This is a genomic window from Marinobacter sp. AL4B (assembly GCF_019916045.1).
Lineage (GTDB): Bacteria > Pseudomonadota > Gammaproteobacteria > Pseudomonadales > Oleiphilaceae > Marinobacter.
On record NZ_JAILWZ010000011.1, the window covers coordinates 1 to 230,686 of the forward strand.

Sequence of the window (230,686 nt, forward strand, 5' to 3'; positions counted from 1 at the left end):
GATCAAACCGTTTTGTCTGACGACCATAGCGGCTTGGAACCACCTGATCCCATCCCGAACTCAGAAGTGAAACAAGCCTGCGCCGATGGTAGTGTGGCACTTGCCCATGTGAGAGTAGGTCATCGTCAGACTCTTAATACCGAAAACCCCAGCTTCGTACGAGGCTGGGGTTTTTTCATTTCTGGATGCCCATTCTGTTACTCACTGGTCAGTTCAATGACGTCACCAACGACGCGACGCATAAGGCCTAACTCCTTCAGTCCTTCGACTTCTTCAATTGCCCAAATCCCGTAGCGCAAAGCATGTCATCGAGCTCTGGCAGAGGGCGCCCAATGTAATACCCTTGCGCGTAGGCAACCCCGAGTTCTTGCAGTTTATCGAGGGTCTCCGCATCTTCTACAAATTCGGCAATCGTTTTCATGCCAAATGCATTCACCATATTGGTTAGGCTTTCAACGAACACCTGATTATCTGGGTTGTTCTGCAGATCAAGAATGTACGAGCCATCCAACTTCACGTAACTCAGTGGTAGTTTCTTCAGATAGCTAAATGACGAGAATCCAACGCCGAAGTCGTCAAGCGCGACCAGTATGCCTGCGTCACTGATTTGTTCGAGGTTATTCAGCACCATCTGAAAGTTTTCTATGTAGGCGGTTTCGGTCAGCTCAATGACAACGAAACGCGGTTCAACTCGATGGCTATTGAGCGTTCCTAAAAGCGTTTTCGGGAACTCTGAAGATTGGAGGGTAGGGGCCGAGATGTTGATTGAAAGAGTGTAGTCAGCGCCATTTTGATGGTCGGTTGCAAGTTTTTCTATGGCGTTATCCAGAACCCATTCATCCACTAGACGGATAAGTCCCATGCGTTCTGCCGCAGGAATGAAATCACTGGGGTATACCGCATTACCGAAGCTATCTTTCAGTCTTAGGAGCACTTCATAATGACTTACTGTGGCTTCCTCAATGGAATAGATTGGTTGGTAGTTAAGTTGAAAAAGATCGGTACGTTTAAGCGCAAGCTTGATTAAGGAGGTAAGGTCGTGGTCGCGTCGCAGGTTGGCTAGATCGTTGTTGTCGGGATCAAAGATCTGCCATTGTCCGTTACCTTTTTTCTTCGCTTGATACATGGCCATGTCGGCATGAACAATCAATTCCTGCTCCGTGTTACCGTGCTCATTAACCAGCGCTGCGCCGATGCTCACGTTGTACTCGATCGTTCGATCTTCCTCGTCCAATATCACCTGTCCGTTCAGGTTTTGAGACAACTTCTCCAAGAAGCCTTCAAGTTGTAGGGTGTCGATATGCGGTAAAATGACGGTGAATTCGTCGCCGGCTAAACGACTGATTGAGTCGCTTGCCCGCACGGTATTACTCAGCGCCTCGGCGATTTGAATCAACACTGTGTCCCCGACAGTATGGCCGTACAGGTCGTTGATTTGCTTAAAGCGATTTACATCGATAAAAATCACCGCACCGCTTCGTTGAGTGTCCAGTAGATGGTGCAAATCGTGCTGGAAGCAGCGTCTGTTTCCGATTCCTGTTAAAGGGTCATTATTCGCAAGCCACTCCAAAGCTTCCTCATCGCGTTTACGTTGGGTAAGGTCAATGCCTATGGCCAAAACGGTATCTCTACCTTTTTCGTCTTCGACGATTGAACACGTCCAATCGAAATAGATGACAACACCTTGGTCATTCATGAATTCGGCATCAAACTGAATGACCTCGCAATCGCCAGCGACCAGGTGCGTCAATTTTCGTTGAAAATCCTCTGTGCCTGAGCTGTTGATGAACCGTTCCGAAAAGTTACGAGCCGGACGTTTGAATTCTTTATCGAACCGGCTGTTGGTGGTCAGAATGTTGCCGGTTGGAGAGAGGGTTGCAATGAACAGGTGCGAACTATCGATGAGACGTTCAAGAAACGCCCTGGAACGGGAGAGTAGGGCAACCTGCCCCTCAAGTGAACGGCTTTTGTCTTCCACTTCAATATGCAGTGCTTCGAGTTCGCGGATGACATAGCGGGTGCTGCTTTCAAGCAAAGATACTTCGTCCCGCAGGCGAATAGGGCGTTTTTCAACTTTCTTTAGGGCAGCTTGGTATTGATGTTTAGGAAGTAAAGTCAGGGCTTCAACGACCGCAGTGAGGCGTTTCAATGGCGTTAACATAATGATCAGGAGGATCAGCTCCGAAATAAATAGTGCCATGAGGCCGATGGCAACCGTCGAAGTCAATGCGTTGATAAGTCCCTGATACTGATCGGTTTCATCACTGATCGTCAGGAGGGTTGGAGAATCTCCATACGCCCAGTATTCCTCCAAATCAAGTTGATGAAATAACAGCATAGAATTTTCGAAATCGAGTGCGTTGCCTTCAGCTACGGAATTTAACGGCGATCTAGCTTGTATCTCGCGAAGTTGGCCAAGAGATGTCTGGAAACTGCTGGCTGCCCATAGTCTGAGATCCCAATTCCGTAACATGCGTTCTTCGGGAGTACCGTTTGATTCAGACGGCAATAGAACAGCGAGGTTATCGCCAGAAATCTGATGAAAACGCAGGATGGTGTCGGCTATGTTCTGCCCCGTCACCATCACTGCTTCTTTGCCATTACCCAGCACAAGGGGCTCTACCGCGAACTGTGAGCATCCGGTATGACAGAACAAAAAGGAATCCGGGTTGTTGGCGTGGTTGGCCCTCATGGCCGTAGCAATGGCTTCATCCAATGCGGATTGATCCTGAAACAACGTTTGATTGTAGGTATGTGCGACGAGGCTTCCATTCGTGCTGTAAAGGCCAATAAAATCGATGCCAGTATTGATGTTGAGTTGAACCCACTCTTTCTTTAGAAAGTTTTTAAGGTGAGACGGATGCCCCCGAAACGTGGTTTTTTGGATTTCAGGTATTTCAGAGATCAGTTGAGACAGCTGTGAAAGTCTCAAGAAATTGTCGTCAAGCAACTGAGTTAATAGTTGCTGTTGCTTCAGGTGGCTTTCTTGAACCTTACTGTCGTAGGTTTTTAACGTTTGGTATATGTGCTGAGTTACCCAAGCCCCGGTGATCAATACAAACACGAGGCTCAGAAAAATAACTGCCTTCCATTTAACACTGAGAAACATGAGCGCGCGTCCTGCGGGTCAGAATTGATAGCTCAATGACAACACGTAATAGTTCCAGTACTTCTCGATTTTCTTGTCCTCAATTCCTTTAAAGCTAGGCAACCAGGCTGTACCCTCATTGAAGCTTGCCTGGCCGGTGACCGACCAATTGTCTGTAAACATCCATCGGCCACCAACGGTCCAACCTTCGCCATAGTTACGGTAAGGGTTGTAGGCGATCTCAGTGTTATTGGTACCTAGGTCGAGCTTCTCATACCGAACCAACCAAGTGGTATTGGGTGTGGGCAGCCATTCTGCCTGTAGATAGTACCCATGGCTCTTGTCACGATTGTCTGCCGGGATGCCTGCAAACTCGCCTTTGAATTCAGCATCGAGATGCAGATATTCCGAGGTTAAAACCCAGTTTTTGAAGTTATATTGGACTGAGAAAATTGCGTACAACGCTTTAATCGTCGCTCCAGTAACGTAGCGGTGTGGATTGATTAATACATCGCCAGGCGGAGCTGTCGCTAACGCCATATGCGCTTCGGCGACCGACATAGTGTTTTCATATTCAATTTCGGTATCGACCACGCTGATGCCCAAGCGAAAATCATTCAGGGCGCCGGGAACCATGTTGACGTTGAGCACATAAAGCGGAGCGTCTTTCGCTTTGCCTTTACGAACGGGATAACCGAAGGCGAAGTATGCGAAGTCATCACTATCTACGCCTTTACGGCCTGCCGTAAGCTCCCAGGTGAACTGATTGTTGCCCAGCACGGTGGCTCCGTAAAGGTTGAGGCCGTCTGTGGATAGCAATGAGTCGCGGAATGCGTCGAAATAGATGGATTCAGGCACGTTGTACCCGGGCCGGGCAGGCGGGATATCACGAATCGAGTTGTAAAAACCGATTGTGTTTTTGACGCGACCAGCCCTTACGCCAAAGGACGTAGAATGGTCGCTGAAGACAAGATAGTCCGCGAGTAAAAAGTCGACACGAACATCTCCATCGTCTGATTCATCTCTTTGTCGGCTCAGAATTTGGCCTGCCAGTCGAAAGTCAGGAGTGAGTTCCGAGTAGCCATTCAATCCGATTTCTCGAAATTTGACGGAGCCATTATCTGCGTCGTTTCCCGCGTAGGGATTGTCTGGGCTATAGACCGCAGCCTGACTTATAAAACCGTGAATTTGGGTAGAGTCGTTAAGCTCGATGGCATTAGCCTGCGGGCCAAAAAGCACAGTGAGCAGAAGCAGCTCTTTACGTTGAATTCTCATTGTTGCTTTTCTCCCAGTACTTCTGAGTCCTTGACCGGGTATGCTGTCGACACATAACCGATTGCACCTGGCGTAGTTAAAAGTTTTGAATACATTTCAGTTTCAGATTGAACCAATGCTGGGGGTTTTCCTGTCCCTGTGAACAGCATTCGGTTCCAGATGCGGTCAAGTTGATGGGCTTGAGTGTTCAAGTAGTTGACGACAAAATCACGGTGCAATGGGTTGGAACTTGGAAGTACAAACACCTGAATGGGCGTTCCATTCGGCCACTTCCGCACTTGCATGGCGAATATCTGGTTCAGGTAGGTTGTGTCTAGCTTTTCGACTTCAATGTCGTTGTGTATGAGTAACTTTGTTTCGCCATAGGCGTTCATGCTTGCGAACACGCCGACACATACGACGAATACACAAGCGCAGAGTAACCTTGACCGTTTAAATACTGTTGGCATTATGAATGTATCGTTTCTAAGGTTGTTTTTATCTTTGTAATGCTTTTCGTACGGCTGCGGGTGTAATCGGAATTTCTCGAATCCGTACACCAACCGCCGATTGGATTGCACTGGCGATTGCAGGGCCTGTTACGGTTGTTGCCGGCTCACCCAATCCGACAGGAACTTCAGTACTTTCGATAAACTCAAGCTCCATCTCGGGTACATCTCTGATGCGCATCGGCGTGTAGGTGTCCAGGTTTCTATCAACGGGCTCACCTTTCTCATACCGGGTTCCTTCATGGAGCGCCATGCTTACACCCCATAATGCCGCCCCTTCAACTTGTGCTCGGGCACCATCGGGGTGAACGACCGTGCCTGCATCGGTTACCAGTGTCAGCTTCTCAAGTTTTACGTGGCCCGTATCGCGGTTCACGTGGACTCTGGCTACGCAGGCCGTCCATGTAGGCATGTTTCGCTCTTGGCCGTAAGACGTGGCTACGCCGAGTCCGGTATTTTCGGGGAGCTCTTGCCCCCAGCCAGAGAGTTCACGCGCGCGCCTCAAAACGTTGGCTTGGCGAGATGCCCCGCCAACCGAATTGGGTGCTTCACCGGCATTTTTGCCCTCGGATTTAAGCAGTTCCAGTCGGAATTCGATAGGGTCTTTATTGGCATGACGAGCCGCCTCGTCCATAAATGATTCAAGAGCGAAGTTAATCCAACCAGACCCGACAGACCTTAACCAACCGGGTCGAAAAGTTGCATTGGCAAGGTCGTTTGAAATGGCGCGGACGCGGTGTGGCCCCACGGTATACCAATGCGCGGCCCCTTGAATCGAGAACGGATCATACGGTTCATCGTTTGCCCCTTTGGGCATAAAGAACGGCGCCATCACTTCGGTTGGCCAACCTGCAGTGGCATGGTGTTCCATGCCTACTGGAATACCATTTTGGTCGAATGCCATTCGCATACGCTGAAACGAGGCGGAGCGGGGCGAGTCAAAGCGAACATCATCCTCGCGAGTAAACACCAGCTTTACAGGTTTCCCGAGTTTTTGAGAGGCTAGTGCCGCAGGTATCGAGTAATCACCGTTCAGGCGGCGACCAAAGCCACCGCCCAGCATATAAGTACGCATGACGACCTTATCTTCTTTTACGCCTAATGCCTTTGCGAGTACCGGAATGATCAGGGATTGCCATTGGTTGCCGGTATGAATCTCCCAAACACCATCTTTTTCGTAAGCCAGCGCGTTCACCGGTTCCATTTGGACGTGGAGTACCGTATGAGTGATGTAGTCCTGCTCAAAGATATCCGCTGCGTCGTTGAAGGCTTCGTCTACGCCATCGTCGGGGAACATGATGGAGCCCTTGCCCGGAGACTCGATCAGGTTAACACCGTGGTCGATAATGTCTTGTTCGCTGACATCAGCAGTATCACCTGCGGTCCAATCGACCTTTACTTTTTCTGCGGCTTTATTAGCAGCATAAAACGAATCGGCAATAACCACGGCCCAGCCGGGAACAGTATCTGTTGGATCATCCAACATGATGGTTTGTTGATAGCCTTTTATAGCTTTGGCGTCGCTGTCATCAATGTTGTTGATGATCGCGCCATAACGGGTGGGCGGAATAAGCGGTCGGCCATAAACCATGCCGTCTACTTTTGCGTCCAAACCATAGCGGCTGGCACCGTCGGTTTTATCGGGTATATCCAAAGCCCGCGAGTCACGGCCAATCAGGCGACGCTGGGTTGCCGGCTTGATGGGCATCTGCTTGAGGTCATCTGCGGTGTAGGTTCGGCTAAGATCACCGCGGCTAACGATGTCGCCGTAACTGATGGATTCATCGCCGGCTACAACATGGCTGTTGCGTGCTTCGCACTGATCTGGGCTCACGCCAAGCAAACGTGCACCTTCTTCGATGAGGGCCTTGCGCCCGGCAGCGCCGGCCTGACTCAGAGGCGTGAAGTTTTCCCAGACCGACCAGCTGCCACCGGTGACCATCAAGCCCCATTTTGGATCACTGTCCACATGATTGAGTTCGACCATGGACCAGTCAGCTTCCAGTTCATCAGCAACGATGCGGGCCAGAGCAGTACCGACATGCTGGCCCATTTCGGCTTCGGCGATGTTCACCACAATCCGACCGTTTGGCTCAATGTGATACCAGATGGTGGGCTCGAAGGTGCCTGCTTCAACCACGTCTTCGGGTTGCGCAAAACTCAGGCCAGAACGAAAAAATGCTAACGTAAAGCCGGCTCCTGCTGCACCGATCAGAAAACCACGACGGCTAACCTGTAAACGTTCTTCCGAAGCCTGGAGGGTGGCTGTTTCGATGCCGTCGGGCTGATGGAGATAACGGTAGAACTTACTCATTGGCTGCCGCTCCTGTTTCCTGCGCTGTCGGGCTGCTAGCTTCTTTTATTTCTGCTGCTGCCAGTTTGATCGCTTTGCGGATACGCACGTAAGCCATGCATCGGCACAAATTTCCGCCCATTGCTTGGTTAATCTGTTCGTCGGTTGGCTCAGGGAAATCCTGAAGCATGGCGGCCGCCTGCATGATTTGGCCGCTTTGGCAGTAACCGCATTGGGGGGTCTGTGTTTCAATCCATGCTTTTTGAAGGGGGTGGTTGCCTTCAGGGTGCAGGCCTTCAATGGTGGTGATCGAAGCGCCAGATACTGCCTTCACGGGGGTTATGCAGGACCGAATAGCGCGGCCATTGACTAGCACGGTACAAGCGCCGCACATGCCAATGCCGCACCCATATTTAGTGCCGGTCAGATCAAGGTCATCCCGTAGGGCCCAGAGCAGGGGGGTATCGTTTTCAATATCAACAGTAACGGGCTGACCGTTGAGTTCGAATTCTGTAGCCATTCTACTTGCTCCGTTTCATCGTCACTTTGCCTCGGTCTATGGACGCTGGTCGCGAACCTGTTGCTCCAAATTTGTCCATGCAGGCTGGTCAGTGTGGGTGGAGCGGAGGTATGCCAGCAGGCTCGCGATTTGACGATCGTCCAGAGCATGAGCGAAACCTGGCATCATCGCCTCGGGTAAACCTTCTTTCAGCGATACCCCATTCAGCGTTACACGGATGAGGTTAATTGGGGTGGGCGCACTGATGGCGCTATTCAACGCCATGTCGGGGCGGAGCGTGTTGGTGGAATCCGGCTCGTTGTAATGGCAGGCAGCACAAGCGTAGGTAAACAAACGCTCGCCTTCGCCCATCATGGTTGAGGGGCTTTGGTTGTTATGTGCGGAGTGAATAGCGCTAACCGAGTTTGCGCTGGCTTGTTGATCACCGGAAGCTTGAGCCAGATCGCTCAGCCAAACGGATAGAGCTCGGAGATCGCTATCTGGCGCTTGCTTTAGCCCGTCATGAACGACATCGGCCATTGAGCCGACAGCCACACCGTGGAAAGGGGAGCCGCCGTTGCGAAGGTATTTATAGGCTTCAGTTTCGGTCCAGCCTGCAGGCGTGCGGTTGCTGGTGTTTAAAGCGGGCGCGTACCAATTATTGATGATAGCGCCTTCCCACGCTTTGCTCGTGTCTTCAGCACCTAAAACATTACGAGGCGTATGGCAGGCACTGCAATGGCCAGCGCCTTCCGCAATATAAGCGCCGCGGTTCCACTCCTCGCTTTTGCTGGTCTCGGTTTCGTACCGGCCTTCGTCAAAAAACAACAATTTCCAGCCTGCTAACAACAAGCGAATGTTAAAAGGGAATTCCAGCGTGTTCTCAGGCGGTTCCGCCTGAATCGCTGACTGGGACATGATGTAGGCGTATAAGTCAGAGGTGTCGTCATCCGACAGTTTGGTGAAATGGGTGTAAGGAAAAGCAGGAAACAGATGTGAACCTGATTGCGTTATACCTTCGCGCATGGCTCTGGCAAACGCTTCTTCTGACCATTGGCCAATTCCGGTTTTAGGATCCGGCGTAATATTGGTGGAATAAAGGGTGCCGAACGGAGTCGGCATTGCGCGCCCGCCCGCTAGAGGTTTGTTGGGGGCGGTCGTGTGGCAGGTTTCGCAGTTTCCTAATCCTGCTAGCACTTCACCGCGATTGATTTGCTCTTCGCTGAACCCGCCAGGATTGGGAGTACTAATCGGATCTATGGAAGGTTCCCAGGCAATTAACAGGAAAATAGCTAGGGCCAACACGCTAAGCGCGACTACACCTCCAACGATTTTTTTAAACACAGATGTTCTCCTGTCTGGCCCTGATGACACGACATGGCACGTACTAGGGCGATGAGTGGCGACGGGATCTGAACAACAAGTGTAGTTTAAAATGAAGAGGTTGCAGGGCTTTGGCGATATTAATCTACGTTTCCTTTAACGATAACTCCATGTTCCGGATCAAACTGCATTTGTTTTAGGCGGTCGACAAACCATTTCAAGCCTTTCCCGGTTTTACGGCGGGGCCAGGCTACCGAAACCTCAGAAGGTGGGCGAGGTGCGTCCAGGGCCAAAACCTCTAGTTGGCCACCGGCCAGTTCCTGAAGAATGCGATGGTGCGGCAAATAGCCAACGCCAAGCCCCTTGCACTGTGCATCAATCTTATGATCAATCGTCGGTACGATGATCCGACTTCGACCGTCGAGCAAGCCGGATGAGCGCGCTGGAAAATGCCGCGAGCTGTCGGCAACAATGACGGTAGGGTAGTCTCGAATAGCGCTGGCCGGGATCGGCTGGGGCAGTTCAGTCAAAGGGTGGCCTGCTGATACAGCGAAATCAAAACCTACATAACCTAACGAATGTATCGCAAAACCTGTCGTTGGGGGCGCGCCCGGAGCACCAATGACAAGGTCGCATCGATCGCCGCTTAGGGCATCCCAGCTTCCACCTAGGACTTCTTCGGTCAGTATGATCTCGGTTTTAGGCTGAATATGTTGAAATTCTTCGATGAGCTTGTAGAACGGAGCGCAATCAAGCACGCTGTCGATAGCAATTCGCAGCTCTACTTCCCAGCCGTCAGCAGCTCTTCTGGCCATGGCTGTCAATTCATCGGTTGCCTTAAGAATCTGCCGGCCCTGCTCCAAAACCAGTCGCCCGACCGGGGTTAGTTCGGCTTTACGCCGGCTACGATCGAAGAGCGGGACGCCAAGATCTTCCTCCAGTTTGTTGACCGTGTATGAGATGGCAGAGGGTACACGGAAGAGTTCCTCTGCAGCCGCCGCGAAACTGTGTCTACGTTCGATTGCGTCTAAGGTGAGTAGCGCATCAAGTGTAATTGGGGAAATCATAGTTCAGTTTTCCTGATCCTAAATTTAAAACTTTTCCGCTGCGTTCTACATTCTTGTGAAACTATAGTGCTTCCATCGTACAACGCAATTGAAGTGAGAGAGGGAGCAAAACGTAGGACTGCTTGTAGAGGGAAAGTAGCTTGATCAGTGATATGACACTGAATCTACTAACGGGCGCCTTGCCCAAAGTGAATCGCAGTTTGTAACTGGATAACAGCGGATGGCAATGCTCGGCCAACCGGTGGGTCCGACGTTTGATTTCGATAAGCCGCGTAATAGGGCCAGGCTAGACTGCCGCGCTGTTTCAGTGCTGAAGTCTTTACAGGCGAATGTTAACGCCTAGCGTAACGGTTTCACGGTCGTATTGGTAACGATCGATATTGCTTTCGTTACTGAGGCGGCCAAGCTTTGTGGTAATGGCGAAGGTTTGGTCAACCTGATATCGAGCATTGAGATGGTAGGACAGCCGTTGGTCTGATCTCTTTGTGGTTTTTTCGTTCTTCAATCTGTGCGCAAGCGTGTAATCGCTTTGTCGGAAACTCGCATCGGTTCCAAGCGTAAAGGCCCGAGTTATTGCATAGGAAAGCTTAAAACCTACGGTGTGCATCATAGGGGACACGCTGAAAAACTCATCCCCGATGTCTCGATTTTTCCGGTCGTTTAAGTCAAACCGATACTGCGCTTCACCCGACCAGTTGCCGTATCGGGCTCTATAGCGGGTGTCCAGCCGATAATGCTGCCCTTCGTATGCCTCAAATCGCTCCTTGTCGGCGAAGATTTGTTCGGCCTCAAGTTTAATTTGGCACCGTGCACTTAGGGATGTTGTAGCGCAGGCTGGGGTAACCCATCCCGCGACCAGTCGAGCTCTTTGTTCCCGCGATGAATCGGCTAACCAAAGTTGGTCTCCTTCAAGGCCGAAGCTGATTCTGTTACGACCTCGATCATGATGCCATGCGGTACCAAGTCGAAGCAGTTGAGTGTTGAAGTCGTCTTCTTCGAAATAATCGCGAGTATAGAACTGAGCCTTCCACTTGATCGCATTCTTGCCCTTTTGATAGGCATAACCTGAAGCGGCACCGATTGACTCGAGAAAGCCGTCCTCGAGCGTGCTGGCGGCCGTGTCCGGAAACAAACCTAAATTGTCTTCATAACCCGTGGCTAACGATAAAAATGCCTGCCATTGCTTGGGCAATAGGGGCGTGCTGCCGAGTTTTTGAAGCTGAGCGTAGGCGAGTTTAGCGAGTTTGGGTTGACCGCTATTGCTGGCCACTACCTTGAAGTGATCTCTGGCCGTTGTCGCGTCGTCTTCAGCCAGCGCAACTAACCCCAAATTGTAATGGGCCAAAGACGACTGCTTCGTGCCCAAAATCTTTGAAAACGCTTGTCGCGATCGAGCGTATTCAGCCAGTCTGTAGTAGACCACGCCAAGGTTGTAGCTTAGAGAGAGTGACTCAATACCTTTACTCTGGGCGGATTCGAGCAATTGTTTCGCTAGCGTTAAATCACCTTGTTGAAAGGCCTGCACACCATAACGAAAATCTCGAGTGCCATCAGTATGGTTGCTTGCTGAAGCGACGAAGCACATGCTCAAGCCGAGAATGAAAAACAGAGATGTGGTGAGGCGAGACGACAAAAGCAGATCCCTTAATACTGGCAAGGTGCTGGCGCATTAAGGGATAGCTTATCGTATTAGCGGTGAGGAAGAGAAGGTACTTGTGGATCGCAGGTATTTTGCGCGATCGACCTTTGGGTAATCAGGGCGTTGTTGTTTGTGGCAACTCTACCGTCGTATCAATGGGTAATTCTAAACCGGGATCCGGAAGATTGTCCGTAGGCAACTCCGGCTCCCCCAATTCAAGTTCAGGCAAATCAGAAGGCTGCTCTTGAGGTAGTTCTAATTCAAGAGCATCTCGGGTTTCCCGCGCCTCGGATGCAAGAGACTCCTGCATTTCTCGTGCTTCGTTTTTGAGGTCGTCGATATTGGGTGTTTCGAAGGATTCTCTAAGCGTCAGCTCGTTAACCGAATCCGGGAGTTCCATTTCCTGGACAAAGGAATCATCTAATGATTCGTCGTCCATCACCATACGCATAGTGACATCCAGATCAGGTTCGGCACTAGCCGCCCCAGAGCCAAGCGCCAAGCCCAATGCAAAGGCCGCGTAGATTAGTGGGTTTAGCTTAGTCATCATGTTGACGGCTCCTTTGTCTTGCCGATGTCCGCACGGAATGTCTTCCTTTTGTTGCCATCATCGAGATGCGCAACCAGTGTACCTGCACCGGGGAAAAGTACATTCAGCGGAAGCGCTAATAAGTTGTCGCCGGGCTTTAAATCAACCTTCCAGCTCACACGGTGCCGGCCGGGGAAGGGGGCCAGCTCCATATTCGGAGGCAGCTCCAGAGTCAGGGTGACATTTTCAACGGATTCGTGAGAATTGAACGCAAGTTTTACGGTCTGCTGTTTCGGCGCGGTGCCGGGTACTGTTACGGATTGAACTGATTCATGTGCAATAACAGGCTGGTTTTCCGAACTGGGTGAGGTCAGTTGGCCTCCAATAAAAACACCAACCACGAGGGCGGCAGCGATAGCGCCACTCCAAGCTGGGATGTGCCAGTTTCGGTAGCCTGTTTTCGAATTCCCACCGGTCGCCGCGGCAAGCACTCGCTCTTCAAAATCCAAGGTAGGCTCTGGGATTGTAATACCCTGCAGGCCTTGCTGAATCTCAAGGGCAGCACGAAGCGCCCGTGCACATTGAGGGCAGGCATCTGCATGCTGCTTCATGTCGGCCGTAAGGTCGCACTCAGCTTCAGTATCGATGTTGGTAATAAATGTTTCGCAGTTCATTTCGTCCACCTTACTGAAGCTCACGTTCTTCACCTTCAAAAGGTTCCAGTTCTGCTTGTAAAAATTTCCGGAGGGTTGCCCGAGTGCGATGCAATCGAGATTTAACAGTGCCCACAGCGACTTCCAGAACTTCGGCAATATCATCTTGCCGCCAATCGTCCACATCGTGAAGGAGTATAAGTGTCCGTTGGTCTGGTGTCAGTTGGTTCAGTGCACGGGTCAACGCGACGTTGTTTGAAGCCTGAGCCAGGCCCGTAATGGGATCGGCCACATCGCTTGGCAAGGTATCCAGGTACGGCGTGGCGGATTCGGTGTCGTCCATCACGCTGGCGTTAATTTCTCTGCCGGCTGGGCGTTTGCGAATTGAATCAACAAATTGACGGTATAGCACTCGATTTAGCCAAGGGCGCAACTGATCAATAGCTTCGAGTTCGTCGAGTTTTGGATACAGCTTTACCACCACATCTTGAACCAAGTCTTCCGCGTCGTGCTGTCTACCCGTCAAGCGATACGCGAAGGCAAACATAGCTTTGAGATGCGGTTGGACAAGACGCTCGAAACGCTTTGATTTGGACTGGCGAAATGGAAACAGAGCCAACCGGGTACCTCGGTGCTGCGCCGTTGAGAAATGAACATGGCGGTGGTTATTTTAATTCTGGCTCTATAGTACCAGCCAAAGAGCTTTCAGGGTATCCGGAAGAAAAAAATAATTTCATGTTTTTTTGTATAAGTAATCAAGGGGTTAATTGAACTTTCGTGTGGCTCCGATGCTAAAAACTTGAGAAATCGGGAACCTTTGGCGTTAGACCAACGTGGGGGCTACTAAAGGCGCATAAGATGCCGAATTACAAGAAACCCTGAGGTATAAACTATGTTCATCCGCAATGCCTTAATTGCCGCTATTTCGACGGCTTCACTGGGACTCACTGGCTGTTTGGACAGCGGTGGTCAAACCAATAAAAACGCTAGCCCGGTATACAAAATTAACGGCGGACCCAGCATAGAGCGCGGTACCCACCCTTTATTTGCTCCTCTGGATACACAATTCGTCATTCCGAGCGACGCGCTTTTTTATCTGAGCGATGTTGATGATGGCACCATGCTTAATGGCACTGATCCTGCCAACCCTGTTACCCAAGGTATCGGCTACCTTGACGGTGCTTCTGTTCTCGCCCCCATTGACGTGAAGATCAGTGCCAGCTTGGATGCAGGGCAAACTCTGGATGCGAACGAATTTGTTTTGACCGAAGATGGTAAGACCATCCCGAATCCGAACCAGAACGTTTTCTTGATTCCGGTTGATTATGCCGGTGGCGACCCATTGAAGACACTCGATGGCGAAGCCCCGGGTCTGACAACGGCGGCACAGTATCGTAAAGCGCTGCGGTTGCAAGAAGAGGGCGGTACTGAAGCTGCAGAAGTCATCTTTGCAAAACTGCGCGAAAAAACACTTCGTGTTGAGATGCTAGACATCGACGGCGGCGAGAATAACCTGATCCGCATTCTGCCTCTGACCCCACTTGACGAAAAAACGCAGTACGTGCTGGCGCTAAGCGACTCTATCGTAGACGCTGAGGGTAAGCCTCTGGTTGGCTCTGTGACTTACCAGAGTGTCGCTAACCCGGACCGGGTGTTGTCTAACGGGCTTTATCAGCCTTTCCGAGATGCGATGTTGCCTGCGCGCAAGCTGGCGGCCGATTACTTTGATTTTAAGCGCGAGCACGAAGTATCGGCACAATTTGCAGCGACCTTTGCCGACATTCCTTACGCCACCATGATCACCACCACGGCCGTGGATGATGTGCTGTTGGCCAATGCGGCGCCGGTCACTTATTACCAGGAAATGCTGACCATTGAGCAGCGTAAGGCAGACCTCAATAAGCTGTTTAAAGGCTTCTATAACCTTAGCGGCCAAACGCTCACTGAAGCCAGCGCCGCTGAGAAAAGTTTAAACGCAGCGCTGTACACCAAACTGATCACTTCGAGCAGTGAGTTTTATGACGCAGAGTTGGCTGCGATTCTGACGGCTGCCAATGCTAAGGGTGTTGTTGTTGCCTACGGCGATGTGATCGTAAACGCAGAGCGCGACCGCCGCCTTGCGCACGCTATTCAAGCAGCCGCAGCGCAAGCCAGTGACGAAAGCATGGACGTTTCTGCAGATGCGCAGAGCATGGCCGATGCAGCTGATACATTACTGGACACGCCTAAACCGAGAACAGTTAAGGTTTTCAGTCAACGTACCGGGGGCGATGTAAATGAGGCTCTTGAACAAGATCCTACGGGTGTTACACCGATAAACATTCGTGTTTATGAAGGCGAGATTACTCTGCCATATTTCCAAGCGTTGCCTGATGATGGTGACGGGGCGGTGCTTAAAACCACAAGCTGGTTACCAGCCGATTTCAGCGGCGACACGGCTCTCGAGCAGGCACCGTCTAATAGAATCAGTTACCGGTTCCCATTTGTCGCCAAGACCGCGGATACCACCGTACCCATAGTGGTTGCGGCTCCATCAACCCTGTCTCCGACTCCGACAAACGGTTTCCCGGTTATTATCTATCAGCACGCAGCCACGCAGGATCGATCGGCTATCTTGCCAATGGCAACGGCCGCAGGGCTCACGTGCATCACTTCAGATGACGATTGTTTTGTGACGATTGGTATCGACCAGCCACTGCACGGTATTTTCAAAGAAGATGGCGGTGCCGTAGGTCTAAGCCCAATTTCGACTCAGACCGGCGCGTCTGCTGAGGCTACTGAGCGTCACTTCGGGTTTGCCGCTGATGCTGAATTGAACGCAGTGCCAGCCGCGAGTCTTGAAGAGCCGGGTTCTGGTGATTTGTTCCTCAACTTTGCGAACTACGCCAATACCCGGGACAACATGCGCCAGAGTGCGATTGATTTGTTGAACGTGAATGCGTCGTTGCAGAACATCGAAGATGCGATCGCTGCATGTTCCCAGTGCGATAACAATCTGAACATCGACCCAAGCCGCGTCTACTTTATGACCCACTCACTGAGTGGCATGGGTGGTGCAGCAGTGCCTCATCTTACTAACGTGGCAATTGATGAGGGCAATAATGCCGACTTGAACCGCATCCAGGCTTCTGTGTTCTTCAACACCGGTGGCAGTTTCACTCGTCTCGTTGAAAACTCTCAGTCGGTTGCACCCCGTGTGTTGCCAGGTTTGGATGACGCCTCCGATGGCCTGCTTGCACAAGGTCGTACCGAGCTGAACATTTACTTTAACGTGTTCCAATCCTTGTTGGATTCGGTTGATCCAACTGCCTTCGCGCCGTTCTACGAAAATAAGCCGGTGCTCCTTACGGAGATCGCGGGTGATCCGGAAGATCCAGAAAAGCCCACCGACAACACGGTCCCGAACGCTGCTGATGAAGAAGCGGCATTGCCTCCGCTTGAAACAACAATCGCCGAGACAGGTTTTGTGATTAAAGGCGAAAACATACCGCTTGCCGGTACCGACCCTTTGGCGGCTTCAATGGCTGCTGCCGCTATCCAGGAACTGGCTTCAAACAACACGCTTCCAGTAATCACCCGTTACACCGAAGGGGCTCACGGAAATCCGATTTCCGCCGGTCAAAAAGCAGCGGAGCCATACTCGTCCGGGGCAGTCTTTAGCGAGATGACTGCGCAGATGCTCGAGCTGTTTACTACGGGAACCGTCTCTGTCAGTAACGGTTGCGTTGTTCAGGGTGTCGCCGGAAGCAATTGTGATGATCCTGAAAACAGCAATCCGGGTGAGCAACCAAATGAAGGCGGCGATGGCGGATTCCCAATTCCGATTCCAATTCCGATTCCAGGTCTCTAACCCGAGAAAGTAATCCTCGCGCCGCCACATACGGCGGCGCCCAAAACCTCTCACAACGACAACGATAACCAAGGCGTGTTCCCCGCTTGGCGGGGGCGCTTGCGCCAAAAAATGTGCGGAGTAACTGCAATGACAACAAAAAAGTCTATTTTAGCAAGGTCTATTCAGCTTGCGCTGACGACCCAGATCGCGTGCCTTGCACCAACCGCAGCGGCTTTCGACTTCAGCTTCTACGAAATCGACGCGTCGTTTAGCACCACACTGACCGCAGGCACCGCCTACCGTTTGGAAGATCAAGATCCCGATCTGATCACTCAAGGTAACCTGGGCCCCGAGTTTGCTTACAGCGACACTGGTGCGTCTTCCAACAACTTCGATGACGGTAACCTCAATTTCAATAAAGGTGATCCGTACTCGACTATCCTTCGTGGCCGCAGTGAGCTGTTCCTGGATTATGTGCCGGATAGCGACGTACTGACTCGTGTCGGCTTTTTGGGCCGGGCCAGCTACTACTACGACTTCGAACTTAAAGATAACGAGCGGGCCGTTGACCCTGTTGGTCAGCAAAGAGAGTTGAACCCGGAAGCCAAAGATAACGCTTCGGGCATTGATCTACTTGATGCGTACATCTTCACCGATTGGCAAGTAGGCGACGTGCCGGTAGCGGTGCGCTATGGCCGTCAAGTAGTCAACTGGGGTGAAAGTACCTTCATTCTCGGCGGTATCAACGCCATCAACCCAATTGACGTACCTGCTTTTCGAGCACCCGGCGCTGAACTCAAAGACGTACTTCTGCCAGTTGAAATGTTGTACACCTCGGTTGGGCTGACGCCGGAAGTAACCGTGGAAGCGTTTGTTCAAACTGACTGGGAGCCGTTCCGCATTGACGATTGCGGTACTTTCTTCTCCACGGCCGATGTGGCTGCGGATGGGTGTGGCCCAGTGTTGCTGGCGGGGCAAGTTCCAGATTCGCAAGCTTTTAATGAAGGCTTTATCTCTCCCCGAATCGGCGATAAAGAGCCTGGTGATAAGGATCAGTTTGGTGCAGCCGTACGTTGGTACGTCACCGAATTAGAAGCCGACGTGGGCTTCTATTACACGCGTTACCATAGCCGCTTGCCCTACATCAGTGGTGTGGTGAGCAATCCGGCTGCTCCAGAAGGCAGCCAAGTGCGTGACGATAGCAAACCGGACTCTCGTTTCCCGAGCTACTTCATCGATTACCCCAAAGGCATTGATCTGTTTGGTGTCAGCTTCAACACCACGCTGCCAACCGGAACGTCGCTGGGTGCGGAGTACAGCTACCGTCCCAACATGCCAATTCAGTGGAACACCTTTGAGTTGATCTACGGTGGTTTGCAGCAGCGCGGGCCTGATGGTCAGGTGATCAGTAAGCTTGAGAAGCGTGAGCAGGCCAAGGGTGGCAACTACGCGGGTAAAGCAGTCGACGGATACGATCGTTATGGCGTGTCACAGCTCCAGACGACTCTGATTCACTTTATCGATCAGGTTATGGGAGCAGACCGCTTCATCATCGTGGCCGAAATTGGTGCGACCTACGTGCATGACCTACCTGACCTGTCGGAAGCGCGTTATGGCCGCTCCGGCATGTTCGGTGTGGGCCCGGTTCCTCTGGATGGCCCCAACTTCTCCGGTGACTTCTGTAGCCAGGGTACCGACAGCGAGAAGCGTCTGAACATCAACGCGACCAACTGTACCAACGATGGTTTCACAACAGACTTTTCATGGGGCTATCGCACCTTGTTTGTGTGGGATTACCCAAGCGCGGTCGCCGGTGTGAACTTGCGTCCTAAGTTGTTCCTCTCGCACGACGTTGAAGGGTATGCACCCGATCCAGGCGGCAACTTCAAAGAAGGGAATAAGTCGGTAGGGCTTGGTTTAGATGCAACTTATCAAAATGCCTACAAGGCCTCTCTTAGCTACACGAATTACTTTGGCGGCGACTTCAACGAAACCAATGACCGCGATTTCGTGGCCGCTTCAATCTCATACGCTTTTTAATACCCGGGAACTCAAGGAGACCTGACTTATGAAAATGATACGTACGTTCCTATACAGCGCAGTCGCCAGCGCCATGCTGGCTGGAGGCTCGGCATCCGCCGGGGTGTCTCAGGATGAAGCCGCTAAGCTTGGCGATACGCTGACTCCGATGGGCGCGATCAAGGCCGGCAATGGCGAGGCTATCCCTGCATGGGACGGTGGTTTGGTAACTCCGCCGGCCAACTATAAAAGCGACGGCCGTTACGTGGATCCGTTTCCGAATGACAAAGAGCTGTTCCGGATTGATCAAAGCAACGTCAACGAATACGCCGACAAGCTGACCCCGGGTCAGGTTGCGATGATCAAAACTTACGACAGTTATTTCATCCCGGTTTATGAAACTCGTCGTACGGGTGCTTACCCGGAAGTTGTTCAAAACAAGACGAAGGCAAATGCCACTGACGTCTCGCTGATTGAGAGCGGTAACGGTTTAAGCAATTACCAGACAGCCATTCCGTTCCCCATTCCAAAGAACGGTCTTGAGGCAATCTTCAACCACATCACGCGCTACCGTGGCGGCTCGGTAACCCGCAACGTTGCGCAGGTGACTCCTCAGCCTAACGGTGACTTCAGTGCCGTTAAGTTCACTGAGTCGTTCACTGAACGAGTCCAGTTGAAGGACTATGATCCGTCTGAAGACGAGAACGTTATGTTCTACTTCAAGCAGACTATCACTGCACCGTCTCGTTTGGCCGGTAACGTGTTGCTGGTTCACGAAACCATCAACCAGGTTAAAGAGCCACGTCGTGCATGGTTGTACAACTCTGGTCAGCGTCGTGTGCGTCGCGCCCCGAGTGTTGCTTATGATGGTCCGGGTACCGCGGCTGACGGCCAGCGTACGTCAGACAACCTTGACCTGTATAACGGTGCGCCAGACAAATACAACTGGGAACTTAAGGGCCGTAAAGAGCTTTACATCCCTTACAACTCCTACCGTATGGCGAGTGAAGACCTGAGCTACAAAGACATCATCAAGCCAGGTCACGTAAATCAAGAGCTGGCACGTTACGAGCTGCACCGTGTGTGGCACGTGACCGCTACCCTGAAAGACGGCGAGCGGCACGTGTACAAGAAGCGTGATTTCTACATCGATGAAGACACCTGGCAGATTGCCGTGGTTGACCACTACGACGGCCGCGACAACTTGTGGCGTGTAGCGGAAGCTCATGCCATGCAGGTCTATGATGCGCGCATTCCGGGTTACGCCTTCGAAACGCTGTATGACCTTCTGTCTGGCCGCTACCTGGTCATGGGTATGACCAATGAAGAGAGCGATCCGTACTCGTACGATGTTGAGCGAAGCTCACGAGAATACACTCCGGCTGCTCTGCGTCGCGCAGGTGTTCGTTAATCGATTGACTCCTTGAAGTAGGCCTCGGCCGGTGTACACACCGGTCGGGCCCCTATCTAGGGTAGGAGTTCACCAATGTACATACTCGATATACAAGCAAGTGGCATGGGTGAGCAAAGTTACCCGGCTGAGATTGCTTGGCGCCGTATTGACGGATCTGAGTCTTATTCCACTCTCATCAACCTCGATAATGTGCATGGCTGGGAAAAATGGAGTCATGATGTAGTTCGTCACGGGCTGACAAGACAAGAATGTTGCGACCGAGGTGGGACGACAGCCTACGTTGCCCGACGTGTTGACGATCTATTAAAACACTATCCGGTATATTCTGAATCTCCAATCCAAGACCAGCGGTGGCTAGATAAACTGTTCAGGTCTGCAGGCAAAAGATGCCCTGCAAAGCTGATCCCCATAGAACACGCCGTGCCTTCCCGCAGACGATTCGAGTTGCATCGCTACCTCTTGGCTCGCCGTGACGAACATAATGCGGCCGCGAATAGCCTGCTTTTAGCCCGCGCTATACAACAAATCAATGTTACGGCCACGCCTGACAAGCGTAAACAAAGCGCTCTAAGTTCACCCCTCAAGTGGTTGAAAGGTTTCTCCTTTGTAACCTAAAAGCCTCTCGTGTAATCTCCCCAACTACCTTATTCTGCTATCCTTTCTTGCTACGCATTTATTACCCTCGCCATGGCAAGCACCTCCAAAACCGATAGGATGCGCCTGACTCAATTGGCTGCGCACACAAGGAACTTCACATGAATAAACTTGGCCTGCTGACATTAGCGATCTCGCTTTCGGCTATACCGTTACCGACATTTGCGAAAATTGCTGAGGCAACGCTGTATCCTTCTCATGCAGAGTTAACGTGGCATGAGTCGGAACAGATTAATGCGGGAACGGGTACGATTGAGATAAATGGCCTCCCGTTGAGTCTGCAAGATCAGTCGTTACAGGTAATGCTCGATGGTGTTCCGGGGGCGACGTTGCAGCAGATCCAGGTGAGCAGAGCCGAGCGTGAAGACTTCGTGGCTGCCGAAGCACGCCGGATACGGCAAGAGTTGTCCGAAGTAAATCTGCGTATCCAGGAACAAGAAGACCTCATCAGCTCCTGGAAACAACAAGTCACCCTCATGACTCATGCAGCCCAATCGCCTAATGAACTCACTGCATCTGAGTTAAGCGAGCTGGCAATCGCATTGAAAGAGACAACACAGTCTGCGTTAGCGGAAATACGCGAAACACGGGAAAGCATGAAGGAAGATCTTGCTTTGAAAGACCGTCTTACGCGTGAGCTTTCTCAAACCACCCAAAACGCCAAAGCAACCAAGAACGTGAAGGTTTATTATCGGGCGCCGAACAGTGGCTCAGCTCAAATAAAACTTCGGTTCCAGACTTCCGAGGCCCGTTGGCGCAGTGAATACAATGCGCGTTTGAACACTAAAGGTAGTGCGGGCGGTGAACTGATCTTGGAGCATGTGGCGGTTGTTCAGCAGACAACGGGTACCGATTGGGACGATGTTCAAGTGCAGCTCGCAACCGCCAGCGCTCGAAAGGGAACGTCCATGCCCCCGGTTAACTCGTGGGTTGTGATCCCTGGTCAGCCTGAGCGTTTCCAGGCCAAGGCGCTCGCGCCGATGGCTGAAATGCGGGCGGGCTCGTCAATGGCCGATTCTGCAATTGCTGAACGAGCCAGCACGTTTACCCAAAGCTATCGATTGTCTGGACCGGTTCAGATTCCAAGTGATGCCTCCGGGCAACGCTTTAAAGTGGCTGACCACATCGTACCTGTTGAGGTAGCGGTGTGGTCAGCACCGGTGCTGGACCCTACGGGTTATATCCATGCAAAAGGCGTTTTCAAGGGTGAGGTGCCGATACCCGCAGGGCAAGCGATGCTCTATAGAGATGGTCAAAGTGTCGGCCAATGGCATCTCGGCGAGCTTTCTCCCGGCGAAGACATTGCCTTAGGCTTTGGTGCTGATCAAGCGGTGAGCATTGCTGTGATCAACGAACTCGAGAAAACCGGCGAGGAGGGCATCTGGAAAAGTGAGAACGTGCAGCGTCGCCAAAACCGATTTGATATCACCAATCATCACGATAAACCGATCCGGGTTAAAGTATTCGATCGAATTCCTGTTTCTGAGCAAGATGTGCTAACCGTTAAACCCTTGGAAATCAGCGAGCCTGTTCAACGTAATTTTGAGGATAAGAAGGGCGTGTTGGTTTGGGATCGTGAAGTCCCGGCTGGGAAGACCAAAAGCGTGAAATCCGGTTTTGAGGTGCGGGTGCCGGACGGGACTGAGTTGCCACCATTGTAACCCCAAGATTTATCGAAGTTAGCGAAAATGCCGGTTTATCCGGCGTTTTCGCCGGTAAATCGTGCACAATGAGGCGTTATGCCTCATGATTGTCTGATCATTCCGCACGTTTAGGTTGTACGATTGCGCATGGAAAATACCTTTTGGAAGGAAAAAGGATTCGTCAAATCAGCTCTAATAATTGGGTTCGTTTGCGTATTCGTATTTACGTTGCTGGTTTACGGCGCGCTTAAATATCAAGCAGCGCTGCAAAGCGACGATCTAAAGGTCGCTGAACAGGCAAAAAACAGGATGACATCGGGCCTGCTTGAGCAAATTTTCGAGTATACCGCGGACGATCTTCTTGCTATCGCAACGATGCCCGCAGCGGTTCGATTTAATCGTGGGCGCAGTGAGGAATGGAAAGGTGCGCTCCAAACGGTCTTTCGTGTTCAGCTAGAAAATAAAACCAATTATAGCCAATTGCGCTTTCTCGACTACGGTGGCATGGAGCTTGTCAGGTTAGAAAAAACCAATCAACGAGTTTTTAATAGGCAAGACGCGGCGATGCAGTTTAAGGGCGAGCGGTATTATGTCATCGAAACGGCTGCCCTCTCAAAGGGTGAAGTTTACGTCTCGCCCCTAGATTTGAATGTCGAGACAGGACAGGTTGAGGTGCCGTTCAAGCCCATGATCCGTTTTGGGACGCGGGTTGTCGATGAGAAAACCGGTAATCAAGGGTTAGTGATTCTCAACATGAAAGGTGATGCTCTGTTGAACACCTTTGATACAGGAATGGCAGGTTCTTATCCCGCGTTTCTACTGAACAAGGAAGGACATGTCATTGCCGGGCCGGATGAACACGATGAGTGGGGTTTCATGTTTGGGCTTCCGTCGTCCTTTGCCCGGGATTATCCCGAGGCACTTGAAAGGATTTTGGCGGATGATCATGGGTGGATTGAAACAGGCAGCGGGCTATTTGTTTACGAAACTGTCCATCCATTGAAACAATCCAATGAAGACTTTTCAACCGAGCAATACACTTGGAAGACCGTTTCGTTCATACCAAGTTCCGCACTGCCATCTTCGGCACTTTTGAACCATCCCTGGGTAATAGGCTTCTACATTATTGGTGTGTTCCTTACCCTTGTTATTTCCTTTTATACCCACTTCCTGATTCACAAGAGACGGGAGCTACGCCGAGAAAACGAACGACAGTCGAAACGCTTCTGGAAAATCTCCAGCGTATTGGGTGACGGCTTGATTGTCATGGATAAAGATGGCGTGTTGACGTACATGAACCCGGAAGCTGAGCGGATATTAGGCTGGGAGGCGCACGATCTTGTCCATAAGCAAGGCCATGAGGTATTCCACGTTCACGAGCAGAATGATCCCAATTGTTCCGTAATGGATGTCATGAAAACTCGGCAGCTCTATCGGAGCAAAAACGAAGAGTTTCGCCGTAAAGACGATTCGACGATACCGGTCATCCTCAATGCCGCGCCTCTTACCAGCGATACCGGTGATGAAGGTGTTGTGATCTCTTTTCAGGATTTTTCTGAAATAAAGGAGTATCAGGAAACCATTCACAGCTTGGCTTTCAAAGACAGCCTAACGGGCCTTCCAAACCGTCGCGTTCTGGAAGATCGTATGCAGTTGGCTATCGCATTATCAGGCCGCCATGCCCGTCACCTAGGATTAATGTTCCTCGATCTTGATCATTTTAAGCAAGTCAACGATACCTACGGCCACGACGCCGGCGATATATTGCTTAAAGACATCGCGGAGCGTTTAGAGCGAAACGTTCGTGAAACCGATACGGTAGTAAGAATGGGGGGCGATGAATTTATCGTCCTTCTGCCCGAGGTGTCGTCTACTGAGAACGCAAGGGTGGTGGCTGAGAAGATTCTTGCTGCCGTTTCACTCCCTGTAGTGTTGCCATTGGGGGTTGCGCGAGTGGGCGTGAGTATTGGGATCACTATTGCCAGGGGCGCGGGCTTAACCATTGAAGGCGTCATGCAAAGTGCTGACAAGGCTATGTACGAAGCTAAACGCAGAGGTAAAAACCAGATTTACGTGAACGAGTACCTTTTGCCGAGCAGTGACGATGACCACCCAAGGTAAATGTCTTTTATAGATTCAGGAATCACTCATGAGTGTTGTACCCTTCGAACACCTGGCATGCCCACTAGACGGCATGCCTCTCTGTCGAGAGGAAAAAAGCTGGCGGTGTGAGAGTGGACACAGTTTCGATGTCGCTAGGCAAGGGTATGTCCATTTGCTTCCCGTGCAGAAAAAGCGCTCCAAGGATCCGGGAGACAGTAAGGCGATGGTTTCCGCGCGTCAGCGATTCCTTGAGGCAGGTTTTTATCGGCCAATCGCAGAAGCGGTAACAAAGGCCGCCTTAGTCGGTGCGGTTAATGGTTCGCCTTTAAGTTGCCTGGATGCGGGTTGTGGAGAGGGTTATTATCTCCGCCAGCTTGAGCATAGCGCTGACCATGTCGAATGGTGTTTGCTAGGGCTCGATATTTCTAAATGGGCCGTATTATCAGGTGCGAAGCAAGACACGCGGGCTAACTGGGTAGTGGGTAGTAATGCGAATTTGCCGGTTGTATCTGAGTCGCTCGACAGAATCTTGTGTATGTTCGGTTTTCCGGTCTATTCGGAGTTTGTACGGGTACTCCGACCAGGTGGGTTGCTGATTCAGGTCGATGCCGGGCAGGATCACCTGCGGGAATTAAGAGAGATTATCTATCCGGAAGTGCGAACCGAATCCAAGAAGGTTTCAAGTGCCCCGGAAGGTTTCCGTCGCCGAGCGAGCGAAGATATTCGTTTCCCACTGCATTTAGCTGGCGCAGAGTCGATTGCTGACCTACTCGCCATGACCCCCCACCTCTACCGAGCCAGCCAAGAGGGTAGGGCAAGGGCCGCTGCTTTGGAATCTTTGTCTTTGACGGTCGATGTTTGTTTGCACACGTTCGAGCGAGTTTGAGCAACCGATTGCGTGATGGCTGTGGTTAGACGGAGGCAATTTCTTCGGCGGTAAGTGGTCGATGCTCGCCAGCTGTTAACTCGTCATCGAGTTGTATTCTGCCCATACGTTCTCGATGAAGTGACGTGACTCGGTTGCCAACAGCGTGAAACATTCGTTTCACTTGATGATATCGGCCTTCGTAAATGGTTATTCGCGCTTCGCGCTCGTCAAGTACTTCAATCTGAGCCGGCGAGGTGGTCAGCTGTTCGTACTCGAACCAGATGCCATCCGAAAATCGCTGATGAGTGTCTGCAGTGATCGGGTTTTCTGTTGTTACTCGATACACTTTGGGAATTTTGATTTCCGGTTCCGTCAGCCGACGAGACCAATTGCCGTCGTTGGTTAGTATCAGGAGGCCAGTGCTGGCGCGATCCAGGCGCCCGCCTATATGCAGGTCTTCGTGAAGGGCGGGGTCAATCAACTTGAGTACGGTCGGATGGATATCGTCGACGGTTGCGCTTAAGTAGCCAGCGGGCTTATTGAGCATAATGTACCGGGAGGGCCGAGCCTGTTGAATAACGTCGCCGTCTGCGGTGACGGCGCAAAACTCGCTTACGTCATGTTGTGTGTTCCTGCACACCTTGCCATTCACCGAAACACGACCGGTGGCAATCAAGGCGTTAGCGCGTTTGCGACTCACGCCGTTTTGATTACTCACCATGCGGGATAACTTCATAGGAAGTGGCCGCTTACGCGCCTGTGCCCTTAGCTTTTAGCCGATAAAACTCTTCGATAACCTGTTCCATCGCATCCGGGCAGTATTCCCGAAGACCGCCGAGCATGATGTGTTTGGATACTTCTCCAACTGGCTGTCCATCTGACAACAGTCGGTAGTCCAGCGTGACGTTGCCTCGTTTCCCTGCCGCCTCCAGCTTGGTATTGCTCAGTTCCAGGTCCGGGCTGGAGGTATTGAGCTGCTCAAGAGTCAGGCTCATACTCTGATACATCACCATTGGGCGGTCAGGGTTGAACATTACGCCGTGTGATTCCATGAGCGGCTTTAAAGTATGGGGGAAGTTTTTACCTGAGGTTGAAACGTAGCATCGGATGAATTCCTCGATGGTCTCTTCGTCGCGGGTGTGCTCACCGCTGCGGCTAACTTTAATGTAGATTTTACCCGCTTCGTCGCAAACTTCTATCGTGCCGTCTTCACCTTCACGAAAATCGAGCGGTACCTCCGCGCCCAGCAAGCTCTGGAATTTGAACGTCATGGAGCTGGACAATCCAAAGCGTGATAGCACGATGGCAAACAGCAGATCACCCGGCACGCAAAAGCGGCGAGCATCCACGTCGTGGATTGGATTGAAATCTCCGGCTACTTCCTTTGCAAAGAGGCTCGCCTGACGCGCTGTGATAACAACCCGTTCATTTTCTATAGAATAAAAGCGGTCTAAAAACATAAAGTTCCTTTAATCATTACCGGCTTCTGCCTCGTGTAGGCGCTCTTGGCGATCCCGTTCTTCTTCTTTGGCTGCTTCAATAATCTCGATGAGCTCATCCACATCTGCACTTTCGGTGTTGTGTTGGAAGCAACCGGTAAGTACGGTGTCGGGGTAGAGTTCTCCAGATTCATAAAGTGCCCAGATTTCTTTGCCGTAGTCCGTATTCAACAATTCCGGTGCAAAGCGCCCGAAATAGCGACGCATGTTGTCAACATCACGCTCTAGCATCCGTTCAGCGTTATTGTTCCCTGACGCGTTAACCGCTTGCGGCAAGTCGATAATGACCGGGCCTTGAGGATCGACAAGAACGTTGAACTCGGAGAGGTCGCCGTGGATTAAACCCGCACACAACATTCGAACGACGTCAGATATGACCTGGCTATGGTAAGCCTTAGCTTGTTCCAGTGTTAGTACCACATCGTCTAATCGCGGAGCTGCTTTGCCGTCTTCATCCGAGATCATTTCCATCAGAAGTACACCGTCAACAAACCCAAAAGGCTCTGGTACGCGCACTTCGGCCTGTGCAAGACGGTATAGAGCATCGACCTCAGCGTTCAGCCAGGCATCTTCCTGCTCTTTTTGGCCGTACCGTGTTTTCTTGCTCATCGCCCGAGCTCGGCGGCTGTTCCTGACCTTTCGACCTTCCTGGTATTGAACGGCTTGTTTAAAGCTGCGTTTCTGAGCCTCTTTGTAGACTTTCGCGCAGCGAACACTGTCGCCACAGCGAACCACGAATACTTGAGCTTCTTTGCCGCTCATTAACTGATACAGCACCTCATCCACCAGGCCGTCGTCGACTAGGGGCTGTAATCGCTTGGGTATTTTCATGCGTTTTTGCTATCCGATGGTTTCTGTTGTGATTACGCTTGTCGGATTGTTTCCGTTTTAAAGCAGTTTAACAATTGAGGGAAGATTTGCAGCGGTAGGGGAGGAGAATTATCAGCCTAATACGCAAAAAGGCAGCCGAAGCTGCCTTTTTTAAAACGCTGGAGGGCTGTAAATTACAGACCTACTACGTTTTCCGCCTGAGGACCTTTCTGGCCCTGAGTTACGGTGAACTCAACCTGCTGGCCTTCTGCCAGAGTCTTGAATCCGCCGCCTTGGATGGCACTGTAGTGAACGAACACGTCAGGGCCGCCTTCGCGAGTGATAAAACCAAAACCTTTGGATTCGTTGAAAAACTTAACAGTACCGGTAACAGTAGACATATATATAATCCTGAACTCAATCATTTTATGTGCTGTCTATTCGCCTTCATGGCGCTAGATCAGCGGGTTGTGCGGAAACAAAAAACTTGCGTGATCATAAACAGGACGATGCACTACTGATGACAACAGGTATACGTCTTATTGATGAATGCTTTGCTAAATCTTTCCAACGACGGTCACTTTACTCCTACTAGATGGCTTTGCAAAGTTATTTTTAATAGGCAAAAACCCATAGCGGGCCAAATAGAAATTGGCCCGCTATTTTGGGTATCCCGTGATATTTCGTATCTTACGATACAGTGGCTGTAAGCGATCATACATTTCCAAGTACACTTCTGAATACAGCTTTTCATAGAGGGCAGACGCTTCGTTCGATGGCTCGAAAACTTCCCCCACGCGCGTCATCGCGTTTACGGCTGTTTTAAAATCCGGGTGGAGTCCCAAGCCGACAGAAGCATCGATCGCTGCGCCCAGGCCTGACGTTTCATAGGTGTGTGGTCTTTCTGCGGGTAGACCGAAAATATCCGCCGTCAGCTGCATAGCAGCATCGCTTTGAGACCCGCCGCCTGCGACCCTTAATCGTTTAATGGCTTTTCCGTTACGCTTTGCCAGCCGTTCTTTACCTTCCCGTAGTGCGTAAGCCAACCCTTCCAGAATGGCTCTATAGATGTGTGCTCGCGTATGCACATCGCCAAAACCGATGATCGAACCTTTTGCTTCTGGGCCGGGCTGACGCACGCCAGGGCTCCAGTAAGGTTGCAGCATCAAGCCCATGGAGCCCGGCGGAACAGAATTAACCAACTCATCGAACAGAGCTTCCGCTTCGATTCCTTTTTGTTCGGCAATTCGCTGCTCACGCAAACCAAATTCCTGCTTGAACCAACTCACCATCCAAAAGCCCCGGTAGATCATAACTTCCGAAGAGTAATGGCCTGGTAGCGCCGAAGGGTAAGGCGGCATTAAGCGAGTGGGTTCAACGTACTTTCGGTTGGTGGTATTGATCGTGGCGGTGGTGCCATAACTCATGCAGGCCGTTTCTGGCGACAAGCCACCAGAGCCGAGAATTTCGCACGCTTTGTCTGAAGCCGCGGCAATCACTGGTAAGCCGCTCGGTAAGCCCATATGTTCGGCGGCCACGGGCAGCAACTCACCGAGTTTTTCTCCAGGCTCGACCAGATCCGGCAGCATATCGCGGGTAATCGGGGTGATCTGCCATTTGAAGTCGTGCTTGCCGGCCCAGCGGTGCTTCTTGTAATCAAACGGTAAATAACCGACCTGACTGCCGGTAGAATCGCGGTACTCACCCGTAAGTCGATAATTCAGATATCCTGAAAGCAGGAGATATTTGTGGGTTTGCGCCCAGATGTCCGGTTGGTTTTGAATGATCCAGTTGGCTTGGGTTTTCTCGCGAAACCGCTTGATGGGCTCTTCGGCACCGATTAGTTTGAACACGGCCCCCCAAAGGCCTTTCACGGGACCGTTTACGGTCGCGTGCCGTTGATCCAGCCAGATAATAGCAGGGCGCAGTGGTTTGCCATTCGCGTCCAAATTGATCACCGTGCCGCGTTGAGTGGTGACGGTAACGCCCAGAACCTGCTCGGGCTTAGCGCTGGTGTTGCGCCACAGAGACTGGCAGGCCAACCCAAGGTTCTCCCAAAAGTATTCGGGATGTTGCTCCGCCCAGCCGGGTTGTTCCGAGAAGTAAGGCTCGATCTCTTGTTTGCCTTTGCCCACTAGATTGCCGTGCCTGTCAAACAGCAGTGCCCGAACGCTTTGAGTGCCATTGTCGATGGCCAATATTAGTGAATCGTCAGCCATCTCATACACCTCCCGCAGCGGATAAGCTGTATGACTGGTGATACAGCGTCAGGTAGCGGTCGACCTCGGCTTGCCATTGGTCTTCGCTCCAGCCGAGCAGAGGCAGGCACCGATGATGAAGCTCGGCAAAGAGCGCTTCAGCGCCATTCGGCAACACCAGCCCCAGCCGCGTTCGGCGCAGTAGCAAATCATCTAAATGGATAACTTGTTCCTGGGTGCAGGCCCATTCCAGTTCGGCCCACAACGTGGTTGTGCCGGCCACATAGTCGTATGGCTTCCCTGCAAGCATCGCTGTTAGATGTTGCCCGTAAAAACCCTTAAGCCGGCTAAGAGTTAGCTTGTTGTGCAATGCAATGGTTGGGTCGTCTGGCGATGCAGAAAACACTAACGCGCGTTCATCTCTTAAAACGGATTTGTCGCCCTCAAACACTGCCATTAAGGATTCACGGGCAATCTGCCGGAAGGTCGTAAGTTTTCCGCCAGCAACGCTGACTAAGCCTTTGTCACTTCGCAGGGCGTGTTCTCGGTTTTCTTTGGAGGGTGATTTTCCTTCGCCGCTGGTAACAACAGGGCGCACACCGGCCCAGCTCGACAATGCGTCTTGAGCTTTAACCGACGAACTGGGGAAGAGCTTTGATGACACCTTCAATAGATAGCGGACTTCGGCTTCGGTGATGCTGGGCTCAAGATTCAAGTCTCCTTTGTGGTCGAGGTCGGTTGTCCCCAAAACAGTCGTGCCACGCCAGGGGAAGGCGAATACCGGGCGTCCGTCCTCTGGGTGCAGAAGTGAAACTGCGCAGGTTACCGGAAGCCGTTGCCACGGAAGTACAAGATGACTGCCACGCAGAGGCCGTATATGCAGGGGAGTGTCGTGAGGCCCCTGTTTCTGAAGCCGGTCTGCCCACGCCCCCGTAGCATTGATCACACGTTTGGTCTGGATGTGAATGGGGCTTTCGCCTTCTGGTGTTACGTTAATGCCGCTGACGTAGCCATTTTCATCACGAATAATCTCGGATGCCGCTACATAGTTCAGGCATGTCGCGCCATCGGTTTGGGCCTCGGAGATCAAGCGCTGAACCAAACGTGCGTCGTCGGTCAGTGCATCGGTAAAGCGGCTGGTCGCAATCAAGTTGTTCTGCACGAGCCCGGGCACCCACTGAAGGGTTTCACCGGGGGTAAGCTTTTCTCGTGTACGAACCCCTGCGAGTTTGTCATAGACGGCAAGCAGCACTTGGAAAATGCGGGGGCCCGGAAACTTGCCTTTGAAATGAGGCATCAAAAACGGTAACGGCTCAACCAGTCCGGGCGCTTCTTCCATCATGCGTTGGCGTTCACGTACCGCTTGACGGGTTAGACCAATGTGGCCACTACCCAGATATCGAAGGCCACCGTGAACCATTTTCGAGGATCGACTAGACGTGCCCCAGGCGAAGTCTTTCTGCTCCACCAGTAGTGTACGTAAGCCGCTGCCTGCGGCCTCCCGAGCAGCACCTGCGCCAGTAATGCCGCCACCGACGATGACGACATCAAATTGAGCGTTGCTACGCAGTTCTGTCAGAACTTCCTGCCGCGTCTTATCCATGGCCTTATCAATCCAGCAGCGTGGTCGGATTCAGGCGTTTATCCGGGTCGAAGCTGGTCGTCAGGGCCCGGATAGCCCGCATGCCCAGCTCACCTTTCTCTGCTGGCATAAAGGGCGCGTGGTCTTTGCCGACCCCATGCTGATGGCTGATGGTGCCGCCGTTACGAACGATGATCTCCGACGTGGTGTTTTTAAGGTGCTTCCAACGCTGAAGTGTCTCAGCGTAGGTGTCGGCAACACGGAACACGTAAGTGGTGTAAATCGAGCAGCCCTGGCCATAAAAATGAGATAGGTGCGTAAAGACGTGAGACTTCTCTTGTTTATTTTCAAGCCCAGTCCGCAAGCTGGCCTCTATTTTCTCCAGCAAGCTGTCAACGTTATCCCAATCTGTTGCGGTCTCCAGCGTGTCTACGGCATAGCCCATCTGCCAGAGGGCTTCACGAAGGTAGGGCATGGTAAAGCGTTTTTCAGCCCATTTAGAGCCCAGATTGGTGCCGGTGTACACACCGTTGTATTCCTTACAAACCTTGCGGGCTTGCTTCAGGCTAGCCGATGCCTGGTCTTTCGAGCCAGTCACGCCGAAGGTCATCATGCATTTACCTTCATCCGCGCCACGAAGTGACAAGAACTTCTCCAGAAGGTTGATCAGGCCTGGGTGGCCGGCCAAGGCGAGTTGGGTTTCGGTTTCAATGGCGTTACTAAGCCGTAGCATGGACAGTTGAATTCGGTTCTGAACCAGCATTCGGGCGGCTGTTCGGGCTTGGTCCCAATTTGGGAAAAACACGACATGGAAACGCTCGTGTTCCGGCAACCGGGTAATTCGGACTTTCACTTCAGTTATCAATCCAAGGCGGCCTTCTGAGCCCAGAATCATTTCACGGATATCCGGGCCGGCACTTGAGGCTGGGATGGTAGGAATATCCAGCGTTCCCTGAAGCGTTTCGATGCGACCGCCTGCGAACAGCTGCTCAATTCGGCCATAACGCAGCGACTGCTGTCCGCTGGAGCGGGAAGCAACCCACCCGCCAACGGTAGACAGTTCAAACGATTGAGGGAAATGGCCCAAGGTGTACCCATGTGCACGAAGTTGCGATTCAACCAATGGACCGGGAGTTCCTGCTCCGAATGTGGCCAACTGGCTCTCACGGTCAAGGTCAATCAGACGATTCATATTGGCGAGGCTGACCGTAAGTACAGGTTTGCCCTGATCAACCGGGTTGATGTGTCCGGCGACGCTGGTGCCGCCGCCGTACGGAATCAGGTGAACGTCGTTCTCTTGAACGTACTTGAGAAGTTTCTGCACTTCCGAGTTGGTGCTGGGGAGACTGACTCCATCTGGAAACAGGCCAACTTCACCGCTGCGCATTGCCAGCCAATCTGGGAGGCTCTGACCGCGGGCGTGGCGCACACGGGTTTCGGCGCTGGTATCGATCAGGCCGCGCAGGCCGTCAAAAGAAGGTAGGCGGGATTCCGGAACTTTGGCGCACACTTCTTCCAGCGTGCAATCACTCAGCGCGCTGGCTTGCCCGATGCGTTCAGCCAGAAAGTCTTGGCCGCCCTCTGGGATATCCAGGTTAAATTTGTCATCACCCCAACCGTTCCAGCGTCGCATTTATGCCTACTCCATTATTTGTAAGTTAGCGGCATTTTATAGAGTGATGACCAAATGTGTGTGTCGGTGTGCGACAACCTGACTGTCATTTTGCGACAGTTGTCGTAAAAACGGATCTTAGGGTGTGAGGGCGCTGTTCAATCGTTCGTTGAGGTCTTGCCAGCGCTCCAGCTTTTTGGCATCACCAATCCGGGACCGGGCCCCGGATTCTTTGTTGAGCCAGAGGCCGTCACCATTGAAGCTGTAAACGGGCTCTAAATCAGTGCGTTGAGTCGCTGGCTTAATGTCATTTATAAGATTGTCGAGCACCAGGGGATCGGAGCTCGGGGTTTCGTACCAAGCAAGTACCATGTGGGCTTGATTTAATTCTAAGGCCTTAACGTACACAATTCGCAGCTGCTCATCAGGAACGCCCATGGCGCGTAAAGTCAGGTACTTGGCAATCGAAAAATCTTCGCAGTCACCGCCATTCGTCGTTAGAAGCTCTATGGGCGTTGCCCAGTAGTCTTCTTCACCCCAATGCCGAATGTCGCTGATGAATCGAACCCGATTGAAGAACGAGTTCACCAGTTTAAGTTGACGATCCACGGGAGCATTGGAGGCAAGGGCGTGCAAGCGTTGCCAGTTTTCCAGACGCTGGTGAGCTTCTTGTCCGAAGTCACTGAGCACGTAATTCATCAGCTGGTTGCTGAGTTCCAGCGCGCTCGCAAAGGTAACTGCTAGCAGCAAAGGCAGGATGAAGGAACGGCGGGAGCGGGAAAGGGCGGCCGTTGCCATAATGAGCCTCAGTTATTATTCCGTAGCCGCTGGCGCAATTGTTCCAAGCGTTTTCGGATTTCTTCTCGTCGTTGCTGCTGGCTGGTTGATTGCGGGTCAGGTGAGCTTTGTTGCGTTTGCACTTGCCGTTGAGGGGGTGGCGAGGTGGTTTGTTGGCTTGTTTCTGTGTCTGCCATGAATACCCCGGTACTTTTTTCGTTTTCGGGGAAGTACAGATTTTCAAGCTTGCCTTGGCGTTCAATGATCACCCGGTTCGGAAACACGGTTCGAAGCGTTGCATTGCCGGGAAGAGGCTTACCTACCAGGTAGGCTTCGGTATCACCTTTGTCATCTTCGATCAGAGCGCTGCCCGGAAATTCGCCTTCAGCTGCCAAGACGCCTCTCAAGGACAGTCTGAGATTGGTTTCTGGAAGATTTTCGGTGTTTTCGCTTGGTGATTCTGCAGTTGCGGATGGGCTGCCAAACACCGCTAGGCTGGCCAGTTCTACTTGAGGAACATTGTCGTTTGAGTCGGCAATAGAATCGATTGCCCTGCTCGGCTTAGGTGTTGATGCCCGTTGCTCAGATTGCCAGAATTGATACCCCTGCCAAGCGGAAATGCCAACCATGGCCAGCGCAACCGCAATAGTTAGAATACGTGAAATTTGTTTCGGAGTGGCTAGCATCAGTAATCCTGAACACGAGTGGCGTGAACTTTAAAAAGCCCACAGGTTATCAGACGGAACGTAATTAGTGGCAGTATAGTGTACAGAGTTGTTTAGTGGTTCCCATTCCTGTGGTAGCCTTTTTGAATGCTGACAGCATGGCAGGTTGGGATAACACTGGCCCTATAACAAAAACCAGTGAAGAGACGGATTTAACGAGGGAAAGTTGATCACCGAAACCGAAATTCAGCCGCAAGATTCGCCGCTGGGCAGGCTGCCGTTTACATTTGCCAAGCGTAACGGCGTAATCCTTACTCGGAACGAACAGGGCGAGCCGGTGATTCTTGTTCGGCCTGGCGCCTCCCATACCGCGCTTGCTGAAGCAAATCGGGTGAGCGGTGGACGCGCCCGCTTTTCCACCATCGAACCCAGTCGGTTCGACGACGCCCTTAACGCTGCCTACCAGAACGATTCCGCTGAAGCTATGCAGATGGTTGAGGGCATCGGTGATGACATGGACTTGGCGTCGCTGGCAGATTCGGTGCCAGAAACAGAAGATCTTCTGGAACAGGAAGACGACGCTCCGATTATTCGTTTGATCAATGCCATCTTGACCGAAGCCGTTAAAACCAGCGCCTCGGACGTGCACATCGAAACTTATGAAAAACAACTGATCGTTCGCTTCCGAATCGATGGCGTGCTTCGTGAAGTTGTGCAGCCTAAGCGCGCGTTGGCACCGTTGTTGGTGTCTCGTATCAAAGTTATGGCTAAGCTCGATATTGCGGAAAAACGAATTCCGCAAGACGGCCGAATTGCGCTTCGGGTTGCTGGTAGGGAAGTGGATATTCGAGTGTCCACCATGCCGTCCTCAAGCGGCGAACGTGTGGTGCTGCGATTGCTGGATAAACAGGCCGGCGCTATACGCCTTGAATCGTTAGGCATGGGTGAAAGCGACCTGAAAACATTGCGCAAGCTGATTCATCGCCCTTACGGAATTTTGCTGGTCACCGGGCCAACCGGTTCGGGTAAGTCCACGTCGTTGTATGCGGGCCTGCAAGAAATTAACGACCGAAGCCGAAACATTCTCACGGTCGAAGACCCTATTGAGTATAACCTGCCAGGCATTGGCCAGACCCAGGTCAACCAAAAAGTTGATATGACGTTTGCCCGGGGCTTACGGGCCATTCTTCGCCAAGACCCTGACGTGGTCATGATTGGCGAAATCCGGGATTTAGAAACCGCAGAAATCGCTGTACAAGCGAGTTTGACCGGTCACTTGGTGCTGTCGACGTTGCACACTAATACGGCAGTGGGTGCGATTACCCGTTTGATGGATATGGGCATCGAACCCTTCCTGATTTCCTCCAGCCTGGTGGGGATTGTTGCCCAGCGTTTGGTGCGGGTATTGTGCGATCAATGCCGTGAACCATACATTCCAACGGATGAACACTGTGAGTTCCTGCAGCAGGATCCGGCCAAGCCTCCCACCATCTTCCGCGCCAAAGGGTGCGAGCACTGTAACCAGCTGGGTTATCGCGGTCGGGTTGGCATCTATGAAGTTGTCGAGGTGACTGAAGCCTTGGGCGCCCAGATTCACAAGCGGGCAGGGGAACTCGAGCTTGAACACGAAGCGAGGAAGTCGAGCCCCAGCATTCATGCTGATGGTGTCCAGAAAATTCTCGATGGCGTGACCACCGTGGAAGAAGTATTGCGCGTTACCCACCGGAGCAAATAATTCATGCCAGCATATGAGTACAAAGCGCTGGACCCGAGAGGTAAGCAAAAGCAAGGTGTCGTCGAAGCGGATGCAGCGAGGGCGGTGCGCCAGCAATTGCGGGAGAAAGGGCTAACGCCCTTGACCGTACAACCGGCAGTTGAAAAACAAACTCGAAATAATCCACTAAGCAGCCGTGGCTCTTTGTCGGCCTCGGATCTGGCGTTGGTAACCCGCCAACTGGCTACGTTAATTCAATCTGGCATTCCCATCGAGCAGGCGCTGAGCGCGACCGCCCAGCAAACCGCGAAACCTCGCATTCGGGGTATGTTAATTGCCATTCGCTCTAAGGTGATGGAAGGTTATACGCTGGCGGATAGCTTTGGCGAATTTCCCAAAGCGTTCCCGCGCCTGTATCGTTCGACCGTCGCTGCCGGCGAGCATGCAGGGCATCTAGACCTTGTGTTAAACCGGCTGGCGGATTACACCGAAAGCCGGCAGGAAGCGCGTCAGAAAATCCAGCTTGCAGCCATCTACCCGATCATTCTCAGTATCGTTGCCATTTCCATCGTGGTCTTCCTGCTGACCTACGTGGTGCCAGACATCATAGAAGTGTTCCTGAAACAAGGTCAGGATTTGCCCGGGTTAACGATGGCCATGCTGGCCGTGTCGGATTTTTTGGGCAGTTTTGGTGTCTATCTTCTAATCCTCCTGGTACTTGGAATCATCGCGTTCCGGGTTGCCTTAACGAAGCCAAGGTTTAGGTTGAGGTTTCACAAGCAACTTCTTCATTTACCGTTGTTTTCGGGTATGGTACGTGGCGTGAATACCGCTCGGTACGCCAGTACGCTCAGTATTTTGACCACCAGTGGGGTGCCTCTGGTTGAGGCCATGCGTATTGCGGGAGAAGTGTTATCGAACGATTTTCTTCGACAAGAATTACGGGAAGCCGCTCGTAAGGTGAGCGAGGGCGGTTCGCTACATCGTGCCTTGGATCAAACCGGCTATTTTCCCCCGATGATGCTGCATATGATTGCCAGCGGGGAATCCAGTGGTGAACTGGATAGCATGTTGGAGCGAACGGCACGAATGCAGGAAAATACCCTGCAATCCAAAATCGCCGCGATCGTTGGTCTGTTTGAACCAATGATGCTGTTGATCATGGGTGTGGTGGTATTGATCATTGTTCTTGCAATCATGTTGCCGATTCTGAACATGAGTAATCTGGTGGGCTAGCTTGAGTCCGCTCACCATAAGACATACCGAACGCTTTAAAACTAAGAACCATGAGTAAATGACGAGTGATATTATGAGCAACAAACTGAACCAGAAACTAGCCAGGTCTAAAGGCTTCACCCTGATCGAAATTATGGTCGTGATGGTCATACTGGGCCTTTTGGTCGCGATTGTGGCGCCAAACATTATGGGGCGAAGTGACCAGGCGAAAGTAACCGTTGCCGAAACCCAATTAAGCAACATCGCCAACGCGCTGGATTTGTACCGTCTTGATAACAGCCATTACCCATCTACCCAGCAAGGGTTGGAAGCATTGGTTCGAAAGCCCAGTGGTAGCCCCGAGCCTCGTAACTGGAACCCGGACGGATATCTGAAATCCGTGCCCGAAGACCCTTGGAACAATCAGTACCAATACGTTAGCCCGGGCACTGAAGGGCCCTATGATTTGTATTCTTACGGATCTGACGGTCAGGAAGGTGGTGATGGTGATGCCGCAGACATCAGTGTTTGGAATACCGAGCAGTAATTGACTGTGGACCGCAGGGCAGCCCATTCCGGCTTTACGCTGATCGAAATTCTGGTTGTCCTGATTATTGTCGGGCTGCTGGCATCGCTTGCCGTTTTTAGCATGGGCGGCAATTCACAGCAGCGTGAGCTCGAAAGCCAGGTACGCGAACTTTACCTGCTCATGCAGACGGCATCAGAGCAAGCCGTTCTCAACAACCTGGAGCTCGGGTTGTTACTGGAAGACGATGGCTATCAGTTCGTCGCGTTTCAAGATGAATCCGGTGAATGGAAACCCTCTGGTGAGCGGCTTTTCCACCGGCGGACACTACCCGATTGGATGACCGTTACCCAATTCGTTGAAAGTGACGCCCCTCGCTTAACATCGGCGGAGGATAAACTACGCCCTACCATCGTGTTTTTCTCCAGCGGAGAAAACACACCCTTCGAAATTGAGTTCACTATCAGAAACGACACCGAACTGATGCATGCTTTGGCTTCCGATGGCGTGTCTCCGCTGGAGTGGCGCCAGCCCGGTTTTGAGGAAGAAGAATGGTAAGGCGGCAGAAGGGCTTCACTCTACTGGAAGTGCTTATTGCACTGTTGGTATTCAGCCTCATAGCGACAGCGGCCGCGGAAGTTGGGAGCCAATACATCTCCAGTTTTGAAAGGGTACGAGATAAAACGCTCGCCGGCTGGATAGCTGAAAATCACATTAATGAACTGCGGCTTCAGGAGACGCTACCTGACACGTCTGAGAATTCCTCCGACACAGAGTTCGGCACTTACCATTGGCAAGTCACCACGGTTGTACAAGGCACGGCCGAGCCGTCTATGAGACGTGTAGAGGTGACTGTCGCCAAATACCCCGATCAAAAGAATGAACCCTTTCCGGTGCACTCTTTGTCCGCATTCCTAGGGGCGAAATGATGCAGCCGATAGGTTTTGTACGCACACAATCAGGTTTCACCTTGATGGAAATGCTGATCGCTGTGACGATTACAGCGGTGATTGGCTTGGGTGTGTGGCAGGTAGTCGGCAGCGTGGTGAATTCTAGAGATAGAGTGAATGCCCTGGCTGAGCAGTTTGACGGGTTGCAAAAAGCCATGCTGTTGCTGGAACGAGACGTCACCCAAGTGGTCAACCGGTCTGTGAGGGATGTGTACGGAGATTTTAAACCCGCATTAACTGCCCGAGAGGAAGCGTTCGAGCTGCTGCTTACTCGCCAGGGCTGGCGCAACCCTTTGGGGTTACGGCGGAGCAGTTTGCAGCGTGCGGGCTGGGAATACACTGGCACAGAGCTTAGGCGTCGGTATTGGCCTGTTGTCGACCAAGGGCAGGACGAAGAAAGTCGCGACATCCTTTTGCTTGAGGACGTTAATGCGTTCGAAATTCGCTTTCTGGATGAAGATGGCAAATGGCACGACACTTGGCCTACCGATCAGGCCATGTCTACCATGACTCCTAGCCAACGACCTGTTACTGCTCTACCGATAGGCTTAGAAATCACCCTTGAGCACGAACGATTTGGTGAGATTGTTCGACTGTTTACCCTGCCGGACTTTTCCCAAGATCAGGCGCAGTCTGTGGTGAATCAGCAGCAAGAAGCCGCTTCAGAAGATAACGAAGAAAACGGTGAGGAAAATGCGGCCGGGGGTAGCACATGAATTCGACCCGGCGTATAAGCGGGCACCGGCAGTCTGGCGTGGCTCTTATTATGGTTCTTTTGGCCATGGCGTTAGTGGTTTTGCTCGCTACCGGTATGACCAAACAGCAAAGTTTACGGATTTATAAGGCCGGGCATTATTTGGCGCAGCAGCAAGGGCACAGTATTGCTCTGGGAGCTGAAGAATTTGCTAAGCGAATCCTAATTCGCGATTACGAAGAAGACAAAGAAGACGGCAGCATGGTGGACAGCCCGGACGAGTTCTGGGCCATGCACGCGGCCGTTTTGCCCCTTGATGAAAACGGCGTAGTTGAAGTCCAGATTGATGACCTTGGTGGACGAATTAATTTAAACGATTTAATCGCAACCAATGGGGAAGTGGATCCGCTCACCAAAGACCGAATCTCGCGGCTTTTGATCGCGTTGGGTATCAACGGTTTGAATGTTGATACTCTGATAGATTGGATTGATTCCGATGACCAAACTGTAAGTGCCTATGGCGCTGAAGATGGCCAGTACTTGATGGCCGATCCCGGTTTCAGAGCTGCAAACCAACCCTTTGTCTCGGTTACTGAGCTAAGATTGATTGAGGGCATGACCGAAGAAATTTATGTTGCGCTTCGCCCTCACGTTGCTGCTTTGCCGGTTAGTGGTAGTGGCATTAACGTTAACAGCGCCACGGCACCGGTGCTGATGTCTTTACACAGTGAGATTAACGAAGCTCAGGCCGAAGCTATCATGGCCAAGAGGGAAGAAGAACGGTTCGAGAATCTTCAGGATTTTCTGGCTTTACCTGAATTCTCTGGGCTGGGATTAAAGCAAAACGGGTTAATGCTGCAAACCCGGTTTTTTGAAGTTGTATCACGGATTACCTACGATAATCGTGTCGTAAATATGGTCAGCACGGTGTTTCGTAATCCGGAAGGTGAGGTCCAAACGGTTCACAGGGATACCGGACAAAAGAACAGGATCTCCAAGGAACCTTACACTTTCTCAGAAGGATAACCATGTCTTATCGTCTCTATGTGCGGCCACTGTCGCCCTTTGCTGACCCGGCACAGAGCCCGGATGCCCAGCTTTTTAGCTGGGTGTTGCACGACGCCAGTGGCGATTCTCAAGCAAGGGGTACGGCTGACCCCAAGACCGTGATTGAACAGACGTTAGCGCAGAATGCGCTAGATAAGGTGCTTCTCATTGGCCTGGTTCCCGGTGATGAAGCCGCATTTTGCATGGCCGACATTCCGGCCAAACAAAGCCGGTTTGTACAGCAAGCACTGCCGTATGCGGTTGAAGAGCAGATAGCTCAGGACATCGAGACAGTTCATCTGGCGCTCGGAAAGCATTCCGACGAGGGTTATCTGGTTGCCGCAATCGACTTAGCTCAAATGGAGCGTTGGAAGAGCCTGTTCACGGGCTGGGAGCAGGCGCGTCTTGACGCCATTTACGCGGACGCTTCTTTATTGCCCACTCCCGACTCAGGGTGGATGATGTGCCTTGACGACGAGTTCGTGCTCATGCAAAGCCAGCGGGGCGAATGGTTAAGGATGCAGGCCGACAACCTGCCGTTGTTTGCGATGACCATGGCGGCACCTTCCGCCGATGACGTTGCTGCTGAAATCCCCGTGCAGCTGTACGGTATTGAAACGGAATTAGAACGCCAGCAACCTTTGGTGAACGAGCTATCAGGCTCCACGGGGCGTGTGTACGTTCAGCAGAAGCCTCTAGAGTTTTCGGTGCTCGAATTCCTGGCGTGGTCCCATCACCAACATTTGTGCCAACCGGTGAATCTGTGTCAGGGCGCTTTTTCCGTCAAAGTTTCAGGTTCCAGCCCGCTAAAGCCATGGAAGCCTTTGATTGCGGTTGCCTCACTTTGGTTTGTGATACAGCTTGGGCTCGACATCGGGTTGGGGATGTATCACAAGCAACAAGCCGATGAGCTGAAATCGCAGGCTATGGTTATTTACCAGCAAGCTTTTCCCACAGACCGCCGTACCCATGCCGGGAATGTCCGACGGGTCATTGAAGGGCAGCTGCGGGTTGCGGGTTCTCAGGGCGCGGATGTCGATTTCATCACGCTGATGAAGTTCACTGGCGACCAGTATGGCCGTTTGGCGGGAGCTGGAACGGTGACGTTTAATTCGATTAACTACAGTCGCACTCGTGGTGAACTGATCGTTGATGTACGGGCCGACAGTTATGATCGTCTCAGTCGTCTACGCAACGGTTTGGCGGACCAGGGCTTGCAGGCGCAGATCGGTTCGGTGGTTAACGAATCGAGCGGTGCCCGTGGCCGTTTGACGGTGTCAGGGGGGTAAACGATGTTTCAGCGCCTAAAAGATCAACCCGCTATTGAAAAATTGATAGCCCGTTACGATCAATTACCTCAAAGGGACCGTCAGGCTTTGACAGTTCTGCTGATAGCCTTGGCGATTGCCGTGCTGTATTTTGCGATTTGGCGTCCGGTTTCAGATTATCGCAGCAGCGCAGAGGTTAGCCGCGAGAATGCCGGTGAGTTATTGGCCTGGATGCAGGCTAATGAAAGCGCCATACAACGACTTGGTAATGCGGGCGCAAGTAACTCGGCTTCCAACGCTACTGATCGGCCCGAAGACGGTCGTGCGCTGATGGCTTTGGTGACCCGGTCCGCCAGTGAAGCTGGCCTTTCGCTCCAGCGTTTTGAACCTTCGGGTAATAATGCCATCCGAGTATGGATGGAGGATGTCCTGTATGCCGACGTCGCTGCTTGGTTGGAGCGTTTGGACGCTCAGCATGGAATTCTGATTGATCAAGCCGCAATGGATAGAGGCAACGAACCCGGAAAGGTATCCGTACGACTTACTCTTGCCATCTGATTTGTTGGCATTCTATAGAATTTACAGGAGACAGAATGTCTAATTCCCACGATTTTGACCTGATTGTAATTGGAGCGGGTTCTGGCGGCGTTCGTTTGGCCAGAATGTCGGCTCAAACCGGCGCGAAGGTAGCCGTTGTCGAATCCCGTTACCTCGGCGGAACATGTGTAAACGTAGGCTGCGTGCCCAAGAAGCTGTTTGTTTACGGCGCCCAGGTCAGAGATGAGCTAAAAAACGCACAAGGCTATGGCTGGAACATTCCATCTGAAGATGTGAGTTTTGACTGGACAACACTGGTTTCGAATAAGAACGCTGAAATTGAGCGGCTTAACGGGATTTACGGCCAAATGCTGGAAAATGCCGGTGTTACGATCATTGAAGGTACGGCCAGTATCGTCGACCCGGAAACGATTACGGTAGGAGGTACTCAGTACACCACCAAGCACATCACGGTTGCGACCGGCAGCTGGCCGGTCATCCCGGACATTCCCGGAAAAGAGTGTTTGGTCACATCCAATGAGATGTTTTACCTCCCACAGTTGCCTCGTCATGCCGTGGTATGGGGTGGGGGTTACATAGCTGTCGAATTCGCCGGTATTTTGGCTGGCCTTGGTGTAGAAACCACCTTGTTGTATCGCGGCGATTTGTTCCTACGAGGTTTTGACGACGATATTCGCCGATTCACCGAACAGGAAATGCGTAAAAAAGGCGTAAACCTGCGCTTTAACGTAACAATCGAATCCGTAGAGCCCGACAACGCGCTCTATAAAGTGAATTTAAACGATGGCAGTAGCCTTCAGACAGGTTTAGTCATGGCCGCAACCGGTCGTCGCGCACTTGTAGATGGGTTAGGGCTTGAGAAGGTTGGGGTCGAGCTCAATGAATCGGGCCACATTGTTGTAGACGATCATTTCCGCACCCGTGTTCCGTCAATTTCCGCACTTGGGGATGTGATAGGTACCCCGCAACTCACCCCGGTTGCGTTGGCTCAAGCTATGGTGCTCACTCGTCGCCTGTTTGGTGATGGCCAGGGCGAGATGGATTACAGTGCTATTCCGACCGCCGTGTTCTGCCAGCCTAACATTGGCACTGTGGGCTTAACCGAAGAAGAAGCGATTGCGGCAGGCCATCGTTTGCGGATATACCGATCTGATTTCCGCCCGATGAAATACACCTTGAGCGGTCGTGATGAACGATGCCTGATGAAACTCGTTGTAGATGATCAAACAGACAAGGTGCTCGGGGCGCATATGGTTGGGCCTGACGCAGGGGAAATCACCCAAGGCTTAGCTGTTGCGATTAAAGCAGGGGCGACCAAAGTGCAGTTTGACTCAACGCTGGGTATTCATCCAACCTCGGCAGAAGAGTTCGTAACTATGCGTTCGCCTGTTCAGTAACTGGCAGATCAAAGGGTATCTCGAAACGGAACGAGGTACCCTGACCCATATCCAGTTCAATGTGAACGTGCCCGCCCATCAGTTCGACCAACCTCTGAACCATCGACAGATTGAAGCCTGGTCCGCCGAAGCGAGAATGTGTGTGCGGGTTATAAATGGTATTGGCGTTGCGAGTGGTCGAGCTCGAATCTCGTACCGTGCAAGACATCAAAATGTGCTTTTCATCGATGCTCACCCAAACGGTCCGCACCGTAATGAAGCCATTACTGGTCATCTCAAGAGAGTTATCGAGTAATCCGCTAAGCACCTGTCTGACGCGAGGCCCATCTCCGATTACCGTAGCTTGTTCCGGCCAGTCACCTAAGCAATGAGATTCAAGACATAGCTCTTGTTGTTCTGCGGCATGGCGGTATGAAGCAATGCAGTTTGAGATTAGCTCTCGGAGGTCAAACGGTTTAGCGTCCAATGCTTTTGCCCCGCTGTCCAAATGGGCATAATCCAACATATTGGATATAACCGTTAATAAATCCTGCACCGATTTCTTTGCGGTAGTGAGGTAATCCTCCTGTTGAGGAGAAAGTGCTTCCTGCTCGATGTGGTTGATCATCCCGATCACACCCGTCAATGGAGTGCTTAGTTCCTGACGCATGCTGGCCAGAAACTCTGATTTTACCCGGTTCGCGTGCTCCGCTTTATTCCGCTCAGATTCTGAAATGGCGAGGGTTTCGTTACGGTTTTTTTTCAAGTCTTGTAAACGTTGAGCCAATTCATTGAGTTGCTTTTGCAGATCGACAATTTCTGCTGCAACACCCTTCGATTTGATGGGCTCAGGACGGTAGTCGCCACGTATAAGACTGCCAACCCGCCTGCCGAGATTTTGCATCGGGCGAAGAATGTTTCCGAGAAACAGTTGAACTAACACGATGGCGAACATAAGCGTACTGCCGCCAACCACTATGGAAGACCACCAGATGTTTTGAAGTTTCAGGTCCAATGCCTCGGTTTGCACAGCGACCTGAACACTGCCTATGCGAAGAATACCTGCGCCGGACTCCCATCCGGATTGGAACCATTCTATCCCGGCGCTATCCTCAAGCATCAACGGCTCCTGAAGAATTTCAGACTCGTACACTTGGTAGTGGGGGGCGTTTATATCGATTTTCTGATCTTCTGCACTGGCAAATCCTATTTCCTCACCAACAACATCCATTACTCTTACCCAATGCGCATCACTATGCTCGAGGGCATTATCGAGAATTTGTTCAAGTGCAAAGCTGTTACCTGACACAATCGCGTATTCAAGAACCGGAGCGAGGTTGTCTGCCAATAGCTGGCTACTCTGAGCCATTGCACTTCGCGCATCATCCATCCTTACTGATGTAAAAAAAACGACAAGTACCGTAAACATCAAAACTGCCGGTAGAAGGCCGAGTAATAACAAACGTCGTGAAAGTGATAGAAAGGCAGGTCTATTTCGATATTTAATCATCTAACTCCTCCTCAGATGGATTTAGGAGGAGCTCATCAATCCTATTTGCAATGTGCTCGGGCTGATTCAAGGGGATATTTAGCGAACGCGCTACCTGTCGGTTGACCTCAACGCTGAAGGTTTCGGGATAGCTCGCCGGTGGAAACTCACCGTTTTCCTGATAATTGGTTAGGAACTCAGCTATTTTATCTGCCATAGAAGAATAAGTGGGGTAACTGGAGGCGAGTGATCCGGCTTTAACATAAGCTAGGCTCGGCCCGATCAATATTTTGTTTCGCCGGTAAGCCGTGAGCAAAATATGCTTGATGTTCCGGGGGTGATAAATATCAGGATCCGGCGTACCCAATAGCAAGTCACCGTAGTTCAACGCACGTATGAGGGTGGAAATTAATTGTTCTGGCTTATTTACGAGAAATACCTGGCCTTCCAAACCGTATTCAGGAAGACGTTCTAACAAAGAGGTATACAGAGATCGGTTATGAGGGCTTGCTAACACAGCCACTTTGGTGGCGTGAGGCAGAATGACTTTGCCTGTGAGTGCTTGGCGTAGAATGGGTACATCGTAGAGTATGGCGCTTATCTTTCCCGAAGTTTCATGGGGGTATTTTTCGAGAAACTGAAGCTCAACCAGGGTGGCGAGTATCGGAGCATCCCGCTTAACGCGGTACAAACGGTCGAACGCTTTGGGGCCTATGGTAATCACTGGCCCAGTAGGCAATGTCCCCAAGTCAGCGCTAGGGGAGAGCAGGTTCAGCTCAAAATTTGGGCTCACTCGATCTTCAATCAAACCGATGAAATATGAATCTAATGTTTGCTTGCCGGAACCAATGACGGTCACTGGCTGAACTCTACGGTGATCAGCTTGAGAAAGAACGTTTATCGGCCATGCGGCCCAAAGGCAGAATATGGCGACTAAGTTCAGGATGAATTTTACGTTCAAAATCTGACGCCTGCTTCCACGAAGAACTGATTGTGGTCATCAATATTGTTGTCTGAACTAAGCTCAGGCTCCCGGTTCAGGTAGTGCTGCATCGTGATCGCAATTTCAGCGGTATAATCCGTTCGAAAAAACTGTTTGGCCAGTCGAACATCGATGCGCTCAAATTGGTTTTCGGTGCGCAGAAACTCGTCAGCCCAATAAAATGCGGACGATGCTTTTAGGTCAAAGGGGAAGTTCTGGATAATGGAAAAACTACCCGAGTGTCGGGTGGACATTCGGGAAAGCAGGCCTTCCTGGTAATCCTGCTGTTGGGTGTCCACTGCACCTGTAGCGTCGAGAATCGGCGGGCCAATGTAGCGTGAATCCTGATCAAGATACGCATAGGTGGCTCGCAGAGCTGTGTTCGGATAGTCGAGCGTCGCTTCCACCTCAAAGCCTTTTTGGTAAACATCAACATTATTACCGAGGGTCCATTGGGCTAATTGAATGACGCCGCTGACCATATCCCGCATTTCGTCTTTAAAGCCGCGAACTTCTATCGATAATAATGCAGACGGTAACGGGAACTGGCCAAAATAACTGATCTCATGGGATCTAATGCGTTCCTCCTCGAGATCTCTACCGAGCGTTAAAGCGTGGGGCTCTTGTGCGGCATCAACAATGGTTAGCCGGCGCCCTTCAAGGTCAGAATATATATCAGGGGTTACATGGCGGAGGGTATACCCCGTGTTGGGGCTCTGTTCGAAGGTGTCCGGGGTTCTTACAGCTTGAGAGTATACGAATCGAATTGCGTGGTGGCTGTTGATAACAAAGTTGGTTGCAACCCGTGGTGAAAAATAGTCTTCATCGGTGGTATGGGAGTGCTCCCAGTTACCACCCAAATTTAAGGTCATCCAGGGCCAGGGCGTATACTCCAGATTACCGAAATATCGTGACTGATAACTGTGTTCACGGCCATTAAAGTAGGTTTCAGATCGAAGAATGTTTTTTCGGAAGCCAGCACCTGACACCAGTTTTAGATCATCATTGAAGAGCAGGGTGTCTTGGATTTCCAGCTCCAGTCTTGTGTCCTCGTAATCCTCGTTGACGTTTGCACGCAAGGGCGTTTCCCCTAGGACAGGAACCTGACAAGGCTCCAGGCGACTGCCATCGTTTGGATCCTGAGTTCGAAAATAGAGTGACGGGCCATTCGAACCACGCAAACAAGCAATCGCTGACTCTCCGAGCTCTATGTCATACCGATTCCGGCGTTTGAAATTTGAAACACTGGCGAGGACATGAAAAAAGTGATGCTCGGAGCTGCTGTGGTTGAATTGGCTTTGAATGAAATAATCTCGCACATCAACGTTTGGATGTTCGATGGGGTCTAGTTCACCGCTTTTCCCTTTGTCCTGCTGTTTGACTCCATCCGTGACCCCCGCTTTCACCTCAATGTTCGTACTTCTATTTAACTTGAAGCGAGAGTCATAACCGAACGAATTAATGTTGTGACCGTCATTGAAAGAGACGCGCTCGCCACCATCCTCTTGGTAATCAAACCCGCCAAATTTGCGTTTCTCATAGGAAAGCCGCCAATCTACGACCTGACCGGCACCGCCGACTGAAGCGAATGTGCGGATATGGTTACGCGAGCCTCGCGTTACCCGTGCTTCAGCGCCAACGGTATCAACGGGATCTCGTGTGATGATATTGATCGTGCCCAGGAAGGCATTGATACCATAGGCAGCTGAGTTCGGGCCTCTGGCAACTTCTATGCGCTCGATCAATTCTAGTGGTACCGGCATGGTTTCCCAATCCATGTCGGAAAGGGTGGCTCGGTGAGCTGTTCTGCCATCAATCAGCACTTGCATGCGTCTTTGCTCGTAATGAACCGTGCCATGATAGGTAGCGACGGGTTGATGGCTACCGACAAAGTTAACGGTCATCCCTGGCACCAAACGAAATACTTCGTACAGATTCATAATGCCCAGGTCACGGATCTTGTCGCCTGGAATAACGGTTGTGCTGCCAGGTACCCGGGTTTTTGGCTGCCTGAGGCGTGTGGTGGTTAGAACCTGAGGAATATCGTTATCAAACTCCAACAGCCCACCCGTAAAGGGAGGTTGCTCAGCAGTTGCAGATATGGGTACTGTGAACCCTAGACCGCTGATTAGTATCGACCACCCCACATGTCTTGCGAATCTCTTTGCATCTGGATGGCGGTACAAGCAATTCGTCTCAGGCATAGTAGTCGTTCTATAATTGGGTATTCAGCGTGCAGATTTAGTTGCATTTATTCTCCAATCCTAGGAGAACCTAAACCATTTGTCTCTAGAAAGTTTACAGAGACGACATATTCGGAGTAATTGTTGTATGAGCTGCTGGGAGATTCTGGGTATTGAGCCGACGAGTGATCGTGAGGAAATTCGCCAGGCTTATGAGCGCCAGATGAAATTTGCGTCAACCGAGGAGGCTCTTCGGCTAGACAACGCATACCGGGAGGCCGCAGGGGGCGAACCTATGGTCATGCCGGCCGCGGCCTCAGCACCAGACCCCAGTCTCGGAATCGATCATAAGTTAGACGCTAACGAGTCCCAAATAGTGCGCGAGGTCGTTATTCAGATTAAGGCTCTGATGAATGATTCAGGCCGCCAACAAGATGCAGGTATCTGGAAAGCAATACTCTGCGAGCCACCTGCGGATCAGCTACCGCTTCGCCGGGAAATTGGGCAACAACTGGAGTCTTGGATTCGGCCAATGGCTGAGAACGGATCGTTCCCGCAGCCTGTTGCCCGCTTTCTTGGGGAGTGGTTTGAATGGTTCACTGTCCAGGAGGCGATTACTGAGCAGGAACAGCAATCACTTGAACTTGATGAAAAGGATTCGCGGGACGAAATAGAACCACTTTCGCAAACCACTAACTTTTGGCCAGCGGTTATAGGCTGGATCATTGGGTTAGTGATCCTAACCATGATCTTTGGTGGCATGGGCGTTGGCAGCTGAGGCCTGTTCAATTTTTATCCGGTACTTCTGCGCCCAAATAGCGCCCACGATGACCTGAATTTGGTTGTAACACATGATCGGCAGCACGATCATCCCGAAGCCGGGGTGCCCGGAAAACAGCACTTTAGCCATGGGCAAACCAGACGCCAAACTTTTCTTTGAGCCGCAGAATACCACTGCGGCTTCGTCTTCTAAGCTGAACCCGAATCGTCGGACCATTACGGTTGCTGCCAACATAAACAGTCCAAGCAGCCCGAAACACAGCAAAATAGCCAAGACAATGGCTTGAACAGGTAGGTTTTGCCACAGGCCGCTGACCACCGAATGAGAAAACGCTGAGTAGACGATAATCCAGATAACGCATTGGTCATACCGTGACATAAACGACTCGTTACGACCAAGAAATCCTCCTAGCCACGGCCTCATGGCATGGCCAACTGCGAAGGGCAGCAAAAGCTGCAGCACGATATCTTTCAGGGCTTCTGCCACTGAAAAGTTGCCATCTCCGGACGTAGACACCAACAAGAGCAACAGGAAAGGTGTGAGCATCATCCCGAACACATTAGATGCTGCAGCACTGCATATGGCGGCCGGTACATTGCCTTTTGCCATCGCGGTATAAGCGATGGAAGATGATACCGCTGATGGCAATACGCCCAGATAAAGAAAACCGAGGCCAAGATCTTTCGGCATCCATTCAGGAATGATGTTGCTCAGGCCGTTAATCGGCAAAACCACTAACGGGAAGAAAACGAAGGTCAGTGAAGTGATCAGGATGTGTAAGCGCCAATGGGTTGCGCCATCTATTATTTGCTGGCGAGACAGAGCAGCACCATGAAGAAAAAACAGTAATGCCACCGCCCAGGTGCCTATGGTTGCGAGGGCATCAGCAGCCTCGCCGGTTACCGGCATAAAAGACGCTAAAACAATCGCACCCAGCAGCAGCAAGGTGAAGGTGTCAATGCGAAACTTCATGATTAAACCTTAAGTCAATTGCCGGATTCCGGAGTGATAAACCTATAGTCCGCCGTATCTACGGAACGGGTTGCAAATCGATAGCTGAACGTAAAGCCGGGCCAAAGTGCACTGTTTTTCCCGTGTTCGTCTAAATACCAAGACCGACAACCCGAGTCCCAGACTGTGCCATCCAACCCCTTCTGAATAACCGAACAATAGCGGGTTTGGCGATCTTCCCGGACATCCATCGCAGAATTTGGGTACTTTGCCAACGCGTTCATTGCGCTGATGACATACCTGAATTGGGATTCGAGCATATAGAGAATTGAGTTGTGGGCCAAGTTGGTGATTGGATCATAAAGCATAAACATGTTCGGAAACGCGCTTACCTGACAAATCAAAAGTGTGATCCCAGGTGGCGGAGTGAAATGTACGACCTTTAAAACACTCTAAACCGGGAATGGTTGGCATTGCTGGCCGATTAAGCTGACCCGTCGCGGTAATTAATACGTTAGCTGTATAGGTGTTGCTACACTCTGTCGTGACCGTCCATGAATTGTCGGTTTCATTAAAGTGAGCATCTATGACTGCTTGATTAAAACGGATGTACGGCTGTAATTTATACTGAGCAATGCAATGCTCAATATAACCCTGAATTTCCGGTTGAGGTGCGAATTTCCGACTCCAGTCATGTCTTGGTTCGAAGGAATATGAATACAGATGGGATTGTACGTCGCATGCGGCACCGGGATAGGTGTTTTCGCGCCAAGTACCTCCTGCTTTAGATGCTTTCTCGAGCAGGATAAGGTTGGTGAAACCGGCTTTTTTTAGCTCAATGGCCATGCCAATACCGCCAAAGCCAGTGCCGATAATGATGATAGAAAGGTTCTTCTGCTGACGCCGTGTCATCGTTGCTGCCTGGTTATTATTTGTCACCAGACTATAGCGCCCTACCTAGACAACAGAAAGCCCCGAGCGGGTCTTAAGGGGGCAGGGCTGTTCAGAAAGACGTGCGAAGCAATCAGCTTTTACATGCTGCTGGCGTTCGCGGCGTCTTGGAAACTCCAATTAACCGTACGCGGCTGATGCTTATCTGCTTCGAATAGATGGCCTACGCTCGGTACGGCATACCAGAGTTCTCCACGAGTGGGATTATGCTGCGCGAACTCAGCATGGCTTATCCCGGTTTCCCATAGCTCGGGGCTTTCCCAGCCTTCCGGAGCCAGTTCCAGACGAACTTCCGATCCAATCAGGCTGATGGATTGTATTCGCAAGGGCAGACGAGCATGGGTGGCGGGTGAGCGTGACAACTGTACTTCGTGTGGCCGCAGATAAAGCTGCGCTTCTTGATCACCTTTGGTGCCGGGCAACGATAGCCAAGCTTCGCCTTGCACCAGCTTCTGGCTCTTCACCACACCGGAAAAGGCATTTACATGCCCCAGGAAATCGAACACGAACCGGCTGTCGGGACGAGCATACAATTGCGCTGGGCTATCCACTTGTTCTACTTTTCCCTGACTCATGACAACCACTTGATCGGACAGCTCCAGAGCTTCTTCTTGATCGTGAGTCACGAAAATACTGGTGAAGTGGTACTCGTCGTGCAACGCACGCAGCCAGCGGCGCAAATCCTTTCGAACTTTGGCGTCGAGAGCACCAAATGGCTCATCGAGAAGCAGAATACGAGGCTGTGTTGCGAGGGCCCGGGCCAGAGCTACCCGCTGTTTTTGGCCACCTGACAACTGGGATGGATAACGATCCGCCAGTTGTGGTAACTGGATCATCTCCAACAGCTTCTCAACGCGCCGAGTGACTTCCTGTTTAGAGGGGCGCTCTTTACGGGGCAAGGATTCCAGCCCGAAAGCAATGTTCTGCGCGACCGTCAGATGGCGGAATAAGGCGTAATGTTGAAACACAAACCCGATGTTGCGGTCCCGCACGTGCAAATTGCTGACGTCTTCGCCACCAAACAGAATCTTTCCTGCGTCGGAGGATTCCAAACCGGCAATAATCCGTAACAGAGTGGTCTTACCCGAGCCCGAAGGGCCTAGCAAAGCGGTTAACTTACCTTCTGGAATATCCAAAGACACATCGTTAAGCGCCTGAAATTTCCCGAAGGTTTTGTTGATGTTCTGGATAGTGATGCTCATGTCAGACACCTCTGGTTTCCGGCGCGGAATGTTCGGATTTGGCTTGTCGCCATTCAACAAAAGCTTTAGCGATCAGCGTAAGAATGGCTATGGCTGCAAGTAGCGAGGCGCTGGCGAATGCCCCGACAATGTTGTAATCCTGATACAGCAACTCAACGTGCAGTGGCAGGGTGTTGGTTTGGCCACGAACGTTACCAGATACTACCGATACCGCGCCAAACTCGCCGACCGCACGTGCGTTGGTGAGGATTACCCCGTAGATAAGCGCCCATTTGATATTGGGTAGAGTGATCTTCCGGAATATACGCCAGCCCGACGCGCCCAGAACCACGCCCGCTTCCTCTTCTTCGCTGCCTTGCTGCTGCATGAGCGGTATCAGTTCTCGCGCTACGAATGGGCAGGTTACAAATACCGTGACCATCACAATACCTGGCCAAGCGAACATGAGTTGAATGTCGTGAGTGCTGAGCCAACCGCCAAGCCACCCGTTTCGGCCATACAACAACAAGTAGAGCAGACCAGCTACAACCGGGGATACGGCAAACGGAATGTCGATCAGAGTGATCAGTAGTTTGCGCCCGGGGAATTTGAACCGTGTGACCGACCACGCCAGTGCCGTACCAAAAATCAGATTCAGCGGAACGGTCAACAACGCAACGAAAAGCGTCAGCCCAATCGCGTGGAGCGTGTATTCGTCCATGATGTTACCGGCGAGGGTGCTCCATCCAGCACTGAGTGCCTGTGTGAAGATCACCACAACGGGTATCACCAGAAAAAACACAGTTAAAGCCATGGCTAAGCCGATAAGCGTTCGGCGTACCCACGGCTGATCACCCACTCTGTTTTTATGGGGCGACATCTATCGACCCTCCAATCGGCGCAAGTACCGGCTCTGCCAAAGGTTGATCGCAAACAGTAAAATTAAAGACACCAACAACACCATAGACGCGATTGCACTGGCGGCTGCGTAGTCGTATTCCTGCAAGCGAATAAAGATCATCAAACTGGTTACTTCGCTGACGTACGGGGTGTTACCGGCAATGAAAATGATCGCACCAAATTCGCCAAGGCTTCTTGTAAACGATAACGCGATACCGGTCACCAATGCAGGCCAGAGAGAAGGGAAGATGACCTTTCGGAATACTCGCCCGTCGGATGCGCCTAAACTCACCGCCGCTTCTTCGTCAGCTGGCGAGAGCTCTTCAAGGACTGGCTGAACGGTACGCACAACAAATGGAATGCTCGTGAAAGCCATGGCTACCACGATACCTATAGGTGTGAACGCTACTTCAACACCCATTTTATCCAGCCACTGACCATACCAACCGTTTTTTGCAAACAAGGTTGCCAGCGTGATACCGGCTACTGCAGTGGGTAAGGCAAAAGGTAGATCCACAACAGCATCAATCAAACGCTTGCCGGGGAATTCGTAACGTACTAAGACCCAAGCAAGCAGCAGCCCAAACACACCGTTAAACAGGGAAGCAGCTAAAGCGGTCCAGGCGGTCACTTTGTAGGATTCAATCACTCGCGGATCCGTGATCGTGAACACGAACTGATCCCACGTCATGTCAGACGTTTCCACCACCAAACCGGTTAACGGCAGAAGCAGTACCAAGCTGACAAAGAATAGAGAGATTCCCAGACTTAACCCGAATCCGGGTAGGACTCGCTTATTACGACCAGAAAAGCGCCGCACTGGGGCGACGCTTGTTTGAGCGGAAGCAGACATTAGAGGCTCTTAACGCCGACGCTGGAGCTGATCGAGCTTACCGCCGCTGGCAAAGTGGGCTTTCATAGCCTTTTCCCAACCTCCGGCGATTTCGTCGATAGACTTCAGCTTGAGGTCACGGAAGCGGTCAGCGTTCTCTTTCAAAACCGTTTCGTTCTGAACCCGGTAGTTGAAACTGGCCAGCAAGCGCTGGGAGTCTTCGGAGTAAAGATGACTCAGGTATTCTTTCGCCAGCTCTTCGGTGCCGTTCTGTTTGGTGTAATCGTCAATCCAGGTAACCGGAAATTCAGCAAGGAAGCTAACTTTCGGGGTGACGACTTCGTATTCGCCTTCCAGACGATCAGCAATGTTCAGCACTTCGGATTCGAAAGTCAGCAAGGCGTCACCAATACCGCGCTCAACAAAGGTGGTCGTGGCGCCGCGGCCGCCGCTGTCGAATACGCGTACTTGACCTAGTAAAGAAGCGAGGAAGTCATCAATCTTGTCTTGGTTGTCGCCGAACTGATCCTGCGCGAATCCCAAGGCGGCCAAATAGGTGTAGCGACCGTTGCCCGAGGTTTTCGGGTTTGGCATAACCAAAGAGACGTCTTCGCGAATCAGATCATCCCAATTCTCGATGTTCTTAGGGTTACCCTTTCGTACCAGAAACGCCATGGTGGAATAGTAAGGAGAGCTGTTGTTCGGCAGGCGCTCTGCCCAGTTCTCAGGGATCAGTTGGCCCCGAGTGTTCAGAATATCGATGTCAGTGACCTGATTGAAGGTAGCAACATCCGCCTTCAGGCCTTGGATGATGGCCTGAGCCTGCTTAGAAGAGCCTGCGTGAGATTGTTTGATCTCAACGGTTTCGCCTGTTTTTTCTTCCCAGTGTTTCTGGAACTCGACGTTATAGGCAGCGAACAGCTCTCGGGCTATGTCATAAGAGGTATTGAGAAGCTCCCGATCAGCAGAAAGAGCTGGCTGAGCAGAGAGTAGGGCAGCGCCGATTGCGATGCCTTTTAAAAACGTTTTCATGTAGAGCTCCTCAGAACCTATTGGGTGAATCTGAAGAGCAATTTAACAAAGCTTGCTAAGAACTAAAAAGACATTAAAGAACTATTTAAATTACTATTTCGCATATTAGGTTAAAAACGAAGTAGCGCAGATCCCCAAGTAAAACCGCCACCGAAGGCCTCCAGAAGTACAACTTCTCCTCGCTTGATGCGACCGTCACGCACTGCTTCATCCAGTGCCAGAGGGATCGAGGCGGCGGACGTATTTCCATGGCGATTAACCGTTACCACCACTTGATCCATCGACATATTTAATTTTTTTGCCGTGGCGGAAATAATTCGAAGGTTAGCCTGATGGGGCACCAGCCAGTCGATGTCAGATTTCTGCATTTGATTGGCTTCAAGGGTTTCGTCAACGATCTTGCCGAGCGTGTTCACGGCCATCTTGAACACCTCGTTGCCTTTCATTTCTACAAACGCCTGACCCGCTTTCACCGTATCGAAATCGTTGGCCACACCACAGGGCACATGCAACAACGTTTCATATCGACCATCGGCGTGCAGATGGGTCGATAGAATACCCGTTTCTTCACTGGCTTCGAGTACCACCGCACCCGCACCATCGCCGAACAGTACGCAGGTGGTTCGGTCTTCCCAATTCAGGATGCGGGAAAACACTTCGGCCCCTATTACCAAAGCTTTTTTGCTGCTGCCTGACCGGATGAACTTCTCGGCTGTCGCCAAGGCATAAACAAACCCGCTGCAAACTGCCTGAATGTCAAAGGCAGGACAGCCGTTAATGCCCAAGCGTGCTTGAAGAATGCAGGCGCAGCTGGGAAAAACTTTGTCAGGAGTGGTGGTGGCAAAAACGATTAGATCGATTTCTGACACATCGATGCCAGCCGCTTCAATCGCACGCAAAGCGGCCTGCTCAGCCAAATCTACGGTCGTTTGGCCAGGCAGGGCAATGTAGCGTTGTTCGATGCCGGTACGATCGCGAATCCACTGGTCGGAAGTATCTACCTTCTTTTCCAGATCGAGATTGGTGACAACGTTGTCCGGCAAGTAAGAACCGGTTCCGGCGATGCGTGCGTAAGTCATGGGTGGCGTCCAAGGTCAAAAGCGATCATTAATGACCTCATGCTAACCTTGCGCCACCGGAATGGTTATTAGCGGTTCGTCTCAGCTCTCTTTCAGGCTATTCATATTGGTCACAAAACGGTACTTCACTTCGCCTTTTCTCCTCATTAATTACAAGTTTTTCTACAGAGCGCACGGTACTCGCATTTGAATATAGATAACGTCATCTGTAACAGAATGTAATCCCTGTCTATAGCTTCTTCAGGAATGAGATGATGAAAGCCCCTCTGCCAAATATGAAAACCAAATTTGCTGCGTTTGGTGCAGCCTGCACATTCATGCTCGCCGGTTGTATGCCGGGAACCATAGCCACCACGGTGGGCACGGGATACGTATATGAGCAGAAACAGGATCAGGAGTATAAGCACGGTGTAGAACGGGCTGTCGACCAATACCAGCGAGATCATGCCAATTCACCTTGTCAACATGGCGAAGACCGCATTATGGAACCTGCCATCAGGATCATCAAAGATCACCGTTTAACGGGCGTTAACGAAGTAATTGAGCGTTTGGATACGATTTACCAAGATCAAGCGCTGCCTGACAACGTTCGTGCCGGCGCCTTATACAATATTGCCGTGTTGGAGTCTCGCCGAAAACCACCCAGCAGGGCGAAAGCCCGCGACCACTTCAAGCAGCTATACACCGAGTTCCCGAACGAATACCGCTGTATCTTCGAAGAGTCCCAGTGGCGGGATGAGATGATCAAAAAACAACTGTTGCTACCAGGGGAAACCGTGGACTCGTTTTTGGAGGATGCCCGGCGAGAGGCCGAACGTCGCCGAATGCAGTAAATCATCTTGTATGCTGGCATAACCTCCACTCACCTGCAGAACGAAAGGTTTCGTGCTACTTTTGAAGAAGATGGCTGAAAAATCAAGCCTGTAAACTCAACTGTAGCGAGTGGAATTATGAACCTGATCATCATCGGTGCCGGCATTATGGGAACCACCCTTGCGGTGCTGGCAAAAGAGATGGTTCCCGATCTCGAAGTGACCGTCCTTGAAAGGCTAGATAGCCCGGGTGCAGGCAATTCTTGGGCTTTCAACAATGCTGGAACCGGGCATGAAGCCAACTGCGAGCTGAACTATACCCCGGTCGATGAAGAGGTTATCTCTGTTGAGAAAGCGTTAAAAATTCACGCTCAGTTCAATGTGTCCAAACAGTTTTGGGCCTATCTGGTTCGAAAAGGTGCCATCGACGATCCGACATCTTTCATTAACCCTACCAAGCATTGCACCATCGTTTCTGAATCCGCCATAGAGATGCTGAGGCTTCGTTTCAAGGAAATGTCTGGCCACCATTTTTTCGAGCAGATGAAGTTCTCGGAAGACTTCGATGAAATCAAAAGGTGGATTCCTTTTACCATGGAAGGTCGGTCACGGGATGAGAAAATGGCCGCGACGGCCATCGAAACCGGCACCGACGTTAACTTCGGCGCTTTGACTGAACAAATGGCGGCCTATGCGGTGCGTGAACTAGGCGTTCACATTGAGTTTGGCACTCATGTAAGACGAGTGCACAGAAGCCCGGCTGGCCAGTGGTTAATAGAAGCGCAAAATGACGCAGGGCCTGTTCAGCATAAGGCGGACGTGTTGTTCGTCGGCGCGGGCGGCGGTGCCTTTCCGATTCTCAAGAAGAGTTTAATGCCATTCCGCAGCCGATTCACTGGCTTCCCTGTAGGTGGGCGTTTTTTGCAGGCACCGATCACACCGGAGCAAGCCCAGCAATACCGTGCTAAAACCTACGGTAAGGCGGAAGTGGGCGCGCCTCCGATGTCCGTGCCACACCTGGATTTACGGTTGGTGGATGGTCAGCACTATCTCCTGTTCGGGCCGTTCGCTTCCTTTAAACCCGTACTCGAAAAAGGCCGTGGTTTTTTCGATTATCTGACCTCTTTACGGCTGCACGACATCCCCGGACTATTGAATGTCACGCTCGACCACTTTCCGCTAGTGAAATATCTGGTCTCTGAAAGTTTCAAAGGCAAGAAAAGTATGTTCGCCGAGTTGGACAAGTTTGCACCCGGGCTGGGTAGCAAATTTGATTGGGCGCCGATTGAAGCCGGTCAACGTGTTCAAATTATCAAAGATGGCGCGTTGCAAATGGGGACAGAAATCATCGTGTCTACCGACAAAACCTACTCGACCTTGCTCGGTGCCTCCCCTGGGGCCTCAGTTTCGCCAGAGGTTATGCTACGCTGCCTGGAACGTTTATTTCCGGCGGTTTTCACGAATGAAGAAGTCAAACGCAGGAAATCAGAACTATTTCCTGAAGATGACCTGGAAGCTTTGGCACACAACGCAGATCGTTACCGGGAAGTTCGCGATTCGGTCAATAAGACGCTGGGAATAACTGCTTTGGGTGACTGAATGCGGACACTGCCAACAGGGGAGAAATAATGAGTACGCAAAGAACTGAGGTTCTTGACCAAGAATGTCTTAAACCGGATGGATGCCAGACGATTGATCTGTTGATTGAAACCCGGCAAAAGGACCTCGGTGGTTTTAAAGTTCGCCGCGTTTTGCCCACGATAAAGCGCCGCATGGTGGGGCCGTGGATCTTCTTTGATCATATGGGACCTGCCGAGTTTCCGGCCGGCGACGGCATTAACGTAAGGCCTCATCCGCACATTAATCTGGCAACGGTGACCTACCTGTTCGAAGGCGAGATACTGCACCGGGATTCTGTCGGTAGTTATCAGCCAATTCGCCCCGGCGATGTAAACCTTATGGTTGCAGGGAAAGGGATAACTCACTCTGAACGAGAACGTCCTGAAGTAACCCGGGCAGCACGTCGTCTGAACGGATTGCAGCTTTGGTTGGCGCTACCTGAAGCGGACGAAGAAATTGATCCCGCTTTCTACCATTATCCGGATGCAGAGATCCCCCGTGTGGAAATTGATGGTGTGCCCATCCGAGTGATCATGGGTAGTGCGTACGGTAAAACTTCCCCGGTCAAAGTGTACGCGGATACGCTATACGTGGAAGCACACCTCAAAGCCGGTCAGCGGATCGTGGTTCCTGAGGCTGAAGAGCGTGCGGTTTACGTTGCTGAAGGAGAGGTTGCCGTTCACGATGCCACGGTGGCTGTGTATTCCATGGCGGTCTTCACCGATGCTCCGGGAATCGAGTTAACGGCGAAGCGTGATTCCCGCATTGCAATTGTGGGAGGAGAGAACCTGGGTCACCGTTATATAGAATGGAATTTTGTTTCCTCCCGGCGCGAGCGCATTGAACAAGCGAAAGCTGACTGGAAAGCACAAAAGTTCCCGAAAGTTGCCGGGGATGAGGAAGAATTTATTCCGTTGCCGGAGTGAGCCGAGTAAGTGAAAGCCCAGTGAGTTGCTGGGCTTTTTTTCGTTATGCGCCAAGCGCCTGTTCAGCGTGTTGCTCTGCCTGAACCATGGCTCTCATCGCGCGAAGTGAGTTAATCATCAGGGCCTTCCAAGAATCCTTCTTGGATAGTTCGATTTCAGCCAACGTGAGTAGAATGGGATCCTCGGTGTAAGGATAGGCAAGTTTGGCCGGGCTAAGGGCGCCGGGTTCAAGCTTGTAGTATTGGGCGACCCAGGGATAGCTTGCCGTTAGCCCTGACATATCTTCGGTGCAGGGTTGCCTTCCAAAGAGTCGAATCTTTCCGGTTACGGCCGCATATAAGGCGTTGCGACTTGGGCGAGAGGTTAGTGAGTGATTGTAAATTCTCAAACTTAAAGCATTCACCACCCCCGCAGCCAGCAACAATGCAAACGCTACAACCCGCTCGGCCGTTAGATAGCTCCATTTTTTTAGCCACGGCTGGCGGTTTGATGCCAGAATGAATGAGTCTTTTATATCCAGGCTCGCATTGAGGTCCACACGTACCACCCGCTGCTGGACCACAATGGCGTTTTCCAGACTCATCCCAGCGCCTACATAGGTTTTGTCCAGTATCACTGTGTTTTTGAGAGCCGCCCCTCGTGCGATGAAGCAGTGGCGCCCAACGTAATTGGTACCGCTGAGCTGTGCACCAATCTCGATACAGCTGAAGTCCCCAACGGTGGTGGTGCCATCATTCACACTCATGGGATGCACGCGGGTTTGGGCACCAAGGGACAAGGCCAGTGGAGCCAAGGTTGAGTGCATTGAGGCTTTGTCCAATACCATTGAGGTCACTAGCTGGTGGTAATTGTTCAGATGACACAGAGGGTCGAAATCAACGATGTTCTGTCTATGTGTGTGTGCTTGATTGGACTTTGGGCTCCAGTCAAGCGCATCCAGAGAGTTCTGGTCATTGTGCCAGAGCTCAAACAGATTGCCTTGCTGATCTGACACCTTGCAGTAGGGCGCGGCTGCTTCAGAGACAGAACGCAGCTCAGAGCGCCATACATCACCACGAATAGCGATGAACGGTGCTGCCAGCGAATTACCCAGCCGCACCCGGACCCGATCTGTACTGTCGGATTCGCGAGCATTTAGGTAGCGGATATCCAGGCTCCAGCGAGCGCCGTTTTCGAAGTAGTTCCGGATGCTGATATCGCCGTTTGGTACCACCAAAAAGATTTGTTCAACACCAGCTTGTTGCAGGTGTGTCAGAGTATGTTCGAGCACGGGGCGCCCCGAGACAGGAAGCATTGCCGGGCAGTAGTGTTCATTCAGTGGTGAGAGCTCGGTGCCTGAACGATCCGCAAAAACCAAAGCCTGTTTCATGAGTGTTTTCCTTAAGTCAGCTGGCACCACGGCCTAAAAGCAGCGCTGGTACGGTTTTAATCATCAACTTCAGGTCGCCGAAGAACGACCGGTGTTTGCGATAGGCGACATCCAGGGCGGCTTGCTCGCTGAAACTGAGATCGTTCCTGCCCGCAACAACCCACTCAGATGTCAGGCCCGGTTTGAGGTCGAGGCGATACCGTTGCTCCGGATTGTATTTGGTTAATTCCGAATAGAGGCCCGGCCTCGGGCCAACGATGGACATCTCGCCTTTAAGCACATTGAAGAACTGCGGGAGCTCGTCGATGGAGTACTTTCGAATAAAGGCTCCCACCCGAGTAATGCGGGGATCTGATTTGATTTTGAAGGTCACGCCGTCGGACATTTCGTTGAGTGCCTCAAGGTCCGATCTCAAGGATTCGGCGTTCGCGACCATGGATCGAAATTTCCACATAGAGAACGGCCGGCCTCGGTAACCCGCTCGGGTTTGCTTGAAGAATATGGGGCCCGGGGATTCAAGCTTAATGGCCACAGCTACGATCAGAAGTACCGGCATCAAAACCAGCAGCGCAGCGCAGGCCAGTGTCAGGTCTGTTGCACGTTTAGTGCTGGTCAAGCGTATTAGGCGAAGGCTGTCTGAAAATCGTTTGAAGCCAGCCTGCCAGGCTAAACGGGACCGCCGTGATTCGTTCGCAAATTTGTCGGGGATTTGTTTGATGAACGCCCGCGTTTTGGCCTCGTATCGCGCCCTGAGCGCAAACAGGGGATTACCGATGATGTATCTTTGCCACATGCGCTTTGGTTCTTGGAGTAGGCGCCAAATCCATTCGCACCCCCGTTCGCGCATCCAAAGCGGCGCACGGGCAACATTGCCGGCATAAAAATCAAACAGTCCGCCCACCGCCACATTCAGTTTTGTGTTGAGTTGAGGTCGTATCCGATCCAGCCAAAGTTCCTGGGTGGGCACTCCCATAGCTACCAGCAACACATCCGCTTCGCTGCGATTGATGTCATCAACGATCGCTGTTTCTTGTTCGGGAGTGAAATACCCATGTTGCGTGCCCACAATATTCAGACCGGGATATTGTGCAGTCGCCCATGCTGCCACTCGTTGAGGCGTGCCGGGCGTTGCTCCCAGCAGATACAGACGTTTACCCTGAGCTGCAACCAGTTGGCAGATCAACGGGAAAAGATCGGTGCCATTTAGGTTGTGTTTCAGTGTTTCGCCATTCATCTCGCATCCCATCGCGACGCCGCTCCCGTCGGGGAAAACCAGATCGGCGCGCTTCAAAGCTTGGCAATATTCCGGTGTATCAAAACTGACGTTCAGGCAGTGGCTGTTTACAAAAAACAGGTTGGTGGAGCTCGGATCTTTAAGAACCGCTGTCAGGCTTTCCAAGGCATCGTCCAGCGAGATATTGGAAAAGGATACGCCGAGCAGTTCGCTTAACTGGTGTTGGCTTGGAGCGTCCTGCGCTTCGGTCGAGGGCACAGGTCGGGATAACTGATTCATGAAAACACTTCCAATATAAGTGGCGATACCTCATAACAGTCCACTTTTCGTGCCAATTCTTTTTCTTATTTAATGTATTGAAATTGATAGGTTTTTGTAATGCTCGGCTGAGGTCGGAAGGAGGCCCCCCGATTGCGTTGCATTTTGCAAAGCAATCGGGGAGGAGTATCAGGCTGCGAGGTCTTGGGCAATCCGTCTGCGCTGGATCCAACCGATAGACAGCGAAGCGGATCTTTCAATAGTGCGATAGAAAGTCGGAATCATTCTCAGAATATACGCGGCGACGCCCGTCGTGAGGGTGCGGCCGAATTCTTCGCGCAAAGGCTTTTTACTGGTAAACATGGACTTCCTGAACAAATCGACGCTGGCGCGGCCATCCCTCAGTCGAATTGCTTGGCGCGATAAGTAACGCAGTTGATAGGCTTTCGCATGGGGATAGTTTTTCGCAACGAACGTGGGCGCATAGGTCGCCGTTACCAATGCCACCTCCTCCCAGGACTCCAGCTGCTTGTCGAGCACGGCTGAAAGGCCGCCGGCATTGAGGCGGTAATAGGTTAGTGGCTGCGGGATACCGGCTATGGTCCAGCCTGTTTGCAGCGATACGCGCAGCCAGCATTCGATGTCCTCAGAGCGACGTAGTTCAGAATCGAAATAACGTATTTCCGGTTTGCCCTTAAACCAGGACTGGTAACCGATCTGGTCGAAAGTTGCCTTGCGAATCACCGGCGCTGAACCATTGCCGATGGGATTACGGCAAAACAAGTGTTCTGGCGTAATGTCCGTTAGTTTAGGCATTTGATAAAAGCGGGTTGGAGCTCCGTGTTCATCCACGAAGGCCGATCGACTGAAGGAAATCCCGATGTGCGGGTTCTCATCCAAATGCTGAACATGCAGCCTCAGTTTTTCCATATCCCAGTAGTCATCGGAATCCAGGAACGCCAGATATTTGCCTTCAGCATTGCGGATTCCCGTATTTCGAGCGCCGGCCAGACCGCGGTTGACCGTGTGTTTGACGATACGAATACGATCATCACTGAACGCTTCGCAGATGGCGATGCTGTTATCGGGTGAGCAGTCGTCAACAATCAGAAGCTCAAAGTCAGGAAAAGATTGGTCCAATACTGACTGAACGGCTTGAGCGACGAAACTGGCTACGTTGTAAACGGGCATGATGACACTGACTTTGGGCATGTTATAGCTCCTGATTTGAAAGACTCACTGACGTATAAGCAGAATTCATGCCTGCTCTTTATGTTTCAGTGCAAAAGAATAGATTTCCTGGTGTTTTTGGACGATGGATGCCCAGCTGTATTGCTTGTCCAGTGTTTGCCGGCCTGCGGCGCCTAAAAGCCTGCGTTCAGCCGCGTTGTCCAATAGGTTTGAAACCTTAAGTGCGAGATCCGAACCGTCCGCTTTGCACAGGACACCATCCTGACCATCGGCGATGACCGATCGCAAAACCGGGATATCCAGAGCGACAACGGGTTTGTGGTAATGCCAGGCTTCCAGGTACACCACACCCAATGACTCGCGGATGGAAGGAACACATAGCAGGTCTGCGGCAGCCAGTGCTGCGTTTTTGTCCGCTTGGCTAATGTCTTCGATGACGGTAATGCGGGGGTCCTTGATCGCCGCGAAGCGTTTCCGTGACTCCTCGGTTTGCGGCCCGATAAACAGCAGTTGCACGTCTGGGTGTGCTAACCAGAGATCACGGGCTGAATTCAGCAACAGATGGTAGCCCTTGGCTTCATCGTGTCGACCCAGAAATAAAACAACGGGGTTATCGTCGAGCTGGTGTATGTTGCGGAATTCTGCCGTCGATGACGGCGCACTGACCATCGGCCCCATCGGGCATACAAAAGTTCGTTCTGCAGGCGCGCCGTGGGCCTCCAGCCAATCCTTTTCATGCTGTGTCAGTGCGATTAGGGCATCCGCCTGTTGATAGAGTTTGCAGAACCGTGGCGATGACCAGCCTTGTCCCTCTGGCAAGTCGGTATTGGCCAATGGCGACCAAATGAAAGGAACGTCCTGTTCCCGAGCCGCCATTAAGGCGGCTTCGGTCGCAGACGTAAGTCCGTTGTAAATGGAATGGATAAGCTGTCGGTCGCGTGCGTGATGTGCAATTGCTCGTTTGCTGAATTTTCGTAACAGAAAATCAAATAGTGGTCGAAGCGGGCGAACAGTCGCGTGGCGCTCCGCCAGCCAACCCATAACATTGCGGCGCAGACCCGTAGGACAAACCCGGTGGACGGGGCAGGGGCCATCTTGTTGCTTGCCGGATATCTGTCTCGTGAGCGCAAGTTCCGGAGAGAACTCATCCGTTGAGCTGTGGCAAACCACATTCACCGTATGCCCGGCAGCGATCAGGGCCTGAGCAAGCTCGCGGGAATGTAATTCGGAGCCGCCTCGAGCTGGCCAGAACCGCGGAACCACCAACGTCGCACTTGGTTTAAAGGTCATGACGGAATCTCCTGGTTGTTTGTAATGTCGGGGCCTAAATCGGGTTTGTGAGCTATGCCAATGCACAAGAGCCCAGGCCAGATGAGGTATGCAAGAATTTCAAGGTTCTCGCCAAAGGTGTACAGGAAGAGCATCAATGTGCAGAAGAACCCGGTACGTTCAATGCCGGGCCTGCGGATTGCACGCCAGCCCAGAATGAAGATTGAGGTAGCCAACGGAATTGCGAGTGCAGCAAATCCCACAACCCCTTTCACGAAGAGCAATCCGTACCAGCTGTGATGGCTTCCGATGGGCATGTATTCAACCAGATGGGGGCCCCGCTCGACGACGCCATGCCCCCAAACGGGTGCTTCGCTCTGCCACCGATGAACGGCAATGCGCCCGAGGGCGGCGCGTACACGGGTGGAATCGGCTCTGGCGGATTTTATGGATTCGTAAGTATAGCCAAGCGTCTCCAGCACCCATCCGCCGAAAAATGCGAACAGCAAGCTCGCCACCATCGCGGCAAACGCGAGCAAAGGGCCTTTGAAATACTTGAGAGTAAACATCACCCCGATTAGCAGTAACAGGACCAGAATGGCCAGGCGTGATTGCGACATCAAGATCATGGCGACACTTGCACATACTCCGATCCGACGCCATTTCTTGTCTTGTTCGACAAACGCCAGCAGAAAAAAGATGTTTGCAACAAATCCCAGAGCCGGTGCCCAGGGAGTGAAAAGCCGCCAGCGAGGCATCCCACTTTGCGGATCCAGTTCGTAAAGTGACATGGCGAAGAACTCAGGGCCCGGGCCACCGATAATTTTCAGCGGTGACACGTACGGTGTTTCCGGCAGGCGCAGTATCCAGGCGGCGACAAACAAAGGCAGCAGACACAAGGTATGCAGGCAAACCCGCATGGCGGCGCGCGCTATGAGTTCGGGCCTGATGTTAAGGGTGGCGCCTGCCAGTATGAATATGGCGAGCAGGGCCCAACCCTTGGCCCAGCCAATTGAGGATTTGATCAGTTGTCCTGTACCGAGGCCTTGCAGTATGTGGCCTACAATAATGCAAACGAGCATTGTGAGCATACCGATAATCCATACCATGGCCGGTGCTGGCACGCGAAATGGCTGCTCCGTTGAAAGCAAACGCTTCACCATTGTCAGAACCAGCAGCCAGCCGATAACCGGGCCAGCCAGATAGAGCGCGCCTATCAAGTAGAACGCGTAGGTCCAGCTGAGTCCGACCCAAACTATGCGCTCTTCAGTAGTTTCTGGAGCCATGGCTTCCGTATCCAAAGTAGGCCGAGGCCTGTGATCATGAACACGGTGGCTCCCAGGCCACCGATGAGAGCAAGCTTTTTGACGGTCGAGTCCGCAGATTCAGGAAGGGTGGGGTGCGCCAGCATTTGAATCAAAGGATATGACGAATACCGGTCGGCGTTACCAATATCCTGTTTGGCCAGTGCCGTTGAAAACACCGCTGTTGCAACTTGTTGCTTCCGACTCAGGTTCTCCAAAGCAACAGAGTCCTCAGTGGTCGCTTCTATCCGGCGCTTTAAGTTAGCAATGAAGGCTGCGTCCGATTGAATGCGTTGCTCAAGGCCGTTTTTCTCCGAGATAAGCATCAGTAGCTCGATCAGTACCTGGTCGTGGGCCGTTTGGTTGCCAAGATCGATCAGCTCTTTGTTGCTTAACTCCGGTCTTGAAGTAATCAGATGACCCCGGCGATTCAGTTCTTCATCAACGGTATGGTGGGCCGCATGCAGTTGTTTCAGTTGTGGGTGATCATGCCCCCAGATGCCTGCAAGTGAGGACATTTGGGTGTGAACCTCTGCATGGCGCTCAAGTTGGATCTGAAATGCTCGGTCGCTGCGCAGTGCGATAGCTGATTTCAGGTTTTCTTCCGAGAGGTTCAGCCCTTGCTGGAGGGTCCAAATTCGCGACACCAACGCTCTGTGCTCGGACACCAGGTTTTCATGTTGATATTTGCTATCTTCCAGTCGTGTGATGAGCCCCTGAAATTGCTCCAGCGAGACAATATCGGCCTTAACCTGAAACGCGAGCTTCTTCTGTTGAGCTTCTTCCAGCTTATCGTTAAAACCGGCGATCATGCGCAGGCCAGAGGTCGCCAGATGCTCTGTTTCGTCGTCACGAAGTTGGTCAAGCTGCCATTGAAGCGCCTCATAGAGTGCGTAGGACTTGGCGTATGCCAGCTCAGGCGAAGAGCCCTTCATGGTGAATTCCATTAAAGAGGTCTGATCCACCAATTTGATTTTCGGTTGACCAAATGCCTGCACCGACATTCCCAAACGCTGCGCTGAGAGCGCCAGTACCGGCTTGCTCGCGGCGATTGCCTTGTAATTCACCACCGGATCAACCGAGCTGCTGGCAAAGGGTGATGAAGCGCTGGCCGAAGCTTGGCCAATGCTTTCAAGACTCACGGCCAGGCCATTGCCTGTTCCCGGAAGAATCAATGTCCACTCGCTGGTGTATGTATTTGGCTTTAATGCGATCAAGGCGCCGATCGGACCCCAGATAACGGAGAGCAGTATCAACATCAAAGCCAGATACATCATGCGGCGTGTGGCCGGACGAAGACTCAGGCCGTAGACCACGAAACGAACGAGTGCGCTGCGTTGGTTACCTTCAGGTGTCGTCTGCGTATTCATCGAAAGATCAGCCCGATTGGGGACAGAACATCGGAAATCGTGCGAGCGATATCGCGTAGGTTTGACACTTCAGAGTCGTAACACACCACGCTGTCGTTGGGCATTAGGTAGGGGTTAACAGAGTGGCTGCCGGGCTGGCTAAGCACCTGCTCAATCCGACGCTCGACTGTGATAGGGCGCCGGGTAACGGGGTCTGTCGTTACGAGTACCGCGTATCGGTCGCTGTTGGTTGAGGCTGCACCGCCAGCGCAATTGCCGGTTACGACGGCTGTGTGGAGTTGCGACCCGTAGGGCAGACTGGTGGCGTGCCTGCCGACCGCGGAGCTAGCATTATTCATTGCCGGTACCGTCAGGTTCGAGATGAACACGCGAATACCGGGAGGTGTAATGGACGTTGGCCTGATGATGCGCGCGTCCGGTAAGCCCAGGCTCGGTACTCGAATCTGATCACCTTGGATCAAAGCTACATCTTCAATGTGATGCCCGGCGATAGCGCCGCTCAAATCAATTGGGTAGACCACGCCGCCTCGAAGTAATTCAATTTGTTGCACGTTCGCATCCGGCCGAACGCCGCCAGCCGCCAGCAACGCCGTGGTCATGAATCGGTTCAGTGATGTGCTTCCTCCCCGGAGCATTAACTGCTGCCCGGTGAGTTCAGCCATTCGCGGATTAACCGTTACCCGGCCAGGGTTGAAAACCGCACCGGCGACGGATACCTGAACGGGGGCCCATTGTTGAATCGAAAGATTCAGAGCCGCCATTCCCCGCTTGAAATAGCCAGACGCTTCCAGCGTTTCATTCACTGCCTTTTCGGCGTACGCCAGCGGAAGCCCTGCCACTTGAATAGGGTTCAGGTAGGGCAACTTTAACGTGCCGTCAAAATCGACCTCATACACACCCGCGAGTGCGGCGTCGGTGGTTTCAAATACCCCGTGAAAGAAACCTTTTGGCGGTAGATCAATGCGAATCCGATCTCCGGGTGATAGCGGTGGCGAGACAGATAGTCCCTCAGTCAGCTGAGAAGTTCCGGCAGTAATTCGGTGCTGCTCATCAGGAGCATGGTGGTATGCGATGTAAGCATCACGCGGTCCCAGGTAATGGGCAGGCCCGGCAAGCTGGTCAGATGAATGACGAATCCAATGGCTTCCACGGATAGAGCTCTCATCCCGATCATTGCTGAGACCGGGTGCGGCACAACCAGAGCCAGACAAAGCGATGAGTAGCGCAATCATGAGTGACAGGGTTTTCATAGGAACAGTCTCTTTCATCCGAATAACCCCTCTGGTGAGGAGCCCTTTCATGAACTGTTCCAAAAAGCATGCCAGTCTTTGGATTTTCGTAACGCTCTGAAAATAATAAACAAAGTGACTTGTAAGTCGCTGGGGTTTCGATGTTTCGCATAATGCGAATTAATTTAAGAGGAGAAAATGCCGGGCAGGCTGGATGAGTTTGCAATTTGCGAAACATAGAAACGAACTTCATAAATCTGCGCGAGAGATCGTAGTTAAACGCCAGGGTTTGGTGGTGAATCCCGGGAAAAGTAAATCAAAACAAGGGAGCAGCGTTCATGGCGCGATTACTGCTCTGTCTTTGCGTGTAACTAATTAAAAGGTGGAGTATGAAAGCACGCAAAGCTAATCAGGGACCAATATCCAGGGTGGCCCCGGCCATGGGCCTGATTCTGATCACGACTCTGTACGGATGTGGGGGCGGTGGCGGTAGCGACAATAAAAGTGAAAGCACCCCCACGAGCGCTCGAAGTGAAAGCGTATCTGAGTTGATTTCCGAGCCGACAGCGACCGACATTAAAACCACGACTGCAGTCGCCAGCCGTCAGGCACCGGCCGATTTCTCGTTCAGTAACTACCAGCAACTTCTGGTGTCGGTGCCAGATGTAGACCTAGCCCTCCTCACGCCGGGTAGGCAATACGTTTTGAAGGTATCTGAGCCTGCAGGCGAAGTCTTCCTGTTAACCAGTGTTACTTATAGCCAGTTGTTCGAGACCTCTGTGTCGGTTCCATTGGCATTATCCACGCTTGTTGTCGATGTCTTCGATGTCCTGGCCAGCGAACTCGTTATTACCCGGGAAATAGCACTATGAAGAAGCACTCAATGTTGAAGTCGTCCGGTTTGAAATACATCCTTCCTTGCCTGCTATTACCTAGCCTGGCCCACAGTGAACTTGCGTCGTTCCGTTTCAAAGACAACATACGCAGTGATGGTGTTGGCACCATTAACCTATTTACACCGGGTGACAGAGGAAAAAAATCGAATGGCGCTTTGCTCGAGGCGTTTCGAAATGATAATGGCGGCAATCTGGTATTCGCCGTTGATATCAGCGAGCCCAGTTCCGGCAGCGAAACTCCGACCAGTCAGGGCGTCGCTCTGGAATATGTAACCTTGAAACTTACCTTTCCTGAAGAGGTGGTTTCCTATAACAGCTACATCACACCCACTTATTCGTTCCTGAAGCGGGCAGGGAGCGATGTGCCAGCGCTATACGGCACCATGATCGGAGACGCCAATTCAAACCGCGTGTCATCGAACGCGAACAGTGAGTTAAACGGTTCGTCCTGGGATTCGGTCTTGCGAATTCCTATTGACCGTTCATTGGAAGATTTGGTGAGTGCAGAGCTTGAAGTCGGTTTTCTTCCGGTCGACAAGAAAGCCGGAGACCCGGAAGGTTTTTACGATTTTGGGGGACGGGGTGAAATCATTGCGTTACTGACGGCCAATGACGCCACCTCATTGGATGAACTCGTCCCGGGTCGAGCGTTCGCGCCCTTGGTTTTGGATGAGTCCGGCGCCACCTTGACAACCTGGACCTATCTGCCTTCCAGTACAGGCTATTACATCGCGTCGTACGAAGATCTTTATCCCAACCGCGGTGATTACGACTTTAATGACCTGGTGGTGGCCTATCAGGTTGCGCTGGGAAGCGAAGGCGACGGCGTTAAGCACATTCGCGGAAACGGCCACCTGATTGCGCGAGGCGCTGCCTACGATCACGACTGGCACCTGCGAATCGAACTGCCGGAATGGGCCGTGGGCCATGGCAAGACCCTGTTTTTTGAGCCGGGAAGTGAGGCGCCTTTGGCAGGTTACCCAAAAGATATCGCTGTTTTAGGCAGCGCCAACCTGTTGTTGGCCGAGCATGTCGCAGACCAGTTCATGGATGGCACGTCCACCTATGTTAATACGTTCGAAGAGCAGACCGTTCAGCAAGGCCCACGGTTCGAGTTTTCGTTAACCCTGGATGTACCCGTACCGGCGGATGAGATTGCCCCGGCGCCATTCGACCCTTTCATCTACGTCCATGAAACGGGATATGAAATTCATTTGGCCGGTAAGAACCCTGTGCTGGGCCATTCACGTAATCGGTTGGATGGTATCGGGTCTTTTCGTGACCAAAGCAACTTTCCTTTCGCGATGATCATCCCGGATGACTTTGAGCCGCCATTGGCTGCCATTGATATCGGGTTGGCTTATCCTTCGTTCGTCGAGTACGTGGAATCAGAGGGCGCAAGCCAGAAAGACTGGTACCAGAGAGGTGTTGCGAACAAGGTTAAGAAAATACCGTTCAAGAGTTGGTAAGAAGGAAATCTAAAAAATGCCCGCCTAACTGCGGGCATTTTTTATGCCATGACAATAGTCGCTGGCAGCTGACTTACCCGGCGACAAATGAGCAGCATCAATAAGGCACCCAGGGTGTAGGTCGCCAAGATGGACAGGGCGATGGCAGTGAGGCCGAAGGGAACCGTGAGTATCAGACCGATGACGAGTAACACCGTAAGTTTCAGGTGACACTGTAAGTCGAGTTTTGGCTGATCAACAGCGCGCAAAAATTGACTGCTGGATTCAAACATCGTTTTCGGCAAGGCGGTTAAGCACAGAATAACGATGAGCGGAATACTTCCGGCTGCTTCCCATTTCTCACCGAAGACCAACGGCACATAGAAAGGCGCTGCAGCGGCCTGTGCGACTACGGTCCCGCCTACAACAATACCTATCATGCGGATGCCGTTGTGGTAACGGCCCGCACGAGCCGAGGCGGCATCATGGCTGTCTGCATTGCATAAGTGTGGTAGGAACGCGCTATTTATGGCGTTGGCAAAGGTTGTCGCAATGCCGAGCCCTGCATTAAAGGCGAAAAAGTACAAACCGAGGGCTTCGAGCCCGAGGAAGTGACCAACCAAAAGATAATCTAGATTTTGCCGAATCACCTGCATGCCATCAACGACCAAGAGGTTTCCGCTGTACCTCAGGATTGAACGCCAATCGGTTCCTGCTTGCTGGCGGTCAAAACGCCAAGGGCATTGGGAACGATGGCCGAAGACCCAAACCAATGGCGCAAAAAGCTTGGGGATCACTAAAGCCCAGATGCCCAAACCGGACGCAATGAGCAAAAGAACACCAACCGCCTCAAAAAACGTTTGCGAGACTTCAATCTTGGCAACCAGTTTGAGTTTGCTTTGTCGGACGTTCAGTGCGGCATGCACCATGCCAATGGGCATTAACAGATGACAGAGTCCAAGTAAGGCAATGGGGAGCCAGAGATCCGGGGCATCATAGACTGTTGCAATGATAAAGCCGGTGACACATTGGGCCAGCAATAGACCCAGTCCTAGTAACCAATTCAACGAATAGGTTGTTTTGCAAAGTGCCGCCAATGCTTCCAGTGGTGCTTGAACAAGTTTGACCTGAGTGCAGCGCTGCATGAACAGCGTAATGATTTCATGGGCGGTAAAGATCAGTGCAATCTGCCCGTAGTCCTCCGTGGAAAATGCACGAGCCACTACCACGGTGATGGCAAGGCGAAGAACCCGGCTCAACAGCATACTGCCAGTGAGCCACCCGACATTCCTGAAAAAAGCATTAGCCCTGAACGAACCGGCCAGATGATTTAGTGTTTGTAAATTAATTCGTCCCATTGGCACGTTCTCGTTTTAGGGGCGGCAATCACGCGATGGCATCTGCTCGGGCTGCGTCCAGATCCTCGAAGATCTCGAAGATTTCGTGCAGTCGGGTCAGTTCAAGTAGTGCCCGGATACTCGGGGACGGGCTGACAAGATGCACTTTGCCACCGTCATTCCTCACTGTTTTCCAGGCACCCACCAACACGGCCAGGCCACTGGAATCCATGAACTGCATGGAGCTAAGGTCGATCACGAGCCGGTTTTTGCCTTCGGCAATCAGAAACTGAAGACGTTTGTGGGCTTCGTCGCTGTTAGCCATCACCAGTTTTTCTGGCAGCTGCACAACTTCAACGGTGGATTGGTAGGTATTTGTCTGTTGAGTGTTCATGGTTATTCTCCAATTCGTATTAGTGATGTTCGTCTGAAATCAGGTATTTCATCAGTAAGGTTTGGGTTCGCTGATCGGTTTGTCTCAGCCGGAAGCGATCCATCCACGCGTCCATAATGGGCAGTCCTCGACCTGACAGGCTGTCGTATGGCATAGAGGAGTCGGCAGGAGTTTGATGCACGGTGGGCAAGTGCTCGAAAGCAATGACCATCAACGTGCCTTGAGATCGAGTAAACAAGCGAACTTTCGACGTGAACTCAAATTGCCCGGAGTGCTGGACAATATTGTTCAGAGCTTCTCGGCAACAGGTCACCACTTTGAATGTTGTTTCCTCGCTGCTCGACAGCTCTTGTAAAAGCGATTGAATCGCCGAGAGAGCTTCCTCAATGGCTTCAAACGAGACCGGATAGGTCTTGGAAATGGGTGTCATAACGGCAGCCCAGCTTCAAGTTCGGGCTGAGACTTGTATTCCCGTTGGGGAAGTGGCCGTTGGATCAGGAGCATCGAAACATCATCTTCCAAATCCGACTTGCTGAGCAACGCGTCCAGTACATTCGAAAGCTTGCTTTGTTGATGGCTCGGCTCGACGCAGGAGACAAGGTTTAGAAGCCCTGCAAGATGTCGCTGTTGTATCTCTGCGCCAGACTTCATCCTTACCGTGAAAATGCCGTCTGAGCTAAGCACGATGCCATCGCCGGGCTTCACTTCGAAGCAGATTGAGTCGAACGTGGCATGGGGCAGCATGCCAACCGGATAGCCACCCTGTCCCAGTGTGCAGGTGTCGCCCGAATCCTGTTCAAGAATGAAAGGGTGGGGGTGCCCGGCCTGGCACAGAGAACCCTGGCCCGTTTCAAGGTCGAGCACGCCATACACCATGGTCAGGTAATCGTTGCCGTTAAATTCGTTAAGAAACCGCTGATTAAGCTCGTGAGCAACCTCTGCTGGGTTTGGCATGTTACCCGTGTCTGACGAAAGTCGGCTAACACTGGTCAATAACTGGGTTGCATAGAAAGACAACATGGCTGCTTTCACACCGTGGCCAGACACATCGAGCAAATAAAACGCGAGCGCCGTAGCGCTGAGCTTGATGATGTTGTAGGCATCTCCTGCCACCCCTTGGGCTCCACGAAAGTAGTGCAGAATATTGACTCCGGCGGGCAGATCGATTGCATCTGGCAACAGCGCCCTTTGCAACGTTTCCGCCGCTGTCAGGTCATTCCGAAGTTTCGTTAAAACAGACGACTCACGGGTTAATGTTTTTTGGATTTCCTGATTCTGCACAGCTAGAGATTGACGCAATTCAATAACCCGCCGGCCGGCCTCCAGGCGCACCCGAAGTTCTTCGACCGCAAAAGGTTTGGCGATAAAGTCGTCCGCACCGGCGTCCATAGCTGCTACCAGATCCTGTATCGTTTTTTGGCTAGTCAGCAAGATAAAATACGGGGCTGTTTCAGGTTCTTTCTTAACCTCTTTACAAAAGTCGAACCCGGTCATGAGCGGCATGCGCCAGTCACTAATGATGATGTCGAATCTTGTGGCTTGCATTTTGGACATAGCGTCGATTCCGTTGGAGGCTTCCGTCACGGAGTACTCCAAATTATTCAGCATTGCGACCAGTCTCAATCGTTCAGCGACGGAATCCTCAACTACCAGCACCTGGCAGCCAGCACTTGTCGGATTTTTTTTTGACAGCTCTGCCATGTGCATCGTGTAAGTCCCTCTGGAAACGTTCAGGTCAGCAGAGCTATCGCAAGTTTGGTGCCAACGTTGTGCGCTGTGGTTTCTGAGCGGGCTGGAAGGATAAACGGGGTTATTTGTTTAGTTTTCTCGTATTTTGATTCGCAATTTGCAAATCAGGTTGGGTTTTTAACTTATAGTTGTTTTCAATTTTGAACTCTAACTGTCCGTGTAACTGCTACATTTCATGATTTGGTTCGAATTATGCTTAGTCTTTCATTGAGTCTTACGGACGTGCTGCGATTCGGCTGTAGGGGATTTAATTAAGTGGAGTAATTGATATGTTGACCTTGCCAAGATATGTCGTTGCATTGTTACTGAGTGGGCTAATGTTATTCAGTGGGCATGTGGCCTCAGCGCATAAAATGAATGACGTCCTAACTTTTGGCGTGGTGCCGCAACAGGCAATGGAGAAGCTGGCTCAAAACTGGCTACCCTTGATACGTTATTTGTCCGAGGAGACCGGGTTCAACATTCAGTTCGCCACAGCGCCTAATATCCCCGAATATGAAAAACGGCTTGCTGCGGGAGAGTACGATTTCGCATACATGAACCCTTATCACTTTGTGCTGTTCAACGAGAGTTCCGGATACCGGGCGATAGCGCGCCAGAAGAATCACGTGATCAGAGGTATTATCGTTGTTGCGTCCAGTCTTGAGGCGGAAACGCTTGAGGATCTGACCGGTGCTGACCTGGCATTTCCGGCTCCCAGAGCCTTTGCCGCCACCATGATTACACGCGCATTTCTGGATGACGCGGCACCGGGTTACACGGCAACTTTCGTAAAATCCCATGATTCGGTGTACCGGGCAGTGGCCAACGGTTTGTTAATGGGCGGAGGTGGAATAGTGCGAACTTTCAATGAGATGCCTGACGAAATTAGACGAAAGCTTGAAGTTATTTGGTTGTCTCCCGGCTATACCGGGCACGCTATTGCTGTTCATCCAGGTGTACCAGACGATATTGCAGAGACTGTCCAACGGGCCCTGATTGAGCTAGCGGATTCTGAGGCAGGCAGAGATATTCTCAAAGGATTAGGGATGAAGGCTTTGCAGGCCGCTAAGGATTCGGATTGGGACGATGTTCGTGAACTGGCTCTTGGTCAGCCCGAGTAGCGTTTTCCGGGCCCTGCATATGCAGGGCCTATAGTATTGGGAGATATGTTGATGTCATTCAGATGGAAAACCATTCTTGGTATAGCGCTGATCGAGTTGTTCTTTCTCGTGATACTCGTATGGCAAGCCTCTCAGTTTATCCAGAGCTTGGGGGAAACGGATATCCAAAAGCGTGCTGATGACACAACATTCCTGGCTGGCTCCGTCATATTGGATACACTGATTGCCTACGACCTGGCCTCATTGGAGGAGCATGTTATCCAAATCGGAAAGCTGGATGGCGTTCGCTATGTAAAGGTAGAAGGCTACGGAAAAACATTAGCCGAAGTGTCTCTGAGTGCTGACGGAACGGCGATATCAGATGCTGGTTTGAGTGCCGTGACGGACGGCATTCATCATGTACAGCATGAGTTGAAGGCCGGAGACGAAACCTTTGGCGTACTGAGCATCGGTTTTTCTTTGGAAGAGCTGTATGCACTCGCAAATGAGGCAAAAGCCCGTCTGTTTTTTATCGCAGTTCCCCAAGCTCTGCTCGTTGCTCTGGCCGCCTGGTTTTTAGGGCACTACCTCACAAAGAGACTTTTGGTGTTGCGCGACGCCAGCGTAAAACTGCAGGCGGGAGAACTCACCGAGCCTGTTGTCGTCCGGGGCAAAGATGAGGTTTCCGAGACGATGCACGCCTTCAACAAAATGTCGAAGGTACTGTTGGATCGAGAACAAGCTTTGAACCAGCTCAATGACGAACTCGTGAACAAAAACGAACAGTTAATCCAGCGCGACGAGGATGTACAGGCCTTGTTAGCAGATGCACCTGATGGGATCGCAACCATCGACGAAAACAACTGTGTTGTGTATGCGAATAAAGTCTTGAGCAAACTGCTTGATATTGACGAGCAAACGCTTATTGGCCAGCCGGTTTCCGAGTTTCTGGGTGAGGACGCAGTGTTGGCGCTCGAGTCCGGTCTAACAGAAAATGAAGGGCCGGCCCGCCGAACGGTTACTGAACTCTTATCCTTTGCGGGCCGCAGACTTAGTTTGGAAGTCAGTGTGTCTGCATTCAGAACCGGCAGTTCCGGCTTGTCGATTCTGATCATCCGCGACCGAACGCGAGAGCAGGAATTAGCCCATGCGGCACAGGTCAGCGACAAACTGAGGGCCAATTTGATCGAGACCAGCCTGGATGCACTGATCACCATCAACCAAGATGGGTTAGTAACCGATTTTAGCCAATCAGCCGAGGAACTGTTCGGGTGGAGCAAGCAGGAAATCATTGGCAAGCTTATGGCGGACTATGTAATTCCTGAGGAATCCCGGCCTGCTCACTACAAAGGGATGCAACATTATCTTGCCACAGGCGAGGGGCCGATACTTGGAATTCGGATCGAAACCAGAGCTCAGCGCAGAGGCGACCAATCTTTTCCTATCGAGATGGTGTTAACGCCCACTAAGATTGATGACGAAATCTTCGTAACCGCCGCTATTAGAGATATTACAGAACGAAAAAACCGGGAAGAAGAACTAATCGAAGCAAAGGCGCAGGCGGAGGAGGCCTCTACTGCGAAATCTCGCTTTTTGTCGTATATGAGTCACGAAATACGCTCGCCGCTCAACGCCGTATTGGGGGCGCTTGCTTTGATCCAGGACCAGGCAGGCTTGGGCGAAACCGGCACCCGGTATGTAAATCTCGCCCGGCAATCCGGGGATGCGCTTTTACAGGTTGTAAATGAAGTTCTCGATTTTTCGAAAATCGAAGCAGGTCATATCACTTTTGAAAAAGTGACGTTCCCGGTAAAAGACCTTCTTGCCGGTGTGATGGCATCGATTAAAGCGAAAGGTATCAAGGGGCAGGTGAATATTCACACTGAAGTAAGCTCTGCGCTACCCGAGCAAGTTGAGGCTGACCGAGATCACTTGCGGCAGGTGCTGACCATACTTATGGACAATGCTTATAAGTTTACAGAGGCCGGTGAAGTGTCCGTGCATGTATCAAACGTAGCGGTCATCGATTCCGTGGCTGATGAAAACCGGATGCGGATCGAAGTTCGCGACACAGGACCGGGCATTCCGGCAGATCTCGCCGAGAATGTATTCTCCGAATTTGAGCAGGTCGATGCTATGCGTGACACAGGCTATGGAGGCACGGGCCTCGGATTAGCCATCGCACGTAAACTGGTCGAAGGTATGGACGGTGCGATTTGGTTGGAAAGTGCCGTGGGTATTGGCACCACCTTTTTCGTGGAAGTACCGTATTCAGAAACTAAGGAGGAAGAAGCGGATCTGACGAACACTGCCGCCTCAGGGCACACACCGGTTTCGACAACCCCGAATGAGTCATCAAGCCCCCGCGTTTATGAAGGCAGCACAATCCTGTTAGTCGATGATGTATACGCCAACCTGATCATTGGAGCAGAGCTTCTAAAAAGCAAAGGGTACAGCGTTGATATTGCCTGCGATGGTGTGGAAGCTGTTGAATTGGCCAGCGAAAAAGTTTACTCCGTCATTTTGATGGATATGAGAATGCCACGCTTGAACGGCTTGGAGGCGACCGAGCAGATCCGTTCAACGGGCGGACTGAATGCAAGAACGCCCATCATTGCACTGTCGGCAAATGCCGAGAAGTCTGAAATTGAGCGTTGTTACAAGGTTGGGATGAATGACTTTGTCAGCAAACCCTTCAAAATTGAGCAACTCACGGCGGTTATCGAAAGTTGCCCGCAGGAGTCAGGTTTGGGAGATGATCCGATGATAGACATCGAAACGAAGTACGCGGAGTTTGAGGTAATGTCTGCTAGAGTGTTGAAACAGTTGGCCAAGGATACCTCAGAGGCAGCTGTACCAATGATGCTTACGGTGTTCATCAATGAAATCAAAAAGCGCACCCAAGGCATTGCTCAGGCGTACAACAGCAAAGATGAAGCCGAAATCCGGGAACAGGCCCACGCCATGAAAAGTTGTGCAGGCACTTTTGGGGGCTTGCGATTGCAGGCTGTAGCAAAAGATCTGGAAGATGTGGCCGGTGAATCCAAAGCCTGTGAGAATCCCGCATTGATCCGTCAGGTTGGAAAAGTAGCAGATAACACGCTCATGGCTTATTCTGAATATCACAGACGCTTAGAATCAGAATTTACCTGAACGGATTGTGTCAAAAAAAGGAATTTGAATGTCGAGTGTAATCCGCCCGAGTGTGTTGCTGATAGAAGATAGCCCCTCCAATGCAATGGTTTATCGCAGCTATCTCCAAGACGGTTTTGAGGTCAAGGTCGCCAACACCGGGCGCGATGCGCTGGATTACCTGGACCAAGTAAGCTTCGATGTGGTGATCACCGACGTACGCTTGCCTGACATGAGTGGACTGGCGATTCTCGACAAAGTACAAGTTGAGAAGCCATCACTCCCGGTTATCGTCATTACCGCCCATGGCTCCGTGGACATGGTCGTTGATGCGATGCAGCGCGGCGCCAGCGATTTCATCACCAAGCCCTTCGATAAGGCCCGTCTCAGCGTAACGCTGAACAATATCTTGAAGAAACAACACCTCGAGGAAGTGGTCCAGGAGTTTGAAAAGGTTTACCGCAGAGAATCCTTCCATAGCATGATCGGTGCCTCCCTGCCGATGCAGAACGTATATCGGATTGTGGAGAGTGCTGCTGGTAGCAGTGCCTCAGTGTTTATTACCGGCGAAAGTGGTACCGGCAAGGAGCTGTGTTCCGAGGCGTTGCACGCTGAAAGTATTCGATCAGACAAACCCTTTATCGCTCTTAACTGTGCGGCGATTCCCCGAGAATTGATTGAAAGTGAAATCTTCGGTCATGTAAAAGGGGCCTTCACCGGGGCCTCGGCTTCACGAGAGGGCGCTGCGTTGAGGGCATCCGGGGGTACGCTGTTCCTCGACGAGATCGGTGAAATGCCGCTCGATCTGCAAAGTAAATTGTTGCGCTTGATCCAGTCCGGCACCTTCCAGCCGGTTGGGAGCAGCAAAGAAGTTAAAGTGGATATTCGGTTCATCTGCGCCACCAATCGCGACCCGCTCAAGGAAGTCAGGGAAGGGCGCTTTCGGGAAGATCTATACTATCGCCTGCACGTCATCCCTATTCACATGCCCGCACTTCGGGAGCGTGGCAGCGATATTTTACTCATTGCGCGCGCGCTCTTGCGGCAATACTCCAGCGATGAGGGTAAATCCTTCCAAGGGTTCAGCCGCGAGGTAGAAGAATTTTTTACCCATTACTCGTGGCCCGGAAACGTACGGGAACTCAGTAACGTAATTCGTAATGTTGTGGTATTGAACGACGGGACGAGCGTGGGCATGTCGATGCTTCCCACCATCGCAGCGACAGCAACGCCGACCGCCAGTGATCCGCCTATTGATCGTTCGGCGCGCGAAGAGAGTCCAACAGGTTGGACAGCCGCGGATGGGCTGTCGGTTGACCGGGCCCCGAGTCAGGGGCAGGTGCAGAGTTCGGAGATTATTCCACTTTGGCTTGAAGAAAAGCGCATCATTGAGTCCGCTATCGGTATCTGTGGAGGCAATGTGCCCAGAGCCGCAGCCTTTTTGGAGATCAGCGCGTCGACGATCTATCGCAAGAAACTGCAGTGGGAAAAAGCCGAACTATCCAGCGATTCAATTTGATTCGCAAAATGCAAAAAGGCTTTCTTCGATAAAGCGTAATCCCGTAATTAGCTGTTTAAAAAGATATTTTTAGATAGCATACAAAGTGCTTTCTCCTCGTTAGCAATAACGCTAACGGAGATAATCATGTTCCAGTCTGCCCTTTCAGCCACCCTTGATTCATCGTCAACTTATTCAGGTCCCCATCGTTTGCTAGTTGTAGATGACGATCTAGCGGTACGTATGGTGTCACGGTATGCCTTGGAGAAATCGGGCTTCGGAGTGACCGACGCCTCCGATGGCTTCACTGCGTTAAGCTGGCTGAAATCCCATGCCTTTGATGCGGTATTACTGGATGCCAGGATGCCGGGTATCGACGGCTTCGCGACCTGTCGGCAGATTCGCGAACTCCTCAATGATGATTTCTTCCCTATTATCATCGCGACCGGTCAAGACGACGAAGACTCCGTCGAAGCAGCGTTCGAAAGTGGCGCCACCGATTTTGCCACCAAGCCTTTGAATTGGCGCATCATTACCAAGCGCCTTAACTCACTAATCGGTGCCCGTGCGGTCAAAAAACATCTAAACGACCGTAGCCATCAGATTTCCTCGATGCTCAAAACATCTTCTGAAGCGATGCTGGTTCTGGATGATAACGGTGTTATCCAAGCCTCGCATTTGCTGGAGCGCTTGCCCTCGGAATTGAGCCGCAATGTGACCCCCGGTAACCGGTTGATTGATTGCCTGCAAACGGATTCCGCTTTGGTGGTTGAACAAGCCAGAGCAGAGGCTCTGAAGGGAGATAGCTTCGATTCGTTTGTGGTTTACAGTTCTCAGGATGGATTGGCACACACGGTACAAGGGCGCTTTATTGCCGGTTCAGAGAATGAACTGATCTGCTTACTTCAGGATCAAAGTGAAGCGTTTGTGGTTGAGAAACAAATGTTCGACTTGGTCCATAAGGACCCGTCCACCGGTGTGGCTAACGAAAAACAGTTGATGTCCGAGCTGCGGCAGCGTCTGAGGGATGATGTAGAAACCAATACACACTCCGTTTTGTTGCGGTATTCGGCTTCGGATTTACGTTGTTTTGAGCCGCGAATTGGGCGCCAAGGTATGGCTAGGTTGGCCCGGACGATCGTTGAACGTTTGGGCGTCGGAGTCGAAAATTTCCTGCTGACACGGGATCAGATTTCAGAACCCGGTAACGCATTGATTGCACGCCTTTCGGATTCTGACTATATCGTAGTTCTGTCCGGACTCGAGGGGGTGGGGTTTGCCGATGAGCTTGCAGACGTATTGCTGAGGAGGGTGACCGCGGGTATCGAGATTGATGGTTTCACTTGTTCGGTTGAATGGGCTGTTGGTGTCGCTGACAGCATAGACAGTTCAGCGACACCGGACGGGATTCTTAGCGCGACTGCTTATGCGATTCACTCTGAAGTTGCCCTTGCCAGTGGGCGCAGAATCCACCGCTATACCACCGAGCTTCGTGAACGGGTGTATCAGGATATTGAAATAGAGAGGCTTCTCCGCCGAGATATCGCGGATGGTGTGCTTGAAATGCACTACCAACCGAAATTTGGCCTTTCCGGCCTCGGGCTAATCGGAATGGAGGCACTGATGCGGTGGACAAACAGCGAGCTGGGGGTTGTGTCACCAGCTCGCTTCATTCCAATTGCTGAAAAATCCGGACTCATCGTTTCGTGCAGTCACATTATGGTTGAGAAAGTATTAGATCAGATGTTGGTTTGGCGAGAAGAAGGTCGTAAACAGGTGCCTGTTTCGATTAATATTTCCGGCATTCATCTAAACACCCGCACCATTGTCCAAGAACTGCAAGCCGGCATTAAACAACGGAATATCCCACCTCATTTGCTAGAGCTGGAAGTGACCGAGAGCATCATGATTGATGGCTCCGGGAAGGCGATTAAAAACCTGACTGACCTGAGAAACATGGGGGTTCGCGTTGCGATTGATGATTTTGGAACCGGCTATTCGTCCCTGAGTTACCTACGTTCCTTGCCGATTGACTGCCTGAAGATTGACCGAAGTTTTGTAAGGTCCATCACCACTTGCTCCACGGCACAAGCTATTGCAAAAGCGATCATTACGGTAGGCCACGACGTAAACCTCCACGTTATTGCTGAAGGTGTGGAAACCCACGAACAACTTGAATGCCTAACAAATTTGGGTTGCGACTCAGTGCAGGGGTACTTCACCGGACGCCCTGTTGCGAGTGCAGAATTTATTCGGTTTTTTGATAGTGCAGGCTAAACCGTAGGAGAAGTATTCTGCACAGGTTATATATTATGTGGTTTGCGTAACAAAAAGTCGGGGTATAGTCTTAAGAGGAGATTCTCGAAGCGAACTACACAAGATTTGCCACTCGGTTAGCTCGTTTCGATAGGGAAGATATAAGACTATTTCTGGGACGATTCGACTATGGCGTTTTTTAGAGATTACGCAGATGGTTGGGCGACAAAATATTTCCGATTGGAGCTCGCGAGAGAGCTTCATTTCCGCGCGAAATTTATACCGGCACTTGGGTTATCCGTTGTATTTTTGTTATCGAGCTACTTCTATAAGCCAGAAATCAGTTTTCCGTTAATATACTGGGTTGCGGCGTTCACTGTTATCTACGTGTTCATGCAGTTTCGTTTTTTTGGCAAAGCTGCGAAACCCTGTAGCGAAACCTACAAATCCTGGACCTGGGGTTTCTCTGCTACCTGCTGGTTGGCTGGGTTCATGTGGGGGCTGTTCCCTTCGATTGTTTTCCCGTCCGTAAGCTATTTTGAGCAGTTGGCTCTGATCATGATGTTGTTCGCCGTATTGTCGGTTCCGGCGCCAGCGCTTTCCCGCTGCTTACCTCTTGTCATGGGTTACTCAATCCTGCTGATATCGTTAGTCGCTATTGCTTTCCTTTCGCATCATGACGGTTTTGATCGGCATTCAGTATTCGTCATGGTCGTTTTTTTGGGTTCATTGATTTATTTGTATGATCAGTGGGGGATTGCAAAAGAAATCCTGAATTCCGCCGAAGATAAGCGTCGTTTAAAGACTAGTGGAATAACCATTAGGCGGCTAAAACGCGATAGATACCACGATTCAGTGACCGATCTATTCAATAAGGTGGGGCTGATAACCTATCTGCGCAGCTCCGGCGAGGATTATTCAACCTTCATAATTTTTGCGTTGAAAGTTAGGGATGTCGACACGCTTTACTCAAGCCACAGTAAAGCGTCCATCGACGATCTTATTCGCGACCTTACGGGCCGGTTGCAAGGCTGTAGTTTTGATAAAAAAACAATCGCCCACTTGGGTCTGGGTGAGTTCCTGATTTTGGTGCCGGGAGCGGATAGCGAAAATCTGGATTCAGTCGGACAAGATTTTTTTACACTTTTCGAAGAACCTTTCAATAGCCCTTTAGGCCCGATGAGTTTTAGCGTGGCGATTGGTTGTGCGTTTTATCCCGAGCATTCCACGAGTAGACAGGGCGTTATTCCATACGCGTTGACCGCGCTCAAGGCGGCAGAGAGTCAAGCGGGGAATCATCTGGAGTTGTACACGGACGACATGGCGATCCAGCTGAATCGCAGAGCTTTTGTTCGCTCCCAGCTAGCAAGCGCCATAAAACACGAAGAATTCGTACTGCACATTCAGCCGAAGCTGAATCTTCAATCGAATACGGTAGACAGTGCTGAAGCGCTGGTTCGATGGGAAAGCCCGACGATGGGAATGGTTAGCCCAGCAGAATTTATACCCGTTGCAGAATCAACCAGCGATATTGTGCCGTTAGGTCGATGGGTGCTAAAGGAAGCGGCTCGTATATTGGGGGGAACACGCTTACCGTCAAAGTTCTCGTTAGCTGTGAATGTATCGGTCAAGCAACTGGCCGACCCACGATTTGTCCCCGATATTCAGGAGATCGCTCGTCAGCTGCAGGGGACAGGCCGTACGCTGGAGCTTGAGATTACTGAAAGTATTATGATTACCGATGAGGCTATTTTCAGAAAAACCCTGGGGAAAGTCTCTGAGCTGGGCGTTAAGATTGCCTTAGACGACTTTGGTACAGGCTATTCCTCTTTGAGTTATCTGACCAGCCTCACGGCCGACAGGCTGAAGTTGGATAAGTCCTTCATTGATCCGATACCTGAAAACCAACGCCAAGCTTCATTTGTGTCTACTGTTATCGCTATGGCTCACAGTCTGGGCATTCCAATTGTTGCCGAGGGTGTAGAGAGACCGGAACAACTCAAGTGGTTGAGTGAAAATCAGTGCGACACCATACAAGGCTATTTTTTATCCCGGCCTTTACCGCTTAGTCAGTTTTCGGATTGGCTTGAGAGTAATGTCTGCCCGGAGACGAATGGTTTTAAGGCTCCACTGTTGGTGGCTGCAGGATAGGGCCCATAGCACTTTGCAATTGACATAAATTCAGGAAAGGCGGCTCTGGCGTTCTCGAGAGCTTCGCGGATTCCGGAGAGATAGGCGCAGTTTTGGAACTCGGTGTAGCCTTGGACGATCGTTTGAATCTATATTATGGCCCGACGTTGTATCTGTTGAGCCGACACCATGGATAGTAGTCTCCCGAAGTACCAGTTACTTGAAGATGAAATAAAGCAAGGTATCGTCGCTGGCCGGTGGAAATGTGGCGAGCGATTGCCCTCCATCAGAACGCTGTGCGACCTGCACGGCTGTGCAAAGATAACCATTCAGCACGCGCTACAACGGCTCGAAGCCAAAGGATTGGTTGAATCCCGCGAGCGCGCAGGCTTCTTTGTTACCTATCAGAATGAAGAGTTTGACACGCCCTGCCGGATGGAACGCATTGAATCACCCAAGCCCGTATCGGTAAGCGAGCTGTTCCGGGACATTATGACGAGAAGTGCGGCGTTTGATTTGACGCCGAGTCTGCACTCGGGAGAAATGCCTCAAGGAATTGTTCAGCTTAACCGTTCAATTGGTCGGGCCCTGCGGCGTCAGAAAGGGGGGTTCCAATATTATGATGAACCCGCGGGCGATCCCGGCCTGAGACATCAGCTTGCCACGCTATTTGCCAAAAGAGGCTGGACCGCGGATGCTTCGGAAATTTGCATAACCTCTGGATGCCAGCAGTCTTTATTCTTGGCTTTGCTGACGGTTTGTTCCGAAGGCGATGTTGTCGCCGTAGAATCACCGGGCTTTTATGGGGTTCTTCAGTTGCTGGAGCAATTGAAGTTAAAAGTCATCGAGGTGCCAACGTCTTTGCAGACAGGCATGGATGTCGCTGCGTTCTCCGATATTTTGGAACATTGGGACGTTCGTGTTTGCGTGGTACAACCCGCGTTCGCAACACCAGGAGGTGCGGTTATGCCAAGAGCCGCCCGAAGGCGGTTACTTGAACTAGCCGAGAAGCACGACCTCGCCATAATCGAGGATGATATTTACGCGGAAACCGGCTGGTCCGGTGTACCGGACACCCTCAAATCTCTGGATAAATCAGGCCGGGTGATTCACTGCAGCTCGTTGTCAAAAGTACTTTCACGTGATCTCAGACTCGGCTGGGTAAGTGGCGGCAGATGGCACTCTGCCATTCTTCAAATGAAGCTTACTTCTCAGCTAGCGAGTAGTCGTTTTGTTCAGCAAGGTGTCGAAAGCTACATCAAAGAAGGCGATTACGCTGCCTTCCTACGTAAGTTTCGTCTTCAATTACGAAGGCAGAGAGACCAGTTGCTGGAACATTTGGCTGTCTGTCCACTGGCTGTGCGCACCACGGCACCTCAGGGTGGTTTAGCCGTTTGGGTCGAATTTCCAGAAGCGATCAATACAATTGATATCTATTCTAGAGCGTTGGATGAGGGCATTGTCATCACGCCAGGAAGCCTTTTCTCAGGGGCAGACAGATTCGGTAATTGCTTAAGAATCAGCTTTTCCCACCCATGGGACGTTCAGAGAACGAAAGCGCTGAAGCGTGTCTTGGAGCTGGTTCAAAACCCGTGATGGTTCGTTGTACCTATAAAACTTAAAAAAATTGTGCCTGTCTCTATTTTTTCCAGGCCCCATACTTTCCCCATCAGTTTCATACAACTTTTGGGAAGGTAAACGGTCAATGAATCGACTGATCCCGGTCACACAGATTACCCCGAGCTCTCCATCAAGTCGGTCCTCCAGCAAGATTTACCCACGGAGCTTTACTGGCCTATACCGACGAATCCGAATCGGCGGTGGCGCGATTCTATTTGCTTTGTATTTTGGAACCGTCTGGTTGAACTGGGGAGAGCGGCAGGCAGTTCTATGGGATATTGCAGACAAAAAATTTCACATATTTGGCGCGACCTACTGGCCGGAAGACCTTGTTCTCTTGTCAGCTATTTTGATCATCTGTGCGTTCGGACTGTTTTTCATAACCGCTGTCGCGGGTCGAATTTGGTGTGGATACGCCTGCCCGCAAAGTGTTTGGATGTGGGTTTTTCTCTGGGCTGAAAAACTGGCCGAGGGCGATCGTCGCCAACGAATAAAGTTAGATGACGCAAGATTGAGTCGGAAAAAAGTCTTAAGACGATTGCTGAAACATTGTCTTTGGCTACTAATCAGTATCGTGACCGCTGTGACCTTTGTTGGATATTTCACACCGATACGAGACTTGGTACCGGACCTGCTGTCGTTTAACATCTCAGGGTCCGCACTCTTCTGGGTGTTTTTCTTCACCGCAGCGACATACGTAAATGCTGGCTGGTTCCGTGAAAAAGTGTGTTTACACATGTGCCCCTACGGCCGTTTCCAGTCCTCCATGGTTGATAATGAATCATTGGTGGTCGCGTACGATGCTGGCCGGGGCGACCCTCGCGGCAGCCGATCCATTGGGTCAGATCCCTCTGCTCAAGGGCTGGGTGATTGTATAGATTGCGAAATGTGTGTGCAGGTGTGCCCGACCGGCATTGATATTCGTGATGGTCTGCAAATGGAATGTATTGGGTGTGCTGCATGCATCGACGCGTGTGATTCGATCATGGATAAAATGGGCTACGAAAAGGGACTGGTGCGTTACGCGAGTCACAACGAAATAGAGAACGGTACCAGGCATCTCTTACGGCCTCGCCTCGTCGCATACTTTCTTATACTGGTAACCATGATAGGTTTGTTTTCCTGGGGTTTGGCTTCACGACCTTTGCTAACGCTGGACGTCCAAAGGGATAGAGGCCTTTTCCGTTACAACGGCTCGGGACTCATTGAAAACAGTTACTTGCTGAATTTAACTAATAAATCAAATGATACGATACATACCTTCATTGCGGTCTACGGTGGAGAGGGATTCAGCATGCGTGGGCCGGATGGAGTGACACTCGGCGCTGGCGAACAAAGGGAAATTCCGGTTGTACTGGAAAAAGATGCTTCAAGCGTCCAGGGCGCCGTTACCGATGTTTCCTTTGAAGTGACCACTTTCGAAAAGCCCGATCGGCAGATTGTCGCACCTACTACGTTTTTAACGCCCGCTCCCCGGTGAGGGTAATGGGTTTTGCCCTGAGAGCATTCCTTCATGGTTCATCATTTGGATGATGTCCTGGCAATGCTCTTTCAGGGCATCCCTCAGCAATCGCACGGCTGGCGTGATCGATTGCCGTGTTGGGCAAATCAACCATAACTCTGAGACCGGTGGCGCATACTCAGGCATGACATTGACGACTCTTCCCGCCAGCAGGTCGTCCGAGATGTCGAGGCAGGATTTCACGGCCAGGCCGTGTCCCGCCACACACCAGCGCCGAACCAGATCGCCATCGTTGGACGCCCGGTTGCCTTTCATTTTTACTCGAAACTCCTCGTCACCCCGCTTAAAGGTCCACAAGTCGTAGGGAATGTCCTGTAGTTGATAGAAGAGCCCGTTGTGGTTGGCCAGATCGTGTGGGTGCGCGGGGGTTCCATGCTCGCTCAAGTAGCTCGGTGTAGCGCAGAGGAGGCGTGGAATGTCACAGATTTTGAAACCATACAGATTGGAGTCATCGGGCGAGCCGTAGCGAAGAGCCATATCAACGGAATCCCGGAAAAAATCGACGTTACTGTCGGTAATTTGAACACGCAAGCCCAGCCCCGGGTGAGAGGTCATTAATTGGTCGATCCACGGGACTACCCGGTTCCGGCCAAGATCGGATGACACCGATAGCCGAATTTCTCCTGCAACGGCTTCTTCGCCGGAGCGAATGTTCTGTTGGGCCTCGTCGAGCAATGCTAGTGCCTGCTCGCATTGAGGCAGATACTTTTCGCCGGCCGCTGAAAGCCGAAGGTGGCGGGTAGAGCGAACAAACAGCTCAACCCCCAATGTCTGTTCAACGCGTTTGACGGCCGCGCTTGCGGTCGCAGGTCGCATATCAAGGCTGGTGGCCGCCGCCGTGATGTTTCGGAATTCGGCCACTTTGAGCACAACGGTCAGATCATCGAAGGTCATTTTCAAAAACTATTTGAATATGTTTATGGGATTAGCCTGTTTTTCGTAGTGTAATTAAGGATCAAACTGAGTGCCACTACCAACTCACTCGGGAGAAAACCATGAAAGCTGTTGGATACACCGACTCTTTACCCATCAACGATCCAAAATCCTTGCAGGACGTTGAACTGCCACAGCCAGTTGCTACAGGAAGGGACCTGTTGGTCCGGGTTAGGGCGATTGGCGTCAATCCGGTTGATGCCAAGGTGCGCCAGCGTGCCGCAGCAGAGGAGGGTCAGATTAAGGTTTTGGGCTGGGACGCCGTCGGAGAAGTCGTCGCGACGGGCGAGGGCGTCTCATTATTCAAGCCTGGCGATCAGGTTTACTACGCAGGCGATGTTACCCGTCAGGGCAGTAACGCGGAGTACCAGATCGTTGATGAGCGCATCGTTGGCCGAAAGCCCGCTAGCCTGAGCGATTCGGAGGCGGCAGCACTGCCCCTGACTAGCATCACCGCCTGGGAAATGCTCTTCGACCATCTCGGTCTTGTGCAGCAGGACCCAGGGTACATTACCCCGAGTAATGAGGTAATCCTGGTGATTGGCGCCGCCGGAGGGGTTGGTTCCATACTGATCCAGTTGGCCAAGAAACTGACCGGTGCCACTGTGGTGGCGACCGCCTCGCGGCCTGAGTCGCGCCAATGGGTGGAATCATTGGGTGCAGATTTTGTCGTGAATCATCGTGAGCCGCTGCAGCCGCAGATCGAGCAACTGGTGTCGGAGGGATCAATCACTTCGATCTCTCACGTGGCCAGTTTGAACGCCACCGATCAGTACTTCGATGCTTATGTGGAGTTGCTCCGGCCGTTTGGGAAAATTGCCTTGATTGACGATCCAGCGGCCCTGGATGTAATGAAGATGAAACCGAAGAGTCTGTCGCTTCACATTGAGTTCATGTTCGCCCGTTCCATGCATAGCGCCGAAGACATGCAGGTTCAACACGAGCTGCTGGACAAGGTCGCTAGTCTCGTGGAACAGGGCTACATTCGCACCACCGCCGGGAAGAATCTGGGGGCAATCAATGCTGAACATCTGCGTGCAGCACATGCCGAATTGGAAGCAGGAACAGCGGTAGGGAAGATCGTTCTGGAAGGCTTCGAGTAATCCGAGCTTCTGGATATAATGCCTGGCTTTAGCCCGTGACCGCTATCTGTTGATAGCAGCGCGGGCGAACTGTTTCGGAGCAGGTCGCTCTCACACCGCACCACGGTCTTACTAGATTCCCATTTCAAGCAGTATGACATCTGCCTGAAATGGGAATCTGTCTATTCAGAGTATCGCCGATGCTGCCTGCTACAGGTGTCCCGGGATGCCGTGCGGGTGTATGCTCAAAGGGTGTCCAGAGCAACACAGTCACTCCCACTGGCCCATAAATTGCTTGTCACTTGAGAGTTAACCACCTGGCTCAGGCCAATATTTGAGAGTGATTCGACTGTGCAGGAACTTACCGGAAGCCAAAAGAAAATCAGTTTGTGGCGCCACAGTTTTGTACGGCGTTACCTGGTCATTGCGCTACTGATAGCGGTGCTTCCACTGGTAGTGGTCACCTGGCTCTATGATCGATTCACCGGCGAATTGCTTGAAGATTTAGGCGAGCAGAAAGTTCAATATTCCATGAACGCCACCCGCGCTGCGCTGTCTGGTTTTCTGAAAGCACGGAAGTTCGAGCTAGAAACGATTGCCGATTTGCCCAATATCGAACGGTTCGTGTCTGAGGATCCCATGTCTTCGGAACTGGAACCGACGCATGCGCTCATCAGCTTTGAGACCGACAGTTTCGATATCTATGGCGTGCTTTTCTTTGACGCCCAATGGCAATTACAAACGGCGTTACCGGGTGTGGCATCGTCGGGGCCACCTTATTGGGGAGGCATGGAGCTTTCTCTGGATGGGTTGCCCAGACGAAAGTTTGCTGATTTCTTGTTAATCGGGCCCCAAGAACCTCGGCCCGGTCTTTCAGGCTGGTTCCTGTTGGCAGCGCCGCTCCCAATGAACGCGGGCGAAACGGAATCCCCAGGGTTTGTGGCATTGCATATTCGTTTTTCCAGCTTGACCGAGTTGCTAAAAAACCAGTCACAGATCGACGGTTTTACCCCGCTGGTAAGCACCTCCGAAGGCCAACGGTTTACGGTTACGGGTCGAGTTGCTCAAGATCAAACGCCCAGTTGGCTTAGTGAAGAGTTCGCTCCCGGCTGGTCGATTGAAGTGATCAAGCATCATCCGGATGTGGACTTCAGCCAAGAGCTGAGGCGCCCGGCCTTTTTGATGGGGGCGGGTGTATCAGTATTGCTGGTCATCGGGTTATTCATGGTTGTCATTCTGCGGACCAAAAGGCGATTTGGGCCGTTGCTTGAGGGCGCAGAAGCGGTTTCCAGAGGGGATTGGAATATTCATATCCCCTCTAAGGGACATGATGAATTCACCTTGATGGCCAATGCGTTCAACCGCATGGGCGGCCGCCTGCAAGCGCTGATTGATTCGCGTCTTGAAGTCGAGAAAAAAGCGGTCCTTGGAGAATTTTCGGCCAGTATCGCCCATGAGGTTCGCAACCCATTGGCCACGATCAAGGTCTGCGTGCAAAGCTTCCCTCAGGACGATAACCCTCGCAACACCGAACTGATCACGCTGGTTCTGGAAGAGATCGATCGCGTTAATGAAGTCGTTGAGAATCTGCTGAGCTTTGCTCGTCCGTACGATCCTGAGCGGGTTTGGGTTACGGCTGGTGATTTACTTCGGCGTTTGGCCGCTCTGATCGATCCCCTCGCAGCCAGAGAGAACATCCATTTGAGTCTCTCAGGACAACTCGATGCGCCCCTGTGTGTCGATGAAAATCAGATCCAGCAGGTGCTGATGAACCTGGCGCTCAACAGTATTCAGGCTATGCCTGAAGGGGGCGAGCTGAACCTCGATGTTCAGACCCTCAATGATAAAACGGTGATTAACGTCAGCGACACAGGTATCGGGATGGTAGCTGAAGCACTCGACAGAGCTACAGAGCCATTTTATACGACCCGAAGTCAGGGCACCGGCCTGGGCTTGTCTATTTCAAAGCGCTTGGTACAGCTTAATGGTGGTGATTTGCGAATAAGTAGCGAATCGGAAGCCGGTACGAGAGTTTCGTTGATTTTCAACGCTTCAAAGGACAGTCATGGATAATGCACTCATTCTGATTATTGATGATGAGCAGCGCCTGGTGCGCTCGTTGCAGTTAGCGCTGGGAGCCGATGGCTACCGGATCGCAACCGCCCACACCGGTAATGATGGAATCGAAACCGCGCTGAATCGTCAGCCTGATCTGGTGTTACTGGATCTGCGTTTGCCGGATCTCAGTGGACTCGAGGTATTGAAGCAATTGCAGTTGCAGTTGCCTGCTTGTCCGGTCGTGATGTTTTCCGCCCATGGGGATATCAAAGTTGCCATTGAGGCTGTTAAAAGTGGCGCTCTGGATTTTATTACAAAACCCTTTGATATTCATGAGCTTAAGCGTTTAATTTCACGCACATTGGAACGTTGTAGGTTGGACAAGGAAGTGCGTTTTCTTCGTGAGCGCCAGCTAGGAGAAGCCCGCCTGATCGGCCGAAGTGAGGCGATGCGACGCCTGCAGGAAGACGTCACCCGTATCGCCCGAAGTGGTGCCAAAACGCTGCTGTTGCAGGGTGCTTCGGGCACCGGTAAAACGGCGGTAGCGCGTGAGGTCCACCAACTCTCAAAGGTCGCATCCGGTCCTTTTGTTGAGGTTAATTGTGCCGCTCTACCTGAACAACTGCTCGAAGCCGAACTATTCGGAGCGGAAAAGGGCGCCTATACCGGGGCCCACCAACGACGCTCAGGACTGGTTGAATTGGCGAACGGGGGCACGCTTTTCCTGGACGAGATCGGCGAAATGTCTTTGGCCCTTCAGGCTAAGTTATTGAGCTTCCTTGAAGACCATACCTACCGGCCCATTGGTTCCAATCGCGTTTATCAGGCAGAGGCGCGGATTATTGCGGCCACCAATCGGGAATTGGAGTTGGCGATTGAAGAGGGTAACTTCAGAGCGGACCTTTATTATCGACTAAATGTGATGCCGGTGCGGGTTCCGGAGTTGGCGCAGCGGAGGGAGGATATCCCGCTGCTTATCGAACATTTCAGTTTGAAAATGGCCGCCAGTGAAGGCTGTTCTCCGGTGTTGTTTGAGGCGGATATTATGGCCCACCTCGTTGATTACGACTGGCCAGGAAACATCCGCGAACTGAAAAACTTGCTGGAACGCCTGACGGTGCTTTATCCCGGTGAAGTGGTGACTCTCTCCATGCTGCCTCCGGAAATGCACCCGACCGATCAATCTATCCTCGCTGGTGATGGCTCTATTGAATCGCGTCTGGCGGAAACCGAGCGAGATATCATTCTCAGAACCTTGAATCAGGCGGGTGGGCGCAAGGGCGCCGCAGCAGAAAAACTGGGAATATCCCGCCATGCCCTGAAGCGACGGCTGCAGAAGTTGGGAATTAGCGAATGAAGCCTGAAAGTATTTTGAATCTAACGCGGCTGTCGGCTGCGGCTTTGGGCATAGCCATTGGATTCTGGCCTTCGCTGGCCTCTGCCGCTGGGCAAGAGCCTTTGACAGGAGCGTCCCCGACCGAAGCTGAGCTTAGGGTTGGCTGCATTTACCCTTTGACCGGGCCGATGGGATTTTTCGGGCGCGACGCCGATGTTGGCATTGGGATGGCTTTAGACCGACTTCAGCAATTGAATCATCAGTTGACGGAGGCTGGCGAGTCTAAGCTCTATCCCCGTCTTGAGGTTCTTCTTGAGGACAGCAAAGGTAAGCGCCATCGTAGCGCAACCCTTGCTCGTCAGTTGGTTGAAGAGCAGGGCGTCAGTGTTCTTTGCGGCGTGGTGTACTCAAGCATTGCACTGGAGATCAGTGCTTATGCGCAACAGCAGGAAATGCTATTCATTGGCGCAGGGCACAGTTCGTCAAGACTGACGCAGGAACCGGTTAATCCGTGGTATTTCAGGGTCAACAATGACAGCCGGCAATCGATGAGGGCCGGTGCGCGCTACTTGAAGGAAGTGAAGTCAGAGCAGCCTTGGACCACGCTAGCCTACGTCGGGCCCGATTACGATTATGGCCACCAGGCATTGGAGGACTTGCTGGAAGGACTGGAGGATCTCAATGTGCCCTTCGAGATCAGCGGGGAGTATTATCCAAAGCCCTCGGAGCCGGATTTTTCAGCTTATATTGAAGCACTTTTGATCTCGCCTCCAGATATCGTGATCTCCAATTTTTTCGGCGATGATTTTGCCAACTTTGTACGCCAGGCGCATTTGCAGGGATTGTTAGAAGTCAGCCGTCTGGCCAACTTTGACACTGGCGGTGGTTACGATGTGATTGCCGCCCTTGGAAATGACCTGCCTCCCGGAGTCATTCTTTCAGGGCATCACCATATCAATTGGCCGGACACGGCGAGAAACCGTGAGTTTGTAGCGGAGTTTCACCGACGCAGCGGCCGGTATCCTAGTTTCATGGCCGAAAGTGCTTATGCGGCGATATTTGCGGTTGCCGAGGCCTGGCGGCAGGCAGAGACCACCGACGCTGAAGGGATGCGCCGGACGCTCGAAGGACTGAAACTGCCTTTGCCCGAAGACCCGCCAGGGTTTCAGTCATGGATCGATCCCGTGAGTCATCAAATAATGCAGGTGACTGCCATCGGCGAATCGGAGCCCAATGAAAACTATCCGCCCGCTAAACGCATGTTGGGCAACTGGAAGATCTATCTGCCGGAAATTCAGCCTTGATTGGCTGAGCCGTCAGGCATCGAGATCGGTCGTTGCCATCCTATCCGATCATAAGCGCACGCCGCTCATGATCGGATAGGGGATGAGCGAAAACCGCTCATCGGTTCGGCCTAATCCGAGCGGTTTCCGCTCATAACTCCTCTTTTCTCAAACTCATCTCGGTTTTATTCGCCTAAAACAGCGGAATATTCTTTTTGTAAGGTTGGCATCAGGATTGCTCCATCCCGGCAAAGCCCAAATAAAAAATCGAGGCCAACCATGAAAAAAACCAAACTGCTTCCTTCTGCTGAAAACGCTTACGAGTACCCTCTGCTGATCAAAAGCCTGTTGTTGTCAGGTAAGCGTTATTCTCCGAACCGCGAAATCGTTTACAGCGACATCTTTCGTTACGACTACGCGACTCTGAACGAGCGCATCGCACGTTTGGCGAATGCTTTGGAAAAAGCTGGAATCGGTGCAGGCGATACCGTTGCGGTAATGGATTGGGACAGCCACCGTTATCTGGAAGCCTATTTTGCGGTTCCCATGATCGGCGCTGTGTTGCATCACGTGAATATTCGCCTGAGTCCGGAACAGATCATTTACACCATGAATCACGCCGAAGATGACATTCTGCTGATTCACGATGATTTTCTTCCGATGGTCGAGCAGGTTGCTCCTCAGCTCAACACGGTTCGTGAATTTATCCAGCTGACAGACGGCCCGACTGCCGCTTCGACCACACTGAATGTGGTCGGCGAGTACGAATCGATGCTGGCTGAGGCTAGCACTGCATATGATTTCCCGGATTTTGATGAGAACTCGATTGCAACAACCTTCTATACCACCGGCACTACGGGTAACCCTAAAGGGGTTTACTTCAGCCACCGTCAGTTAGTGTTGCACACACTGGTTACAGCTATAACGCTGGGTAGCTCCGATTCAAACGCTCTGTTGCGGAGTGACGACGTCTACATGCCGATGACGCCGATGTTCCATGTGCATGCTTGGGGTGTTCCTTATATCGCCACCATGCTCGGAGTTAAGCAGGTCTATCCGGGCCGTTACGAGCCGAATCGTCTGGTTCAGCTGTTCCGTGATGAAGGCGTTACCTTCTCTCATGGCGTCCCGACCGTTCTGCAGATGGTGCTTAATTGCGAAGAAGCCAAGACGACCGATCTGTCTGGCTGGAATATGCTCACTGGTGGGTCTGCACCCACTCAGGCTTTGTCGGCTCAGATGGCAGAGCGAGGTATTAATTTCGTAACTGCGTACGGCATGTCCGAGACCTGTCCGGTCATCACAATGGTGAACCTGAGCGATGAGGAACGTGCGCTGCCAGTTGCTGAGCAGAGCGCCGCCCGAATTCTCGCCGGTATCGCAACACCTCTGGTTGATATTCGTATTGTTGACACAGATGGCAACGACGTTCCCCACGACGGTGAGGCTGTCGGCGAAGTGGTTGCGCGGGCACCCTGGCTGACTCAGGGCTACCTGAAAGAACCTGAAAAAAGCGCCGAGCTTTGGGAAGGAGGCTGGCTCCATACCGGTGATGTGGGTTCGATCAACAGTAAACACACCCTGCAGATCAAAGACCGAATTAAAGACGTGATCAAGACAGGTGGCGAGTGGATCTCCACCATCGAATTGGAAAACCTGATCAGCAAGCATCCTGGCGTGTCCGAGGTGGCAGTGGTTGGTATTCCTGATGAGCGTTGGGACGAGCGTCCAGTCGCGACCATCGTGCCTCGCGAAGGCGAAGAGCTCACCCCGGATGCCATAAAGGACCACCTCAGACAGTTTGTCGAAAGTGGTGAAATTGCGAAGTGGGCGATTCCAGAGCGAATTGAATTCGCTGTTTCGATTCCAAAAACCAGTGTTGGGAAAATCAATAAAAAGGTAATTCGTAGCGAATTGCTCTCATAAAACCGAATCTTGCTTCATGCCTCTGAGTGCCATTAGCACGCACTCACCAGCCAGTTAGTCATCCCTTCACCTCACCTTTTGACGGTTGTTGAAAGGTGAGGTGTGGGCGATGTCCAACAACAAATAAGAACAAGGAACACCTATGAACCAGGATCTGATCCTCGAGACGAGAGGCCTCGTCAAAGAGTTCAAGGGTTTTACCGCCGTCGACGACGTTAATCTGAAAATCGAACGGGGTACCATCCATGCCCTGATCGGCCCAAACGGCGCGGGCAAAACGACTGTCTTCAATCTGTTGACCAAGTTCCTGACGCCTACCCGGGGCCAGCTGCTGTTTAACGGTCAGGATATTACCAAGAAAGATTCTGCCTCTATCGCGCACATGGGGATTGTTCGCTCCTTTCAGATCTCGGCGGTATTTCCGCATCTGACGGTACTCGAGAACGTTCGGGTTGCGCTGCAGCAAAAAAGAAAAGACACCTTTGCCTTCTGGCGCTCAGAAAAGATTCTCGACGAACTGAACAGTCGGGCTCTGGAGTTGCTGGATTCGGTGGGCCTTCGGGAGTTCTCCCATGCACAGGCCGTCGACCTTCCATACGGTCGTAAACGCTCGCTGGAGATCGCCACCACCCTCGCGCTTGATCCCGAACTGCTGCTTCTGGATGAACCTACCCAAGGTATGGGTCATGAGGATATCAGTGTCGTTGCCGAACTAATCAAAGAGGTCGGCAAGGATCGCACCATCCTGATGGTCGAGCACAATCTAAACGTGGTCGCAGACCTCTCCGACACTATTACCGTGCTTCAACGCGGAGCGATCCTTACCGAGGGCAACTACGAGTCCGTATCGGCAGATCCAAGGGTTCGTGAAGCCTATATGGGCGTTGAAGAAGATCAGCTTGAGGGCGAGGGCACCGAACACAATGGCCCGGTCGTGGAGACATCGGTATGAGCACGGCAACGAAGGTTCAATCCAACCGCGAAAAGCTCCGAATCAGCGATCTGCACGCTTTTTACGGCGAATCCCACATTCTCCATGGCATCGACATGACGGTTAACCAGGGCGAACTGGTGACTCTGCTTGGGCGAAATGGCTCAGGGCGCAGCACCACCCTGAGGGCGATCATGAACATGGTCGGTAAGCGCACCGGATCTATCGTGATCAACGGTCAGGAAACCCTCAATGTACCGGCCCATAAGATTGCTCACCTGGGTGTAGGGTTCTGCCCGGAAGAACGCGGTATCTTCGCCAGCCTCAATGTTGAGGAAAACCTGATGCTGCCCCCCAAGGTTCGTTCTGATGGCCTGTCGGTCGAAGAGATTTATGACATGTTTCCGAACCTTGCCGAGCGCCGTAAAAGTCAGGGTACTCGCCTCTCCGGTGGCGAACAGCAGATGCTGGCCATGGCTCGAATCCTGCGTACCGGAGCCAATATTCTGCTGCTGGACGAAATAACCGAAGGTCTGGCTCCAGTGATCGTTCAGAACCTCGCTGGCGTGCTGGCGAAACTCAAAGAACGTGGCTTGACGATAATTCTGGTAGAGCAAAATTTTCGCTTCGCTGCGCCGATCGCGGACCGTCACTACTTGATGGAACACGGTCATATGGTGGACGAAATCAAAGCCCACGAACTTGTCGAAAAGACGGATCTGTTGAATACCTACCTCGGCGTCTAAAACCGAGGATGTTTTACCTGAACGAAGCATAACCTGTAACAAAAACAATGAGTTTGGAGATTATTATGAAGCTGATGTTCAAAACTGCTGCTGCTACTGCTTTGATTGCCGCTGCCGGCATGGCTCACGGGAATTTGTCAGACGACAAAGTCAAAATTGGTGTCCTCACTGACATGGGCGGTGTCTACTCTGATATCACCGGTCAGGGCAGCGTCGAGGCTGTACAAATGGCTGTCGATGATTTCGGCGGTGAAGTGCTCGGCAAGCCGATCGAGGTGATTGGTGCAGACACCCAGCTCAAGCCGGACATCGGGTCCACGATCGCTCGCCAGTGGATCGAAAGCGAGCAGGTTGATGTTATTAATGGTGCTGTTGCCAGCTCGGTTACCGGTGCTGTTAGCAAGCTCATGAGCGACGCCGGAAAGATCACTTTGATCGCCGCTCCAGCCAGTCATGCATTCACCACCAAGGGTTGTTCTCCTTATAACGCGCATTGGAGCTACGACGTGGTATCTCTGGCCAACGGAACCGTGAAACCCATGGTTGAGGCTGGCAAGAACCGGTGGTTCTTCATCACAGCGGACTACGGTTTTGGTCATTCACTGGAGTCTGTTGCAACGGGCGTGATCGAGGCGAATGGCGGTGAAGTTGTGGGTGCTGTGCGTGCGCCGCTGGCTACTACCGACTTCTCCTCCTATATCCTGCAGGCTCAGGCTTCCGGCGCAGACGTCATTGCGCTGGCCAACACCGGCAGCGACATGGTTAACGCCCTTAAAACAGCCGCGGAATTTGGTGTCACCGAGATGGCTGAAGTAGCCGGTTTGCTGGTGTTTACCCCGAATGCCCAGGCCCTGGATCCTGCCATCGCAGGTGGCATGAAACTGACCACTGGTTTCTACTGGGATATGGATGATCAGACCCGCGAATGGTCAAAGCGCTATATGGCCCGCATGGACGGCACAATCCCTTCTATGGCTCAGGCCGGTGCTTATTCTTCCACTATGCATTACCTGAAAGCGGTAGAGGCAGCCGGCACCGACGAGTCTGATGCTGTTATGGCCAAGATGAAAGAAACGCCAGTAGAAGACTTCTTTTCACGTAACGGCTACCTGCGTATGGACGGCCGAATGGTTCACGACATGCTGCAGGTTCGGATCAAGACCGCTGCCGAGCGTAGCAATCCGAACGATATCTTCGAAATCGAGAAAGTGATCAAGGGTGAAGACGCCTTCTTGAAGCTCGAAGATGGTGGTTGTGAATTCGCACTGAACCATCAGTAACCTGACCGGGGCAGGGCTGCCTGCCCCTTCATCCCTGATTTACGACAAGAAAAGGAAGCTTCGGCTTCCTTCTAGCTACTGTTGGGTGTGGTTATGGCAACTTTTTTCGATATCAATCTATTTGCCCTGTTCGGACAACTGCTGATCGGATTGATCAACGGCTCTTTTTACGCGTTGCTTGCTCTGGGCCTTGCGATCATTTTCGGTTTGCTGAAGATCATTAATTTCTCTCAGGGTGCGCTCTACATGCTTGGCGCTTTTGCCGCGTGGATCGGCCTGAATTATCTGGGAATCAGCTATTGGTGGGCGCTGGTACTGGTTCCACTGGCCGTGGGCGCATTCGGAATTTTAATGGAGCGCGTGCTGATCCGGCCCATCGCGAACGAAGACCACCTATACAGCCTGCTGCTAACGTTTGGCATTGCCTTGATACTGCAAGGCCTCTTCAGCCACGGCTTTGGTTCTTCCGGTCTGTCCTACCCAATGCCTGAAGAGCTCAGAGGCGGGACGCGTCTGTCCTTTATGTATTTGCCCAACTACCGGGCCTGGATCATCGTCTTCTCATTACTGGTTTGCGCGAGCACCTGGTTCATGATCGAGAAAACCAGACTAGGCGCGTATCTGCGTGCTGGTACCGAAAACCCGCAATTGATGAAGGCTTTCGGGATCAACGTACCGCTACTGGTCACCCTGACTTATGGTTTTGGCGTTGGCCTCGCGGGACTGGCTGGTGTGCTAGCCGCGCCAGTTTACACAGTGTCCCCGGACATGGGGGCGAACATCCTGATCGTGGTCTTTGCGATCGTCGTTATCGGCGGCATGGGTTCCATCGGCGGCGCAATTCTCACCGGATTGGCGATGGGTATTGTCGAAGGGCTCACCAAGTACTTTTATCCCGAGGCCTCCAATACCGTGATCTTCCTGGTAATGGTGCTGGTACTGCTGGTTAAGCCAGCCGGCTTGTTTGGCAAGGAAGCGTAGAAATCCCTGCGCTACATTTTCGCCGCTGATTCGTTGTGAGGTAACAAACATGTACAACAAAAAGCTCAACCTGGTGTTACTGGGCCTAGCGCTGGTCGCTCCTTTCGTTTTTTATCCTGTTTTTCTTATGAAGGTGCTTTGCTTTGCTCTGTTCGCCTGTGCTTTTAACCTGCTGCTGGGATTCGCCGGGTTGCTTTCTTTCGGCCACGCAGTTTTTCTGGGAACTGGCGCCTATGTCACCGGCTATGTGATGACCACCTACGGTCTCACGCCGGAACTTGGCATTCTCGCAGGCGTTGTTGTGTCCGCGCTGGTTGGTTTCGTCTACGGCAAACTGGCGGTAAGGCGTGAAGGCATTTATTTTGCCATGGTTACCCTGGCGCTGGCCCAGCTGGCGTTCTTCTTTTACCTTCAGACACCGTTCACGGGCGGCGAAGACGGTCTTCAGGGCATCCCGCGTGGCAACTTGTTTGGTCTGATCGACCTGACCGACAACATGACCATGTATTACTTTGTGTTGGCCGTCTTCATTATTGGATTTCTGACCATTTACCGCATCATTCACAGCCCCTTTGGTCAGGTCATGAAGGCAATCCGCGAGAACGAGCCACGGGCCATTTCTCTGGGTTACAAGGTAAACCAGTATAAGCTGATGACGTTCGTCATCTCCGCCACACTGGCAGGCCTTGCGGGTTCCACCAAAGCACTGGTATTCCAGCTGGCGTCCCTTACCGACGTTCACTGGTTCATGTCGGGCGAAGTGGTTTTGATGACCCTGCTGGGTGGTATGGGTACGATCTGGGGACCGGTTGTTGGCGCAGCCAGTATCGTTTCCATGCAGAATGTTCTCGCCTCCGGGCCTCTCGCAAACTATATCCATGTCGTCATGGGCGTAGTGTTCGTGATCTGCGTGTTGGCGTTCCGAAAGGGACTGGTCGGTGAATTACAGAAGTTGCTGAGAAAAAATGTCAGTTGAGTCGATTTGACTCATTAAACCCGCCGTTTTCGCCCAGCGAACCGCCGCATCGCCTGATCTGAATTTACGTAAACGGATTCAGTGAAGGCGGCGCTGGCATGTCCAAGCTCTTCACTGATATGCCGTATATCAGCGCCGGCCTCAATGGCTTGGCTGGCACCGGTATGACGGAGGTAATGGGTTTCGGTTCGGATGCTTTCGAGCTGGCGAGCTTCCTCCGTCCGACCTTCGGCATCCAATCTTTCGACGGTAAGCATGATGGCCTGTTCATACACTCGCTGGACCTGGCGCTTACTCAAAGCACCGCCCTTGGCGGAGGGCAGAATAGGGTGGTTGTCGCCCTGAACAGGCATCGCAGTCAAGCACCCAAGGTGTTCTCGCCAACGCTGAAGGTAGGGCAGGTATTCGTCTGGCAGGGTAATCGTACGATCCTTATCACCTTTACTGAACACGTAATAGGCCCAGTACTCTTCACCTTGGACGAATTTTCGTTTGAAATCTCCAAACACCGGCGTTCTTGTTGAGCCGTTTTGCCTCTGCCTTGGTCCTAATTCGCTCACCCGTAAAAATAACGATTTCATGGTGACCACAACGAACAGGTGACGTTCGTATTTCCTGTTTTCCTCTGCTGCCAGCAGCAGCGATTCGAGTAGATAAGCCCACTGCATATCCGAAAGCCGGCGAACATCGGTTTCGGTATCGACATCGTTGATGGTCTGAACCTTTTGATCACGCTTGCGCATGCCAATCATTGGATTTTTCTGGATGTAGTCTTGAATCAGGAGGTATTTGAAAAACGTCTGAAGAGCGGTCTTGCTGGCGTTGAGCGAGGCTTGAGTAATGGCGTAGTTGACCGTACCTTCGGTTTTTTCCTGCTTGGAACGGATCGCAAAAGGGCGCCATTGAGAATTCGGTAAGCGAAGGCCCTGACGGTCCTGGAAGGCGGAGTATATGCCCTTACTGATCCAGCTCTTAGGAGGCATGGTCAGTGTTTTGAAATACGCCGTTATCACGTCGGAGTCTGTTTGCGCCAGGGTGCGTTTCGATGTGACCCACAGATAGTTCAGGAAACGCTGAACCTCAGAACGGAATCGAACAAAGGTGCCTTGGACATCCGAATATTTTAGAAGAAATTTACGCGTGATCTCGTAGTCCGCACGCAGCAATTCTTCGGGAATGCTTAGGTTCTGAAAGAACTCTGGTATTGACGGGTGCCGGTGAAAATCACCTTGGTCTTCAAGGTTTTCGGCGGTATCAAAAAGCGGGTGGCCTGAAAATGATGACATCTGGAACCTGACTGATTTCGGTTTTCAGCCAAGGGTAGCTACGTGCCCTTTAAAGATCCAATACTTTGAATATTGGACATTCGCTATTAGGCATTCATTGATATAAAGGTGTGTCCGAAGTCTGGCTGTTGCCAGAGTCCGGACACATGACAAGCTTTGATGGATGAGATGTTATGGCTTATCGTTTAGCCGACCTTTGGATTGATGGGGGTTGGAGCGTGCCACACGCTAACTTCGAACTGGGAGTACCAGTTTAGTACGTAACACAAGCCATTTTATGGCGATTAAACCAAGCCGCCATCTACGATGTAGGTCTGGGCCGTAATCATACGGCTATCGTCTGAAGCCAAGAACAGCACCATCCGGGCTACGTCTGCTGGCACTACCCTCTGGTGCAGACTCTGATTCTCGAGTACCTGGCGCTCAAGCTCTGGATCCCACCACAGGGCCTTCTGGCGCTCGGTAATGACCCACCCAGGCAACACAGTGTTGACACGAATACCGGCATCTCCCATATCTCTGGATAAGGTACGAGTTAAACCGATGGTACCTGCCTTGGCACTGGAGTATGCGCTAATATCTCGCGAACGGCGCATGAAGCTAGGTGAGCTGAAGTTGATGATTGACCCACCCCCGGCAGCTTCCATTCCAGCGAACACCGCCTGGCTCGCAAACAAGACGTGTCGAAGATTGGTGGCCTGCAGCTCATCCCAGGTTTCAACGTCAAGCTCTGTTAGTGGCACTCGCGTATCGCGGGCAGCATTGTTAACCAGCACCTCGATGGTACCGAAATCATCGACCGCCGCATTGATTACCTGCCGTAACGAGGCAATATCAGTAACATTGCAGTAAGAGAAGCGTACTTGGGCGCCTTGGGCCTGCATGCGCTCAGCCAACGCGGTGCCCGCCTTTTCATCAATATCCACGAAGGTAACTTTTGACTGCTGTTCGCAGAAGTGCTCCACCATACAGGCGCCAATTCCGCTGGCTCCGCCACTAATAAAAATATGCCGACCTTTTAGACTGGGGTAACGCGCATACTGACTCATATTGATCATCCTTCTGATTGTCGCTGGTTAACGTAAGGAAGGTGCCACCCTCAATAAACGTCGCCGTTCTGAGTTTGGAGGCCCATGGCTTTAAGAATGCCGCGGGAGCCATTAACCAACAGACTTGCATCCGAACCCGCTGTAACCAGATTACAACCGCGGGCCAGCATGCTGCTCGCATGTTCCGGGGTGCCATTATGAATGCCCACCACTTTGCCTTTTTGACGACAGCGTGCAATGAGCGTTTGAATGATTGTGTCCAGCTGACCTTCTCCATGATCAAAACCGGGTTTTTCTCCATGTGAGAGCGCAAGGTCCGCGGGGCCAATGTAAATGCCATCGAGACCATCAACCTCAAGAATTTCATCAAGATTGGCAACGCCTTCGCGGGTCTCGATCATACCCAGAACCAGCACTTCATCGTTGGCATAAGTGGCATAGTCCGCACCGGCATACAGCATGGCGCGGTGGGGCCCATAACTGCGTTTTCCCATTGGGGGGTAACGGCTGGATTCCACCAGCGCCCGTGCATCGTCAGCGTCATTGATCAACGGCGCGATAAGGCCATAGGCTCCTGCATCCAACGCCTTCATGATCAGCCCGGGCTCCAAACTGGGAACCCGGACTAACGGCACAGTTGGAGTTGTGGAAATTGCGGTCAGCATGCTGACAAGTTCCGGATAACCGATCAGGCCATGCTGCATATCGATGGTCAGACTATCCCAACCCTGATGCGCCATGATTTCGGCGGCAAACCCGCAAGGCATTGACAGCCATCCGTTGACAACACCCTCTCCTTTATTAAAGCGTTGCATAAGTCGATTAAAACGCATGAAATTCTCCAGTTACGGACCTACATGGTCACTGTGCAAGATGGTGAAGAGTGGTCCTGCCGTTCCGGCAAGTCAGTTGCCCGCCCCAAAGGTCGCGACAGCTACACCGGGCACCTCGACTTCTAACGCAAACACGCTACCTGACAAGGGAGCGGCGGCCAGAGCATCGGAGGTCAACCCATGACGCAACGTGGTGATATAGAGCGTCTTCATATCTGCCCCGCCAAAACAGGGCATGGTTGGGCCAGGGCAGGGAAGACGCACTTGACGCGCCAGTCGTCCGGTGCGGTCCCAGTAGTTCAGTACACTGCCAAAGACCCCCGCGCTCCAGTACCCACCCTCTATATCCGTGGCTCCACCATCAGGCATGCCATGTTTTGCAGGATTGGTGACTGCCATGACACGCGGATTGGTCATTTCACCGCGTTCGGGGCAGTAGTCGGCAACGTAAAGGGTGTCCCGTCGAGTGTCGCTAAAGTGCATACGGCGGCCATCGGCGCTCCAAGCCAGCCCATTGGAGACGATCAGGTCCCGATGCAAACAGACCGACTTGCCGCCAGAATCCACACTGTAAAAACGTCCCAGCGGCCTCGACTTCTTTTGTTCGTCCATGGACCCGATAATAAAGCGCCCGCCCGGGGCCACTTTTCCATCATTGAACCGCGTGCCCTCTCGGGGTTCCCCGGCCGGGCAGCAAAGCCATTCCAAGGTACTGCTCGTTGGTTCAAATAGGTAGATGCCGGACCGCATTGCGACAATCAATCGACCATCCATACAGAGCCCGAAGGCGCCCATTGTCTCAGGCATAACCCAGCGCTGACGCTCTCCATCACTGATGCGATAGGATTCAATGGCCGGTGCGTAAAGATCAGCCCACAAAAGGCAGCCTCGCTTGGCATCCCACACCGGTGATTCGCCTAACTCTGCTTTAGACTCAATTAGTAGTTCCAGCTCAGCCATTAAAGTAACCTTTTGTTTTCGCTGTTCGCCGCCCGCTCACCTAACTTCCGACTAAACATTCAGTAGATATCAGGCTCTGGCGTACTTCCCGGCGCCCCCTTGGCAAAGTCGAAATCACAGCCCTCATCGGCCTGAAGTACATGGGCTTTATAAAGGGAGGCATAACCGTGCGGGTGACGATCTTCCGGCGGATTCCATTCTGTGAGACGGCGTTGAATTTCGTCTTCCTTGACCAGCAGATCGAGGCGCCGGTTAGGCACATCGACAGAGATGACATCACCAGTCCTGACTACCGCTAGGGGCCCACCGACGGCCGCTTCAGGCGTTACATGAAGAATACAACTGCCATAGCTGGTGCCGCTCATCCGTGAGTCTGAGATACGCAACATATCGCGAACACCTTGCTTCAGCAGTTTGCCGGGGATCGGCATCATTCCCCATTCAGGCATTCCCGGGCCGCCAACGGGGCCCCCATTTTTCAGCACGATGACACTGTCGGCCGTGACCGGGAGATCTTCATCATCGATATGTGCTTTAAGTTCAGCAATCGTCTCAAAGACATAGGCCGGCCCCTGATGTACATGCAAACGCGGGTCAGCAGCAGTGGGTTTGATGATAGCCCCCTTGGGGGCCAGGCTGCCGGTGAGCACTGCGGTACCCCCTGAGGCATTAACCGGGTTTTCCAGTGAGTGAATTACCTCTGGTCGCCAGACCTTTGCACCCTCGATGTTGTCACCGAGACAACGACCGGTGATGGTCATGGCAGAAAGATCAAGTTCCCGACGAATGTTGGTCATCAGAGCTGGCAACCCTCCGGCATAGAAGAAATCTTCCATGAGATATTCCCCGGAGGGCTTAAGGTTGAGTACCAGCGGCACGCGCCGTGAAATTTCGTTGAACCGCTCCATCTTCAAGTCGATACCGAGGCGCCGCGCCATGGCGACGAGATGGATGATGGCGTTGGTGGAGCCGCCAATGGCCATGTCCACGGCGATGGCGTTATCAAAGGAAGCGGCGCTCATTACGTCTGTAGGTTTAAGGTCTTCCCCGACCATCTCAACTATCCGTTTGCCACTGGCATAGCACATACGGTTATGGTTGGCATCTACCGCTGGAATACTGGAGGCGCCCGTCAGGCTCATACCCAAGGATTCACCGATAGACATCAGCGTTGCAGCGGTACCCATTGTCATGCAGGTGCCCGGTGATCTGGCGATGCCATTCTCGATTTCGTTCCAGTCATCCAGGCTGACAGTTCCGATACGTCGCTCGTCCCAGAATTTCCATACATCGGTGCCACTGCCCAGTACTTGCCCGCGATAATTGCCACGCAGCATCGCGCCTGCCGGCACGTATATCGTGGGCAGATTCATGGAAATCGCCCCCATCAGTACGCCGGGTGTTGTTTTGTCGCACCCACCCATGACCACGGCGCCATCAACGGGGTAGCTGCGCAGCAATTCTTCTACCTCCATCGCAAGCATATTGCGATACATCATGGCGCTGGGCTTCATCAATTGTTCGCCCAGAGACATAGCCGGCAGCTCGACCGGAAAGCCGCCCGCAGCGGTAATACCGCGTTTGATATCCTTGACCCGCTCGGGGAAGTGAGAATGGCAGGTATTAAGATCATTCCAGGTATTGATGATAGCGATCACCGGTTTACCGACGAACTCCTCGCCCCAGTACCCCATCTGTTTGACTCGCGAGCGATGTCCGAAAGAGCGCAGGTCATCTCTCTCAAACCAACGATTGCTTCTCAAGGTTTTTGAACTCATAACCTCACCCTCCGTGATGCAGATAGTTTGTGTATATTTCTTTAATTTCAGAGACCTTCTTCTCAACATATGAGATCAGCTCGTCATCGATTTCTCTCATATCTCCATGCGCTTTCGAGGAAATAACAACGGCCATTTTTGTGTGGTTCTCTATAAATATGGGAAGCGAAAATGAAATCATGCCGATTTCCAACTCACCATAAGAGGTGGCGTAGCCGCGATCTCTTATTTTCTTGCACTCCTGAGAGAAGGTGTCAGAGTTGACAATGGTGTTTTCTGTTATCTTCTTTAGGCCGTGTTCTGCTATCCAGCTTTCAATGTTTTCATCTGCTTCGTTGGCTAGAATCAACTTGCCTCCTGCCGAGGCGTGAGCAGGAATCAGGTCACCAATAGCAAGCTTACTTGCATAAACCCTTCGTAACGGAGACCTGCAGAGGAACATCACGTTTCCTCCTTGTAGCGTTACGATAGAGACCGGAAGGTCTATTTCCTGAGATAAATTTACGATCTCTTTAGACAAGACATCCAGAATAGGATTTTGATTTAGATACTTGCCTGATATCTCTAACCATTTGGCAGTCAGAAAAAACTTATCATCGATTTGGTCCAGGTAACCTAAGCTTTTAAAGGTCAGGAGAAACCTTCTAGCTGCAGCCCTGCTAATGCCTGTGGACTTTTCAACCAAGGTTGGGGTTAGCCCTTCTTTTTCAGAAGAAAATAGATCAATTAAAGACATGCCTTTAAGCAAAGTCAGGGACATCGATTTTTCGTCCATTAATAATCACCGTAACCGTTTAAATTATAATTTTATTGTTCTATAACACGCCGTTACTTATAAAGCCCTAAGAACTGGGGCAGCGCCAAGCTCAGTTGGGGGAAAGACGTGATTAGCACCAGAGCTGCAACCATTGCTACAAAAAAAGGAAACAGTGGTCGTATAACCGAATGAATACTTACGCCCGCCACCGAACAACCTATGAACAGCGCAATTCCCACCGGCGGAGTGAACAACCCGATACAGAGATTGAAAATCATCATGATTCCAAAATGCAGTGGGTCCATTCCGAGGCTGGTGGCCACTGGCAGGAAAATTGGAGTAAAGATTAAAATTGCCGGCGTCATGTCCATGAAAATACCCACTGCGATCAAAATCAGGTTTATGATCAAAAGCAGTATTAGGGGGTTTTCAGAGATCGCCAGCAGAGCCTCAGTAATCATTTGAGGGATATCGGCGCGGGTCATGACCCATGACATTGCAATGGACAAAGAGACCAGAATGAGCACCAGTGCCGTTGTGGTTACCGACTCGACTATAACTTTGTAAATGTCTTTCAGGGAAATCTCCCGATAAACAAATACTGAAAGGAAGAAAGCATAGAGAACGGCAACTGCGGAGGCTTCAGTCGCAGTGAATACTCCAGCCAAAATTCCTCCTATTACGATTATTATCAGTGCAAGACTGGGTAGTGCTGTGACAAAGGCTTTTAATTTCTCTCTAATTGTCGATCGTTCGCCTACTGCGTACCCCGCACGCTTCGACAGAAAATACCCTGTCACCATGAGCGCAAAACCCATTAGGAAACCCGGTAAATAGCCTGCTGCGAAAAGTGCGGCTATGGATATATTCCCAGCTGTTACCGCATAAATAATCATGACGTTAGAGGGTGGGATCAATAACCCTGTTACGCATGAGGAAATATTAACAGCAGCTGAATAAGTGTCTGGAAAACCAGCCTTACGTTGCATGGGGGACATCGCGCTACCTACGGCGGCTGCCGCGGCTGTCGCGGAGCCTGAAATGGAACCAAACATCATATTGGCGAGTACATTGACATGCCCCAGCGATCCCGGTGTTCGCCCAACAAGAACCAACGCCAAGGCAATTAACCGCCGTGCTATTCCACCGTGATTCATTAACACGCCAGCAAGAATAAAAAATGGAATCGCCAATAAAGAGAATTGGTCTAGCCCCGACACCATCCGTTGGCTGATGATCGTCAGTATTATTTCCGGCGGAAGAATGAAACATCCCGCTATAAAGGCGGAAATACCTAAAGCAAAAGCAATTGGAACACCAGTGAAAACCAGGAAAAAGAACGAGACAAGAAGGACTAGGGCAGCATTCATTTGCGAACCTCGTCTATAGAAGGAGCTTCACTCCCAGTATCTGATGACAGACTGAATAAAGACTCAATCAAATTTACTATGCAGAATAAACAGATCAAGGAACCTGAAACCGGTAGGGAAGCGTAGACGTAACTCATTGATATCTGCAACGCAGGAGAAGTTTCGCCCATACTTGTTTCGACCATACGGAGTCCGCCGATAACCATAATGACGAAAGAGAAAGCACCTACCATCAGTTGGATATAGATGTCTACATAACGTCTTGATCTTCCTTTAAGAATACTTTGCAACAAGTCAATGGCAATATGGCGTCGCGATGAACTGCAAATGGCTGCCCCGATGAGCACTAACCATATAAGCAAAAAACGGGATAACTCATCTGTTAACGTGCTAGGCTGAGAAAGCAAATACCGGCTTATCACTTGCCAGCTGACGCACAGGACTAACACCGTCATTATAGAAGCGCCAATTATTGATAGTAGCTGCGTCAAATGTTGGCGTATTCTGAAAATGTGATTTAACATATCTCGCCTTTATATGAGTCCCGAGGCAATAAAGCTTCGGGACTATTCATAAAACAATGTCTATTTGTTTTTATTTCGCAGCGGCTCGCACAATTTCAATGAGTTCGGCTTTCTCTGGGTCAGCCATCAGCTCGTCGATGAGGGGCTGAACAGCAGCCTTAAAGGGCGCGGTGTCAATTTGGATGAACTTACCACCAGCCGCCAACACGGTTTCCCGAGCTTTTTTCAGGTCCTGTTGATAAAGTTCTTTTTCATAAGAAATGGATTGTTCTGCAGCTTTCTGCAAAATTTCCTGTTCTTCCGATGTCAGTCGATCCCAGCTTTTATTAGAAATAGTCAAAAAGTCGACCACCACCGAATGCTTGGATTCCGAGAAGATTGTTGCTACTTCGAATTGACGGGATGAAACCCAAGTAGTTACGTTGTTTGCCATCCCATCAATCACACCTTGCTGAACAGCGGTATACGTTTCGCCAAATGGGATAGGCGCAGGTGAGGCGCCCATGAGTTCGAGCGTGCGGTTAGTTGTTGGTGTCGAAAACGTTCGAATTTTCATGCCTTCAAGATCAGCTGGCGTATGAATTGGCTTGTTTGTCGCGAAGTTACGAGTTCCGGATGGGTAGCCCGCAAGGTTAAAAAAGCCTTTCTTGCGAGAAGCTTCATTGATTTTCTCTGCTACTTCACCTTCTAGTACTTTTGCAAGGTGCTCATCATTTTCAAAAAGATATGGCACGCTGAAGATGAAATATGATGGATCGTAAGCCTGTAACTCAGCGTAGAACCCTTTCGTCATATCAATGGCACCTTGCTGCATCATTGCCATAACAGCATTGGTTTCTCCCATCTGACCGCTAGGGTATATCTTTATCTCCATCTTACTGTTAGATAGCTCATCCACATCGGAAGCAAATTGCGCGAAAGTTTTCGCTAGAACGTGATCCTTGCTCAAGTTATGCGCGAGGGTCAATGTGGTTTCTGCCGCAACGGCAGATTGTGCGGATAAAGCAGTTATGCCAAAACAAGCTGCAATCATTATTGTTTTAAACATTTTGTTCTCCGTTGAGCTAAAGAAAACGTGCTGAAATACTTCATGCAACACATCTTTCAATAGTTAACCAGTTTTTGTTTGAGCATCCCGCCTTCCGGAGACGGTATATCGCCCGTATTTTGGAGCATATAAACCAACGTATTCACAACAGCTTAGAAATTTGGTTGGTTTAATCAGGCCAAACGTTTTGTTGTTTCCTGTTTCTTCTACTTCGACACCTAACAATTTCAGGTTAGCTCACCTAAAAGTTTTGTGTCAAGTATCGCACGAACGGGCGATAATCGCACAAAACGTTGTGGGGCGCCGATGTGCCGGCTATCGGTTTCAGGCCGTAGTCGGTTCGCGGTTATCCAGTGTTGAAGAGATCCGAGTCGGGAGCAGGGTGCTCAGTAAAATTACCCCACCAAACCAGGGCGTGTTCATGCTGAGTTTCTGCCGTTTGCCAAAGAAATTCTGGCGCAGGAGAGGGCGGCGCTGGCGTGTATCCAGCGTCCAATGTGTTAAGTGCTAAGGTCTGGGTATTTATCGATTTTTTGGTGGAAAGAATAGGCAGAGAGCCGCGTTGGTTGAGTTAATTTTTGATTCGAACCGTAGCATTGCTCAATCTGGATCCTTACCTACAATGTCCAATACACCTAAATATTGGACATCCGAAATGCGCCCGTCCGAAGGGCTTTTAGCTCAGTCTTTCATAGCGAGTAATGTTGACTGCGGGTGCCTGCGCTTGTGATCGCAAGCACCAAATTTTTTGTTAATCGACCGCAATACCACGCTCAATAAGCTGGCTTCTCAACCGCTCAACCCTGAGCCGGTTCACACCCATATCGGAAAACCCGAGGCGCGACTGTGATCGAATGTTCAACTGCTGCATGTCGGTATCAATCAACAGCTCGAGATAATCCGGGAAACCAAGCCCATCACTGTAGCAGGTGATATTCACATATCCGTATCGAGCCTCGTTCAATGAAGCTCCTGGCAACTCTAGAGCTTCGGCTTTGATGGCTGCCCAAACGGATTCGCTCAATGGCTTTGTTAATTGAATCGGTTCGATGGTGTGATAATTTGTGGTGGACGACGTAGAGACGCAGTTCCAAAACGGCGGGCATTCATCCAGCACGAAATCGGTGCCCGTTGGCGGTACGTTTTCGGTAGAGGCACATCCGGTCAGAAACACGATTAAGAGAATAATAAAGTGGCGCACGTTGTTAGGAGCTCTTTATAGAAGTGTGGGTTGGCCAGAATAAGGCGAAGATTCTCCACCTCTGGTTTTCGAAAGTATAGCGTTCCTCACAATCCACAACTGCGCATAATGTATATTATGTTAAATAAGGTGTAGGGTTACGCATGACTGTTTCGCTGAACCGCTCGCGTATGATCTCGGGCCGACCTTCATCGTGGCCCATGTTTTTTGCGATACTCGGTTGGTGTGCAGCCCAATTGTTTGCGAAACGCTGTGTTGAATGTTGATTTCGAGTTGAAACCTACTTCGTAACAGATCTCAGAAACGCTCTGAGGTGTCTCGTTTAAGGCTTTGCAAGCCGCTTCGATACGATATCCATTGACCCAATCATAGAAATTCGATCCAGTGCAGAGATTGATGGCAGCCGATGCCTGATGAGTCGTGGTGCCACAGGTCTCGGCAATCGTTCGAAGGGTCAGTGTATTTTCTCTGAAGAGCCCCTCTTCCATAGCGTGTCCAAACTCTTTGAAAAGAGTTACGTCTGTCCCCTCAACCGGCATAGGATTATTGTGCTCGGTTGATTCCTTTGATGACAATGAAACAGGAACCGCCCGCTTTATGTAGGTGGGCGGGTGTGCATGTGTTAGCAGTAGGTAAGTAAGATAAGCCGTGGTTGGCGCCAACACAAAAGCCACTGAAAAGCTTTCATCAAAAAGGAAGTAGACGATGATTCTGATGGTCATACTGGCAAAGATAATCAACTGAATGAGCTGAAGATGTTTCACCCATTCACGTATGGCCGCCTTGCGGGTGTTGACACCTTTTTTTCGTTGTAGCCACCAATAAAAGAGACTGGCAGCACCGACAACGGCCAGATAGGAATTGCCATAGAGCGTGATTGGTTCCCAGAGAGACTCGGCAACCCTCCCCTGAAACATCCAGTAGACCTTGACCTCCCCCGGCATGCTCCAGAACGGTATTGCAAGAACCGCCACCAGGATCATCGGGGCAGCGTGCAGCCACCAGTCCCTTGCATGATGCAATGCGTTGTCGCCCTGAATGGCTCGGATGTAGCCGTAGATACAGAAAGGGATCATCACGATAAGCGGATCGAACAGCTTGAGAAAGAACGGAAACCGTTCCATCAAATCACTGGCCTGGTATATGAATTCCTGGGACTGTAGGACAACCAGGGTCACCAGCGCGAGCAGATATGCTATTGGTAGCCGGTCGTGCTGCCTGTTTACAAACCATGTCAAACTGGCAAAAAATAAAATAACCCCGATGCAAAGGCATATTAGTGCGACGGTGCCTGTCCAGTAATTCATCTCTTCTCCACGTTCGAATGGATCGATTCGAACTTTCATCTTTTTGTTTTGTAAGAAATAATAATAGTTTTTTCGGATCTATCGATGCGAACGACCTAGCTTGCCGGATGCTATTAAATAGCCCTCGCAGAAACACAAAAATAATGAGGACTCTTTATGCAAACTCGCTCATGTACCGCCCTTCTCGTCCTTGGTACGGTTATTTTATCAGGCTGCAGCGATGGGTCGGATAACGCAAGCTCTTCACCATCGGATCAAGCTCAACGCTACCAAGCTGATATTCGCTATACCGAGTATGGCGTACCCCATGTTACCGCCAGTGACTATGGTTCTCTAGGCTATGGCATTGGTTATGATCATGCTAGAAACAATCTCTGCACGCTGTCTGAACAGTTGGTCAAATTGAAATCCCAGAAGAGCCGCTACTTTGGGCCTGGCGAGCAGAACAGGAACTTACTGACGGACGTTGGCTACAAGGCCCTTGATTATCCGGCTCAGGCCGCTGAATTATTCAAAGAACTGTCCCCTACGTCCAGTAAACTTTTGAAGGGGTACGCTGCAGGTTTCAATCGCTCTCTATCGGAACGTCAGGGCCCCAGCGATTATCCCTCACCCTGCCGCGGTGCGAACTGGGTCGAGCCAATTACGGCCCAGGATTTGCTCGCCTACCAATTGGATCTTGCCGGGCTGGCCAGTGCCCGAAATTTTCTCGAGGCAATCGCCGCAGCGCGGCCGCCCTCTTCCAAGGCGACCGCATTCAATGTGCAGCTCGACCCTGCCAAAGTGTTTACGTCCGAAGGTATCGGTAGCAATGGCTGGGCTCTGGGGAATGAGAAAGCAGACGGTGCCAACAGTATGCTATTGGGCAACCCGCATTTCCCTTGGGATGGCGAACTTCGATTTTACCAAAACCACCTGACCATTCCGGGCGAGCTGGATGTCACTGGTGTCACGATGATTGGCTTGCCAGCAGTGGTAATTGGTTTTAATACCAACCTGGGATGGACCCACACCGTTTCCCAATCCAAGCGATTTACCCTATATCAACTGGAACTCGATCCCGCTGATGCAACCCGTTATAAATATGATGGTAACTACCGTGATATGACGACCAAAACGGTGGCAATAGCGGTGAAACAGCCAGACGGTAGTCTTACTGATTACAGTCAGGAAGTTTATTTCAGCCACCATGGCCCTGTCGTGAATCTGGCGTCTTTGTCGCCAGCTTTGGGTTGGACTACGAACTCTGCAGTCGCCTTCCGGGACGCCAACTTAGGTAATACCCGGATGCTGGATCAGTGGATTGCAATGGGCAAGGCTGACAGTCGTATAGCATTCTTTGAGGCGTTTGAAGAGAATCAGGGCATTCCTTGGGTGAACACTCTGATGATCGACGAGGAAGGCACCGCCAATTATGTTGACGGCACACTGGTGCCCAACCTCACTCCACAGGCCGAGCAATACTGGCGGTCTGCATCGCAGTCCCCGCAATTGGCACCTGTTTGGCAGGATGGCGCTGGAAGCGTCCTACTGCCAGGAAACAGTTCCATTTATGAATGGGTCGATACCGGTGAAACTCTGACCCCCGGATTAATTCCATTTGCCAACGCGCCGAAACAGACCCGCGAGGACTATGTTTTCAACGCCAACAGCAGCCACTGGCTCTCAAATTTAGAGCAACCACTGGAAGGCTTCAGTATTCTTTACGGGCCGGAACAGACCATTCGCAGCACACGCACTCGTTTCAACGCTAAGCTGATCGATGACTCCAGCAGTTCCGGTCTCGCTGGTTCGGACGGCCGTTTCTCTTTGGAGGAGCTCAAGAGCGTGATGACACACAATGGCTCGCTGTTTGGTAATGAATGGAAGTACGCTTTGACCCAGCGTTGCACCAACTACCCGACGGTTAACTACCAGGGTGCAGCATTTGATCTTACCGCGGCCTGTCAGGCCTTGATTAACTGGGATGGCCGATACAATACGAATAGCGAAGGTGCACACCTAATGCGGGAATTCCTCGCAGCGTTTCGTGTGTCTGGCCATAGGGCTCTGGACGATAACTTGTTTGCTACCGGCTTTGATCCAGAGTCGCCGGCAACAACACCATCCGGTCTGGTGTCGATCGACCCTAGTGACGCGACCAATGATCCGGTACTTCAGGCCCTTGCTGCGGCAGCCGTAAGATTGGAGGACAATGGTCTTTCACTGACTGCCTCTTTGGGTTCGTTGCAGTATGTCCTAAAAGCTGAAGGCGAGCAGCCTATTCCTGTCTCCGGTGGTTATTCGTTTGAAGGCGTATTCAACATGGCCGAAACCAAGGCCAGTTCTCGAAGTACGGCAGACCTGGCGAACACCGTGACGGGTCAGCCAACTGAGGATAGCCTACTGTTCGCACTGGACGAAGATGCGGATGGTCAGGATGAATTGGCTTACAGGATCAACTATGGATCAAGCTTTGTAATGGCGCTTCAATATACGGATGAGGGTCCTAAGGCTGATATGTTTCTAAGCTATAGCCAGAATCACGACCCCGAAGGCGAGAACTTCAAAGACCAGACACAGCTATACAGCGACCTGGAGTGGCGACCGATTCTTTTTAAAGATGAAGACATCGCAGCGGCGGTCGTGGAATCCGTTGAGCTACGAGAATAATTTACGCGTTAGCGGCCCTGTTTAAAGGGGCCGCTTAGTGTGACCTCGAGTGCATTGGGGTAATCCGTCCAATCTCGGTTGTGATCGGAATAACTCGTTGCTAAAGTACCGTTCTCTTTGGGGAGTAGCCTGCTTCCATTCCTTGGAAGAGTTCGTATCAACATACTTGGCCACATGCCATGGTGCGAACACCACTTCGGTTGGCGAGACCATCGATATACCCATGCCTGTGGTCGGGCGTGTGGCGATATCGTGGACTCAATAAGCCCGGCCGGAGTGAAGTTATGAACCCAGTAGCCCTTCTGTTACTCGCATTTGCCATGTCCACCGATGCCTTTGCCGCTGCGATTGGTAAAGGAGCGACCCTCAGAAATCCGCGATTCTTTGATGCCCTGCGTATGGGGCTCATTTTCGGAAGCATTGAAGCTCTGACACCGCTTATCGGTTGGCTGCTTGGTCGAACAGCTTCCAGTTACGTTGATGCTTGGGCTCATTGGATTGCGTTTTTCTTGCTCTTGGGTTTAGGCGCGCACATGATTTTTGAAGGCCTGAAGCCGGGTTCTAAAGACGTCGAAAAAGCCATACGTCACTCTCCATTGAAAGTGTGTCTGACCGCAATCGGAACCAGTATTGATGCCTTGGCTGTGGGTATCGGCCTGGCGTTCATCAACGTCAACATCTGGATTGCGGCCGGCTTGATAGGTGCAGCGACCACTCTCATGGTAACCATGGGCGTGCTACTGGGAAGGAGGATCGGTTCCCTACTCGGCCATCGGGCTGAAGTCTTTGGCGGCCTCACGCTTGTGGGCGTGGGTACGTGGATACTGGCAACGAATTTATAGAACGTTGACGTGGCTACCTGTCTCTTTTAATGATTACCAACGCCACCCCCAAAACCGATAGCAGGCCGCCACATAGTGCGAGCACACCCAGTCGCTCGTCGAAAAGAATATAGGCCTGCAGGGCGGTAACCGGAGGCACGAGATAAAACAAGCTAGCAACGTTGGACGCAGCGCCACGACGAATCAATTGCATCAGTAGTAGAATAGCGCCCACCGATAGGCCAAGCACCAACCAACCTGTTGCCAGTATTAGCTGCATGTTCCAAGACACCTCGCGTGATTCCAACGCGAAAGCTCCGAGGGCAAACAGAACCGAAGCCGCGCAATACTGAATAAACGCGCCAGGCACTAGGTCAACATTCTGGCAATATCGCTTTTGATACACTGTGCCGAACGAAATACCACCAAGCGCGATCAAAGCCCAAAGCAATGCCCAGACGGGAAAGCCTGTAGCCTGGCTCGTATCCCCCATTTTCTCCAGAATAACTAAACTGACGCCGATCAGTCCCAGCACCAAGCCTGACCACTGACGAATGGTGATAGCTTCCCTCAGAACCACAACGGCAACCGCCGCAGTAGCCAATGGTTGCAGGCCGACAATAATGGAAACCACGCCCGCAGGCATGCCATCCTCAATCGCATAAAACACGCCGCCCAGATAGAGTCCATGCACGAGCAAACCGGTGATCGCGGTATGAGCCACACCGTCCAAGGTTGGCCATTCGGACTTCAGCCACCATGCAATGACGCCCAATACGACCAGAGTTGAGAGCATTCGATATAGCAGCAGTGTGAAAGGTTCTGCGTATGGCAGCCCATACTTTGCACCAATGAAGCCGGTACTCCACAACCACACGAAAATTGCCGGCATCCACCCAACCGTGAAACGGCCAGTACCTTTATGTCGTTTATTGCCTGAACGGCTGGCAACAGTGGTCAATCCGAGTCTCCTGATCAGAGCGAGTTAGGTTTTCCAGAGAATCTGGCGGTGCAGCTTACTTATGTCATTGTCTGCCAGTGGCTGGAGTGTATCCGCAAAAAACGCTACTGGGTACTGACGATCGTTAGATGGCTCAATATCTTTTCTTCTACGATTTGTAATGAGAACGCTTCTCAGTATAATGCGCATCTCCTATCTTTGAGCTGCTGGAACCCCCATGTCAAAACGCGAAGCTAAAAAGCCGCTTAACCGCCACCCACTGGCTGTTGCGATTTCACTACTACCCGTGACCTTTTTGGCAGGCGGTGCAATGCCGGCAATGGCCCAAGACAAAGAGAACGGCACTACCCTGCTCCCGGGTTTAACCGTAACTGCGGACTGGTTAGGGGCTCCAACCAAAGAATCTGAAAAAATCTACACCGGGGCGCGAACTGTTGTAGAGAAGGACCAACTGCAAAACTCTGGTGCTCTGAACCTGGAAGATGCGCTTCGTCCGGTGGCGGGCGTAACGGTACTGGACGAAACCGGCACGGGTATTTTGCCGAATATTGGCGTTCGAGGCTTGAACCCGCTAAGAAGTGAGCGTTTGCAGCTGTTGGTTGATGGTTACCCTATCGCCATTGGTCCGTACAGCAACGTGGGTGTTTCACTCTTTCCCGTCACGCTTCCCAGTCTTGAGGTGGTAGACATCGTGCGGGGCGGTGCCTCAGTGCATTACGGCCCGAATAACGTGGGCGGAGTGGTCAACATGGTGACCAAGCCCATTCCAGCAGAAACCACGCAAACATTGCGCGAGCGCATCACGATCGCCGAGGAGACCGGAAATGTGTTCACCGACACTTATTACCGTATCGGAGGAAGAGCAACAGATAACCTCGATTTGCAGCTACAGGCCAACATTCAGCGCGGTGACGGGTTCCGCGACCACTCCGATACTCAGGTAGACAACCTGATACTGGATGCTCGCTATTACCTGAATGACCAGCACGAACTTGCTTCCCAGCTCCAGTATTACCGGGTCGAAGCCGACCTGCCTGGCGCACTTTCGGCTGACGCATACGAACAAGATCGCACTCAAAGCCAGCGCCCGCACGATAGCTATGATGCAGACATGACACGTGCAACTTTTACCTGGACTTACACACCATCCGATAACATTGAATTTCAGTGGCGCAATTTCGTGCACGATGCCGATCGCACGTTTTTCTTTGGCCAGAACTTCAGTAGTGGTGGCCATTGGGCAGATCCTGCCGAAGAATCCACGCTGGTTGCCGACTCACCTCGACTGTTCACGGTTTACAGCACCGAGCCCAGACTGGCAATCAAGCACGGCCGACACGATATCACCGTTGGAGCGCGATTCGTCAGCGAAGATGTTGAGTTTGATGTAAACCGCCTGACCCTGGCTACCAACGAACGCAATGTCGCCCGCGATTGGCATCTGGATACGAGCGCTATGGCGTTTTACTTGAGCGACACGGTGTCATTTCTTGATAATCGCCTGACCGTTACACCGGGACTGCGGTACGAAGATGTTGCCATGGACTTCCGGGACAATCTGAGCAACCAGAAAGAAGAAAATAACGCTGAAGAATGGTTACCCGGACTAACGGTTGGTCTGCAAGCATATGAAGACCTCTTCGTATTCGCCAACAGTCAGCGTTCACTTGTACCCGTTCAGATTGCGCAAACCACTCGTGAGGGTGAAGTCGCTAATGAAATCGCCTGGAACCACGAGCTGGGCGCTCGCCTTCAGGTAACGCCGGACCTGCTATCGTCAGCGACGCTCTTCCGAATTGATTACGAAGATCAGATTCAATTCAATCGATCCACTAGCCGTTACGAAAATCTTGGTGAAACTCGCCATCAAGGGATCGAGCTATCGAATCGCTTGTACCTCAGCAATGCCTGGGAACTAGGGTTTGGTTATACCTTCCTGGATACTGAACAACTGACCGGCGACAACGAGGGTAATGAGTTACCTAACGCGCCTCGCCACAAAGTCAGTGCTGATGCCGTCTACCGCTATCAAGCGTGGGATGCCCGCGTGAACTGGGTGTACGTTAGCTCAAGCTACAGCGATGCAGACAATACCGAGCAGGAAACCGACAACGGAAGCGCCGGAAAGCTACCGCACTACCATCTGGTTAATGCACGTGTTGGTCGAGATTTCGCAGTGGGCAGCGGCAACGTGCTGAACCTCGGTCTAGCGGTCAACAACCTGCTGGATGAAGATTATTACTTCCGCGGGGTAGACGTCAGCCCGGTTGGCCGTGTACCGCAGCCTGGCCGCAGCCTTGTCCTTGAAGCCCAGCTTGATTTCTGATGATTATCCGGAATTTGGCTATAGTATTGATCTGTACGTTGGTTGTACCGGCTGGCTGGGCAAGGAATCAGAGCATAGAGCTGACCGATGATCGCGGGGCTACCCTGAGGTTATCGGCAGCGGCGCACCAACCGGCCGCGATCTCAACGTTCGGGGCCGATGTGTCTTTGGCACTTGGAGTCGTGCCTGTCGCGGTGACAGATTATGGCCTTCAAGGTGTGCCTGAGTATTTGGCCCATCAGTTGGAAGGGGTCCCAACGTTGGGACCACGGCATCAGCCAAATCTGGAGATTCTGTCAAAGCTCTCGCCCGATCTTGTGATTGCCATTCGGCGTTATACCGAGAAAGACGGAGCCCATATAGAATCCATCGCTCCCCTGCTCGCTCTGAACCTCATATCCTTAGAAGACAGCCTCCGCGCTGTAGAGTTGACGGGGCGAGCACTGGGCGCCCACGAAAAAGCCATCGAGTTGAATGCGGAATTTCTGGATCGGATTAAAGAGCTCGCTGCTGCCAGCAAAGGGAGTCCCGTTGAAACTGTTGCCTTGCTGACCAGTGGCAGCGAAACCCCCTTTATTTATTATGACCATTTTTTAGCGACCGCGTTGCTGAAAAACCTCGGTTTCAATAACGTTGGCGGCGCATTGGAAAATCCCGAAAAGGGCATTCCACTTGGATACCGGATCAGCTTGGAAGCGTTACTGGAGCTGAACCCTGACGTCATCCTAATGCTTCCGACAAGCAGGCAGCGGGCCTTTACGATGAACCCGGTTTGGCCATACTTGGCAGCTGTGCGGAATGACCGGGTTTTTGAAGTACCGCACTACTGGAAAGAAGGTGCGGGGCCTATCGCTCGCCGGCGAATCCTTGATGACATCGAGCGGTTGCTGCTCCCTGACCCTACAAGCAGTTCCGATAACTAATGGTTGATCACACCAGCGTGCCTATACATAGGGTATATGGAACAGCGATTTTGGCGCTGTTCGTATTGTTTCTGCTGGGCTTAATGGCCGGTTCCCGATGGGTGTCGCTATCCTCTTTATGGACTGTATTGAACGGTGGCGGAGATCTACTGACCAACGTCAGTGTGATGGAACTGCGGCTCCCGCGAAACCTTCTCGGTATGCTCGGTGGAGCCGCGCTTGGTGTGGCCGGTGCCGTCATGCAAGGAGTTACTCGAAACCCGCTCGCGTCTCCAGGCCTGACAGGCGTGATTGCATCTGCAGCATTGGCGGTGGTTTCCCTTCGAACGCTGGCCAATCCGGGTGCTTTCTGGCTACCCTTGATGGCACTGGCCGGGGGTTTTCTTGGTGGCGCGCTGACTTTCGTGATTGCGGGCAGGCGCCAGCTTCAGCCCGAGCGAGTTGTACTCGCGGGCATTGCTGTTACTTCCCTGGCGACTGCCGTCACCACAGGCTTGTTGCTGGTATCAGGCGCTGAAGCTGCGGAGTTATATTATTGGCTGGCCGGTAGCTTGATGGGCCGCGGTTGGGTTCAGCTCGAATTAGTGCTGCCTTGGCTTGTGTTCCCGATAGCCGCACTTCTGGTCATGCGCTGCCCATTTAAATTACTTCAGCTCGACGACGACCTCGCACTTGCGATGGGTTTGGCTGTTGGGCGCTGGCGGCTTATTTTTTTGTTGCTGGCACTTCTGATCGCCGCCGCGCTTGTTGCGTTCACCGGCCCGATCGTGTTTATCGGATTGGTCGCGCCGCACATTGCCAAGCGATTGATCGGAAGCAAGATCAAACACTGGCTGCCTTTATCAGCACTCCTTGGCGCCCTGCTTTTGTTGACCGCCGACATACTCGCTCGACAGCTGGCTTTCCCCCAAGAATTGCCGGTAGGAATGTTGACAGCGCTGATTGGCGCGCCATGGTTAATCTACCTTCTTAATATTAAAACATCAGTCCGGAGCGCATAGAGCGATGGCGACCGAAACGGCACTGCAATTCTCCAATCGCCTCGTTTCAGGCCTTATATTGGGCGGGATGGGTCTGATTTTAGCGGTGGTGATCGGTGTTCAGTCAGGAGCTGTCGATCTTTCGTGGGAGCAGATATGGGCCGTGTTCGCAGGTGAAAGCACCGAACACGTTCATCGGGTCGTTTTAGAGATACGGTTGCCTAGAACGTTGGTGGGTTTATTGATTGGCATCCACTTCGCGCTGTCTGGATGGCTGTTGCAGCTACTCAGCCGAAACCCATTAGCCGAACCCGGTATCCTAGGCATCTCTGCCGGTGCCAGCCTGGCGGCTGTGATTGCGTTCATCATCGGAGACTGGCTGTTTTCCGGCGATAATCCATACAGTAGTGCTTCTCCCGCGCTGGACTACCTGCCATTTTTCGCAATGGCCGGTGGATTAACCGCTGCCGTGGCGGTGTATTTTCTAGGTCTGAGCAACGGCCGCTTATCCCCTTTGAAGATGACTCTGACCGGCGCTGTCATCGCTGGCATGCTGCACGCATTAACCACCGGCACGTTGGCCTTCTGGGGCCATGCTCATACCGAATTAGTGGCGCAATGGCTGGCTGGTTCTCTGTATGGCGCAAAATGGAATCACCTTGGCTCACTGTTACCATGGACGATCATTGGGCTGGCAGGCGTCGGATTACTCATAGGCCCTTTGAAAGTGATGCAACTCGACGATCAACACGTTCAAACACTCGGACTGCCGCTTAACCGGTGGCGAGCGTTTGCTCTGCTGATTGCCACCTTGCTGGCTGCCAGTGCCGTTGGCGTTGCGGGCCCCGTTGGGTTCATTGGTCTGTTGATTCCGCACATTAGCCGTAAACTGGGCGGCCCCAGTCTTTCCGCGCAACTGTGGTTATGCGTGGTGCTCGGTGCTTTGCTGACGGTAGGAGCTGATGTGCTCGGCCGAACCTTGTTTGCACCCTATGAAGTACCCGTTGGCGTAGTGTCCGCTATCTTGGGCGTGCCCTTCTTTCTTTATCTGTTAGCACGGCAATCTTGAGGCACCATGATACAAACTGAAAACCTCTCCTTAGCTTATGGCGCAACTCCGGTTGTAAATAATGTTTCGCTGACAATTCCTGAAGGTGCGATTACCTGTCTACTAGGCCCCAATGGGTCGGGCAAAAGTACGTTACTCAAAAGCTTCGCTGGTTTATTGCCTGCGCGTTCGGGACGAGTTTTACTGGATGGCCAGCCGATCAACGAATGGGACCGCCGACGATTGGCACTACGCCTCGCCATGTTGCCGCAAAAACCAATCGTTCCAGATGGCATTCTGGTAAAAGATCTAGTGGCTCTGGGGCGCTTTCCCCATCGCAAATGGTGGCAAAAGAATCAGGCTGAGGATAATCGAATCGCCCATGAGTCGATGACGATGACCGGTGTAGCCGAACTGGCTGATCGACCGGTGGAAGCTCTGTCTGGCGGTCAGCAGCAACGGGTATGGATCGCCATGGCTTTAGCACAGGAAACCGGTGTTTTGTTGTTGGATGAACCCACCACGTTTCTGGACTGGGGTTATCAGCTGGAGGTGTTAGAGCTGTTAGCCAAGCTGAACCGTGAGCAAAGCCTAACTGTTGTTATGTCGTTGCACGACTTGAATCAGGCCGCGCAATTTGCCGATCAGATCGCGGTTATGGCAAAAGGCGAGTTGCAAACCATGGGTAGCCCAAACGAGGTTATAACCGAATCGCTGATACAGCGGGTTTTCAGGGTCGAAACGAAAGTAACCTCTGAAGCGAACGGGCGGCCATTTTGTTCAGGTTATGCCGCCGCTCTCAATGCCCCAGAAACCGCGATAACATAAGTCATATTCGGCACTTTCAGGTAATAGCCTGCTCACCATCAAAGGTATAAAATTCCGCCAATTTCGGCTGTCTTAGGCCACCTTTCGATCAACTGAGTATCAGGCGCCCTTGCCTTATGACCGTTTTTGATATCACTCTCATCTCCCTTGCCATATTGGCGCTGCTTGGCGTTATCTTCGAAGAAGTCATTCACGTTAATAAAGCAAAAACGACGCTGTTCTTCGGAACATTGAGCTGGATGTTGCTGTTTTTGTTTAGTTCAGGCGCTAATGAAACGACCGCGATTAACGCGGGGTTGGCAGAAAGCATCGCTGAAATTGCTGGGTTATGGCTGTTTCTGGTTGCGGCCATGACGTTTGTTGCCTATCTGAACAAAAAAGGCATGATCGAGAACATGATTTACCTGATCATGCCCCGACACGTTACGGAGCGGCGCTTACTGTTTCTGACCGGCCTGTTCTGCTTTCTGTTTTCCTCTTTGGCCGACAATATCACCGCCACACTGGTGTCTTGCTCCCTGATCTTGTCTTTAAATCTTGAGCTTAAGAAGCGCTTGCAATTCGTTGTTTTAGTTGTTTTTGCTGTTAACTCAGGCGGGGTTTCTCTGATCACTGGCGATGTCACAACGCTAATGATCTTCTTAGCGAAGAAAGTTGAGATTCTGACGCTGCTTACGCTTGCGATTCCAGCCTCTGTTACTGTGTTCATACTGGCGTTGCTGCTATCCCGTGGCCTGGATGGAACAGTAGAACTGAAAGGAAACACCACTGAAGTTCGAACAGTAGATGCGGTTATCGCGGGGCTCTTTCTGGTTACCATTATCGGGACAATTACAGGAAACGCTCTGTTCAGTGTGCCGCCGGTGCTCACCTTTTTGTTCGGTCTTTCGATCATGTTCCTGGTATCCCGCTTCATGAGCGATGATAACGATCTGGACCCTATCCTCGAATACATCCGCGTCATTGAATTCGAAACCTTACTGTTCTTCCTCGGCATTTTGTTGCTGGTAGGTATGCTCAAGGAAATACATGCTCTGGACTCATTGGTTGCCATATACGACGTATTGCCCCCGATATACGCCAACTATCTGATGGGTATTTTTTCAGCGGTGATCGATAACGTGCCGTTAACCGCTGCGTTGTTGAAAGCAGGAATCGACATGAGTCCGGCTGAGTGGATGGGGCTAACTTATGCGGTTGGTGTAGGTGGGTCGCTGCTGGTGATCGGCTCTGCAGCAGGTATTGTCGCTATGAGCAAAATCGACGGTCTAACCTTTGGTTCGTATATGCGTTATGCCGTACATCTACTGCTCGCTTATTCGATGGGGTATGCAGGCGTATTGTTTCTGGGGCGTTTTATATTGGCGTAACAAAAAATGCCCGTAGGTCGAGGCCATACGGGCATTTGAGCTTAGATGGGTCGGATCAGAAATTAAACTGCACGCCCAAGCCAATGCCATCTACGGTGACGTCGTCGTCATCGTAGTAACGCATGTACTCGAGGTTACCTGACACGTTCTGGGCCATTTCAAAGTTAATACCTGCGCCATATGAAAAATCAGAGTCGTCGTCCGATTCCGAACCAAAGGCTGTATCAACTTCAACCTCAGTTCGCGTAAAACCGATGACAGCATATGGCGTGACGGGGCTTTCGTTGACCATGTTAAAGGTCGCGTAGCCACCGAAGAAATTATTCACCTCTACATCGCCGTTTATACCTGGCGCCAAGTTGATATTGTCATCATTCACTCCAAAGCCCGCGCGTGCCTCAAAGCCAATGTATTCGTTAGCCATTACCCCAACTTTGCCGGATAGCGTGCCTACGTCTGCGTCTTCCCCATCAAAGTCCAGGTTCACAAAAGTATAATTTAGACCTGCATAGAGAGCCCCAACTCCAGACTTGTACATGTCTGCAGCCGATGCTGTACCAGTCAACGCGAAACCAGCGGTTGCAATGGATGCAATCAGCACGTTTTTTCTAATAGTCATCAGAGTTCTCCTCAGCATGAACAGAGTTGTTGTTGCTTCTCCACTTAATCTGGACGATCAACGTCGATATGGCCATAGGTGAAACCCAACTTTAATGTCTTTTAATTTCCCGTTAATGCTTCCTGAACGCCCTGTTTCCTTGCGGTTGCATGGAACGGGGGGTATCCTTCCGCATCTCACTGTTAGCTGTTTTGGGCGCCTCTTGAGAAACCTTAGTCCTGTCATTTTAATCGTCAGCATCATGTTTATACTTCTTAGTGTATTCATGACATTACCGGTCGCTTTGCTGTCTTTTACGCCCGGCGGTGCGCCCAATGCGGTTGCCTTCGCGGAATCTGCCGCCCTGGTTTTTCTTCTCGGCGTAATCGGCGTGCTCAGCACCCGCCGCAAGTCACGGGACCTGAAACCCCGTTACATGTTCGTGTTAACGGTCTCTAGTTGGTTCATTATCTCGGCGCTGTCATCACTCCCCTTTTACCTAAGCGACAATGGGTTATCGCTTGCCGATGCCATATTCGAAGGCACATCTGGCATCACCACAACGGGCGCAACCGTATTAACGGGGCTCGACGATTTCGATAAAGACCTGTTGCTTTGGCGATCAATTCTTCAGTGGCTTGGTGGCATTGGCATCATCGGCATGTTCGTTGCCGTACTCCCGTTCCTTCGTGTGGGTGGCATGCGCTTGTTTGCCACTGAATCGTCCGAGTGGACAGATAAAGCTCTGCCCCGCATGAAAACCCTGAGCCGCGGCCTGTTGATTGTGTACGCAACGCTGACAACCGTTGCGGTACTGACCTACTGGGTTTCTGGCATGTCACTGTTTGATGCTTTCAACCACGGCCTGACCAGCATCGCCACCGGTGGTTTTTCTACGTCTGACTTCTCGATGGGCAAGTTCAACGACTTGATACTGGCGGAAGCTACATTTTTCATGATTCTCGGCAGCTTGCCGTTCTTCTTATTTGTACGAGAGATGCACGGCCAGCACTTCGCCCTGTTCCGGGACCAACAGGTCCGGCTGTTTCTGACTATCCTGTTCACCGTTCCAGCATTGTTAACACTTTACCGCTGGTGGGTATCACCGGTGCATTTCGACCCGCTTCATAATTACATTTCCGTGCTCTTCAACGTAACGTCGGTCATCAGTACATCCGGATACGCATCGGAAGACTATTCCGCATGGGGGCCGTTGGCATTTGTGGTGTTTTTCTTTTTGATGTTCGTCGGCGGGTGTTCGGGTTCAACGGCGGGCGGCATGAAGATATTCCGCTTCCAGCTGTCTCTCATTGTTCTGCGTGAGCAGTTGATGCGACTTCTACATCCTCGTGCGGTCTTTACCCGAAACTATAACGGCCGGGCGGTCAGCGATGAAATTATCTCATCAATGATTGCCTACACGTTTATGTTTTTGTTGTGTTTGCTGCTGATCACCGTATTGCTGGCCTCGTTACAGCTAGACTTCATCACATCGTTGTCCGGTGCGTTAACTTCTTTGACAAACGTCGGACCGGGGCTTGGCGATATCATCGGTCCTGCGGGTACGTTCGGTCCGCTGCCAGAAGCGGCAAAATGGATTCTTTCGGTAGGTATGCTGATGGGGCGTCTGGAAATTCTAAGCGTCGTGATCGTGCTATCTCCGGGGTTCTGGCGCGGCTGAAAGCGCCACGCCTGAAACCCGGACCGATCAGGACTCGGTACCGTCAGCCAACCTGCGCGCCGCTAAGGCGTTCATAACCGGATTGGCATACATATCGAGTAAGTACTTCCGACCGGCCTCATCACACTCGTCTAAGCGCTTGCTGATTTCAGCTTTGGCTTCTTCTCTCTCTTTGTTCGAATACGTGCCTGCTGCAATGGCATCGATACCTAAGCTGTTTGTCGTTTCAGGGGTTTCAACTTGTAGGTTGCGCATTTCATACGCGGCCAGGTTCGATGCGTGCAGGTGATAGTTGGCGTGCATCTCATGATCAATGTGCGCGGCCAATTCTTTCGGCGTGTCCGGCGCCTGGGATATCGGGGCCCCAAAGTGTACGTGAACATGCCCTTTCGGCCCTGTCAGCCCTTTCATGATTTGCGCGGAATCTTCACCGTCCGCCTTCTGGTATTCCCCGGTACGCTCACGAATTTCCAATTCTCGGGCTTTATCGACATCACACGGGTCGTATTCATAAGAGATAGACACCGGAACGATATGCAAACGGCTAAGCGCCTCCCCAAAATCTAACCCCGACTTTTTCTTGTTCATGTAAAACATTTTGATAATAGCCGGGTCGGTCGCATCGATTCCGTTCTTCGCACGGCCCTCGCGTTGAGCGATCCACACACTGTGATTGGTATCGATACTATGGTTAATAAACCCGGAAAGCGTCAGATACGCATCGCGCATTTCCCGTGGGCTGGTGATATTTCGACGCACCAGAAAGCTCTTGTTAAGCTTCATCATTTCGGCAAACACACGGTTAGACAGCAGGTTGTCACCGATGGCAATCCGGGTTGTCTGAAACCCGTTATGAAACAACAGGTGGTTAACAATCATCGGATCGCACACGATATCTCGATGGTTCGAGATAAACAGGTGTGCATCGGTCTTACTGAGGTTCTCAAGACCACTATGAGTGACCTTTGAGGTAGTGTTCCCAACCAGATCATCCACGTAACCCGACAAACTCATTTGAAGGTCATCAATCGTATTGATACCGCCAAAGTGACTCAACAACCAACGGCGTATAAAAAAGCGTAATGGGGCTGGTACCCAGGCCGCCAATCGTGGTGACCTAAAGCGGCCGATCATGTTTAGGAATTCAGAATCATTAAGCAGACGCTGGATAGTGGGAGCAGTTTCTTCGTCCGAATAGGGGCGAATTGAGTCAAATTCCTGCATGCGGGCCCTGTTGTTGTTCGCGGATGTTAATTGGAGGTTTTAACGGTGCGATATTGTAACCGGTCTATTACCGGTTTTCCTCCACCTAAACGCCTTGGGCATCTATATCTGGTATGATTCTCAGCCTGAAATTTACCCTCCCCAAAGGCCAGCGCCCATCATGTACCAGGATCATGACTTCGAGCAATTAGCCAAAGAGCGCCCATCGGTTTCTGATAAAAGTCCGGAACAGGTACTCCATGAGGTTTTTGGCTATGAAAGTTTTCGCCCGCTACAGGGTGACATCGTTCGAGAAGTCATTAGAGGCGGCGATGCTCTGGTACTGATGCCCACTGGCGGAGGTAAATCGCTTTGTTACCAAGTACCAGCATTAGTTCGAACCGGAACGGCCATCGTGATTTCGCCATTGATTGCGTTGATGCAGGATCAAGTGAACGCGTTGCGTGAACTAGGCGTGAAAGCGGCATTCCTGAACTCCTCGATGGACTTTGAGCAAGCTCGCGCCACTGAGTACGCTTTGATGACCGGTGAACTGGATCTGCTTTATTGCGCCCCAGAACGCCTGATTCAACCTCGCATTGTTGAGCTGCTTCACAGCGCATCGCTTTCGATGTTCGCAATTGACGAAGCTCATTGCGTGTCTCAATGGGGGCATGATTTTCGGTCGGATTACCTACAGCTCAGCATGCTGGCAGAAGAGTTCCCAGGTGTGCCTCGCATCGCTCTGACAGCCACAGCAGATGAGCGCACGCGAAAAGAGATCGCGGAGCGCCTCTCGCTCACCAGCGCGAGGCACTTCGTCAGCGGTTTCGACCGCCCGAACATTCAATACCGAATAACACCAAAAATTAATGCAAACAAACAGTTATTGGACTTTATAAAAGTCGAACATCAAGATGATTGCGGTATTGTTTATTGTTTATCACGGAATAAGGTAGATGCCACGGCCAAACTGTTGGCGGAAAAAGGCTATACCGCACTGCCCTATCACGCTGGTTTGTCTAACGAAGAGCGATCGCGAAATCAAGAGCGTTTTCTCCGGGAAGATGGTGTGATTGTTGTCGCGACCATTGCCTTTGGTATGGGCATCGACAAACCCGATGTGCGCTTCGTGGCACACCTTGATTTACCGAAAAGCCTAGAGGCCTACTATCAAGAAACCGGCCGTGCAGGCCGTGATGGGAAGCCTTCGACCGCTTGGATGGTTTATGGCTTGCAAGATGTCATCAAACTGCGCCAAATGTTGGAAACTTCCCAAGGCAACGATCAATTCAAGCGGGTTGAACGTCAGAAACTGGATGCGATGTTAGGGCTTTGCGAAGTCACTCAGTGTCGTCGCCAGGTACTGCTTCGCTATTTTGGCGATACCTTGGAAAAACCTTGCGGGAACTGTGATACCTGCCTAACTCCACCTGAAACCTGGGATGGCACCGTAGCGGTGCAGAAAGCGCTGTCCTGTGTATTCCGCACCGGCCAACGTTACGGCGTGACTTATCTGATTGATGTACTGAGAGGCTCAAGTAACGAACGTATTCTTCAAGCTGGCCATCAAACCATATCTACCTTCGGCATCGGTACCGAATTATCAGCCAACGAATGGAAATCGGTATTCCGGCAATTGGTCGCCAACGGCTATCTGCGCGCGGATCCAGAAGGGTACGGCGCACTCCAATTAACAGAAATATGTCGCCCATTATTAAAAGGTAAACAGAAAATCGAGCTACGAAAAGATCCGGTCGTGAAGAAATCGTCCGGCAATAATTCGAGCAAGCGCAGCGGTGCCAATGTTAAAGATCAAATCACGGACCAGGCTGGATGGGATGCCCTGCGAGCATGCCGAAAAGAGCTGGCGGAAAAGCAAGGTGTACCGCCCTATGTGATCTTCCACGACACCACCCTGTTCGACATGTTGGAACGTCGGCCAACGTCGTTGGATGAGCTGGCAGAAGTCAGCGGCGTGGGCGCAGCGAAGCTGGAAAAATACGGTGACATTTTCCTGCAAACGCTGCGCGAAATGCCTCAGGCCTGAGGCTTGAAGCCCTTCTTGCGCACTCGGTACTGGGCGTAAGAAGTGGCCACATGATTTCCGTCTTTGTCTCTTAGCACGCCTTCTAGCGTAAATTTCCCACGACCTGTTGCATCGGCTTCCGCCAATACCGCGGCAACGGTTTCATTCGGGAGACTGAATTCCACTTCTACATCCGAGTCAGCGGGCTGCAAGAATTCCAGGGTCATGCTTTTCAGAATCGGGGTGTAGGCCGGGCCAAGGTCAAAAAATGCCAAAATTCCTCCCGGAATCTCAGCAACCAAAAAATACGCGCCCGCGTACAGACTGCCGAAATGATTTTTATTGCCCTTCAGTTTTATCCTTGCACGAACGTAGCCCGGACGAACTTCTTGCACCGAAAACCCGTTGCGAGTGGTAAACGGAATCGCCATGCCGACAATGCGGTTGATTGCGGTATAACTTCCGGTTTTCTTAATCCACTCCAGCGGCTGCAACAACGTGGCGTTTGCATTCGTGTGTCCAACCCACTGCCCCGCAGTGCCAATAAGCTTATCGATGACGGCCATAGTGTGGCTCCTTTAATTATTCAGGCGGGAATGATTGCAATACTGTTGCTTGGGTTCAAGAAACTTCGTGCATTATCACGTACATTCCGTGCAATTTAACCGTTTTACGGTAGTCTGTGACCTAACACTCTAATCGAGTGACAGTATTCCCTGCGAAAAGAAGGACTTTGAGCGTGGCATTACTCACAAGGAAACAAGGTGTTAAGGCGAGAGGTTTACTGGGCTTACTTTGCGCTATGCTGGGTCTACCGCTTGCCGCAGAGACACCGGTTACGGAATCTACCAAAGATTACATTCTTTGGTACCGCAACTACGATAACCCTGCCATACATACCCTTGTTGAGCTTGCCTTTAATAAAACGCCGGAATACGGAGACTTTCATCTCATCCGGAGCGAGGAATTAAGCCAAGGGCGCGCCCTTAAAGAGCTCGCCGGCAACGATTCTACTCTTGTCGATATCGCAAACGTGGGCACATCACCGGATCGAGAGGCCGCTCTAACAGCCATTCCAATCCCCGTGGACGGCGGGCTCCTAGGTTTTCGGGTCTGCTTGGTATTGCCCGAAAACCTTAGAAAGTTTCACGGCATCACCAACATAGAAGATCTCTATTCACGGAATATCCGCATTGGCCAAGGGGTTCACTGGCCAGACACACCTATTCTGGAGAGAAACGGTGTGAGCGTAATCACCCACGCGCGTTACGAAATCCTGTTCGGTATGTTGAGAAACCGGCGTTTCGAATGCTTTGCCCGGGGTATCAGTGAGGTGATGTTCGAAGTGGAACGTGAAGACGCAAAAGGACTGGTGATCGAGCCCACCCTCTTACTGGCTTATCCGATGCCTTCTTATTTGTTCGTAGCGCCGAATGACCACGAAATCGCCCAACGAATACAGTTGGGGCTTGAACGTGCGATCCGTGATGGTAGTTTTGCGGTTTACCTGAAGCAGTCTTTCGGTGAAAGCGTCGCCAGCCTAAATCTGAATCGCCGGACAGTGATCGCGTTAAAAAACCCGCACCTGACAGATGATTCCGAGTATGTCGCAAGGCGAATCTTGGACAATCTGAAACGCCGGATTGACTACCTGGCCAACGATCAGTAAATATTCAATAGGGCCATCCTTGGCCCCATCTGAAATCTACCAAATCAGTCGACTTTAAAGCGGCTCACCCTATCGTTGAGCGTGTGGCCGATGGTTTCAATCTGACTGCTGTACACGTCATTTTCGCCTGTTGCTTCTGCCGCAGCCTGGCCTTGCTCAGCAATACGCGTAATGGACGCATTCAATTCTTCGGTAACAGACGTCTGCTCTTCAGAAGCCGTGGCAATCTGAGAGGTCATCTGACTGATCGAGGTGATGGCTTCCGCAATTCGGTTCAAAGACTCCATCGCATCCTGCGCCTTTTCCATGCTCACATTCGACACTGCCGTCGAAGCCTTCATTACGTCAACCGCGTCGCTAGCGCCCTTCTGAAGACGCTCGATCATACTATTGATCTCTTCCGTGGAAGCACGGGTGCGCTGTGCCAGATTTCGCACTTCGTCCGCCACTACTGCAAAGCCACGTCCGGCTTCTCCGGCACGGGCCGCCTCAATTGCAGCGTTCAGTGCCAGCAGGTTGGTTTGCTCGGCTATACCTTGAATCACTTCAAGCACCGTGGTGATTGAGGAAACGTCCTGGCCGAGCTTATCAATCACTTCGGCAGCTGCCGTGATCTCATGGGACAGTTTTTGAACCGCATCGCGAGAAGCTGCAACGGTTTCTCGGGAGTCCAAACTCTCGTGGTCCGCCTGTTCGGCAGCTTCGGCGGTCTGTTGCGCGCTTTGCGCAATTTCGTTGGCAGCGGCTGACATCTCGTTAATGGCCGTAGCGACCATGTTGATCTCGCCTTGCTGCCCTTCCACACATTCACGACTGTTGCTGGAGGTTTGGCGGAGTGAAGTCACATTCCGGGAAAGCTCTTCGCTTCGCTCCTTCACTTCACTCACTACCTGCTGAATGTTCAGAACAAACTTATTGAAGTTGCTCGCGAGAATTCCAAATTCGTCGCGGGCGCTATCATCAAGTCGTTGAGTGAGATCTGCATCGCCGGATGCAATGTCAGACATGGCTCCGTTCAAGCGGCGCACCGGAGCCATCAATGCGCGAATTCCAATGTGCAGGATAATCAAAGCAAGGATCAAGCCGACGAAGGTGATGATCAGACTGGTCATTCGAGCGTCTACGACAGGCTGTGTGATTTGATCCCAGTTAACGACTGAGCCAATGTACCAATCCACGCTTCGGGCATCCGAAATCGGGAAAAACGCGACACTCCATTCTGTGCCATCACGCTCGAATTTTGCCGGAGTACCATCTTTTTCTGGCTTGTACCCCAAGAATTCCCGGGCACTTTTTCCGATCAAAGACTGGTCGGGGTGGAATAAGATGGTGCCACTATCATCTATCAGCATGGCATAACCAGCATCACCAAGGGTGATGGAAGCCAGTAGCTTCTGGATGACATTCAAACTTATGTCCATGCCAGCCACGCCTTCAAAGTTACCCGAAGACACCGGAGCGATGGCAGAGATCAACGTTTCACCGGATTGCGCATCCTGATAAGTGCCGGTAAAAGACACTTCTCCTTCCGCTCGGGCCTGCTTGTACCAGGGGCGTTCCCGGGGATCAAAGCTGCTGCCCAGCGCTTGTTCGGAAGCACTGGAACGCATAATCATACGGCCACCGGTGGTGCCAACGTAGACATCTTTCGCATTACCACCTTCCGTCATCGTGTTTAACAGCAGGCGCGCTTGCTCATCGGATTCGATGCTGGAAAGCGCTTTCGCGGTAGCACTGGTCATATCCAAACGGGTATTCAGCCAGCCGGCAATACTAGCAGTGCTCTGCTCAATGGCCCCATCTAACATGGCAAACACATAAGTGTCTGTGGTTTTCTGGATCTGGCGATCAGAAGTAAAAGTAAAAACAGCCATGATGACGGTGATAAGAACGCCGACAGCAACCAGCAGCTTCTGCCCGAATGAAAGTTGCACGGTGAAAACTCCTCCAAGGAAAACGCGGTGCGCGAGTTTAATCCAGTTGTTTGGGTGGCGCAGTTACCAAGTGTATCGGCGGCCATTAACGGTTCTTTAGGTGAACGTGTGGGTGCTTGCGTACTCTGCTAATATTCGACGCATCATCGTTTTTTGCCGATGCTGAACCTAACGGAGAGAGCTTGCATGGCCCACGAAGATTTACACCTGAATCTGCGAAACCTCACCCTCGATGACTACAACGAATTGCAGGCATTGATGGACGATGTGTATGACGACATCGGCGGATCCTGGCCAAAAGACACGATTAAAACGCTAGTTGAGCAGTTTCCGGACGGGCAAGTTTGTATAGAGGAAAGCGGAAAACTGGTGGCCGTTGCCCTGACTGTATGCGTTAAGTACGAAAGGTTCAGTAACCCTCACGCCTACGATGATCTGATCCTGCGTAACGAAAAGATTTGGCATAACCCCAACGGAGACTCGTTGTACGGATTGGACGTTTTCATACATCCTGAGTACCGAGGTTACCGTTTAGGTCGCCGCCTTTACGAAGCACGCAAAGAACTTTGCCGCTCCATGAACCTACGAGCAATTCTTGCCGGCGGTCGTATCCCCAATTACTTCAAGTATGCCGATCAATACACCCCGGAGGAATACATTCAGCGGGTAGACCGGAAAGAAATCTACGATCCAATTCTAAGCTTCCAGCTGTCCAATGATTTTCAGGTCACCCGTTTGATGCACAAATACCTGCCTGAGGATGAGAAATCACTGGGCTACGCCACTTTGCTGGAATGGCGCAACATCCTTTACTTGCCGCCCACCTCTGTTCTGGACGTCAAGAAGACACAAGTCAGAATGGGTGCTGTCCAGTGGCAAATGCGAGAGTTCACATCGGTTGACGAAGTGCTTAAGCAGGTAGAGTATTTTGTTGACGCTTTATCCGATTACAAAAGTGACTTCGCGCTGTTCCCGGAATTCTTTAACGCGCCTTTGATGGGGCTTACGGATCAGATGGATCAAACCCGTGCCATTCGCTTTCTGGCCGGATTTACCGAACAGTTCCGTAACGAAATGTCGGACATGGCGGTGAGCTACAACATCAACATCATCACCGGGTCTATGCCCCTTATCGAAGACGACCGCGTTTACAACGTGTCGTACCTGTGCCACCGCGATGGCCGCGTTGACGAACAGCGTAAGATTCACATCACCCCTCACGAACGTCGCGACTGGGTGATCGAAGGTGGCCATGAATTTAACGTATTTGAGACGGATGCTGGTCGGGTCGCGATTCTGATTTGTTATGATATCGAATTCCCTGAGTTGGGCCGCATCGCTGCCGAAAAAGAGGTCGATATCATTTGCGTGCCTTTCTGGACCGACACTAAAAACGGTTATCTGCGAGTTCGGCATTGTGCTCAGGCTCGTGCCATCGAAAACGAATGTTATGTTGTGATTACAGGCAGCGTAGGTAACCTGCCGAAGGTGGAGAACCTCGACGTACAATACGCCCAGTCATCTGTGTTCTCTCCGTCAGACTTTGCCTTCCCCCACGATGCGGTGATGGCTGAGACAACACCTAATACAGAAATGATCATGTTTTCCGACATGGATCTCGACAAACTCAAGTTGGTGCGCAATGAAGGATCTGTGACCAATCTTTTGGACCGTCGAGTCGATCTATATCAAATAAAAACGCGCGAACCATCGGTATCATAAATACTGTTGAAACCGGGTGTAATTGCCAAATGCATAGAGTCCGTCTATGGTTCAAATTACGCCCGCTTCAAGTTGTCGCCATTAGGAAAAGAGAACAGGTTTCATGAATAACGCTTTACCGGATCTTGTTGCCCATTTTCGTTACCGACATAGCTTCTTCCGCCGCGAAGACGTTCGTGCTCGGTTGTATGAGTTGGACAGTTTCGGGTGCGTGATGAAAACCGACAAACCTTTCGAACCTGGCGATACCGTTACGCTTGATCTTGTGATGAAAATGCCTCTCGATGATATTCGGGCCGAGGGAATATCCGGCCTGGTTACCGAGAAAAGAAAGCACTGTAGCAATTTCTTTTACTCGATTGATTTCATTAAGTTTGAATCGAATGAAAACACTCCGTTAAGTGAAAAACTACGCCGCATCCGAGAAGTGCTGTACAAAAAACAGACTCTCAGATCGCGCAGGGCTGCTGGCCCTACAACATGGTCACGGCAAACAGCCTGAATTGTTTTCTAACAAAGCCTTTCCCGCAAGGAGACAGCCTGATGGCAAAGAAATCCAAGCCAAGCATTGATGCAATCGTAAAGTCGGTGAATAAAGAATTTGATAAAGCATCTAATCAAATTGAAAACTTAATCAACGATGCCCTCAAACAGCTCGATCAACTTCAAACCCAGGTTCAGGAACCGGTTCGGAAACTGCTTAAGGAAGTTGAAGAATTGAGGGAACGGGAAATCGGGCGTTTTAACGACGAGCTTGAGCGCCGCATGAATGATTTTCACGAGCTGCAAGCCAGCTTGCTGGATAAGCTCGGGCTTGCGTCAAAAGAAGTTGAAACCGACGTAAAGAAGGCCGCCAAGACAACGGTAAAAAAGGTGAAAAGCACCCCACCGCCTGCCAAGCCAGTTACGAAGAAGCCGGCAGCGAAAAAAGCTCCAGCTAAAAAAACCGCTGCCGCTAAGAAGCCAGCAGCCAAAAAAACAGCAAAGTCGGTCGATAAATCTGACCTTACCTTAGTGAAGGGTATTGGCCCGGCAACCGCTAAGAAAATGAAAGAGGCCGGCATTACGTCGATTGAACAAATCGCCAATCCCAACGATGCCGACAAGAAAAAATTAGAAAGCTTTAAGAGCGTAAAAGGCTTCGATAACTTTTCCAGTGAAGCGAAAAAAGTTCTTTAATTTGTTGCTCCACCGACAAGCGCCAGAGCTTTCTCCAAGCTCTGGCGTTCTTGTTCCGGTTCGAAGGTTTCAGCTAGCGCTATTACCCTCCTCTTAAGCTCAGCCAAAAAGGCGCCATCAGTTTCGGTGCGAGTCATAAGTTCTGCTAAGGCTTTATCGTCTTTTACCGCAAAATAACCAGGGTAATCTTCACCTAACAGGCCTTTGTTACCCGGTATAGCCGACGCCAGTATCGGCAGTTCAGCTCGGCAGGCTTCGGAAATGACATTTGCGCCACCTTCCATAACCGAGCTAATGACCATCACACTACTAACCGATATCAAGGTTGCCAGTTCCGGGCGATTCAACTCCCCTAACCAATGAAACCGTGGATTGCTTCGGCTTTCCTGTAGGGCCAATTCTCGCCATTCCTCGTTGTGAGGCTTGCCTGCGCAAGACACAATGATATTTGATTCGTCGGGCAAGTGGCGGCAGGCAATGGCGGCCCTCAAAGAGTCCTTCTCATCTCGCAAATGCCCTAGTACGCAGACATGGAACTGCCCAGGTTCCAGGCGTGAGCCGCCGAATGCATCCGGTTTTTCGGCCGACTGACGTAACGTCAGTAATTTGTGCGCATAACGTTCGGGAATGTCCTGCGCAACGAGATCGTGCAAGCCGATCAACAGATCTGAAAGTTCCATCGACTGGTAAGTTACATCAGGGTATTCGTGCTGATGGTAGTAGATGTCTGTGCCTGTAAGCACCACAATCAATGGCGCCTTCGGCCAGGCAGCCTTAAACGCTTTAATGGCCTTAGCGCTACGCCAGGCATGAAGAGCGATGAGAAGATCGCATTGCATACCCTGATATTCCGTTTCAACCGTAACCTGATGACCAGACTGTTGGAGCAACCGCTGCCACCGCATCGCAGTAGCGCGGTTGCCTGCTTTCGAATCGCGCCCTGCCGGGGTAATAATGCTGATGTTCATAATCGCCACGTTCAGAGGTTTCAAGGATTCTGCATGGGTAGATGCAGTAGGTAAAGTATTGACTGGGAAAGCGGTTCATCAAACACCCAATTCAGGGTATCCTGAAGTTGATATTGGCACCCGCCTTTCCCTCGCTGATCTGAAATAACAAAGGAATGAATTCCATGGCGATGAAACAATTTCGCAAGTGGTTAGCCACTGGCCTAATCTCAATGTCTGTGTTTTCAGCAGCTCAAGCAGAAACGTTTATTTTCACCGCAATTCCGGACGAAGACGAAACCAAACTGGTTGAACGTTTTCAGGGCGTAGCGGATTATCTCGAAGAACAACTGAATGTAGATGTCCGTTATATTCCGGTGAAATCCTATGCCGCTGCAGTATCGGCATTCCGCAACAATCAAGTTCAGCTGGCATGGTTTGGCGGCCTGTCGGGTGTTCAGGCGCGTCGATTGGTTGATGGCTCCGAAGCCATTGCCCAAGGTGTTGAAGACGAGGCGTTCGAGACGTACTTCATCGCCAATACCGAAACTGGTATCGAGCCTTCCGATTCTCTTGAAAGCCTTAAAGAGCAGCTTCAGGGTAAGACCTTCACGTTTGGTTCCAAAGGTTCTACGTCCGGGCGTTTGATGCCAGAGTTCTACATTCGCGACACATTTGATGAAGCGCCAGACTCCGTGTTTTCCCGCGTTGGCTTTAGCGGCAACCACACCCGTACTCTTCGGTTAGTTGAAGCCGGAACCTATGAAGTCGGTGCGCTAAACTTCCAAGTCTGGGAAAAAGAATTAGCCAACGGCAACATCGATACCGACGCTGTTCAGGTGATTTGGAAAACACCTGCCTATCCAGACTACCAGTGGACTATCCGAGGCGATGTTAACGAAACCTTCGGAGAAGGCTTCAAGGACCGCGTGACGAAAGCCCTACTGGAACTGGATGACCCTGCTCTACTGGAAAGCTTCCCTCGGTCCGGGTTTATCCCCGCCTCTAACGACGATTACGAACCAATTCGTAAAACCGCAGTTAACATTGGAATCCTAGATTAATGTCAGGGTTTGATTTTCATGGCCTCACAGCCAGTTTTGAGGGACAGCGGGTTATCGGCCCGCTGTCTTTTCATGTCAACGAAGGAGAGCACATCGCGCTGGTCGGCAAAAGTGGTGCAGGTAAATCAACGCTGATCAAAGTAATTTACGAACGCCTGCAGCAAGAAGCGTCGCTGATTCCGCAAGGTTTGGGGCTGGTAAATGCCTTGCCGGTGTTTCACAACGTGTTTATCGGCCAACTCGACCAACACCCAACTTGGTATAATACGCTGACATTGCTTCGCCCCTTTTCTAAAGACAAAAACGCCGTCAAAGGCCTGTTGGACGAACTTTCGATTTCAGAAAAGCTTTGGATACCGGCTGCAACATTGTCTGGCGGCCAACGTCAGCGTGTGGCAATTGCTCGTGCACTCTACCGCAAAGCACCCATACTATTAGCTGACGAACCCATTTCCGCTCTGGATGGCCCTATGGCTCATACTGCCATGCAATTACTGACCGGCCGCTTTCTTACCAGCATTGTTGCACTTCACGATGTGGAAATGGCCCTGGCCTATTGCGACCGGATTATCGGCATTCAAGATGGCCAAATCGCGTTGGATGAACCCGCCGCCAATCTGGTAGCGTCTGACATCGCTTCGATTTACTGACCGGTCGCTCAGAATTCATGTTCGCCTACCCTACCGTCCGTACCAGCTTCATCTTCTTGGCAATAGCCATAGCGGGATTGTTGGTGGCTGATATTGCCATTACCACCGCAAACCCTTGGCAAGATCTGGGCAGATTGTTCTGGGGCGTCGTAACACCCAACTTTTTCAGCACGGAAGGTTTACTAACAGCCCTTCTTCGCACTGTCGCGTTTGCGTTCGTCGGGGTGGCCCTTGGCAGTGTTTTCGGCTTCGCCCTCGCGCTGGTGTATCGTTTTTTACCTGTTCGCATGTTCTGCGCGTTCATTCGTTCTATTCATGAGCTGTTCTGGGCACTGATTTTTTTGCAGTTTTTCGGTTTTCATCCCCTCACCGGCGTGTTGGCGATTGCTATTCCATACGCGGGCATCTTCGCCAAGGTGTACTCGGAAATCTTCGAAGAATCCGACCCGGAACCGGGCCGACTTCTGCCACCCGGCACCCGGTCGGTTTCTGCATTCCTCTACACTAAAATTCCGGACTGTTGGGTACAGCTGAGAACCTACACAGCGTATCGCCTTGAATGCGGCATGCGGTCTTCCGCCATTCTCGGATTTGTTGGCCTACCCACGCTGGGTTTCTATCTGGAGTCGTCCTTTTCGCAGGGTTTGTATTCCGATGCCGGCGCCATGCTGGTGCTGTTTTATATTCTGATCGCCACCATGCCGCTATGGGTTCGCCCCAAACTACTCCCGGCTTATGTACTGGCTGCGCCCTTTTTCCTTGGAGATGGCATGCCCATCGTTTGGGGCAACGTAAAGCGATTTTTTACTGAAGACATTGTTCCGGCTCCCATTCGCAACGGCGAAGGCTTAGTCGGACTTTCCGAATGGTTGGGCGATGTTTGGATAAACGAGGCTCTACCCGGAATCTGGAACACCGTCGTGCTTACCCAGATTGCTTTGGTCGCGACCGGCATTTTGTCGTTGCTAGCTTTCCCATTGATCTCCAGACATTTCGGCGGCCCTGTCCGACGCACCTCTGGCCATGTCTTGTTGGTCATCGCCCGTTCCACCCCCGAATACATTCTCGCGTATATCCTTCTTCAGCTTTGGGGGCCTTCCATGCTCCCTGCAGTGGTCGCACTCGCTCTGCACAACGGCGGCATTATCGGGCACCTCATTGGCCGGCAGACGAACACCATTGAACTTCGCCCCGATGCACCCACCGGCTTGTCTCGCTATAGCTGGGAACTGGTCCCCCGCGTATATCGCTCCTTTTTGGCGTTCCTGTTCTACCGCTGGGAAATCATCATGCGGGAAACTGCCATTCTGGGTATTTTGGGTATCTACACACTGGGTTTCTATGTCGATAGCGCGATTCAAAACATTCGCTTTGACCGGGCAATGGTGCTGATCCTCATTACCGCACTACTCAACATTGGCGTAGACGCTCTTGGTCGTTACATTCGCCGAAAACTTGCTCTTAAAACCATGCCGACCTGCTGACCCCCTCGCCCGTTGGTTGGGACGAGGGTCACAGATCAACAAGTCCGCGAAAAAATCCGGCATGAACTGTGGAGTGGGTTGTACTGAGAGCTGGTTACTCAATGTTACAGTTTCTGACGTTTAGTGAATCATCAACTTGGCTATCAGGAACTATGCGCAATGATCTACGGAGTGGTGGCAGTAACTCAGATTGGGCTTCTGTTATTGGTCGGCTTGCTAAGTGTGCGTATATATTTCTTAAGTAACCAAGAACTTGCTGAGCCTCAAGGCGTTGCTTCGTCTAGCAAAATGGATTGCACCCTCACTCTCAAGAAGCATCTCCGACCTCAGGCGAAAGGTGCGCCTCGTTTAGCGCTGGACCGCACGGAGTTGTGCTCAAAGCTCCATATTTTGGCAGGCTTGCAGGAACGGGATTGCAAATTGAAAGGGTTGAACTTAATAGAGGCGCCCCAAGCGGTTCGAACCTATGCAACCGCATGGCTCTATGGAGCAAGCTGCTCTTTATCCCCAAAAGTTGTGCGTCATTCCGAAGAGTTAGCCGACATTGTTGCGGGTATCGCCAGCCGAAAAACCGGCATTCGCCAATCGGAAGCGATCCAAACTCTATCCACCCTCACGTCCAGCGATATTCTGCTGGTCTGTTATCGGGCGGGGCTTGAGGGTGCCGAATTCTGGGAAGAAAACCACCACGTACCCGCGTCTTCAAGCTTGTATGACGCGGTTACCAGCAATGCCTTTATCTAGATTTTTCAAGCTCCCAGTTGGTGCCTAGCGAGACAACCTCTGTAACCGCGCTTGAATCAGCTAGCACGCCGGTCAACGCCGGTTTACTGTAACCACCCTCTTCGGTGTGGTCCATTGAATCAACATCCACCGCCCGCACTATCCAGCACTGGCTATTAGCGATTACCCGCGAGCGATGGCTCAAGCCGAACACGAAGCGACAGTAATCGAGCTTAAGTTGCAGGAGGTCTTGCTCGGTTTTTCGAATCTTCCGCAGCAGTACCTTCTGTACACTTTCACCGTAATCCATCACTCAATCTCCGGAAGTAAAACCATCGAAAATTTAACTACGTTTTCGCTTGGAAGAATAGGATCGGCGACACACTTCCCAACTTTTTTTGCCCGCTTTGTAAATCGATCTGCCAAACCATCTCGGAGCCGGTTGCGCATAAGGGAGCTTCAAATTCAGCAATAAATCGGGTGTCTGACTGCTGCCTCAGGGGCACCGGGTATTCGCCCATGTACATGGAACGCCCGCGTAACACAGCAAGAAAGCGATCAGGAGCACCGGGGGCTTCCACATTCAGTACGTATCGATGCTGCGCTGGCGCACCTTGTTGGGGCTCCAGGCTAACCTGCCATTGGCCCTCGGACGTGTTCCAGGCACACGGACCAGCCAACAGATCACATTCAGCGCGTGCGACCTCCTCTTCTGAATCTCCAGAATATTGAAGTGCCCAAAACGTCATTCCAATACCCGCAATAAGAAAACCGAACACACCTAAAACACGTAACATCATCAGCCTCAGTTTGTATGCAAGCTCACATTATGGGGATATGTGCGCACAAGGCAAAGGTTTCTAAACTGCCGTCGCCATGAGAAAATGTGCGGCTTTAAGAATTGAGTCACCCACATAAACAGGACACATAGCCGTGCAGCCGGATATCTCCGTAAAGAACCTGAACAAGATTTATGAAGGTGGTTTTCAGGCACTCAATGATATCAATCTGGACATCTACCCGGGCGAAATTTTTGCGTTACTCGGCCCCAACGGTGCCGGCAAAACAACGCTCATTTCCATCATTTGTGGCATCGTCAACAAAACCAACGGACACGCTACCGCGGCCGGCCATGACATCGTGAAAGAGTATCGAAAAGCCCGAGAGGCCATCGGTCTAGTGCCCCAGGAGTTGAACACCGATTCGTTCGAAACGGTATGGCATGCGGTTTCATTTAGCCGAGGGCTGTTTGGTAAACCTCCGAAACCCAGCCACATTGAAAAAGTGTTGAAAGATCTATCTTTATGGGACAAGCGCGATAGCCGAATTATGGCTCTATCAGGTGGTATGAAACGCCGGGTGATGATTGCCAAAGCTTTGTCCCACGAGCCGCGGATTTTGTTTCTGGACGAACCCACCGCTGGCGTAGACGTCGAACTGCGCCGTGATATGTGGGCAATGGTTCGAAAACTTCGTGAAAACGGCACTACGGTGATCCTGACAACCCACTACATTGAAGAAGCGGAAGAAATGGCCGACCGCATCGGCGTAATTCGTCAGGGCAAGATCATTTTGGTGGAAGACAAAGATCGCTTGATGTCGAAACTGGGCAAAAAAGAGCTGCGCTTACATCTTCAGAATAAGCTTGAAGCGGTACCCGGAGAGCTAACGCTCGAGCCGGTAGAACTGTCGGACGACGGCTACCAGCTGATTTACACCTTCGATTCTCAGAAACAACAAGCAGGTGTGGCCAGATTGCTGCGCACGCTGGGTGACTTGGGGATTGAGTACCGTGATCTTCAAACACGGGAAAGCTCTTTGGAAGAAATTTTTGTTGGCCTAGTTAACGAATAAAACCGCGCCTGCACGGAGATTGAAATGAATTTGTACGGTGTTAAATCAATTTATAAGTTTGAAATGGCGCGCATGCGGCGCACGCTTATGCAAAGCGTGTTGTCGCCAGTGATCTCTACCTGCCTTTACTTTGTAGTGTTTGGGTCAGCCATTGGGTCACGCATGGGTGATATAGACAGCATCAGTTATGGCGCTTACATCATTCCAGGCTTGGTGATGCTCTCGTTGCTCATGCAAAGTATCTCTAACGCCTCGTTTGGCATCTACATGCCGAAATTTTCCGGCACCATTTACGAAGTTCTGTCTGCGCCAGTATCCTATTTTGAAATCGTATTGGGCTACGTGGGTGCGGCCGCCACCAAGTCAGTGTTACTGGGGTTGATCATCCTCGCGACTGCACGTTTGTTTGTTGATTATTCCGTGCTGCACCCGTTCTGGATGGTGGCCTTCCTGGCCCTCACAGCGGTCACCTTTAGCTTATTCGGTTTCATCATTGGCATATGGGCGGATGGGTTCGAAAAGCTGCAAATCGTACCCATGATGATCGTGACACCGCTTGTATTTTTGGGCGGCACTTTTTACTCCATCGACATGCTGCCTGAGATCTGGCAAACCATTAGCCTGTTCAATCCCGTGGTTTACCTGATCAGCGGCTTTCGTTGGGCCTTCTATGGTGTTTCAGATGTTCATATCGGCGTGAGCGTGGGAATGACTCTGATGTTCCTCGCCATCTGTCTGACCACCATCTGGTGGATTTTTAAAACCGGCTATCGTTTGCGCTCATGAAAGTTCTCACTACTCTAATTTCGGCCTGCACACTGGCATTGACGGGCTGCGGTGCCGCCGAAGCGGGGAAAAGCAACACACCGGAGACATTGCCTCAGGTGCAGGCTTGCTTCGTGACTCAAGGCAAGGGGTTTCCCGTAACCGTTGAAGTCGTCAGCGAGTCGGAAGACCGCAAGAAAGGACTAATGGGCCGGAATCATTTGGCGGAAAACGCAGGCATGGTGTTCGAGTATCAGGAACAGCGCCCTGCCCGGTACGGTTTCTGGATGTATAAAACGCTGATCCCGCTCGACATCGCATTTCTCGATGAGAGCGGCGTGATTGTCAGCATTCGGCATATGCTGCCGTGCACCTCGTCCAGCTCATCAGGCTGCCCCATTTACCCAGCGGGCAAACCCTTTCGGAACGCCGTAGAAATGAACGCCGGTTACTTCAAAGCTCATCATATCGATGAAGGTGACCGGCTTATCTGGCCTTCAGAAGGTACCTGCCCGCCTTGATTATGAGTGGCGCCACTCGGGCCGACGTTTATCGAGAAACGCGGAAATACCTTCTTTCGCATCGTGTGAAACTGCATTGCGGGCCATGACTTCTGCGGTGTAGTCGTAAGCTTCGTTGAGCGGCATTTCCAGTTGACGGTAGAACGCGGTTTTACCCACGTTCAGCGTGTGGGCTGACTTTCCCACAATGGTCGCGGCCATGGTGTATACCGTTTCATCCAACAACTCCGGCGCTACAACTCGGTTCACGAGCCCAATCTGTTCGGCCCGTTCGGCGTCAATCATGTCGCCAGTGAGTAGCATCTCCATTGCATGCTTGCGAGATACGTTCCGTGACAACGCAACCATTGGCGTGGAGCAAAACAAACCGATATTCACACCCGGTGTCGCGAACCGTGCACCTTTTTCTGCAACGGCCAAATCACAGCTAGCGACCAATTGGCAACCTGCTGCTGTAGCCACGCCGGCGACCCGTGCGATCACTGGTTGTGGCAAGTTAACGATTTGCTGCATGACCTCGCTACACTTTTCGAATAGCTCTTTTTGAAAAGCATGACTATCGAACTGACCCCGGATCTCCTTAAGGTCATGCCCCGCACAGAACACTTTGCCGGCCGCCGCCAGCACCACTACACGCGAGGCACCGTTCGCGGCGATCTCTGAAAGCGCATCGCCCAAAGCACGTAGCATATCTAAAGAGAGGCTATTGCGACGGTCCGGCTGGTTTAAGGTCAGTGTTGTGATGCCATTGTCATCCGTATTGAGTGTCAGCATATCTGGCATAACCGGTATCTCCAAATGCGTAATTGTTATGAAAGACCTAGTATCAGGCAAGTCGATTCGACTGTCGAATAATAGCGGAAACACGGGATTTTCCTATACTCTAAGGATCATCTAGTTCTTTGATAAATCGCAAAATTCGTTAAGATAAACCTTGATTCGTGCGTTGGTTGTTGGGAGAAGAACGTGTTTTTACTGAAACGCAAAGGTAACCATCGCTTACAACTGACTCGCACGGTGTCAGAACCGGGGCGATATCAGGTAGACCTGTATCTGTTCACCCCCCACGAAGATAGCCTGACCTCCTGGACGCTTTCAGAACAGCAATTTCTGTTTACATCCATTGAGCACCGGTTCAGTTTGCTGGGCCTGCCCGAGCAGGATCGTATCGGCAAATCCAACCAAGCCTTCGCCCTGCTCTCGCCTCATTATGAGATCACCTTTGGCTCCTGGCTATTCCAATACCGCGCTTCGATGGAAAGGCTGCGCCAGCAAATCGACAACTCTGGTCTGAGCGTTGACCTGATTAACCGAGCCCTCCGCCTAAGTCGTAACTTTGCTCAGCGTTTGCGTAACTCCTCCCCGGCAAAAAGCAGCCAACAACGCTACTACCGTCTGGCCGACATTTATTACTCGTGGCATACCGAACAGTTTTTGTTGGAATGTTTGGCGATGGAAGACTTTGATGCGCTGGGGGAAGACATTCGTGAATCTGTGATCGCATTTCTTGAGCGGGAATACCAGCATCGCCAGGAACACGAGTACCAAAGCAGTTTCAAGGGTAATGCGACACGGGTTTGGAACCGAATGGGCCTTTATCACCGACTGCTTGAATATCCCGTATTGCTTCGGCCTAAAGTTATTGAACTCGGCGAAGGCACCCGCAAGATCGTCAAGGCCGTTTCAACCACGCTCATTATGGCGCTGTTTACTTACATTCTGTTTAACACCCGAACGATCAGCGAACAGTTGTCACTCAGCCTATTATTTGGCATTGCACTGATCTACGCCGCCCGTGATTTGTTGCGTGACGATATGATCAGCGCCATCACCCGCTGGATACGCAAAGGCAAACCTCGTTGGAAAATTCGCCTGTTAACGCCCTACACTAGCAAACCTTTCGCAGGGAAACGCGTGTGGCTGGATTATCGAAAACGTGCAGACCTGCCCAAACAGGTAAAAGAGAGTTCAGGCAAATGGGTAACAAACGAAACCCAGCAAATCGTGTGCTATCGCTCAGTGACCTACTTTGATCATTCGGCACTTCAGAAAAGCCATCTTCAGGAACGCCTGAGCTTGGATTGCGAAGCCTTGTGCGAAATGATTCAGCCCACAACCAATAAACTGTACACCTGGAGTGAAAAGGACGATTTTACCTCTGAGATTAAAGCGCATCCCATCGAGAAACAGCACGATTACGACCTGCTGCTGGTGTATTCACAGACCGGCCATGAACACTCGTCTGCCCAACGCTGGAGCCTTCGGTTGAGTAGTAGTGGTATTGTGGAGTGCGAAAAGAAGAAGGCGAATTGGCCCAAGCCAGAGGGCGAAGAAAAGGAACAGGATAAAAAGAAAAAAGACAAAGAGAAAAACAAAGAAAGGCGCCAAAGCAGCAACTGAGACACGTGTAATTATCGGCTGCAAATAATGTAGCTAAAGTATACTATAAAGCCTCGTAGGGGCGCTGGACGCTGCTGCCGTGTCGTCACAGGAATGCCCATGTCAATCCAGCTTGATTTTCGCACCCTTAGCCTGACCTTGATGCTGTTCAGTATTGTGTTCGGGCTGGGCATGTTTGCTTACTCCAGAGAGCATGCCAAATTCTCCGGTATAAAAACGATTGGTACCGGTTATTTTCTGATTGGTGGCGGTTGCGTCCTGCTCGGCCTGCGTCATTTTATTCATGATTTCGCCTCCGTTGTGCTTTCCAACCTGGCGATCATTATGGGTGTAATTCTGATCTACCGGGGACTGTTCCGATTTCTTGGTATTTCATTGCGTTTTGAGCGTTGGTTAAGCCCCGCCCTTTTGCTGTTTCTTGCACCGGTTTTGTATTTTTTTACGTTCCACGTCCCCGATGTAAGTCCTCGCATTCAGGCATTCTCAGCCACTTTTGCTGTCGCTTCTTTTATCGGTGCCTGGGGGCTATTACAACACCCAGAGACCCGAAGCCGTTCGGTCACAAGAATGCTTATTGGCATGTTTTTGATCGTGACTGCCTTTTTTATCTTCCGTGTGCTTTGGTCGTTTTATGACGTTCCGCCGGAAAACTTCATGAATGCCGGCTTGCTCAGTTCTCTGGCGGTAATCGCAGGTGAGTTTCTGGTTATTTTATCGTCGTTCGCCACGATTTGGATGGCTTCCGATGAACTGCAACATGAACTGTCAGAAATCGCCCGCGTCGACCCATTAACGGGGGCTTATAACCGACGGGCATTCGACGAAGCCTGTGAAATTGAGTTCAGCCGATCACTGCGTTCGGGCAGTGCGTTCACCATCATCATGTGCGATTTAGATCACTTTAAAAAAGTAAACGATCAGTACGGTCATCATGTAGGTGACCAGGTTCTAAAACGCTTCGCCGACATCCTCAGAGGTCGAGTGCGCAAACATGATGTAGTCGCTCGATTCGGTGGAGAAGAGTTTGTATTGCTATTGCCAAACAATAACACCGAGCAAGGAATGCATGTTGCGGAGCAACTCAAAGCAAAAACGGCTGCAACCCAGATAGAACTCGGCCGTGATATAGACTTGGCGATATCAGCGAGTTTCGGAGTGGCCCAATACTGTATTGGCGACCGCGAGTGGAGTGCAGTGCTGCATCGTGCCGATAATGCGCTTTATGCGGCCAAAAAACAGGGGCGAAATCGCGTTGTTGTATTGGCTTCAGCCAGTCAGAGCTTGGAAGCAGGCGCTGATGTGGATCCAACTGCCCACTGCAATATCTAGCTAGGACTTTAAATTATACCTAGTTACACTAGGTTTATGAAAACTCTCAAATATCCCTCTGTTATCCTAAGTGGGCTGCTTGCTCCCACGATCACACCTACCGTTTACGCCCAGGCGCTTGCCGATATAGTGGTTACTTCCCCGATATTGGAGCGTTCCCTACATGAAACCCCCGCGGCCTTATCGGTTGTTCGACAGGCCCCCATTCGGGAAGGTCAGCCGCGATTAAAGCTAAATGAGAGCCTTACCCAAGTGCCCGGGCTTTACATGCAAAACCATGAGAACTTTGCTCAAGGTGAACGCATCGCGATACGCGGGTTTGGGGCCCGAGCACCGTTCGGAGTTCGTGGCATTACCATTATGGTTGACGGCATTCCATACACCCTACCCGATGGGCAGGCACAACTAGACGCAATCGACCTTGATACCGCTAAACGTATCGAAGTGATCAGAGGACCTGCTTCGGTTCTGTATGGCAATGCGGCGGGAGGTGTCATTAGTGTAACAACAGCCGATGGCCGTTCTCAGCCAGCCCAAACATCGGTTCGAATGACAGGCGGCAGCCAAAATTTCGGCAAACTTTCACTAACCAATAGCGGCCATGATGGTGCTTGGTCGCACAGCATAAGCGCCTCCGCACTTAACTACGAAGGCTATCGTGATCAGGCGAACGTTGAAAAATACTTGCTCAATACTATGCTGCGCCGCGAACTCGGAGACGATCGCTCTGTGACCGCTATCATCAACTTGCTACAGAACCCTCGCTCTGAAGATCCGGGAGCATTGACCGCTGAGCAAGTGAGAGAAGATAAAGCCCAGGCAGGTAAATTCACCGAGAAGTTTGATACCGGGCAAACCGTCGATCAGCAAGTACTTGGCTTGCAGTATCAGGACCTATCCGCGGGGCCGGGTGAACTGCACGTAAATAGCTTTTACATACGGCGTAATTTTGAGCAGCAGCTGCCCTACCCTGGTGATAGCCGAATAGATTATGACCGTGACTATTTCGGGGCGAGAGTTGATTACCGGCAGTCCCTTGAATTACGTGGACTACCTTTTCGCTACGTAGCCGGGGTAGAAGCACGGAAACAGCGAGATGACCGCATTCGCAGAGAAATGAGTTTCAGCGGTAATCTGCAAAACCTGACTGCAGACGAATTGCAAACCGCAACGGCGTTAGGCGTGTTTGCGCAAGGCGATCTAAATTTCACAGATCAATTGATGCTGTCCTTGGGTGGCCGCTTCGACCGAATTCGCATGACAGTTGATGACGATTTTGCATCGGATGGAGACCAAAGCGGGAAGCGGACGTTTCGTGAATGGAGCGGCTCTGCAGGTTTGAGCTATCAATACCTGAATGCTCATCAAGCCTACACCAATATCAGCACCGCGTTTGAAACGCCAACGTTCTCCGAGTTTGCCAATCCATCAGGGGTCGGCGGCTTGAACCCCGAAACCGAACCTCAAAAATCTCTGAATCATGAATTGGGTTTGCGTGGAGCATTCGATAACGGGATCGATTACGACCTTTCGCTTTTCTGGGTAGATGTTCGAGACGAACTCGTTCCTTATGAGCTGGAGGGACCGGATGACCGAACTTTCTATCGCAACGCCGGAGATACAATTCGCAAAGGCATGGAGGCTTCCATTGGCTGGCTATTAACTCCGAGTTTGCGCCTAGACAGCGCACTGACGTTGGCGAGTTATAAATTTGAGGACTACCGCTCCGGGAGCGAACGGTATGACGGTAACCGATTACCGGGGCTGCCCGAGGAGACGTGGAACAATCGCATTCAATGGCACGGTCTGCGGGGCAATTTTGCAGCACTGGATGCGCTCTACGTGGGCGATATGGTGGCCAATGACGGAAACGATGTAAAAGTCGACGATTACTGGCTGTTGAATGTGCGGGGCGGAACCAACCTGTACGCCGGCCAGAATCTCCTACTGAAGGGCTTTGTTGGCATACGAAATCTAACAGACAGAAACCATTTCGCTAATGTCCGTATAAACGCGAGTAATGATCGTTACTTTGAGCCCGAAGCCGGACGCACTTGGTACGCCGGGCTCGAATTTACTTTCTAAAGCTCTAGCCCTGGCCTACCGGCAGGGCTAGATACATCAGGTCAAGGCAGCTTATAGGCAATCACGTAATCACCAAAGGTGGTTCCAATCGAACCGTGGCCTCCGGCGACGATAACCACCATCTGCTCCCCTTTACTGTTGAGGTACGTCATCGGTGTCGCCTGTCCGCCTGCTGGCAGCCGTGTTTCCCAGATCTGTTTGCCTGTTGTCAGGTCATAGGCCCGGAGGTAGTCGTCTACCGACGCCGCCATGAAGGCCACCCCACCAGCGGTGACAATGGGGCCACCAATTCCCGGCACACCCATCTCGATAGGCAATGGCAATGGGGTCATATCGTAAATGGTGCCATTTTTACGCTTCCAAACCACTTCGCCTGTGCGTAGATCCGCACCTGCCACATAGCCCCAAGGGGGCTGCTGACAAGGAATGCCCATGGGAGAGAGAAATGGCTTCATATCGACAGCATAAGGGGCCCCGGCATTTTCGTTCACACCTTGCTCACCTTGATTGGTCTCGCCAAGATCAGCTCCATCTTTGGGTACAAGCGTAGAGGTAAACGCTAAGTACAGCGGCATACCAAACATCACCTGTCGTTCAGGATCGACGGCTATACTGCCCCAGTTGAAGACACCGAAATTACCGGGATAGACGATCGTGCCTTGCTCTGAAGGCGGCGTATACTGACCCTCGTAATTCAGAGATCGGAATTTGATACGGCAGATCATCTGGTCTACCGCACTTGCACCCCACATATCCGCTTCGGTTAACTCGGGCGGCCGAAAGGAAAGACCGGATATCGGCTGAGTTTCGGCAGCGTAATCACCCTCAATCGTACCCTGCGGCGCTTTCAGTTCAGAAATCGGAATGATGGGTTCCCCGGTTTTCCGATTAAGAACATAAACGTCGCCTTGTTTTGTTGGAACAACCAGTGCAGGCTCCTTGCCGTTTTCAGTGTCCAAATCCACAAGGCTAGGCTGCGCTGGGGTATCCATGTCCCACAGATCGTGGTGAACAAATTGCTGCACCCAAGCAACCTTCCCGGTTTCTATGCTCAGAGCCACCACCGATGAGGCATACTTCTCATCATTTTCACTCCGGTACATACCCAACTGGTCAGGCACCCGATTACCCATCGGGAAGTAGATAAGCCCGAGTTCCTCATCTGCACTTGCAACCGCCCAGCTGTTTGGTGTGCTTGTACTGTAAGTTTCACCCTCAGCAATCGGCGCAGTTTCTTCGGGGTTACCGGGATCCCAGTTCCACTGCAACTCGCCGGTTTTAGCGTCGTACGCACGAATGACACCGGAGGGCGAGTTAATATCGTAGTTGTCGTTTACCGCACCTGCTACAACAACCAAGCCATTGGCAACCACGGGCGGCGACGTTGAATAATAAAAACCGGCCTGCTTGAACGGCATGTTATGCATCAAATCGAGAGAGCCGTCTTCGGCAAACCCGCTGCAACGCGCGCCTGTCTCCGGATCCACAGCCAATAGACGCGCATCCGATGTCGGCATGAAGATCTGGGCATCACACTGCACGCTGGCCAGATCCTCAGCAGGCTTTTTAATCAGCTGAACGTCTATCTCGTTGGTATCACCTTCGGACGGCGGAAGATACGATACGCCCCGGCAGGTCTGGTGCTGTCGCTGGCTCTCCATGGGAACGTTCGCATCATGGACCCACTGCTCCTCGCCTGTATCTGCATCCAATGCCACTAACCAATTATGCGGTGTACACAGAAACAGACTGTTACCTATTTTGATCGGTGTAGCTTCGTAAGTTATCTCACCCACGTCTTTTGGTAATTGCAGATCACCGGTCTGATACTGCCAGGCCTTTTCGAGGTTGCCGACGTTCTCAAGAGTAATCTGATCCAGCGGTGAATAACGTTGCCCGAAGTTGCTTCTTCCATAGGCATGCCAGCTCTCATCAGAGATGTCGCCCATTTCGGGATCGGCAGAAACAATCTGATCGTTAAGCTGACCATCAATCCGGTGCCGATCAAAGGCAAGGCTCGATACTGTGATCAGGCCAACGACGACCCATACCGGAGCCAACACCATAATGCCGCCTCGCTGAGCTTTTGGCCCAGGAAACAGCAGCGGGATCGCAAGCAGTAGAAACACCCCTAGGCGTGAGGCCAACGGCCACCAATCATGGCCGGACTCCCATAATGCCCAGATTGCTGTACACGCCAGAAACGCAGCGTATACACAACGAGCGACTGGCCTGCGCGCTTTAGATGCCAGTCCCGCGATGATGAGCGCTATACCTGCGATGGCGTAATACAGGCTGCCTCCCAGAGAGGCCAGCCACACACCACCGGCTAGTAACACTAAGCCTAGTAGTAACAATAAAATAGTGAATAGAATCATTTAGTAAGCTCCATTGTTAGCTAGCTTCCCATGTTACGCAGACAAATTCACTGCGAAAAGGGAAGTTTTAAAATGAAGCGGCGTAAACTCTGTATAGTTTTATTGCTTTTGTTCCAACCTGGCCTTTGCGGCCATATACACAGGCGTGCGCCCTACGTCTTCGTATATAGGCTCGCCCTCTTCGACTCGAATCACTTTATCGCCAGGAACATAGGGCATTTGCTCTTCTATCCCCAACAAGGTGGAGCTAATGAGATCGGCGAGTAAATCACTGGGCGGTAAGTCGTAGGTTTCGGCAAGCGCTTCTATTTTGATCAAGTCCGCCTTGTTGAGAACAACTTCGGTACTTACCTGTTCTTTGACTTGGCTGGAATGTTGCTCCCAATCATCGAGCATGTTTTTGATTAAGTTGTTGGTCATCTTGGACTCCAATTTCGTCAGGGTACCAGGGTGAACCGCGTCACCTAAAAGGTTAAAACAGCTCCTTTAAACAGCGTAGCACTGATTAGACAGAGCGGCCGTCGCCGTTATGTGGTGCGCGGTGCAAACATGATGATGGCCATACCTGTCAGCGCAACCGCTGAGCCAACAAAATCCCAAACCGTTGGACGGATGCCCTCCACTGTCCAAAGCCAGAGTATGGCCGTAAAAATATAAACGCCACCATATGCAGCATAGACTCTGCCCGCTGCGGTCGGATGTAGGGACAGCAGCCAGGCAAATGCCGCAAGACTGAGCGCGCCCGGCACCAAAAGCCAGATGGTTTTACCTTCACGAAGCCAAAGATATGGCAAATAACAGCCCACAATTTCCGCTAACGCGGTGACTAGGAACAGGCCTACGGTTTTTAACTCAGACAAAAGAAACTATTCCTTAGGTCGATCTCGATGACTGTATGGTCCGGCTCTCTGCCGCTCGGCGGCCATCGTCATCTGGAAACAGTTGTTATACGTCACTTCTCACAATCAAATTTCTTTAAGCAGAGCGCCGTATTTTCTGAAATTCTTCAAAAACGGCAAGGCGACCTTTGCAGTCGGAACAAGAGCCATACCAGCTTGACTTGACCCACTGAGTGCATCTACCTCCACCCACTGTCGATAGAGTTTGTTTTCCTTTATTTGGTAAATAGCCACGCCATTTACTTTCCATGGCTTGTTCGTCAGATTGAACACGCCACTAACCTCTATTCGGGTAATGACTCTATCTCCGGCCACTATATCTTCTACGCCCGTCACCGTTAAATTACTGTTGAGCTCTCTGGCCAATACAATAATTTCCTTGAGTTCCTGAACGCCTTTTTGAGTTTTTCCATCCGCATACCTTTCGAACTCTGGATGAACTAACTCATCGAACTCATCTAGATTTCCTGTAGTGCAAATTTCTTTGTATTTATTAGTTATTTTCACTAAATCGTTCATTGTTCATTCCTTGTCTCTTAGGTAATTTTTTCTGGCATAGGGTCTAACGCAGAGCGCACCGGTGACCTTGGCGCAGCGGAGACAAGAGTATCCGTGTGGCGCGTACGGTTATACACTGGACTTGGCCTTTTGAATCATAGCTGCCAAATCTGGCCCGATTGGCATCTCCCTAAACGGGCTAACATTTGCGCCACCCGTATTGCCCGATGGGACCAAGCCAAATGCTGTTTTCGTCGCAGCGCCCACAATCCGAAAAGCCTGACCAACCGCCTCTCGGACTGAACGATTTCGAACAGCCCACACTAGCATCAATATATGGACCTTAACGTGCCAGTACGTTGATTCTTGTCCTATAACGTGCGACCGCTCTAGATAAGCAAATTCTTGCTGAGCATCACCGGCTAAATTTGCCCGCTTGGCGTTCGCCAGCTCGCCTTCGACGTATGGAGCTATTCGTCGTGAAAAACCACTTTGCATAGAGACCTCCTCAGAGGAGTAAAACGCCTGCAGCACGCACGGCTTTGTAGTGTAGGCGAAGCCGCAACGGGAATGCTATTGAGATCCGACACTGAAACAAACCATCAAACAATTACCAGAACCTTGGTTTATAACACCAAGCTAAGCGGCGGCCCGGCAGATAGACGGCCTTTAGGCCGGGAACATACTTGGGTGACTTGTTATACATTGACTGAGTACTTTAGGTCACGCGCCTCGTCTCCGGTCATACCCCGAAATCCCCAACAATGGGCGGGTTGCTCCTTAATTGTTATCTCAACATCCACAGGTGAGATACCAACCACAGACTCAATCTTGTTGAAGAGTTCCTTGATTAGAGCTTTTTGGGTCTCGGGAGCACGACCCTGCATCATATTGATCTCGATGACAGTGTAGGCTGGCGTTCTGCCACCTGGGTAATAAAAATCTTCTGCATCCATCGGGATAAAACGATGAGCCCGCTTGTCTTCCGGCATACCGAGTACGGACTGCATGCACCCGTGAACGACCTCAGAGAGCTGAGCTTTGACCGGGTTAAGGTGTTCTTTGATTCCATATATGACTATCACGATGCCTCCTGCAATGTATAACGCCAATGTTAAATGCCATAAGCCCGCTCAACCTTTGCAACTCGGACTTTAAATTCGGAATACCACGCTTTATGGCCCAAACGTTGGGCTTCAAGGTGCTCAGCATTTTGCTTCCAGTTCCTGATCGCTTCCTCGCTTGCCCAGTACGAAACGGTGATACCAACATCCTCACGGGCTGACTCGATACCAAGAAACCCTTCCTGCTGAGTGGCCAGTTCAACCATTCTGTCTGCCATAGCACCGTAACCATGATCACCATCCGTGCGGGCAGAGCTAAAAATCACTGCGTAATATGGGGGACTTGGAGTTTTAGCAATCCCTGACATAACTTCCTCTTGGCATTTAACGCCCTGTTAACAGGCTAAATATAGTTGGCTAAAATGAGCGGCGAAGGAGCAAAAGCCAAGTGTACTTTGTCCTTGTTGAACAGCTTGTTAGGTTTTGAATTCACCGTTGTGTATTTTTCTGTCAATGACATTCCAAACCTTACTATTTAACATAGACGAATGAGATATTCTATTTTCAAAATTACCTTGTTGTTGCCACTTCCACTTGCAATCATAATTAATACAATGCACAAGTTGTCCTGAATAATCGTTAAGTTCTAAGCTGGATTTACAATCAGGGCAACGAGGATGAAGATCCCTGATTGAATATTTATCATTATGATAATTAGGCTTTGACCAGTTCTACGACCAATCAATTCCTAAAATTTGATCTGCTTTATAGTTAATAAAAGCAGGCTCACGATCAGGTATTCTTGAGTGAATAAAAGGAATAAGTAATACAAGAAAAGGTACGATTAGACATAAAGCCCAGACGGGGATTACAACTTCGAATACGAACAAAGATAAAATATAAAACAATATGCTTTTTACTTCAGGCCAAAGACCGGATATCCACGTAAAACAAGCTGCAAAAATAAATATTAACCCAGATGAAATTACTTTACTCCATACTGGATCTTTCCATGCTTTCAGCAGAAAACTCTTCATATACCCTCGATCATCGAAAAAAACCTAACGATATTGGTAAGTTGTGCGTGGAGCAGAGCGAAGCGCTGCGGAATGCATCAACTTGACCCGTTTGTTAAGTCTGACTTCTTTCGGACATCTCGTACTAGATAGGAATTGCCTGGACCGCGTTTTAACTCAAACAAATCTATGGCCTTGAAGAGGCTGCTAAGATTTTTAAAACCGTAATTCCTAGTATCAAATGATGTCTTGTTAGAAATATTTGCCCCAACCGGTCCAAGAGCTGCCCAGCCCTCGTCATCTTCTGTAGCCTCGATAGCCTGCCGTAGCAAATTTATCAATTTAGTATCTGATTTTATGTTCTTAGGTTTTGAAGTGGATTTTGTTTCTTCTTTTTCCCTATCCAAGAAAAGAAATTTAGAGCAGGCATTTACAAATGGTGAGGGTGTTTTTCTTTCTCCGAACCCTAATACAACCTTACCCTCAGACAAAGCCCGAGTAACCATTGGCGTGAAGTCGCTATCCGATGAAACAAAACACATTACGTCAATTTGCTTGGTGTACATGACGTCCATAGCATCAATAACCATGGCAATATCTGACGCATTCTTCCCCTTGGTTAAATCGTATTGTTGAATGGGTTGGATCGCATATTCATGTAAAAGATCTTCCCATGCCTTCAGCGTAGGTGATTTCCAGTTGCCGTAGGCTTTGCGGATTGTCACCACGCCATAATTGGCGACTTCACTCAGTACATCTTCGAACTTTCCAGCAGGTGCATTATCGGCATCGATGAACAATGCAATTTTTTGTTTATTTTCATCCATTCAGAAAAGAACTCCTTATAGACTTAACAGCAATTAGACCGCGTTCCACAATATGGCAAAAAAGTGCGTTCTACATAACTCCGCACCACCCTTTCCTTTCGGGCATTCAATTTACCAACCTAAACAGTAGCTTAGTTTATTGCAGTTTTGGCAACAAGTAATCGCGTGACCTCTCGTTTTTGCTCATTCAATAATGACTGGTTGCGCTTCAGCGTGGCTACGAATCGGCAAAGCCGAGGAGAGTACTGTTTTCACGAGGGAATAATCGGGCAACATGGATGAAACAGGTTACTTACGACGGGGCTGAAGAATGCAGGCTTGGGTTCCGTAAGAAAACACAGCCAAAGCGGTCTACACCAGGTTTGAATAGCGAGAACGACGACGGTCAACCAAGGAGGGAATCGGCAAACTTATGGATCTAAATGGTGCCCGGAGCCGGAATCGAACCGGCACGACCTAACGGTCGAGAGATTTTAAGTCTCTTGTGTCTACCAATTTCACCATCCGGGCATAGGAGGGGAAAATCTGAAGGTCGAGATTGTATAAGGCTCCGTTGCCTAACGCAATTCCGATCTTTAACTTCCTGCCCAAGCTGTTTATTTTGCGAACAATTCGGCTGTTTTTATGGGTTTATCGCAATGCCTTTGTAGATATAGCCCGCAATTTTGGGTGCTTTGGGGATGTATAGGTTCTCAAGCTGCTGAACCTCGAACCCGCCCTGCCTGAGTAGTTCGGCGATGTTGCGGTTCAGGTGACAACCTCCGGCCAGTTTTTTCCAACCCGGAGTGATCCGGTGTTGCCATTTGCAGGTACCTTTATCAGGTGATTCACCGTGTTCCAGGAACAGCAGTTCCCCACCCGGCTTGAGTACCCGTTTCATTTGTTGGAGGGCAGCCTGCCAGTCCGGAATGGTGCACAGGGTGAATGTCAGCAGAATGGTGTCTACAGAGTCATTTTCTAGCGGTATTTTCTCGCCAGGAAGATCTAACCATTCTACTTTGATAGACGAGCGGTTGAGGTTTGCTTGGGCTTTGCGGCGCATTCCTTCAGAAGGTTCGAGGCCGTACACCATTTCAACACGGTCGGGATCGTAGAATTCGAGGTTTATGCCAGAGCCCATTCCAACTTCCAGAACTCGGCCTTTAGCACAGGGAACCACTTGGCTGCGAAGCTTCATCACCTGGCCCATCGAACAGGCTTTATCGATGACGTGAGGCAGGATGCGGTTTTCATAAAAACTCATTGGTTCACCGTGTTGGCTCGATTTGTTGTTGTGATATGTCAAGAGTGCGACAAATTGTCTCGCGTTTCTCTGGTATGATCACGTTAGCATTACCGTAACCGCTGGTAATAACAATATTACAAAATGCACCAAGCTGTTGCTGCGCGGGCTACGCCCTTTTGTAAGCATGTCATTGCTGGAGGTTCCTATGGAGCTAGATCCCCTCATTTTATCGCGAATCCAGTTCGCGTTTGTCGTGTCATTTCACGCCATTTTCCCGGTGTTTACGATCGGGCTTGCCTCCTATATTGCCCTACTCGAAGGGCTTGGCTACAAAACGAAGAATCCGGTGTGGATCACTCTGTCCACCTTCTGGACCAAGGTTTTTGCGGTAGTGTTTGGTATGGGCGTGGTGTCAGGCATCGTGATGTCCTTTCAGTTCGGCACCAACTGGAGCAACTTCGCGCAGGCTTCAGCCAACTTCCTCGGGCCGGTTCTAAGCTATGAGGTGCTCACCGCGTTCTTCCTGGAAGCCGCTTTCTTGGGAGTTCTGCTCTTTGGCCGCGATAAGGTGCCACCGGGGGTGCACCTGTTCTCAGCCATTATGGTGGCCATCGGTACCCTTATTTCCACGTTCTGGATTCTCTCTGCCAACAGTTGGATGCAAACACCTGCCGGCACAGAACTTCGTGACGGCACGTTTCATATTTTGTCTTGGGGCGAGGCCATTTTTAATCCGTCCTTTAAGTTCCGCTTGATGCACATGGTGCTCGCTTCCTTCCTAACCGGTAGTTTCGTGGTCGCCGGTGTCAGTGCCTGGTTCCTTCTCAAAGGTCGCGAAGTGGAGGCGAACAAGAAAGCTCTCTCGATGTGTTTGTGGTTGCTGCTGTTCATTGCTCCAGCGCAAGTGGTTGTGGGCGATTTCCACGGGTTGAACACGCTGGAACACCAGCCGATGAAGGTGGCTGCAATGGAAGGTCATTGGGAAACCTCCACTAATGTGCCTCTTTTGTTGTTTGCTATTCCCGATCAGGAAAACCAGACCAACCATTTCGAGATTGGAATTCCTAGCCTCGCCAGTTTAATTCTCACCCACGATTTCGACGGCGAGATTCTTGGCTTGAATGAAGTCTCGGTTGAAGAACAGCCTCCGGTAGCAATTGTGTTCTGGTCGTTCCGGGTGATGGTTGGCCTTGGCATGCTGATGATTTTGTTTGCCATCACCGGGCTGGTTCTGCGAATAAATGGCCGTTTGTATAAAGCTCGCTGGTATCTGCAGGGGCTGCGGGCTATGAGTATCGCACCGTTTCTTGCCGTTTTAACGGGCTGGTTTGTCACCGAAACGGGCCGTGCGCCTTGGCTGGTGTACGGCATGATGACGCAGGCGGAATCCGTCACCCCGTCACTCACCGGTGGCATGGCGCTGTTCACTCTGATTGGCTACATCCTGGTGTATGCCTCCATCTTCTCAGCCGGTTTGTACTACCTGATGCGAGTGCTGTTCGTTGGGCTGGAAGGCGATGGTGGCCATACCGAAGACGAGGCCGACCGCCCTGCCCGCCCAATGTCTGCGGCGCACGTTCAATTCGAATACGATTCAGAAGAGAACTCGGCAAATCCGGCGAAAATCGCCAATGAAGGAGGGCAACAATAATGGAAGTGTTCGATTTAGCCCTCATCTGGGCATTTATCATCGGTTTTGGAATTATCATGTACGTCCTGATGGACGGCTTTGATCTCGGGATCGGCATTCTATTCCCCTTTGCGCCTTCAGAAGAAGATCGAGACACCATGATGAATTCGGTGGCGCCGGTCTGGGACGGCAACGAAACCTGGCTGGTGCTAGGCGGGGCCGGTTTGCTTGCTGCGTTCCCGATGGTTTACAGCATCATTCTGCCCGCCATGTACATCGGTGTGTTTTTGATGCTGGCCGGTTTGATTTTCCGCGGCGTGGCGTTTGAATTCCGATTCAAGGCGCGCAGCTCTCGCTACCTATGGAACTGGTCCTTCGCGGGCGGCTCAACCATCGCTACTTTCGCTCAAGGTGCCGTGGTTGGTGCGTACATTCAGGGTTTTAACACCGTAGATGGCGTCTATGTTGGCGGTGCGTTGGATTGGTTAACGCCCTTTACCGTGTTAACCGGTTTGGGCACGTTGGCAGGTTATGCCCTGCTGGGCTCTACCTGGCTGATTCTAAAAACCGAAGGCCGTTTGCAAGATTGGGCTTACCGCATTACCACGCCGCTTTTGGCCACCGTTCTGGTGGTGTTCGGAATTATCAGTGTGTGGACACCCTTCGTTGATCACATGGTCTGGGACCGCTGGTTCTCGAACCTCGGTATTATCTGGATTTTACCCGCCATAACGTTGCTGTGTGCGTTTCAGATCTGGCGTTCAGTTCGCAATCGATTTGAGGGGATGCCGTTTGTGGCCACCATGGGGCTGTTTATTACTACTTACCTCGGTTTGATTGTCAGCCGTTGGCCCTATGTGGTGCCACCCAATTACACCCTTTGGGATGCGGCATCTGCCCCGGAAGCGCAGCTGTTCTTGCTGCTGGGCTTGCTGTTCGTGATTCCCATCATTCTGGTTTACACCGCCTGGACCTATTGGGTGTTCCGCGGCAAGGTGCGTGCCGGAGAGGGGTATCACTAAGTGGAACCGTCGGACCCGGCCCGTGTCCGACGCTGGCTGTCTGGGTTAGCCAAGAGCAGTCAGCGCTGGATACGGGCTACGGTACTGGCCGGTGTCTGGGTTGGGCTGGCAACCATCGCTCAGATGGCCCTGCTGGCCTGGCTGGTACACCAGGGCGTTATCGAGCAGCAACCCATAGCCAACCTTGCCCCAGCATTCCTGGGGCTGGTGGCCGTGTTGGTTCTGCGCGGCCTTGGCCAAGGCCTGCAATCACGCTTCGCTGCGCGCTGCAGTGAAGAAGTCCGCAAGGATGTTCGACGCCAACTGCATCGTAAATGGCAGGCTCTCGGGCCCGTAACACTCTCAGATACCTCTGCGGCGTCTCTTGCCCGGGAATGGCTTGATCACGCAGAAGCTCTGCACGGCTACTTCGCGCGCTTTCTTCCACAAATGATGTTGTCGGTGTTTGTGCCGCTGATGATTTTGGTTGTGGTGTTTTGGCTGGATTGGCTGGCCGGTATTTTCCTGGTGTTATCTGCGCCGTTGATTCCGTTGTTCATGGCGTTGGTCGGCATGGGTGCCGAGAAGGTAAACCAGCAACATTTCGAATCCGTCAGCCGGCTTTCAGGCCAGTTCCTGGACAAGGTTCGGGGGCTGACGACGCTTCAGCTATTCGGTCAAACGGCCCAAGCCAGCGCCTCGCTGCACCACCGTTCAAACCAATTTCGCCTGATCACTCTGAAAACACTGAAAATCGCCTTCCTCTCCTCCGCAGTGCTGGAGTTTTTTGCATCTGTGGCGATTGCGGTCATTGCGATCTACATCGGTTTCGGGCTGCTGGGGTACATCTCGTTCGGGCCAAGTTCTGAGCTTACATTGTTTTCGGGCCTGCTGATTTTATTATTGGCTCCGGAATTCTTTCAGCCCTTGCGCACTCTGTCCCAGCATTACCATGATAGAGCTGCGGCCCTCGGCGCCAGCGCGGAAATTTTGGCGCGCCTTGATCAACGGGCTTCGCCTGTAAAAACAACCGGTACGGCGGACACGACGGACCCTTCTTTGATCGGAATTCAACGGGTGTCTCTGTGTTACGACACAGGCCCTGACGTTATCAGAAACGTGACGCTTACCTTTAAAAAAGGTGAAACCATCGTGCTGACCGGCCCTTCCGGTGGTGGCAAGTCGTCGCTGTTGCATATGCTGGCCGGTTTTCTTCAACCGGTTTCGGGCTCAATCTCAGTATTTGGTAACCCCAGCGGTGAACAACCATTTGGCTGGTTAGGTCAGAAAGGATTCTGGATTCAGGGTAGCTGGGCTGACAACTTGCGAATGACCAGTCCGGAAGCCTCAGACATAGCCATTGAACAAGCCCTTCATCAGGTCGGCTTGGCCGATCTGGTTGAACACCGGGAACAGGGTATCTACAGCTCGATTGGCGAAGATGGCCAAGGGTTGTCGGGTGGCCAGGCCCGGCGCTTAAGTTTGGCCCGAATTTTCCTGGCCGATTACGATTTGGTGATTCTGGACGAACCAACCGCCGGTTTAGATGCCACCAGTGAAATTCATGTTTTGGAAGCTCTGCACAAATTGTCTGAAGCGGGCAAAACCCTGATTCTTTCCACGCATCACCAAGCCCTGATGACGCTGGCTGATCGGCTGTTGATTATTCACGATGGCGAGGTGACAGATGCGTGAGCTTCGCCCATGGCTCAATTTGATACTGCAACGTCGTGGCCGTTTGGTGATAGGGGCGATTTTGCTGTTAGCTACATTGATTTCGGGCATTGCCCTGCTCGCTTTATCCGGCTGGTTTTTAACCGAAACCGCGTTAGTAGGCCTGTTGTTTGCGGCCGGCATTCAGGCCTACATCAACTTGTACGTGCCCGGTGGTGGCATTCGATTCTTCGCGGTGTCTCGCACTGTCACCCGTTATTTCGAGCGGCTATATAACCACAACACGGTTCTACGCCTGTTGACCGATATTCGCGTAGCGTTGTTTAATCAAATGGCACGAGCCGGCCATCGCGACAGAGGCCGCCAGAAAGGCGCGCATTGGCTTTCTCGGCTTACGGCCGATGTCGATGCTCTGGATACCCTATACCTTCGCCTTGTGGCGCCTACTGCTCTGGCTGCGGTGGTGGCCTTGCTGGTGGTTTTGCTGGTGTGGCTGCTGCTTAACCTTACGATTGCTCTAACCGTAATGGCGTTTCTGGCTGCCGCGTTTGTGATTGCGAGCTGGCTTCTTTATCGCCGAACCCAAGCGCTTTCAGGCGAGCTGATTGAACGCCAAGAGCACCTGCGCAGCGACGTCATTGAGCACCTGGAAGGGTTTTCAGAGTTGACCGCCGCAGGGCGAATTGGGAAGCACGCCGCCCTGTTAAAACGGCAATCGCTCGCGCTCGACAAAGATCAGGCGGTCATCGAAACTCAGACCGGCTGGCACTTGGCAGTGACTCAGATACTGATCAACCTCGCCGCGGTGTTTGTACTCTGGGCCGGGTTTGCCTTATTTCAAAACGGATCTGTCTCTGGCCCGGTGTTAGTGATGCTGCCGATCGTGCTGCTGGGGCTCAACGAAGTCTATGCCATGCTCCCGGACACATTTGGAAAACTGGGTGCAACGGTGGCGGCTGCGAGCCGCTTGAATGAAGAGGTTAAGCCTTCCTCGGTTAAGCCGGCGAATTCAACGACCAACACCACGTTCACAGCGAAGGATCTGACCATTGGCCATCCCGGTAATGCGCCGGTTATGACGCATTTCTCGCTGACCATACAGGCTGGTGAACGGCTTGGGATCGTTGGCGCGTCTGGAAGCGGAAAATCCTCATTGGCCGATACGTTTGCGGGGGTAATTCCAGCTCTGGCGGGAGTGCTTCAGCACCCGCCATGCGCCTACCTGACACAAAGCACCGTAGTGTTCGAAGACACCTTAAAAGCAAATCTGCTATTGGGCAATCCAAAGGCAACAGATGCAGAGTTGTGGCGGATACTTGAACTGGTGGAACTGGCAGAACGGTTCACACGAGAAGACGAGGGCTTGAATACATGGCTCGGAAGCAGTGGTAATCGTGTATCGGGAGGTGAAGCCCGGCGCTTAGTTCTGGCTCGAGTACTGCTGTCCAGCGCTCCGCTGCTGATTTTGGACGAGCCGTTTACCGGCGTAGATTCCGATACACGTAAGCGTATCGCACCAATGATTGACCGCTGGCTTGAAGGCCGTACCGTCATCAGCTTGGGGCACGCGCCGGAAGCACTACTGCCTTCCGACCACGTGCTGCACCTGAATTAGGCGCTTAGCGGGTTTCCAACACCTCGAACGTCAGGCCAGCGTTGCTGGTCAGGCGCGTGTGGAGCTTGTCGCTCATTGCTGAAGACGGTGTCCAGAAACCGCCGGGCAAATTGTCGCCAATATCCTGGGCCAGACAGACACCGGCTTCACCCAGCATTTTTGCGGTTGATCCGTAGCCAGGATCTCGATCACCGGTAACTTTGGTGATCATGGTTTTGCCGTTCTGTGTGCGGCCAATAAATCGAATGTCATAAAAGCCGGTTTCTTGGGCTTCCGGAGTTGGACCTTCACCCGGCTGAGGCACCAATTTCTCGACCACCCAGCGGGTTGGCTTGATAGCTGAGGCGACAAGAAAAGCCCCTAGCGCGGCTACTACACCGTAGGCCGTCAACCGGCCTTTCGTGCCCTGCCCTGTCATCATTGCTTCATCGTAGGTGAACTCTTGGCCGTAACGGGCACCCTGCACCGCGTTCGAGCGATGAACCACACGGGTGTTGATGGCGCTCATTACAAACGGCGCAAGCCAAACACCAAAATCCTTGTCGTATTCTGCAGACTTCAAGCTGGGCTGCCGTGTCTTCGAGCGGTGCTCTGGCGGACAGATCGAAAACGGGTTCGCGAGTTCTTTACGCAACGCTGGGTTGGCACCGACTTCCTTCGCGATGTTAATCATGGATGCAACCGTGCCGCCAGAGAGGCCGCCTTTGGCTACTTTCACGCGCATTCGAACATCCTGGCACGGTTGACCAAAGGTTTCCTCGGCCTTCTGTTGCAGAAACCAAACCCCCATGTCGGATGGGATCGAATCAAAACCACAGCAATGCACAATACGCGCGCCGCTTTCCTTCGCCTGATCTTCGTAACGTTTGATCATCCGGCTAATCCATTGAACCTCACCGGTCAGGTCGCAATAATCGGTGCCAGTGGTTACACAGGCCTTGATCAGCGTCTCACCATACAGCGCATATGGGCCAACCGTTGAGATCACGACTTTGGTTTGTTCGCACATGGCGGTCAAAGCAGATTCGTCGCTGGCATCGGCAACCAGCACGGGCAAGTCAGCGGCGTCGGCACCCAACGTAGCTTTCAGATCATTCATTTTACCCTCGGAGCGACCGGCAATGGCCCATTTCACCTCACCGCCTATTCCGTAGTTCTTAGCAAGGTAGCTGGTGAGTATCTGGCCTACAAAACTGGTAGCGCCAAATACAATAAGATCGTAATTTGCCTGTGTGTTGGTCATTGCGTGTCCTTGTCTTTATTGGATTTTATGATGAAAACGATGGTAACAGGTTTAATCCTGCGTGTTACTTTCATCTTTTCATGAAAACTGCGTCTTTCCGGCCAATCGTTTAACAGCGAAGCAGGTTCAAACTGGTGCTACCTTAACAAATGCCTCGGAGGACATACGTGACTGTATTCCTGGTTATAACGAGTTTCGTACTTGCGTGCATTAGCGGCCTTCTACTCTGGCAGCTGTTGGAGCAACGCAAGATGATTGACCAAATGCTTGAGCGTGAAGATATATCCGAACAGCAACCCGACCCGGAACTTGCCATTGTTCTGAAAGTGAGCGACCCCATCGGCCTCGCCAAACGGGAATCAAGAGCCGGACGCCTGATTGGCGACCGCTTACCGACCATGGCGACAAAAATGGTGTATCAGGAAGTTCTTAAGGAATTAACGAACGAACTGGAAGCGCGGGAAATTGATGTTGATATGCAGATTGAATACCGCTGAGGTAAGCCAACATGATGACATTAATAGCAACCGGTGTGGGTTTGACGTTGAGCGGCTATCTGCTGGCTGCAGGCTTCAAGCAGTCCGCCGATTCGCGTAAAAAACTGCGCATTCTTAACGCCAGTCGGCTACAGGCTCGGAGCCAGATTCAGCAAAAACGTATGGAGCTGCTGGAGGTACGTAATCGAGCCAAGCTGATGGAAGATACGGTATCCGGTGGCACAACCGCAGTCGAGAAAGTGCACAAGGTGATTGCCAACACCACCTTTGGTTTGATCGACCGGTTCGCCAAGGATGAAGAATTCAAGAACACAGCCCGTAAGGTAAAGAAAACCCATCACGAGAAAAGTGAAAAGGTTTATGAGGTGGTGAGAACCACGAATCGAGCCGCGCACATACTGGCCGACAGCTTATTCATCGGCAAAGCTGAGAAACGCATCATCTCTAAAACAAAAAAGGCACCCTAAGGTGCCTTTTTAATAGAGATCAGAAGGTTACAGCACCTTCTTCAACTCTTCTTCCAGCTGAGGAACAGCTTCGAACAGGTCCGCTACCAGGCCGTAATCGGCAACCTGGAAAATCGGAGCTTCTTCATCCTTGTTGATCGCGACGATCACTTTGGAGTCAGACATACCTGCCAAGTGCTGGATAGCACCAGAGATACCAACCGCTACGTACAGCTGAGGTGCAACGATCTTACCCGTCTGGCCTACCTGCATGTCGTTAGGTACGAAGCCTGCATCAACTGCGGCGCGGGAAGCACCTACGGCTGCGCCCATCAGATCAGCTACTTGCTCAAGCATCTTGAAGTTTTCGCCATTCTGCATACCACGGCCACCAGAGATGACGATGCCGGCAGAAGCCAGGTCAGGACGGTCAGAGGCAGCTTTCTCTTCGCCTACGAAAGAGGACAAGCCTGCATCTTTAACAACGTCGAGCTGTTCTACAGAAGCAGAACCGCCTTCGGCAGCTACTGGATCGAAACCAGTCGGACGCACAGTGATAACTTTGATGCTGTCGCTAGCTTTTACAGTAGCGATGGCGTTACCCGCGTAGATCGGACGAACAAACGTGTCTTCTGATTCAACACGGATGATGTCAGAAACCTGGGCAACGTCCAGCAGCGCAGCTACGCGAGGCATGAAGTCTTTACCAGTGGTACCGGCAGAGGTCAGGATGTGGCTGTAGCCCTTACCTACTTCTGCAACCAGCTCACTCAGGTTTTCAGCCAGGAAGTGGCCGTAGGCAGCGTTGTCAGCAACCAGAACCTTGTTAACACCTTCTGCTTTAGCAGCGGCTTCAGCGACGGCGCCTACGTTTTCACCGGCAACCAGCACGTCGATGTCACCACCGATGGCCTTGGCTGCCGCTACAACGTTCAGAGTAGCCTGCTTCAGGCTGCTGTTGTCGTGTTCAGCAATTACCAGGATGCTCATTTAGATCACCTTCGCTTCGTTCTTCAGTTTATCAACCAGCTCAGCAACGTCAGCCACCTTGATACCAGCCTGACGTGAAGCAGGCGCTTCTACCTTCAGGGTGGACAGACGAGGTGCGATTTCAACGCCCAGGTCAGCTGCACTTACTGTCTCGAGGGGCTTCTTCTTAGCCTTCATGATGTTCGGCAAAGAAGCGTAGCGCGGCTCGTTCAAACGCAAGTCAGTGGTAACAACCGCGGGCAAGTTCAGAGCAACAGTCATCAGACCGCCGTCTACTTCACGGGTTACGTTAACTTTTTCGCCGTCGACAGCGACTTCTGAAGCGAAAGTGCCCTGTGCCATACCGCTCAGAGCGGCCAGCATCTGGCCAGTTTGGTTGTTGTCGGAATCGATGGACTGTTTACCCAGAATAACCAGCTTAGGCTCTTCTTTCTCAACGACAGCTTTAAGCAGCTTGGCCGCTTCGAGGGACTGAACTTCTTCGTCAGTCTCGATGTGGATACCACGGTCAGCGCCCAGTGCCAGAGCAGTACGGATTTGCTCCTGGGAGGCCTTCGGGCCAATGGATACAACAACGATTTCAGTGGCAACGCCTTTCTCTTTCAAACGAACCGCTTCTTCGACTGCGATTTCGCAGAATGGGTTCATTGCCATTTTGACGTTGGCAAGGTCAACACCGGTGTTGTCCGGCTTGACGCGCACCTTTACGTTGTAGTCGATAACTCGTTTTACAGCGACCAGAACCTTCATAGATTCCTCGTTCTTCTACAATGGGTTTAATGATGAACAGTGCTAAAAAGAGCGCCTGCCATAAAAAGCATGACAATACTGCAGGTTAAAACAGAAAGGGTAATTGCCCCATCCGACGCTCTATGCCTGCGTTCACAGCCAATCGACCGGGTTGACCCGGCCAGGCAATGAGACGATACTAAAAATCGACTCAAAACACACGTTATTTCGGTGTATACGTACAATGCCAAAGGTTAGTGCAAATTTCAAACAAACGTTTGTTTGATTTGTCAAATGCGTTATCCTTCGGAAAATAACATTCATTAAAGCTGTATGAGATGAGGAGACCAACGTGGAACGCGAATCAATGGAATTTGATGTTCTGATCGTAGGCGGCGGCCCTGCGGGACTGTCGGCAGCCTGCCGAGTCATGCAACTGGCCCAAGACGCCGGTGAAGAACTGACTGTTTGTGTAGTGGAAAAAGGTTCCGAGGTTGGTGCACACATCCTCGCAGGCACCGTTTTCGAGCCTACCGCTCTGAATGAACTCTTCCCTGACTGGAAAGAGAGAGGCGCGCCTCTGAACACGCCGGTCACCCGTGACGACATTTTCCTGCTGAAAGATCAGGAAAAGGCCACCAAGATTCCGAATGCCTTTGTGCCCAAAAACATGCACAACCACGGCAACTACATCATCAGCCTTGGTAACCTGTGCCGCTGGTTGGCCGAACAAGCTGAGCAATTGGGCGTAGAGGTATACCCAGGCTTTGCCGCTTCAGAAACCATCGTTGAAGACGGTCAGGTTAAGGGTATTATCACCGGCGACATGGGCGTAGCCCGTGACGGTTCCGAGAAAGACGGCTACATGCCTGGCATGGAACTGCGCGCCAAGTACACGCTGTTCACCGAAGGCTGTCGTGGTCACTTGGGCAAGCGCCTGATCAACGATTTCAAGCTGGATGAAGGCAAAGACCCTCAACACTACGGCATTGGCATTAAAGAGCTGTGGGATATAGATCCGGCTAAACACGAGCCTGGTCTGGTTGTTCACACCACTGGCTGGCCTCTGAACGAGTCAGGCTCTACCGGCGGCTCGTTCCTGTATCACCTTGAAGGTGGGCAAGTGTATGTTGGCCTGATTACGGACCTGTCGTACAGCAATCCTCACCTAAGCCCGTTTGAAGAATTCCAGCGCCTTAAGCATCACCCTGAAGTGAAGAAATATCTGGAAGGCGGTAAGCGCGTAGCTTACGGTGCTCGAGCCATCACTAAAGGCGGCTACAACGCCCTACCCAAGATGAGCTTCCCGGGCGGTCTGCTTCTGGGCTGTGACGCCGGCACTCTGAACAGTTCCAAAATCAAAGGCTCTCACACCGCCATGAAGTCTGGCCTGTTGGGTGCTGAAGCGGTATTTGAAGCTCTGAAAGAAGGCAAGAACGGCGAAGAGATCACCAGCTTTGCACAGCGTTTCGAAGACAGCTGGTTGTACAAAGAGCTTTACGCTGAACGTAACTTTGGCCCGGCGATGCACAAATTCGGTAACTATGTTGGCGGCGCAATCGCATTCGTGGAACAGAACATTCTTCGCGGAAGCCTGCCGTTCACGTTCCGTGATACCACTCCGGATTACGCAACCATGAAGCCGGCCGCCGACTGCAAGCAGATCAACTATCCGAAGCCGGATAACGTGTTGACCTTCGATCGTTTGAGCTCAGTGTTCATTTCGAACACCAACCATGAAGAAGATCAGCCGATTCACCTAAAACTGACCGATCCGGATATTCCTATTCAGGTCAACCTACCTAAATACGACGAGCCTGCGCAGCGTTACTGCCCGGCCGGTGTGTATGAAGTGATGGAAGCCGAAGACGGAAGCGGCAAGAAGTTCCAGATCAACGCCCAGAACTGTGTTCACTGTAAGACCTGTGACATCAAGGATCCTTCACAGAACATTACTTGGGTAACGCCGGAAGGAAGCGGCGGACCAAATTATCCGAACATGTAATACATTGTTTTGATATGACTAAAAAAGCCGGGAAAATCCCGGCTTTTTTGCGTCTTTCAGGCATAAAAAAAACGGCTCCCGAGGGAGCCGTTTTTAATCAACCTTTCGGAAGAGATCAGTGCACGTGACCGTGCTCTTGCTCTTCGTCAGTTGCTTCGCGAGCTTCTACAACTTCCACGTCGAAGTGCAGAGTCTCACCCGCCAGCGGGTGGTTAGCATCGATCGTGACCGTTTCTTCGCTCACTTCAACAACACGAACAACCTGCGGGCCGCCCGGAGTTTGTGCTTGGAACTGCATGCCCGGCTCGATGGTATCTACACCTTCGAAAGCGGAACGAGGAACAGGCTGGACCAATTCTTCGTTAACTTCGCCGTAGCCTTCAGCAGGCTCTACGGAAACTTTAACCTGATCGCCAGCATTCTTTTCGTTCAGTGCGCTTTCCAGTCCACCGATGATGTTCTGTGCACCTTCCAGGTAAGTCAGAGGCTCACGGCCTTCTACACGGGAGGAATCAAGCTCTTCTCCCTGGTTATTGGTGAGCGTGTAATGGATGGTGACAACACGTGGTTGGGCCATGTGATCTCCTTGCGAGTCGCAGTGACTATGTATTTAAAATGGAGGTAATCGAAAGGAACGTGAACAGCTGCACTGCACAGAGGGACTAACGACCACCGGCCTCGTTAGAGAGCCTGGCTCGATAACAAGAAAGAAACCACAGTTTAACAAGTGACAGACTGCGTTTTCTACCTTCTTTATGGAGACGGCTCAGGGCTTTTCAACCGCCCTGCCCGATTTTCCAGAAATTTCCCTGGCTCATCACACCAACAACCGTAGCGCCGTCGATTTCTCGCTCTTCAGCAACCGCCACTAAATCGTAAAACGCACTGGTTTGCAGGCGCGCTTCAACCCCATGGCGCACGGATATGGTGGGTCTTGGCTCTTCGGAGTTCGGATAGCATTCAACCTGCAAAACATGGTCGCTGCCAAGCTCAAGTATTTCACCCATATTCGTTGTTAGACTCAGGACTTGGCTTTCACCTTCCCCCGTTACGGTTAGCGTGTGTGCCAGCAAGGGTGAATCTTCCACCTGAATGCGCCACTTTTCGACAGGCGTTACAAGGTAATAATGACCGTCATTTTCCCGGCGTAAAATAGTCGAGAACAACTTCATAATGGCTTCCCGTTCGATCGGATTACCCTTGAAGATCCACCGACCATCACGAGTGATTACCAGATCCATGTCACCGGAGAGCTCCGGGTGCCATTTATCCAGCGGCGGCAGGCTGCGCTCTTTCGAGTGCGCGCTAACAACCTTGGCAATGTCTTCTGGCTTTGCGCCCACGGGCGAACTCCTTTTACTTGAAAGCGGGCAACATCACAGGCCCCGCATAGACTCCGACCTTAAAGGCACGGCGCCCGGCTTGGTTATGGCGAGATTCACTTGCTCCAACAAGCCCTGCTTGTCCTGCCCTAACGTGCCTTTTAGCACTAGATAGTTTGAAGCGTGATCGCTGCGGAAGGTAGTGTTCTCCAGCTCAAGATGCTCGAGGAACATACGAATTTCTTCAAACAATCCCTGCTGATCTAAAGGCTCAAAATCGTCGCCGAACCCTTCACGGAAACGGTCTTCGCCCTGCGGGAAGCTGACCACCAACGTGGACAGAAAATCCGGCTGGGTTTCGTTGCACAAAGTTGCGGTGTTAATGGCGTGCTGACGGGACAGAGTTTTGCCGCCAAGCCCGTTTAGCACCATGACCGAACTGGTTAAACCCGCTTGCTTGATTTTACCCAGTGCCGAACGGGTAGATTCCCAGGTTTCGCCCTTGTTGATCCGGCGAAGCACTTCATCATCGCCGGATTCCATGCCAACGTACAAAATACCCAATCCGGCTTCACGTAATGCTCTCAAATCCTCAACGGACTTCCTGGCAAGGTTGCGGGGCAAACAATAGCTGGATACCCGTTCAAGCCCCGGGAACGCTTCTTTCAGATCATGGAGAATTTCGAGAAGCCGTCGGGTAGGCAGCACCATGGCATCGCCGTCGGCAAGAAACACCCGCGGAACGCTCCCAAATGCTTTAGCCGCTTTTTCTATGTCGGCCCGAACATCCGCAGGCTTTCTGGCCCGGAATTTCTTTTGGGGCTGGGTATACATCTCGCAGAAGGTACACTGGTTCCACGAGCAGCCATTGGTGACCGGTAAGATGAGAGATTTTGCTTCGCTTGGAGGCCGAAAGACCGGCTCGATGTATTCAATCGGGAAATTGTACATAACGGCTCAGTAAGCTTAAGAAAGAAGGACGACAGGAAAAATAATCAGGGCAAAAACTGTGTTTTCAAGGTGGCACAGTCCGGCCCCACCACCGGCATGTCGAGCACAACCGCTTGCGCGGTCATAAACGGCATGCCATTGCGGTGACCGTCCGATAACAGGGTTGTAAGGCTGCCCACCAAGGGCATGTGAGATACCAACATCAACGGCGACGCTGTATTTTCGAGCAATGCATCCAGGCACCGTCCCGGATCATCATCCGGTGTAATGAACGATTTCTCGCTCACAGGGACACTCAGTATGTCACCAACAATAGCCGCCGTCTGGCGAGCGCGGATGTATGGGCTACACCAAATAACGCTGGGCTTCGAATCGGATAGTGCGATTTGCTCCGCCACATTGGCAGCCTGCTTCCGTCCGACTTCAGTCAACTCCCGTTCGTGATCAAGGGAGTGCCTGCCTGCCTCACCGTGGCGCATGATGATCAGTTGCATAATACTCTCCTCGTCCAGCTTGCTGGATTACTGGGCCACTGTACGAGGCAGAATGAATTCTACATCCGAGTTTTGAACGGCATTCATCAGATTTTTGATAACGACCTCAATCGGAGCATCGTTGTATAGAATCTCGTACAACCCTCGTACCAGCGGCATGTGAATGCCAATCGCTTCGGATTTGTCTCTTACTAATTTGAGAGTATAGATGCCTTCGGCCACCTGCCCCAATTCCTCAGCTGCCTCGTCCAATTTTTTCCCGGTACCCACGGCGTAACCCACCCGGAAATTTCGGCTCTTGCTGGAGGTACAGGTCGCAATCAGATCGCCCACACCCGCCAGCCCCATAAAGGTCATGGGGTTGGCACCCAGACTCACCGCAAACCGGCTCATTTCCGCCAGCCCGCGAGTAATCAGCATGGCTTTGGCGTTTTCGCCAAGGTTTTGGGCAGATGCTAATCCCGCAACAATGGCATAGATGTTTTTCAGCGCGCCCGCCAGTTCGACTCCATAGACATCAACGTTGGCGTACACACGAAAGTAGTCGCAACCGAGCAGTTCCTGAACCGTGTGGCGCACGGCTGGATCTTTCGCGGCAATAACCGTTGCGGTCAACTCGCGGTTAACGATCTCGCCCGCTAAGTTAGGCCCGCTCAGTACTCCGGACCGGCACCGCGGAATTTCTTCGAGCAAAATTTCGCTCATCAGTTTGAAGCCTTGTTGCTCAATGCCTTTGGTCAGGCTGACAACAATCTGATCATCTTTGAAAACACGCTTGTTGTCGCGGATTACCGAGCGGAACGCCTTTGAAGGAATTGCCACAAAAACAACGTCTGCCCGATCAACGGCTTGAGCAAGATCGGTTGTAGGGAGAATCTCGCCTTCAAGAAGGATATCGGGCATGTACCGCGCATTCATCCGCGTTGAGCGAATTTCCTCAACCTGCCCTTCATCGCGCATCCAAAAATGCACAGTATGACCATTTTCACCCAGTACCTTGGCCATTGCAGTTCCGAAACTGCCGCCACCCAGGACTGCAACGTTTTGCGATTTCGCCATATCAGATTCCGGCGTTACGTTTTCTGGCATAGTGTTTCCGTAGGTTTGTGTTAGGCAAGACCCGGCGCTGGAGAATTGAATCAGCCGGGCTCTTCACACTCAAGAGCTCTGACGAGGTTCTTGAACTCTTCCCGGTTTTTGCTGTTCATGCCCATCAACACTCTATGAGCGTCGAGCACCTTTTCGCGAACTTGTTGTTCGCTGGCTTTCAGGACAGGAATTTCTTCTAAATCTTCAATGCGGGAAGCAGGCTCGCGGACAATGATAAAAATCTTGTCGAAGCCCATAGACGAGATGATGCGGGTGACATCAGGATTGGTAGATATCAGAGTCGGAAGAAAGTGGCTTTGTTTGTAAGCCGCCAACGCAATCTTGGCAAGCAGCCCAAGCGTGGTGCTGTCGACAATCTCCGTTTCCGTGAGATCGATCACCACCGTTTTGAATTCCGGGTCCCGGGTGATGGATTCGACGAGTTGGTCCAGCGTCGAACAAAGGTTCAGCCGGATTTCTCCAATAAACTTCAGGACGTAAATTCCCTGCTTATCTGCTTGCAGGATCTTATAACCAGCCATTTTTTTCACAGTGCCACTAAGTCGACGACGTTTGATCTGAACCAGTTAACTGGTCAGTTACCGATACTATCGCTATATCGTCTGGCAGCTCCGAGATGCTATTTAATCCCAAGGCCTCGCTCAGCGATGCGATAGTGTGACTACCTCCTGATACGAGTTCAAGTAGCGTACGTTCCTTTTCATCCAGAGTTTTGTCTGGAATGACCTCTAGGAGGCCATCAGAAAACAGCAAAAGACGAAACGGACGATCGAGTTTTACCTGATATAAATCCCATTCGGGTTCATCAAATAATCCGACAGGCAGCCCGCTGCCTTCGAGAAATCGTGTCTCTCCGTCTTCAAACGATAATATAGGCATCGGGAAATGGGCCCCCACTGCGTAGCTCAACGTTCGCTCGGACAAGGTGATAATGCCAACAAACACAGTGACGTGCTTGCCTAGGCTCGTGTCCATCAGTTCTGAGTTAATACGCTCAAGAATACGCTGCGGATGCATAATGTCATCACTGGACTGCCGCCGAAGATTGCGCTTCAGTCGATTGGTCAGGTTTTTGAGCAATACAGTGACAAACGCAGAACTGGCACCGTGGCCGGAGACATCGGCGATGTACACCAGTACTTTGTCTTTGGATAGCCGAATGTAATCCAGGAAGTCACCGCTCAGGTACAGAGACGGCTTGATGAGGTAGTCGGCATGCAGCCCGCAAATCTCCTGGTCGTGGTCGGGCAGCATTTTTAGCTGCACTTTCCGACCTGCGTTTTGATCCGCTCGAAGTTCAGCAATACCACTACGGAGATCGACGTTCGCCTCCTCAAGCTCTTCCCGATATAGCTTGTTAAGCCGATTTACCCGAATACGATCGAACAGCTTTTCGATGACATCGTCCAGGGCTTCTTTGCTGGTATGACATGGTTTGAGCACAACGTCCTCAGCGCCTGCGCGAAGTAGCTGTACCACCTCAGTGCTGGAGGTACTGCCAGTATAAGCGACAACGGGTGTATAGCTGTCCGCGGCGTCCAGACGGCGGCTGAGGTCTTCAATCACGTCGGGGGCCAAGTCTGCAAAAATGACGTCGGGAATATCTTCAGTAAACAGACTGCGGGCCGCGCCAATATCCGGACAAACGCTCACATAGAAGCCTCGGGCTTCTAGGTATCGTGACAGGTCTGAACGGGCCTGTTCATTGGCGTCAATAATTAAGATGCGCTCGGTGCGCGAGGTCATGTTAGTTGCCCTAAACTACCAGCGGTAAAAGAAAAACAGGCGTTATAAAGTCTATTCTGGCATGACCTTGTGATATAACAAGGCCATACTGAATTTTTTGGGGGATTTGTAACCATGCGGCGTGCTGTCAACGACCTTCTGGGTGCCTACGACAAACTGATCATGGACCCTGTCCACGGCGGAATTCCGCTTTACCGCCACGAAATTCAGGTTATTGACCACCCTCTTTTTCAGCGTTTACGCAATATCTGCCAAAACGACATCCTCAGTTTGGTGTTCCCGGGTGCCACCCACTCTCGTTTCCTGCACAGCATTGGTGTGATGCATGTAGGTACGCGCATGTTCCGCTCAATGATCGACGCCTATCTTAGGGAACGTCAGCTTAGCGAACAAACGGAACTGAGCCTGAATCAACTGGATGCCATTGACTACCTTGCCAAGATTATTCGCTTAGGCTGCCTGCTCCACGACAGCGGCCATTCCAGTTTTTCCCACCAGTTCACTCAGGCCCGCAAGATTCGGGAGCTTATGTCACGCCCCGAGCGGTTTCGCGAGCTGTGGCGAGGCGAAGATTACAGTCGCTATCATCCCAAGGAGCCGGAAGAGTTGGAGCACGAGCATTACTCAGTGCGTGTCGCCCACGAAGTGCTTTCGTCAGTCGATCTTGACGCTGCTGGCCTGCACGCTGAAGACATCATCGGCATTATGGAAACCACCCAGGTTACGCCGAGTGATACCTTCTGCCGCCACGCCCATACCTTCCTTGCTTTCATTGCGGGGGACCAGACATTGGCGGCATCCAACGGCGGGCAAGAAGTGCCGGAGATGGTGATGGGTTTGTTGTCGTCTATTGTGTCGGGTGAAATCGATGCAGACCGCGCCGACTATATGCTCCGGGATGGCTTCCACAGTTCCGTTACCATCGGGGGCTTTAACCTGGACCACTTGTTGAGCAACTTGCGGTTTGGCTGGGACGTTTCAGAACCGTGGATGGGTCTTGCCATTACCCATAAAGGTTTGGGCGCCCTGGAGGATTTTGTTTACAGCCGCTACCAGATGTACCGCAAAGTGTACGGCCACAAAACTGCCCTTGGTTTTGACTGGCTCCTTCGAGAAGCCATTAACGAAGTGTTGGAAGACCCCGAAAGTTTCGAGTGGATTGATACCTGCCTCAGCGATATGAGCTTTTTTGCCGAGTTGACCGATAGTTTCTTTTGGGAAGCGTTTCGTAAAGTTGCCCGCAGGCAGCCCAAGAGTTACTCGTTTCTGATCGTCAATCGGGTCAAGCTAAAGCATTTGGATACGCGAGAGAACTTAAGCAAAGCAGAGGTCCAGAATCATAGTAACTGGCTGGCTGGCGAGCTGGGGTTAGCGACAGACGACGTGGTCACCTGCACCATGAAAGCCCGATTCTCCAATATCCAGGACAACTTCAACGGTATTAAAGTGCTCGAAAAAGCCCCGATTACCCGAAAACGTTCACTTAAAAAAATCACAGACGTGAGCGCCTTCTTCTCCAAGTTCGAAGACGGCACTATTATCCATTTTTATCGCCAGCCCGATGTTGCAGCAACAACACCGGACCTCACCCAATAACCCCCAATCCCGATCATTCGCCAGCCTGCATGGCCTCTGCCAGTCGGTTGGCGCTTTCCCAAGCCCCTTCAACACGACCGCCCACAAGCCAATCACCGGCGACACCCACACCTTGCCCTTGATCCCACAAAAAACCAGGCTGGTCGGTAGAAGCCGAACGCGCATATAACCAGCGGTGTGCAACCGATTCCACGGGGACTCCCGAAAACCCAGTCAACCCTCTAAACGCCGTCAGTAATTCGTTAGTGACTGTTTCAGGCGTGGTATCCACGTTGGCTTTTGTCCACTCCGGGGTGGCATGAAGCACCCACCACTGTCCCGAATCGTCTCGGCCCGGCTTTGATGAATTGTTTGCCACCCAATACAGCACGTCAGAATCCGGCCGCATCGCATCGAATGGGGCGCTCGGCGCTTTCAAGAAATGCACCGCAACGGCCCAACAAGGCAGTATGTCGCCGCCCGGCGCATGAGTTTCACTTAGCAGCTGTGTCATTCCACTGGCCGCCAATAGCTCCTGAGTCTGGGCAGGTGGCGCGGTTATCACCACTTGATCGAACTCTCCGAGCTCCTTCCCGTCAGTGCTAACTAATTGCCAGCGCGCGCCTGTTCGGGTGATTCGTTCAATTCGAACCTGAGCCGTCAGTTCCACGTGCTCGGACAGCCCACGAGTAATTGCGGTCATTCTCGGAATGCCCACGTAGCGGCTTTCGCCAGGAAACGGCTGCCAGCCTTCTTGCGCTTTTTGAAAACCAAACGTGCCCCGCCATGGCCCAAAGCGGTCCGCCCCAGCATAGTCTTCCAAGAATTTTAGAAAAGCTGGATTCCGGCTCGTGAAGTATTGAGCGCCCACGTCGACAGCGCCGTTAGCGACTCTTTTCGATGCCAAACGCCCACCCGGTCCTCGGCTTTTTTCAAACACCCTCACCTGATGGCCCGATCTGCCAAGCATGATGGCGGCAGTTAATCCCGCCAAGCCTGATCCGATGATCGCAATCTTGCGTATGCTAGAGGTATCTAACGTTTCACTTTCCATGGCTGACTATGACCCGAGTTAACGATTTGTTTACGAACATTCTAAGATGGTTCGACTCCGAAGCGGGATTGGATCACCTCGACACTCAGTGCCGAGAATTCAACGTTATTCGGGTTCTACCCTTCATTGCTCTACACGCTGCGTGTCTGTTGGCACTTTACACAGGAACAAGCGCCTTTGCTGTCGGCTTTGCTATCGTATTTTTCCTGGTACGCATGTTCTCGATCACGGCCTTCTATCACAGATACTTTGCTCACAAATCCTTCAAAACCAGCCGCGCTGCACAATTTATTTTCGGCGTTCTAGGCGCCAGTTCTGCTCAGCGTGGCCCGCTTTGGTGGGCAGCACACCACCGTCACCACCATCAGCACTCTGATCACCCGGAAGACCTTCACTCCCCGCACCAAGGCGGCTTTTGGTGGTCGCACATGGGCTGGTTCACCTGCGACGCGGGCTTTGTTATGGATGAGCGTCGAGTTAGGGATTGGCTGAAGTTTCCGGAACTTCGTTTTATCAATCGCTTTGACTCTTTGGTTCCTGCGGTCTTCGCTGTACTGATCTATTGTTCCGGGGAGGCATTAGCCATGTGGGCGCCAGAGCTGGGCACCAATGGTTTGCAACTGCTTGTCTGGGGATTCTTTATTTCAACGGTCGCACTGTTCCACGCGACCGTGTCCATCAACTCGTTGTCGCATGTGTGGGGCAAACGCCGGTTCGACACGAATGACGACAGCCGCAATAACTTCTGGCTCGCGTTGCTGACGCTGGGTGAAGGTTGGCACAACAATCACCACCGTTGGCCACAGTCTGCGCGTCAGGGGTTTCGTTGGTACGAGATCGATATCACCTGGTACGGCCTGTGGTTGCTTTCCAAGCTCGGCATTATTTGGGACTTGGCTCCGATTCCGCCCCACATTGTAAAAGAAACACTGGCCACTGACCTAAACCGATCAAGGAAGCCTAAACAATGATGCCCTCAGATAACGTTGTGGAAGTTGGCTCCAAAGACCGGGCCATGCAGATAACGCTGAACGCCTTCTGCGGCCTTTACAACAAATTAGATAAAGGCCACTTGCACGAATTGGCGGCGGTGTATGCTGAAGATATCGAATTTCAAGATCCATTCGGTCAGGTGATAGGGCTCGACGCACTAACCCAATACATGGCAAGCGCGTATCAAAACGTCATCCGATGCCAGTTCCGTTTCGGTGACCCAGTCATACAGCACCCACGGTGTTGTATTCCCTGGGTTATGGAGCTAAGCCACAAGCGCATCCAGCGCGGCAAACCTGTTTACGTTGAAGGCATGAGCCATTTACTCATCCGCAACGGAAAAGTTCATTCTCATCGGGATTATTTTGATGCCGGCGAACTGCTGTACGAACATTTGCCGGTGGTTGGAAGTGCCATACGCTGGGTTAAGAGGCACGCGGGATGAGCAAGCGTGTGCTACCTAAATCCAACATCTGGCTGACAGGTGCGTCGTCTGGCATCGGCGAGGCGCTGGTTCATGAACTGGCCAACCATGGCCACAAACTTGTGGTTACTGGTCGCCGCGAAGAACCTCTGAATGAGCTGGCGGTTCATTGGCCCGCACAGATCCATACTGCCGTGGCCGATACCACCAATCGGGCGGAACTGTCCGCCCTCGCCGATTCGCTGAATCATTTTGGCGACTTGGACATGGTTATTTTAAATGCGGGCACTTGCAAGTACCTGGAAGTGGCTGAATACGACAGTTCCATTATCGAGGCCAACCTCAACACCAACGTACTTGGTACCGCTCGTTGCCTAGATATAGCCCTACCCGCGCTGCGGGCCACCCGAGCCAAAGGCAAGCCGGCCAGTGTAGTGATTGTCAGCTCCTCCGCCTGGTGGTTTCCATTCAGCCGAGCCGAAGGCTATGGCGCGTCCAAAGCTGCCCTGACCTATTTTTCGCAATCTCTGCGTGCAGATTTGGCCGCGGAAGGCATCGACGTCGTGGTGGTTTCCCCTGGTTTCGTAAAAACCCCCTTAACCGACCAAAACGATTTCGCAATGCCTTTTATGGTCAGCGCCAAAGAAGCCGCACTCCGTATTCACCAGGGCCTCGCAAAAGGAAAGCGGGAAATCGCCTTTCCCCGGCGCTTCACTTGGACTTTGAAAGCACTCGGCTGCTTACCCCAGAGATTGATTGACCGTATGGCCGCCTCGATGGCTCGAAAAACGGATAACCACCTTTGAATGGATCTGCGACAGGAAAAGCATTGATGAATCAGGAACGCCAACGGATTGCAGTAATCGGTGCAGGAGTATCTGGCTTAACCGCCGCGTGGATGCTCAGCGAACACCATGACGTTGAACTCTTCGAAGCTGCCGATTATCCAGGAGGTCACACCAATACCGAACAGGTTTCATTGGGTGGAAAAATCTGGCCCGTGAATACCGGTTTTATTGTGTTCAATGATTGGACCTACCCGAATTTCATGAAGCTGATGGATCGGCTTGGAGTCGCCCATGAAGTCAGCACCATGAGCTTCAGTGTGGATTCACACGTCACTGGATTGCAGTACAACGGGACCAACCTAAACACTCTTTTTGCACAGCGCAGCAACTTGTTTAACCTCAAGTTCCTGAAAATGGTTCGGGAGATTCTTCGCTTCAACAAAGAGTCCCGGGGCGATTTGGCGGGCGGCCAAATTCCGGAAGGCGAAACGCTAGGTCAGTATCTAAACCGAAATCGCTACAGTCATTACTTCCGCAAGCACTACATCGTTCCCATGGGCGCGGCAATCTGGTCTGCCCCGGAGCTTGTTCTGGAACAATTTCCGATTCGTTTTTTCCTTCAATTCTTTAATAACCACGGCATGCTATCTGTGGATGACCGGCCCACCTGGCGGGTGATTTCCGGCGGCTCTGCCACCTACGTAACGCGGATGATGGAGCGACTTGGTGACAAAACGCATCTGAACAGCCCAGTATCGGAAATTCACCGTGATGAAGACGGCGTCACCATCGTCTCGAATGGTCAAAGTCACCGGTTTGATCAAATCGTTCTTGCCTGCCACAGCAATCAAGCCTTGGCGATGCTAAACAACCCAACCGATAAAGAACAGGCCATTCTCGGCGCTATCGGCTATCAGAAGAATGATGTGGTGCTTCACACCGACTCCAGCGTGTTGCCCTCCAATCCGCTGGCGTGGGCGGCGTGGAACTACAGGATTCCGGAACACAGCACCCAGCCGGTATCGGTTACCTACAATATGAACATCCTCCAGAACTTTGACGACGCGCCAGAAACCTTTTGTGTCACTCTGAACCGTAGTCACGATATCGACCCAGACAAAGTCATCAAACGTTTCGAGTACGACCATCCGGTGTTTACGCTGGATGCCGTCGCCGCCCAAGAACGCTACCACGAAATTGGCAACCACAACCGCACACATTTTTGCGGCGCATACTGGTTCAACGGGTTTCATGAAGACGGTGTTCGTAGCGGATTACGGGTGGCGAAAGCGTTCGGGTTGGAGCTCTGACTATGGCCAGCGAATGGCTAGAAGGTACTATAAGACATAGGCGTAAGCGACCGACACAGCACGAGTTTAACTACAATATCGGCATGCTGGCACTGGATGTTCATGAGTGGGACACCGTGGCGAGCACCAGTCCGTTTTTCTCACTGGAACGGTTCAACTGGATGACGCTGCGCCGTAAGGATTACCTCGATCCCCACCACGCAAATTTACGCGATGCGGTTAGCCAACGGGTTCAGGCTGCCACCGGTTGGCGACCGGACGGCACAATCCAACTCATTACCCACCCACGTTATCTCGGCCACATTTTTAACCCGGTCAGCTTTTATCTTTGCTACGAACACGGCCAGAATCCGGGAAACGGTGATGTACCTAAAGTCATCCTGGCTCAGATCACCAACACTCCCTGGAAAGAGCGGCACGTGTACTGTCTCGAATGCCAACAACCTGGCCCTCATTCCGAGCAATGGCAAACCGAGCGGTTCGCTTTCAGCAAGCGCTTCCATGTGTCGCCCTTCAACGGTATGGATCAGCATTATCAATGGCTGTTCAGCTTTCGAGGCCCCGAACTGCGTATTCACATGAATGTCGAACAGGAACAACAGAAACATTTTGATGCCACGTTGGTAGTCCAACGCACTGCACTCAACCGTATAACCCTTCATAAGAGCCTTCGCCGGTTTCCGCTGGAAACGCTGAAAGGGGTCGCGGGTATTTACTGGAATGCCCTGAAACTGAAGATGAAAGGCACCCCTTTCCACACGCACCCGGACAAGCTTGACGATCACATACCGGAATATCGCAGAGGCACAGACGATCAGGGCATAGATATCACCGAGCCGGGGTCTTTGGCGCAACCAGATACAACTTTGACAGGAAGGGTAACCTCATGGAGAACGTGAAGACCTCCAGTAACACATCAAATCTAGCAACGGAGCGATTGCCACTGGTGAGCCGGATTGCAAAGCAGCTGGTTTGCCATCAATTGGCCCAACTCGCAAAAGGCACTCTCAAGATTCGGCAACCGGGCTTCGATGATCTTGTGTTTGGTGACGACGATTCAACTTACCCTGCTGCCGAATTGGTCATTCACAACCACAGTACTTGGCGTGACTTGGTTACAGGCGGTAGCGTCGGCGCTGCAGAATCCTTCGTGGCGGGCGACTGGAGCTCTCCCGACCTCGTCGCCTTGCTGCGGTTTTTCACCCGAAATATCGACACCATGAACGCCTTTGAGGACAAGTTCAGCTGGGTGAGCAAGCCGGCGCTGAAAGGCCTGCATTGGTTGAACCGGAACACACCGGAAGGCTCCCGAAAGAACATCAGCGCCCACTATGATTTGGGTAACGATCTGTTCAGCCAATTCCTAGATCCGACGATGATGTATTCCTCAGCGATCTACCCTCACCCGGATGCCAGCCTCGAAGAGGCCGCCGTACACAAGCTTGACGTGATCTGCCAAAAACTGGATCTGCAGCCCGGTGACCAGGTGATGGAAATCGGCACTGGCTGGGGCGGTTTTGCCATACACGCAGCGAAGCACTACGGGTGCCATGTAACGACGACAACGATTTCCAAGGAACAGTTGGCGCTGACCCAAGCCCGCGTTGCGTCCGAGGGTTTGGAAGGCAAGATCACGCTGTTATTTGATGATTATCGCGACTTGACCGGCCAATTCGACAAACTGGTGTCCATCGAGATGATCGAAGCGGTTGGCCCGGAATTTCTTGACAGTTACCTAAGCCAAATCAGTGCGCTGCTGAAACCCAACGGCATTGCGTTGGTGCAGGCTATCAATATGCCGGAGCAGCGTTACGAGCGCGCTTTAAAGAACGTGGACTTCATTCAGCGGTATATCTTCCCGGGCAGCTTTATCCCGTCTTTTGGTGCCATCCTGGGCTCGGTGAGCCGAGGCTCTGATTTGGTGCTGGCGCAGGTAGACGATTTCGGCTTCCATTACGCCCGAACACTTCGTGATTGGTGCGATCGTTTCATGGCTAATCGCGAAGTATTGGCGGAGCAAGGTTATGACACCCAGTTCCAGCGCTTGTGGCAGTTTTATTTTGCCTATTGCGAAGCGGGCTTCAGCGAGCGGGCCATTGGTGTTGCTCACGTCGTGATGGCCAAACCTGCCAACAAGTGCAGCAGCATTTCGGCGTCGTGATTCACTCTGAAGCCGGTCGAAATACGGTTAACTTTTTGCTGTTTCAGGCCGGCTGGTTGGTGTGCGTTTTATACCCGAGCCTGGCAGCGACGGGGCTGGCTGTACTTATTCTGGCCATTCATTTTCTCTTGGTAAGCAGCCGGCGGGGAGCGGAAGTTTGGTTCATCGCGGTAGGCATTTTGCTTGGCAGCCTCTTGGACTCGCTATGGTTGCGAACCGGTATTCTTGGTATCGAAGGTACGAAAGCTCCCCAGTTTGCGCCGATATGGCTCATCGCCATCTGGGCTCTCTTTATGACGACTTTGTGCCATTCGCTCAGCTGGGTTGCCAAGCGAGCGTGGCTTCCGTTCATTTTGGCGCCTTTTGCGGGGTCTTTTGCCTATTGGTCCGCCAGCCAGCTGGGCGCGGTTACCCTGCCGGGCAACACGATCTCGCTAATCGCCATCGGAACCGGCTGGTTCGTGCTGTTCCCGCTGTTGCTGTTTATTCGTAAACATCTGGTTAGGGATAGTGTGTCATGATGCGATGTGCAGTGTTTGGGGCGTTCATCCTGGCGACCGGACCGGCAGCGGCCGAAACCTTCGAATTTATCGGAAACGCTCAATCCCTCAACAGCCAAAAGCAGCTCTACGAGGAGCTGCATCAAGTCACCGGGAACTGCTCAAAAGCAGGGTTTGAACCCGCAGAGCACACCGTGTCGTATTTCAAAGATCCCGGCGATCGCCGATTTGCCTTCAAAACTCTGCAATATGGTGAGCATCCCAACCGACCCAGCGTTGAATTCCATCAGCCGGACTTCAGCGAAACGCTGGAGATTCGTTACTCAAAATCAAAACAGTTAACCATCGATTGGCAACCACCTTCTGAAAATCCCAGACGTTTTCAGGTAACCTTCGATGGCCGCTTGGTGGTCGATGCCGGTTTTGATCAATTCGTCCGAGCCAACTGGCAAGCGGTCATCGCCGGAGAATCGCTCCCCTTTCGCTTTCTGGCTCCCACTCGCGGGGATCACTACGGATTTGTTCTAGAACCAGCACCCAAAGAAAAGATCGATGCCGATGTGGTGGTTCAGATTCGCCCCACCAGTCTGGTTTTGCGGTTTCTGGTTGATCCGATCATCTTGGGCTACAACCGCAAAGGTGCATTGACGCACTATAGGGGGCTAACCAACATCCGCGCTGACCGCGAGACTAACCACACTGCACACATTCGCTACCGCGTTATTCAGTATCCGGGCTGCGAGCTGACTTTATGAAGCTCTGCCTTTCGGCCAAACGGCCAAACGGTTATCACTCATTGATGTGGTAAACTCCGAGCCAAACTGATTCGGAGATTCCATAACCATGATGTTCGTGTCGTTCAACGTCAACAGTATCCGCACTCGCTTGCACCAACTGGAAGCTGTTATTGAACAGCTGAACCCTGATTTTATCGGGCTTCAGGAAACCAAGGTCAGGGATGAAGAATTCCCGGAGGAAGCCATCCGGGAACTCGGCTATCACGTGTATTTCCACGGTCAGAAAACCCACTACGGTGTCGCGCTGCTGTCCAAGCAAGCGCCTGACAAGGTAGTCAAAGGTTACGCAACCGATGACGAAGACGCACAGCGCCGGCTCATTACCGGGCACTTCACGATTAATGGCGAGCCGCTTACGGTTATCAATGGCTACTTCCCCCAAGGAGAAAGCAGAGACCATCCGACCAAGTTCCCGGCCAAGCAAAAGTTCTACGCCGATTTGATGAATTTGCTGGATGAGCTCAATAAGCGCCCCGGCCATGTTGTTTTAATGGGTGATATGAACATCTCGCCAACGGATAAAGACATTGGAATCGGCCCAGACAACGCTAAACGCTGGCTACGCTCAGGAAAATGCAGCTTCTTGCCGGAAGAGCGGGAATGGCTAGGCCAAGTTGAAGCGCGCGGGTTTACCGATGTGTTCCGGCACTTGAACCCGGAAGAAGCCGATACCTACAGCTGGTTTGATTACCGAAGCAAAGGCTTCGAACGCGAGCCAAAACGAGGCCTTCGTATTGATCTAGTCATGGCCAACGACAGCCTGCTGCCCAAAGCCAAAGATTCCGGCAGTAGTTATGAGATCCGGGCCATGGAGCGCCCCTCCGATCACTGCCCCATCTGGGCAAGTTTCGAACTCTGATAGGCTGACCGATCCGCCATGAAAAAAATAAAAACCAGGGACAGGATACTGAACACCAGCTTGCAGCTGTTTAACAGCCTGGGTGAGCCGAACGTCACCACACTGTTAATCTCGGATGAGCTGGATATCAGTCCGGGCAACCTTTACTACCATTTCAAAAGCAAAGGCGACATTGTTGAAGAGCTTTTCGAAAGCTTTGAAGCTGAAATGCTCGATTTGCTTGCGGTGCCGGACGGTGCAGAAGTGCCACTGGACCAATTTAGCTTCTTTCTGCACCTCCTGTTTGAGGCGGTGGCTCGCTATCGGTTCCTGTATCAGGACTTGGTCAACGTGCTGTCTCGATACGAGCAGCTACAAGTCCGTTTTCGGAGGATCCTAAAAAAGAAAACCCTGGCGTTCGAGTCGCTGTGTACCAGCTTCAAACGACAGGGTTTGATGGTCATAGAACCAGCAGAACTAGACGCGCTTTGCCAGCAGCTAACACTGACTGTCTGCTACTGGAGCAGCTTCGATACGCTGTCCCATCTGGATAATCGGGAGTTTGTCGATCCCGGTAAAGGGGTGTACCAGATATTGCACCTGATACTGCCCCACCTTACCGAAGACGACAAAGAGGAAATCAGACTTATCAGCGAGACCTATCTGTAATCGGGAGTTTACTCCTCTTCCTCACTACCCTTTGATGAGCCCCCACGGAGTTTGGCCAGCTCCGCTTCCAAGTATTCGATGCGGCCTTCTAACGCCTGAATGTCTTCCTTTCGATGGATACCCAGACGGCGCAAGGCTCCTGAAACCCGTTGGTCGAACAGGTGTTCAAGCTTGTCCCAAGTGCCGGTTGCACGTTCGCGCACTTCGCCAACCCGATCTTCTACCGTACGAATCTGCTTACCGACAACGCCTCGGGTTTTCGATTCAAGCTGTTCACCTTCCTGAACCAAGCGATCGAAGAACTTGCCAGCATCTTCCTCGGCTTTAGTGTAGGCACCAAGACCAGCCAACCAGATCTGCCGAGCAGAGTCCTTTATCTTTCCCGGCAGCTGCGGATCTGTCTCAGGTGTTTGATCATCGTGCTCAGACATGAATACCTCTTAAATTCGGGCAATAGAGTTAATTAGGCATTATATTACAGCCACCTTTTGATTGCAGTGGTTGCGACAACCCGCCTGGAACCCACACAGCGTCGGGCCGCAATATAAAGAATGGGTACATATGAAGAAATGTTTTCAAAGGAATCGGCGCAAAGCTTGAGTTGTACGAAATATGGTCAATACTTCTCAATACCGGTGTCCCCGTTGATGCCGGTTTGTCTGGAAGTCTTTCATGGATACTACTCGCACGCCTCTGCCCGGCTTCCCAAGCCGGGCTTTTTTTGTGCTTATTTCCTGTTATTATATGCTTATTCCAAAACGAACACTCGACGGGAGTTCTGAATGATAGACATTGCTTGGGGTGAATTTACCCCCGTCAGCGCCTTGGCTGGCGGTATCCTGGTAGGCCTTGCTGCCGCCAGCTTTCTTTTGTTGAATGGTCGCATTGCCGGCATTAGCGGCATTCTCGGCGGGCTCCTAACCCCCGTGCGCAAGGATATTCTCTGGCGCATCGCTTTTCTTGGCGGCTTGATTGGTACCCCGATTCTTTGGAAGCTGTTTGCAGAGCTACCGGCCATCGAAGTCAATGCTGGCTTTCCAGCCATCATCGTTGCTGGCCTTTTAGTGGGCGTCGGTACTCGCTACGGCTCTGGGTGCACCAGTGGGCACGGGGTATGCGGCCTATCCCGGCTCTCGCCTCGTTCGCTGGTTGCCACTCTGAGCTTCATGGCAACGGGCTTTATCACCGTTTACATTATTCGCCACCTGATCGGAGCCTGATTTCATGAAATATAACGTTGCCTCTTTGGTCGCCGGCATAGTCTTTGGTTTAGGGCTTCTCATTTCTGGCTTGGCTAACCCAGCTAAAGTGCTCGGTTTTCTCGACATTGCCGGATTATGGGACCCGTCACTCGCACTGGTTATGGGCGGGGCAATTCTTGTAGGCTTAGTGGCTTTCACGGTCGCCAAAAAACGTACGTTATCGTTGCTTGGCTTCAATATGAAACTGCCGACCAATACTAAGATTGATAAGCGCCTTGTCGGCGGCAGCTTAATGTTTGGCGTGGGCTGGGGCATTGCTGGATTCTGTCCGGGGCCTGCATTGGTTGCGGTTGGCGCAGGTGAAATTAAAGGGATAGTCTTTGTCGCATCCATGGTCGCAGGTATGATGCTCTTTGAACTTATCGAACGGAAACGCGCACAATCCTGACGCGAATCCAACGATTTCACTTGTATCCGTGCCGGGCTTATCACGAGCTCGGCTCATCCAACCTTTGGAGAAGCCCCATGGATATCAGAAAAATTGACGACACAATGTCTGTCGCGCCTCAGATTGCCATCGAAGACATTGCTGAAATTGCCCGCCTTGGTTTCAAAACACTGATCGCGAACCGACCCGATGGTGAGGAATTTGGTCAGCCCCCAATGACCGACATCAAAGCAAGCGCCGAGCAACATGGGTTAAAGTGGGTGTATCTGCCCGTTGCTTCCGGTCATATTACTGATGAGGATGTCGATGCATTCGCCCCTTTATTCAAGGAAGCGGAAAAGCCTGCTTTGGCCTTTTGTCGGTCTGGCACACGCAGCGCCGTGTTATGGGCGCTCAGTTCAGCTCGGGAACAGGACCCACAGGATCTGCTCTCGAAAGCCTACCAAGCCGGTTATGATCTCACTGGTCTCATTGGCCGTATGCATACGCAGCAACAGAACAACCAAAGTTAACACCCCACAATCGGAAAGTTTCAATGCCATACAAAGGGACTGAAAATTTCAGCCATAACCAGGCCGAACGCCTGGGCGTTCTCGTCACCAATTTAGGTACACCCGATGCCCCCACTCCATCAGCGTTAAGAAGGTATCTGGCTGAGTTTTTATGGGACCCACGGGTTGTTGAAGTGGCACGCCCACTCTGGTGGCTAATACTCCATGGCGTCATCCTTCGCATTCGCCCAAGACGAAGTGCGAAAGCCTATGCCGGTGTTTGGACGTCCGAAGGGTCTCCGCTATTGGTACACACCGCCAAGCAAGCCGAAGGTATCCGTGAAGCCTTGCAAGCTCGGTACGGCAACAATGTGGTGGTGGGCTTCGCCATGCGCTACGGCAACCCGTCCATCCAGCGCGTGCTGGACGAAATGCAACAACAGGGCGTAAACAAGCTTTTGGTGCTTCCGCTGTACCCGCAATATTCAGCATCGACATCGGCTTCAACCTTCGACGCGATTGCCAAAGATTTCATGGGGCGCCGCTGGCTTCCAGACTTTCGTTTTGTATCTCATTATCATGACTTTCCGGCCTACATCGAGGCAATGGCTCAACACATCGAAGCACACTGGGCCGAACACGGACGCAAGCAAAAGCTGATCCTGTCATATCACGGAATACCACTGAAGTATTTGCTCAATGGCGACCCGTATCACTGCGAGTGCCATAAAACCTCACGCTTGCTGGCGGAACGGTTAGGGCTAAAAGAAGACGAGTACCTTACTACCTTCCAATCGCGTTTTGGGCGCGAGGAATGGTTGCAGCCGTACACCGATGAAACCCTGAAATCGCTTCCCGATAGCGGCGTAAAATCCATCGATGTTTTCTGCCCCGGCTTCTCAGCGGACTGTTTGGAGACCGTTGAGGAAATCGATGAGGAAAATCGGGAGTACTTTATGGAAGCGGGCGGTGAAGCGTTTGCCTACATACCGTGCCTGAACGCTACACCTGGACACATCGACGCTCTTGTAGAGCTTGTTGAAGAGAACATCAAAGGCTGGGCCGCGCCTTCCAATGACAGCGAGCAATTGGAAGCCCGGGCAAAATGCGCAGAAGCGCGAAAACAGGCCACTTTCCCTGGCCGAACCGACCTTTAAGCCTTTAAGTGCTGGGATCCCAAGGCCACCATACTCAGCCGGAGTGGTGGCCTCTGGCGATTTCAGTCTTCGCTACTTCCCCTTTATGTTCTGCATCGGGCAAAGCCTGGCAAAACGTACATTCTTCCGTATCAACGGCCGCCCCGCCCGATTCGACATAGCGAATTCGGTGATTGGCATTGCCACGATTAGCGGATACCGAAAATCGACGATTTTTTCGATTATCCTGCTCGGTAAACTTTTCGTTGTGCGTCATAAATCACCTCACTCATTAGTGCTACGTTATGGTCTCCAACCAGCGAAACGAAAGCAATACGAGGATAGACGGACCGGGCTAAAGAATGGGGGGGGATCTGCCCAGCTTTGCTAAGCGGGCAGATCCGGTCGGAGTTTAGCTTTTGCGAGCATCCTCCCAGGTTTTCAACAGTTCCTTATACGGTACAGTTTTACCCTGAGCTTTTTCGTCTTCCAACTTCGGCTTGGGTGCACCTGGCTGATCCAGCCAGTACTGAGGGTCCCGAGGTTTGTTCAATTTGGGGCCACAGTTTGGCATGACATTAGCCCGCTCCAGACGCTCCATCACACGGTCCTGTGCATCGGCCAGTCCATTCAATGCGTCTTGGGGTGTTGCTTCTCCACTAGCCGCCTGAGCAATGTACTGCCACCAAAGCTGCGCCAATTTCGGATAGTCTGGCACGTTGGTACCGGTCGGAGTCCACTGCACACGCGCCGGGCTGCGGTAGAACTCAACCAGTCCGCCGAGTTTCGGCGCCATTTCTGTCATGTAGTCCGAGTTGATGTCGGAGTCACGAATGGGCGTCAGTCCAGCGATGGTTTTTTCTAGCGACACGGTCTTTGCTACCGTGAACTGGGCGTAGAGCCACGCCGCCAAACGGCGCTTTTCGGGTGTAGAGTTGAGGAACGTCCACGATCCCACGTCCTGATAACCCAGTTTCATGCCCTCTTCCCAGTATGGGCCACGCGGCGAAGGAGCCATGCGCCATTTGGGCGTTCCATCGTCATTCACCACCGGCAGACCATCTTCGATCATGCTCGCCGTAAATGCGGTGTACCAAAACACCTGCTGTGCGATATTGCCTTGGGCCGGCACCGGGCCGGATTCAGAAAACGTCATCCCGGTCGCTTCAGGCGGCGCGTATTTCTCCATCCACTCTACGTATTTGGTTGTCGCATAAACCGCAGCTGGGCCGTTTGTGGCACCGCCACGCGAGACATTCGAGCCTACCGGGTGGCATCCTTCAACTCGAATGCCCCACTCGTCTACAGGCAGCCCGTTAGGCAATCCCTTATCGCCAGCTCCGGCCATAGAGAACCAGGCATCGGTAAATCGCCAACCGAGAGACGGGTCTTTCTTTCCGTAATCCATGTGCCCGTATACTTTCTCACCGTCGATCTCCTTCACATGAACAGTGAAGAACTCGGCAATGTCTTCATACGCAGACCAGTTGATGGGAACCCCTAGCTCGTAACCGTAGCGATCCTTGAATTGCTTCTTCAAATCATCTCTTTCGAACCAGTCCGCTCGGAACCAATACAGGTTGGCAAATTGTTGGCTAGGGAGCTGATACAGCTTGCCATCAGGTCCAGTCGTGAAATCCAGCCCAATAAAGTCATCAAGATCGAGCGTTGGCAACGTCAGATCTTTACCGGGACCATTCATGATGTCTTCGACCGCGACTACCTTGCCGTAGCGAACGTGGGTACCGATGAGGTCCGAGTCGTTTACATAGCCGTCGTAAATATTCCGACCGGACTGCATTTGGGTCTGCAGTTTCTCAATAACGTCGCCTTCCTGAATCAATGTATGGCTTAGCTTGATACCGGTGATCTCAGAGAACGCTTTGGCTAAAACGTTTGATTCGTACTCATGCGTGGCGATGGTTTCAGAGACCACGTTGATTTCCATACCCCGGAAGTCTTTCGCAGCTTTAGTGAACCAGGCCAGCTCTTCCAACTGTTGCTCTTTAGTCAGGGTCGATCGATTGAACTCATTCGCCACCCACTTTTCAGCGGCATCCGAATACTGATCAGCGTAGGCTTGTAGGCTTAAACCCATCGTCGCCGCCGCAATAGCTGCGCTGAGTATCAGGGCCCCGGGATGTTTTTTATTCTTGGACATATCCGACCTCATTTACTGTTGTTATTGAGAGAGCGTCACAAACCGCACTCGGGGGGTTCGTTACATTTCAGTGACTCCATGAAAACCGTGTTCGTAAAAGCTGAATGGTCGTTTTCAAACACTGATTACAAGCTAGTTCGCAAACGAACCTTTTACAAATATCATCAACCCGCGCTTAGCCCCAACGCAACAGCACCAATGCCCACAGGACCGAAACGACCAACGCAATCCATAGACTGACGTTACTGACCGCCAGAAACGCCAGATGAATATAAGCCGCGGATAGCAGCCCAATGAAAAGCCGATCACCGCGAGTTGTTTCAATCGGCAGGAAACCCTTGCGCTCGGTGCATGGGGAGACAAGCTCGTAAACCGTCATAACCGCTAGTAACGCGGCAATAACTGCGAAGAAAATGGCGACACTGGGTGTCCAGTTCATCCAAGCGATCATTGTTCTTCTCCTTAAACGCGCCCTAGCGCGAAGCCTTTAGCCACGTGATTCCGAACAAACCAGATCACCAACAGACCCGGGATAATGGTCAACACGCCCGCAGCGGCCAGAACGCCCCAATCAATACCGCTGGCCCCGATGGTTCTTGTCATGATGGCACCAATGGGCTGAGCATCGACTGAGGTCAACGTTCTCGCCAACAACAATTCAACCCAAGAAAACATAAACGCGAAGAACGCCGTTACACCGATACCCGAGCGAATCATCGGTAAAAACACCTTCACGAAGAATTTTGGAAAGCTGTAACCGTCGATGTAAGCCATTTCATCGTATTCCCGAGGCACCCCTTTCATAAATCCTTCGAGTATCCATACCGCGAGAGGCACGTTGAACAAACAGTGCGCCAAGGCAACCGCAATATGGGTATCGAACAGACCAATCGATGAATACAGTTGAAAGAACGGCAGCAAGAACACCGCGGGCGGCGCCATTCGATTACTGAGCAGCCAGAAGAACAGGTGCTTGTCGCCCAGGAACTTGTACCGGCTGAACGCATAGGCTGCAGGTAAAGCGACCAACAAGGTAATAATGACGTTGATGGCCACGTAAGCCATAGAGTTCAGGTAGCCGTTGTACCAACTCGGGTCGGTGAAAATTACCACATAATTCTCAAGGGTGAAGTTTTCCGGCCACATGGTCAGACCCCCTAAGATTTCCTGATTGGTTTTGAACGACATGTTCAACAGCCAATACACGGGGGTAAGCAACAAAACAATAAACACTGTAATCCCGACATTTTTCGAGCGAGCTTGTGTCATCACACTCTCCTTATTGTTCTTTGTCGGCGTGAGTGATCGCGGTGAAGAACAACCACGAAATCAACAGAACAATCAGGAAATAAATCAGAGAGAATGCCGCCGCACGCCCCAGATCAAACTGCCCTATCGCCATGGTTGTCAGGGTTTGGCTCAGGAACGTTGTCGAGCTTCCCGGACCGCCGCCGGTCAGAACGAAGGGCTCGGTGTAAATCATGAAGCTGTCCATAAAACGCAAAAGCACAGCAATGATCAGCACACTTTTGAGCCGTGGGAGCTGAATGTACCGGAATACCGCCCACTTGGACGCCCGGTCGATTTCCGCTGCTTGATAAAAGGCTTCCGGAATCGCGCGCAAGCCGGAATAGCACAGCAACGCGACTAAGGGGGTCCAGTGCCAGACATCCATCAATAAGACCGTTAGCCAAGCATCGACAGTGCTGCCTGTGTAGTTGTAGTCCACGCCCAACTGATTAATACCCCACCCGAACAAACCAATATCACCGCGCGCGAAAATCTGCCAGATCGTGCCAACCACATTCCAGGGAATCAGCAGCGGGATGGCCACCAGAATCAAACACAAGGACCCTTTGATACCAGACTTCGGCATCATCAACGCCACCCCGATTCCCAGCGGGATCTGGATCAAAAGTACGGCGCCCGAGAACAAGAACTGGCGCAGCAACGAATCCTGAAGGCGCTCATCGGTGAGGACTTCTTTGAACCATTCCGTACCCACAAAGTACGCCTGCCCCGGCCCGAAGATGTCCTGAACTGAATAGTTGACCACGGTCATCAGCGGTATTAGTGCTGAAAACGCTACCAACAAGAACACCGGCAACACCAGCCACCAAGCTCGATTGTTCGGGATCTTATCCATCATGGTTGCTCCTGCATCAGGAATTCATCGACGTATAACATGGTCCATTCAGGCGGCAGAGTAAGGTGAACGCGACTGCCAATCTCCGCGTGAAAATCCTCATCGACCCGCACCTTCAACGTCTGTGAATCCAGGTCCACATCGATGATTTTGTAGGTGCCCAGGTCTTCCATATCCAACACCTTGGATTCATAAGAATTAACTTCATTTTCATGACTTAACTGTATGAATTCAGGTCGAATCCCGATCTTTACATTGGTTGATTCGAGACGATTTAATTGCTCAAGCCGCCATCCATCTAAGGCTACGTCGGTGGACCCAAAACGAACACCCGAAGCACACCGTTCAACGTCGATCAGATTCATCCCCGGGCTGCCGATAAAGTAACCAACGAAGGTGTGATTGGGTTGCTCGAACAACTCGGTCGGGGTGCCGAACTGTACGATCTGGCCGTCGTACATAACCGCGATCTTGTCGGCAAAGGTGGACGCCTCTAGCTGATCGTGGGTTACATAAACCATGGTGATATCGAACTGTTCGTGGATTTGCTTGAGCTTGCGGCGCAACTTCCACTTAAGCTGCGGGTCGATAACGGTGAGTGGTTCATCAAACAAGATGGCAGACACATCCTCCCTTACCAAACCACGCCCCATGGACACTTTCTGTTTTTCGTCAGCAGTGAGATTTTTGGCTTTTTTATGCAGTTTGTCTTCGATCTCCAGTACTTCGGCGATCTCCTGCACACGCACCTTGATACGTTCCGCGGGAACCTTGTTGTTCTTCAGCGGAAACGCCAGATTTTGGTAGACGGTCATCGAATCGTAAATCACCGGAAACTGGAAAACCTGTGCGATATTCCGGTCCCGAGGCGAAAGCGCATTAACCCGCTTGCCATCGAACAATACTTCGCCTTCCGATGGCTGCACCAATCCCGAGATAATATTGAGCATGGTGCTCTTACCGCACCCGGACGGCCCAAGGAGCGCATAAGCCCCACCTTTGTGCCAAACGTGGTCTAGCTGACGGATCGCGTAATCTTCGGGGCCTGATGGCGATTTACTGTAGCTGTGAGCCAGGGACTTCAGGTGAATCTCAGCCATTACACTCCCCTCCCCGAACGCTGCGACGGCGTGTGTACGAGCTGTTCGTGGGTATCGAACACAAACAGCTTATTGACCGGCAGGTACACACGAATGGGTGCGCCTGTGTGATATTGATGCACGCCCATCGATTGAGTGACCATCTCGAAATGGCGGCTCTCGACATGCATAAAGGTTTCCGAGCCGCTAATTTCACTCAGCGCCACTTCCATGGGGATCTCAAGGTCGTCATCGTTGGCAGGTGTCAGGGCAATATGGCTGGGGCGGATTCCAAACCAGTACTCGCCCGGTTTCAAATCGGCCAGCTCTTGGGTCAGCGCGTGGCGGGTGTCTTCATCAAACGACAGTTCCGTATCTGAAACACGGCCTCGAATCAGGTTCATCGGTGGCTCGCTGAACAGCTGAGCCGCCAAGGTATTGACGGGCTTGCGATACACCTCCATCACAGGGCCATTCTGAACCACACGACCTTCGTGAAGCAGTGTGGTCGTGCCTCCCAGAGCGAGAGCTTCGTTGGCCTCCGTTGTGGCGTAGACGGCAATGCACTGACGCTCGCGGAACAAGTCCCGCAATTCGGCCCTCAGCTCTTCACGCAACTTGTAGTCGAGATTCACCAGAGGTTCATCGAAAAGCACCAGAGTCGCGTCTTTCACCAAGGCTCTCGCCATGGCCGTACGTTGCTGTTGACCTCCGGAGAGTTCGAGGGGAAACCGTTTTAAAAGCGGTTCGATGCGCAGCATTGCCGCTGTTTCCTTGACTCGCCGATCAATCTCCGTTTCCCGCATCTTCGCCAGGCGCAGCGGTGAAGCAATATTTTCGTAGACAGAAAGATTCGGGTAATTGATGAACTGCTGATAGATCATCGAAATGTTGCGGCGCTGGACGCTCTGATGGGTTACATCGTTGCCGTTGTAGATCAAGCGGCCTTGGGTCGGCTTGTCCAGCCCCGCCATCAAACGCATCAGCGAGGTTTTACCTGCGAGCGTCCGCCCCAATAAAACATTGAACGAGCCAGCCTCAAACGTCAGGTTGGCATTCCGAATATAATCGACACCGTCGACGATTCGGGAAATGTTCTCGAGCGTTAAGGACATGTGTCTTCCTTGTTGTTTTTGTGAAAACGTGTCCGAGCACTGTCATCCAATGCAAGCTGTAATACAGCTTGGGCTTACGTTAGCTAAGCCCAAGCCTGCTTATAGCTTTTGCACCGCATTGATCCAGCCCTCGTACAATCGGTCGCGATGCTCTTTCGTCATCACAGGCTCAAACCTGCGATCGCAGCGCCACAAATCCGATAATTCGTCCAGCGATTGATAAACACCGGCTTTTAACCCCGCCAGATACGCCACCCCCAAGGCTGTCGTTTCCACCAGCGACGGACGGTCTACGGTTGCCCCCAGAATGTCAGCCAGGAACTGCAGCACCCAGCTGTTCGCAACCATGCCGCCGTCTACTCGCAGTGTGGTCGGACGAATACCGTCCTTTTCCATCGCTTTCTGTAAATCTTTCGTTTGGTAGCACACAGATTGCAGCCCTGCGGTCACAATCTCTTTGATTCCGGTATCCCGCGTTAAACCAAAGATAGCCCCTCGGGCATCCGGATCCCAGTAGGGAGCACCGAGTCCGGTAAACGCAGGTACCAGATACACGCCGTGATCGACAGGCGTTCCTTGGGCCAAGGGTTCAGTGTCGCAGGCGTTATTAATGAGTTGCAGGCCATCCCGCAACCACTGAATCGCGGCTCCGGCAATAAAGATGCTGCCTTCGAGCGCATAGGTTGTTTCGCCATTTAAACGATATGCCACAGTTGTGAGCAAGCGGTGTTCGGAACGAAGCGCTTTATCACCGGTGTTAAGCATCAAGAAGCAGCCTGTACCGTAGGTGCTCTTCGCCATCCCGACCTCAAAGCAGGTTTGTCCAAATAGCGCCGCTTGCTGATCACCAGCGATGCCGTAAACAGAGCTTCCATTGAGCGCACCGCCCTCCGTGATTTCTCCGAAATCATCGGATGAATCCATCACTTCTGGAAGCAAAGATGCAGGGATGTCGAACATCTCCAGAAGATCGCTATCCCACTGTTGCGTATGGATGTTAAACAACAGGGTTCTGCTGGCGTTTGTGGCATCGGTTCGGTGTACACGGCCACCTGTCAGGCGCCAAAGGATGAAGGTGTCTACCGTACCAAAGGCCAATTCACCCCGCTCTGCGCGTTCCTTGACCCCCGAAACGTTCTCAAGAATCCAGCGAATTTTCGTGGCCGAGAAATAGGGGTCAATCAAAAGGCCGGTTTTGCCGTGCACCCAAGGTTCGTGGCTACTCAGCTTTAGCGATTTACAGTAATCTGCAGTACGCCTGTCCTGCCAGACAATGGCGTTATACACCGGTTTTCCGGTTTTTCGATCCCAGATGATGGTTGTTTCACGCTGATTGGTGATGCCCACCCCAATCACTTCGTCATCGGCGTCAAATTCTTCTGCCATCACCGCATCGCAGGTGCGCTGAACCGTTGACCAAAGATCCTCCGGGTCGTGCTCAACCCAACCGCTATCCGGAAAGTGCTGAGGAAATTCCTCTTGTCGAACTGCGTGTATATTGCCTTTCAGATCAAAGAGAATGGCCCGGGAGCTGGTGGTTCCTTGATCAATCGAAAGTAGATACTGACTCATGCGTTATCGGCCTCGGCTTCATTTTTGTTCGCATTTTTGCTTTTTTGAAAAAGAAATACCAAGAATTTTGCTTCACCTCCCCTTATATAGCAGTCAATTTGCCATCCAACCCACCTCGACAGCTGCAGAAACTCTCTAAAACAACTAAACTTTCCGAAAATGTTCGTTTTCACGCGAAATCGAACAAAAAACAGGCAGTTTCGGAGGAGATTGAATGGCACAGCGGCATCGACAGGAACTCATTCTGGAGCTGATCCAGGAAAACGGTTTCGTCACCACCGATCAATTGGTCGAACAGTTTCAGGTTACGCCGCAGACCATCCGCCGGGATTTAAACGAGCTGGCCAAACATAAAAAATTGCGCCGCCACCACGGTGGTGCAGGCATCGACTCGAGCACTGAGAATACCGCCTACCAAGCCCGGAAGATTATGGATCTTGAGGCAAAAGAACGAATCGCAGAAGCTATGGTGAAGCTCATTCCAGACAATTCCTCACTGTTCATCAATATCGGTACGACCACGGAAACTATCGCTAAAGCGCTGTTAGCAAAAAACGGTTTGCAGGTGGTTACCAATAATCTCCATGTAGCCTCCATCCTTTCCGCCAAAGAAGACTTCCGAGTTATTATCGCCGGCGGCGAAGTTCGGAGTCGGGACGGCGGTATTGTTGGCGAAGCCACCCGAGACTTCATCAACCAATTCAAGATGGACTTCGGCGTAATCGGGATCAGCGGCATTCACAACGATGGGTCGCTATTGGACTTCGATTACCGCGAAGTTCGAGTCGCTCAGGCCATCATGGCCAATTCCAGCCAGACCCTGCTTGCCGCAGACCATTCCAAGTTCGGCCGGAACGCTATGGTACGGCTTGGCAGCATCACTCAAGCTGACCATGTTTTTACGGACGAACAACCACCCAAAGAAATTGCAAAAATGCTCACAGAGCACAACGTAACGCTGCATTTAGTCTAAACGAATCGGCTTTTCGATCTCGAAACACAATCGCCATCCAATCACGTTCGTTTGCTTTCTGATTTTCCTTTACGAACATCTTATACTTTCGCATAATAGCGAAACGAAACTACTAAGGCGTCGGGAGAGCATCAGACATGTCAGCAGAACACCCCCACTTTGATGTCGTTGTCGTCGGTGGCGGCATTAATGGCACAGGTATCGCTATGGATGCCGCAGGCCGCGGCTTAAACGTTCTGCTGTGCGAAATGAACGATCTGGCATCAGCTACGTCGTCAAATAGCAGCAAACTGATTCACGGCGGGCTTCGCTATTTGGAGCATTACGAATTCCGGCTGGTGCAGAAGGCGCTGGCCGAACGGGAGTCATTACTGCGCAATTCACCGCACATCATGCACCCAATGCGCTTCCGCCTGCCCCACCGTTCCCATCTGCGCCCGGCCTGGATGATTCGAACGGGGCTTTTTCTTTATGATCACTTGGCCAAGCGCGAAATACTTCCTGGCTCTCGCTCCATCCGCTTTGATGGCTCCGGACCGCTGAAACCTGAAATGACGCGCGGCTTTGAATATTCTGACGGCTGGGTGGACGATGCTAGATTGGTTGTACTGACCGCCAAAAAAGCGGAACAGGCCGGAGCCACAATCATGACCCGCACCAAGTGCGTCAACGCAAAGCGTGGGACCCATGAGTGGCAGGTAACACTTCAAAATACTCGTACAAACCACGAACAAACAGTCACCGCAAAAGCGATCGTAAATGCCTCGGGTCCTTGGGTAAGCTCTTTATTCGGTGAAGCGCTTTCGATGAAAGCACCCAAGATGATTCGTATGGTGAAAGGTAGCCACATTGTGGTGCCCAGACTGAATCAGGAAGAAGAGGCCTACATCCTCCAAAACGAAGACGAGCGTATAGTCTTTGTGATTCCCTATGAAGATAACTTCTCCCTGATTGGCACCACTGACGTTGAATACGAAGGCGACCCGTCGAAAGCGAAAATTTCACCGGAGGAAACGAGCTATTTGTTGGGGGTCGTAAACGATCACTTCAAGCGACAGCTACAACCTACAGACGTTATCTGGTCTTATTCTGGCGTGCGCCCGTTGATGGACGGCGAAGAAGAGAATGCCCAGAAAGCGTCGCGGGATTACACCTTTGAGGTGAGCGCAGAAAAAGGCCAGGCACCCCTGATCTCGGTATTCGGTGGCAAGATCACCACTTACCGAAAATTGGCCGAAGCGGCCACCGATAGGCTTTGCAACTTCTTTGAAAACGCCGGCAAACGCTGGACCAAGACAGCCGCACTGCCTGGAGGCGATTTCGACAATCAGGCCAACCTGATAAGCTCCCTTAAACGAGAGTATCCATGGCTACCTAGCCCTATCGCCCGTCGATATGCGAGAACATACGGCACTCTATCCCGTACCATCCTTAAAGACTGCTCGTGCATCGAGGATCTTGGTCAACACTTCCTGGGAACGCTCTACGAGCGCGAGATAGACTATTTGGTGCAAAACGAGTGGGCCATCACTTCCGACGACATTTTATGGCGCCGAACCAAGCAAGGGCTTTATGCCGAAGCCCGTGACGTTGAAGCTGTTGATGCATTTCTGGCAACTAAATAGCTTTGCTCGTGTGCTGCGGGGCGATTTAAAACAACGTTCTGTGGCATGCGTTTCTAATACTGTCTTTGGGCGGAAAGCTAAGCTCATCATCAAAACCTCCCGTTAATCGCCGAGTAGACTCAAGCGAACCTCTTTTAGGAATCCCCGTAGTTACGCCCCCCCTTCTCTCCCCAGAAATAGAGGCCAGTTATACGACATTGGTCTTACAGTTAACTATAGTGATCTTGAATTCAGTGACCTGTACTAGCCTGAGCCTCCAGGAGAGTTAAATTTATGTGACTGAGATATTGATAATCCGCCAACACTGTGATCATATAGTTACATAAACTTGATTGTAGAGTGGGTTTTGGATTCGAGGACACTCTAAAGCCGACATTCATAGTTAACAATAATGGACTGACATGAACGAAATCGTATGTTCAACGCCTGAGGAAAAGGTTACCGATAGAGATCGGGAATTTCTGGCGAGCTATTTCCGGCTTGCCGACACGATCGCTGACTTCATCGGCCCTCACTGTGAAGTTGTTATTCATTCGCTAGACAGCCTCGAGACCTCTGTTGTCAAAATTGTTAATGGCCACAACACCGGCCGCCAAGTGAATTCGCCGATTACCGATCTAGGTCTAAAAATGCTCAGTCGGTTCAAGAAAACAGGGGAAGTGGCGCCCAGGAGTTTTTTTCATAACGATAAAAATGGCGCCATGATTAAGTCCACAACCTGCGTCTTGGCCGGTGAACATGGACAGCCTATTGGCTTGTTTTGCATCAATATGAATTTATCCAAGCCTTTCCCGGAAATTCTGAAAACGCTCATTCCGGACATGGCTAATGCGCACGGGAATATTCATGAGAACTTCAGTGAATCGGTGACGGACACCATCGATCAATCGATCATCGATGCTATTTCGCAAGTAGACAACGATTCGGCGATCAATCTGCGAGGGAGAAACAAGGCTATCGCTAAAATCCTGTTTGATAATGGAATATTTGAACTAAAAGAAGCGACAGCCCAGGTAGCAGAACATCTGGAAGTCACCCGGCATGCTATCTACAAGTACATCCGTGAATTTAAATCCTGACCACCAACCGAAGAGAGTAAAAATGAAAAAAGTAATCCACACAGAAGCTGCACCTGCCGCCATCGGTCCCTATTCTCAGGGCACAGCATTCAATGATCTGGTTTTTGTTTCGGGGCAAATCCCCCTAGACCCTAACACCATGGTTTTTGTCGATGGTGGCATTAAAGAACAGACCCGTCAGGTGATGACCAATTTGCAAGCGGTGCTCAAAGAGAGCGGTGCTTCTCTAGGGTCCGTTTTAAAAACCACTTGCTTGCTCTCAGACATGGAAAACTTTGCGGCCTTTAATGAAGTTTACGCAGAGTTTTTTGGTACCGAGGGAGCGCCTGCTCGTGCCTGCTTTGCAGCCGCAGGATTACCAAAAGGTGCACTGGTCGAAGTTGAAGCTGTTGCCTTTAAGCAGTAATTGATTAATCCGTACTTTTCGGCTGCCTTGCTGACCCCTGATCTCTTTGAGTGATTAATATGCTGAAACTATCCAAAAACAAATTTTTTACAGGTCAAAAGTCACCGCTGTTCAATGCAGAAACCGTTCAGCAAGTACGGGCTTTTCACCGTCAAATTGACGGTTACACCCCCACTCCGCTCGTCGCCATGCCAAAACTGGCTGAACTACTTGGAGTGAAAACCATCCTTGTGAAAGATGAATCACACCGGTTCGGGCTAAATGCTTTTAAGGTGCTGGGAGGCTCCTATGCGCTGGGCAAATTATTGGCGGAATATTTGAATGTGGACATTCATGAGATTGACTTAAAAACAGTCGCTGCCAAGCTCGACAAGCCAATGGTATTTGCTACCGCGACAGCGGGCAACCATGGAACTGGAGTCGCTTGGGCGGCACGAGAAATGGGGCAGAAGGCAGTCGTGTATATGCCTAAAGGATCCTCAGAAGTGAGCGCAGAGCGTATCCGCGGACTGGGGGCCAAATGCATTATCACCGACGTGAACTACGACGATACGGTGCGTCTGGCCAGTCAGCAGGCTGAAAGCAATGCCTGGATGCTGGTTCAGGACACAGCCTGGGAAGGTTATGAAAAAATCCCGACCTGGATCGCGCAAGGCTATATGACCATGGCCGATGAAGCTGTTGAACAAGCCTTAGCTTCGAACCAGGTGCCAAGCCATGTGATCTTACAAGCCGGCGTTGGCTCAATGGCGGGGGGGGTGCTTGGCTATTTGGCGGACAAACTGGACCCCAATAACTTCACCACCATTATTGCTGAACCCACTGCAGCAGACTGCGTATTCCGTTCAGGTACCAGCCTCAACGGTGAGATGGTCAATGTCACAGGCGAACTCGACACCGTTATGGCGGGCCTTGCTTGCGGTGAGCCCAGCTCAGTCACTTGGCCAATTTTAAAAGACTGTAGCAAGTTCTTTTCTTCCGTTGATGACAGCGTGACAGCAACGGGTATGCGTGTTCTTGGCAACCCTTTGCCGGGAGACCCTCGCGTAACCAGCGGTGAATCGGGCGCCATCTCGTTAGGCCTACTCTACGAATTATGCAAAGACGGCTCTTCAGAAGAGTTGCGCAAAGAGTTGGACTTAGATGAAGAGTCGGTGGTCTTGGTCTTTAGCACGGAAGGCGATACCAATCCTGTTAGGTATAGACAGATTGTTTGGGATGCATCGATCTGATCGAAGCATTCCAAATCGTGGAAAGAAGATCAGTACGCACTATTGGCAGAGCTTGTGGTTGTTTATGAACAACCACTCCAGCGGATATTTAACTATGTCTAACTATCTACACCGTGGTTTTGAAACCTCAGAGCTCGCAAGCAGAACAGCCCGTGCACAGAAGATAATGCATGAAATGAAGCTGGATGCGATGTTCTTCACTACTGAGCCGAATGTTCGCTATTTCACCGGCTTCCAGACGCAGTTCTGGCAGAGCCCAACGCGCCCCTGGTTTGTAGTGGTCCCGGCAGAAGGTAAACCCATCGCGATCGTACCGGAGATCGGTGCCAGCGGCATGGCGCAAACCTGGGTCGATGACATCAGGAGCTGGCCGGCTCCCCAACCGGAAGACGACGGCATCAGTTTGGTTGCCGGCGTGTTGAACGCCCTGCCCAGCCGGTATGGCCGAGTGGGTGCCACTCTAGGTATTGAATCGTACCTGCGTATGCCCGTGAATAACTATCTGGCGTTAACGTCTCTAGTGAACAAAGAGTTTGTCGATTCCTCTCTGGCAGTTCACGAGCTGCGACAAATCAAGTCTCAGGCAGAGATCGAAAAGATTCGGGAAATCTGTCGGATTACCAACCTGGGCTTCGACAAGATTCGTGACGATGCCCGGATCGGCATGACCGAACGAGAAATCTGCAAACAGTTTCGCATCGACATGCTGCAGGCTGGAGCCGACGAATGCCCGTACATCATTGCCGGTTCCGGGCCGGACGGCTATGACAGCATCATCATGGGCCCCACCGACCGACAGATCGAGGCCGGCGATGTATTAATTATCGACACCGGCGCTGCCCGAGATGGTTATTTCTCTGATTTCGACCGCAACTGGGCGTTCGGGCACGCTTCCGAGCAAACCAAAGCAGCTTACCGCGCTGTTTACGAAGCCACCACGAAAGGGTTTGAAGCTGCGCGCCCCGGTGCGACTACCACAGACCTGTATTACGCCATGTGGCGTGTTCTGGAAGCCAACGGCGCTCTAGGTAATGACGTTGGCCGTTTAGGCCACGGTCTGGGTATCCAGTTGACGGAACGCCCCTCCAACACCGCAACCGATAATACCGTTCTGAAACCCGGTATGGTCATGACACTCGAGCCGGGCATGGTCTATGCCCCGGGTAAGTCCATGATTCATGAAGAAAATATCGTAATTACAGAAGACGGTGCCGAATGGCTGAGCCAGCGGGCTGAACCCGAACTGGTCGTCATTAACAATTAGGGGTGTGACATGCTGACGCTAGATGAATTCAAGAAGTTCGAAATACCGCTCCCCTATACGACCGAAGGACGCCTGGATCGTGTGCATATTGGCCTGGTACAGCTCAACACTGACCACTCCCTAGAAATGGATTGGGCTAAGCTCATCGGCACTCAGGCGGCAGTCTTTAGCTCCCGGGTTTTTTCCACCAGTGAAATGAACCCCGAGGCACTGGATACCATAACCGCCGGTGTGAGTGAGGCGACTAGCCTGATCGCGATTGGCCTGCCCATGGACGTGATGGCCTTTGGTTGCACATCGGCTTCGATCGTTATTGGCGAAGAAAGAGTTGCCGAATTACTGACTAAGAACAGAGGCGACATCCCCGCGACGAACCCATGGGCTGCGGCGCAAGCCGCCTTCAAACACTTGGGGGCGCAAAAAATTGCGGTGTTTGCTCCGTACCCTACGGGCGTCAATTACCCACTGTATCAGCAACTGCTGGAAGCCGGTTTTGATGTCCCGGCGCTAGGGGCTTTGGGGATCGAGAACGACACGGATATCACCACCATATCGAAAGAATCAATGCTTGAAGGCCTAGGTAAATTATTGCCTGGCTCCGGTGCTGAGGTTGTCTTTATGTCGTGTACCAACCTCCGAGCGCTTGATCATATCCAGGAAATGGAGGACGCATTTGGTGTTCCAATTGTGACCTCCACGACAGCACTGTTCTGGCACGCCATGCATCTGGTCGGACGGAAGGCGCAGTGCCCTGGTTATGGAAAGCTTTTAGATCAGTAATGTCTTTCAGACACGTTAAAACAATAACTCGCTTGCTATTTATCTATATCTGAAATTGATAAATAGTAGCAAACGGAGTTCACATGAATAAACTGAGAAAAATTGACGATTTTGTCTCAATGCTGACAGAATGGATACTTTCGTTCGGCGTCATATTGATGGCCGTTGTTTTGGTTTCCAATATCATCGCCAGAAAAGTATTTTCTGCCAGTATTCCTGCAGCCGATGAAATCGGCGGCATTCTCATCGTGATCGTGACCTTCAGTGGTATTGGTTATGCTGCTCGCAAGGGACGCCATATCCGAATGACTGCCTTATTCGATGCAGCGCCCTATAAAGTAAAAAAAGGTCTGCTCATTTTTATTTCTGCGCTTACCTGCGTTACGTACTTGTACGTGTGTTTTATATCTTATGAATACATTGCCCATACAAAAATGCTGGGTCGTGTAACTTCTGCCCTTGAAATGCCAGCCTGGATTGTTCTTGTAGTTGTACCGATTGGCTTCGGTTTAGGCGCTATTCAGTATTTCATGAATTTAATCATGAATATCAAAGAACCATACCTATACATAGGTACGGAGAAAGCGGCAGAGGGCTCACAAGATGTTAATTAGTCTCCTTGTCGTGATGGTCATCCTACTGCTAATGGGCTTTCCCATGATGATGACCATGCTGTTCTCGTCGTTGTTTTATATCGTCTTATTTATGCCTAATGTTGAAGCCTTTACAGCTGTTCAACAAATGGTGTTGGGCATACAAAGCCCCGTACTCATGGCTATACCTATGTTTATGTTAGCGGCAGATATTATGTGCGCAGGCCATACCTCGAAAAGGCTTCTGGACTTTGTCGAGAGTCTGGTTGGCCACCTACCCGGCGGAATGGCGACGACCACCTCACTGACCTGCGCACTGTTCGGCTCCATTTCTGGTTCGACTCAGGCCACGGTAGTCGCCGTGGGTCGCCCGGTGCGCGAACGCCTGCTGAAAACAGGCTACGACGACAGTGAAGTTATGGCGCTGATCATCAACTCCAGTAACCTTGCCTACCTAATCCCGCCGAGCCTGGGGATGATCGTTTATGGTGTCGCCAGTGGCGCTTCAATCGGTGACCTGTTTATTGCCGGTCTGGGTCCTGCCGCGGTTATCCTTGCGATGTTTGCGATTTACAGCGCATTCTATGCAAAGGCAAAAAAGATACCCAAGCATGAAAGGGCTAGCTTCGTAGAGCGCTTCGAGAAAGCAAAAAAATGCCTGTTGGCTTTTGGTTTTCCGATCATCATCATGGGCGGCATCTATACCGGGATTTTCAGCCCCACGGAAGCAGCGGCAGTTGCCGTCCTATATGCACTCATTGTTGAAGTCGGCTTTTACCGGAGCGTTAGTCTAAAAGACTTGCACTCCATAGCGCTGTCAACGGGCATGATTACTACGGTTGTTTTTATTCTCGTTGCGGTTGGTGCAGCATTTTCATGGATTATTTCTTATGCCAGAGTGCCGCAATTAATTGCCGAAGGCTTGTTAGGCACTGACCCTTCCGTTTTCGCTATACTTCTAACCGTTAATATAATTTTCTTTGTCGGCTGTATGTTTGTTGAAGCCGTAGTGGTCATTCTGATTTTGACCCCAATCTTTGTACCTATCGCGACAGGAGCCGGAATTGATCTGGTTCATCTGGGCATTATTATCACTTTACAAGTGGCCATCGGCTCGGGGACTCCACCATTTGGCACAAGTATTTTCACGTGTTCGGCCATTTTTGATCAACCATATCTTAAGGTGATCAAAAATCAGGGACCATACATAATTATGCTGCTCTTAGCGTGTGTAATTATTTCAACTTTCCCAGAAATCTCTTTGTTTCTTGGAAGCTTCGCAAGCTAGTTCTACAAATACAAAAGGATGAGTCGTTATGAAAAATATAAAAACCCTGATTGCATTAGGTCTGGCTCTGCCCCTGTTGTGGGCTTGTGGGTCTGATGGAGGCGAATCTGCAAGTAGTCAAGACAAAGTCTACACATTCAAAGTAACCCACGAGGAGTACGCCGATACGGTTCCAGACCTTTATGCCAAAGAACTGGCCAGACGGGTTGAGGAAAAGAGCAACGGACGTATTGAGTTTGAGGTTTTCCAGGTGGGCCAATTGGGTGTTGGTGTCGATCTGATTGATCATCTTTTGACGGGCGCAACCCAAATGGCCATTGTCAGCCCGGGAAATGTCGCAACAATTGTCCCGGAAGGTCAGGTGTTTGCACTTCATTACCTTCTCCCTACGAATGTGAAAGAGGCCTATGACTTCCTGGCACAAAGTAAAGTGGCCAATAAGGAACTGCCTGCCATCTACGCTGAGAAGAATCTGAAACTGATGGATCTCTGGCCCCTAGGTAGCAGTAACTGGTTAACCAAAGAAAAGGTGCAAGAGCCAACGGATTTTGAAGGTATGGCATTCCGGACCATGGATACGCCGCTGATCGTCAAAAACTACGAAGCCTATAACGCCAACCCAACGCCTATTTCCTACACCGATGTGTATAGCGGTTTGCAGCTGAACATGATTTCTGGTGCTGAAAACCCACTCGGTGCGCTGGTCGACATGAAGTGGTATGAAGTACAGAACTATCTGATCATGTCTAACCACATTATGTATCTGGAGGGCGTTTTTATTAACAACCAGTACTTCAATAAGCTGCCTGAAGACCTGCAAAACATTCTCAGCGAAACTATTGATGAAATGCATAATTATGCTTATGAGTTGCAGAAGAAAGCTAACGAGAAAGCTGGCGAAACTCTCGCTGAAAATGTGGAGGTGGTTAATCTAACGGATGACCAGATTGCAAGCTTTAAAGCCGAAGCAAAGACTGTTCGTTCTTTCTTCAAGAACAATATGGGTGATCGTCCGGCGAAAGTTTTGGAAGAACTCGAAGCAGAACTAAATGAGTTTAACAAGAAGCGTGCTGAGGCTGCTGATAGAAGCTAATAGCATCCGAGATATGTACAGGTCACAACGGACGTGGCCTCCTATGAAAGGTAGGAGTAGGTAATGTCTGTAGTTCAGAAAGTAGCCGAGTGGCGCCGTCATATTCATCAGCATCCCGAGCTGAGCACCAAAGAATTCAATACCTCCAAATTCGTCGCGGATAAGCTCGAAGAGTTTGGCTTAGCCGTTCACCGTAATGTCGGCGGCACTGGTGTGGTCGGCATATTAAAAAATGGAACCAGCAAACGCTCCATTGGTCTTCGTGCCGATATGGATGCCCTAGCCATCCATGAGCAAAATTGTTTTGATTATAAGTCTAAAACCGATGGCGTCATGCATGCCTGTGGACATGATGGGCATACCGCAATGCTGCTGGGTGCCGCGTACGAACTGGCCAACAACCCAAGCTTTGATGGCACCGTTTATTTTATCTTTCAGCCCGATGAAGAGCGTGGCACCGGTGCCAAAGCCATGATCGCCGATGGTTTGTTTACCCGCTGGAACATCGACGCCGTCTATGGCATGCATAATTTACCTGGCGTGCCGGCGGGGAAGTTTGCCACTCGCGCCGGTGCACTAATGGCGAGTGAAAGCGCTTTCAAAATTGTAGTAAAAGCGACTGGCGGCCATGCAGCCATGCCCCATACGGGGACCGACCCTATTGTGGTTGGGTCGCAGATTGTCACCGCGTTGCAGACCATTGTGTCACGGAATTTGAGCGCCATTGATGAAACGGCGGTCATTTCTGTAACCAATTTTGAGACGAATGGCACGGTAAATGTGATTCCATCAGAGGTCACTATCTCTGGCGACACTCGCAGCTATACCGATTCGACATTGCGAAAAGTCGAAAAAGCTATTGAGCGAGTAGTAGCCGGTCAATGCCTATCGGCGGGTGTTTCGTACGAGTATCAATTTAACAACAGCTACTTATCGACCATCAACTCTTTGGATGAAACTCAATATGCCGTTGCTGCCGCTGAGAAGGTAGTTGGCGCACCCAACGTGGATGGTAACTGCAAGCGCTATACCATCAGTGAAGATTTTTCATTCATGTTGCGTGAGGTAGCTGGTTGTTACATTTTAATCGGTAACGGGGAAGGCGAATGTGGCGGCACCGCGTTGCATAATCCTCATTACGATTTTAACGATGACATTCTCCCCACAGGAATCGATTTCTGGGTAGCGCTGGTTAATAATCAGCTCAGATCGGACCTATAAATCGCAAGTGCCCGGCTATCACACCTTGTAGGTATAGCCGGCTCTCATTCAACATTAAATAGATTCAGGGTGGATCTGTGGGGCTGAGAATCCTGTCCGAGCTCCACCTTGAACTGTTCTTTAAAGGGTCCGGGCTGGATTGGAAACTCTGGATGCCATTACTCCCCGGAGCCGAACGGTCACCTTCGGGGACGTCCTGACCTTGCTTACTGATTACACTGGTCCGGCCGCAAAGGTCGCAATGCGAACATTCAGGCGGACAGACCGACACTATCCTGTGGGAAATTTAAGCCTCTTTTTAGAGACTTCCGCAGTAACGGGTTAGAAGCCGACTTAGACGAACCATTTCCCGCTTAATGGTCACCACTCAGCAACGATCTTACCAAAGTGACCACCACTTTCCTGGAGCCGGAAAGCATCCGCCAATTGCTCGAAACGAAAGCTTTGATAGATCACTGGGCGTAGTTCGTTTTGCTCGAGAGCCGCGACGTACTCCTGCTGCTGGCGACGATTTCCAACAACCAGGCCTTGAAGCCGGGCTTGCTTCGCCATGAGTAATCCCGTGGGCACCTGGCCTTCGCGCCCGGTTAAAACACCAATAAGAGCAACATGCCCACCGACGCAAACCGCCTGTATAGACTGACTTAACGTGCCCGGACCGCCCACCTCAACAACATGATCAACCCCTCGCCCTTGGGTTTGGGCGAGAACCTGGTTAGCCCAGTCGGGATAACGTCGGTAGTTGATAGTGGAATCCGCTCCGAGTGCACGGGCTCTTTCTAACTTTTCGTCTGAGGATGAAGTAATGAAAACTTTGGCACCCATCGCTTTGGCTATTTGCAAAGCAGCGATTGAAACCCCGCCCGTGCCAAGGAGCAAAACGCTCTGCCCCGCCTTCAGGCTCCCTTCTGTTATCAGCGCCCGCCATGCTGTCAGACCGGCCGTGGTGATTGTCGCTGCTTCTGCATGACTCCAGCCAGATGGGGCACGAGTGAAATTGGTGGCCGCCCTGACTGAGTACTCCGCAGCAAAGCCGTCAATTCCGTCGCCAGGGGTTTCCCGGAAATTTCCCACGCCATCAAAGGCTTGACCATCCTGCCATTGCGGAAAAAATCCGGAAACAACATGATCTCCCACCTCAAACTCTGCAACCCCCTCACCTACAGCTTCAACAACCCCCGCTCCGTCAGACATTAGAAGGCGCCCATCCTCCGTCGGGATACTGCCATTGGCGACCAGCAAGTCATGATAATTTAAAGAGGTGGCATGAATTGCCACCCGTATCTGCCCAGGCCCGGGTTGCCCGGGATCTGGGGATTCCCTCACTTCTAATGCATCAAGCCCGCCCGGGGCACGCAGATTTATTGTTTTCATATACCCTCTGTAGTGGTTCAGTCGTTCAGTGGTTACCGCCACTTATTAATAAATTCCACAGTCGCAGGATTGATATGCTGCGGATCAGATGCGCTCAGGAAATGCTGACCGCCATCAATGATTTTTAACTGCGCGTCTGCTGACTGACTAAATCGCCGAATCCCATCTTCAGCATTGGCGACCGAGTACACCGTATCAGCGGTACCGTGCATCCAGAGAACAGGACAGGTGACACTGCCGAGGCGTGCGTGCAGACTGTCTCGGTCACGAAGATTAATGGAAGCTGTACGCAAGCGTTCACGCCCCGCATCCCCTTTGTAGTTCCGTCGGTACTCATCAAGCCAGAATGCGCGATCCTCTGGGGTCACCGTATCGCCCAGCCCCGCGTCTAGAACGCCCACAACGAATTCTTCCGGTACCGTCCAGTCATCAGTAACAGGTTCTGCTAGAGCATCGATGGCGGGGGTACAAAATTCTATACCGTCCCAACAACCCAACTTACGGCTAAGCTGACTCTCATTATCCATCGATGTGCCGAGCGGAATGATCCCCTTGATCCGGTCCGGAGCAAGCATCGCTGTCTGCGTCACAATCCAACCGCCCTGCGACGTCCCTAGAGCAAATGCTTCAGCGATACCAAGGGCATCGAGCACTTGAATATTCGCAATGGCGCTGTCCCAATACGTGAATTGTCGATATTTCGGATAGGTTTTGCCATGGCCATAAGGTTCAATGGCAAGAAGATTGGCCACCTTCATCAGCTTTGGGTCTGCAAATTGTGGCCTGAATAACTCCGCTGACGTCGTGAACGAATTGTTCATGATAAGCGTTGGTAACGACGGATCGTACGACTTACCAAACCTGTAGCCAACTTTCGAGCCGCCCAGATGGGGAATATCAACTGTTTTTATAATTTCAGTCATTTGTCATTCCTTTTTTGTCGGTTTTGGACTCTGACACCGAGACTCTTAGCGTAAGTCAAACCTGATGCATGCCTTGCAACGACGAGGGGCTGGCAACCCGATTCAGGCTCGCTTTAACCTTCTCGCGGGTGTTCGGTAAAACACGCCCCCTCCACTTCATACACGTGCAATCCTCCTTCCGTGAGATTGCACATGCTACTTCAGAGACGTCATCCTCCAAGCGTGTTTAATTACCTCATGCTTGGAGGTAGTTTTTGACTTGTCTTCCCATTGAATAAGTGAATGTGACATCCCCATAGAGCACCGATGGTGTACTAAGAGGCGATACGGGAGCCAAGCTGGCGGCCGGGTGGCCGCTAGGGAAGTTGAACGAAATATCGTCAACTTTTGCTTCGTAAAGATCAGCCACAAAGGGGAGCGGAAGTTCTATTAATTCACTTATGGCTGCACTGCCGCCTTCGGGGCGCGGAAACTCACGATGGGCATAATAGTTGAGATGCCCCCCAAGAGTACCAGCCGGAGTGTCAGTAACGGTTGCGCGTGCAGTGATGACATCCTTACCGTCGACCGCGAGCGTAGACACAAGGCGTCCGTCGACGGTCTCGGCTCGTCTTACGCCGTGCATAGCCGGAATTCCAGCCGCCTCGCGTGCGTATGCCAGGACACGTGGAGAGCTATTCCAGTAGTATGCGAAAAATCGACCCGGAATTGGGAGCGTACCCTCTGCCGCCAGGCTATCGTGACCCTCGATCTCAACCGTTAGATATGTCAAAGAAAAAGCCCCAAACCCACTGGTGTTACTGGCCTCGATTTCATACATATTCATCTGGACCATGTTATTGGGATGAGGCTTTAAGCCTTCAGGAAGCACTGCCTTGAGAGCCTCCGGATTGGCTTCATAACCAACAATCAGCATTCTAGCCCCACGGATAAGTTGCGGCGTTGGAGGTGTCCATACGGACGCAGGCATACCGCGATATGGCTTGCTTGTCTCAAACATTACTCTCTCCTTTTGCAGCTTGAATAAACGCACTTTCCCAAAGCTGTGCAGTTTCCCGGGGGGTTTCAATCATCGGGTAATGTCCAGCCTTATCAATACCCAGTAACGTACCCTCACGCAGTAAAGCTGCAGTGTCTGAAAGGTATTGAGCCGTCACGAAAGGATCACTGTCACCGTAAGCAAGAGAGACAGGAGCAGAACAGTTTTTTAGCGTTTTGAAAAAATCCGCCTTAGTCCAGTTCGCGAGATAAGCTTCCCACACAGACTGATTCATCGTCGCTCGCGTGTTTCCGACGATGGTGTCCAATTGTTCTGTGGTCAAGTGAGGTGCGAGACCCTTTAATACAGGGCCCGGATCTTCCCATGCTGATTTAAAAGAATCATAGGTCGCCTCATCCAGCGGAGTTCCCTGAGGAGATACGGGAGTCAGCGCTACGACGGCGGAGACTCGGTCCGGCGCAAGAGTTGCCACTCGCAACGCCGCTGCCCCGCCCATTGAATGGCCGAGAATATTGAAGTGATCCCACCCCAGCGAATCTGCGGCAGCAAGCGCTGACGCTGCCATTCCTTCCATTCCTTCGGCGGGGGGGACTGAGCGATTGGAGCCATACCCGGGGAAATCGAAGTAGGCGTAGGTGAAACGTGTATCGTCGACCAACGCACGGGTATCGAGCCAGACATTGCTGTCCAGCGCCCACCCGTGTAACACAAGGACGCGTTGCGTCCCTGAACCTTCTATTGCTGCGATGCCGTTCATTGGTGGCTTTCCTCTTGTTCTTGTGATTATTGTTTCTGAGGTTTGCTTTTATCCTCGGTTCACTGAATGCGATGTGTTTAATTTTGCTGTTTTACACCTCCCCAACTATCCAATGGATAATTCCAGAAAATTTTGTCTTTATTTGATCACGCAGGCTCTGGTCGGGCTTTACAAACCCGAGCAAGCGTGACCGTTATCAACCACAATTTCAGAACCCGTCATTGCTCTTCCCGCATCAGAAGCAAGAAGCAGAAGCGCACCATCCAGATCCTGGACCTGACAGAACTTTCTCGCAGGAATACGTTTCTTAAGCCGTTCCCCCGCGTCACTTTCCAGAAAATCCTGGTTGATTTCAGTCATTACATAACCAGGCGCCAATGAGTTGACTCGAACGTTATGGCGCGCCAGTTCCAACGCCAAAGAGCGAGTCAGATGAGCCAGACCAGCCTTGGCTGCGCAGTATGGCCCGACCCCACCTGCCAGACGGGTGGCCAGAATGGAGGTAACGTTCACAATACTGCCACCATCACTCTGCGCCATTCTTCGGGCGCTTTCCTGAGCTACGATCCAGGCACCCTTGAGGTTGGTCTGCACAATGCTGTCCCAGTCATCATCTGTGTACTCCAGCGCTGCTTTTGTATCGCTGACACCAGCGTTGTTCACAACAACATCAAGCCCGCCATACTGACGGCATAGCTCGTCAAGACAGGCAACAACTGACATCCGTGAGGCGACATCCAGTGACAATGCCAATGCAGCACCACCCTCACTGCGGATATCCGCAACCAGCTCCTGAAGGCGATCAACCCGACGCGCACCCACAACAACCTGAGCGCCGGCTTTTGCCAGTGTTTTAGCGAAGTGGCGCCCAAGCCCGCTAGAGGCCCCCGTAACCAGTACACGTTTCCCGGCCAGGCCGAAGAGATGATGACTATCTATCATGTTTAACCTTTCAATTTGTCAGTGTGACGGGCGAGAATTTTCCTTGCGAGACTCATCCGGTGAACCTCGTTCGGCCCGTCGTAAATGCGGAAGCCTCGGGCATCTTTAAAGATTCGCTCCACGATGTTTTCACCGGAGACCCCTTGCCCGCCGAGGACCTGAACACTCCGGTCAATTACTCGCCAAATACCTTCAGAACTGATCACCTTGGCCATACTGGATTCGGTGTTTGCGCGTTCGCCTTTGTCTAGTACCCATGCGCAGTGCATGATGGACAGGCGCGTAGTCAACATATCCATTTCGTTATCGGCCAGCATGAAGCCTACGCCTTGATGATCACCCAAGCGTTTCCCAAACGATTCACGTGTGCTCGCATATCGACAGGCTTCATCATGGGCTCGCTGAGCTGCTCCCAACCAACGCATGCAATGGGTCAACCTTGCCGGGGCCAAACGAACTTGCGCGTACCGAAATCCCTTGCCAATTTCGCCAAGGATGTCGCTAGCTGGCACTCTAAGATTCTCAAAGCGCACGACGCCATGGCCGCCGGTGAAGCACGAGTCCATCACATCCATCATTCGGTCAACGTTAAAACCAGGCTTGTCAGTGTCTGTGAGAAACATGGTGGCGTTACCATCGTCAGTTCGCGCCATGATGATCGCAAAAGCGGCTCCCTCTGCACCGGTTATAAACCACTTCTTCCCATTGATAATATAATCATCGCCGTCACGGACAGCCGTCGTGTTAAGCATCGATGGGTCCGACCCTGCTCCCGGAGAAGGTTCAGTCATCGCAAAACAAGACCGGGTTTTCCCTTCCACCAATGGTCGTAGCCAGCGCTCTTTCTGTGCCTCTGAAGCGACCACATCCATCAGGTGGATGTTGCCCTCATCCGGCGCATGAACATTTAGTGCTGTGGGGCCGAGCGGCGAATATCCTGCCTCTTCGAAGATCACAGCTTTCGCAACATGAGAGAGTTCGGCGCCGCCCATTTCCCGTGACGCATGCAAAGTAAGCAGTCCGTTTTTACGCGCAAGGGCCACCAAATCATTTCGAAGTTCTTCAGTGGGACCGTGTGGCGTCTGGCGCGGATCGGATTCCAGAGGCATCACCTCGTCCCGGATAAAGCTGCGAACCTTCGCGTGCAACGCTTTGAGCTCATCACTTAATTCAAAATTCATCGTTATTTCCCAATCATTGGATTTATTTTAAGCCGATCAAAGTGAGCAGGCTCCGTTGTCACATCGACAACATGGATTGAGTTATCCGCTCCATAACCGTCGAGCGCTCACCGGATTTAATAGGGTTGTATGGAGTATGGTTAAGGAGGCGCAGGTACGCTTTGACTGAGCCATCAGCATTTGGCTGGTCTACATCCACAATATTGAGGCACGCATGGTCCTGCTCGATAAAGGGTAGCGATGACAAGTCCCCGCTCATCAGCCACGAGATCAGAACCCGGTTGACGGCATCATGGCTGGCGATCACAGCGCTTTGCCAACTCGTGTCCGCAAGCAGAGTGCCGAACCATTCAAGGACCCGAGCGCCAAAATCATCCCAACGCTCACCTCTCAGAAATCCAGCTTCAGGCTGTTGCGACCAGTGATAAGCTTCGGCCACTTCTGTGTCGTATGATTCCAGAGGCATCTTACTGAGCCGCCCCGCCCGAATCTCTCGCAAGGCAGCGGTTGAGTCTGTGGCACACGAATCTGATCGACCTGCCAAAACCATATCAAGGGTCTGAATTGCCCTGGGATAGTCTGAGCTGAAGGCTCTGTCGAATGTCACGCCCTGCAGTATGCGGTTCAGCGCCTGCACCTGAGCCTCACCATCAGCGGACAGCGGCACAGACCTTGGGTCCAATGGATGACCTGTAGCATCGAAATAGTTAACGTGTCCGTGCCGGACTAGGTAAAGGCGACGACGACCTAACCCTTGGTAACGATTCGGAGTCGAGGACATCAGCTTGCCCTCTTGGACGGATGCACAACTTTAGGGTTGCTGATAGCCAGCGCATTCACCACAGCCTTGTGCAAAACTGCCTGCAGTTGCTCCTGTTTTTGTCCTGGAGCGTCGAAAGAGCCTGCCCGGATCGCTTCTTTCATGGCCTGCCGGGAACTCTCCAGCGATGCTGGATCAACGCTTAAGGCGTCTGACAAGATATCTGTATAGGCGGCCACCTCATTCTGGCTGACATTCACTCCACTTTTCGCTTCGCGAGCCGCGATCCCCATTGCACTGGCGATCATGCGCACCTCGTAACGCAGGTTCTCCGGTACCGCGGGAAAGACATCCTTCAGCAGAGTTTCCCGTGCCACCTCAAGCAACTCACATGCATCTGGACGATTCATGGATGACCTCCAGTCAATGTTAGAATATTGTATTCAACCTCTGGTACCAGCCGTCCGGTGAGAGCAAGCTCCAGCGAATACTGTTTCCCGGAAAGGTGCCGTTCGGCCTGCTGGACGGCCACTATGGCCCAGCGGACGTGCGCCATAACCTGCCAGTATCGGAGTTCTTCTGGTGATATTTCTCGGGGACACACTTCCGAGTACCCAGCCATTACATCGCTCAGAGCGCCAACACCACCCGCAACGTTCTCATTCCTGCCGAACCGCCAGCATTTTGCGGTCAACCATCCCAGGTCCTCACGCCAGTCTCCCCATGCGGTGAACTCCCAATCGAGGATGCCTGACACTGCACCTTGATCCACCATGAAGTTACCGGTGCGAAAATCTCTGTGAATAAGGCATGATTCAACCGGAGCAGGCTTGTTGAGGCGAAGCCAACGCAACCCCCACTCGATAACGGGAAAGGCCCAAGGCAACTCATCCAGAAATCCCAGATATTGCTCAATGGTTGCCTGAGCCGGATCTTCAGTCGGTGAGGGCAAGAAACCAAGCGCCTGCTGAGGCGGCTTTATGGAATGCAGCTTCGCCAGATTGCGCCCAAGTTCCCGACATAGAGCGGCTCGGTCAGGCACAAGGGCATCATCTTTAACCAACCGATGGCCTGCAGCGGTGCCACCAACCGCTTGCATGACAAAAAACTCGCGACCAATAACACCCGGGTCTCTGCAGAGCCAGAAGGGTGTAGGCACATCGACACCTGCTTCATGGACCGTTTTAAGTACGGCATACTCGTCCGCCCTGGACATACTTACATCCACTACAGACAGGGAGTCGGTCCGTAATACCCAGCGGTGCTCTCCGGCTTTGGAGCCACCACATACCTGTACATACAACAACCAGTTTTCCTGGATGGCGCCCCCGGAGAGCAACTCCATGTTGGTGATCTGTACATGGCTCCCCTGCAGAACCCCAGATAAATAACGCTCCAGACTTTCCTGCCACCCCCAACGGTCGCCCTCTATACGATGCTGTGAACTTGGGCCACTTTGTGCAACATCCATTAGATACTCTCTTTTCGTAGATACGTTTCCATAAACTGCGTTGAGCAAACTCTGGGCCAATAAAGAGACTAAAAAATAAATTCTGTTAAATCATAGATTTAGGGAATACACAAAAAAGGAGAGAAAAAACGCACCTCTATTCTGGCGCAATCTTGAAACACATTTTTTCACTTTTGAAACAACTTAATCCGCGCTAATATTCCCCTACTCCATGCAAAGAAAGGCGTACCCATCATGGCCACAGGACCCCACAAACCGCGCATCATCGCTCTGATCAACCATCTCACTTTCGACGGTCATCCGAGCAAGTTAACGCTGACGCTGAACGAAATACTGCCTCGCTATGAACAACAAGCGGATATACAGATTGTCGAGACATCGGTCGATAAACTACTTGCAACGGCCAAATCAATAGAGCGGGAACAGCGCGCGGACATACTGATCTGCTCCAGTGCATCTGCGGAGTTTTTGCGGAAGAAAATTTCTATCACCATTCTCTCGTTCAGGATGGGTGAGTACGACCTTATCCGCGCCATCAACCTTGCCCGGGAGCGCGGCACCAAAGCCGGCATTCTTACGCACCAGCGTACCTTGAAAGAGCTTGAGGAAATGTCCTCACTATTTACGGTCGAGGTTTCACAGGCTGTCTACACCTCGCTACAGGAAGCTCGCGAAAAAGTCCGCACGCTTGTTGATCAAGGTTATCGCGTAATAATCGGCTCCCCTACCGTGGTTGAGCTGGCGGAAGCCGCTGGCGCAGAAGGTGTCTTCGCAATAAATGCTGACGCAGTTCGCCTGACACTCGATGATGCACTCGCGATATGCCACAGCCGCGCAGCCGAAGCCCAAAAACACCGGCGCATTCATGCGGTTCTGAAAAATCTTAGTGAAGGGGTCATTGCACTGGACGCGACAGGCAAAGTCTTTTCCGTTAACAACAGCATGAACACCCTGCTACAACCTGATCAGCCAATCTCCATCGGAGATCGCGCCGCCGAACACTTCCCTGACATCAATATAAATGGCGTGCTGACAAAGGGAACCGCGATTGAAAGCCACCTGAGCCTTAGAGGAAGCCAGCGCCTGGCCATTAGCGTACTTCCTATTATGGAAGACGGGCAGATAGACGGAGCAATACTGACATGTCAGGAAATACGGGAAATCCAGCGCGCGGAGCGTCGATTGCGCTCCCAAAGTCGCCCAAGCCATTTCATTGCCAAATATCACTTTGAACAACTGACCGGCGAGGAACAGGCATTTCAGCAAGCGATCCAGCTGGCAAAATTGTACGCCCACTCCAACTCGACTGTGTTAATTACCGGCGAGACCGGCACTGGCAAAGAGCTGTTTGCCCAAAGCATTCATAACGCCAGCAGCAGACAACAGATGCCATTCGTTGCGATTAACTGTGCGGCTTTCCCTGAAACCCTGCTTGAAAGCGAACTGTTTGGGTATGACGAAGGGGCATTTACCGGCACCCGCAAAGGCGGGAAACCGGGGCTGTTCGAGGCAGCACACAACGGCACTATTTTCCTCGATGAGATTGGCGATATGCCGATTCATCTCCAGACTCGCTTGCTTCGAGTTTTACAAGAGCGTCAGGTACTCCGTCTTGGTGGCTCCGAGCCCACCCCCATCAATATCAGAGTCATTGCGGCCACCCACAGGGATCTGAAACAAGAAATCGCCAATAACCGGTTTCGTGAAGACCTTTTCTACCGTCTTAACATCCTCAGAATATCGGTACCGCCCTTGCGCAAGCGCGCCTCCGATATCCCACTACTCTCCAAACTGCTAGCCAGAAACCTCGCCGCGGGAAATACCGACCAGGAACAGGCGGCTAATGACATACTGAATACACTCATGCCTCGCCTGATGAACCACCAGTGGAGCGGCAATATTCGTGAACTTGAAAACCTGATAGAGCGCGCCTTTTTAATGAGCCAGTTCCCTGGCGAATCGAAACCACTTGAAGCCCTGTTTCCAGAGCTGTTCTCAGTACCTAAAGAGCATCACGCAATAAACACTCCAAAGGAAAGCCTGCACAATTTCGGCAAAGCCGCCGAGATAACGCTCATCCAGGAAACCCTCGACGCCCACGATGGCGATATGGCAAGAACTGCAAGAGCGCTGGGCATTAGCCGGTCGACCCTCTGGCGAAGGCTTCGCCAGCCCCAAACCAAAACTCAAAACTGAAACGTTCAACCAACAAATGCAACACGCGTTTCAGATTTGAAACAAGACCACTTCTAAACACCACCCCCCTATACAGGCCCCACCCCCTCCAACCGTGGGTTTCAGCGCATCGTCACAAACGGGCATACATTTTGCTCACTTCGATCTCGACAGACGATTAACTTTACCCTGGCAACGCGAAGTCGCCCTTCTAAAACAACAACCGGAGGCCTGTCTTGAAAGGTTTAATGATGGATGCCCCTCTTAGCATCACAACAATAATGTCTCATGCGGAAATGATCGCCGCAGAGAACAAGCTGATTTCCCGCGGTAAAAATGGCGACATAACCAGGCTGACCTACCACGACGCCTTCGTTCGAGTAGCCAAACTGGCAAACGCACTGGACCGTCTGGAACTCGCCCCCGAAGCAAGAGTCGGCACTCTTGCCTGGAATGACCATCGGCATTTCGAGCTGCACTACGCTATCCCCTGTACTGGCCGTATCTGTCACACCATCAACCCGAAACTGTTCAAGGAGCAGGTCAAATTTATTATTAACGACGCACAGAACGAAGCATTGTTCATCGACCCGGAATTCATTCCGGTCATCGAAGCGATGCAAAGCGACCTTCCCTCAGTAAAACACTGGGTAGCGCTATGCTCAGCCAACAACCTGCCTCAGAGCACCTTACCGAATCTGCAAGCCTATGAGAGCCTGCTCAACCGGGAACAGGATAGCTATGACTGGCCCACTCTGGATGAAAACCGCGCCAGCAACCTGTGCTATACGTCTGGCACCACGGGCGACCCCAAAGGGGTATTGGGAAGTCATCGAAGTATTGTTTTGCAATGCATGTCACAAAACATGGCGAGCCAACTGGGCCTTACATCCGAAGACGTTGTAATGCCCCTGGTACCCATGTTTCACGTCAATGCCTGGTGCATGCCTTACAGCGCCCCCATGGCAGGAGCGGCTCTGGTACTGCCTGGTCCACAGGTATCGGACGCACAGGCGATGACTGATCTCATCAACCAGGAGCAAGTTACTTTCTCTCTCGCCGTTCCGACACTCTGGAGTGGCATTAACCAGTTCCTGAATGCCACCAGCACTCGCATCCCAAGCCTTGACAGAGGCGTTATCGGAGGCGCTGCAGGCGCACTAAAACTGTATGACGAAATGGATCGCCATGGCGTCAGACTGGAAAACGGTTGGGGTATGACAGAACTCAGCCCTATCGGAAGCTACAACCGCTACCTACCTGAACACAATCGACTTCCCGAAGCGGCCCGGGCAGACCAGCGCTTGAAATCTGGGCGTCCATTATTCGGAATTCAGATGCGCATCGTTGATGAAGACGGGAATACCTTACCCCACGACGGAGAAACAACCGGCGTTCTGGAAATCCGCGGTCCATGGGCATGCAGCGCCTACTATGGCAAATCCCGGGAGCATGACTGGTTCAATACCGGCGACGTAGCAACCATTGACCCCTTAGGGTATATGCGCATCACAGACAGGGTAAAAGACGTAATCAAATCCGGAGGGGAATGGATCAGTTCCATCGAAATTGAAAATGCGATCATGGCACACCCCGGGGTCTGTGAAGCTGTCGTCATCGGCGTTGCTCATCAGCACTGGAGTGAGCGACCTCTCCTCGTTGTTGTGCCTGAAGACTCTTATCCATCACTAACTCCTGATCTGCTATTGAGCTTCCTTGAAGGGAAGATCCCCAAGTGGTGGATACCGAATGCCTGTGAGTTTGTTGACACCCTGCCTCATACAGCCACCGGCAAAGTAAGCAAGAAAATGCTGCGCGAAAACTTTAACCGCTACCAGTGGGCCTGATGCCTCACGAACAGAATAAATAAGAGTCCCCATTAAAATAATAGAGAACGCTATGAATCCTCTAAGAATCATTGAAACGTTCAACCTGATCGTCGGAAAGCTATTCAGTTTTTTCGTGTTCATAGGAATGGCTATCGTAGTTTACGAAGTCATCGCGAGATACGTCTTCAACGCTCCGTCGGTATGGGCTCCTGGTTACACGCAACGTGTCTTTGCGGCCTACTTCATCCTGATCGGAGCCTACACCCTGATCAAAGGCGGGCACGTGCGGGTCGATGTACTACTTAATACCAGGTCTCCCCAGTGGAATGCCTTTGCGGACATGCTCAATTATGTGGCCTTGGCCATCTGGACTACGGCCCTGACCTACGAGGCCTGGTTTTATTTCCTAGATGCCTGGGAGTTCAACGAATTGGATGCCAGTGCTTTGCGCCACCCTATGTGGCCGGTGAATCTGGCACTCTTTATAGGAACAGCTCTCATTCTGATCCAGGGTCTGGCCGGCCTGATGTCATCCGCAATCCAGTTCGTCAATCCAAAACAACAAAGCAAAGGGTAAGCCCATGTCACCAGAACTCTTAACCGCTGGTATGTTTGGTCTTCTGCTAGCCTTTATTATAGCTGGAGTGTCGCTCGCTTTCGCTCTGGGTGCAGTCGCTACTATTTTTATATTGATCATGAACGGCACAAGCGGCTTGTTCCCCATTCTGTCTGCCACTTTTGCCAGTATGTGGTCGATCTCACTTGCCGCCATCCCTTTGTTCGTCATGATGGGGATATCTCTCGGGAAGTCGAAAATAGCGACCGACCTATACCAAGCATTTTACCTATGGTCCGGAAAAGTTAACGGTGGGCTACTCGTGGGCACCACCGGTTTCGCCTCGCTTCTTTCTGCCATGACCGGCAGCTGTGCGGCCTCCACGTTGACAACAGGCATGGTGGGTATGCCTGCAATGGAGAAGCACGGCTACGATAAAAAACTCGTGCTTGGCACGATCGGGGCAGCGGGCACTCTCGGCATTCTAATCCCGCCCTCCATAACATTGATTGTTATCGGCATGAGTACCGGGCTTTCCATCGGCAAGCTGTTCATGGGTGGCTTGATTGCAGGACTGGGAATGCTGGTTGTCATTCTTGGTTATGTCATCATCACAGCAAATCTGCAGCCTGAAAAAGCACCCGCCTCCTCTGAAAGCGTCCCTATGAGTGAGAAAATTCGCTCGCTCCGTTCCATTGTTCTTCCAATGGCCATTATTTCGGTGGTGCTGCTGTCGATATTCCTTGGCATGGCAACGCCAACCGAAGCGTCAGCCGTGGGTGCCGCCGCAGTTTTAGCCGCAATTGCCATGCGAGGTGAGCTTAACTGGAGCTTTATCAAGGATGTCAGTTATTCGACCGCCACTATGAGCGGTATGGTTCTTTGGATTATTTTCGGGGCCAGTGCGTTTGTCTCCGTTTATTCGGCTGCCAACGGTATCAACTTTGTGCAGTCATTTTTGCTGTCTCTCGAGATCTCTCCCTGGCTTCTCATTTTGGTTATGCAGGGGGCAGGATTCATTCTCGGAATGTTTTTAGACCCCATAGGCATTATTCTGTTGGTGATGCCAATCTTTATGCCTGTTGTTGTCGAGCTTGGCTTCGACCCCATTTGGTTCGCCGTTATCTTTCAGCTGAACCTATGCGTGGGTTACATTTCGCCGCCCTTTGGCTACAACATCTTCTATCTCAAAACCCTCAGCCCGCACACCCCTATCCTAGACCTCTATAAAAGCGTACTGCCGTATGTCGTATTAATGATTCTTTTTGGAATTTTTCTCCTCGCGTTTCCTTCCATCCTTACGGAAGGCGTGAGCTTACTCACTAATAATTGATACCTCCTACAACAACGAAAGAGACTGATATGAAAGACACAAAGACAATAAACCGCCGCAAATTCTTGTCCACTGGCACGACTGCCGCTGCAACCGTTGCGGCTCTGGGCCTATCCGCGCCCGCAGTCATTGCATCGCCCAAACAGAAAATCAAATGGAAGATGCAGACACACTGGCCAACTGGAAACTGGTATTACGACCCTATCTTTAATGGATTGGCGCGTCGCATCGAAGAAGCGACTAACGGTGAAATCGAGATCGAAACCCATCAACCTAACTCTATAGTTTCTACCGGAGATGTTCTGCGTGGGGTCCGCCGTGGAACACTGGACGGGGCACTTATTTATCCCGCGTACTGGGTCGGGGACATCCCTGCCGCAGGTCACCTCAATGGTAATTTCGGGACCTGGGATTCCATTGAGGAAATGCAATTTTTCATGCACGACATGGGCGCGCTCAACATCATCCGCGAAGCCTACGCCACTCGCGGGATCTATCAGGTAGGCCCTATTTCAAATGGTGGCACGGCCATCTACAGCAACAAGCGGCTTGAGACACCAAAGGATTTCGAAGGCTTCAAAGTTCGCTCAAACGGAAGTTCTGCACAAGTCTTTGAAAAAATGGGGGCAGCACCGGTATCTATCAGCGGCGGCGAGCTTTATCAGGCCCTTCAGACCGGCGTAGTCGACGGTGCGCACTGGGGTGGCGTCTCTGCCGGGTGGGGGATGAACCTGCAGGAGGTAAACAAATATATTATCCAACCGAACCTCGCATCACACCAGAACAGTGAGGTATTTGTTTCTCTGAAATCGTGGAACAAGCTCGGATCGGATTTCCAAAAAGTCATCGAAGATGCTGTTCTGGCAACACACCTCGAAGCTGCCGGGATGTTCATGATGAAAGATCTGCAACGAATGCAGGAGTTCAAGACTGAATATAACGGAGAGATTGTTCAAATGAACGGCGATGCGGTGACAATGCTCCGCGCCAAATCGCTTGAAGTGGTTGATGAAATATCCAAACGCGATCCAGAATATTCGGGAAAAATCGGTGCTCTTTTGCGGGAATTCATGAAACTTACTGGCAAGGTATAAACACCCCAGTCTAGTGGTTGAGCCGCACCCTGCCCTCGAAAAATCAACGAGGGCCTAAGGGCATGCCCCTTTCTTTATCGGGTAATACGGGTTACAGGGAGGATTCACGCATCAGTGGATACTGCGGGTGCGAAGTAGCGGAGAGCTTTTTGCTCGATGACAAGCGCACTACAGACGGCTATTTAAGAGTAAAAAATGCGGTAACTATTAAGACGTGGAATCGAAGAAAATCGAAGGGAAAACACTCAACTGCATATTGTCGATGATAAACACACGCACTCGGAGGGTAATTTGAGGCTAGATGTCTAACTCTAAACACCTGTATAGAAAGGAAAATGGCGGTGGGCCAGGGATTCGAACCCCGGGAAGGCTATTAACCTTCGGCGGTTTTCAAGACCGCTGCATTCAGCCGCTCTGCCAGCCCACCGCATCTTTCTTGCCGTCATCTCGACAGCGGTGTGCATGATACCGGAATCGCCTATGCTGTCAACGGTTTGTATCGAAATTCCTAAAATTCTTGTGGATTTCCTTTTGATTGATCAACGTTTCACCAGCATAGTTCAGGTGGACGAAGTGTAATGAACTTCTTCACCCTCTTTATTGTCACAAATGATTGAAAGTTGCGTATACAACCTTATTATGGACTTCAGGTTAGAGGGAACCGGAAAGGCGCAATCAGCCTACCCTCCCCGCCGTTTGATAAATTCGGAGACGAGAATGGATAACAGGCAATACAACGTTCAAAGCCAGGGTGGCATCCAAGTCGCTCGCGGCAGCGCTACCGGCGCCATCAGCCCAGAAGCCACCAAGGTTCTACGTAACACTTACACCCTGCTGGCAATGACACTTCTGTTCAGTGCCGTCATGGCCGGTGTTTCCATGAGCATCGGCTTGAGCCAAGGCGCAAGCCTCATTTGCAGCTTAGGCGCACTGGCTCTGGTATGGCTTGTTCTACCAAGAACCGCCAACAGCGGAGCTGGCATCGGTGTTGTCTTCGCCTTCACGGGACTGCTTGGCCTATCACTGGGCCCCATCCTGATGCACTACCTGCAGTTTGCTAACGGCAGTCAGATTGTTATGCAAGCGCTGGGTGGCACGGCGGTTGTGTTCCTGGGGCTGTCAGGCTACGTGCTAACCACCAAGAAAGACTTCAGCTTCATGCGTGGCATGTTGGTGGCAGGCATGATGGTGGTTATCGTTGGTATGCTGGGCGCCTTCGTCGCCAGCATGTTCGGCGTTCAAGTTACTGCTTTCAGCTTGGCGATGAGCGCAGCTATCGTATTCCTGATGTCTGGCTTCATCCTTTACGATACCAGCCGTATCGTGAATGGCGGTGAAACCAACTACATCATGGCAACAACCGGGCTGTACCTGAACATTTACAACCTGTTCGTCAGCTTGTTGCACCTGATTGGCGCGTTCACCGGCGACGACTGATTCAGCACGTTGAGCCAGCCTACAGAAACCCCGGCCTTTGCCGGGGTTTCTGCTTTAGGTACACTCCTAATCTGCACTTACCCATTATCAGACTCCTGAAACATGCTGAACTCGCTTGCTTACACGTTGGTTATTACAGGTGCCCCATGGACCTCACAAGCCCCTCAAACCGCCCTGATGTTCGCGACAGCCGCTCTATCGGCCGGACATAGAATCGACCGTGTATTCTTATACGGAGATGGTGTCCATCTCGCGTCCAGCCTGAGCACCCCGCCTTCGGATGAAACCCACTGGCCACAACAGTGGTGCCTCTTTCTCAAACAACATGGCATTCCCGCTACCGCCTGCATTGCTTCCGCCTTGCGCCGAGGGCTCGTAGACGAAACGGAGCAAGCCCGCTACGAACTGCCTGCAGAGAACCTTCGCGCGCCGTTCGAGATCGCTGGCCTGGGAGAGTGGGTAGAAGGCAGCCAAGCCGCGGATCGAACTCTTTATTTCCATGGGGGGAGCTAATATGACCACACTCATTGTGATCGACCAAGCACCCTATGGCTCTTGGTCTGGGCGGGAAGCCTTGGACATGGCCTTCTCACTGGCGGCTTTTGATCAGCCTGCAGCAATGCTGTTCACAGGCCCGGGTGTTAACTGGCTCCGTAAAGGACAACAGCCCGACGGCGTCGGTCAGAAATCTGCTGAAAAGAACTTATCCGCCGCTCCGCTGTTTGGTATCGAGGCACTGATCGCAGATGAACACGCTTGCCAGCAATATGGCCTGAGTGAATCGGCAATGCTGCCCGGGATAGAACTCGCCAGCAACATTCAAGACGTATTGAGCAGCCACACACATGTGGTCTTCGCAGGCTAAGGGTCAGATATCATGAAGAGCAACTCAACGCTTCACATCCTGAACAAAGCGCCGGAGCATCCCCGCCATAAAACGTGCACTCAAGCACTGACGCCCTCGGACACTTTAGTATTGATCGAGAATGGCGTACTCAGCGTTGCGGGTAACCATCTGGACGCTCCGTGCAAACTTTACGTCCTAAAAGCCGACACGGATGCTAGAGGGCTCGAGGCGTCCAGTGAAGACATCACCACGATCAATTACGACGAGCTGGTTCAGCTTACGACAAAACACGCGAAAATCATCAGCTGGTAAACATGAGCGTATCGAATCTCCCCGAACGAAATAACGAAGGTTTTCTGGAAAACGCGACTGACTGGACATCAAATGCGGCCGCTGTGATTGCAGCCGAAGACGACATTTCGCTGAACGACAATCACTGGGAAATCATAGAGTTTCTGAGAGACTTTTATAAAAAGCATGAGATGTCGCCACCCTCAAACCGGCTGTTTGTAAAAGCCGTCAAGGATGCACTGGGCGAAGAAAAAGGTAACAGCATTTATCTGATGCAACTATTCCCCGGCACTCCGGCAAAAACCGCCTGCAAAATAGCGGGCCTACCCCGCCCTACAAATTGCCTATGAATACAGTAATTTAAGCGCCTATAAAAAAAGCGGCAAATAGGTGGCTCCAACTATCTGAACCAGTCCCGCTGCTGCGCCGAAAATGCCGCCGACAACCATCAACTGAAGTTCCTCTTCTCGAAAAGCCGGGCGCAGAATGTCCTGAAAATCTTCAGGCTTCAGCGCTTTCATCTGCTCCGCGAGCACCGCGGCCACAGCAGGGGCCCGCTCTTTTTTAAACGCCGGGTCAGCAAACACATCTTTTGTTGCGATAACGGCTTTATCGTTCATGACACGCTTTAAATCGGCATAGCCAGTCATTCCGACACTAACCTGAGCCGCCATTTTCAACACCAGCGATTCGTCCAACATCGGCCTGAGGTGCTTCTGCAAAATAGCCCGAGTTCGATTGCCCTGATCACCGTTCACCATCGCGTCTGCTACCAGTTCTACCGTAATCAGCTCCTCAGCCACCAAGCGGGCCCACACATCACTGATTTCGTTTTGGCGGCGCAAAAACAAACCCTGAATCTTCCAGAACAGAAACCGGCGAGGTCGCAAGGGTGCGAAAATGAGATTAATGGCCAGCCAGTTCGTGACGAAACCGACTAAAAAGCCTCCCAAAGGCAACGCCCAGGGCTCCGGATAACGAATCCAGAGCGGCAGCAAGGCTGCCCCAAGCACACCTCCAATCCATGCACCTCGATTCACCACCGACTTCAGTTCAACTGCGCCAGCTTCCTTAAATATTCGATTCATCAGATCAGGGTTGGCTTGTAACTGCCGACTTAATAGGGCCTTTAGATCAACCAAGCTATCAAGGTCATCGCCAATGTCATCAACCAGCTCTTCGATTCTTGAAGGTAACTGCTCGCGAGCCCAACGATATATTCTGGAACGAACGAAAAGAGGCAGGTTATCCCATAGAACGGGATGCACGTCATACATCATGGAATCGATGTACTCATCCAGTCTTGGAGACACTAGATTGACCACATGCTCGACAATTTTATGAGGCTCGAGCTTTCGATAAACCGAGTTTAGATCACCAAATTGCTGAAGCGTTTGATCAATACAAATATGAGCCATCTTCTCGGCTTTACGAGGTATAACACCCTGCCAACCGAGAAAACCGATCCCGACAAACTGAACGGGATAAAATGACATTTGTATTGCAAGCCAATTAGTGGCCCAACCAACAACCGCGGCCACCAAAGGCACTAATAGAAGTGAGTATTCAGACAAGCGCAATCCCATCCATCATCCCCGCCACCCGCGGGGTATTGTTCGCAAGGAACGGCAAAATACCGTACTAAATATCCGAGTATGTGGCGAATGATGAACTAACCGAGCCCGCGCCACATTGGCCGCATTGCCAGTCAAAAGCGTGATACGGGCAGGCAGCGGTATACACCACCACCTGCTCAAGGCGGGAAACTTGATGAGATGAGGGAGATCTACTGGTAATACGCGTTTTCAGTTTGCGTATGGTCCGTTACGTCCCGTACTGCAGTGATTTCTGGCACTCGCTCTTTCAGCGTTTTCTCGACACCCTGTTTCAGCGTGAGACTCACAGCAGAGCACCCTTGGCAACCACCACCAAAACGCAACACTGCCACAGATTCGTCAAAAATCTCTACCAAAGACACATCACCACCATGGGCAGCCAGGTTTGGATTGATTTCAGAGGCGAGCACATACTGAACACGCTCGGGAAGCGGTGCATCATCAGATACCT

The 230,686-nt window shown here is 51.6% G+C and carries 208 protein-coding genes, 2 tRNA genes, 1 rRNA gene, 1 pseudogene and 1 riboswitch (1 of these 213 cut by a window edge); of the genes and pseudogenes, 108 read left to right on the forward strand and 104 right to left on the reverse strand.

Annotated elements, in window-relative coordinates; all coding sequences use genetic code 11:
* Positions 1–15: 15 nt before the first annotated feature.
* Positions 16–131, forward strand: a 5S ribosomal RNA gene (gene rrf, locus K5L82_RS04210).
* A gap of 125 nt (positions 132–256) precedes the next feature.
* Here the strand turns inward: rrf and K5L82_RS04215 are convergent.
* From K5L82_RS04215 to K5L82_RS04265, 11 genes are all read right to left on the reverse strand, one after another.
* Positions 257–3,109, reverse strand: a complete 2,853-nt coding sequence (locus tag K5L82_RS04215) for an EAL domain-containing protein (RefSeq protein WP_223133294.1) — start codon at positions 3,107–3,109, stop codon at positions 257–259.
* An 18-nt stretch (positions 3,110–3,127) separates the two neighbouring features.
* On the reverse strand, positions 3,128–4,363 hold the full coding sequence (locus tag K5L82_RS04220; RefSeq protein ID WP_223133295.1) for an OprO/OprP family phosphate-selective porin: 1,236 nt from the start codon (positions 4,361–4,363) through the stop codon (positions 3,128–3,130).
* Positions 4,360–4,737, reverse strand: coding sequence for a substrate-binding domain-containing protein (locus tag K5L82_RS04225; protein ID WP_223133296.1), 378 nt, complete (start codon positions 4,735–4,737; stop codon positions 4,360–4,362). The genes K5L82_RS04220 and K5L82_RS04225 overlap by 4 nt, the downstream gene beginning before the upstream one ends.
* A 103-nt stretch (positions 4,738–4,840) precedes the next feature.
* Entirely contained in the window at positions 4,841–7,165 is a 2,325-nt protein-coding gene (locus tag K5L82_RS04230; RefSeq protein ID WP_223133297.1) for a xanthine dehydrogenase family protein molybdopterin-binding subunit, read from the reverse strand.
* On the reverse strand, positions 7,158–7,664 hold the full coding sequence (locus tag K5L82_RS04235; protein WP_223133298.1) for a (2Fe-2S)-binding protein: 507 nt from the start codon (positions 7,662–7,664) through the stop codon (positions 7,158–7,160). Before K5L82_RS04235 ends, K5L82_RS04230 begins: the two co-directional genes overlap by 8 nt.
* A 36-nt stretch (positions 7,665–7,700) precedes the next feature.
* Positions 7,701–8,987 carry a c-type cytochrome gene (locus K5L82_RS04240; RefSeq protein ID WP_223133299.1) on the reverse strand — a complete coding sequence of 429 codons (1,287 nt, stop codon included), beginning with the start codon at positions 8,985–8,987 and terminating at the stop codon, positions 7,701–7,703.
* Between the two features lie 119 nt (positions 8,988–9,106).
* Complete coding sequence (locus K5L82_RS04245) at positions 9,107–10,033, reverse strand: LysR family transcriptional regulator (RefSeq protein WP_223133300.1); 927 nt, start codon at positions 10,031–10,033, stop codon at positions 9,107–9,109.
* Positions 10,034–10,352: 319 nt separating this feature from the next.
* Positions 10,353–11,666, reverse strand: coding sequence for an outer membrane beta-barrel protein (locus K5L82_RS04250; RefSeq protein WP_223133301.1), 1,314 nt, complete (start codon positions 11,664–11,666; stop codon positions 10,353–10,355).
* Positions 11,667–11,787: 121 nt separating this feature from the next.
* Positions 11,788–12,222, reverse strand: a complete 435-nt coding sequence (locus K5L82_RS04255; protein ID WP_223133302.1) for a hypothetical protein — start codon at positions 12,220–12,222, stop codon at positions 11,788–11,790.
* On the reverse strand, positions 12,219–12,899 hold the full coding sequence (locus tag K5L82_RS04260) for an anti-sigma factor family protein (protein ID WP_133005451.1): 681 nt from the start codon (positions 12,897–12,899) through the stop codon (positions 12,219–12,221). Before K5L82_RS04260 ends, K5L82_RS04255 begins: the two co-directional genes overlap by 4 nt.
* On the reverse strand, positions 12,886–13,473 hold the full coding sequence (locus K5L82_RS04265) for an RNA polymerase sigma factor (protein ID WP_133005452.1): 588 nt from the start codon (positions 13,471–13,473) through the stop codon (positions 12,886–12,888). The genes K5L82_RS04260 and K5L82_RS04265 overlap by 14 nt, the downstream gene beginning before the upstream one ends.
* Positions 13,474–13,746: 273 nt before the next feature.
* Between K5L82_RS04265 and K5L82_RS04270 the strand changes: the two genes are divergently transcribed.
* The 7 genes from K5L82_RS04270 to K5L82_RS04300 all read left to right on the forward strand — a co-directional run bounded on the left by K5L82_RS04270 (position 13,747) and on the right by K5L82_RS04300 (position 25,405).
* Positions 13,747–16,704 (forward strand): hypothetical protein, encoded by a 2,958-nt coding sequence (locus K5L82_RS04270; protein ID WP_223133303.1) that lies wholly within the window; start codon positions 13,747–13,749, stop codon positions 16,702–16,704.
* A 129-nt stretch (positions 16,705–16,833) separates the two neighbouring features.
* A complete protein-coding gene (locus K5L82_RS04275) occupies positions 16,834–18,726 on the forward strand; it encodes a DUF1302 domain-containing protein (protein WP_223133304.1) in 1,893 nt (630 codons plus the stop codon).
* A gap of 28 nt (positions 18,727–18,754) precedes the next feature.
* The gene (locus K5L82_RS04280) at positions 18,755–20,116 is read left to right on the forward strand and encodes a DUF1329 domain-containing protein (protein WP_133005455.1); all 1,362 of its coding nucleotides are present in this window, start codon (positions 18,755–18,757) and stop codon (positions 20,114–20,116) included.
* A gap of 75 nt (positions 20,117–20,191) precedes the next feature.
* On the forward strand, positions 20,192–20,734 hold the full coding sequence (locus K5L82_RS04285) for a hypothetical protein (RefSeq protein WP_223133305.1): 543 nt from the start codon (positions 20,192–20,194) through the stop codon (positions 20,732–20,734).
* Positions 20,735–20,874: 140 nt separating this feature from the next.
* Entirely contained in the window at positions 20,875–22,434 is a 1,560-nt protein-coding gene (locus tag K5L82_RS04290) for a DUF4139 domain-containing protein (RefSeq protein ID WP_223133306.1), read from the forward strand.
* Between the two features lie 129 nt (positions 22,435–22,563).
* On the forward strand, positions 22,564–24,537 hold the full coding sequence (locus K5L82_RS04295) for a diguanylate cyclase domain-containing protein (RefSeq protein ID WP_133005457.1): 1,974 nt from the start codon (positions 22,564–22,566) through the stop codon (positions 24,535–24,537).
* A gap of 28 nt (positions 24,538–24,565) precedes the next feature.
* Positions 24,566–25,405 (forward strand): putative RNA methyltransferase, encoded by an 840-nt coding sequence (locus K5L82_RS04300; RefSeq protein WP_133005458.1) that lies wholly within the window; start codon positions 24,566–24,568, stop codon positions 25,403–25,405.
* Positions 25,406–25,430: 25 nt separating this feature from the next.
* On the opposite strand, the gene K5L82_RS04305 is transcribed toward K5L82_RS04300, so the two are convergent.
* The 9 genes from K5L82_RS04305 to K5L82_RS04345 form a co-directional block, all read right to left on the reverse strand.
* A complete protein-coding gene (locus tag K5L82_RS04305; RefSeq protein WP_133005459.1) occupies positions 25,431–26,123 on the reverse strand; it encodes a pseudouridine synthase in 693 nt (230 codons plus the stop codon).
* A gap of 13 nt (positions 26,124–26,136) precedes the next feature.
* Positions 26,137–26,847, reverse strand: coding sequence for a DUF3581 family protein (locus K5L82_RS04310; RefSeq protein WP_223133307.1), 711 nt, complete (start codon positions 26,845–26,847; stop codon positions 26,137–26,139).
* A gap of 9 nt (positions 26,848–26,856) precedes the next feature.
* Positions 26,857–27,717 (reverse strand): PA4780 family RIO1-like protein kinase, encoded by an 861-nt coding sequence (locus K5L82_RS04315; RefSeq protein ID WP_133005461.1) that lies wholly within the window; start codon positions 27,715–27,717, stop codon positions 26,857–26,859.
* A gap of 173 nt (positions 27,718–27,890) precedes the next feature.
* A complete protein-coding gene (locus K5L82_RS04320) occupies positions 27,891–28,097 on the reverse strand; it encodes a cold-shock protein (RefSeq protein WP_011784828.1) in 207 nt (68 codons plus the stop codon).
* A gap of 258 nt (positions 28,098–28,355) precedes the next feature.
* Positions 28,356–29,915, reverse strand: coding sequence for an FGGY-family carbohydrate kinase (locus K5L82_RS04325; RefSeq protein ID WP_133005462.1), 1,560 nt, complete (start codon positions 29,913–29,915; stop codon positions 28,356–28,358).
* A 1-nt stretch (position 29,916) separates the two neighbouring features.
* On the reverse strand, positions 29,917–31,497 hold the full coding sequence (locus K5L82_RS04330) for a glycerol-3-phosphate dehydrogenase/oxidase (RefSeq protein ID WP_223133308.1): 1,581 nt from the start codon (positions 31,495–31,497) through the stop codon (positions 29,917–29,919).
* Positions 31,498–31,504: 7 nt separating this feature from the next.
* Entirely contained in the window at positions 31,505–33,109 is a 1,605-nt protein-coding gene (locus tag K5L82_RS04335; RefSeq protein ID WP_223133309.1) for an FAD-binding oxidoreductase, read from the reverse strand.
* Between the two features lie 117 nt (positions 33,110–33,226).
* A complete protein-coding gene (locus tag K5L82_RS04340) occupies positions 33,227–33,886 on the reverse strand; it encodes a transglutaminase-like cysteine peptidase (RefSeq protein WP_223133310.1) in 660 nt (219 codons plus the stop codon).
* An 8-nt stretch (positions 33,887–33,894) separates the two neighbouring features.
* Entirely contained in the window at positions 33,895–34,551 is a 657-nt protein-coding gene (locus K5L82_RS04345) for a type II secretion system protein N (protein WP_223133311.1), read from the reverse strand.
* A gap of 205 nt (positions 34,552–34,756) precedes the next feature.
* Between K5L82_RS04345 and gspE the strand changes: the two genes are divergently transcribed.
* The 10 genes from gspE to gorA all read left to right on the forward strand — a co-directional run bounded on the left by gspE (position 34,757) and on the right by gorA (position 43,899).
* A complete protein-coding gene (gspE, locus tag K5L82_RS04350; protein WP_262492516.1) occupies positions 34,757–36,265 on the forward strand; it encodes a type II secretion system ATPase GspE in 1,509 nt (502 codons plus the stop codon).
* A 3-nt stretch (positions 36,266–36,268) separates the two neighbouring features.
* Complete coding sequence (gene gspF / locus K5L82_RS04355; protein ID WP_133005468.1) at positions 36,269–37,480, forward strand: type II secretion system inner membrane protein GspF; 1,212 nt, start codon at positions 36,269–36,271, stop codon at positions 37,478–37,480.
* 73 nt (positions 37,481–37,553) lie between these two features.
* On the forward strand, positions 37,554–38,006 hold the full coding sequence (gene gspG, locus K5L82_RS04360; protein WP_133005469.1) for a type II secretion system major pseudopilin GspG: 453 nt from the start codon (positions 37,554–37,556) through the stop codon (positions 38,004–38,006).
* A 6-nt stretch (positions 38,007–38,012) separates the two neighbouring features.
* Positions 38,013–38,543: a type II secretion system minor pseudopilin GspH gene (gspH, locus tag K5L82_RS04365; protein ID WP_223133312.1), complete on the forward strand. Its 531-nt coding sequence runs from the start codon at positions 38,013–38,015 to the stop codon at positions 38,541–38,543.
* Positions 38,537–38,914, forward strand: coding sequence for a type II secretion system minor pseudopilin GspI (gene gspI, locus K5L82_RS04370; protein WP_133005471.1), 378 nt, complete (start codon positions 38,537–38,539; stop codon positions 38,912–38,914). The genes gspH and gspI overlap by 7 nt, the downstream gene beginning before the upstream one ends.
* Positions 38,911–39,651, forward strand: coding sequence for a type II secretion system minor pseudopilin GspJ (gene gspJ, locus K5L82_RS04375; protein ID WP_223133313.1), 741 nt, complete (start codon positions 38,911–38,913; stop codon positions 39,649–39,651). The genes gspI and gspJ overlap by 4 nt, the downstream gene beginning before the upstream one ends.
* Positions 39,648–40,655 carry a type II secretion system minor pseudopilin GspK gene (gene gspK, locus K5L82_RS04380; RefSeq protein WP_223133314.1) on the forward strand — a complete coding sequence of 336 codons (1,008 nt, stop codon included), beginning with the start codon at positions 39,648–39,650 and terminating at the stop codon, positions 40,653–40,655. Before gspJ ends, gspK begins: the two co-directional genes overlap by 4 nt.
* Positions 40,656–40,657: 2 nt before the next feature.
* On the forward strand, positions 40,658–41,965 hold the full coding sequence (gene gspL, locus K5L82_RS04385; RefSeq protein ID WP_223133315.1) for a type II secretion system protein GspL: 1,308 nt from the start codon (positions 40,658–40,660) through the stop codon (positions 41,963–41,965).
* A gap of 3 nt (positions 41,966–41,968) precedes the next feature.
* The gene (gspM, locus tag K5L82_RS04390) at positions 41,969–42,502 is read left to right on the forward strand and encodes a type II secretion system protein GspM (RefSeq protein ID WP_223133316.1); all 534 of its coding nucleotides are present in this window, start codon (positions 41,969–41,971) and stop codon (positions 42,500–42,502) included.
* Between the two features lie 35 nt (positions 42,503–42,537).
* Positions 42,538–43,899: a glutathione-disulfide reductase gene (gene gorA / locus K5L82_RS04395; protein WP_223133317.1), complete on the forward strand. Its 1,362-nt coding sequence runs from the start codon at positions 42,538–42,540 to the stop codon at positions 43,897–43,899.
* Here gorA and K5L82_RS04400 read toward each other — a convergent pair.
* The 3 genes from K5L82_RS04400 to K5L82_RS04410 form a co-directional block, all read right to left on the reverse strand.
* Positions 43,877–45,247, reverse strand: coding sequence for a sensor histidine kinase (locus tag K5L82_RS04400; protein WP_223133318.1), 1,371 nt, complete (start codon positions 45,245–45,247; stop codon positions 43,877–43,879). The genes gorA and K5L82_RS04400 overlap by 23 nt on opposite strands.
* Positions 45,248–45,380: 133 nt before the next feature.
* Positions 45,381–46,328 carry an ABC transporter substrate-binding protein gene (locus tag K5L82_RS04405; RefSeq protein ID WP_262492518.1) on the reverse strand — a complete coding sequence of 316 codons (948 nt, stop codon included), beginning with the start codon at positions 46,326–46,328 and terminating at the stop codon, positions 45,381–45,383.
* Entirely contained in the window at positions 46,325–48,553 is a 2,229-nt protein-coding gene (locus K5L82_RS04410; RefSeq protein ID WP_223133319.1) for a TonB-dependent receptor domain-containing protein, read from the reverse strand. The genes K5L82_RS04405 and K5L82_RS04410 overlap by 4 nt, the downstream gene beginning before the upstream one ends.
* Positions 48,554–48,680: 127 nt before the next feature.
* Between K5L82_RS04410 and K5L82_RS04415 the strand changes: the two genes are divergently transcribed.
* Complete coding sequence (locus K5L82_RS04415; RefSeq protein ID WP_133005479.1) at positions 48,681–49,310, forward strand: J domain-containing protein; 630 nt, start codon at positions 48,681–48,683, stop codon at positions 49,308–49,310.
* On the opposite strand, the gene K5L82_RS04420 is transcribed toward K5L82_RS04415, so the two are convergent.
* The 7 genes and pseudogenes from K5L82_RS04420 to K5L82_RS04450 form a co-directional block, all read right to left on the reverse strand.
* Positions 49,272–50,285, reverse strand: coding sequence for a bile acid:sodium symporter family protein (locus K5L82_RS04420; RefSeq protein ID WP_223133320.1), 1,014 nt, complete (start codon positions 50,283–50,285; stop codon positions 49,272–49,274). The two genes, K5L82_RS04415 and K5L82_RS04420, sit on opposite strands and share 39 nt — an antisense overlap.
* A gap of 14 nt (positions 50,286–50,299) precedes the next feature.
* Positions 50,300–51,176: pseudogene (locus tag K5L82_RS04425) on the reverse strand (flavin-containing monooxygenase).
* A gap of 119 nt (positions 51,177–51,295) precedes the next feature.
* Positions 51,296–52,417 (reverse strand): sulfate/molybdate ABC transporter ATP-binding protein, encoded by a 1,122-nt coding sequence (locus K5L82_RS04430; RefSeq protein ID WP_223133321.1) that lies wholly within the window; start codon positions 52,415–52,417, stop codon positions 51,296–51,298.
* 1 nt (position 52,418) lies between these two features.
* Complete coding sequence (cysW, locus tag K5L82_RS04435; RefSeq protein WP_223133322.1) at positions 52,419–53,276, reverse strand: sulfate ABC transporter permease subunit CysW; 858 nt, start codon at positions 53,274–53,276, stop codon at positions 52,419–52,421.
* Positions 53,277–54,149: a sulfate/thiosulfate ABC transporter permease CysT gene (cysT, locus tag K5L82_RS04440; protein WP_133005483.1), complete on the reverse strand. Its 873-nt coding sequence runs from the start codon at positions 54,147–54,149 to the stop codon at positions 53,277–53,279.
* 9 nt (positions 54,150–54,158) lie between these two features.
* Positions 54,159–55,160 carry a thiosulfate ABC transporter substrate-binding protein CysP gene (cysP, locus tag K5L82_RS04445; protein ID WP_133005484.1) on the reverse strand — a complete coding sequence of 334 codons (1,002 nt, stop codon included), beginning with the start codon at positions 55,158–55,160 and terminating at the stop codon, positions 54,159–54,161.
* 110 nt (positions 55,161–55,270) lie between these two features.
* Complete coding sequence (locus tag K5L82_RS04450; protein WP_223133323.1) at positions 55,271–56,239, reverse strand: beta-ketoacyl-ACP synthase III; 969 nt, start codon at positions 56,237–56,239, stop codon at positions 55,271–55,273.
* 251 nt (positions 56,240–56,490) lie between these two features.
* Between K5L82_RS04450 and K5L82_RS04455 the strand changes: the two genes are divergently transcribed.
* The 3 genes from K5L82_RS04455 to K5L82_RS04465 all read left to right on the forward strand — a co-directional run bounded on the left by K5L82_RS04455 (position 56,491) and on the right by K5L82_RS04465 (position 59,597).
* The gene (locus tag K5L82_RS04455; protein WP_262492519.1) at positions 56,491–57,072 is read left to right on the forward strand and encodes a hypothetical protein; all 582 of its coding nucleotides are present in this window, start codon (positions 56,491–56,493) and stop codon (positions 57,070–57,072) included.
* Between the two features lie 117 nt (positions 57,073–57,189).
* On the forward strand, positions 57,190–58,650 hold the full coding sequence (locus K5L82_RS04460) for a malate:quinone oxidoreductase (protein WP_133005486.1): 1,461 nt from the start codon (positions 57,190–57,192) through the stop codon (positions 58,648–58,650).
* Positions 58,651–58,679: 29 nt separating this feature from the next.
* A complete protein-coding gene (locus tag K5L82_RS04465) occupies positions 58,680–59,597 on the forward strand; it encodes a pirin family protein (RefSeq protein WP_133005487.1) in 918 nt (305 codons plus the stop codon).
* Positions 59,598–59,640: 43 nt separating this feature from the next.
* On the opposite strand, the gene K5L82_RS04470 is transcribed toward K5L82_RS04465, so the two are convergent.
* From K5L82_RS04470 to K5L82_RS04500, 7 genes are all read right to left on the reverse strand, one after another.
* Positions 59,641–60,966 (reverse strand): sugar phosphate nucleotidyltransferase, encoded by a 1,326-nt coding sequence (locus K5L82_RS04470; RefSeq protein WP_223133324.1) that lies wholly within the window; start codon positions 60,964–60,966, stop codon positions 59,641–59,643.
* Positions 60,967–60,982: 16 nt separating this feature from the next.
* Positions 60,983–62,479 carry a WecB/TagA/CpsF family glycosyltransferase gene (locus K5L82_RS04475; protein ID WP_223133325.1) on the reverse strand — a complete coding sequence of 499 codons (1,497 nt, stop codon included), beginning with the start codon at positions 62,477–62,479 and terminating at the stop codon, positions 60,983–60,985.
* 168 nt (positions 62,480–62,647) lie between these two features.
* Positions 62,648–63,670 carry a glycosyltransferase family 2 protein gene (locus K5L82_RS04480; protein WP_223133326.1) on the reverse strand — a complete coding sequence of 341 codons (1,023 nt, stop codon included), beginning with the start codon at positions 63,668–63,670 and terminating at the stop codon, positions 62,648–62,650.
* A gap of 45 nt (positions 63,671–63,715) precedes the next feature.
* On the reverse strand, positions 63,716–64,939 hold the full coding sequence (locus K5L82_RS04485) for a glycosyltransferase family 4 protein (protein ID WP_223133327.1): 1,224 nt from the start codon (positions 64,937–64,939) through the stop codon (positions 63,716–63,718).
* Entirely contained in the window at positions 64,936–66,204 is a 1,269-nt protein-coding gene (locus tag K5L82_RS04490; RefSeq protein WP_262492520.1) for an O-antigen ligase family protein, read from the reverse strand. The genes K5L82_RS04485 and K5L82_RS04490 overlap by 4 nt, the downstream gene beginning before the upstream one ends.
* The gene (locus K5L82_RS04495) at positions 66,174–67,592 is read right to left on the reverse strand and encodes a hypothetical protein (protein WP_223133329.1); all 1,419 of its coding nucleotides are present in this window, start codon (positions 67,590–67,592) and stop codon (positions 66,174–66,176) included. The genes K5L82_RS04490 and K5L82_RS04495 overlap by 31 nt, the downstream gene beginning before the upstream one ends.
* On the reverse strand, positions 67,589–68,860 hold the full coding sequence (locus K5L82_RS04500; protein WP_223133330.1) for a polysaccharide biosynthesis/export family protein: 1,272 nt from the start codon (positions 68,858–68,860) through the stop codon (positions 67,589–67,591). The genes K5L82_RS04495 and K5L82_RS04500 overlap by 4 nt, the downstream gene beginning before the upstream one ends.
* 350 nt (positions 68,861–69,210) lie before the next feature.
* Here K5L82_RS04500 and K5L82_RS04505 point away from each other — a divergent pair, with 350 nt between their 5' ends.
* Both K5L82_RS04505 and K5L82_RS04510 read left to right on the forward strand, forming a co-directional pair.
* A complete protein-coding gene (locus K5L82_RS04505; RefSeq protein ID WP_223133331.1) occupies positions 69,211–69,693 on the forward strand; it encodes a hypothetical protein in 483 nt (160 codons plus the stop codon).
* Positions 69,690–71,186: an LruC domain-containing protein gene (locus K5L82_RS04510; RefSeq protein WP_223133332.1), complete on the forward strand. Its 1,497-nt coding sequence runs from the start codon at positions 69,690–69,692 to the stop codon at positions 71,184–71,186. The genes K5L82_RS04505 and K5L82_RS04510 overlap by 4 nt, the downstream gene beginning before the upstream one ends.
* A 41-nt stretch (positions 71,187–71,227) precedes the next feature.
* Here the strand turns inward: K5L82_RS04510 and K5L82_RS04515 are convergent, their stop codons facing one another.
* The 4 genes from K5L82_RS04515 to K5L82_RS04530 are packed head-to-tail and all read right to left on the reverse strand — an operon-like array spanning position 71,228 to position 74,597.
* Positions 71,228–72,523, reverse strand: a complete 1,296-nt coding sequence (locus K5L82_RS04515) for an oligosaccharide flippase family protein (protein WP_262492521.1) — start codon at positions 72,521–72,523, stop codon at positions 71,228–71,230.
* 28 nt (positions 72,524–72,551) lie between these two features.
* A complete protein-coding gene (locus tag K5L82_RS04520; protein ID WP_223133334.1) occupies positions 72,552–72,896 on the reverse strand; it encodes an STAS domain-containing protein in 345 nt (114 codons plus the stop codon).
* Between the two features lie 19 nt (positions 72,897–72,915).
* Positions 72,916–73,326: an ATP-binding protein gene (locus tag K5L82_RS04525; protein WP_223133335.1), complete on the reverse strand. Its 411-nt coding sequence runs from the start codon at positions 73,324–73,326 to the stop codon at positions 72,916–72,918.
* On the reverse strand, positions 73,323–74,597 hold the full coding sequence (locus K5L82_RS04530; RefSeq protein ID WP_223133336.1) for a PP2C family protein-serine/threonine phosphatase: 1,275 nt from the start codon (positions 74,595–74,597) through the stop codon (positions 73,323–73,325). The genes K5L82_RS04525 and K5L82_RS04530 overlap by 4 nt, the downstream gene beginning before the upstream one ends.
* 401 nt (positions 74,598–74,998) lie before the next feature.
* Here K5L82_RS04530 and K5L82_RS04535 point away from each other — a divergent pair, with 401 nt between their 5' ends.
* The 7 genes from K5L82_RS04535 (at position 74,999) to ccoG (ending at position 87,843) form a co-directional block, all read left to right on the forward strand.
* On the forward strand, positions 74,999–75,748 hold the full coding sequence (locus K5L82_RS04535) for a phosphate/phosphite/phosphonate ABC transporter substrate-binding protein (RefSeq protein WP_223133337.1): 750 nt from the start codon (positions 74,999–75,001) through the stop codon (positions 75,746–75,748).
* 51 nt (positions 75,749–75,799) lie between these two features.
* The gene (locus K5L82_RS04540) at positions 75,800–78,880 is read left to right on the forward strand and encodes a PAS domain S-box protein (RefSeq protein ID WP_223133338.1); all 3,081 of its coding nucleotides are present in this window, start codon (positions 75,800–75,802) and stop codon (positions 78,878–78,880) included.
* A gap of 28 nt (positions 78,881–78,908) precedes the next feature.
* Positions 78,909–80,378, forward strand: coding sequence for a sigma-54-dependent transcriptional regulator (locus tag K5L82_RS04545; RefSeq protein ID WP_223133339.1), 1,470 nt, complete (start codon positions 78,909–78,911; stop codon positions 80,376–80,378).
* Between the two features lie 126 nt (positions 80,379–80,504).
* Positions 80,505–82,634, forward strand: coding sequence for a putative bifunctional diguanylate cyclase/phosphodiesterase (locus K5L82_RS04550; protein WP_223133340.1), 2,130 nt, complete (start codon positions 80,505–80,507; stop codon positions 82,632–82,634).
* Between the two features lie 372 nt (positions 82,635–83,006).
* Positions 83,007–84,764 carry a putative bifunctional diguanylate cyclase/phosphodiesterase gene (locus K5L82_RS04555; protein WP_223133341.1) on the forward strand — a complete coding sequence of 586 codons (1,758 nt, stop codon included), beginning with the start codon at positions 83,007–83,009 and terminating at the stop codon, positions 84,762–84,764.
* 168 nt (positions 84,765–84,932) lie between these two features.
* A complete protein-coding gene (locus tag K5L82_RS04560) occupies positions 84,933–86,339 on the forward strand; it encodes a PLP-dependent aminotransferase family protein (RefSeq protein WP_133005491.1) in 1,407 nt (468 codons plus the stop codon).
* Positions 86,340–86,448: 109 nt separating this feature from the next.
* Entirely contained in the window at positions 86,449–87,843 is a 1,395-nt protein-coding gene (gene ccoG, locus K5L82_RS04565) for a cytochrome c oxidase accessory protein CcoG (RefSeq protein WP_223133342.1), read from the forward strand.
* Here the strand turns inward: ccoG and K5L82_RS04570 are convergent.
* Positions 87,823–88,779 (reverse strand): LysR family transcriptional regulator, encoded by a 957-nt coding sequence (locus K5L82_RS04570; RefSeq protein WP_223133343.1) that lies wholly within the window; start codon positions 88,777–88,779, stop codon positions 87,823–87,825. The two genes, ccoG and K5L82_RS04570, sit on opposite strands and share 21 nt — an antisense overlap.
* 101 nt (positions 88,780–88,880) lie before the next feature.
* Here K5L82_RS04570 and K5L82_RS04575 point away from each other — a divergent pair, with 101 nt between their 5' ends.
* The 10 genes from K5L82_RS04575 (at position 88,881) to K5L82_RS04620 (ending at position 101,417) form a co-directional block, all read left to right on the forward strand.
* A complete protein-coding gene (locus K5L82_RS04575; protein WP_223133344.1) occupies positions 88,881–89,921 on the forward strand; it encodes a zinc-binding alcohol dehydrogenase family protein in 1,041 nt (346 codons plus the stop codon).
* Between the two features lie 330 nt (positions 89,922–90,251).
* On the forward strand, positions 90,252–91,973 hold the full coding sequence (locus K5L82_RS16725) for a sensor histidine kinase (protein WP_223133345.1): 1,722 nt from the start codon (positions 90,252–90,254) through the stop codon (positions 91,971–91,973).
* A complete protein-coding gene (locus K5L82_RS04585; RefSeq protein WP_223133346.1) occupies positions 91,966–93,315 on the forward strand; it encodes a sigma-54-dependent transcriptional regulator in 1,350 nt (449 codons plus the stop codon). Before K5L82_RS16725 ends, K5L82_RS04585 begins: the two co-directional genes overlap by 8 nt.
* The gene (locus K5L82_RS04590) at positions 93,312–94,598 is read left to right on the forward strand and encodes an ABC transporter substrate-binding protein (protein WP_223133347.1); all 1,287 of its coding nucleotides are present in this window, start codon (positions 93,312–93,314) and stop codon (positions 94,596–94,598) included. Before K5L82_RS04585 ends, K5L82_RS04590 begins: the two co-directional genes overlap by 4 nt.
* Before the next feature lie 258 nt (positions 94,599–94,856).
* Complete coding sequence (locus K5L82_RS04595; protein ID WP_223133348.1) at positions 94,857–96,503, forward strand: fatty acid--CoA ligase; 1,647 nt, start codon at positions 94,857–94,859, stop codon at positions 96,501–96,503.
* A 142-nt stretch (positions 96,504–96,645) separates the two neighbouring features.
* Positions 96,646–97,455, forward strand: a complete 810-nt coding sequence (locus K5L82_RS04600; protein ID WP_223133349.1) for an ABC transporter ATP-binding protein — start codon at positions 96,646–96,648, stop codon at positions 97,453–97,455.
* Positions 97,452–98,180 (forward strand): ABC transporter ATP-binding protein, encoded by a 729-nt coding sequence (locus K5L82_RS04605; RefSeq protein WP_223133350.1) that lies wholly within the window; start codon positions 97,452–97,454, stop codon positions 98,178–98,180. The genes K5L82_RS04600 and K5L82_RS04605 overlap by 4 nt, the downstream gene beginning before the upstream one ends.
* A 65-nt stretch (positions 98,181–98,245) precedes the next feature.
* The gene (locus tag K5L82_RS04610; RefSeq protein ID WP_223133351.1) at positions 98,246–99,460 is read left to right on the forward strand and encodes an ABC transporter substrate-binding protein; all 1,215 of its coding nucleotides are present in this window, start codon (positions 98,246–98,248) and stop codon (positions 99,458–99,460) included.
* A gap of 93 nt (positions 99,461–99,553) precedes the next feature.
* Positions 99,554–100,441, forward strand: coding sequence for a branched-chain amino acid ABC transporter permease (locus K5L82_RS04615; RefSeq protein WP_223133352.1), 888 nt, complete (start codon positions 99,554–99,556; stop codon positions 100,439–100,441).
* A 49-nt stretch (positions 100,442–100,490) separates the two neighbouring features.
* Positions 100,491–101,417, forward strand: a complete 927-nt coding sequence (locus K5L82_RS04620) for a branched-chain amino acid ABC transporter permease (RefSeq protein ID WP_223133353.1) — start codon at positions 100,491–100,493, stop codon at positions 101,415–101,417.
* Between the two features lie 14 nt (positions 101,418–101,431).
* On the opposite strand, the gene K5L82_RS04625 is transcribed toward K5L82_RS04620, so the two are convergent.
* From K5L82_RS04625 to K5L82_RS04675, 11 genes are all read right to left on the reverse strand, one after another.
* On the reverse strand, positions 101,432–102,703 hold the full coding sequence (locus tag K5L82_RS04625; protein ID WP_223133354.1) for a tyrosine-type recombinase/integrase: 1,272 nt from the start codon (positions 102,701–102,703) through the stop codon (positions 101,432–101,434).
* A gap of 284 nt (positions 102,704–102,987) precedes the next feature.
* Positions 102,988–103,752, reverse strand: a complete 765-nt coding sequence (locus K5L82_RS04630; protein ID WP_223133355.1) for an SDR family NAD(P)-dependent oxidoreductase — start codon at positions 103,750–103,752, stop codon at positions 102,988–102,990.
* A 50-nt stretch (positions 103,753–103,802) separates the two neighbouring features.
* Positions 103,803–104,585 carry an HpcH/HpaI aldolase family protein gene (locus K5L82_RS04635; protein ID WP_223133356.1) on the reverse strand — a complete coding sequence of 261 codons (783 nt, stop codon included), beginning with the start codon at positions 104,583–104,585 and terminating at the stop codon, positions 103,803–103,805.
* Positions 104,586–104,657: 72 nt separating this feature from the next.
* Positions 104,658–105,545: an SMP-30/gluconolactonase/LRE family protein gene (locus K5L82_RS04640; protein WP_223133357.1), complete on the reverse strand. Its 888-nt coding sequence runs from the start codon at positions 105,543–105,545 to the stop codon at positions 104,658–104,660.
* Positions 105,546–105,604: 59 nt separating this feature from the next.
* Positions 105,605–107,323 (reverse strand): L-arabinonate dehydratase, encoded by a 1,719-nt coding sequence (gene araD / locus K5L82_RS04645; RefSeq protein ID WP_223133358.1) that lies wholly within the window; start codon positions 107,321–107,323, stop codon positions 105,605–105,607.
* Between the two features lie 4 nt (positions 107,324–107,327).
* Positions 107,328–108,098: an IclR family transcriptional regulator C-terminal domain-containing protein gene (locus K5L82_RS04650; protein WP_133005500.1), complete on the reverse strand. Its 771-nt coding sequence runs from the start codon at positions 108,096–108,098 to the stop codon at positions 107,328–107,330.
* 53 nt (positions 108,099–108,151) lie between these two features.
* Positions 108,152–109,450 (reverse strand): TRAP transporter large permease, encoded by a 1,299-nt coding sequence (locus tag K5L82_RS04655; RefSeq protein ID WP_223133359.1) that lies wholly within the window; start codon positions 109,448–109,450, stop codon positions 108,152–108,154.
* A complete protein-coding gene (locus K5L82_RS16795; protein ID WP_133005502.1) occupies positions 109,447–109,974 on the reverse strand; it encodes a TRAP transporter small permease in 528 nt (175 codons plus the stop codon). Before K5L82_RS16795 ends, K5L82_RS04655 begins: the two co-directional genes overlap by 4 nt.
* 70 nt (positions 109,975–110,044) lie before the next feature.
* Positions 110,045–111,022: a TRAP transporter substrate-binding protein gene (locus tag K5L82_RS04665; RefSeq protein WP_223133360.1), complete on the reverse strand. Its 978-nt coding sequence runs from the start codon at positions 111,020–111,022 to the stop codon at positions 110,045–110,047.
* Between the two features lie 751 nt (positions 111,023–111,773).
* On the reverse strand, positions 111,774–112,223 hold the full coding sequence (locus tag K5L82_RS04670; RefSeq protein WP_316933366.1) for a DUF1499 domain-containing protein: 450 nt from the start codon (positions 112,221–112,223) through the stop codon (positions 111,774–111,776).
* Between the two features lie 188 nt (positions 112,224–112,411).
* Positions 112,412–113,530 (reverse strand): helix-turn-helix domain-containing protein, encoded by a 1,119-nt coding sequence (locus K5L82_RS04675; protein ID WP_223133361.1) that lies wholly within the window; start codon positions 113,528–113,530, stop codon positions 112,412–112,414.
* A 156-nt stretch (positions 113,531–113,686) separates the two neighbouring features.
* Here K5L82_RS04675 and K5L82_RS04680 point away from each other — a divergent pair, with 156 nt between their 5' ends.
* Positions 113,687–116,182, forward strand: coding sequence for a penicillin acylase family protein (locus K5L82_RS04680; protein WP_223133362.1), 2,496 nt, complete (start codon positions 113,687–113,689; stop codon positions 116,180–116,182).
* A 107-nt stretch (positions 116,183–116,289) separates the two neighbouring features.
* Positions 116,290–116,428: riboswitch (yybP-ykoY riboswitch) on the forward strand.
* A gap of 38 nt (positions 116,429–116,466) precedes the next feature.
* Positions 116,467–117,024, forward strand: a complete 558-nt coding sequence (locus K5L82_RS04685) for a manganese efflux pump MntP family protein (RefSeq protein WP_223133363.1) — start codon at positions 116,467–116,469, stop codon at positions 117,022–117,024.
* Positions 117,025–117,037: 13 nt separating this feature from the next.
* Here the strand turns inward: K5L82_RS04685 and K5L82_RS04690 are convergent, their stop codons facing one another.
* Positions 117,038–117,895, reverse strand: coding sequence for a DMT family transporter (locus K5L82_RS04690; protein WP_223133993.1), 858 nt, complete (start codon positions 117,893–117,895; stop codon positions 117,038–117,040).
* A 286-nt stretch (positions 117,896–118,181) separates the two neighbouring features.
* Here K5L82_RS04690 and K5L82_RS04695 point away from each other — a divergent pair, with 286 nt between their 5' ends.
* The 6 genes from K5L82_RS04695 to nhaD all read left to right on the forward strand — a co-directional run bounded on the left by K5L82_RS04695 (position 118,182) and on the right by nhaD (position 125,439).
* The gene (locus tag K5L82_RS04695; RefSeq protein ID WP_223133364.1) at positions 118,182–120,290 is read left to right on the forward strand and encodes a TonB-dependent receptor family protein; all 2,109 of its coding nucleotides are present in this window, start codon (positions 118,182–118,184) and stop codon (positions 120,288–120,290) included.
* On the forward strand, positions 120,290–121,213 hold the full coding sequence (locus K5L82_RS04700; RefSeq protein ID WP_262492522.1) for an ABC transporter substrate-binding protein: 924 nt from the start codon (positions 120,290–120,292) through the stop codon (positions 121,211–121,213). The genes K5L82_RS04695 and K5L82_RS04700 overlap by 1 nt, the downstream gene beginning before the upstream one ends.
* Before the next feature lie 50 nt (positions 121,214–121,263).
* A complete protein-coding gene (locus K5L82_RS04705; protein ID WP_262492523.1) occupies positions 121,264–122,214 on the forward strand; it encodes a FecCD family ABC transporter permease in 951 nt (316 codons plus the stop codon).
* 4 nt (positions 122,215–122,218) lie between these two features.
* A complete protein-coding gene (locus K5L82_RS04710) occupies positions 122,219–123,262 on the forward strand; it encodes a FecCD family ABC transporter permease (protein WP_223133366.1) in 1,044 nt (347 codons plus the stop codon).
* 6 nt (positions 123,263–123,268) lie between these two features.
* Positions 123,269–124,069, forward strand: coding sequence for an ABC transporter ATP-binding protein (locus tag K5L82_RS04715; protein ID WP_223133367.1), 801 nt, complete (start codon positions 123,269–123,271; stop codon positions 124,067–124,069).
* Positions 124,070–124,185: 116 nt separating this feature from the next.
* Entirely contained in the window at positions 124,186–125,439 is a 1,254-nt protein-coding gene (nhaD, locus tag K5L82_RS04720) for a sodium:proton antiporter NhaD (protein WP_223133368.1), read from the forward strand.
* A gap of 55 nt (positions 125,440–125,494) precedes the next feature.
* Here nhaD and K5L82_RS04725 read toward each other — a convergent pair whose 3' ends face one another.
* Positions 125,495–126,058, reverse strand: coding sequence for a porin family protein (locus K5L82_RS04725; RefSeq protein ID WP_223133369.1), 564 nt, complete (start codon positions 126,056–126,058; stop codon positions 125,495–125,497).
* A 241-nt stretch (positions 126,059–126,299) separates the two neighbouring features.
* Here K5L82_RS04725 and K5L82_RS04730 point away from each other — a divergent pair, with 241 nt between their 5' ends.
* Positions 126,300–127,718, forward strand: a complete 1,419-nt coding sequence (locus K5L82_RS04730) for a TrkH family potassium uptake protein (protein ID WP_133005513.1) — start codon at positions 126,300–126,302, stop codon at positions 127,716–127,718.
* 27 nt (positions 127,719–127,745) lie between these two features.
* On the opposite strand, the gene K5L82_RS04735 is transcribed toward K5L82_RS04730, so the two are convergent.
* The gene (locus K5L82_RS04735) at positions 127,746–128,942 is read right to left on the reverse strand and encodes a 1-acyl-sn-glycerol-3-phosphate acyltransferase (protein WP_223133370.1); all 1,197 of its coding nucleotides are present in this window, start codon (positions 128,940–128,942) and stop codon (positions 127,746–127,748) included.
* Positions 128,943–129,102: 160 nt separating this feature from the next.
* On the opposite strand from K5L82_RS04735, the gene recQ reads away from it, so the two are divergent.
* Positions 129,103–130,971 (forward strand): DNA helicase RecQ, encoded by a 1,869-nt coding sequence (recQ, locus tag K5L82_RS04740; protein WP_223133371.1) that lies wholly within the window; start codon positions 129,103–129,105, stop codon positions 130,969–130,971.
* On the opposite strand, the gene K5L82_RS04745 is transcribed toward recQ, so the two are convergent.
* Positions 130,962–131,516 carry a YiiD C-terminal domain-containing protein gene (locus tag K5L82_RS04745; RefSeq protein ID WP_223133372.1) on the reverse strand — a complete coding sequence of 185 codons (555 nt, stop codon included), beginning with the start codon at positions 131,514–131,516 and terminating at the stop codon, positions 130,962–130,964. The genes recQ and K5L82_RS04745 overlap by 10 nt on opposite strands.
* A gap of 173 nt (positions 131,517–131,689) precedes the next feature.
* On the opposite strand from K5L82_RS04745, the gene K5L82_RS04750 reads away from it, so the two are divergent.
* The gene (locus K5L82_RS04750) at positions 131,690–132,619 is read left to right on the forward strand and encodes a hypothetical protein (RefSeq protein WP_223133373.1); all 930 of its coding nucleotides are present in this window, start codon (positions 131,690–131,692) and stop codon (positions 132,617–132,619) included.
* A gap of 44 nt (positions 132,620–132,663) precedes the next feature.
* On the opposite strand, the gene K5L82_RS04755 is transcribed toward K5L82_RS04750, so the two are convergent.
* Positions 132,664–134,553 (reverse strand): methyl-accepting chemotaxis protein, encoded by a 1,890-nt coding sequence (locus K5L82_RS04755; RefSeq protein ID WP_223133374.1) that lies wholly within the window; start codon positions 134,551–134,553, stop codon positions 132,664–132,666.
* Between the two features lie 186 nt (positions 134,554–134,739).
* Here K5L82_RS04755 and K5L82_RS04760 point away from each other — a divergent pair, with 186 nt between their 5' ends.
* The 3 genes from K5L82_RS04760 (at position 134,740) to K5L82_RS04770 (ending at position 137,454) form a co-directional block, all read left to right on the forward strand.
* Positions 134,740–136,275, forward strand: coding sequence for a bifunctional GNAT family N-acetyltransferase/carbon-nitrogen hydrolase family protein (locus K5L82_RS04760; protein ID WP_133005519.1), 1,536 nt, complete (start codon positions 134,740–134,742; stop codon positions 136,273–136,275).
* Between the two features lie 103 nt (positions 136,276–136,378).
* Positions 136,379–136,777, forward strand: a complete 399-nt coding sequence (locus tag K5L82_RS04765; RefSeq protein ID WP_133005520.1) for a hypothetical protein — start codon at positions 136,379–136,381, stop codon at positions 136,775–136,777.
* A gap of 41 nt (positions 136,778–136,818) precedes the next feature.
* A complete protein-coding gene (locus K5L82_RS04770; protein ID WP_223133375.1) occupies positions 136,819–137,454 on the forward strand; it encodes a helix-hairpin-helix domain-containing protein in 636 nt (211 codons plus the stop codon).
* Here K5L82_RS04770 and senB read toward each other — a convergent pair.
* Complete coding sequence (gene senB, locus K5L82_RS04775) at positions 137,451–138,422, reverse strand: selenoneine biosynthesis selenosugar synthase SenB (RefSeq protein WP_223133376.1); 972 nt, start codon at positions 138,420–138,422, stop codon at positions 137,451–137,453. The two genes, K5L82_RS04770 and senB, sit on opposite strands and share 4 nt — an antisense overlap.
* Before the next feature lie 164 nt (positions 138,423–138,586).
* On the opposite strand from senB, the gene K5L82_RS04780 reads away from it, so the two are divergent.
* The 4 genes from K5L82_RS04780 (at position 138,587) to K5L82_RS04795 (ending at position 142,343) form a co-directional block, all read left to right on the forward strand.
* A complete protein-coding gene (locus tag K5L82_RS04780; protein ID WP_165950593.1) occupies positions 138,587–139,465 on the forward strand; it encodes a putative selenate ABC transporter substrate-binding protein in 879 nt (292 codons plus the stop codon).
* Positions 139,465–140,115, forward strand: coding sequence for a phosphonate ABC transporter ATP-binding protein (locus tag K5L82_RS04785; protein WP_223133377.1), 651 nt, complete (start codon positions 139,465–139,467; stop codon positions 140,113–140,115). The genes K5L82_RS04780 and K5L82_RS04785 overlap by 1 nt, the downstream gene beginning before the upstream one ends.
* A gap of 17 nt (positions 140,116–140,132) precedes the next feature.
* Positions 140,133–141,599, forward strand: coding sequence for a PhnE/PtxC family ABC transporter permease (locus tag K5L82_RS04790; RefSeq protein WP_223133378.1), 1,467 nt, complete (start codon positions 140,133–140,135; stop codon positions 141,597–141,599).
* Between the two features lie 159 nt (positions 141,600–141,758).
* Positions 141,759–142,343, forward strand: coding sequence for a hypothetical protein (locus K5L82_RS04795; protein ID WP_223133379.1), 585 nt, complete (start codon positions 141,759–141,761; stop codon positions 142,341–142,343).
* Here the strand turns inward: K5L82_RS04795 and K5L82_RS04800 are convergent.
* On the reverse strand, positions 142,336–142,632 hold the full coding sequence (locus tag K5L82_RS04800) for a hypothetical protein (RefSeq protein ID WP_133005526.1): 297 nt from the start codon (positions 142,630–142,632) through the stop codon (positions 142,336–142,338). The genes K5L82_RS04795 and K5L82_RS04800 overlap by 8 nt on opposite strands.
* A gap of 37 nt (positions 142,633–142,669) precedes the next feature.
* Positions 142,670–143,122, reverse strand: coding sequence for a hypothetical protein (locus K5L82_RS04805; protein ID WP_223133380.1), 453 nt, complete (start codon positions 143,120–143,122; stop codon positions 142,670–142,672).
* A gap of 133 nt (positions 143,123–143,255) precedes the next feature.
* Between K5L82_RS04805 and K5L82_RS04810 the strand changes: the two genes are divergently transcribed.
* Genes K5L82_RS04810 through K5L82_RS04820 form a run of 3 tightly spaced genes read left to right on the forward strand, consistent with a single transcriptional unit; the run spans position 143,256 to position 145,462 of the window.
* The gene (locus K5L82_RS04810; protein ID WP_133005528.1) at positions 143,256–144,176 is read left to right on the forward strand and encodes an ABC transporter ATP-binding protein; all 921 of its coding nucleotides are present in this window, start codon (positions 143,256–143,258) and stop codon (positions 144,174–144,176) included.
* A 24-nt stretch (positions 144,177–144,200) separates the two neighbouring features.
* Positions 144,201–144,962 (forward strand): ABC transporter permease, encoded by a 762-nt coding sequence (locus K5L82_RS04815; protein ID WP_133005529.1) that lies wholly within the window; start codon positions 144,201–144,203, stop codon positions 144,960–144,962.
* Positions 144,959–145,462, forward strand: coding sequence for a DUF192 domain-containing protein (locus K5L82_RS04820; protein ID WP_133005530.1), 504 nt, complete (start codon positions 144,959–144,961; stop codon positions 145,460–145,462). Before K5L82_RS04815 ends, K5L82_RS04820 begins: the two co-directional genes overlap by 4 nt.
* On the opposite strand, the gene K5L82_RS04825 is transcribed toward K5L82_RS04820, so the two are convergent.
* Positions 145,463–146,245 carry an enoyl-CoA hydratase gene (locus K5L82_RS04825; protein WP_133005531.1) on the reverse strand — a complete coding sequence of 261 codons (783 nt, stop codon included), beginning with the start codon at positions 146,243–146,245 and terminating at the stop codon, positions 145,463–145,465. It abuts the gene before it with no gap.
* A 183-nt stretch (positions 146,246–146,428) separates the two neighbouring features.
* Here K5L82_RS04825 and K5L82_RS04830 point away from each other — a divergent pair, with 183 nt between their 5' ends.
* The 3 genes from K5L82_RS04830 (at position 146,429) to K5L82_RS04840 (ending at position 151,276) form a co-directional block, all read left to right on the forward strand.
* Positions 146,429–147,862: a hypothetical protein gene (locus tag K5L82_RS04830; protein ID WP_223133381.1), complete on the forward strand. Its 1,434-nt coding sequence runs from the start codon at positions 146,429–146,431 to the stop codon at positions 147,860–147,862.
* Positions 147,863–147,961: 99 nt separating this feature from the next.
* Complete coding sequence (locus K5L82_RS04835; RefSeq protein ID WP_223133382.1) at positions 147,962–149,191, forward strand: GGDEF domain-containing protein; 1,230 nt, start codon at positions 147,962–147,964, stop codon at positions 149,189–149,191.
* A gap of 36 nt (positions 149,192–149,227) precedes the next feature.
* A complete protein-coding gene (locus tag K5L82_RS04840; protein WP_223133383.1) occupies positions 149,228–151,276 on the forward strand; it encodes a TonB-dependent receptor family protein in 2,049 nt (682 codons plus the stop codon).
* A 41-nt stretch (positions 151,277–151,317) separates the two neighbouring features.
* Here K5L82_RS04840 and K5L82_RS04845 read toward each other — a convergent pair whose 3' ends face one another.
* From K5L82_RS04845 to K5L82_RS04890, 10 genes are all read right to left on the reverse strand, one after another.
* Complete coding sequence (locus tag K5L82_RS04845) at positions 151,318–153,654, reverse strand: glucose/quinate/shikimate family membrane-bound PQQ-dependent dehydrogenase (protein WP_223133384.1); 2,337 nt, start codon at positions 153,652–153,654, stop codon at positions 151,318–151,320.
* A gap of 99 nt (positions 153,655–153,753) precedes the next feature.
* A complete protein-coding gene (locus K5L82_RS04850; protein ID WP_133005535.1) occupies positions 153,754–154,074 on the reverse strand; it encodes a hypothetical protein in 321 nt (106 codons plus the stop codon).
* Between the two features lie 107 nt (positions 154,075–154,181).
* The gene (locus K5L82_RS04855) at positions 154,182–154,514 is read right to left on the reverse strand and encodes a YnfA family protein (protein WP_133005536.1); all 333 of its coding nucleotides are present in this window, start codon (positions 154,512–154,514) and stop codon (positions 154,182–154,184) included.
* 105 nt (positions 154,515–154,619) lie between these two features.
* A complete protein-coding gene (locus K5L82_RS04860) occupies positions 154,620–155,072 on the reverse strand; it encodes an ester cyclase (protein ID WP_223133385.1) in 453 nt (150 codons plus the stop codon).
* 108 nt (positions 155,073–155,180) lie between these two features.
* Positions 155,181–155,549 (reverse strand): DUF3703 domain-containing protein, encoded by a 369-nt coding sequence (locus K5L82_RS16800; protein WP_223133386.1) that lies wholly within the window; start codon positions 155,547–155,549, stop codon positions 155,181–155,183.
* Positions 155,550–155,749: 200 nt separating this feature from the next.
* A complete protein-coding gene (locus K5L82_RS04870) occupies positions 155,750–156,136 on the reverse strand; it encodes a tautomerase family protein (protein WP_223133387.1) in 387 nt (128 codons plus the stop codon).
* Between the two features lie 29 nt (positions 156,137–156,165).
* Positions 156,166–156,483, reverse strand: a complete 318-nt coding sequence (locus K5L82_RS04875) for an antibiotic biosynthesis monooxygenase family protein (RefSeq protein ID WP_223133388.1) — start codon at positions 156,481–156,483, stop codon at positions 156,166–156,168.
* A 746-nt stretch (positions 156,484–157,229) separates the two neighbouring features.
* Entirely contained in the window at positions 157,230–157,958 is a 729-nt protein-coding gene (locus K5L82_RS04880; protein WP_223133389.1) for an NYN domain-containing protein, read from the reverse strand.
* A 423-nt stretch (positions 157,959–158,381) separates the two neighbouring features.
* Positions 158,382–158,468 (reverse strand) — tRNA-Leu (locus tag K5L82_RS04885).
* A gap of 112 nt (positions 158,469–158,580) precedes the next feature.
* Positions 158,581–159,201, reverse strand: coding sequence for a class I SAM-dependent methyltransferase (locus K5L82_RS04890; protein ID WP_223133390.1), 621 nt, complete (start codon positions 159,199–159,201; stop codon positions 158,581–158,583).
* A 187-nt stretch (positions 159,202–159,388) separates the two neighbouring features.
* Between K5L82_RS04890 and K5L82_RS04895 the strand changes: the two genes are divergently transcribed.
* The 4 genes from K5L82_RS04895 to cydC are packed head-to-tail and all read left to right on the forward strand — an operon-like array spanning position 159,389 to position 165,103.
* Positions 159,389–160,834, forward strand: coding sequence for a cytochrome ubiquinol oxidase subunit I (locus tag K5L82_RS04895; RefSeq protein ID WP_223133391.1), 1,446 nt, complete (start codon positions 159,389–159,391; stop codon positions 160,832–160,834).
* A complete protein-coding gene (gene cydB, locus K5L82_RS04900; RefSeq protein ID WP_223133392.1) occupies positions 160,834–161,835 on the forward strand; it encodes a cytochrome d ubiquinol oxidase subunit II in 1,002 nt (333 codons plus the stop codon). The genes K5L82_RS04895 and cydB overlap by 1 nt, the downstream gene beginning before the upstream one ends.
* Positions 161,836–163,509 (forward strand): thiol reductant ABC exporter subunit CydD, encoded by a 1,674-nt coding sequence (gene cydD / locus K5L82_RS04905; RefSeq protein ID WP_223133393.1) that lies wholly within the window; start codon positions 161,836–161,838, stop codon positions 163,507–163,509.
* The gene (gene cydC, locus K5L82_RS04910; protein WP_223133394.1) at positions 163,502–165,103 is read left to right on the forward strand and encodes a thiol reductant ABC exporter subunit CydC; all 1,602 of its coding nucleotides are present in this window, start codon (positions 163,502–163,504) and stop codon (positions 165,101–165,103) included. Before cydD ends, cydC begins: the two co-directional genes overlap by 8 nt.
* A 4-nt stretch (positions 165,104–165,107) precedes the next feature.
* On the opposite strand, the gene K5L82_RS04915 is transcribed toward cydC, so the two are convergent.
* The gene (locus K5L82_RS04915; RefSeq protein ID WP_223133395.1) at positions 165,108–166,346 is read right to left on the reverse strand and encodes a saccharopine dehydrogenase family protein; all 1,239 of its coding nucleotides are present in this window, start codon (positions 166,344–166,346) and stop codon (positions 165,108–165,110) included.
* A 167-nt stretch (positions 166,347–166,513) separates the two neighbouring features.
* Between K5L82_RS04915 and K5L82_RS04920 the strand changes: the two genes are divergently transcribed.
* On the forward strand, positions 166,514–166,843 hold the full coding sequence (locus tag K5L82_RS04920) for a hypothetical protein (RefSeq protein WP_223133396.1): 330 nt from the start codon (positions 166,514–166,516) through the stop codon (positions 166,841–166,843).
* A gap of 11 nt (positions 166,844–166,854) precedes the next feature.
* Positions 166,855–167,310 (forward strand): hypothetical protein, encoded by a 456-nt coding sequence (locus K5L82_RS04925; protein WP_133005550.1) that lies wholly within the window; start codon positions 166,855–166,857, stop codon positions 167,308–167,310.
* 27 nt (positions 167,311–167,337) lie between these two features.
* On the opposite strand, the gene K5L82_RS04930 is transcribed toward K5L82_RS04925, so the two are convergent.
* On the reverse strand, positions 167,338–168,279 hold the full coding sequence (locus K5L82_RS04930) for an electron transfer flavoprotein subunit alpha/FixB family protein (protein ID WP_223133397.1): 942 nt from the start codon (positions 168,277–168,279) through the stop codon (positions 167,338–167,340).
* Positions 168,280–169,029 carry an electron transfer flavoprotein subunit beta/FixA family protein gene (locus K5L82_RS04935; RefSeq protein ID WP_133005552.1) on the reverse strand — a complete coding sequence of 250 codons (750 nt, stop codon included), beginning with the start codon at positions 169,027–169,029 and terminating at the stop codon, positions 168,280–168,282.
* Between the two features lie 331 nt (positions 169,030–169,360).
* On the opposite strand from K5L82_RS04935, the gene K5L82_RS04940 reads away from it, so the two are divergent.
* A complete protein-coding gene (locus K5L82_RS04940) occupies positions 169,361–171,013 on the forward strand; it encodes an electron transfer flavoprotein-ubiquinone oxidoreductase (RefSeq protein WP_223133398.1) in 1,653 nt (550 codons plus the stop codon).
* 115 nt (positions 171,014–171,128) lie between these two features.
* Here K5L82_RS04940 and K5L82_RS04945 read toward each other — a convergent pair whose 3' ends face one another.
* The 7 genes from K5L82_RS04945 to K5L82_RS04975 form a co-directional block, all read right to left on the reverse strand.
* Positions 171,129–171,590, reverse strand: coding sequence for a peptidylprolyl isomerase (locus K5L82_RS04945; protein ID WP_133005554.1), 462 nt, complete (start codon positions 171,588–171,590; stop codon positions 171,129–171,131).
* A gap of 199 nt (positions 171,591–171,789) precedes the next feature.
* Positions 171,790–172,356 carry a DUF1285 domain-containing protein gene (locus K5L82_RS04950; RefSeq protein ID WP_223133399.1) on the reverse strand — a complete coding sequence of 189 codons (567 nt, stop codon included), beginning with the start codon at positions 172,354–172,356 and terminating at the stop codon, positions 171,790–171,792.
* A gap of 33 nt (positions 172,357–172,389) precedes the next feature.
* Entirely contained in the window at positions 172,390–173,286 is an 897-nt protein-coding gene (locus K5L82_RS04955) for a radical SAM protein (RefSeq protein WP_223133400.1), read from the reverse strand.
* 44 nt (positions 173,287–173,330) lie between these two features.
* Positions 173,331–173,780, reverse strand: coding sequence for a phosphohistidine phosphatase SixA (sixA, locus tag K5L82_RS04960; RefSeq protein ID WP_133005557.1), 450 nt, complete (start codon positions 173,778–173,780; stop codon positions 173,331–173,333).
* Positions 173,781–173,807: 27 nt separating this feature from the next.
* A complete protein-coding gene (locus K5L82_RS04965) occupies positions 173,808–174,839 on the reverse strand; it encodes an NAD(P)H-dependent glycerol-3-phosphate dehydrogenase (protein WP_262492577.1) in 1,032 nt (343 codons plus the stop codon).
* 80 nt (positions 174,840–174,919) lie between these two features.
* Complete coding sequence (locus tag K5L82_RS04970; RefSeq protein ID WP_133005559.1) at positions 174,920–175,411, reverse strand: STAS domain-containing protein; 492 nt, start codon at positions 175,409–175,411, stop codon at positions 174,920–174,922.
* Between the two features lie 16 nt (positions 175,412–175,427).
* Positions 175,428–176,636 (reverse strand): PP2C family protein-serine/threonine phosphatase, encoded by a 1,209-nt coding sequence (locus K5L82_RS04975; RefSeq protein ID WP_223133402.1) that lies wholly within the window; start codon positions 176,634–176,636, stop codon positions 175,428–175,430.
* Positions 176,637–176,750: 114 nt separating this feature from the next.
* Between K5L82_RS04975 and K5L82_RS04980 the strand changes: the two genes are divergently transcribed.
* Positions 176,751–178,232: an HD domain-containing protein gene (locus K5L82_RS04980; RefSeq protein WP_223133403.1), complete on the forward strand. Its 1,482-nt coding sequence runs from the start codon at positions 176,751–176,753 to the stop codon at positions 178,230–178,232.
* A 13-nt stretch (positions 178,233–178,245) separates the two neighbouring features.
* On the opposite strand, the gene K5L82_RS04985 is transcribed toward K5L82_RS04980, so the two are convergent.
* Positions 178,246–179,265, reverse strand: coding sequence for an NAD(P)/FAD-dependent oxidoreductase (locus tag K5L82_RS04985; protein WP_223133404.1), 1,020 nt, complete (start codon positions 179,263–179,265; stop codon positions 178,246–178,248).
* An 8-nt stretch (positions 179,266–179,273) separates the two neighbouring features.
* Between K5L82_RS04985 and K5L82_RS04990 the strand changes: the two genes are divergently transcribed.
* From K5L82_RS04990 to K5L82_RS05035, 10 genes are all read left to right on the forward strand, one after another.
* Positions 179,274–180,236 (forward strand): acyl-CoA desaturase, encoded by a 963-nt coding sequence (locus tag K5L82_RS04990; RefSeq protein WP_133005563.1) that lies wholly within the window; start codon positions 179,274–179,276, stop codon positions 180,234–180,236.
* On the forward strand, positions 180,233–180,703 hold the full coding sequence (locus K5L82_RS04995; RefSeq protein WP_316933367.1) for a nuclear transport factor 2 family protein: 471 nt from the start codon (positions 180,233–180,235) through the stop codon (positions 180,701–180,703). The genes K5L82_RS04990 and K5L82_RS04995 overlap by 4 nt, the downstream gene beginning before the upstream one ends.
* Positions 180,700–181,488, forward strand: a complete 789-nt coding sequence (locus K5L82_RS05000; protein WP_223133405.1) for an SDR family NAD(P)-dependent oxidoreductase — start codon at positions 180,700–180,702, stop codon at positions 181,486–181,488. The genes K5L82_RS04995 and K5L82_RS05000 overlap by 4 nt, the downstream gene beginning before the upstream one ends.
* 26 nt (positions 181,489–181,514) lie before the next feature.
* The gene (locus K5L82_RS05005; protein ID WP_223133406.1) at positions 181,515–182,780 is read left to right on the forward strand and encodes an NAD(P)/FAD-dependent oxidoreductase; all 1,266 of its coding nucleotides are present in this window, start codon (positions 181,515–181,517) and stop codon (positions 182,778–182,780) included.
* 2 nt (positions 182,781–182,782) lie between these two features.
* Entirely contained in the window at positions 182,783–183,679 is an 897-nt protein-coding gene (locus K5L82_RS05010) for a DUF1365 domain-containing protein (protein ID WP_223133407.1), read from the forward strand.
* Positions 183,667–184,941, forward strand: coding sequence for an SAM-dependent methyltransferase (locus K5L82_RS05015; RefSeq protein WP_223133408.1), 1,275 nt, complete (start codon positions 183,667–183,669; stop codon positions 184,939–184,941). Before K5L82_RS05010 ends, K5L82_RS05015 begins: the two co-directional genes overlap by 13 nt.
* Positions 184,938–185,462: a DUF2878 domain-containing protein gene (locus K5L82_RS05020; protein WP_223133409.1), complete on the forward strand. Its 525-nt coding sequence runs from the start codon at positions 184,938–184,940 to the stop codon at positions 185,460–185,462. The genes K5L82_RS05015 and K5L82_RS05020 overlap by 4 nt, the downstream gene beginning before the upstream one ends.
* On the forward strand, positions 185,459–186,196 hold the full coding sequence (locus K5L82_RS05025; RefSeq protein WP_223133410.1) for a hypothetical protein: 738 nt from the start codon (positions 185,459–185,461) through the stop codon (positions 186,194–186,196). The genes K5L82_RS05020 and K5L82_RS05025 overlap by 4 nt, the downstream gene beginning before the upstream one ends.
* 88 nt (positions 186,197–186,284) lie before the next feature.
* Entirely contained in the window at positions 186,285–187,097 is an 813-nt protein-coding gene (gene xthA, locus K5L82_RS05030; RefSeq protein ID WP_223133411.1) for an exodeoxyribonuclease III, read from the forward strand.
* An 18-nt stretch (positions 187,098–187,115) separates the two neighbouring features.
* Positions 187,116–187,745, forward strand: a complete 630-nt coding sequence (locus K5L82_RS05035; RefSeq protein ID WP_133005571.1) for a TetR/AcrR family transcriptional regulator — start codon at positions 187,116–187,118, stop codon at positions 187,743–187,745.
* Between the two features lie 8 nt (positions 187,746–187,753).
* Here K5L82_RS05035 and K5L82_RS05040 read toward each other — a convergent pair whose 3' ends face one another.
* Complete coding sequence (locus tag K5L82_RS05040; protein WP_133005572.1) at positions 187,754–188,176, reverse strand: phasin family protein; 423 nt, start codon at positions 188,174–188,176, stop codon at positions 187,754–187,756.
* A 351-nt stretch (positions 188,177–188,527) separates the two neighbouring features.
* On the opposite strand from K5L82_RS05040, the gene K5L82_RS05045 reads away from it, so the two are divergent.
* From K5L82_RS05045 to hemH, 4 genes are all read left to right on the forward strand, one after another.
* Positions 188,528–188,965 (forward strand): YeeE/YedE family protein, encoded by a 438-nt coding sequence (locus K5L82_RS05045; protein ID WP_133005573.1) that lies wholly within the window; start codon positions 188,528–188,530, stop codon positions 188,963–188,965.
* A gap of 4 nt (positions 188,966–188,969) precedes the next feature.
* The gene (locus K5L82_RS05050; protein WP_133005574.1) at positions 188,970–189,395 is read left to right on the forward strand and encodes a YeeE/YedE family protein; all 426 of its coding nucleotides are present in this window, start codon (positions 188,970–188,972) and stop codon (positions 189,393–189,395) included.
* A gap of 77 nt (positions 189,396–189,472) precedes the next feature.
* On the forward strand, positions 189,473–189,907 hold the full coding sequence (locus tag K5L82_RS05055) for a TIGR01244 family sulfur transferase (RefSeq protein ID WP_133005575.1): 435 nt from the start codon (positions 189,473–189,475) through the stop codon (positions 189,905–189,907).
* Between the two features lie 23 nt (positions 189,908–189,930).
* The gene (gene hemH / locus K5L82_RS05060) at positions 189,931–191,043 is read left to right on the forward strand and encodes a ferrochelatase (protein WP_223133412.1); all 1,113 of its coding nucleotides are present in this window, start codon (positions 189,931–189,933) and stop codon (positions 191,041–191,043) included.
* Positions 191,044–191,077: 34 nt separating this feature from the next.
* On the opposite strand, the gene K5L82_RS05065 is transcribed toward hemH, so the two are convergent.
* From K5L82_RS05065 to glpK, 8 genes are all read right to left on the reverse strand, one after another.
* The gene (locus tag K5L82_RS05065) at positions 191,078–191,299 is read right to left on the reverse strand and encodes a hypothetical protein (protein WP_133005577.1); all 222 of its coding nucleotides are present in this window, start codon (positions 191,297–191,299) and stop codon (positions 191,078–191,080) included.
* Positions 191,300–191,434: 135 nt separating this feature from the next.
* Entirely contained in the window at positions 191,435–193,183 is a 1,749-nt protein-coding gene (locus K5L82_RS05070) for an ABC transporter substrate-binding protein (protein ID WP_223133413.1), read from the reverse strand.
* 175 nt (positions 193,184–193,358) lie between these two features.
* A complete protein-coding gene (locus tag K5L82_RS05075) occupies positions 193,359–193,634 on the reverse strand; it encodes a DUF2160 domain-containing protein (RefSeq protein WP_223133414.1) in 276 nt (91 codons plus the stop codon).
* Between the two features lie 11 nt (positions 193,635–193,645).
* Positions 193,646–194,452 carry a carbohydrate ABC transporter permease gene (locus tag K5L82_RS05080; protein WP_133005580.1) on the reverse strand — a complete coding sequence of 269 codons (807 nt, stop codon included), beginning with the start codon at positions 194,450–194,452 and terminating at the stop codon, positions 193,646–193,648.
* A gap of 10 nt (positions 194,453–194,462) precedes the next feature.
* Positions 194,463–195,329, reverse strand: coding sequence for a carbohydrate ABC transporter permease (locus tag K5L82_RS05085; protein ID WP_133007549.1), 867 nt, complete (start codon positions 195,327–195,329; stop codon positions 194,463–194,465).
* Positions 195,329–196,429: an ABC transporter ATP-binding protein gene (locus tag K5L82_RS05090; RefSeq protein WP_133005581.1), complete on the reverse strand. Its 1,101-nt coding sequence runs from the start codon at positions 196,427–196,429 to the stop codon at positions 195,329–195,331. The genes K5L82_RS05085 and K5L82_RS05090 overlap by 1 nt, the downstream gene beginning before the upstream one ends.
* Positions 196,429–197,523 (reverse strand): ABC transporter ATP-binding protein, encoded by a 1,095-nt coding sequence (locus K5L82_RS05095; RefSeq protein WP_133005582.1) that lies wholly within the window; start codon positions 197,521–197,523, stop codon positions 196,429–196,431. The genes K5L82_RS05090 and K5L82_RS05095 overlap by 1 nt, the downstream gene beginning before the upstream one ends.
* Positions 197,524–197,622: 99 nt before the next feature.
* Positions 197,623–199,095: a glycerol kinase GlpK gene (gene glpK / locus K5L82_RS05100; RefSeq protein WP_223133415.1), complete on the reverse strand. Its 1,473-nt coding sequence runs from the start codon at positions 199,093–199,095 to the stop codon at positions 197,623–197,625.
* 214 nt (positions 199,096–199,309) lie between these two features.
* Between glpK and K5L82_RS05105 the strand changes: the two genes are divergently transcribed.
* The 11 genes from K5L82_RS05105 (at position 199,310) to K5L82_RS05155 (ending at position 210,649) form a co-directional block, all read left to right on the forward strand.
* Positions 199,310–200,068, forward strand: coding sequence for a DeoR/GlpR family transcriptional regulator (locus K5L82_RS05105; RefSeq protein WP_133005584.1), 759 nt, complete (start codon positions 199,310–199,312; stop codon positions 200,066–200,068).
* 137 nt (positions 200,069–200,205) lie between these two features.
* Complete coding sequence (gene glpD, locus K5L82_RS05110; protein WP_223133416.1) at positions 200,206–201,693, forward strand: glycerol-3-phosphate dehydrogenase; 1,488 nt, start codon at positions 200,206–200,208, stop codon at positions 201,691–201,693.
* A gap of 401 nt (positions 201,694–202,094) precedes the next feature.
* On the forward strand, positions 202,095–202,772 hold the full coding sequence (locus tag K5L82_RS05115; RefSeq protein ID WP_223133417.1) for a transcriptional regulator: 678 nt from the start codon (positions 202,095–202,097) through the stop codon (positions 202,770–202,772).
* Positions 202,773–202,794: 22 nt separating this feature from the next.
* Positions 202,795–203,178 (forward strand): Rid family detoxifying hydrolase, encoded by a 384-nt coding sequence (locus K5L82_RS05120; protein WP_223133418.1) that lies wholly within the window; start codon positions 202,795–202,797, stop codon positions 203,176–203,178.
* Positions 203,179–203,237: 59 nt separating this feature from the next.
* The gene (dpaL, locus tag K5L82_RS05125) at positions 203,238–204,410 is read left to right on the forward strand and encodes a diaminopropionate ammonia-lyase (protein WP_223133419.1); all 1,173 of its coding nucleotides are present in this window, start codon (positions 203,238–203,240) and stop codon (positions 204,408–204,410) included.
* 94 nt (positions 204,411–204,504) lie between these two features.
* Positions 204,505–205,674, forward strand: coding sequence for a M24 family metallopeptidase (locus tag K5L82_RS05130; protein ID WP_133005588.1), 1,170 nt, complete (start codon positions 204,505–204,507; stop codon positions 205,672–205,674).
* Positions 205,675–205,683: 9 nt separating this feature from the next.
* On the forward strand, positions 205,684–206,454 hold the full coding sequence (locus K5L82_RS05135) for an aspartate/glutamate racemase family protein (protein WP_133005589.1): 771 nt from the start codon (positions 205,684–205,686) through the stop codon (positions 206,452–206,454).
* 83 nt (positions 206,455–206,537) lie between these two features.
* Positions 206,538–207,068: a TRAP transporter small permease gene (locus tag K5L82_RS05140; RefSeq protein ID WP_133005590.1), complete on the forward strand. Its 531-nt coding sequence runs from the start codon at positions 206,538–206,540 to the stop codon at positions 207,066–207,068.
* 13 nt (positions 207,069–207,081) lie between these two features.
* Positions 207,082–208,335 (forward strand): TRAP transporter large permease, encoded by a 1,254-nt coding sequence (locus tag K5L82_RS05145; protein ID WP_316933385.1) that lies wholly within the window; start codon positions 207,082–207,084, stop codon positions 208,333–208,335.
* A gap of 28 nt (positions 208,336–208,363) precedes the next feature.
* On the forward strand, positions 208,364–209,428 hold the full coding sequence (dctP, locus tag K5L82_RS05150) for a TRAP transporter substrate-binding protein DctP (RefSeq protein ID WP_223133421.1): 1,065 nt from the start codon (positions 208,364–208,366) through the stop codon (positions 209,426–209,428).
* Positions 209,429–209,491: 63 nt separating this feature from the next.
* A complete protein-coding gene (locus K5L82_RS05155) occupies positions 209,492–210,649 on the forward strand; it encodes a M20 aminoacylase family protein (RefSeq protein WP_223133422.1) in 1,158 nt (385 codons plus the stop codon).
* Positions 210,650–211,009: 360 nt separating this feature from the next.
* Here K5L82_RS05155 and K5L82_RS05160 read toward each other — a convergent pair whose 3' ends face one another.
* From K5L82_RS05160 to K5L82_RS05200, 9 genes are all read right to left on the reverse strand, one after another.
* Positions 211,010–212,023, reverse strand: a complete 1,014-nt coding sequence (locus K5L82_RS05160) for a zinc-dependent alcohol dehydrogenase family protein (RefSeq protein WP_223133423.1) — start codon at positions 212,021–212,023, stop codon at positions 211,010–211,012.
* Positions 212,024–212,055: 32 nt separating this feature from the next.
* Entirely contained in the window at positions 212,056–212,946 is an 891-nt protein-coding gene (locus K5L82_RS05165; protein ID WP_223133424.1) for an alpha/beta fold hydrolase, read from the reverse strand.
* 235 nt (positions 212,947–213,181) lie between these two features.
* Entirely contained in the window at positions 213,182–213,946 is a 765-nt protein-coding gene (locus K5L82_RS05170) for an acetoacetate decarboxylase family protein (RefSeq protein ID WP_223133425.1), read from the reverse strand.
* Positions 213,939–214,703: an alpha/beta fold hydrolase gene (locus tag K5L82_RS05175; protein WP_223133426.1), complete on the reverse strand. Its 765-nt coding sequence runs from the start codon at positions 214,701–214,703 to the stop codon at positions 213,939–213,941. The genes K5L82_RS05170 and K5L82_RS05175 overlap by 8 nt, the downstream gene beginning before the upstream one ends.
* A gap of 168 nt (positions 214,704–214,871) precedes the next feature.
* On the reverse strand, positions 214,872–215,645 hold the full coding sequence (locus K5L82_RS05180; RefSeq protein ID WP_223133427.1) for an SDR family NAD(P)-dependent oxidoreductase: 774 nt from the start codon (positions 215,643–215,645) through the stop codon (positions 214,872–214,874).
* Positions 215,646–215,647: 2 nt separating this feature from the next.
* Complete coding sequence (locus K5L82_RS05185; RefSeq protein WP_223133428.1) at positions 215,648–216,826, reverse strand: acyl-CoA dehydrogenase family protein; 1,179 nt, start codon at positions 216,824–216,826, stop codon at positions 215,648–215,650.
* Between the two features lie 58 nt (positions 216,827–216,884).
* Positions 216,885–217,607 carry a histidine phosphatase family protein gene (locus tag K5L82_RS05190; RefSeq protein ID WP_223133429.1) on the reverse strand — a complete coding sequence of 241 codons (723 nt, stop codon included), beginning with the start codon at positions 217,605–217,607 and terminating at the stop codon, positions 216,885–216,887.
* Complete coding sequence (locus K5L82_RS05195; protein WP_223133430.1) at positions 217,607–217,996, reverse strand: DUF6285 domain-containing protein; 390 nt, start codon at positions 217,994–217,996, stop codon at positions 217,607–217,609. Before K5L82_RS05195 ends, K5L82_RS05190 begins: the two co-directional genes overlap by 1 nt.
* Positions 217,993–219,057 (reverse strand): phosphotransferase family protein, encoded by a 1,065-nt coding sequence (locus K5L82_RS05200; RefSeq protein ID WP_223133431.1) that lies wholly within the window; start codon positions 219,055–219,057, stop codon positions 217,993–217,995. Before K5L82_RS05200 ends, K5L82_RS05195 begins: the two co-directional genes overlap by 4 nt.
* 234 nt (positions 219,058–219,291) lie before the next feature.
* Between K5L82_RS05200 and prpR the strand changes: the two genes are divergently transcribed.
* From prpR to dctP (K5L82_RS05225), 5 genes are all read left to right on the forward strand, one after another.
* Entirely contained in the window at positions 219,292–221,253 is a 1,962-nt protein-coding gene (prpR, locus tag K5L82_RS05205; protein ID WP_133005600.1) for a propionate catabolism operon regulatory protein PrpR, read from the forward strand.
* Between the two features lie 215 nt (positions 221,254–221,468).
* Positions 221,469–223,079, forward strand: a complete 1,611-nt coding sequence (locus K5L82_RS05210; protein WP_228259051.1) for a long-chain fatty acid--CoA ligase — start codon at positions 221,469–221,471, stop codon at positions 223,077–223,079.
* Between the two features lie 52 nt (positions 223,080–223,131).
* The gene (locus K5L82_RS05215) at positions 223,132–223,638 is read left to right on the forward strand and encodes a TRAP transporter small permease subunit (RefSeq protein WP_223133432.1); all 507 of its coding nucleotides are present in this window, start codon (positions 223,132–223,134) and stop codon (positions 223,636–223,638) included.
* A gap of 31 nt (positions 223,639–223,669) precedes the next feature.
* Positions 223,670–224,950, forward strand: a complete 1,281-nt coding sequence (locus K5L82_RS05220; RefSeq protein WP_262492579.1) for a TRAP transporter large permease subunit — start codon at positions 223,670–223,672, stop codon at positions 224,948–224,950.
* 29 nt (positions 224,951–224,979) lie between these two features.
* On the forward strand, positions 224,980–226,044 hold the full coding sequence (gene dctP, locus K5L82_RS05225) for a TRAP transporter substrate-binding protein DctP (protein ID WP_223133434.1): 1,065 nt from the start codon (positions 224,980–224,982) through the stop codon (positions 226,042–226,044).
* A gap of 336 nt (positions 226,045–226,380) precedes the next feature.
* On the opposite strand, the gene K5L82_RS05230 is transcribed toward dctP (K5L82_RS05225), so the two are convergent.
* Positions 226,381–226,471: transfer RNA gene (locus tag K5L82_RS05230), tRNA-Ser, on the reverse strand.
* Positions 226,472–226,761: 290 nt separating this feature from the next.
* Between K5L82_RS05230 and K5L82_RS05235 the strand changes: the two genes are divergently transcribed.
* From K5L82_RS05235 to K5L82_RS05255, 5 genes are all read left to right on the forward strand, one after another.
* A complete protein-coding gene (locus K5L82_RS05235; protein WP_133005604.1) occupies positions 226,762–227,481 on the forward strand; it encodes a Bax inhibitor-1/YccA family protein in 720 nt (239 codons plus the stop codon).
* 102 nt (positions 227,482–227,583) lie between these two features.
* On the forward strand, positions 227,584–227,994 hold the full coding sequence (gene tusD / locus K5L82_RS05240) for a sulfurtransferase complex subunit TusD (protein WP_223133435.1): 411 nt from the start codon (positions 227,584–227,586) through the stop codon (positions 227,992–227,994).
* Between the two features lies 1 nt (position 227,995).
* Positions 227,996–228,346, forward strand: a complete 351-nt coding sequence (locus tag K5L82_RS05245) for a DsrE family protein (RefSeq protein WP_223133436.1) — start codon at positions 227,996–227,998, stop codon at positions 228,344–228,346.
* A 12-nt stretch (positions 228,347–228,358) separates the two neighbouring features.
* The gene (gene tusB, locus K5L82_RS05250) at positions 228,359–228,640 is read left to right on the forward strand and encodes a sulfurtransferase complex subunit TusB (protein WP_223133437.1); all 282 of its coding nucleotides are present in this window, start codon (positions 228,359–228,361) and stop codon (positions 228,638–228,640) included.
* A 2-nt stretch (positions 228,641–228,642) separates the two neighbouring features.
* A complete protein-coding gene (locus K5L82_RS05255; protein ID WP_223133438.1) occupies positions 228,643–228,969 on the forward strand; it encodes a TusE/DsrC/DsvC family sulfur relay protein in 327 nt (108 codons plus the stop codon).
* Positions 228,970–228,987: 18 nt separating this feature from the next.
* Here K5L82_RS05255 and K5L82_RS05260 read toward each other — a convergent pair whose 3' ends face one another.
* Together K5L82_RS05260 and nfuA are read right to left on the reverse strand one after the other, a co-directional pair.
* Positions 228,988–230,193 carry a DUF445 domain-containing protein gene (locus K5L82_RS05260; protein WP_223133439.1) on the reverse strand — a complete coding sequence of 402 codons (1,206 nt, stop codon included), beginning with the start codon at positions 230,191–230,193 and terminating at the stop codon, positions 228,988–228,990.
* Positions 230,194–230,405: 212 nt separating this feature from the next.
* Positions 230,406–230,686, reverse strand: partial view of a Fe-S biogenesis protein NfuA gene (nfuA, locus tag K5L82_RS05265; RefSeq protein ID WP_223133440.1) — the 3' end only. The gene runs 307 nt beyond the window's last position; only the last 281 of its 588 coding nucleotides appear in the window; its start codon lies off the right edge, out of view; it ends in the stop codon at positions 230,406–230,408.

Excerpts from the sequence above, each read along its gene's own strand:
- K5L82_RS04455 (WP_262492519.1), top strand. The coding sequence starts at position 56,491 with ATGATGAAAGCCCCTCTGCCAAATATGAAAACCAAATTTGCTGCGTTT.
- K5L82_RS04340 (WP_223133310.1), bottom strand. The coding sequence starts at position 33,886 with ATGGCAACGGCCGCCCTTTCCCGCTCCCGCCGTTCCTTCATCCTGCCT.
- K5L82_RS04715 (WP_223133367.1), top strand. The coding sequence starts at position 123,269 with ATGATACAAACTGAAAACCTCTCCTTAGCTTATGGCGCAACTCCGGTT.
- K5L82_RS05035 (WP_133005571.1), top strand. The coding sequence starts at position 187,116 with ATGAAAAAAATAAAAACCAGGGACAGGATACTGAACACCAGCTTGCAG.
- cysP (WP_133005484.1), bottom strand. The coding sequence starts at position 55,160 with ATGAAAACGTTTTTAAAAGGCATCGCAATCGGCGCTGCCCTACTCTCT.
- K5L82_RS04220 (WP_223133295.1), bottom strand. The coding sequence starts at position 4,363 with ATGAGAATTCAACGTAAAGAGCTGCTTCTGCTCACTGTGCTTTTTGGC.
- K5L82_RS05055 (WP_133005575.1), top strand. The coding sequence starts at position 189,473 with ATGGATATCAGAAAAATTGACGACACAATGTCTGTCGCGCCTCAGATT.
- K5L82_RS04415 (WP_133005479.1), top strand. The coding sequence starts at position 48,681 with ATGAGCTGCTGGGAGATTCTGGGTATTGAGCCGACGAGTGATCGTGAG.
- K5L82_RS04840 (WP_223133383.1), top strand. The coding sequence starts at position 149,228 with ATGAAAACTCTCAAATATCCCTCTGTTATCCTAAGTGGGCTGCTTGCT.
- K5L82_RS04970 (WP_133005559.1), bottom strand. The coding sequence starts at position 175,411 with ATGGCTGGTTATAAGATCCTGCAAGCAGATAAGCAGGGAATTTACGTC.
- K5L82_RS04460 (WP_133005486.1), top strand. The coding sequence starts at position 57,190 with ATGAACCTGATCATCATCGGTGCCGGCATTATGGGAACCACCCTTGCG.
- K5L82_RS04915 (WP_223133395.1), bottom strand. The coding sequence starts at position 166,346 with ATGACCAACACACAGGCAAATTACGATCTTATTGTATTTGGCGCTACC.
- K5L82_RS04305 (WP_133005459.1), bottom strand. The coding sequence starts at position 26,123 with ATGAAGTTATCCCGCATGGTGAGTAATCAAAACGGCGTGAGTCGCAAA.
- K5L82_RS04735 (WP_223133370.1), bottom strand. The coding sequence starts at position 128,942 with ATGCAGGAATTTGACTCAATTCGCCCCTATTCGGACGAAGAAACTGCT.
- K5L82_RS04215 (WP_223133294.1), bottom strand. The coding sequence starts at position 3,109 with ATGTTTCTCAGTGTTAAATGGAAGGCAGTTATTTTTCTGAGCCTCGTG.
- K5L82_RS05190 (WP_223133429.1), bottom strand. The coding sequence starts at position 217,607 with ATGTCCTCGACTCCGAATCGTTACCAAGGGTTAGGTCGTCGTCGCCTT.
- K5L82_RS04590 (WP_223133347.1), top strand. The coding sequence starts at position 93,312 with ATGAAGCCTGAAAGTATTTTGAATCTAACGCGGCTGTCGGCTGCGGCT.
- K5L82_RS05200 (WP_223133431.1), bottom strand. The coding sequence starts at position 219,057 with ATGGATGTTGCACAAAGTGGCCCAAGTTCACAGCATCGTATAGAGGGC.
- K5L82_RS04995 (WP_316933367.1), top strand. The coding sequence starts at position 180,233 with ATGATGCCCTCAGATAACGTTGTGGAAGTTGGCTCCAAAGACCGGGCC.
- sixA (WP_133005557.1), bottom strand. The coding sequence starts at position 173,780 with ATGCAACTGATCATCATGCGCCACGGTGAGGCAGGCAGGCACTCCCTT.
- K5L82_RS04485 (WP_223133327.1), bottom strand. The coding sequence starts at position 64,939 with ATGACCTTTAAACCAAGTGCGACGTTGGTGGTTCCGCGGTTCTGGCCA.
- K5L82_RS04400 (WP_223133318.1), bottom strand. The coding sequence starts at position 45,247 with ATGGCTCAGAGTAGCCAGCTATTGGCAGACAACCTCGCTCCGGTTCTT.
- K5L82_RS04650 (WP_133005500.1), bottom strand. The coding sequence starts at position 108,098 with ATGGACGAAAAATCGATGTCCCTGACTTTGCTTAAAGGCATGTCTTTA.
- K5L82_RS04525 (WP_223133335.1), bottom strand. The coding sequence starts at position 73,326 with ATGACACCCATTTCCAAGACCTATCCGGTCTCGTTTGAAGCCATTGAG.
- K5L82_RS04890 (WP_223133390.1), bottom strand. The coding sequence starts at position 159,201 with ATGAGTTTTTATGAAAACCGCATCCTGCCTCACGTCATCGATAAAGCC.
- K5L82_RS05080 (WP_133005580.1), bottom strand. The coding sequence starts at position 194,452 with ATGACACAAGCTCGCTCGAAAAATGTCGGGATTACAGTGTTTATTGTT.
- K5L82_RS04300 (WP_133005458.1), top strand. The coding sequence starts at position 24,566 with ATGAGTGTTGTACCCTTCGAACACCTGGCATGCCCACTAGACGGCATG.
- K5L82_RS04585 (WP_223133346.1), top strand. The coding sequence starts at position 91,966 with ATGGATAATGCACTCATTCTGATTATTGATGATGAGCAGCGCCTGGTG.
- gspI (WP_133005471.1), top strand. The coding sequence starts at position 38,537 with ATGGTAAGGCGGCAGAAGGGCTTCACTCTACTGGAAGTGCTTATTGCA.
- K5L82_RS05050 (WP_133005574.1), top strand. The coding sequence starts at position 188,970 with ATGAAATATAACGTTGCCTCTTTGGTCGCCGGCATAGTCTTTGGTTTA.
- K5L82_RS04270 (WP_223133303.1), top strand. The coding sequence starts at position 13,747 with ATGTTCATCCGCAATGCCTTAATTGCCGCTATTTCGACGGCTTCACTG.
- K5L82_RS05090 (WP_133005581.1), bottom strand. The coding sequence starts at position 196,429 with ATGGCTGAGATTCACCTGAAGTCCCTGGCTCACAGCTACAGTAAATCG.
- senB (WP_223133376.1), bottom strand. The coding sequence starts at position 138,422 with ATGAACATCAGCATTATTACCCCGGCAGGGCGCGATTCGAAAGCAGGC.
- cydC (WP_223133394.1), top strand. The coding sequence starts at position 163,502 with ATGCGTGAGCTTCGCCCATGGCTCAATTTGATACTGCAACGTCGTGGC.
- K5L82_RS04730 (WP_133005513.1), top strand. The coding sequence starts at position 126,300 with ATGTTTATACTTCTTAGTGTATTCATGACATTACCGGTCGCTTTGCTG.
- K5L82_RS04615 (WP_223133352.1), top strand. The coding sequence starts at position 99,554 with ATGGCAACTTTTTTCGATATCAATCTATTTGCCCTGTTCGGACAACTG.
- K5L82_RS05015 (WP_223133408.1), top strand. The coding sequence starts at position 183,667 with ATGGAGAACGTGAAGACCTCCAGTAACACATCAAATCTAGCAACGGAG.
- K5L82_RS04680 (WP_223133362.1), top strand. The coding sequence starts at position 113,687 with ATGCAAACTCGCTCATGTACCGCCCTTCTCGTCCTTGGTACGGTTATT.
- K5L82_RS05115 (WP_223133417.1), top strand. The coding sequence starts at position 202,095 with ATGAACGAAATCGTATGTTCAACGCCTGAGGAAAAGGTTACCGATAGA.
- K5L82_RS04505 (WP_223133331.1), top strand. The coding sequence starts at position 69,211 with ATGAAAGCACGCAAAGCTAATCAGGGACCAATATCCAGGGTGGCCCCG.
- K5L82_RS04575 (WP_223133344.1), top strand. The coding sequence starts at position 88,881 with ATGAAAGCTGTTGGATACACCGACTCTTTACCCATCAACGATCCAAAA.
- K5L82_RS04655 (WP_223133359.1), bottom strand. The coding sequence starts at position 109,450 with ATGAATGCTGCCCTAGTCCTTCTTGTCTCGTTCTTTTTCCTGGTTTTC.
- gorA (WP_223133317.1), top strand. The coding sequence starts at position 42,538 with ATGTCTAATTCCCACGATTTTGACCTGATTGTAATTGGAGCGGGTTCT.
- K5L82_RS04795 (WP_223133379.1), top strand. The coding sequence starts at position 141,759 with ATGATCTACGGAGTGGTGGCAGTAACTCAGATTGGGCTTCTGTTATTG.
- K5L82_RS05245 (WP_223133436.1), top strand. The coding sequence starts at position 227,996 with ATGACCACACTCATTGTGATCGACCAAGCACCCTATGGCTCTTGGTCT.
- K5L82_RS04465 (WP_133005487.1), top strand. The coding sequence starts at position 58,680 with ATGAGTACGCAAAGAACTGAGGTTCTTGACCAAGAATGTCTTAAACCG.
- K5L82_RS05045 (WP_133005573.1), top strand. The coding sequence starts at position 188,528 with ATGATAGACATTGCTTGGGGTGAATTTACCCCCGTCAGCGCCTTGGCT.
- K5L82_RS04725 (WP_223133369.1), bottom strand. The coding sequence starts at position 126,058 with ATGACTATTAGAAAAAACGTGCTGATTGCATCCATTGCAACCGCTGGT.
- K5L82_RS04540 (WP_223133338.1), top strand. The coding sequence starts at position 75,800 with ATGTCATTCAGATGGAAAACCATTCTTGGTATAGCGCTGATCGAGTTG.
- K5L82_RS04605 (WP_223133350.1), top strand. The coding sequence starts at position 97,452 with ATGAGCACGGCAACGAAGGTTCAATCCAACCGCGAAAAGCTCCGAATC.
- K5L82_RS05075 (WP_223133414.1), bottom strand. The coding sequence starts at position 193,634 with ATGATCGCTTGGATGAACTGGACACCCAGTGTCGCCATTTTCTTCGCA.
- K5L82_RS04825 (WP_133005531.1), bottom strand. The coding sequence starts at position 146,245 with ATGCCAGATATGCTGACACTCAATACGGATGACAATGGCATCACAACA.
- K5L82_RS05085 (WP_133007549.1), bottom strand. The coding sequence starts at position 195,329 with ATGGATAAGATCCCGAACAATCGAGCTTGGTGGCTGGTGTTGCCGGTG.
- K5L82_RS04600 (WP_223133349.1), top strand. The coding sequence starts at position 96,646 with ATGAACCAGGATCTGATCCTCGAGACGAGAGGCCTCGTCAAAGAGTTC.
- K5L82_RS04410 (WP_223133319.1), bottom strand. The coding sequence starts at position 48,553 with ATGCCTGAGACGAATTGCTTGTACCGCCATCCAGATGCAAAGAGATTC.
- K5L82_RS04430 (WP_223133321.1), bottom strand. The coding sequence starts at position 52,417 with ATGAGCATCACTATCCAGAACATCAACAAAACCTTCGGGAAATTTCAG.
- K5L82_RS04690 (WP_223133993.1), bottom strand. The coding sequence starts at position 117,895 with ATGCCGGCAATTTTCGTGTGGTTGTGGAGTACCGGCTTCATTGGTGCA.
- K5L82_RS05180 (WP_223133427.1), bottom strand. The coding sequence starts at position 215,645 with ATGATAGATAGTCATCATCTCTTCGGCCTGGCCGGGAAACGTGTACTG.
- K5L82_RS04320 (WP_011784828.1), bottom strand. The coding sequence starts at position 28,097 with ATGTCTACTGTTACCGGTACTGTTAAGTTTTTCAACGAATCCAAAGGT.
- prpR (WP_133005600.1), top strand. The coding sequence starts at position 219,292 with ATGGCCACAGGACCCCACAAACCGCGCATCATCGCTCTGATCAACCAT.
- K5L82_RS04785 (WP_223133377.1), top strand. The coding sequence starts at position 139,465 with ATGTCAGGGTTTGATTTTCATGGCCTCACAGCCAGTTTTGAGGGACAG.
- K5L82_RS16795 (WP_133005502.1), bottom strand. The coding sequence starts at position 109,974 with ATGTTAAATCACATTTTCAGAATACGCCAACATTTGACGCAGCTACTA.
- K5L82_RS04330 (WP_223133308.1), bottom strand. The coding sequence starts at position 31,497 with ATGGATAAGACGCGGCAGGAAGTTCTGACAGAACTGCGTAGCAACGCT.
- hemH (WP_223133412.1), top strand. The coding sequence starts at position 189,931 with ATGCCATACAAAGGGACTGAAAATTTCAGCCATAACCAGGCCGAACGC.
- K5L82_RS04535 (WP_223133337.1), top strand. The coding sequence starts at position 74,999 with ATGAATGACGTCCTAACTTTTGGCGTGGTGCCGCAACAGGCAATGGAG.
- dpaL (WP_223133419.1), top strand. The coding sequence starts at position 203,238 with ATGCTGAAACTATCCAAAAACAAATTTTTTACAGGTCAAAAGTCACCG.
- K5L82_RS05140 (WP_133005590.1), top strand. The coding sequence starts at position 206,538 with ATGAATAAACTGAGAAAAATTGACGATTTTGTCTCAATGCTGACAGAA.
- K5L82_RS05220 (WP_262492579.1), top strand. The coding sequence starts at position 223,670 with ATGTTTGGTCTTCTGCTAGCCTTTATTATAGCTGGAGTGTCGCTCGCT.
- K5L82_RS05070 (WP_223133413.1), bottom strand. The coding sequence starts at position 193,183 with ATGTCCAAGAATAAAAAACATCCCGGGGCCCTGATACTCAGCGCAGCT.
- K5L82_RS04880 (WP_223133389.1), bottom strand. The coding sequence starts at position 157,958 with ATGGATGAAAATAAACAAAAAATTGCATTGTTCATCGATGCCGATAAT.
- K5L82_RS05255 (WP_223133438.1), top strand. The coding sequence starts at position 228,643 with ATGAGCGTATCGAATCTCCCCGAACGAAATAACGAAGGTTTTCTGGAA.
- gspK (WP_223133314.1), top strand. The coding sequence starts at position 39,648 with ATGAATTCGACCCGGCGTATAAGCGGGCACCGGCAGTCTGGCGTGGCT.
- K5L82_RS04500 (WP_223133330.1), bottom strand. The coding sequence starts at position 68,860 with ATGAAAGAGACTGTTCCTATGAAAACCCTGTCACTCATGATTGCGCTA.
- K5L82_RS04850 (WP_133005535.1), bottom strand. The coding sequence starts at position 154,074 with ATGACCAACAACTTAATCAAAAACATGCTCGATGATTGGGAGCAACAT.
- K5L82_RS04510 (WP_223133332.1), top strand. The coding sequence starts at position 69,690 with ATGAAGAAGCACTCAATGTTGAAGTCGTCCGGTTTGAAATACATCCTT.
- K5L82_RS04685 (WP_223133363.1), top strand. The coding sequence starts at position 116,467 with ATGAACCCAGTAGCCCTTCTGTTACTCGCATTTGCCATGTCCACCGAT.
- dctP (WP_223133421.1), top strand. The coding sequence starts at position 208,364 with ATGAAAAATATAAAAACCCTGATTGCATTAGGTCTGGCTCTGCCCCTG.
- gspJ (WP_223133313.1), top strand. The coding sequence starts at position 38,911 with ATGATGCAGCCGATAGGTTTTGTACGCACACAATCAGGTTTCACCTTG.
- K5L82_RS04560 (WP_133005491.1), top strand. The coding sequence starts at position 84,933 with ATGGATAGTAGTCTCCCGAAGTACCAGTTACTTGAAGATGAAATAAAG.
- K5L82_RS05040 (WP_133005572.1), bottom strand. The coding sequence starts at position 188,176 with ATGTCTGAGCACGATGATCAAACACCTGAGACAGATCCGCAGCTGCCG.
- K5L82_RS05215 (WP_223133432.1), top strand. The coding sequence starts at position 223,132 with ATGAATCCTCTAAGAATCATTGAAACGTTCAACCTGATCGTCGGAAAG.
- K5L82_RS04700 (WP_262492522.1), top strand. The coding sequence starts at position 120,290 with ATGATTATCCGGAATTTGGCTATAGTATTGATCTGTACGTTGGTTGTA.
- K5L82_RS04820 (WP_133005530.1), top strand. The coding sequence starts at position 144,959 with ATGAAAGTTCTCACTACTCTAATTTCGGCCTGCACACTGGCATTGACG.
- K5L82_RS04530 (WP_223133336.1), bottom strand. The coding sequence starts at position 74,597 with ATGGCAGAGCTGTCAAAAAAAAATCCGACAAGTGCTGGCTGCCAGGTG.
- K5L82_RS04965 (WP_262492577.1), bottom strand. The coding sequence starts at position 174,839 with ATGGCGAAATCGCAAAACGTTGCAGTCCTGGGTGGCGGCAGTTTCGGA.
- K5L82_RS04230 (WP_223133297.1), bottom strand. The coding sequence starts at position 7,165 with ATGAGTAAGTTCTACCGTTATCTCCATCAGCCCGACGGCATCGAAACA.
- K5L82_RS04765 (WP_133005520.1), top strand. The coding sequence starts at position 136,379 with ATGAATAACGCTTTACCGGATCTTGTTGCCCATTTTCGTTACCGACAT.
- K5L82_RS04925 (WP_133005550.1), top strand. The coding sequence starts at position 166,855 with ATGATGACATTAATAGCAACCGGTGTGGGTTTGACGTTGAGCGGCTAT.
- K5L82_RS05175 (WP_223133426.1), bottom strand. The coding sequence starts at position 214,703 with ATGAACGGCATCGCAGCAATAGAAGGTTCAGGGACGCAACGCGTCCTT.
- K5L82_RS04845 (WP_223133384.1), bottom strand. The coding sequence starts at position 153,654 with ATGATTCTATTCACTATTTTATTGTTACTACTAGGCTTAGTGTTACTA.
- K5L82_RS05235 (WP_133005604.1), top strand. The coding sequence starts at position 226,762 with ATGGATAACAGGCAATACAACGTTCAAAGCCAGGGTGGCATCCAAGTC.
- K5L82_RS05185 (WP_223133428.1), bottom strand. The coding sequence starts at position 216,826 with ATGAATTTTGAATTAAGTGATGAGCTCAAAGCGTTGCACGCGAAGGTT.
- K5L82_RS05130 (WP_133005588.1), top strand. The coding sequence starts at position 204,505 with ATGTCTAACTATCTACACCGTGGTTTTGAAACCTCAGAGCTCGCAAGC.
- K5L82_RS04245 (WP_223133300.1), bottom strand. The coding sequence starts at position 10,033 with ATGATTTCCCCAATTACACTTGATGCGCTACTCACCTTAGACGCAATC.
- K5L82_RS04895 (WP_223133391.1), top strand. The coding sequence starts at position 159,389 with ATGGAGCTAGATCCCCTCATTTTATCGCGAATCCAGTTCGCGTTTGTC.
- K5L82_RS04550 (WP_223133340.1), top strand. The coding sequence starts at position 80,505 with ATGTTCCAGTCTGCCCTTTCAGCCACCCTTGATTCATCGTCAACTTAT.
- K5L82_RS05105 (WP_133005584.1), top strand. The coding sequence starts at position 199,310 with ATGGCACAGCGGCATCGACAGGAACTCATTCTGGAGCTGATCCAGGAA.
- cysW (WP_223133322.1), bottom strand. The coding sequence starts at position 53,276 with ATGTCGCCCCATAAAAACAGAGTGGGTGATCAGCCGTGGGTACGCCGA.
- K5L82_RS04345 (WP_223133311.1), bottom strand. The coding sequence starts at position 34,551 with ATGCTAGCCACTCCGAAACAAATTTCACGTATTCTAACTATTGCGGTT.
- K5L82_RS04790 (WP_223133378.1), top strand. The coding sequence starts at position 140,133 with ATGTTCGCCTACCCTACCGTCCGTACCAGCTTCATCTTCTTGGCAATA.
- K5L82_RS04475 (WP_223133325.1), bottom strand. The coding sequence starts at position 62,479 with ATGAATCAGTTATCCCGACCTGTGCCCTCGACCGAAGCGCAGGACGCT.
- K5L82_RS04515 (WP_262492521.1), bottom strand. The coding sequence starts at position 72,523 with ATGGGACGAATTAATTTACAAACACTAAATCATCTGGCCGGTTCGTTC.
- K5L82_RS04625 (WP_223133354.1), bottom strand. The coding sequence starts at position 102,703 with ATGTCATCATTTTCAGGCCACCCGCTTTTTGATACCGCCGAAAACCTT.
- nhaD (WP_223133368.1), top strand. The coding sequence starts at position 124,186 with ATGACCGTTTTTGATATCACTCTCATCTCCCTTGCCATATTGGCGCTG.
- cysT (WP_133005483.1), bottom strand. The coding sequence starts at position 54,149 with ATGTCTGCTTCCGCTCAAACAAGCGTCGCCCCAGTGCGGCGCTTTTCT.
- K5L82_RS05165 (WP_223133424.1), bottom strand. The coding sequence starts at position 212,946 with ATGACTGAAATTATAAAAACAGTTGATATTCCCCATCTGGGCGGCTCG.
- K5L82_RS04315 (WP_133005461.1), bottom strand. The coding sequence starts at position 27,717 with ATGAAAATACCCAAGCGATTACAGCCCCTAGTCGACGACGGCCTGGTG.
- K5L82_RS04285 (WP_223133305.1), top strand. The coding sequence starts at position 20,192 with ATGTACATACTCGATATACAAGCAAGTGGCATGGGTGAGCAAAGTTAC.
- K5L82_RS04555 (WP_223133341.1), top strand. The coding sequence starts at position 83,007 with ATGCAGTTTCGTTTTTTTGGCAAAGCTGCGAAACCCTGTAGCGAAACC.
- K5L82_RS04665 (WP_223133360.1), bottom strand. The coding sequence starts at position 111,022 with ATGTTTAAAACAATAATGATTGCAGCTTGTTTTGGCATAACTGCTTTA.
- tusB (WP_223133437.1), top strand. The coding sequence starts at position 228,359 with ATGAAGAGCAACTCAACGCTTCACATCCTGAACAAAGCGCCGGAGCAT.
- K5L82_RS05025 (WP_223133410.1), top strand. The coding sequence starts at position 185,459 with ATGATGCGATGTGCAGTGTTTGGGGCGTTCATCCTGGCGACCGGACCG.
- K5L82_RS05095 (WP_133005582.1), bottom strand. The coding sequence starts at position 197,523 with ATGTCCTTAACGCTCGAGAACATTTCCCGAATCGTCGACGGTGTCGAT.
- K5L82_RS04490 (WP_262492520.1), bottom strand. The coding sequence starts at position 66,204 with ATGGCTCCAGAAACTACTGAAGAGCGCATAGTTTGGGTCGGACTCAGC.
- K5L82_RS05005 (WP_223133406.1), top strand. The coding sequence starts at position 181,515 with ATGAATCAGGAACGCCAACGGATTGCAGTAATCGGTGCAGGAGTATCT.
- K5L82_RS04450 (WP_223133323.1), bottom strand. The coding sequence starts at position 56,239 with ATGACTTACGCACGCATCGCCGGAACCGGTTCTTACTTGCCGGACAAC.
- K5L82_RS04610 (WP_223133351.1), top strand. The coding sequence starts at position 98,246 with ATGAAGCTGATGTTCAAAACTGCTGCTGCTACTGCTTTGATTGCCGCT.
- K5L82_RS04255 (WP_223133302.1), bottom strand. The coding sequence starts at position 12,222 with ATGATGACTAAGCTAAACCCACTAATCTACGCGGCCTTTGCATTGGGC.
- K5L82_RS04275 (WP_223133304.1), top strand. The coding sequence starts at position 16,834 with ATGACAACAAAAAAGTCTATTTTAGCAAGGTCTATTCAGCTTGCGCTG.
- K5L82_RS04520 (WP_223133334.1), bottom strand. The coding sequence starts at position 72,896 with ATGAACACTCAACAGACAAATACCTACCAATCCACCGTTGAAGTTGTG.
- K5L82_RS05065 (WP_133005577.1), bottom strand. The coding sequence starts at position 191,299 with ATGACGCACAACGAAAAGTTTACCGAGCAGGATAATCGAAAAAATCGT.
- K5L82_RS04675 (WP_223133361.1), bottom strand. The coding sequence starts at position 113,530 with ATGAATTACTGGACAGGCACCGTCGCACTAATATGCCTTTGCATCGGG.
- K5L82_RS04815 (WP_133005529.1), top strand. The coding sequence starts at position 144,201 with ATGAATTTGTACGGTGTTAAATCAATTTATAAGTTTGAAATGGCGCGC.
- K5L82_RS04310 (WP_223133307.1), bottom strand. The coding sequence starts at position 26,847 with ATGTTTTTAGACCGCTTTTATTCTATAGAAAATGAACGGGTTGTTATC.
- K5L82_RS04955 (WP_223133400.1), bottom strand. The coding sequence starts at position 173,286 with ATGTACAATTTCCCGATTGAATACATCGAGCCGGTCTTTCGGCCTCCA.
- K5L82_RS04290 (WP_223133306.1), top strand. The coding sequence starts at position 20,875 with ATGAATAAACTTGGCCTGCTGACATTAGCGATCTCGCTTTCGGCTATA.
- K5L82_RS04545 (WP_223133339.1), top strand. The coding sequence starts at position 78,909 with ATGTCGAGTGTAATCCGCCCGAGTGTGTTGCTGATAGAAGATAGCCCC.
- K5L82_RS05195 (WP_223133430.1), bottom strand. The coding sequence starts at position 217,996 with ATGAATCGTCCAGATGCATGTGAGTTGCTTGAGGTGGCACGGGAAACT.
- K5L82_RS04930 (WP_223133397.1), bottom strand. The coding sequence starts at position 168,279 with ATGAGCATCCTGGTAATTGCTGAACACGACAACAGCAGCCTGAAGCAG.
- K5L82_RS04630 (WP_223133355.1), bottom strand. The coding sequence starts at position 103,752 with ATGAGTCAGTATGCGCGTTACCCCAGTCTAAAAGGTCGGCATATTTTT.
- K5L82_RS04695 (WP_223133364.1), top strand. The coding sequence starts at position 118,182 with ATGTCAAAACGCGAAGCTAAAAAGCCGCTTAACCGCCACCCACTGGCT.
- glpD (WP_223133416.1), top strand. The coding sequence starts at position 200,206 with ATGTCAGCAGAACACCCCCACTTTGATGTCGTTGTCGTCGGTGGCGGC.
- araD (WP_223133358.1), bottom strand. The coding sequence starts at position 107,323 with ATGAGTTCAAAAACCTTGAGAAGCAATCGTTGGTTTGAGAGAGATGAC.
- K5L82_RS04225 (WP_223133296.1), bottom strand. The coding sequence starts at position 4,737 with ATGAACGCCTATGGCGAAACAAAGTTACTCATACACAACGACATTGAA.
- K5L82_RS04595 (WP_223133348.1), top strand. The coding sequence starts at position 94,857 with ATGAAAAAAACCAAACTGCTTCCTTCTGCTGAAAACGCTTACGAGTAC.
- K5L82_RS05120 (WP_223133418.1), top strand. The coding sequence starts at position 202,795 with ATGAAAAAAGTAATCCACACAGAAGCTGCACCTGCCGCCATCGGTCCC.
- K5L82_RS04495 (WP_223133329.1), bottom strand. The coding sequence starts at position 67,592 with ATGAATACGCAGACGACACCTGAAGGTAACCAACGCAGCGCACTCGTT.
- K5L82_RS05145 (WP_316933385.1), top strand. The coding sequence starts at position 207,082 with ATGGTCATCCTACTGCTAATGGGCTTTCCCATGATGATGACCATGCTG.
- K5L82_RS04760 (WP_133005519.1), top strand. The coding sequence starts at position 134,740 with ATGGCCCACGAAGATTTACACCTGAATCTGCGAAACCTCACCCTCGAT.
- K5L82_RS04280 (WP_133005455.1), top strand. The coding sequence starts at position 18,755 with ATGAAAATGATACGTACGTTCCTATACAGCGCAGTCGCCAGCGCCATG.
- K5L82_RS04945 (WP_133005554.1), bottom strand. The coding sequence starts at position 171,590 with ATGGCCCAACCACGTGTTGTCACCATCCATTACACGCTCACCAATAAC.
- K5L82_RS04875 (WP_223133388.1), bottom strand. The coding sequence starts at position 156,483 with ATGTCAGGGATTGCTAAAACTCCAAGTCCCCCATATTACGCAGTGATT.
- K5L82_RS04235 (WP_223133298.1), bottom strand. The coding sequence starts at position 7,664 with ATGGCTACAGAATTCGAACTCAACGGTCAGCCCGTTACTGTTGATATT.
- K5L82_RS04770 (WP_223133375.1), top strand. The coding sequence starts at position 136,819 with ATGGCAAAGAAATCCAAGCCAAGCATTGATGCAATCGTAAAGTCGGTG.
- ccoG (WP_223133342.1), top strand. The coding sequence starts at position 86,449 with ATGAATCGACTGATCCCGGTCACACAGATTACCCCGAGCTCTCCATCA.
- cydB (WP_223133392.1), top strand. The coding sequence starts at position 160,834 with ATGGAAGTGTTCGATTTAGCCCTCATCTGGGCATTTATCATCGGTTTT.
- K5L82_RS05010 (WP_223133407.1), top strand. The coding sequence starts at position 182,783 with ATGGCCAGCGAATGGCTAGAAGGTACTATAAGACATAGGCGTAAGCGA.
- recQ (WP_223133371.1), top strand. The coding sequence starts at position 129,103 with ATGTACCAGGATCATGACTTCGAGCAATTAGCCAAAGAGCGCCCATCG.
- K5L82_RS04420 (WP_223133320.1), bottom strand. The coding sequence starts at position 50,285 with ATGAAGTTTCGCATTGACACCTTCACCTTGCTGCTGCTGGGTGCGATT.
- tusD (WP_223133435.1), top strand. The coding sequence starts at position 227,584 with ATGCTGAACTCGCTTGCTTACACGTTGGTTATTACAGGTGCCCCATGG.
- K5L82_RS05160 (WP_223133423.1), bottom strand. The coding sequence starts at position 212,023 with ATGAAAACAATAAATCTGCGTGCCCCGGGCGGGCTTGATGCATTAGAA.
- K5L82_RS04800 (WP_133005526.1), bottom strand. The coding sequence starts at position 142,632 with ATGGATTACGGTGAAAGTGTACAGAAGGTACTGCTGCGGAAGATTCGA.
- K5L82_RS05000 (WP_223133405.1), top strand. The coding sequence starts at position 180,700 with ATGAGCAAGCGTGTGCTACCTAAATCCAACATCTGGCTGACAGGTGCG.
- K5L82_RS05170 (WP_223133425.1), bottom strand. The coding sequence starts at position 213,946 with ATGTTTGAGACAAGCAAGCCATATCGCGGTATGCCTGCGTCCGTATGG.
- K5L82_RS04935 (WP_133005552.1), bottom strand. The coding sequence starts at position 169,029 with ATGAAGGTTCTGGTCGCTGTAAAACGAGTTATCGACTACAACGTAAAG.
- K5L82_RS04335 (WP_223133309.1), bottom strand. The coding sequence starts at position 33,109 with ATGCGACGCTGGAACGGTTGGGGTGATGACAAATTTAACCTGGATATC.
- K5L82_RS04975 (WP_223133402.1), bottom strand. The coding sequence starts at position 176,636 with ATGACCTCGCGCACCGAGCGCATCTTAATTATTGACGCCAATGAACAG.
- glpK (WP_223133415.1), bottom strand. The coding sequence starts at position 199,095 with ATGAGTCAGTATCTACTTTCGATTGATCAAGGAACCACCAGCTCCCGG.
- K5L82_RS04640 (WP_223133357.1), bottom strand. The coding sequence starts at position 105,545 with ATGGCTGAGCTGGAACTACTAATTGAGTCTAAAGCAGAGTTAGGCGAA.
- gspL (WP_223133315.1), top strand. The coding sequence starts at position 40,658 with ATGTCTTATCGTCTCTATGTGCGGCCACTGTCGCCCTTTGCTGACCCG.
- K5L82_RS04780 (WP_165950593.1), top strand. The coding sequence starts at position 138,587 with ATGGCGATGAAACAATTTCGCAAGTGGTTAGCCACTGGCCTAATCTCA.
- K5L82_RS04745 (WP_223133372.1), bottom strand. The coding sequence starts at position 131,516 with ATGGCCGTCATCGATAAGCTTATTGGCACTGCGGGGCAGTGGGTTGGA.
- K5L82_RS04470 (WP_223133324.1), bottom strand. The coding sequence starts at position 60,966 with ATGAAACAGGCTTTGGTTTTTGCGGATCGTTCAGGCACCGAGCTCTCA.
- K5L82_RS04985 (WP_223133404.1), bottom strand. The coding sequence starts at position 179,265 with ATGGAAAGTGAAACGTTAGATACCTCTAGCATACGCAAGATTGCGATC.
- gspF (WP_133005468.1), top strand. The coding sequence starts at position 36,269 with ATGCCAGCATATGAGTACAAAGCGCTGGACCCGAGAGGTAAGCAAAAG.
- gspM (WP_223133316.1), top strand. The coding sequence starts at position 41,969 with ATGTTTCAGCGCCTAAAAGATCAACCCGCTATTGAAAAATTGATAGCC.
- K5L82_RS04710 (WP_223133366.1), top strand. The coding sequence starts at position 122,219 with ATGGCGACCGAAACGGCACTGCAATTCTCCAATCGCCTCGTTTCAGGC.
- K5L82_RS05155 (WP_223133422.1), top strand. The coding sequence starts at position 209,492 with ATGTCTGTAGTTCAGAAAGTAGCCGAGTGGCGCCGTCATATTCATCAG.
- gspG (WP_133005469.1), top strand. The coding sequence starts at position 37,554 with ATGAGCAACAAACTGAACCAGAAACTAGCCAGGTCTAAAGGCTTCACC.
- dctP (WP_223133434.1), top strand. The coding sequence starts at position 224,980 with ATGAAAGACACAAAGACAATAAACCGCCGCAAATTCTTGTCCACTGGC.
- K5L82_RS04980 (WP_223133403.1), top strand. The coding sequence starts at position 176,751 with ATGCGGCGTGCTGTCAACGACCTTCTGGGTGCCTACGACAAACTGATC.
- K5L82_RS04635 (WP_223133356.1), bottom strand. The coding sequence starts at position 104,585 with ATGCGTTTTAATCGACTTATGCAACGCTTTAATAAAGGAGAGGGTGTT.
- K5L82_RS05135 (WP_133005589.1), top strand. The coding sequence starts at position 205,684 with ATGCTGACGCTAGATGAATTCAAGAAGTTCGAAATACCGCTCCCCTAT.
- K5L82_RS04860 (WP_223133385.1), bottom strand. The coding sequence starts at position 155,072 with ATGAACGATTTAGTGAAAATAACTAATAAATACAAAGAAATTTGCACT.
- K5L82_RS04325 (WP_133005462.1), bottom strand. The coding sequence starts at position 29,915 with ATGGCTGACGATTCACTAATATTGGCCATCGACAATGGCACTCAAAGC.
- K5L82_RS04990 (WP_133005563.1), top strand. The coding sequence starts at position 179,274 with ATGACCCGAGTTAACGATTTGTTTACGAACATTCTAAGATGGTTCGAC.
- K5L82_RS04295 (WP_133005457.1), top strand. The coding sequence starts at position 22,564 with ATGGAAAATACCTTTTGGAAGGAAAAAGGATTCGTCAAATCAGCTCTA.
- K5L82_RS16800 (WP_223133386.1), bottom strand. The coding sequence starts at position 155,549 with ATGCAAAGTGGTTTTTCACGACGAATAGCTCCATACGTCGAAGGCGAG.
- xthA (WP_223133411.1), top strand. The coding sequence starts at position 186,285 with ATGATGTTCGTGTCGTTCAACGTCAACAGTATCCGCACTCGCTTGCAC.
- K5L82_RS04835 (WP_223133382.1), top strand. The coding sequence starts at position 147,962 with ATGTCAATCCAGCTTGATTTTCGCACCCTTAGCCTGACCTTGATGCTG.
- K5L82_RS04805 (WP_223133380.1), bottom strand. The coding sequence starts at position 143,122 with ATGATGTTACGTGTTTTAGGTGTGTTCGGTTTTCTTATTGCGGGTATT.
- K5L82_RS04570 (WP_223133343.1), bottom strand. The coding sequence starts at position 88,779 with ATGACCTTCGATGATCTGACCGTTGTGCTCAAAGTGGCCGAATTCCGA.
- K5L82_RS04620 (WP_223133353.1), top strand. The coding sequence starts at position 100,491 with ATGTACAACAAAAAGCTCAACCTGGTGTTACTGGGCCTAGCGCTGGTC.
- K5L82_RS04480 (WP_223133326.1), bottom strand. The coding sequence starts at position 63,670 with ATGCCCAAAGTCAGTGTCATCATGCCCGTTTACAACGTAGCCAGTTTC.